Origin of the sequence: Bifidobacterium xylocopae (assembly GCF_003315615.1) — a bacterium.
Taxonomy (GTDB): Bacteria; Actinomycetota; Actinomycetes; order Actinomycetales; family Bifidobacteriaceae; genus Bombiscardovia; species Bombiscardovia xylocopae.
Map to the genome: position 1 here is coordinate 1 of NZ_PDCH01000003.1, position 190,541 is coordinate 190,541.

The following is a 190,541-nucleotide window of genomic DNA, read 5'->3' on the forward strand; positions in this document are numbered from 1 at the left end:
TCTCTGTGTTTGTGGTGGTGGTATGCGGGCGGGCCCGGGGAGCGTTCGCTCTCCGGGCCCGTCCTTACGTGTGATTTGCGGTGGTGTGCTACTCTCCCACACCCTCCCGGGTGCAGTACCATCGCCGTGCTGGGTCTTAGCTTCCGGGTTCGGAATGGGACCGGGCGTCTCCCCCAGGCTATGGCCGCCGCAAAAAGACTTAACCTGTATTCACTTATCCCCCGCGGACGGGCCGCGGGATCCATGGTGCTGGTCAGGGGACCGGCTAGCGGACGCGTGGGGCATGATGTTCCTTGATGATCGGATGCGTGTGAAGGACCGTGACCGCGTGCGCGGCCGTCCCTTGAACGGTAGGCTCCACGCCACCCCGGCCCAACCCTCGGGTTGGTGCGGTGTGTAGTGTCGCCATCGGCCGTTAGTACCGGTCGGCTCCGCCCCTTGCGGGGTGTCCGCGTCCGGCCTATCAACCACGTGTTCCACATGGGGCCTCTCGCGCCCCGGAGGGCGCATGGAATCCTTATCTTGGAGGGGGCTTCCCGCTTAGATGCTTTCAGCGGTTATCCCATCCGAACGTAGCCAACCGGCCGTGCCGCTGGCGCGACAACCGGCATACCAGAGGTTCGTCCACCCAGGTCCTCTCGTACTATGGGCAGGTCTCCTCAAGATTCCAACGAGCGCAGAGGATAGAGACCAAACTGTCTCACGACGTTCTGAACCCAGCTCGCGTGCCGCTTTAATCGGCGAACGGCCGAACCCTTGGGACCTGCTCCAGCCCCAGGATGCGACGAGCCGACATCGAGGTGCCAAACCATCCCGTCGATATGGACTCTTGGGAATGATCAGCCTGTTATCCCCGGGGTACCTTTTATCCGTTGAGCGATGCCGCGTCCGTACGCCGGCACCGGATCACTATCTCCGACTTTCGTCCCTGCTCGAGCCGTCGCTCTCGCAGTCAAGCCCCCTTGTGCGATTGCACTCGAAACCCGATTGCCAACCGGGCTGAGGGGACCGTTGAGCGCCTCCGTTACTCTTTGGGAGGCAACCGCCCCAGTTAAACTACCCGCCAGGCACTGTCCCTGACCAGGATCACTGGCCGAGGTTAGAAGCCAGACAGCAACAGAGCGGTATTTCAATTTCCGGCTCCACACGGGCTGGCGCCCATGCTTCGAAGCCTCCCGCCTATCCTACACAGTCGCTGCCTAACACCAATACCAAGGTATAGTAAAGGTCCCGGGGTCTTTTCGTCCTTCTGCGCTTAACGAGCATCTTTACTCGTACTGCAATTTCGCCGAGCTCCTGGTCGAGACAGTGGGGAAGTCGTTACGCCATTCGTGCAGGTCGGAACTTACCCGACAAGGAATTTCGCTACCTTAGGATGGTTATAGTTACCACCGCCGTTTACCGGGGCTTGAATTCACCGCTTCACCACCGAAATGGATGACGGATCCTCTTAACCTTCCGGCACCGGGCAGGCGTCAGTGCATATACAGCGGCTTACGCCTTCGCATGCACCTGTGTTTTTGGTAAACAGTCGCTACCCCCTGGCCTGTGCCACCCACAACCGCTCCGGGGGCAAGCCCCTTCACCGCCATGGGTCTCCCTTATGCCGAAGGCACGGGAGCAATTTGCCGAGTTCCTTGACCAGGATTCGCTCGATCGCTTTGGTATGCTCTACCTGACCACCTGTGTCGGTTTGGGGTACGGGCGGTGCGAGAACTCACGCCGAAGGTTTTCTCGGCGACGGGAACCACCGGATTCGGGGCACAAGACCCCCCATCATCACGCCTCACGCTCATGCCAGACGGATTTGCCTGCCTGGCGCGCCGCACGCTTGACCACGGACTACCACCGCCGCGGCCCGGCTCTCCCATCGCGTCACTCCTGCGCTGCCCTCCCCGCATCCACCATGAACCACCCGCCCCTCCGCCGCCCGAAAGCGGCCTCGGGGCCGGTGAAAGACACGGCCTCAACGGTTCGAGCCTGACGCGCTCGCATCGGTACGGGACTATCGACCCGTTCATCCATTCGACTACGCCTGTCGGCCTCGCCTTAGGACCCGACTCACCCAGGGACGACGAACGTTGCCCTGGAACCCTTGGTCATCCAGCGGACGGGATTGTCACCCGCCTTTCGCTACTCATGTCTGCATTCTCACTTCCGCACGGTCCACGACACGGTCACCCGGCCGCTTCACCCCATGCGGAACGCTCTCCTACCCAACAGCCGAACGGCTGCTGCCGCGTCTTCGGTGGCGTGCTTGAGCCCCGCTACATTGTCGGCGCGGAGCCACTAGACCAGTGAGCTGTTACGCACTCTTTCAAGGATGGCTGCTTCTGAGCCAACCTCCTGGCTGTCTATGCGACTCCACATCCTTTCCCACTTAGCACACACTTAGGGACCTTAGACGACGGTCTGGGCTGTCTCCCTTTCGACGACGGAGCTTATCCCCCGCCGACTCACTGCCGCGATACACCTGACCGGTATTCGGAGTTCGGCTGCCCTCGGTACCCCACAAGGGCCCTCAGGCATCCGGTAGCTCTACCCCCGGCAGACACACAACGCGACGCTGCACCGAAATGCATTTCGGAGAGAACCAGCTATCACGGAATTTGATTGGCCTTTCACCCCTAACCCCAAGTCATCCCCTCAGTTTTCAACCTAAGTGGGTTCGGTCCTCCACGCGGCCTTACCCGCGCTTCAACCTGCTCAGGGCTAGATCATCCCGCTTCGGGTCCAGGGCACGCGACTCAAACGCCTTTTCAGACTCGCTTTCGCTACGGCTGCCCCACACGGGTTAGCCTCGCCACGCACCACTGACTCGCAGACTCATTTTTCGATAGGCACGCCGTCACCCCGAAAGGCTCCGACGGTTTGTAAGCGCACGGTTTCAGAAACTGTTTCACTCCCCTCCCGGGGTGCTTTTCACCTTTCCCTCACGGTACTCGTTCGCTATCGGTCAGACAGGTATATTCAGGCTTACACCACGGTCGGTGCGGATTCACACGGGATTCCACGAGTCCCGCGCTACTCGGGAGCGTCCACCGGCGGACCATGCGCGTTCGGCTACGGGGCCATCACCCTCTACGGCCAGGCATTCAATCCTGCTCGCCTCACACACGGTTTTATCACCACCGCCGGGCGCGTCGGCACCCGGACGGAACGTCCCACAACACCCATACCGCAACCCCCGACGGGTATCACACGGCACGGGTTTAGCCATCATCCGCTTTCGCTCGCCACTACTCACGGAATATCTCCTCCTGCAGGTACTGAGATGTTTCACTTCCCTGCGTACCCCCCGCACGAATGCGGTGCCACCCCATGACGGGTGGCGGGTTGCCCCATTCGGAAATCCTCGGATCAAAGCCCTGTCGGCGGCTCCCCGAGGCCTATCGCGGCCCCACACGTCCTTCATCGGTACTGTCTGCCAAGGCATCCACCATACGCCCTTACCAGCGACACGAACCACCCCGGGACGAACCCGGGACGACCGCGCCGGCATGGCGCCATAGCCTACCAGACGACCACACAACACAATCACAATCACAACAAAACACATCAAACGATCAACCAGACCCATTCACAGGGCCCGGCGAACATCATGCAGCAACCACGAACCCCGAAAGGCCCATGATCGCTCGCGTCCACTATCCAGTTCTCAAACCACCACCGCACCAACCGCGCCCGGCACACCCCACCACAGGGGGACCGGCGCCATGGACGGCACCCAGGCGCCGCGAACAGCGGCCCGGGAACCCAACAGCATGCCTGCACCACAACAGTCAGATGATCGCTTCCGCACCAGTGGAAACGGCCCACGCACCAGCACCACACGGCACCGGCCACAGGCCACGACCCCAGACCCGAACGGGGAGGGGATTTCATAATCTCCGTAGAAAGGAGGTGATCCAGCCGCACCTTCCGGTACGGCTACCTTGTTACGACTTAGTCCCAATCACGGGTCCCACCTTAGACGGCTCCCCCCAGCTAGGCTGGTTGGGCCACCGGCTTCGGGCGCTACCCACTTTCATGACTTGACGGGCGGTGTGTACAAGGCCCGGGAACGCATTCACCGCGGCGTTGCTGATCCGCGATTACTAGCGACTCCGCCTTCACGGAGCCGGGTTGCAGGCTCCGATCCGAACTGAGACCGGTTTTCAGGGATCCGCTCCATGTCGCCATGTCGCATCCCGCTGTACCGGCCATTGTAGCATGCGTGAAGCCCTGGACGTAAGGGGCATGATGATCTGACGTCATCCCCACCTTCCTCCGGGTTAACCCCGGCGGTCCCTCGTGAGTTCCCGGCATGACCCGCTGGCAACACGAGGCGAGGGTTGCGCTCGTTGCGGGACTTAACCCAACATCTCACGACACGAGCTGACGACGACCATGCACCACCTGTGAACCCGCCCCGAAGGGAAGCCGCGTCTCCGCGGCCGTCGGGAACATGTCAAGCCCAGGTAAGGTTCTTCGCGTTGCATCGAATTAATCCGCATGCTCCGCCGCTTGTGCGGGCCCCCGTCAATTTCTTTGAGTTTTAGCCTTGCGGCCGTACTCCCCAGGCGGGATGCTTAACGCGTTAGCTCCGACACGGAACCCGCGGAACGGGCCCCACATCCAGCATCCACCGTTTACGGCGTGGACTACCAGGGTATCTAATCCTGTTCGCTCCCCACGCTTTCGCTCCTCAGCGTCAGTGACGGCCCAGAGACCTGCCTTCGCCATCGGTGTTCTTCCCGATATCTACACATTCCACCGTTACACCGGGAATTCCAGTCTCCCCTGCCGCACTCCAGCCTGCCCGTACCCGGCGCCGATCCACCGTTAAGCAGTGGACTTTCACACCGGACGCGACAAGCCGCCTACGAGCCCTTTACGCCCAATAAATCCGGATAACGCTTGCGCCCTACGTATTACCGCGGCTGCTGGCACGTAGTTAGCCGGCGCTTATTCAACAGGTACACTCACCCGAAGGCTTGCCCCCTGCTAAAAGCGGTTTACAACCCGAAGGCCGTCATCCCGCACGCGGCGTCGCTGCATCAGGCTTGCGCCCATTGTGCAATATTCCCCACTGCTGCCTCCCGTAGGAGTCTGGGCCGTATCTCAGTCCCAATGTGGCCGGTCACCCTCTCAGGCCGGCTACCCGTCGAAGCCTTGGTGGGCCGTTACCCCACCAACAAGCTGATAGGACGCGACCCCATCCCATGCCGATAAATCTTTCCCACACCACCATGCGATGATGCGGAACATCCGGCATTACCACCCGTTTCCAGGAGCTATTCCGGAGCATGGGGCAGGTCGGTCACGCATTACTCACCCGTTCGCCACTCTCACCAAACAGCAAGCTGCTTGGATCCCGTTCGACTTGCATGTGTTAAGCACGCCGCCAGCGTTCATCCTGAGCCAGAATCGAACCCTCCACAAAAAACCGTGAAAAGGCCAATCAAAGCCCTTACAAAACTGACAAAAAACGAGCCAACCACCAAACCCCCGAAAGGATCCCATGGCAGGCCCACACAAAAAACCCGACACCAATCAAGCACTCCCGTGCACCCAACGCACAACGCGCCGGGCAGGCATCAGACTGACAATCAAAAAACTATATAAGCAGTACAAACACACTATTGAGTTCTCAAACCACAGTTGCATTGACCAACCGAAACGTCCTATACTGAGGAGGAATTCAGCGTGCCAAGCGGCAAGAGATAAACTTACCCATAGAAGCGCGGAAAAGCAAGCTGCGCCCTTTTTTGGTTTACAAAATCCGCTATTTGAAGCCGATTACTCGGCGTGTCTCATCCGGCCTCAGACAGCGCCTTCCTCAGGAGCCGAGGATTCTATACTCGGCGACATTCAAGAGATTCGGCCCACATGACGACCGAACAATGCTAAGACGGGAATATGAACACAGATACTGATAGAACAGCCAAAAAGATAGCGGTCCTGACTGGCGCCGGCATCTCAACATCGGCGGGCATACCCGACTTCCGCGGTCCGGACGGCGTCTGGACCAAACACCCCGATCAGATGCAGGTCTATGACCTGGATGCCTTTCTCACTGACAAGCGAGCCCGAGAACGCTCCTGGCGCTGGCAGAAGGAATCGCCAGTATGGAAGGCCAAACCCGGTGTAGCCCACCTGGCTCTGGCCAGACTGGAACAGGCCGGGCTATTGAGTCTGCTCGCCACGCAGAACTTCGACGCCCTGCATGAGAAGGCAGGCAATTCACCAGACCTGATCGTCAACCTTCACGGGACCATCGGCACATCCCACTGCATGAAATGCGGGGCCGGCTACGATACAGCCGTGATCATGGAACGGCTGGATCAGGAGAGCGACCCCCACTGCAAGCGCGCGCTGCCTTACGAAGGAAACATGCCCTGCGGGGGAATCATCAAGACCGATGTGGTCTACTTCGGGGAGGCGCTACCGGACGGCGCCATGGAGAAAAGCCTGGACCTGGCAACCAAGGCGGACGAACTATGGGTAATCGGTTCCACGCTGGAAGTGTTTCCCGCCGCATCAATCGTTCCCGCCGCCGCCCAAGCCGGGGTCCCGGTGACAATCATGAATATGGGACACACCCAGTACGATGGACTGGCGCAGCGGCTGATCCACGAACCCATCCAGGAGGCACTGCCCCGGCTGGTGGACGAAACGATAACCCAGGCCGCAGGAGGCAGCGGGAGCTGAAACCCGCGCAACCAGGTGGGAGAGGCCGGCACGGGTGAACTGATTGCCCACGGAAACAACTGCAGTCGCTACAACAGAGTGAACGGTTGGCAGCTCAAGGTCTTGGACAGCCAGGCATCACATGCGTAGCTTCCGGCAATCCGGAATGCCCATGACTTTGACCATCCACCGGGTCCCGACGCAATCAGGACTCACCCTGGGCGAACCCCCCGGGTACACCGGCTGTACGGGTACGGGGTTCAGCGCCTACCGCGGTGCCCGCCGCCAGGTCGCGCAACAGCAATTGGACGGCCGTTGGCCCCAGCACACGGGCGCGCGCCTTCGTTGCACCGGTGCCGATCTTCAAGGACCAGGCCGAATCGGGCATGACAGCGAACATGGTTTCATCGGTGGCGTCATCGCCCAAGGAGAGCATGAAGTCATAGTGCCCCCCTGTGATCCAGGGCAGGACCGCCTGCCCCTTGCTGGTGGCGACCGGGCAGACCTCAAGGACCTTGGAGTTACGCATGACCATCAGCCCCTTGCCGGCCACCGCCTCCTGCAGCCGTGAGGACAGGGCGTCGCGCTCCGGCTCGGCAAGCCTGGCGTCACTCATCCGGTAATGCCAGGCCAGGGCATCGGCCTTGACCTCGACGAAGGACTTGGGCACCCGCTGGACCGACTCCTCCATGATCGGTTTGACCAATGGCTGCCAGGACTCGGCCTCCGGCAGCCCCGGAGCCCGCTTCCAGATTCCTGCATCCGGGCCGTTGACTGATTTGCTCCAGGCACCATGTTCAGCGATCAGGCCGATTGGCAGGTCGGAGAACCACTGTTCCATGGTCTCGTGGCTACGACCCGAGACCAGGTAGAAGTCCACGCCCGCCTGCGAACCCACCTGTCTGAGCATCTGTCGGATGGCCTTAGTGGGTTTGGCTCGGTCCGGATTGCGCACCAGCGGCGTCAGGGTGCCGTCATAGTCGCACAGGATAAGGCGATTGCTGGCTTTTTGCCACTCGTCCACCATCTGGTTGCGCGTATCCATACGTAGGCGTCGGTCCGTCATGCCAGGTGTGCTGACCTGGCGGAGGGTGTCAAGGAAACTCATGCACCAGTTCGAAGCGGTACGCACCTTCAGACGGGCCTGCATGCGGATGTTTCGTGATCGGGCGACCTCCGGGCTGATCTCCAAGGCATCATGGAGCGCCTCGCAAACCATATCGATGTCGTAGGGATTGACGATGAAGGCATCGGTCAGCTCGTCAGCGGCCCCGCACATGTCGGACAAGACCAAGGAACCCTCGCGGCCATCATGACAGGCCAAGTACTCCTTGGCCACCAGATTCATCCCATCCCGCAACGGGGTGACCAAAGCCACATCCCCGGCCGCATATATGCCGCAGACCGGTTTGATCGACAAGGAACGAGTGATGTAGTGAATCGGGGTCCACGCGAGCAGGGAGTAGCGGCCATTGATCTGACCCACCAACTCGTCCACCTGAGCCTTGAGCCTACGGTAGGACTCGACATCCTCGCGCGAGGGGGTCGCCAGCAGATAATAAGTCACATGACCGGTCCACTCCGGGTACTTCTGCAACATCCTGCCAAACGCCTTGAGACGTTCGGGCAATCCCTTGGTATAGTCCAGCCGGTCCACCGATACGATGACCTTGTTCTGCTTCTGCCCAATCGAGGACGCCGCCGACTGCGCTAACGTCAGCTCCGGGAGCTCCTCAAGCCTATGCCGGCTCCACCAGGCACCATCCCTCTTGCCGGCCTCTGTGGCCGCATCACCCTCGGCCGCAACGGACGAACGGTAACGATGACCGGTGCTCTTGCCGGCCGACTCCTCGATACCCCGTCGCATGGCCCGGGCCAAGGAAGAACGCGCCGTGCGCGCATACAAGTTGTAGTCGATACCGATCGGGAAGGCATCCACAGCGGCCCGATGGCCGTCAGGCATCCGGACCATACCATCCCTGTCGACCGCCAGCTCCGGCAGCAGACGGTGGACCGAAGCCAGGAAACTCATGACGAAATCAGTGGTGTGGAAGCCGACCAGATCTGCGCCCAACACCCCTTCAAGAATCTCCCTGCACCAGGGCAGGGACCGGAAAATCTCGGCCGACGGGAAGGGCACGTGCAGGAACCAGCCGATTGACGCCTGCGGGTAGCGTTCGCGAAGCATCTTGGGCAGGAGCATCAGGTGGTAGTCCTGGATCCAGATAGTGTCGCCCTTGAGGACCAGGGGCTCGATCACCTGGGCGAACCGCATGTTCACCTTCCGGTAGGTCTCCCACTCGCCCGGGTTGAACTGGGCCTCATGAGAGAAATCATGGAAAAGCGGCCATAGCGTGTTGTTCGAGAAGCCCGCATAATAGCCGTTGATCTCATCCTGGCTCAGGAAGATGGGAATGCAGCGATTCGCCTTGTAGGCCTGACGGATTCGGTCCAGCTCCTCATCCGAGTACTGGTCTGGGTCCACACCGGACCAACCAATCCACAGACAGTCACGATGCGCCTTATGGTAAGGCGCGATGGCTGTCGCTAGTCCCCCGATGTTCTGCCGTAATGAGTATGAGCCATCCTCCGACGATTCCAAGGAGACGGGCAACCGGTTCGAGACGATGATGAGACGTGACACAAGACCCCTATCCCGCCGGCGGTTCATGCGCCTATCGCAGGTCCATGGCCCGTCAGCATTTAGCGCAGGGCGCGGCCCCGTTTACGCAGATGGGCGAGCGTCCCCCTCTGGTTCGATTCTACCGCCGCAGGGAACGTTCGCCCACAGAGACCGGGAACAGCGCCCGGTCAGGCCCCAAGCCCCTCAGTGCCTGGCATCTTCCTGATGGATCTTGAAGGCAAGCTCGGCCAGGTGGACGCCCTCGACCAGGAACTCGTGGGTACGGCAGACATAGTCATGCTCACGCCCCAGGCGGGCGATATACCCGTTGATGTAGTCGACCTCGGTGGGGCGGCCGGCAGTCAGATCCTGGTACATGGAAGGGTAGTGCAGAGGGTTGGTCTCACGACTGGAGATCTCTATCGCCTTCACCTCCGCTTGCCGTGAGCGGGTCATCTGGTATCCGGCGCGCTCGCAGGCGTCATAGGCCTCGTCAATCAGTTGCCCAGCCATTTTCAGCGCACCAGGGTATGAGATGAACTGGCCCATCCGGATCTGGTACATGGTGCAGATCGTATTCGCCACCGAATTGAAGATGATCTTGGCCAGGCAGGTGCCGTGGAAATTCTGGGTGACGGTCGGGTTGAAACCGGCCTTTTCGAAGTCGGCCGCGAGCGCTTTCTCCACATCCGTGATCTCTTCGGTCATGGCGCACATCTCCATCGAGCCGGCTCCGGCCTTGCCCATGAAATCAACGTCGCCCGGACCATTCAGGACCGTGGCCACCAGTGCGGTCCCCCCGTAGATGTGATCCTCGGGGAAATACTGGTTGATTTTCTCGAAATGACCCCAACCGTTCATGGCGGAGAACACCACCTGATGGTCCTTGAACAGGTGGGCGCAGCGCTTGAGCATCTCCTCCAGCTGCATCTGCTTCATGAAGACCATCCAGACATCGGGGTCGCCCTCGTACTCCTCCGGCGTGTAAATATCAATCGGGACCAGGTGACGATCCGCATGGTCACGCGAGACATAGACGCCCCCGTTCGCGCGCACGGCGTCGATGTTGGGCTGCCAGGTGTCAATGTACTCGACCTGAGCCCCCGTCTTTTCCTGCAGCAGAACGCCGTACCGATACCCCATTGCGCCAGCGCCGATCATCGTATACTTCATCGTTCTGCCCCTTTCATTGGACTCCAGGCCGCCTAGGCGAGACCCGCCGGCGGGCGCGCCGCATATGATTCGCTGCGCTGGAAGACCCGACGGTTATATGGCAGTATGCCGGAAGCTTGACCCGTCCTGCGGTCTATGTCCAGATGATGGACACATTTTCAGCCGGTCTTGGACCCTGCCATATCCAATGCCCGGACAAGGTCCAGCGGACACTTACCATGAAACCGTGAACGACGAACCACGGCAAGACGATCGGAAGACTGCCGAAAGGCGGCCAGGGGGGACACCAACCCCGAGGGCCATGAACCGACGCGGCCTGTCGATCCTTGGGTTTGAGACCCTGGACTGGCGCACGGTCGGCCTTCTGGCGCTGGTGGGGGTGATGGCCGGGGTCTTGTCCGGCTTGTTCGGCGTGGGCGGCGGATCCATCATCGTACCCGCCCTCGTCTGGGCGGGTCTGAGCCAAAAGGAGGCTTCCGCCACCTCCCTGGCTTCGATGATCCTGATGTCCGTCTCCGGTGTCGCATCCTACGCGGCAGCGGGTAACGTGGACTGGCTGGCGGCGTTGATGCTGACCCTGGGAACGGTGGCAGGAACACAAGTGGGGACCTGGCTGCTGGACAAACTGCCGGAAGCGGCCCTGCGCTGGCTGTACGTGATCTTCCTATGCTCGGTCATCGCCGAACAACTCATGCGAGTGCCTGAACGCAATTCCAGGATCGTACCTGGGCTGGGATCCAGTCTGACAGCGATAGGCGTCGGGATCCTGATCGGCTTGCTTTCGGGTCTGCTGGGTGTGGGCGGAGGCGGGGTGGCGGTGCCGGCGCTGACCATGATGGGCGCCAGCGACCTTGTCGCCCGGGGCACCTCCCTGCTGGCCATCTTCCCCAGCTCCGTATCTGGGACCGCAGCCAATATGCGCCGGGGACTGGTCCACCTGCGCAACGGCCTGCTGGTCGGTTTCTCCGCAGCGGTCAGCACGCCGCTAGGCAGCCTGGCGGCACGATCGGTCTCCGCCCGCGCCGGAACCTATCTGTTCGTCCTGTATCTGATGATTGTTGTAGCACGGAGCATCTATGCGGCGGCCAAGGTCACCCCTGGCTTGCATACAGCGCACCGGCCACACTGAGGGGGGGGGGGTCTGCCGACGAGCAATGCGGCCCGCTTCAGCCCCTCAGCCTCTGCGCTTGGCGAAGAAACCGCTCAACACAGCGGCGCAGCGCTCCTCCTCAATGCCCCCGACCACCTCGGGGCTGGCGCCTATGTGGGGGTCACGGGGCAGGTCCCAGACCGAACCGCAGGCCCCCAACTTGGGGTCCCAGGCCCCAAAGACGATACGACCGACATGGCTTGCCAACGCCGCTCCTGCACACATGGGACAGGGCTCCAAAGTGACGACCAAAGTGCAGGCCTCCAGATTCCAGGACCCCGCGGCACGCAGGGCCTCGACCTCCGCGTGGGCCAGGGCGTCACCACGGGCCTGACGGCGGTTGCGGCCACGCGATACAGGCGTGTGGCCGTGCGGACCCAGAATCACCGCACCCACCGGCACGTCACCCGCTTTACCAGCCAGGGCCGCTTCGGCCAAGGCCTGGTCCATGGCCTGCCGCCACCTCTGGCCCCTATCCGAATCATTCACGCCACCAGTTTGACACATGCTGCGCTCAGGGGCCAGGCGCATGTCAATAACAGACCCGCAAGGAAACGGACATACGAAAAGGGCGCCGCCACAAAATGGCGGCGCCCTTGAGAGAGGAACCCTTACGCCCTGGTCAGCGACCCGAGCGAAGCATGGCCGCAATCGAACGACGGGTGTGACGCAGTGCAGAACGGGGGCTGTGGCCATGCCGGGCCAAACGCTGGCGAATCAGCTTGTCGCCCTCACTGAATACCAGTACGGTGAGCCCGACCGCCAGGCACAGCCCCCACTGGGCGAGCGTCAACGGCACGAGACCCAGGACACCCGCCAGCGGAGGCCAGTACATCCCGCCAGCGTGGATACCGAGCGCGACCAGCGAAGCCAGGAGGAGGAACTTATTATCCAGCGGATTGAGCTGGACGATGAGCTTGGTCTGCGAACGCGCGGACATGGCGACGAAGAAGTTGAACAAGACCAGCAGGGTCAGGGCCAATGTGCGCGCATGGGCCAGACCCATGCCGTGGGAGAGCGATACATGGAAGAGCACCAGCACGCATGTGGCCATCCACAGGCCGCACACCGCAACCCGGGACCACAGCACCTTGGACAGCAGACCCTCAGAGCCCGAACGTGGAGGTGAATCCAGCTCGTCGCCGTCACCAGGTTCGAAGCCCAGGGCGATGTCCTGCACGCCGTTGGTGACGAAGTTGATCCACAACATCTGCAGTGGCAGGAAGAGCAGGGGCATGTCCGCGATCACGTTCACACCCACGGCAATCATTGCCGCCGCGGCCGTCGCCAACAGGAAGAAGGCGGAGCCACGGATCGCCTTGAATGTGACGCGACCCTGACGCACGGCCTGGGTGATGGTGACGAAGTTATCGTCGGTCAGCACCACGTCCGAAGCTTCCCTCGCCACATCGGTGCCGGACTCGCCCATGGCGATGCCCACCGAAGCGGCCTTGAGCGCTGGGGCGTCGTTCACTCCATCACCGGTGACCGCAACCACTTCGCCTTCGTTCTGCAGGGTCTCCACGATGCGCAGCTTGTCCTGTGGGGAGACGCGGGCCGCAATCGAGGTCTCACGCAGACGAGCGGCGAGCACCTCGTCGCTCATCCCCAGCATCTCGGAGCCGGTCAGGGCCCGGTCCGTGGACTCCAGACCCAGACGGCGGCCGATGGCGGCGGCTGTGACCGGATGGTCTCCGGTGATCATGATTACACGGATACCGGCCTTGGCGCAGTCGGCGATGGCCTCACGCACACCCGCCCGGGGCGGGTCCAGCATGCCTTCCAACCCCAGGAAGGTCATATCGTGCGCCTGCTTATGGGATTGCAGGTCATCGCTGGCATCGATGGTGCGGCTGGCCACGCCGATGACACGCAGGCCCTGGCGGCCCATCTGTCCATATGCCTCGTGGACCGCGGCGGTGTCAAGCGGGATGGCCCGACCGGAGACGTCCTGCATGCTGGCACACATGGCCATCACCGCGTCCGGGGCGCCCTTGACGTATTGGGTCAGGCTGCCGTCCGCACTGCGGCGGATGGTCATGGAGTGCAGCAGTTCGGGTTCGTAGGGGGTCTGCAGGGCAATCGGCGACTCGAGTTCGACGGGAGAGACCACGCCGGCCTCATCCGCGGCCCGGGCCATGGCCACGTCCACAGCATCTCCCGAATATACGGTTGAGCCGTCTTCGGCAATGGTTCGCTGGGCCTCGTTGGTGAGTGCGCCAGCCTTGAGCAGGGCTGCGGCGGCATCGGCCTGGGTCGAGTCCGAAGTGACTTCAGCGAGCTGCCAGGCAGGGCCGGCGCCGAAGGCCACCTGTTCCACACTCATGCGGTTCTGGGTGAGCGTGCCGGTCTTGTCGGAGCCGATCACGGTGATGGAACCCAGGGTCTCCACGGCCGGCAATGAACGCACGATGGCGTTGTACTGGGCCATGCGGGAGACGCCCAGGGCCATGGCCACGGTAAGCACAATGGGAAGGGCCTCGGGCATGGAGGCCACGACCAGGGAGACGGCGGAGAGGAAGGCCTGGGCTGGATCGCCCTCGATGATGGCTCCGCCGATGAAGACGAAGACGGCCACGAGGATCACAGCTATGGCGATGCCGGTCTCGGCCCGGTGGAGGATGCGTTGCAGGGGGGTGAGCCCCTTGGAGACGTGGACGAGATCGTTGATCTCGCCCAGCTCGGTGTCGCCGCCGGTCGCCACGACCACGCCCTGGCCACGCCCGGAGGTGACCATGGTGCCGGAGAAGGCGACGTTGCGCCGGTCGCCCAGGGCCGCGTCCTCCTCCACCGGCTCGGTACCCTTGCGGGCATCCTCGCTCTCGCCGGTGAGCATGGATTCGTTGACCTTGAGATGGATGGCGTCAATCAGCCGCAGGTCGGCGGGTACCCGGTCACCGGATTCAAGCAGAACCAGGTCGCCGGGGACCAGGTCGGAAGCATCGATGGTGGCCGCGCCGCCATCGCGCAGAACACGCGTTGTGGGGGAAGCGAGGGAAGTGAGCGCCTCCACGGCCTTGTCCGCCTTGGACTCCTGCACGTAGCCTATGATGGCGTTGAGGATGAGCACCAGGAAGATAGCGCCTGCATCCACATAGTGCCCCAGGAATACCGTGATGACACCACAGACGACCAGGACCGCGATCAGGGGGCTGGTGAACTGCTCCAGGATGAGCTTCCACTTGGACTTGGACTCGCCCTGGGCCAGGGTGTTGGGGCCGAATATATCCATACGACGCGCTGCTTCGGCTGAGGACAGGCCCTGGGGGCCGGCCTTTAGGGCATCGAGGGTTTCATCCACACCCAGTGCGTGCCAATCGGCGGTCTGGTTGGTCTGGGCCTGGCTGGCGTCCATCCGCTCATTGGCCCGGACATGTCCGGCGCCCGCACCAGCTGTGGATGAGATCCGGGAATCAGCTTGTTGACTTGGCTGGTTCAATGAATTAATCGAGTTGTTCGGCATCGGTTTCGCCGGCCTTTCTGGGTCGGTTTCGCTGGTCTCGCCTAATATGAGGCTTCTGCAAGAAACAAGCGAATTCGCTGAGTGCTTATTCCCGCCTCCATATAATGATTACAAGAGTATTCTGCCAGCTTATCCAAGCGGCGGTAAGGCCCGGCACGCGATGCCAGCCATATCTTCACCGGATGAACCGTATGCGGCCAGGGCGAACCAACGCTCTCGAACGGCCGAGGGGATACGAACATCATTGCAGCGCGCCCGTAGGCCAGGACGGGCGGCGGGAAGGCGGCCAGTGGAACTTTTCACCCTCATCCTCAGCATCATGGCGGCGGTGCTCATCTCCTCATTCATCAGCCGGTTCATCCCCCGCATCTCCACCCCCCTGGTGCAGATCGTCCTCGGCGCTGTCATGGCCCTCCTCCCCATCTTCGCGCCAATGCGGTTGGACCCCGAGCTTTTCATGGTCCTGTTCATCGCCCCCCTGCTGTACCACGAGGCGCACACGATCGACAAGGCCGAGCTGGTCAAGAGCCTGAACCTCTCGCTCTCACTGGCCATCGGACTGGCGGCCTTCACCATGCTGATGGTCGGCGTGCTCCTGCACGCGGTGTGGCCCATGTATCCGCTGGCCGCAGCCCTGGCCCTGGGGGCGGCGCTCGGACCCACCGACGCCGTGGCGGTCTCGTCCATCGGCGAAGACGCCGACCTGACCAAACGGCAGCGTTCCATCCTGGCCGGCGAATCGCTCTTCAATGATGCGACCGGCGTCATCGGCTTCCAATTCGCGATCCTGACCGCAGTGACGGGCTCCTTCTCGCCGTCGAATGCCCTGGGCAGTTTCCTGGCCTCCTTCATCGGCGGCATTGCCTTTGGCGCTGTTATGGGACTGCTGACCAACTGGACTTTCGAGACCGCGCGCCGCCTGGGCTGGGAGACCATGACCACACGCATACTCCTGGAGCTCTTCCTCCCCTTCCTGATTTATCTCGTTGCCCAGAATTGGCTCCACATCTCCGGCGTCCTGGCCGTCGTGGCCACCGGGCTGCTGGTCCGCTTCGACCACACCGGCATCGGGCCGAACACCTCCAAGACCAACATCGTGTCCACGTCGGTCTGGAAGGTACTCTCCTTCTGCCTGAACGGCGCTGTCTTCGTAATACTGGGCATGCTCCTGCCTGCGGCGATCCTGACCTCCTGGGGGGACAGGAAGGTGGACAATCTTACCCTGCTCGCCATGATCGCCCTGGTCTCCCTGACCGTAATCGTGGTGCGCTTCGCCTGGGTGACAGGTGTCCTCTTCTTCGCCACCGACCCGGACACCGGCCGGCGTGTGCCCATGGACAAGCGGCGTCTGCGCTCGGCGGCGGTCATGACCTTCGGCGGCCCAAAGGGCACAATCACCCTCTCACTGGTGCTGACCATCCCGTTCACGCTGGCATCGGGCGGCGCCTTCCCCATGCGCAACGAACTGATTTTCGTGGCCGCCGGGGTCATCATCGTGACCCTGCTGCTGGCCAATTTCGGCCTGCCCTTGCTGGCACCGGCCCAGGAACGCGATGTTGAACGGCCGAAGGTGGAGAAATCCATCGAAGTGCTTCGTCGCACGGTCCAAGAACTATCCAGCCGGGCGGACGACTCCAACCGCTTGGCAGTGCAGCATGTCATCACCCTGTACAACCAGCGCATATCCCGTCTCAAATCGCAGATCGGCCAGTACAATCCACGTGAACCCCAGGCGCTGCAGCTGCAGACCCTGCAGTGGGAACGCGCATACATAGAAGACGAACTCGACCGCATCCGGCGCAAAGAAGAACAGGACGAATCGGATGAACAGGCAGCCGATGGCGCGGCCCAGAAGGATTACCAGGAAGAGACAGGGACCGAACGAGCCGAGAAGTACACCCGGGATTCACGCGAACAAGCCGCGTCCCTCATCCTGGAACGCATCATCAACTCTCTGGCCCACCTGGACCAAGGCAGCGAATTCAAGTGGAGATGGCATATCGTAGCCAGGCGGATACAGGGGCTCCTGCGCCACCTGGTCCACCGGCTGCGGCATATGACCCCCAAGATCTCAGAGAACGAGGTCTTCCTCGCCGGCCGCCAGCTGCAGGCCGACCTGAACCACCACGTGGTCGAGCAGCTTTACGCCGAGCTGGGTAAGGGACGGTTCAAGACCGAGGACCTGCTGACCACCATCATCAACCACCAGCTGATCGAATCCTCGGCCGAAGGCAAGACCGAATTCGGCGAGGTGTCGCAGATGAGCGAATCAGTGGAGGAAGTCAAGCGCGAGGGGTACGCGGTGGAGCTCTCGGTCGTCCAGGACATGGTGGAGGCCGGCGAAATCTCCCGCGGCCAGGCCCGTGAGCTGCGTCGCAATGTGTACGTAATGCAGGTGGACACCGACTCCGTGGTCTGACCCGGTCGGACCGGACAGGGATGCTACGGGTTCAGCTCGGCCCCGGTGGCCGGACATCAGTCGGTCACATGAGCCCGGAAGTCACATCGATGTCGGCCAGCCATTGGCGGATATCACCCAACTCGGCCTGACTGACCGAGTGATCCAGCCTTGCATAGGAGCGCGAGCGCAGCCAGGTGTGTTCATCCAGCCAGGCGGCGAAGGCACGCGCCTCGTATGGCGGCACTACCTTGTCGGCCTGACCATAACCGTAGAAAACCGGCTTCTCCATCGCGGCCAGCCGGTCGTCCGCAGGCGCGCTGCCCGGGACTTCGCCGGCTGCCAGGAAACCGGAAAGGCTGATCACGGCCCGGTACCGTTCCGGGTTCAGCCGCAGCAGGTGTGCAGCCAGCATCCCCCCCTGGGAGAAGCCCATGACGACCAGCTCCCTGTCCTCGGGCAGGTTGGCCTTGACCCAGGCGTCAATGGCTTCCGCCGCCGCGAGCCCGTCCCGGTCCAAATCCTCGCCCTTGGGCAGGGACCGGTGGAACCAGGTGTATCCGGGACCGAACATGCCGCCTTCCGTGCCAGGCACCGTCATCGGCGCCCGTAAGGAGGCATAATCGTTATAGGGGGCCACGTAGCGCATCAGATTCGCAATGTCCTCCTCATTGGACCCCCATCCGTGGAGGAGGAGGAAGAGGGGACGACGCAGGTTGGAACGGCCGTCCTTACGCGAATACTTGACTACATCCACATGCTGCGGCTCGCCCACGTCCCCGGGCGCGACCGGCTCGTCATCATTGTCCATGCTCATACCATCCCACGATAGTGCGTACGGTCCGGCCGCGCATCCGTTTGCACATTCAGCCGATGGAAGCCAGTTCCCCGCCCCACGCCGCCTGCAGACGTACCATATCCGCCCGCAGTCCGACCACCATCCATCGGCCCCCGCTCAACAGGCACCAATCCGCATTCGCCTGGGCACCTCCGCGTTTGCTGACCAGCTCCTTGAACTTGCCCTGGACCGGTGCACGGTAAATGGATACCGCTGAGCCGTTGTCGAAAGAGGCCCAAGCCACAGACGGATCCTTGCAGTAGCGGACCACGCTCACCCCCGGATAGTCGCCGACCGACATGCTTTGCCAACCCGCAGTGCAAGGACGGACGGCCTTGTCGATTCCCCGGTCCATCGCATCGGGCTGATCCACGGGCGCCTCGTCACGTATCGGGGCCTTGATCAGACCCTCCGGGAAGGAACGCTCCAGAAGAAGGCCACAACCGGTGAACAGAAGACCACAGACCAGCAGGACGATACCCGCAGCCCCGACCGAACGGCGTCCCCGGGCTGACGGCCGCAGGCGGGCCAGGACAACCAACAGCAGGCTCAGGGCCGCAAACCCTACCGAGAGTCCGACCCATACGGCCGGCCGGACGGATTGGAAACCTGGAATCCGGCCAGGCGCCACTGCATCAACGGTCAGCCCCGCCCCTCCCAGAGCGGACAGCAGGCCGGCGGCACCTGCGCACCGGCTCCAACCATTGGCATGGCTTCGGCCGGCTCGCGGCGGGCGACCATTCGGGGCCCCACCGGCCAAAGCCGTATTGAAGGATTCGAAATCATCCGCCATCCAGTTACCGCCTTTCCCTGTGACCGTTGTGATCGGTCTTGCTCACTTCTAGAGTACGGCCGACAGGCGGCCGGCGAGCACAGGACGGAATCCCGGGCGACACCTGGGTCGGGTTCCCGCCGCCAACGTCGTGGCCCGAATCACCGGAGCGAAAACAGGAATCGAACTCTGCACCGGCAAGTCCGACAGCGCGGCCAGTGGCAATTCGTGGCGGGGCAATCGCACCCGCCCAGCATGCCGGCTCATTCCCCTTGTTCAAAATACACATGGGCAATCAGGGAAACCGAACTCAGGGTCTGGGGGAAACTGCCATGTTCCACATGGAGCGGGCGACGGGAGTCGAACCCGCCTCTGAAGCTTGGGAAGCTTCCATTCTACCGATGAACTACGCCCGCATGGCGCCATATCCGGCCGATTCACAGACGGCCGAACGCACATACGGTTAATCAGTCTAGCAGCTTACGGCGATTTCGCTCAAATCCCGTGGCGAGAACCGGAGCAGACCGCGAATCGGCGAACTCGGTACAATCCGGCCAGTTCACTAATCAATGCTACTCTCGATGGCAGTAGCGGTTTGCGATGCTCAACGAACATGGCAAACCGATCCGGGGAGGACCAATGACGAACGCACTTCAACCGGACACGGCGTCGGATTCCGGCGTGCTTGCGCGCAAGCACGGTCTGCGCCTGGGCATCGACATAGGCGGCACGAAGATCGAAGGCGTGGCAATCGGACCCGACGGACGGACGCTCGCACACTGGCGGACCGCCAGCCGCCAAGGCAACGAAGCCGTGCTGGAGGATGTGGTCCGTGTCGCCCGGAAGCTCCTTGGATTGGTTCACCAGGACCGGGGCATAGCCACCGTCAGTCTCGGGATAGGCATCCCCGGACTGGTGGACAGCGCCCATGGCCAGGTGAAGGAGGCGGTCAACCTCTCCATCAGGCGGATGGACCTGGGCCCCCAAGCCCGGTCGGCCCTCGGGATGCCCGTCCGCGTGGAAAACGACGTGAATGCAGCCGCGCTGGGGGCCAGTCGGGGGTTGGGACTGCCTTCCGTGGCCTTCATCAACCTGGGCACCGGGTTGGGTGCTTCGATCATCCGCGATGGGCGCATCATCCATGGCGCTTCGGGATGCGCCGGCGAAATCGGACATGTACCGGTCGAACCCCACGGTTTCCTATGTAAATGCGGCCAACGAGGCTGCCTGGAGACTGTAGCCTCCGGCTCGGCCATCCAAGCGCACTGGCCCCATGCCACCCCTCCCCTGCCGGACATGATCGCCAAGGCCCGGCAGGGGCAGGCGGATGCCCAGGAGGCACTGGACCTGGCCATAGGCGGCATGGCAACGGCAGTGCAAATCGTCGGTGTGAGCCTTGACCCGGATGCCATCATCCTCGGTGGGGGCGTGACCAGGACCGGACCAGCCCTGCTGGAGCTGGTGCGCTCCGAACTGGCGAGGCGAGGCCGTGCCAGCGGCTTCGTGAAATCCCAGGACCTACCAGACCGGATAAGCCTGGCGGCACCGGACCGACGCATCGGCGCCATCGGTGCGGCCCTGGCCGGCGCGGTCGATGACCGTGATCCGTCGAAACGGACCCAGTAAGCACCGACCGGTCCACCGACAGCACAGCCGCCAATTCGCAGGCGATGCCCCCCCCCCCCGAAAAAACGGAACGCGTACGCGAACCCCCCGCCCGAGGCCCCAACGGTAGCAGCAGGGACAAGATACAAGGAGAACACCATGGCTGAAGTGATCATCACCGAATCCGAGGACGAAGCCGGCCGCATCTACGCCGATTGCGCCGCCAATCTCATCCGGACCAAGCCCGACTGCGTATTGGGCCTAGCCACCGGCTCCAGCCCCCTGGCCGCCTACCAGGCACTGGCAGCGAGAGTCAAGGATGACGGCATCGATGTCTCCCGGGTGCGCGGCTTCGCCCTGGACGAGTACGCAGGTCTGGATCCCAGGCACCCCCAGTCCTACCGGTCCACCATTGAGCGCACGGTCATCGAACCCCTGGGCTTGGACCCGGCCAAGGTGCATGTGCCCAACGGCAACCTGGAGACCATCGCCGATGCCGGCCACGAATATGACGCGGCAATCGAGGCGGCCGGGGGCGTGGACCTGCAGATCCTGGGCATCGGCACCGATGGGCACATCGGTTTCAACGAACCGGGGTCGTCACTGGCCTCGGGCACGCGCATCAAGACGCTGACCGAGCGGACCCGTATCGACAACGCCCGCTTTTTCGACGGCGCCATCGACCAGGTACCCACTCACTGCATCACCCAGGGCATCGGCACCATCCTCAAGGCCCGTCAGTTGGTCCTGCTTGCGTTCGGCGCCGGTAAAGCGGAGGCGGTGGCTGAGACCGTGGAAGGCGGCATCTCCTCCTTCTGCCCGGCATCGGCCCTCCAGCTGCACCCGCATGCGACCGTCATCATCGACGAAGCCGCGGCCTCACGCCTCCGCAACCGTGATTACTACAAGTGGGCCTATGCCAACAAGCCATCCTGGCAGAGCATCTGAACGCACGCCATTCACAGCAGCCAGCTCAGCAGTCGTGATGGCGTTCGAAGCCGGAGAATAGCCTGGAAGTATAAGTTTGCCGATATAGCGGCTTGACAAGCCGGAGAGGGCAGAATCATGGCAGGGACATCGTTCGAGGATAAAGCCAAGCAGGTTGAGGCGGCCCTGCGAGCACCAGCCCGACCCGTCATCGTTCATAACGCCAGGCTGGTTGACGCGCGCGGCCCGCTGGACCAGGCTTGGGTCATAACCGCTGACGGGGTGATCCAATCCGTCGGCCATGGGCAGGACAACCTGGATTCAGCCATACGGGGACTTGGACTGCCCTCCCTTCCCCCGACGACCATCGCGAACGAATCCGGCAGAGGTCTTTCCACCGACGTACCGCTGGCCCGACAGAGGGGTGGTTGTGCTTTCGTAGATGCGGACGGCCGCCTCCTGACTCCCGGTTTTATCGACATCCATTCGCACGGCTCCTGGCAGGCCTCCTTCGACGACGGCGTGGAGGGGATCCGTACAGCCCGCGCCGGCCACATGCTCCATGGCAGCACCAGGCAGGTGCTCAGCCTGATTACGAACCCTCTGGAAGTGATGGCCGCCAACCTCAGGCAGGTACGCCAAACCGTGAACGAGCGCCCCGACGTCCTCGGCGCCCACTTGGAGGGCCCGTTCATCGCGCCAAGCCGCAAGGGCGCGCACGATCCGGCATGTCTGCGCAACCCCGAGCCCGCTGCGCTTGACCACTTGTTGGAAGCCGCGGACGGCTGCATCAGACAGGTGACCATCGCCCCCGAGCGGCCCCACGGCATCGCGGCCATCGGCCGGCTGGCCAAGGCCGGTGTCGTACCAGCGGTGGGACACTGCGACGCCGATTATGGACAGACGCGCCGGGCTTTCGACGCAGGCGCCCGCATCCTGACCCATATCTTCAACGCCATGAACGGCATCCACCACCGCGCGCCAGGCCCAATTCCAGCCGCCATGGAGGACCCGCGCGTCACGACCGAGCTCATCAACGACGGCTTCCACGTGCAGGACCCAGCGGTCCGTCTGGCCTTCCGGCTCTTTCCCCACCGGATTGCGCTGGTCACCGATGCCATGGAGGCCACCGGCTGCCGCGACGGGGCCTACAAGCTGGGCTCTCTGAACGTGGAGGTCAGGGACGGCCACGCCCGCTTGGCATCAAACGGTGCCATCGCCGGCTCCACGCTCACCCTGGACGTCGCGGTCCGTCGCGCGGTGCAGGTCATCGGCCTGGGCGAAGCCGAGGCGGTCGAGGCTGCCACGCTGACGCCGGCAAGGGCGCTGGGCCTTGACCGCCCCAACCCGCTCACCGGCACCCCATTGGGCCTGCTGGCACCCGGCTATGCTGCCGACCTTCTCCTGCTGGATCCGACCACCTGGACCACCCGGACCATCATCTGCGCCGGCCGCCGCATTGCATGACAATCACCAGTAAACCGTCAGCGACTGAGTCTCCAGGCTTCAGCGTCCGACCCGGCCGGCGGGCTGCTGCCCCTGGGACAGTTGCATCTCCTGAGCCATTTGCATCAGGCGGGATATACGATCGGCGGTCGGAGGATGGGTCGAGAAGAGGCGGCTGAAGCCCTCTGAGGAGAATGGGTTTGCTATCATCAGCGCCGCGGCGGACTGGGTACCAGCGGTCTTGGGCATGGGTGAGTACTCAACGCCGGCGGTGATCTTGTTCAGAGCGGATGCCAGCGCCGCAGGATCACCGGTCAAACGGCTGCCATCCTCGTCCGCGTCGAACTCGCGGGTGCGGGAGATGGCCATCTGAATCAATGAGGCACCCAGTGGCGCCAGGATTGACGAGACGAGCACCCCGATGATTCCGAGACCGCCTGAACCGGAATCCCGGTCACGGCTATCTCCGCCGCCGAAGTACATGAGCGAATAGCCCAGGTAGGTGATGACCGTCGCCATGGCGGAAGCAACCGCGGAGGTGAGAATGTCGTGATTGTAGACATGCATGAGCTCGTGGCCCAGCACCCCGCGGACCTCCCGCTCGTCCAGCATCCGCAGGATTCCCTGGGTGCAGCAGACCGCCGCATGCCGCTCGTTGCGCCCGGTCGCGAAGGCGTTGGGCGACTCGGTGGGTGCTATGTAGATGCGCGGCATGGGTTTGCCGGCCCGTTGCGAAAGCTCGCGCACGATACGATAGAGCCCGGGTGCCTCTCGCTCGGAGACCGGCTGTGCATGCATGGATGCAATCGCGATGCGATCGGAGAACCAGTAAGAGGCGAACGTGGTGGCCAGGCCGATCAGGATATAGACGCCCAGCGTGCCCGAGCGCGCACCGGTCAGGGCCCAGATCAGCATGATGATGCCCCACATGATTGCAAAGAGCAGCGTCGTCTTCAGTCCGTTGTAGTGCCCATGCACCTTCAGCTTGCCGTCCATACACAGCACTCTAGCTGACCGCCGTGAAGTTCAGCCGCGGGCAAGCCCGGGATTCAGCGGGTTACGGCACCCTTTGCCATTCGGGCCGCCGACGAAAGCCGCCCCGTTTCTGAGCCCCCCGCAACAGACCGCAGGCAACAGACAGAAAGACCAATGCCTCGCCGGCCCATCGCATTACCGGCCTGGACCCCGCATAAGGGACAGTCAGGACTGGCTCCCATTGCGCATACAAGTCAATATTGCCACGTACCACATTACTGAAATCATATGGGTTTTGCCCCTGCTGATCGGTCGACCAACCCTGGAATCGGTAGCCGTCCCTTTGCGGATCACCAGGCTTGTCGAATCGGGTCCCCTGGGGCAAGCGATTCTCCTTATCGGCACGCCCATCGCCGTAATGAAGCGTGACCATCCAGCCTAAAGCCGTCTTACGCCGCACAACCCCGCCGAATCGTCCAATTCTGTTCCCAGATCCATCAAGGATGTTGGCTGCTGCACCATCACCGTTATTCCCACAAGTGACCGTATAGTCGGTCACAGCCAGGGGAGGCTCCCAACGCGTGGTCGGCGAATTCAGATTCCAAACACCGTTGCCCGGCTGGGTCGCGCAGTTCAGGTATTTGCCGTTCGCATCGGGAGAGTCGGCATCGAGAGTGAACAGCGGGGTCGGTATTTCCAAGGCCTGATCGTTATGCCCTGGAACAACCAGCATGGGCGGGAACCTTCCCCAAGGTGCCGGGTCTTCCGGGTATAAAGGCCTTTCATTGGGCATATATGCTTCATATCCGATACTGCCCTGATTGGACATATCGATTCCGGAAGGCCGGCGACCGCCTGAAGCGATGATCGTCCCACCTATTTGCATATCTGGGCTGAACTTGCCGGCACGTGCCAGTTCGACCAGAGGAGTCGCATCCCGTATCCAGTTGGACCCCAAACGCACGCTGCTCAATGACGGCAGACTCTTGAATTTCGCGAAAGGCTTCACATCGCTGATTCGGTTACCGCTCAACAGGAGCAGTTTGAGTTTGGGCAAGTCCGCGAGGGGACTGATGTCCGTGATCCGTTGCAACCGCATATCCAAGGTATCGAGCTCCTGGAAACGCTCAATACCCTTCAAATCTGTGACTTTCAAATCGTCGCCAACGACTATGGTCCCGATGTATGTGGACTTCGCCATCCAGTCGGTAAAAATATGCTGTCGTCCTTCAGGGATCTCATCCGCCACTGGGGTCACATGGAAGAAGAACGCCATCAGGAAGCCCATAAGCCTAGGGTTATCGGAAAAACAGTCGGCGAATGTACTCGTATTAGGTATGCATGTATCCGTTTGACCCGGCGAACCAAGCGACACGGCTTTGAAAGGGGCGGGAAGGAACATCAGGCCAAGCAAACTGAGTACGGTAGCCCCCACGGCCACAATCCGCAGGAAGCGGGCGCCCCCACAGTGTTTGCAGTTCACGTTTATGTTCCTCTCCCACTACTTTCCGCGCATGCCTATCATGAAAGAGATCCTGCGGCAGCCCCAGCCGGCGATCGAAAATAGATTCCCATACTATCAGCACGTCGAGTACCGACGATTCCGGCTGCGGTCCGCGAAAGCAACAGCCTGTATATATCCCCACTTCAATCCAGGGCCAGGTGGCGCAGGTGGTCCGGGTCGATGGCCTTGATGCGTTCGCGACCGACCTTGGCTCCCTCGGATCGCTCGTAGGCATCGACCTTCTTCCAGCCGGCGAAATCGATTGGGTGCACGCCCTTAGAGGCCAGTAGCTTGTCGGTCGAATCCTCGGACCGGTCCGGTGCCAGGCGCCCACGCGAGGGAGTGGCGGCCAAATCCGCGAGCATGTTCGAGATGGTCTCCAAAGCGTCGGACTTGGTGGAGCCAATCAGCCCCACCGGACCACGCTTGGCCCAACCGGTCGCATACAGGCGAGCGATTGGCCGGCCGCCCTCATCAGCTGGGGCGCTGTAGAGGCGGCCGCCCTTATTTGCCAGGGTATAGGCGTCGAAATCATACGGAATCCCCGCCACTTCAGCGGGTTTGTAGCCGATGGCGTGGTAGACCGCCTGCACCGGATACTCGGTGTATTCCCCGGTCCCACTCATGTTACCGTCCGGGTCCACGCGCGTATGCTCAACGCGGATCCCGCTCACCCTGCCGTCCTGTCCGATGATGGCGGCCGGCATCTGATAGAAGTGGATGTAGTATTTGCGGTCAGCGGGCTTACCTTCAAAGTCGGTACCGCCTTCATCCTCCATGTCCGCGGACATGTCCCGAATAGCGTAGAGCTCCCCCAGCATCTGCCGGGTCAGCTTGTCCTCGCCGGCTTTTTCAATCGTCTCTTCATCCAGATCGAAGTCGTCCTGGTCGACGACAATCTGCACGCCCGGCAGCTTCTCCAATTCACGCAGCTCCTGTACCGCGAACTTGGCCTGCGCCGGTCCGCGGCGGACGAACATGTGCAGCTCACGCGCCCTGTTGCCTTTGATGCCTTCGTAGACATTATCGGGAATGTCGGTAGGCAGGAGGTCATCAGCTCGGCGCATCAGGATGCGTGCCACGTCCATGGCTACATTTCCGCCGCCGATCACGGCCACCTGCCCGGCCTCCAGGGGCCACTCACGTGGTGCGGAAGGATAGCCGTCATACCACTCCACAAAGCGCGCAGCCCCATACACGCCCTTCAGACCATGCCCCTCGATCTCCAGCGGGCGGTCAGCGGTGGCTCCGGTGGCGAAGAGCACCACATCGTACCGTTCTTCCAGCTCGTCCAGCGTGATGTCCTTGCCGAACTCCACATCCGCGTACAGGTGAAGGGCGGGGTTGGCCAGGGTCTTCTCCAGGGCGCCGGCGATGTATTTGATGCTGGGGTGGTCGGGGGCCACGCCGTAGCGCACCAGCCCGAAGGGCACGGGAAGCTTCTCGAAAATGTCGATGCGTGCGTCGATGCCCAGACCCAGCTCCTCACCTTTCTCCTTCAGCTGCCGCAGGAGGATGTCGGAGGCATACACACCTGCTGGTCCCGCACCGACCACGGCCACTTTCAGACGTCCGGAGGTGTAGGAATCGTTCTGGTTCATGCTTGCGCTCATGCCCTACAGCCTATCGCAAAGCCTCAGCTTGCAACAGACCACAGTCCGCCCGTAGCGCTGTCCGGATCGCCTTCAGTCCTTGTCCATCAAGGCGGACAGAGCCCACAGGATGGATACCACGTCGATCGCCTCCTGGGCAAAAGCGCCGACCACAACCGGAATAAGGTTGAAAGCGGCGGCCAGCATGCCCAGGGTCGCCAAACCCAAGCCCACCACCACAGCCTGCAGCATGACCCGCTTGGTACGACGAGCGATGGCGATCGCGCGTGGCACACAGGCGATGTCGTCCTTCATGATGACGGCCTGGGCGGATTCGGAGGCGGCGGTCGTGGAGCCGTCGGTGATGGCGAGCCCCACATCCGCAGCGGCCAGGACCGGCGCGTCGTTCACTCCGTCCCCCACCATCATGGTGATGGTCTTCGTCACGGATTCGCCGATGAAGCGGGTCAGCCAGCGGTCCCACCAGGGTTGCCTTCCCGGGTCCCGTCGGGAGGCTTCGGCGATGATCTGAGCCTTGCCTTCGGGGTAGAGCCCGGCGTGCACATCCTGGATACCCACCTGGTCAGCGATGATTCGTGCTGAATCCATCTTGTCACCGGTCAGCATCGACAGGCGGTTGACCCCCATGGCACGCAGGACGGCTATGGTCTGGGCGGCATCCTCGCGGGGCACGTCCTTCATCACGATCCTGCCGGCCAGTTGGCCATCGACCGTCACATAGGCGGCCATCTCGTCGGGAGCCAGCTCGGCGAAATGCTCGGCACTCCCGGCCGAACCCACACTGCGGCCGGCCTCCGTCACATAGTCGAAGCGTCCTACACGAATACGGTGCCCATTGACCCGCCCATGCACCCCTTCCCCGGAGTCCTCGGCGACGCCCTCGGCCCGGAAACGCGGGAGCGCATCGTCATCACCCGAGGCCCGCGCCTCTTGCTGAAGCTCCCGCCGGGCCCTGTCTCCCGCCGCTGTGATGCCATTGGAGAGAATGTGGACCGAATAGGTCTCCACGGCCCCAGCCATGGCCAGGATCTCCCGCTCACCCAGCCCAAGGCTGGGACGAGCGGGTTTGTCGATACGGGTCACGCGCGGCCGCTTGACGGTCAGGGTGCCGGTCTTGTCGAAGAAGACATGAGACACGCGTCCCAGGTTCTCGATAACGTCTTGGGTCTTGATGAGCACACCCGCCTTGGCCAGCCGTCCGGAACCGGCCATATAGGCCACCGGCGCAGCGATCAGCAGGGGGCAGGGTGTGGCCAGCACCAGCACCTGGGCGAAACGGGTAGGCACACCTGAGACAATCCAGGCCACACCGGCGATGATGAAGGCCAGTACCGTGAAAGGCACGGCCAGCAAGTCTGCCGTACGCACGACGGCCGCGCGTGACGATTGGGCCGAGCGTACCAGTTCCAGGATCCTCTGGTATTGGGAATCACGTGAAAGCTGGGTGGCCTCCATCAGGAAGGTGGTGGAACCGTTGACCGCACCCGACATGAGCCGGGAACCGGCCACCATCTGCCGAGGCACTGGTTCGCCGTTTATATTTGACAGGTCGAGCGTGGCTTCGCTGGAGATCAGCTCACCGTCCACGGGCACGGTCTCGCCCGGCTTAACCACCAACACGTCGTTCAAGTGGACTTTGTCCACTGTTACCGTGCCCCAATTTGAGTCCTGGAGCTTGGCTACGCCGTCCGAATAGTCGGCCGCATGGCCCGTGCCTCCACGAATGACGTGGGCCGTCTGCGGGGCCGCGGCCACCAGTGCGGTCAGGTTGGAAGACGCTGTGGATTGGGCATACTGCTCTATGGCGGCTCCCGAGTAGACCATGAGAACCACGGCCCAAGCGGCCCAGTATTCCTTGACAGCCAGAGTGGAAAGGATGGCGACCACGGCCAGGATATCGACACCCACATGCCCGTGGCGCACGTCGTCAATCATGCCACGGAGGGTGTCAACCAGGGCCACAGCCACCAGAATCGTTACAATCCAATGGGCGACGGGCTGATAGGACCCCCAGAGCAGCCCCATGACGGCCCCGCAGACGATGGTCACCACCAACAACGGCACATGCCTGGCAAAGGCCAAGGCTTCCTTCATGCTTCCTCCGATACACCCCTGCAGCCCCACCCAACCGCAAGGCAATGAAAAGTTGCCGGCCGCCCCAAGAACGCCCGGCAACTCACCAATGAATCAATACAACCAATTATGCACCCAACCGTAGGCCTTCATCCCCTTACAGACGAGGCGGCAGGTGTGTTCCGAAACCGGTGTACCACCAGTTACGAAACGTTCCGGTCCACTGAAAGCGGACCGATACCGTGAATGCTGCTTCAAACCCCTTATGACCGATCACAACCCATGCGGAACAATCCTGTTCTCTTTGAAACCGACCAGCACCCTTTCAGATGGCTTGGAGCAGACCCCGATCAGCACCCGCACAGCGGAAGCATAGGGCCACCTGGACCTGATCAGGCGCGGTGAATGGCATGGGATTGACGGCGCTCGCGATACTTCGAGGCCGCGAGACCGGCGAACATGACAAGCAGACCGACAATCAGCATAAACAGGATGCCCTGGCCGCCGGTCAACGGTAAAGCGCCGACCTTGGCCGGATCCTCCTGGTCCTGTCTCCAGTTGACCAGGCCCTTGCCAATCACATCCCCACGCATGTTCTTGAATGGCGACGTGTCACCGGTGGGCATGTTCTTTGTCGCATAGTCCTTGAAGTCCAGCTTTGCGATATCCGCTCCGGCGCCTTCAGTCAGCGTCCCCGGCTCAGCACTCTGATACTTGCTGAAATCCACAGTGCCGAATGCGATTGAGGGGGCCCGGTAATCCGTTGTCGGACTCGTGCCGCCCGTCGGGTCGTACTTGGGTTTCGTGACCTCAAGCAGCCCGAACTGCAACTTGTTCCTATCCGCATAAACCTTGCCGGTGGCGCTGTCCACGATCGGCACTCCTACGAAGCTGACGACGCCCTTGGAATTCGAGGTGGCCTCCAAGGCGGTGACACCGGAGGGCAGGGTCGCCCCTTCCGCGTAGAACTTACCGTCACTGCCCAGGAATCTGGTCTTGTCTCCCACGGGAGTCAGACGAAAGACCGCGCCGGCCAGCCCTTTCAGCGTCGTATCCTTCTGGTCCTTTTTGTTCGTCTTCGCGAACTGCAGACCGGCTGTGGGTACTGAAGCCGTCGCGTAATAGGGATCATGCGTGGCATTATCCGCGTTGTCCGATGCAATCGCGTTGGTCAGTAGCCCCATGGGAGATGCCTCGCCATCATCCGAGCCACTGACTTTCGTGTCATATGTGAGCTCCAGTTTGATGTCCGTATAGGTTTTGGCCGCATCGTAATGTCCTGCGAGTTCCCCCAGTCCTCTACCGTTCCAGTTGGAATACCATTTGACGGTGAGAACAGTCGAGTTCTTCTCCAGGTCGGGAAAAGTCAGCATATCCTTGACCGGTCCTGTCGTCATGGCCGTACCCTGAAGACTGTCACTGCGTTTGTTCACATTCCCGTCGCTGCCTGGGCGCGGATCGATAGTGACGTAGCCGCCTGTCGTGATGTCCTCGGTATGCTGCGTCCCGTCCTCGGTCCAGGACAAATCCAGATGCGGCGGCTGGTTTACGTATGTCAAAGCAGCCGGCACCCTGTCGGTGGCTTTCATGAACAAGCCGGGTCGTCCGCCGTCCCGAATCTCGCTGAGTTGAATCCTCCCATCACCGTTCATCCCGCCTGCACGCGTATCGTCGTAGAGTTTCTGCGTGACCTTCCAGGTGACCGTGTCACCCACCTGCGCCAGATTCCCGGGTCGAGCGGTCCCATCGGGAGCGGTTACCTTCACCGCGTCCTTGGCGATCTGGGACTCGTTCACATTCTTGGGGTAGATGTGCAGGTTATAGACGAAGCCGTCCTCGCTTGAGGTGGAGGTGACGGTTCCCGCAGCATCCCTATTGGTGGTCACGTTCGTGGCACGGTAGGGCAGGTCGAAGATGGAAGGCTCGGCCTTCGTATAGGCAGGGTTGAACAGGGGGTTGTCCGGCCGAGTATAGGGGTTGTCCATGTCTGATTCCTCAAGCAGGTAGTAGTAGCTTGAGTGGTTAGCGCTGTCGACCGGGAACCCGGGGATTATGTTTCCGGCTGAATCGCGCCAGAAGCCGTCGCCGACCGATGACGAATCGCCATTGGTGATCAGACCCTGGGCATCGGTCTTACCCTTATATACCGTCCCGGTCCGAACATAGCTATCGGTCTTCGGATCCATGCTACCCGGGGTACGGCCAGCCTTTGGCGTCACACGGGTCAAGACGAAGGTCACGCCCGCGCCTAATTTGGGACTGGTAGGAGCGTCCCTGACCGAGCCTGTCGACTTTTTCCCCGCAGCCTTCGTCAAAACCTTGGTCAGGGTCAGCTTGCCAGCCTTGTCAGGAGCATCTCCACCGAGAAATTCATCGGCAGTGTCATAGGTCGTCGTTGCCGTATCGGCATTGGCCGCCGGCACAACCGCCAGCATCATCCCGGTGGCGACCACCAGGGCCAACAGACCCGTGGCCTTCGCCTTGTTTCTGCCCCACAGCTCAAGCATATGCTCGCGCATAGCACTACCTTCCAACCTAGACCCAGACGGACCCCCAACTAGGTTGGAAGCTTCCCCCGCTGCTTGTCTCGTTACCGACTGCGACGTCCCCAGCGACCCGTAGCGGCCGCAAGGAGCACCGACGACGGCACTCACTGATTACCACTGTAGCAGGCCACCCCGGCCCCGGCACACACGGGCTGCCATAGCCATCGGACCGTCACAGATCAGTCCCGCACCGATTGTCTGCGTCTGGAGTGAATACGACTGTCGGGCGCCCCCCGATGAACAGGGGACGCCCGACAGGATTAGAGGAGCGGAGCGGGTCAGGCCCGGTGGGCTCCGCGAGCCATGCGGCGCTCATGCCTCTTGGAGACCAGGAGACCGATCAGCATGACGATCAAACCCACAATCAGCATGAGCAGGATGCCCCGGCCACCGGTAAGTGGCAGCGCTCCGACCTTGGCCGGATCCGTCTGGTCCTGCTGCCAGTTCATAACACCTAAAGTGACGGGATCGCCCTTGAGATTCGTAAATGGCGATGTCGGGCCAGTCGGCATATTGGGAGTTTTATAATCCTTGAAATTTAATTTGGACATATCCGCAGGAACACCCAAGCCAGCAGCCTCCAGCTCAACCGTTGACTTGCCGGCATACTGGCTGAAATCTATCGTCTGATATGCAATCGAGGGAGCCTGGTAGTCAAGCATCGGCCCACTTGGATTAGCCGGATTATTATATTTTGGCTTCTCGTACTCGACCATGTCAAACTTAAGTTTGCTGGTATCATCATATACTTTCCCGGTGGAAGGATCGATAATAGGAATTCCCGTAAAGGTCACTATACCCTTGGAGTTAGAGGTACCTTGAACAATCTTTTGTTTCTCGATCCTAACTTCATCGACCTCGCTCATACTGATGTATTTTTGCGAACCCGGGGCAGTACCACTAATACCAGACCTATTGTTATATAAAAACTTTGTTTTATCGCCGTCATGCTTGATTAAGTAGAACACTGCTCCGCTTACACCTTTGAGAGGGTGCGTATCGTCTCTCTTGTTTGTCTTGACAAACTGGACGCTCGGAGTTGCCAGAGACGCTACAGCTTTAAAACTCTTTGTGCCTGCACGAAGGTTATCTATGTTATCAGAGGCTGCAATGTTACTATCCCAGCCTAATGGACTGTCATTGGTACTATCACCTGACCCATACAGCATGGTTGTCCTTACTGTAAGTGTCAGCTTTATATCTGTATATGTAACACCAGGCCGATAGTTACCTGCCAATGTCCCCAGTGCGTTATTGGACCCGCCTTTCCACTCTACTGCAATGTAATTGGGGCTCATAACGAAGGAGGGGAACATACTACCGGCTGCCCCTCCAATACGGGCAACATTCCCAGCGTTTGACATAGAATTCAAAGCCGCAGTACTAGTGTCATTCACAGCGGCATGTTGAACCCCATTCTCTTTCCACGATAACGTCCTTGTCACTCCGCGCCCAGATCCGTAACCAGAATCTAGGGCCACGTTTCTTGGAAACCTGTCAGCGATTTTCAAGACTGTAGTTGCAGTATTTGTAACTGCACGTATCTCCGACAAATCTAATTTACTGTCGTTATTTAATGCTCCGGCTGGATCACTATTACCATCGTAAAGCTTTTGCGTTATCTCCCAAATGACATCGTCTCCATCCTGTGCGACTTTCCCCGGTCGTTCAGGTCCCGTACCACTACAATATCCGGTTCCACCCCCCACGCTGTTTGGCTGGCACACCGCTACAACTCGCTTGGACAGCTGGGAGTAATTCACGTTCTTTGGGTAAACGTGGAGATTGTAGACGAAACCGTCCGTGGACGTTGGGGCGCCACCACCGGACGGGTTGGTGGTGTTGGTGGCACGGTAAGGCAAGTCGAAAATGGCCTTTTCGGCAGGTGCATAAGTCGGGTCGAACAAGTCGTTGGACGGATTGGTGTAGGGGTTGCCGCTACTGTCACCCGTGACCTCTTCCAACAGATAATAGCCGATGGGAAAGGAGGCCACACTTCTTGTGTCATCGTAGCTGCCGGTGTGCCAGTAGCCAATGCCACTGCCACCGTTTTGGATGACACCTGAACTATTGGTCTTGCCCACATACGTTATACCACGAGTGAAAGTGCGCTCCTGGTCGGGCTTCATATTGCCTGGGGTCACGCCGTTCGGGGTGACAAAGGTCAGCTTGAAAGGCACGTCCTTGGCAACCTGATTGGCCGGAATATTGGGACTGTTCTTGTCCTGGACCGAACCCGTGGCCTTGAAGCCCTGAGTCAGGGTAAGCAGCTTTGTCACGGTCAGTTTCGCGGGGTGCGACTGTTCAGCTGTAGTACCGGCAATGAATTCATCCTCGGAGGTGTACGTCGATGTGTCGGCGTGCGCGGGCGGCATGACCGCCGCCACCATCAACAAAGCCACAGCGAACGCCAGGAACGCCACCAGCCGGGCCTTGCCCCTGGTCCACCAACGCAGTGAATGCTCGCGCATGTCACACCCTTCTTCAACCTGAAATCCCATGCACCCCTGGCCCCCACCAGGAGCTCCCCCGAAGCCTGCTCACCAGCTGCCGGCCCGCTGCCAGGCGGACCCACCACTGGGACCAGCAGGCATGCCACTACCGACATTCTGAATATAATCCTAGCAGCTCAGCCATACAGCCCCAAATGCCAACCTTGTCACTTTCCCTGAGTGCGACTGAATCTTCACCTGCCGCGGCCTCATACGGAAGGGCGGGGCGGCCAGCCGGATTCCGCCCGACCTTGCCGCCCCGCCCACCGCCGGGACCGGAGAATCACCGGCCGCGTGACCACCGATCCTCGATTCCTTACCCCCTCATTCCCTTCTATTCACCGATCATTGGCCTCCGAAGAGGAAGCCAAAGGGGTCGTCATCCCCCGAGCCATCCGAGCCATCCGAACCGCCGGACCCCGAATCACCCTGCTTCTTCTTGCTGCGCCCATTTGAGTCTGACCTGGGTGTGCCGTTGACCGCCTGCTCCTCCTGGTCGAGGATGACATTCAGATCCAGGGCCTTGCCGGAACGCACGACCGTGATCTTGGCCTTGGAGCCGAACTCGGCCGCCCGCACATATCCAAGGAGTGAGTAGTTGTTGTTGACCGCGTGGTCATTGAAGGCCACGATTACGTCGCCTTCCTTGATCCCCGCCTTGTCAGCCGGGGAGCCTGAAGTGACCTTCATGACCTTAGCGCCGCCTCGTGTGACGCCGTCCGCCTCAGCGGTACCGGACTGGATCGTGATGCCCAGGGCCACATGCTTGACCTTGCCGTCCTTGATGATCTCATTGGCGATACGCTTGGCCAGGTTGGACGGAATGGCGAAGCCTATGCCGATCGAACCCGCCTGTGACTTGGAGTTTGCCGTCGAGGCGATCGAGGAGTTAATGCCCACGACCTGACCGGCGACATTGAAGGTGGGCCCACCCGAATTGCCTGGGTTGATGGCCGCATCCAACTGGATCGCGTTCGTGACCACAGGGGTTCCGCCGGATTCATCCATGACCGAGACCGGGCGGTCAAGGGCGGAAACAATACCCGTCGTGGCCGTGTTGTCATAGCCCAACGGATTGCCGATTGCCATGACGTTCTCGCCCACGGCCAGCTTGCTTGAATCGGCGAACTGGGCAGGCTTCAAATCCTTGGGGGGATTGTCCAGCTTGATGACCGCCAGATCGGCGGTGGAGTCGGTGCCGACCACCTGGGCCGAGTAGATCTGACCGTTGGACAGGGTCACCTGGATCTTCTGGGCGCCCGAAACCACATGGTTGTTGGTCACGATATGGCCCTGTTCATCCAGGATTGCCCCTGAACCGGCGCCTACACCGTCCTTGACCTGCACCTGGATGGAGACTACGGAACCGGAGACGGCCTTGACCACGGTCTGCCAGTCAGGGGCCTTGCCGTCCGGAACCTTGGCCGAACCCTGGCCGGAGCTGTCGGAGGATACCGAACCCAAGGAAGAGGAAGAAGGCACTGAAACCCAACCATTTGTAATGGCCGCCCAGCCCAGAGCCAGCATCAGGGCCGCCGCCACGACCGCCGCAATAACCGCAGTGAGCACATACCGGGGCTGGCCGGGCGTAGGTTGCGGCGCAAAGGGACGATTGCCGCCGGGCTGGGGCTGCTGCCCAGGCTGGTTGCCGGCGGGAGGGAAGGCGCCGGGAGTTCCATACCCATTGGCCTGCTGCTCACCTGAACCCGGCTGGCCCTGCTGACCGAATGAACCGAAAACGGGAACCGTAGGACGGCCCTCCTGCCCCTGCTGACCGTCGACCGTGGGCTGTTCGCCAGAGGAAGAATGATGGCCGAAAATGAAACCTTTACCACGTGCCTGGTCGGATTCCGGGTCGGTCCCCTGCGCTGATGGCTGGCCCTGCTGCGGCTGCTGTCCCGAAGGTGCATAGGCACCGTAGAGCGGCGCTGGACGGTACGAAGGGATCTGCCCATTGGTGTCGGCCGGAGGCCCCGCCGGTTGGGATGGCTGCGTAGGCTGTGCCTGCAACGGGCCAGCACCAGCAGGGTCCCCCCAATCAGCACCGCCTTGGACCGGCTGATCGCCTGCGGCACCATTGTTGTTACCGGATGTTTCGGCCTTCCCATCGTCGATATGGCTGGGCTGCCAGGACTGTCCGTCCGATCCCTGCCAGGGGTTGATATTGTTGTCGTCCGCCATCGCTACTCCTTCACGCTCGCTTGCGTTTCGCCTGCCGTGCCGGGACTCGCACCCCTACCTATCGGTCTGGGTTGATTATACGTGCCGCCAGGTGCCACAGAGGCCGGCTTTGCACTGTGCTTACAGTACAGACAATCAATCTGGACGTTTTCTGAATGCCAGCTGAAAAACCATCGCCCGGTTTTCCGCATATCCGCCGAAGGAGCGAGAGGAAGCGGCGGGTTCCCCTGCCGGGGCCCCGGTACAGTTAATGACATGAGCGATAGCATCAACCCTGGCACCTTCGGCTTCGAGACCCGGACCCGCCTGCCCTCCACTGACGACGGCCTGGGCCGTGACGGGGCACGCTATGGGCGAACAGGAACAATTCACACGCCACACGGCGACATTCACACGCCCGCCTTCATCCCCGTCGCCACACAGGCGGCCATGAAAGCCGTGCTGCCGGAGCAGGTGGAGGACCTGGGGGCGCAGGCCCTGCTCTCCAACGCCTTCCACCTGTTCGAACGGCCCGGTGAGGACGTGCTGGACGAGGCCGGCGGGTTGGGGCGGTTCATGGCGTGGTCCGGGCCCACCTTCACCGACTCCGGCGGCTTCCAGGTGCTCTCACTGGGTGCCGGTTTCAAAAAGACCCTGGCCATGGACGTGACCGGCATGAAGTCCGACCAAGTGATAGCAGAGGGCAAGGAACGCCGAGCCTTCGTGGATGAGGACGGCGTGACCTTCAAGTCCCCCCTGAACGGGAACAAACACCGCTTCTCCGCCGAGATCTCCATGGGCATACAACACAAAATCGGTGCGGATATCATGTTCTCCTTCGACGAACTGACCACGCTCATGAACACCCGCTCCTACCAGGAGGAGTCCGTGGAGCGCACCTACCGCTGGGCCCGGCGTTGCATAGCCAAGCACGAGCATCTGACCCAGGCGCGCTCCGACAAGCCCTACCAGGCCCTGTTCGGGGTGGTTCAGGGAGCCAATTACGAGGACCTACGCCGCCGTGCGGCCGGTCAGATCGCCTCACTTCCCTTCGATGGGGTGGGCATCGGCGGCGCCATCGAGAAGCGGCTCCTAGGACAGACCTGCGCCTGGATCTGCGACGAAATGCCCGAGGAGCGGCCAAGGCATGTACTGGGCATTGCAGCCGTGAACGATATCTTCGCCGGCGTTGAGAACGGCGGCGACACCTTCGACTGCGTAGCACCTGCCCGCTGCGGCCGTAACGGCGCCGTGTTCACCCGGGACGGCCGCTGGAACGTGATGCGTACGGCCATGCGCCGCGACTTCCGGCCGATCGAAGAGGACTGCGACTGCTACACCTGCACCCACTACACACGCGCCTACATCTGCCACCTCCTCCACGCCCATGAGCTCAACGGCTTCACGCTCGCGACCATCCACAACGAGCGCTTCTTCGTACGGCTCCTTGACGAGATTCGCGCCTCCATCGACGGCGGTTACTTCGACGAGTACAAGGAACAGACACTCACCAGGTTCTATGCCCACGGGTCCAAAGGCTGAGCTCCCGCGACAGCGACCGCGCGAATCCCCGGCCCGCAAAGACCTGGCAGGCGCCATCGGCCATCGCGCCGTCGTACGGTGGAGCCGCGTCGAACACGACGAACGATGACTGAAATCGTGTGGCAGAGTGGATACACCACACGCGTGCCGCCGCTAAGGCACGGAATGGTGCCGACCGCCACCTGGACGGGCGCGACACGACCGAGCCGGTATGGGGTTGCGGGGTGGAAGGAAGCCTGGTAAGTTTACTGATTGCTTGCGAACGTGGCGGAATGGTAGACGCGCTGTCTTCAGGTGGCAGTGAGCTTATGCTCGTGAGGGTTCAACTCCCTCCGTTCGCACTTTTCATTCCTCGTTCAGTAACTGGAATCATGAGAATCTCATAGACTGGCAGTAGCATACCCGCCCTCGATTCTCACGGATGAGAAAATTGCAAGAAGACGGCCCAAGAAAACATCGATGTCGAAACTGCGACCGTGAACTGCGAGCAAAGGCCCGTATCCTGCGAGTGCCCCGGGGGGGGGGGGCTGATTATATCCAAGCCCACTACCCACGATGGAGTGTGTTATGACCAGCAAGCCCCCCCCCCCGGTTGCAAGTCAGGCAACAGCCTGACCGTGACTGGACAGGCATGTCCGGGTTCAGAGAGGCGAAATACAGGCCATGCCTCAGTTGTTCGGACTGATCCCGAAGAAAAAGGCGATGTGGGCATCAAACCAGGAATAGCCCAGATCGAAGGTCGGCAGAAATCCGATGCGCATCATGAGGCCGAAGGAAGCCCATGCGAAGAACAAAGCGACGACCGCCAGCACCCACCACAGTATGGTGAGTCTCTTTTCACGCGTACGCAAGGCCTTGATGTCCTTCGGGCTCTTGCGACTCCAGACTGGCGTGTGCCGCGCCTTCGGGACGCTGGCGCCATCGTGCCTGGCCGCGCGCCGTGAACGCGAATGCTTCACAGCAGCATGGGACGTCGATGCACCATCCGAACCCACCCTTGACTGATCGGTTGATCTGCTTGCCATGGTTGAGATGGCCTCCGTTGAACGTTGTGATGTGAGGGCAGGCGCAGCAGCGGTCCGGGGATCCGAAGCCCCCGCATCGACCGGTGTCACCGGATAGGCGGGCGCTGGCCGACCAGGCTCGGCGGAAGACGACAACCGGTCCGAAGGCAGCGAAGCCCTATAAGGCTCATCGGTCATGTATGCCCCATGGGACCGACCTTGATATGTAGCGGGAGAGAAAGCAGGCAGCGGTGAGGAAGGCCCTGCAGGCACCGCCGGAACCGCCGGAGCCGCATAAGAGGCAGATGGGGCGACACCACCAGGGGACGCAAGGCCGGAACCTTCGAACCCGGCCCTATAGCCGTTTCCCTCTTGGTGCCCAAGAGCCGGTGCCTGAGACGGGCTCATCCTCCAACCGGCATCGGCCGGCAACGCCGCACTGCTGGGAATCGAGTCGGTCGTGCGAGGCGATGGATTGGAGGCGGAAGCAGCCACCGACCGGTCAAGGGACCGTCCGGAGAACCCCGAAGACAAGTTTCCGTTTCCACCGTTGCCCGCGAAATCCACAGAGCCCGCCGAAGCAGGGTAGGAAGTGAGAGGAGGCACCGTCGGACCGGAAACCGGCACGACCGGGCCCGACTCGGATGCCGACTCCGGCAGACCCATCAGCTCAGGTGAATCATCCGCCTGCAGGCTCAGCCGGGGCACTTCCATATACATCCGGCCGCCGCCACTGTGGTCACCCGCTCCCGGGGCCGATCCCCTAGAACCTGCGCCGCCATAGATTGAAGCGACCGCATGGGCCACGGACATAGCCGAGGCATGCACGGGTTCGCAAACATGCTCCGGCCCCGCCACGCCAGCATCCGACGACCGATCTGCATACTCATTCAACGCCATCTGGCACAACACCCCTCGACCCGTGAACAGTGGCGGACACGGCTACAGGCCTGTCCTCGCGATATGGTTTCCACCTTACTATAGGATCCGCAGCCGGCTCCGAGCGGGACAACCGACCGTCGGACATCAAACCGAAGAGCCGTCACCGGAGTCGTCATCGGACCCGCCCCCATCCGGCAGGGAGGACCTGGCGAGCAAGACCGTTGATGCGGGATCCCTTGGTATTTGTCCGCCGGCAGTTGGTGCCGAACCGGCCGACGGGGCATCCGGATCGTGCTCTCCGCCGGGCAAGCCACCGGCCACCCCCGGGGGGCCCCCGGAACCGAGTCCATAATTGCGCCGGATCAGAACCATGGCGATCCGCACCTGTCTACGCTTGCGGGTGACCATATTCATAAGTAAGGCGGTGATCAGCAATGCCACGAGCAGGACCCACAGGACCCACTTGGGCGCGCCCTTGGGCTGTGTGGGAGCAATACCCTCGCCGATATAACGGCCGCGCACGAGCAGGCGGTGCGAGTTGATGCCGTAAGGCGTGCAGGTGAGCAGGGTCACGTAATTACGGCCCTCCACCGGCTGCAGGTTGCGCACATCGCTGGGAAGGATCACGCGGATCTGATCCACCTTGTACGACAGGTGGTGGTCCAGCACTCGCACCTGGAAGATGTCGCCCTTCTTCATCTGGGTCAGATTGTCGAACAGGATATGGCCTACAGCGCCGGTGTGGCCAGTGATCACCCCATGCTGGGTCCTGTTATCGGTCGGGATGTGGGTCGTGGCTATATGACCGGTGCCTTTGAGAAGCACCTCGTCGCTGGTACCGTGATAAACCGGTAATTTGACCGAGATCTTGGGGATGTCCACATAGGCCATCATGCCCTTGCCATCCACATTCAGGGTGTGGTTGTACAGGTTCACGGGGTACTTGAGTTTGTGGTAGCGGAAAGGGTCTCGCAGGGTAGGCTTACCCAGGGCCTCGTCGTACTGCTTGGCCTGTTTCCACATCTTCGCCTTCTGGGCCGGAGTCAGGTGGGAGACGATGGAGTCGTAGGCATCGATTGACGCGCTGGCGTCCTGGTAATTGACGTACGAAGCCACCAAGGGATACATAAAAATGCCCAGACCGATCAGGAAAATCAGCAGGTCGGTCAGGGAGCGCCATTTGATTCGGGCACCAGCATGCTGCCCCTGCCTGGAACCCACACGAGGCCTTGCTCCACCGGTAGGACCGACAGCCTGACGCGCTCGGCCCCGTCCTCTCCTGCTGGCGGTTCCTGACCGCTCGCTACGCCTGCTCATGCCGCCCCCAGGCCATGGCCCTCTTCGGCCAGGGCCGCAGCCGCATCGGCACGCAACTGCTGCCTGCGCAAGCCAACGTACACTGCGCCGACCACCGCCAGAATCAAGGGTATTGCGGTGACGATCAACATGAGCGGTGAAAGCGGATGTTCAATCTGCGGCTTGTCCGTCGTAACGCCGGTCAGTTCTCCGGAGACAAGGAGCCGATGGTCGTTGACGCCCTTGGGCGTACAGGTGAGCAACGTCACGACGGTCTTGCCTTTCTGCGGACGAAGTGCGTCCGTTTCGGTGGGTTTGACCGTGGTGAGGTCGAAGACCTTGTAATGATATGTTTCGTCCAACACACGCACCGAGAAGGTGTCCCCCTTGTGCACACGATCAAGATCGTCGAAAACATGCATGTCGTCCAGCCCGGTATGCCCGAATAGGACCGACCGGGTGCCTTTCACCTCGGCTGGGATGGCGGTCTGCGCCAGATACCCCACACCTCGTGTCATGACACGGTCCACGTCGCCGTAATAGACGGGACCGGAGAACTTGGCCTTGGGCACGGACAGGTAGCCCGCCATGTCCGGACTGACCTGCCCCAGGATCTTGGTGTAGTCCTCCACCTTGCCCGCATCCTTCTGAGCCTGCCCGCCGGACTTTTGGGGTCCGAAGGGGTCCAGGGAACCACCGGCGCGCAGATGGTTGTCATACTCCTTGATTTGGGCGCGGATGTGCTTTATCTGCTTGGGACTGAGCTTCTTGACCGCCTGGTCGTATTTGTTGGCCGACCGCGCCTGCTCATGGTCGTTGCTGTTCTGCATGAGCAGGCTACCGCTATAGAGGGCATAGCCAAGGGCGAACATGCAGACGAGGACCACGGCAATCAGGACAGACCAGTCCATCCGCGCCCGTTGGGCGGACTTGTGACTGACGGGAGCCGGACCTTGCGCCGACCCCAAGGCGGGGCCAGAACCCGAGCCGCCACTTGGACCGAATCCCGCAGCAGGGCTGGAAAGCGGGCCTGAACCAGGCATGGGGCCGACTTCCGGTACGGAATCATGAGTAAAGCCGGAGTCGTATTGAGGGGCTTGTCCAGGTTCGGACCGATAGCCACTGGCGGAGGCGGGAAAAGCGGGAGCGGACTCGGACGAAGCCAAAGAGCCGCTGGCCCGAAGCTGCGACGATTTCCCCAGGCCAGCCGGCGGCTGTATGTCAGCCGCCCCCGAATCGGCCCCCTGCCCGGTCCCGCCATTCGTCGGCCGATCCTCTTTCCGCCTGCGCGAGAAGACGGACGAACCGCCGTGTCTGGGCTTCCCTGCCTTGCCGGGGGCATGCTGCGCTTCGTGCGCACTATGAGGAGCATGCCTGGCCATTCGCACCACCTTACACTGTTTTCGGCAATGAGCCGGGGGAACCCCTTTCCTGCCCGGCCATAAGTCTTTCACCAGCATAGGCGGTCGCCGGTACACCGGCATCGACCATGCGGGCAGCGTAACCGAGGTTCCGGCTAGGAACGCACCAGCCGTCCGATGGCGTCGGAAGCCTCCCGCATCTTCTTATCCGCCTCCTCCCCGCCTTTGGCGGCGGCTTCGCGCACACAGTGGTTCATATGGTCGTCCAGGATGTTCAGGGCCACGGATTTGAGGGCGGATGTGGAGGCGGCCACCTGGGTGAGCACGTCGATGCAGTAGGCGTCGGACTCCACCATCTTTTCGATGGCACGCACCTGCCCCTCAATTCGGCGCAGACGCGTGACCACCCTCTTCTTGTCGCTTACATAGCCAGCCATGCCAGCCTCCTCAGTCTGGTTCCCTCCCGCGCATCCGCGGATCCTCTTGCGCATTATACCCCCCCGGGGTATAGTAGAACATACGACTTGCCTGGAGAGGAGCTCGCCTTGCTCAACGCTATCGTCGTCATTGTGGCAGTCCTGGTAACGGCCGCGATCATCTGGTACTTCTTCGCGCCCGCCAAGGCCGCACACGCCTCGAGCGAAGGCGGTGTCCAGACCGCGCACATCACGGTGAAAGGCGGATACACCCCGCAACTCACGGAGGTGGAGGCCGGACGGCCCGTGAGGCTGGTCTTCGACCGGCAGGAAGGCGGCGAATGCTCATCCCATGTGGTCTTCGCCGACCTTGGCATCGACCGGATGCTGCCGGCCTTCGAGACCACCACGCTCAACCTGCCCCCACTCCAAGCCGGCGACCACCCATTCGCCTGTGGGATGAACATGCTGCATGGGATGCTCCGCGCCCTGCCCGCCCCTGGCGGCGCCGACGGCACGGCTGCAACCCAAACCAAGACGGCCCCGCCTGCGACGGCTACCCAGCCGAGCCCGGAGGCACACACCGGCCACGAATTCCGGGATGACCCGGCGAACGAGGACCGCGAGCGCGACAAGGACATCCACTCCCTGACCATCCGCTTCGTGGTCGCACTTATCTTCACGCTCCCGGTCTTCACGGCCGCCATGGCCGGCATGTTCATCCATCTGCCGCCCGTGCTCATGAATCCGTGGACCCAGCTGCTGCTGACCCTGCCGGTCATGCTGTACTCAGGCTGGCCCATCCATCGTGCGGGCTGGCTGGCTCTGGCCCACCGGTCACCGGAGATGAACTCACTGGTGACCCTGGGAACCTGCACCGCTTTCCTGTATTCGTTCTTCATCACCGCCTTCCCGGAGCTGCTGCCGGCAGGGTCGCGCGACCCCTATTACGAGGCCGTAGGCACGATTATCACGTTGATGCTGCTAGGGCAGATATTCGAGGCCCGGGCCCAGCGGGGCACCGGCGATGCAATACGCTCGCTCATCGGACTCAGGCCCAAGACCGCATCGGTCGTCAGACCCGGAGACGACGGACACGAATCCGTGGAGCAGGTACCCGTCGACGACGTCTCCGTAGGCGATATCGTGCTGGTCCACCCCGGGGAGAAACTGCCGGTGGACGGTCTGGTGGTCTCCGGGACGTCCTCGGTGGACGAGTCCATGGTGACCGGCGAACCCATGCCCGTCCGCAAGGAGACCGGCGACACCGTGGTCGGTGCCACCATCAACACCTCCGGCTCCCTGCGCTACCGGGCCACCCAAGTGGGACAGGACACGGTGCTGGCGCAAATCATCCGCTTGGTCAAATCAGCGCAAGCCTCCAAGGCGCCTATCCAGAAGCTGGCCGACAGAATCGCTTCCATCTTCGTGCCGGGGGTCATGCTGGTGGCCATCTGGACGTTCGTGATCTGGTGGCTCATCGGCCCATTGCCCAAGGGAGTCAATGGAATCGTGGCTGCGGTCTCGGTCCTGGTCATCGCCTGCCCGTGCGCGCTGGGACTGGCTACCCCGCTCTCCGTCACGATCGGGACCGGCAGGGGGGCACGCTCCGGGGTGCTCTACCGGTCAGCCGATGCCTTGCAGAATGCCGAGGCAATCGACACCGTGGTACTCGACAAGACCGGCACCATTACCGTAGGCAAGCCCGAACTGACGGACACAGCGGCCGCTGAAGGGTTCAACGCGGACCGGCTGCTAGCACTGGCCGCCGCCGCCGAGGGCGATTCCGAGCACCCACTGGCCAAAGCCATCGTAGGAGCGGCCCAGAAGCAGGATCTCCGATTAGGCAGGTCGGTCGCTTTCGAATCCGTGTCAGGAGCTGGCGTCAACGTGCTGATCGACCGTAAAGGCCTCGGGGGAGAAGGACGCGAAGCAGTGTTTGTCGGCAACCAATCCTTCCTGAAAAGCCATGGCGTGGCACTGCCGACATCCGATGCAGCCCTCATCCGTGCACAACAATGGGCTTCGCAAGGAAAGACGACCGTGTTCGTGAGCGTGGACGGCCGATTCGCGGGTGTGCTGGCCGTGGCCGACAAGGTCAAACCCAACTCGGCCAAGTCCATCCAGGCGCTGAAAGACCGGCGAATCGAGACCATCATGCTGACCGGTGACAACGAAGGCACGGCCCGGGCTGTCGGTGCCGAGGTCGGCGTGTCGCAAGTGATTCCGCAGATCCACCCGGAGGACAAGGCGCATATAGTCAAGGCCCTGCAAGAACAAGGACATATGGTCGCCATGGTCGGTGACGGCATCAACGACGCCCCCGCCCTTGCCCAGGCGGACCTGGGCATGGCGGTCGGCACCGGCACCGATGTGGCCATCGAGTCAGCGGACATCACCCTGGTCTCGGGCGACCTGGGCAGCGCGGTCACCGCGATCGACCTGTCAGGTGCGGCCATGCGCAACATCCACCAGAACCTCTGGTTCGCCTTCGGCTACAACGGTCTGGGCATCCCGATCGCCGCCGGTGTCCTCTACCCCTTCTTCGGGCTCCTGCTGAACCCGATGATCGCTGGTGCGGCGATGGCCTTCTCCTCGCTCTCGGTGGTGCTCAACGCCAACCGCCTACGGGTCAGCCCGCTCAAGGCCCGCTCCGTACGCAACCCCAAGCCGATCGATATGGAGGCGCTGAGGGCCCTGGTCAGCAAGCCCCAGCCCGAGCCCAACCCAAGTCCAGCGACGGCGATTACAACTGTGGATAAGGGACACCAATTGAAAGGAAGTGCCGATATGGCAGAGAACACCATGGTCACCGATCCGGTCTGCGGCATGAGCATCGACCCGAAGACGGCCGCCAGCAGCAGCGAATACGAGGGCAAGACCTACTACTTCTGCTCCCAGGGTTGCGCCGACACCTTCAACGCAGACCCCGCCAAGGTTCTGAACAAGTAACCAACACCAGCGGAACACGCGAAGCCGCGCATGCAGGCCACCCGCCTGCAGCACGGCTTCGTCGTATCCACAGCCGGGCAGGGCCGCTACTCCCCTCCACCCACCAAAGGGGTGGGGGCGGCGAAGAAATCGAGGATGCGGGCCAGGTAGGGCCCCAGGGTGCCGTTCGGCATGGTATAAAGCTCGTGGCAGGCCTGTGGGACGCGAACCAAGGACATGGCCCCGCCACCGGTCCGCACCTGATCCACGAAACGGTTCTGGGGCCGGGGCAGCACGAACGTGTCCGGCTCGGCTTGGAAGACCAGGGCCGACGCCTCCACCCGCTCGCACAGGGCGGGTCTCAGAAGCTCGCGCGACAGGGCTATGGCCTGACCTACCCAGCGATAGCTGGCGGCCGACGTCTGATAGGCGGGATCGGCGGCGCGCAGGCCGTGAATCCAACGTAGGCGAGCCTGGCTGGCGTTGCCCACGAACGCGGGGTCGAAGACGGGATTGAACCGGTGATGACCCGGCACCATGCGGCGGCCCTGGCCTGTGGCGCAAGCCACATGCATGAGCGCACCGGCAAGGCCCAGAGCCAGGCCGGTCCTCGGTGCGATCATGGGCGAGGAGAGCACCACGCGGTCGATCAGGGTCGGGTGACGTTCCAGCAGCGAGGCGGCTATACCGCCGCCCATGGAATGCGCGTAGAGGCAGATCGGTTGATCGCCTCCATAGTCGGTGGCCATCTCCTCGCAGAAGGTCGCCAGGTCCTCCACATAACGCCGATAGGAGTCCACCCACACCAGACTGGGGTCATCGACCCCCCGCCCGGAGAGCCCGTGCCCCCAGTGCTCCACAATGCACACGGTATAGCCGGCGAGCAGGAAGTACCAGGCCAGTTCGTCATACTTGCCGGCGAATTCGGTGAAGCCATGGGAGATGATCACCACACCCCGGTGACGGCCCTGGGAGCCCGGCAGGTTCAGATCGTCGAATGCGGAGGCTTCATAGCACACGTAGTGCAAACGGTTCGGATCGGAAGGGGACACGGCGGCACCGAACCCGGAGGCGGTAGGAGCCACCGAGGCGGATGGCTCAAGGCCAGCGGATGCCGCACCATGGCCCATGCCCTCCGATACCCCACCGGGCGCATGCGAGCGCATCCATCCCTCCCGCTTGCAGTGCTCCAAGGCCGGCAGCACCATATCGCGCATGGTCCGCTCGAAGCGCCCTTCATCAATCAGCTCCAGCTCCATAGCCCTCCAGCCTACTCAGGTGGAGGGAAGCCCGGCGCCAACCACAAGCGGCCACAAGTGGACGGACCATAGAATATGCTCGTACCCGACCGTTGGAGGATCGCCTAGGTAACTGGCCGAGCCCCCGCGCGAAAGCCGGTCTTCCCCCAGCCACCATCAAGTACCGCCCGCACTTGGGACTGCTGCCGGCCGGAGAGGAAGCGAGCGGCCGGGTCAACGAATACGGCCAGCCCCATTCCCAAGCGGTTCCGGTTCATCTCGGACCCGGTCGACGTCATCCGTCTGAGACCTGCCAACCATCATCGCCCCGGTCTGGTGGAACGAGGTGCCCGCCATCCTCAAAGGCCCCATCGACGAAGTCATGAATGAGGGCGAAGGACTGACCCATATGGAGGGCAAGCGGGACATCCAAGGCCGTCTGGCGAACATCCACAAAGAGGCGCACTCACCACTCCCCCGTCGCCCAAGCTCTACTTCCGGTTCTTCATGGGAGACGGGATAACCGCGTCTTCATCCACAAAACACTGCGGCAGCCGGGCACACAACAAGCCAAGTGGATCCACTTCGTCGGCTTCTCCATCTCCCACAGCAGGGCGACAGGCGCCAACCTATTGCACCGCCGCTGTTGACCGCCACCGGTTGAGCAGGACCCGCGAGACGGCGGCGGACAAGGCGACGGCCAGAGCCAAGGGCATCAAGGCAGGGGCCGGCAGGTGACAGACCTCGAAGAGCATGAACAGGGCCATGAGCGGGGCCTGCTGGGATGCAGCAAGGGTGGCGGCGGCACCAATCACAGCGGCCTGCCAGAAGGGAATGCCGGGGAGGAAGAGCGAGCAAGCCAAGGCGAGAATCGCCCCAAGCACGGCCCCAAGCGCGATCGAAGGGGTCAGCGTACCTCCTGCGGCGCCGGCGCGTATGGTGAAAACGGTGCAGATGGCCTTCCATACCCCGAATGTCAGGAACAGCAGGATCAGCATCCACACCGACCGTCCCTCGGCGGTGGAAACCGAAGAGGAGTCAAGTGACATCGCGGCCTGGGCCAAAGCCCGCCCGTTACCCATCACTTGGGGCACAATCGTGGCGACCAAGCCGGTCATGGCCGCTACAGCAGGCAACTGCCACAGGATGGCCCTGCCGGTGGTCTGCTGGGACTCGGCCCAGGAGGTCAAGCGCCTGAATGCCGCCCCGAGCGCCCCGGACAAAGGCCCTGCCACCAACGCGAAGAGCATGGCCCACCGCGAGAAGGGCTGGGAACCCACCTCATAGTAAGATTCAAAGCCCTTGATGGAACCCCCCACCAGGGTGGCCACCGAGGACATTCCCAGACAGACCGCTACAGTCGTCAGGTCGGCGGAGGCCAGCAACACCTCCACACCGAACAGGGTTCCGGTAAGCGGGGAGATATAGATACCGGCGAAACCTGCGCCGGCAGCGGCGGCGACCAGCAGCGGGCGATCGGACTCGCGCAGGCCCAGCCTATGGGTCAAGCGGAACCAGACGCCGCCCAGCATGGCGCCGGCCTCGCGGGGGGCCACCTCTCGACCGATCGAACCGCCGGTGGCGACCAGGAAGATCTGGGTAAGCACATGCACAACCGTCTGCCACACAGGCATCCAAGCGCCTTTGACCGCCTCCGCCACCGAAGGCACCCTCCTGGCCTTGTTGCGCAGAAGCCACCAAACGACAGCCGCCACCACCCCACCTGCCAACACTGACAATAACCTGCGCAACGGCTGCACACCGAGGGGCCCCGGCACCCCTGGCCCCTCGACGAACCCCATGAAGCCCCGCTCCACCACGTCGAGGAACAGTGAAAGCAGACCGGAAGAGACGCCGGCAAGCACCCCCAGGACGACCGTGGATAGGGCAAGAGACCACACCCGGGGCATGAACGGCCCGGAATCGTCCATACGGGCCTGTTCCCCGGTGGGCCGGCTTTCGTGCGATGCTGTCTGTGCTGCTGTATTCACGCCCACTAATCTATCGAAGTGTCGAGCCAAACCCACAAATCCGCGCAAACAGGCCGCAGGCCGACCCTCAGACCCGCGCCTGGACACCGAGGGCCCGGTACAGGAAGTCCCGCTGGAGGAGCAGGAGGTTCTCGGCCACAATCGGGTCGTTGGTCATGTGGGTGATGCCGGTCAGGGGCAGGACCGTGTGGGCCTTGCCGGCGGCCATCAGGGCCTGGGAGAGACGCAGGGTGTTGGCCACCGAGACGTTGTCGTCGGCGAAACCATGAATCAGCATGAGCGGCCGGCGCAGCTTGGGGGCGTCGTCAATGATGGAATTACGCCGGTAGACCTCCGGATCCAGGCCCAGATACCGCTCGGTGTAGTGGGTGTCGTACAAGGTCCAGTCGGTGGGCGGTGCGCCCGCGCAGGCCGCGTGCACCACGTCGGGCGCCCGCAGCACGGACAGGGCGGAGAGAAAACCGCCATAGGACCAGCCGACCATGGCCACCCGGCTCAGGTCGGCCTGGGGCACCAGGTCGGGCAGGGCCCGGACAGCCGCCACCTGGTCGTCCAGGGTCACCTGTGCCATGTCCTCGAAAATGGCCCGATCCCAGGCGGGTCCGCGCCCGGTGGTGCCGTGACCGTCGGCGGTGAGCACGATGAAGCCCTGGTCCGCCCACCACTGGGACTCCCAGTAGTAGGACTGGCTGAACACCACCTGCTGGAAGCCGGGGCCCCCGTAAGGCTTGAGCAGGACCGGGAGCTTATCCTCACCGGCCCAGGGACTGGACCCGCTGGGCCGCACCACCGCGCCGAAGAGCTGGTCATCCCCAAGGCGCACAAAGTCCACGTTCGGTTTGAAGCCAGGGTCAGCTGCCTTGCTGGAAAGGCGGGCGCAGGCCTCCACCCCGCTCTGGGGGCCGGCCTTGCCGGCGCAAACCAGGGCATCCAGATGCGCGTCCGGCGCCAGAAGGGAATGCCAGGCTGTCACACCCGGCTCCTGCATGGTGCGCCCGGACACGACGATACCCCGCCCCGAGCGTGAAGCCGTCCACACCCCCGGTCGCGGATTGAGCACCGTCAGGCTACCGTCGTAACCAAAGCGTACCAAGTCGAAGGAACGGGGATCGGAGGAAACGACCGCGAGCGCGTCGGTCTCGCCCAGGTCCAGGAGCTCACGCAACTGGCAACCCACAGGCGAAAGGGCCTGCCCGCCCACAGCCAACCGCGTGGTGTCCGCTTCGCGGTCGATGACCGCCTCCGCCAGGCGCCCATCCGGTGTCCACGCAGGCAGGCCTGGCACCAGGTCCAGCCACTGGGGGTCCTCATGCTCGCTGAGGACTCGGCTGGTGAGAGCAGGCAAGGCCTCGATGCCAGCGAAATCCAAAGTCCGGACGCCGATGCCGATGGCGGACTGGGCACCGGGAGCGCTCACATCCAGACCCAACACCATGTCATGGGTCTGCCTCCGGTCCTGCACCAGGAGCAGGGGCGCGTGGCCCTTCTGCCAGCGCACGACGGCCAGGTACTCATAAGCCCGATGGTCCCAGCCGGCCTGTGCCAGGGAGACGGCAGATCCGTCGGACCCGAGCCGGACCAGCAGCAGCCGGACCCGCGCATTGGAGGACAGCGCCCTGGCATAGCGCCGAGCCTGGGCGGGGTGGCTGGGATCGGCGGGGTCGCTGATGTACCAGACCGGTTCGGGACCGGCATCGAAGGCCTCCACCAGCAGGGCATCAGAGTCGGGCGACCACCAGAAGCCCTGGTAGCGGTCCATCTCCTCGCCAGCCACGAATTCTGCCAGGCCCAACCTGACCTCGTCGCCGGCACCCTGATCCAGGCCCATGGCCACGCAGGCCGCATCGGCCGCGAAGTCGGCGCCTATCGTCACGACGGCCAACTCCCGGCCTGTCGTATAGGCCACACGGGTCCCATCGGGAGAGATGACCGGATTGAGGATGCCGTGCCCGGCCGCCAGTTGTGGCGGCAAGGCAAGCGGCCTGGTCTCACCGCCCAATCCGTCCTGAGTCAACTGGGTGAGCCAGAGCCGGCCGCCCAACGCGAATACCAGCCGGTGACCCGCCGTATCGACGCTGTACGCCACAATGCCCCGACCACCCTCACGCGAGCGCTCACGGCGGGCCAGCTCCTCTGCAGGCACCTCCTCCCGGCCGGCGTCAGCCAGGAGCTCCTTGGGGTCGGCCAACAGGACTTCATGTTCATGCTGCTGCCCATCCCGGTCGACCACGCTCATCCACAGGCTGGTCTCGAAGTCCTCGGGACCGTCCGAACGCAGGAAGAAAGCCCGCCGGCCGCCACCGACGACCCGCATCGACCGGGGGGCGCCCAGGGTGAATCGCAGGGAGCGCGCCTTGGCCTGGGGGAAGCGGGCTATCCGGTCGCGGGCCTCCCCCTCCCGCTCTCCAGACACTCCAGGCATCCCTTCACCGTTGCTTCGCTGCGTCTGCTCAACCATGCCGTCCTGCACTTTCCGCTTGGGACTTGGGAACCGGTCACACACCTTCGGCGGACCGTCCCACGCCTCCCGCTTGCACGTTTCGCGCTCTTACGCCGACAGTCTATGGCCCGACCACCCCAAGACCAAGGGTTCAGGTCAAGGGCATAAAAAGCATGCCCGCATATATCCGGAATGAAGAAATTGCAAGCATCGGACCGCTTTTCACGCTTGTTTGCGCGACTTGCGTAGGATGGAGGGGTTACTAGGAAAGGGATGACTATGAGCGTTCTCGATCGTTTTGAGAAGAGCGTTGAAGGCGCCGTGAACGGCGTTTTTTCAAAGTTCGGCTCCAAGGATCTGCAGCCCGTCGATCTGTCGAGCGCCCTCGAGCGCGAGATTGACGCGCAGGCCATGCCTGTCGGTCGCGACCGCACCGTGGCACCCAATGAATACCGTTTCCAGCTCTCCACTCCCGACTTCGACCGGATCGAGCAGTGGGGTTCCGAGGCCCTGGCCAACGAACTCGCCGACAATCTGACCAAATACGCCGAGAGCCAGCATTACGCCTTCGTCGGCCCCGTCGTGGTCATTTTCGAGGAGGATCTGGAACTCAGCAAAGGCGACTTCCATCTGGTCTCCGAGTCCGTGCAGGGCAATGCGGCGCCGGCAACCGCCGCCTCCGATTCCCAGGACTGCCCGGTCCTGGAGATCAACGGCCGCCAGTACCTGCTGACCGCCCCTTCCACGGTGATCGGCCGTGGGTCGGCCTGCGACATCGTGATAGACGATCCGGGCATCTCCCGCAAGCACCTCCAGATCGACATCACCGACAAGGGCGTGATCGCCCGCGACCTGGGCTCCACCAACGGCACCTATGTGGAGGGCCATCAGGTCCCCGCCGCGACACTGCTGGACGGCAACACCATCACAATCGGCCGCACCCGCATCCTGTACTGGGATTCCTCGCAGGAGCAAGCGGGGCAATAACCAGACCTTGACGTAAGGTCGTATTACCTATGCTGACCGAACTTACTTTCGCCATATTGAAATATGGCTTCCTGGCTCTGCTCTGGGTCTTCCTCTGGCTTGTGGTCAGATCCCTGAAAAAGGACATCGAGACCTTTAGCCCCAAGGTGTCACGCACCCAGCGCAGGCGTCAGCGCGCCGCCAGGAAGGCGGTACCGGCGGCCCTGTCGTCACCGGTGGCCCCTCCCGCGCCGAGCCGTCGTGGACATGGCCGGTTCCAAGCCGATGCGGAGCCTTCGCTGCTGGTGGTCATCGACGGCCCATTGGCCGGTTCATCACTTCCGCTGGGCGACCAACCTATCACCCTTGGCCGCGCGGCTTCCAATGCCTTGGTCCTGGATGACGAATTCGTCTCCTCCCACCATGCGCGCGTATACCGTGATCCGGTCTCCAGCCAGTGGGCCATCGAGGACCTAGGATCCACGAACGGGACCGTTGTGGCCGACCAGCGCATTACCGACCCCACGATCCTGCCCTCCGGCACACCGGTGCGCATCGGCGCCACCACTTTCGAGCTGAGGTAGGCCCATGAAAGAACCCCCCGAAGCCAGCCAGAAGCTTTTCATATGCTCCACGACAGTCTCAGACATCGGCTACGTGCGCAGCGACAACCAGGACTCCTCCTTCGCAGGACAGCGCCTCATCGCCATGTGCGACGGCATGGGCGGCCACGCCGGCGGAGACACGGCATCGACCATCGCCATTCGCTCCCTGGCCCACATCGAGCATGACAACCAAGGCGGGGATGCGGGCCGGCTGGCTCAGATGATGGAGACCTCGGTCATCGCCGCACACGATGCAATCGTCGGCAAGGCCAAGCGGGAACACAGCTTGTCCGGCATGGGTACCACAGTCACTTCAGTCGCCTTGGCCGGCGGCTATTGGGTCCTGGCCCACATCGGCGACTCACGCGCCTACCTTCTCCGCGACGGCCGATTGCTGAGGGCCACCCAGGACCACTCTTACGTGCAGCACCTGATCAACACGGGCCGGATCGGTGAATCCGAAGCCAAAAGCCATCCGCAGCGCAACGTCGTGATGCGGGTGCTTGGCGATTTCGACATCGACCCCCACCCGGACATCTCCATCCGCAAAGCCCGCGCCGGCGACCGCTGGATGTTGTGCTCGGACGGCCTGTGCGGCGTACTGGAGGACTCCACCATCCGTGAGGCCCTGTCCACGGTGGCCGACCAGGGCGAGTGCGCCCAGCGCCTGGTCACTATGGCCCTGAAGGCGGGCTCCACCGACAATGTGACCGTCGTGATCGGCGATGCCACCCTCTCCGAAAACCTCTCGGCCATGGACCTTCCTCGTCAGACCCCCTTGATCGGCGGCGCAGCCGCATCCAGCCTGGAGGCTTTGGCCGACATCGTCCATTCGCCTGTGGCCGCCGCGCCCAAACTGCGCCCGGCATCCACCAGCTCGCCGGCCGAGCGGGCCGCAGCACTGACCCAGTCCGCCCAACACGACGGCGACGGTGAGCCCGCGGTGACTTCCAGGGCCGACGACGCCCCGTCCGAAGCCGATACAGTTGCGCTCAGTGAGGACATGGAGACCCGGCACCTGGTCCAGCCCTCACAGGCCCGGGAGGAGTCCGGCGACCGGAGTGTGCCCGACACGGGCGAAATCCCCATCGTGCGCAAGGAGGACGGTTCGGCCACCGCCGACCCCTACGACCCGGATGTGGCCAAAGCCATCCGCAAGGAGCATACCCAGCGTCGCAAGCGTCAGAGGGTCCACAAACGACGGATCAGAGAAATCATAGTGGCCGCGGTGCTGACGGTGCTTGTACTGCTGGGAGGAGGTTCCTGGGGTGCCTACTACTGGAGTCAGCAGCAATACTACCTGGGCAGCGACGGGAATGTGGTCTCCATTTACCAAGGGGTACCCACCAACGTGTTCGGCCTGTCCCTGTCCCACCCTGTCGAGCGCACCGACATCGAGCTGGGCGACCTGCCCACCTCCTGGCGGGAGCAGCTGCGGGAAGGCATAACAGTCTCCAACTACGACCAGGCAAGGGAACACGCTGACCTGATCCGGCATGAGTCCCGCTCCTTCAAGCACGGGCATCAGACCAGCAGGAACGACAGAAGGGACAGGCACGCTGCCGGTGACTCCGCCAGTCCCGGCAGCCCCACCGCAAGGAGCGCTCCGCCGGTTCCCGACGGGGGGGTCGCCGTCAGGCACGGAGGGCTGCTATGACCCTGACCCGCCTGCGCCGCATAGGCCTGCTGCTGTTCGCCTTGGCCCTCGGTTTCATCGCCTTCTTCCAGATGTTCGAACGCACCGTCGGCTCCATCCCCAGCCAGTACATCTTTCTCCTGCCGGTCACAGGACTGCTCTTCGTTGGACTGTGGGCCGTGCTCGAGGTCTTCCAACCCTACGCCAGCCAAGTGATCCTTCCCTGTCTGGTGGTTCTGAGTTCCCTGGGCATCACGGTGATCGCCCGGATCGACATGCATAACGCGAAAATCGGCGAGGCCACCAACGTGGGCGCCACCCAGCTGATCTGGCTGGACCTCGCGCTGGTCCTGTGCGCCGGCCTGGCCATTGCGCTGAAGGACTATAGGGTCCTACGCAAATTCTCATATGTGAGCATGGTCGTCGGCATCGTCCTCCTCCTGTCACCGATGATTCCCCACTTCGGCCGGGAGATCGGCGGCGCCCGCATCTGGGTGGGTGTCGGTTCCCATACCTTGCAACCCGGCGAGTTCGCCAAACTCTTCCTTGCCTTCTTCTTTGCCGCATACCTGTTCGACCACCGGGACCAGCTTGCCGTGGCGGGACCCAAGCTCCTGGGCATGCGCATGCCCAGGCTCAAGGACCTGGGGCCCATCATCGTGGTCTGGATCCTCTCGCTGGGGGTCCTGGTCATGCAGCACGACCTGGGCACATCGCTCATGTTCTTCGCCATGTTCGTCTCCATGCTGTATGTCGCCACCGGCCGCAAGTCCTGGATCGCCATCGGTGCGGTGTTCTTCGTGGCCGGCGCCGTGGCCGCCTCCGTCCTGTTCGCCCATGTAGGCGCACGTGTGGACGCCTGGCTCCATCCCTTCTCTGCAGAGGAATACAACAAGGACTTCGGTGGCTCCGGACAGCTGGTGCGGGGCATCTTCGGCATGGCCACGGGCGGCCTGCTGGGCACCGGCCTGGGACAGGGTCACCCCTGGATCACCCCCCTGGCCAACTCGGACTTCATTTACTCGTCCGTGGGCGAGGAGCTTGGACTCACCGGGCTTCTCGTGGTGCTGGCGCTCTATCTGGTGATCGTGGCCACTGGCATGGTCGTGGCCATGAAAATCCAGGATGGCTTCGGCAAGCTCCTGGCCTCGGGACTGGTCTTCACCATGGCCTTCCAGGTGTTCACCGTGGTGGGCGGCATCACCCTGGTCATTCCTCTGACCGGCCTGACCATGCCGTATATGGCCGCCGGTGGCTCCTCCCTGATCGCCAACTGCATCCTGGCCGTGCTCCTCATCGTCATCTCCAACGCCGCCAACCGCCCGGCCCCGGAGGTCTCCACGGACACCTTCCGCTACGAGGCCCTGGCCGTTTTACGTGAGCATGAGATGGAGCAGCATAGTCAGGAACGGACCGGCCGTCACACGTCTTCGGACGCCGAATCCGGACCAGCGCCCACCCCGACCGCTGAGGCCCTGCCCGTCACTGCCGGGCGTTCCCAGCAATCGCGCCGAAAGGAGGCCAGCCGATGAACAAGTCCCTCCGCCAGCTTTTCACAGCCGTCATCGCCCTCTTCGTGATCCTGGGCCTGTCCTCCACGACGATCATGGGCATCCGCGCCAACACCCTGAACGAAGACCCACGCAACACCCGCGCCCTCTATGTGGAGTACGGAGCGCCACGCGGTGCCATCCTGGCCTCGGATGGCACGATCCTGGCCCATTCCGACCCAATCAACGACTCCTACCAATACCAGCGCAAGTACACTGCCGGCTCCCTGTACGCACCGGTCACCGGCTACTACTCCATCACCAACCGTACGGACCGTGGGGTCGAAAGCTCGCGCAACCAGCTGCTGAGCGGGCAGGCTGACAGCCTGTGGCTGGACAGGATCAGGACCCTCTTCACCGGTTCACAGAACAAGGGTGCCTCGATTGAAACCTCCATCAATCCCAGGCTCCAGCAGGCCGCCTACCAGGCCCTGGGCGGGCAGTCCGGCTCGGTCGTGGCCATCGAACCCTCCACCGGCCGAATTCTTGCCATGGTCTCCACACCTTCCTATGACCCAAACGCCCTGGCTGTCCACGACACGGCAACGGCTTCACGGGCCTTCTCCGAACTGGCCTCCCAGGAAGGCAACCCCATGCTCAACCGGGCCAGCTCCCAGCTCTATCCACCCGGGTCCACTTTCAAGGTGGTTGTAGCCGCGGCAGCCCTGGAGTCCGGCAAGTACAAGGCCGATTCGCAGATACCTGCCGGCCCCGCCTACACACTGCCGGGTACCACGGTCAACCTGACCAACGCCACACCTGCCGGGAACGGCGTGAACGGCCAAATCGCCATGCAGGATGCCCTGGCTTACTCCTCCAACACCGCCTTTGCCCAGCTGGGTGTCGCCCTGGGCGGGGACAGCCTGGGAGACGAAGCCAAGAAGTTCGGGTTCGGCTCCACCATAACCGTGGACGGCACCGACTCCACGGGACGCCCCATGAAGGCCACCGCATCCAAGTTCCCGGCCGACGCCAGCCCGGACAAGCTTGCACAGGCTTCAATCGGACAGGGCGACACGACGACCACCCCAATGCAGAACGCAATGGTGGCGGCCGCTGTGGCCAACGGCGGCAAACTCATGCAACCCACGCTGGTGGACCGGGTGCGGTCCTCCGACCTGAGCGTGCTGAGCGAGACCACGCCCTCGGTCTACTCACAGCCCTTCTCGCAGGAGACGGCCCAAGCCCTGACCGGCATGATGGAGAACGTGGTGACCAAGGATTCACCCAATCTACGAATTCCGGGCATCCAGGTGGCCGCCAAGACCGGCACCGCCCAGATCGGCGTGGGCAACACCTCCAACGACGGCTGGACCATCGGCTTTGCCCCGGCCCAGAAACCCAGGATCGCGGTCGCCGTCGTCGTCCACTCCACCTCCACTTTCGGCGCCGCCTCCGCAGGGCCTATTATGAAGCGAGTCATGCAGGAGGGCCTCAAGTGAAACTGATCGAAGGACAGCTGGTCCATGGGCGATACCGCCTGGACTCGCGCCTGGCTCAAGGCGGCATGGGCGAAGTCTGGCGCGGTTATGACATAGAGCTCAAGCGGGAGGTGGCCATCAAGGCCCTGCGCCCGGATCTCAACTGCGACCAGGTGCGCCTGCAGCGCCTGCGGGCAGAGGCCCATAACTCAGCCAACCTGGCCCACCCCAATATCGCGGCGCTGTTCGGATACTACGAGCACGACGGCATCGGCTTCATCATCATGGAATACGTGCCCAGCGGGTCCCTGGCGACCCTCTTCAAGCGGGAGGGCGCCTTGGACCCGATCGAGCTTCTGCCCATCCTGATCCAGACCGCGCGGGGTCTGTACGTGGCCCACTCACACGGGGTGATTCACCGGGACGTCAAGCCGGCCAATATCATGGTCTCCGACACCGGCGAAGTCAAAATCACCGACTTCGGCGTCTCCTATTCGTCCAACCAAGGGCAGCTGACCCAGGACGGGATGGTGGTGGGCACCGCCCAGTACATCTCGCCCGAGCAGGCCCAAGGCCTGAAAGCGACGCCCCAATCGGACATCTACTCCTTGGGGGTCGTGGCCTACGAAGGCCTGTGCGGGCACCGTCCCTTCACCGGTGCCACGGCGGTGGACATCGCTGCGGCGCATGTGAACGATCCGGTGCCTCCACTGCCGGATTCAGTGGACACCCTACTGAACCAGTTCGTCATGTCCATGCTGGCCAAGGAACCTGAGGACCGGCCCAGGGACGCTTTGACGGTCTCCAGGACTCTCGCCCGAATCGAACAGCGTCTCCTGAACCACCAGCTGGCGGACACCGAGACGATGGACCGGCGAAAGGGTCTACCCCGGCGAATCACCAGCCGGCCCCACAGGCCTGCTGGGATTACCTCCGTGGCACCTACTCTTGTCTACCATCCCAGCATCGGCAATCAAGCCGCCACAAACCTGATCACCGGATTCAATAGCGGGGCACGTATCGTCACCGATGATCCTCGGACAGCAAACGGAGGGGATTCCCTATGAGCATCGCACTACCAGCCTCCCTGGCGGACGGGCGTTACCGACTCGGCCAGCTGATTGGACGCGGCGGCATGGCCGAGGTCCACACTGCCCTGGACACCCGTCTGGGCCGTACTGTCGCAGTCAAGATCATGCGATCGGATCTGACCAACGACGAGATCTTCCTGACCCGGTTCAAGCGCGAGGCACACTCGGTGGCCCAGCTGAACAACCCGAACATCGTCTCCATCTACGACTCGGGAGAGGAAGTGCTCAAGGACGAGGCCGGCAACCAGGAGCGGGTGCCCTACCTGGTCATGGAGTACGTCAAAGGACAGACCCTGCGCGCCATCATCAAGGCGAACGGGGCCCTGAGCCAGCGGGATGCCGAGCAGGTGATGCTGGGCGTGCTGAACGCCCTGGAGTACTCCCACCACATGGGCATCATCCACCGGGACATCAAGCCCGGCAACATCATGATCTCCGAGCAGGGCATCGTCAAGGTCATGGACTTCGGCATCGCCCGCGCCCTGGATGATTCCGCGGCCACCATGACCCAGTCCCAGGGGGTCGTGGGGACGGCCCAGTACCTGAGCCCGGAGCAGGCCCGCGGTGAGAACGTGGACATGCGCTCCGACCTCTACTCGGCAGGCTGCGTGCTCTACGAAATGCTGACGGGACGGCCTCCCTTCAACGGTGATTCGGCTGTGGCGATCGCCTACCAGCACGTCTCCGAAGTGGCCACACCGCCCTCCGCCATCGTGCCCGGCCTACCCAAGATGTGGGATTCAATCTGCGCCAAGGCCATGGCCAAGGACCGCCAGAACCGTTATGCGACCGCCGGCCTGTTCAAAAACGACATCATGGCCTTCATGAACGGCGGCACACCGGTGGCCGCAGCCTTCAACCCCTTGACCGACCTGGCCAATATGAAGGCCCGCAAAGCCGCCGAGGAGGAAGCCGCCACGGCTGCCCTGCCCCCTGCCGGCGACGAGACTGCAGCCACCCAGGCCATGACGCCGCTGGGGGCCGGCAACCCGACCCTGGCCGGCGCCGCCGTACAGACCGCGGCCCAAGCCAAGACCCGCAAAGCCGCCGCCGACGCCAAGAAGCGCAAGAAGAAAATCATCATCTCCTCGATCGCCGCCTTCCTGGCCCTGGTCCTAGTCGGCCTCGGAGCCTGGGGCTTCCTCAACCGGGACAAGCGCGACGAGGCCACCGTGCCCACGATCAACACCCAGATGTCCAAGCTCCTGGCCCGTGAGAAGATTACGACCGCAGGCTTCAAGTACGAGCAGAAGGACGACCCGGACTCCTCCGAACCTGCCGGCACCTTCACCAAGCAGAGCCCGAAGGGCGGCTCCAAGGCCAAGAAAGGTTCCACGGTCACGGTCTGGTTCTCCTCCGGCCCCCAGTCCAGCAAGATCCCAGATGTCAAAGGTCTGGATCAGGAGGCGGCTCGGTCCAAGCTGGAGAAAGCCGGCTTCAAAGTCAGCCCCTCCGCTTCTATCGAGGATTCTGCGGATGTGCCCAAGAACAAGGTGACCCGCACCGACCCGGCCAGCGGTCAGTCCGTGCCCAAGGGCTCCTCGATCCTGATTTATATCTCCTCAGGCATGACCAAGGTCCCCGACGTGACCGGCAAGAAACTGGATGAGGCCAAGAACTACCTCCAGCACTTCAACATCACGGTGCAGAAACAGCATTCGGACACCGTTCCCAAGGACTCGGTCATCTCCACCGACCCGGGCGCCAACGCGTCGGTGCCCCAGGGCTCCATGATCACCGTGAATGTCTCGGACGGCATGGCGGTCAAGGATGTAAACGGCAAAACACTGAGGGAGGCCAAGCAGATCCTGGGCGGCATCAAGCTCGCCGTCAACGGCCCTTCGGATGATTCAGCCGTTGTGACCAGCCAGACCCCGGGCGCCGGGTCCACGATCGACAAGGACAATGACACGGTGACTGTGACGACCGAGCCCGGCAAGGCCGACGTGCCTTCTTACGACACGTCCACCACCCTGGGCGCCTACAAAGCCCAGCTCCGGGCGGCGGGCCTGAACAATTATCAGGTGCGCGGCCCCTCGGACGACTCGGCCAAAGTGACCGGGGTCACTCCGGGCGGCTCGGTCGACAAGAACACGCAGATCACGATCACCACCTCCTCCAATTAGCCCATGGCTGAGGACGGCCGATAGGCTATGGCCCAGGAGCCTTAGGGCCACGGCGATTCCGGCGCTCCCGGCGATTCAGCCGGGGGCGCCGGACACCACCAGCGTCTAGTATCTATACGTCACGTCTTACCGAGAGGAGCCCGGCATGTGCGGCATCATCGCTTTCAGCGACCGCGAGGTCCTGGATAAGGACATCACCATCCAGGCCATGATGAGGATGATCCAGCACCGCGGCCCCAACGAGCTGGGCTCCGGATACTATGCCAACGATCAGGTGGCCATGGGCTTCCGGCGCTTGTCCGTCATCGACCTGAAGTCCGGCAAGCAGCCGATCTTCAACGAGGATGGTTCTATCCTGATCACCTTCAACGGCGAGATCTACAACTATCGTCCCCTGCGCCGCCAGTTGATCGATGCCGGGCACGACTTCAAGTCCGAGGCCGACACCGAGGTGCTGCTCCATGGCTACGAGGAATGGGGCATGGACGGACTCCTGAAGCGCGTCCGAGGCATGTTCGCCTTCCTGATCTGGGACGATAACAGGAAGACCATGCTGGGAGCCCGCGATTTCTTCGGCATTAAACCGCTTTACTATTACAATGAGGGCCCCACCTTCATAGTGGGCTCCGAGATCAAGGCCTTCTTCAAGGAACCCAATTTCAAGCGCGAACTCAACAGGGAGGCGGTCAAGCCCTTCCTGATGAACCAATACAACGACCTGAAGGAGACCTTCTTCAAGGGTGTCCACCGCTTCCCGCCCGGACATTGGTTCGAGTACCACGACCAAAAGCTCACCCTCCACCAGTACTGGGACGCCCGATACGACGTGGACGAGCGCCGCTCCCCCCAGGAGACGGTCGAGGCGATCGACCGGGCCGTTCGAGAGTCGGTGGACCTGCACACCGTGGCCGACGTGCCGGTGGGCTCATTCCTGTCCGAGGGCGTGGACTCCTCCTATGTGACTTCCCTGCTCAAGCCCCAGGAGGTCTTCTCCATCAACTTCGAGGAGGGCCCCTTCGACGAGGTCGGACCGGCCCAGGCCCTGGCCGACCACGAGGGCCTGCACTTCAACAAGGCCACGGTCTCGGCCGATGAGGCCTTCCGCGACTTCGCCGAGATGCAATACCATCTGGACGAGCCCGACGCCAATCCCTCGGTGATCCCCCTATGGTATCTGTGCCGCCTGGCCCGGCAGAAGGTCACGGTCGTGCTCTCAGGCGAGGGGGCGGATGAACTCTTCGCAGGTTATCTGAACTACGGCGATCATTCATCCAACGGTTTCATCCGTGCCTTGGCGGATGGCCTGGGCAAACTGCCTGCGGGCCTGCGCCATGGGATTGGACACGCCCTGGCCAGGATGCCCAACTTCCCGGGTCGCGTCCAGCTCTACACCCACACCGCCGATCCGGCTGAGTATTACACCGGCCAGGCGTTCGCCTACGACATGGCGCAGCCCACCATGTTCACCTCGGACCAGGCCAACGCCATGCTCAGGCCCGGGTACCGCAATGACCTGACGGTCAACGGCATCTACCAGGAGGACTTCGCCAAGGTCAAGGGCACTGAGGACGTCAAGCGGATGCAATACATCGACCTGCATCATTTCATGCTCAACGACATCCTGCAGAAGGCCGACAAGATCTCCATGGCCCACTCCCTTGAGCTTCGCGTGCCCTACCTGGACCGTGAAGTGGCGGAGCTGGCCGATTCGATCCCCTCCAGGCTCCTATTCAACCGTCACAACACCAAGGACATCTTCCGCAAGGCCGCCCGCCGGCACCTGCCCGACGAGTGGGCCAAGCGCCCCAAGCTGGGCTTCCCGGTTCCGATCAAGTCCTGGCTGCGCGAGGAGAAGTACTACAGGCAGGTGCGTGACCTCTTCCAGGAGGAGTGGGTGGCGGACATCTTCGATCAGGAACGCATCCTTACCCTGCTGGAGACCAACTACGCCGGCAAGGTGGACGGCCGCCGGCAGGTGTGGAACATCTTCACCTTCCTGACCTGGTACAAGCTGTATTTCGTGGACTTCGACACCACCGTCGAGCGTTACGAGCGCCTCCAACCCGAGGTGCAGGCCCTGGTGGACCAGGGCAGCCTAGCCTGAACACGGAGCCACCTGTATGAGGAGGGGCCGGGACCATGCGTCCCGGCCCCTCCTGCCGTACTCTTTACCCTTTCCCCAGGCCCATGAACGTCCGAGGAATCACCGCGGGTTCAGCGGGAGCCCCCTGCGCCTCACGAACCATGCACATCCGACGACATTACCCCCACACAAGGGACCCTGTCCGGCCGGCTCCGCTAGATGGTCGGATAGTTGGACAGGGCACGCATGAAGGGTATGTTGGCCGTCATCCAGGGGAAGATCCACTGGAAGAGGGCACACACCGCAAGCAGGCCGAGCAGAATCATCAGTATCCACCGCACCGGGGCGATGCCCGCCTGATGTCGGTTCAGCCAGCCGTAAATGGACAGGTAAGGCTGGGGTTCCCTTCCCTCAGACATGGCCTTGAGCCTGGGGAAGCGCCAGGCGATTAGAGCGGCCAGGTAGATGACCGCATATACCAGCAGCAGGGCGGTGATGACCGGCAGCAGGGAGCCCATCCTGACCAGCGGCGAAGCCGAACGCTCGCTCTCGAAAGTCACGCCCCCGTTGTTCTTGGCTGACAGCTCCAAGGGTACGCCGTCGGAGACCTTGGCCCAATAGTCCAGCTGCCCCCAGCTGATCCAGCGGTGGGCGGCGGTTGCATATTTGGGCTCGCAGGTGGTCAGGGTGATCATGCGCGTGGTCGCGGGCTGGTCCGGGTGCTCCGGATTCGGCGCGATCACGTTCACCTGGCTGGGATCGACGATTTTCTTGGAGGTGTAGTGGTAGACAAACCAGTAGTCCTTGGTACGCACCACGATCGGGTCGCCCTCCTGGAGTTTGTCCACCTGCGAGAGGGGTTCGCCATAGCCCGCACGATGGCCGGCGAGCGCGAAGTTACCCTTCTGCCCAGGCATCTGGCTCTGTGTGTAGTGGCCGATGCCGCCGTATGCCAACAGATCCGCGGAGGTGCCTTCCACCAGGTTCCGTTCCCATGTGGCCCCGAAACGTGGCACGTAGAGCTGCCCGATCATTTCCCCCCGGTGGGCGGTCTGCGGCTGCACGGGCGGCTCGCCGTCCTGCTTGTGCGCGACCTTCTCCCGACCTTTATCCGAGGCGGGCGCAGTCCAGGAGGCTGACTGCCGGGCCTGCGTCTGCGCATGTTCGGACTGCACGCCGGTCCACCAGAGCTGCCAGGCCACGTATAGGCCGCACAGGATGGCCAGGGTGGCCAGAATCTCCCCTGCCAGGCCCGCAAGCTTGGACACGGTGCCCTGCCGGCTGGGCTCGAATGGCTCATGCGACAGGTGCCTGCTTTGATCTGACGGTTGTTGGCTCATTGCTGCGCTTTCTCATCGACGGTGGCATATTGAAGGGGCTGAAGCACGGCGGTGGCTTGAGGGAATTCGAGCTTGTCCGCGTGCTCGACCTTCCAGCCTAGTCCCAGGGCCGCCACGTATTCCTTGTATATCCCCACCGAAGGCGAGGCGTCCAGGGCCGCATCCATCTTACTCGTGGGTCCAATCGCGGAAATGGTGAAGGGGGGCGAATACTTGCGCCCGTGCAGGAGCAGCACGTTCCCCACGCAGCGCACAGCCGTGGTGGGCAGCACGCGCTGGTCCTGTATCTGCATGGATTCGGCGCCGCCGGCCCACAGGGCGTTGACCACGGCCTCTATGTCCTGCTGGTGGATCACGTAGTCATTGATATTGGGCGTGGAGCCTGAGCCGTCGACCTTCTGCTGCCAGAGGGGCGAGTCGTCCAGGGTCACTTTCACCCCCGGCCCGCGCACGGCCTTGAGCATGGCGCCTGAGCCCGCGTCCTCGCTGACCTTGGACACATCCTTGTTGTTGGTGAAGTTCTTCAGGGCGTCGATCTGGGAGCTCATCTGGTTGATGTCGTGCCGCAGCTCGCGGACCTTGTCCTCCCGCTCCTCCAGGAGCCCGGTGGTGTCCGAGCTGGTGGTAACAGTGCGGTTGACCCGCACATTTATGGCCAGCATGTAGCCTACGAGCGCCAGGATCAGCGCCACCGACAGGGTGCCTACGGCCGAGCCGCGCGTACCATGCCTTGCCCGGGGCCTACCCTTGCGGCCGCGCCCGCCCCCTGGCTTGTCCCCAGCCATCCGGCTCCCTCTCTCCCGCTTGCGATATAGTTACTTTCGAGTCTAACCGTTACTATGTCTGTATAGACTACTGAAGGAGAATTTACTCATGGCAGAGCGCGAAGTCCATGATGCCGACCAGACCGAGGACGGTGGGCTCGACGAGGCGATGGGGGCCGCTTCGGAAACCGGGACGATGAAGACGGCTTCAGCCAAGGCCGAGTCGAAGGCGGCGCAGGACGCTTCCGAAACCGGCGACGAGGAATACGGAATCTCGATGGATAAGGTCGAGGCCGTACTGGGGCAGAACGTCGACAAGAAGCACATGACTCCGCAGATGCGCCGGATCGTGGAACGCCAGGAAGAGAACTCCCGCCGGGTTGAGGAGACCATCAAGGGCACCCGCGCCAATCCCCGCTGGTTCGTCCCCCTCTTTATCACGCTGATGGTCCTCGGCCTGATTTGGATTGTGGTCTACTACCTGGCCGCCACCATGGGCCACACCAGCTTTCCGATTCCGAAGATCGGCCAGTGGAACCTGTTGGTGGGCTTCGGCATACTCCTGGTCGGTTTCTTCATGACCATGTGGTGGCGGTAGGCGGACGCGATCACTTCATTTGACCTTTGACGGGTCTCGCGCTACTGCGCGGGGCCCGTTTTCGTTACCCCCTGGACTGTCCCATATGCACGGGGGGGGGGGGGTATCGTCCACCAAGTCCGAGTTATCCACAGATGTTCACTGCCTATCCTCCAGTTATACACAGCTTTGCTCACACTTGTGGATAGATTACATGGGTGTAACTCCAGGAGGCGAACGCCGGCTACAATTCCGTCAGAAAGGCAGAGAACCGCCGTTCATCGGGTTTAAGCGATAACAGGCCAGGGCGATGACGACCATCAAGGCAAACAGAATCAATCCACTTATCCACATTCTGGCTGTCAGACTTTTCCCCCGTAGGAACCCCAGTCCGGAAATCAGCATGAGCGTGAAGAGGGCGCCCGCGATGAACCCACCCACGTGGTCCTGCCAGGCGATGCCGGGCACGAACAAGGGCATGGCCATGTTGATCGCCACGAAAACCAGCATGGAGCGGATGTCCGTGCCTGAGCGCTTGTAGAGGACCAGGACCCCACCGAAAAGCCCGAAGATTGCGCCGGAAGCACCCACTGCCGATGTCAGCCAACCCTCGGGGCTGACCACGGCCGAAACGAGCATGCCCAGTCCTCCGCCGATCCCGCTCAACAGGTAGAGGGCCAGGTAGCGCCAGTGGCCCAGCATCCGTTCCAAAGCCGGGCCGACGGCCCACAGGGTCAGCATGTTGAAGAGGATGTGGGTCACGTTCGTGGCGTGCAGGAACATGGAACTCAGGTACATCCAAGGCATCCGGTTCGACAGGGCGGGGATGAAAGCCGTGCGGGTCAGCAGGCTCTGGTAGAAGCCGGGCTGCAGGTAATAGCCGTAGAGTTCCACCAGCCAGACGGCCAGGCAGAGCGCTGTAATCACGGCCGTGACCACCGGGCCACCGTCCCGCCAGTAGTAGCGCAGGCGGGCCTGGAAACGACCTGGCCGCCTGGGCCCCCTCGGCTCCGGAGCCCCCGCCGGCTCCGGGCCGCCGTAGGGGTAATACTCAGGCCCCACTGCGGGACGCCCGTACTGCTGACCGCCTGCAGCCTGCCCGTACTGTGGCTGCCGCCGGAGACGGACACCAGGCAGAGGCTTGAAGGACCGGGATGTTGATGCGCGCGGAGAGCCCTCGTAAGTCATGCCCCCATCCTAGCGGCTGCACACGGACCTGGAGCGCCCGCCCAGAAACACAAGAAACCGCCGGCATTCGGGAGACCGGCAGCCTAACGAGACCGATTGGGAGGATGACAGCGCCCGGACAGCCAAAAGCCCCCGGGGCGAGAGCATTGTATGCGAGCGTTCACGGGCTCCGAAACGAACGGTCCAAAACAGCCGTTCCCAAGTGTATGGCCAATGTCCCGAGCGTTCACAACCACCAGCAACCTGCAGCATGACTATCGTCGCTGGTGTACAGCACGCTTCCTTGGACCGGAGCCTTCCGCCGACAGATTATTCGGCCGGACCACACCGACCGAGTTGTCACACCGGTGTATTCCTGCGCTTCACAGCAATCAGCGCGGTCAATGAACATACATTGGCAGCGCCGCCGACAGCGACCACCTGCACATGGGAAACAACCTGTACCGCCAGTCGGCGATCTCGCCGCCGCTGCCCGGCACGGCAAACCCCAACCGCCATCCAGGAGGAAGTCAGGGAGCGCGGTTACGGACCGTTGGAATTGAGCCGGCCACCAGGACCGAGTCTCCTCCACAGTCAGGCCTTACAACGTCGTGGACAAGCCGGCGGCCATGCCACTCGCCGGCCCGAATGAAACAGCCAAGCAACGGGAGGACAGGCTGGGCCCATCGTGCCATTCCCCCGGACACCGCAGACGGCCGGAAGCACCGCCAAACTGCTGGGCATTGGCTAGCACTGGCACGCAACAGTTGCGGCGAACCTCTCCTCGCCGACGGACGGCTCAAGATGACGCTCCCCCGATCCCGTACAGCTGCAGCCATCGGCACATAGCCGCACAGGCCGGGGCACCCAGGCAGGCACACCCCCGGGCCACAATAGCCGGAATGCTTGGGAAGGGACACGCAACCACCACATAGTTTCCACTAGACTGGGAGGGAAGTAGAACCGACTGTGCGGGTAGTCGGCCCATCGTTGAAAGGAACCAACATGGAGAACAAATCTTCAAACGGCTGGAAGTTCTTCGCCCTGCTCTTCGGCGCACTGCTGGCGGGTGTCTGCGCACTCTTCATCTACAAGCAGCAGAACCCCGAGTATGACCCCTGGGAGGAGCCTTGGGAGAACTCCTCATCCCCGGTCGACCTGGGCCTGCCCGGCGAGGATGAGGATCAGGTCGACTCCGGCCAAAGCCCCAAGGCCGACGCCACGGATGAGAATTCCGCCTTCCCCGACTCCAACCCCAGCCCTGCCCTGGACTGATCGCGGACCGGGCATCCGGCGACTATGCCTGAACAACGGATGCCGGGCTAAGGGGAGCGGGCAACACTGCCAAGACATACAGACTGTAGTGCTATGAGGAACCCCACGAGGAGTGCGCTCCCGTGGGGTTTGCCGTAACCCCGCCCGGGTTGCGGCGAAAGGCGGAGGACATGAGCGCCATACGTGCGGAGGACATAGACGAAGGGCGACGGGATTTTCTTGCTTGGCGAGACGCCGCCAAGCAGGCGGCTATCCAGACTCCGGACACGGCCGACCGCCTGGGAGTGAATCCGGAGACACCCCGACGGCGACTGGCGATGGCGGTGCGCTACTCCCTGCACCTGCTGGAGATCAAGGCACCCGGACTTGGTGTGGAGGTGCGGGTGGCACCCTGGGGGGCGGTCAAGATCCTGGATGGGCCGGCCTCCGACCCGCACAACCTGACCCCGCCCGACACCATTGAGCTGGACCCGGACGTGTGGCTGCGACTGGCCGCCGGTGTCACCGTCTGGAGCGAGGAGCGGGAGGCCGGGCGGATCACCGCAATCGGCGAGCGGGACGACCTGAGCGAGCTCCTGCCGCTGGTCTGAAGGGTCTGGAACACCGCTGAACGTGAGCGCGCGGGTTCAGACAGTGACACGGGCTGTATGTCGGTTATATGACGTATAGCGAACCGCCGCCCTCACCGATTTGGGATGGGCGGCGGTTTTCTTTATGCTTACGGCGGCCGGGAACGGACTCAGGCGGCCGTGGCCGTGGTCGGCGCTGCCTTCTTCTTGCTGCTGCGCGCAGTACGACCCGTGGCGGTTGACTTGGTCTTGGGCTTGGCTTTGGCCGCAGTGGTCGTAGCAGACTTGCCAGCAGATGCCTTCTTGGCGGCACCGGCCTTCGCTGTCTTTGCTGTCTTCGTAGCCTTGGCACCCTTGGCGGCGGGCTTGGTTACAGCGGCAGCGGCCTTCTTGGCAGAGCCGGACTTGCCGCTGGCAGGCGACTTGCCCGTAGCCTTGGCGGCTTCGCCCGCCGAGCTGCCGGAAATCGCGGCAGGCTTCGCATCAGACTTGCCAACCGGCTTGCGCTTCAGAACGGAAGGCACAGGAATCGGTATGGGTTTGCGCTTGGGGGCTACGGCTGGAATCTCGCCGGAAGTGGCCTTGGCAGCGGCCTCAGCGGCCCAACGGGCGTAGTCGTCCAGGTCATCGTCCACCACAGGCAGGTCGGCCGTGACGCGGTCAGCCGCGTTATCAGCCTCCCGGTCGGAACTCTCGGTGTGCCCCTTGCCTTTGCCCTTGCCCGCGCCGAACTGCTCCTCCACCACTTCGAAGGGGTCGGTCCGCGCTTCCCCGGATTCGCGCTGACGCAGCTCTTTCGCAAGCTGGTCATAGTCAGTGTCAGTTGTCAGATATTTGAGCTTACGGGCTATTTTCGTCTGCTTAGCCTTCTGACGTCCGCGGCCCATCCGACCCCCTTCGCCAGTTAGCGGCTTTTCAAGCACGCGCTCTTATCTTTGCATTACTTTCGAGGGTACCACCGACAGGCTTGTCGGCTCGGACTTTTACGATAAAAGCAATATTCCGTAACACTTCCGCCTGGCTTGTACGCGGGGGAGGCTGAGAGGCAGGGCCATGGGCAGCGAGCAACGAGTGACCGCGGCAGGCAACGAGATCAGCGACAGTTTCCGGGCTGCGAAAAAGCGCTCGAACGCAATCGAAGCCAAGCTGGACGCCAACCCCGGCCAATTCACCATGCTGACCGGCGACCGTCCCACCGGGCGCCTGCACCTGGGCCACTACTTCGGCTCCATCAAGAGCCGGGTGGAGATGCAGAACCGGGGCGTGCACACCAACATCATCATCGCCGACTACCAGGTGATCACCGACCGGGACACGACAGAGCACATCCGCGACAACGTACTGGGCATGGTCCTGGACTACATGGCCGCCGGCATCGACCCGAGCAGGACCATGATCTTCACCCATTCGGCCGTGCCCTCCGAGAACCAGCTCATGCTGCCCTTCCTCTCACTGGTGACCGAGGCCGAGCTCCACCGGAACCCCACGGTAAAGTCCGAAATGGAAGCCTCCGGACATGCCCTCACCGGGCTCCTGCTGACCTACCCGGTCCACCAAGCCTGCGACATCCTGTTCTGCAAGGCGAACGTGGTGCCGATCGGCAAGGACAACTTGCCGCATGTCGAGCTGACACGCACCATCGCCCGGCGCTTCAACGAGCGCTACGCGAGCAAGGATCCGGTCTTCCCCGAGCCGGCGGCCATCCTGTCCGATGCCCCCGAAATCCCGGGCCTGGACGGACGCAAGATGAGCAAATCCTACGGCAACTCGATCATGCTGGGGGCCACCGCCGAGGAAACAGCCAAGCTGATCAAAAAATCGCCGACCGACTCCGAACGGCGCATCACCTTCGACCCGGTCAACCGACCCCAGGTATCGGCCTTGCTGACCACCGCCGGATTGGTGACCGGGCGCGACCCGGCCGAGATCGCCGAAGAGATCGGCGACGCAGGTTCAGGCGCGCTAAAACAGTACGTGACCAAGTCGGTCAACGACTTCCTGGCCCCTCACCGCGAGCGCCGGGCCGAGCTGGCCCGCGACATGGATTCAGTGCGCGACGTGCTGGCCGACGGCAATAAGCGCGCCCGCGCGATCGCCGAACGGACCCTGGACGAGGTACGCTCCGCCATGGGTATGCAGTACTGAGCCCAGCCGGACCGGCACTTCCCTGTCCAGACCGTCCACCCCTTTAGCATTCACCATGACGCGAGACGGTATATCCTCCCGCGCTATGGACCGTTAAGGGAGCGGTGGACCAGCCGCCTCCCTCACACGTCGTAGCGCCAGGAACGGTCGGTGATGATGCGCGCCGTGGCCAAGCCGATCGGCAGGCAGATGATGACCATGAAGGCGCGGAAAGCCCAGTCCAATGCGCTCAAGGTATTGAACTGGCCCAGGTAGAACATGGCCCGGTACATATACAGCCCGGGAACCATGATCACGATTGAGGGTACGGTCAGACAAATCCGGGGAAAGCCCAACTCCGGAGGGAGCCAGCCGCGCCGGACCGAGGAACGCCAAGCCGTGGCCAGAATCCCCGCCAGGAAGGCCCCAAGAAAGGCCGCCATCTCCGGGGGCATGCCCGCCAGGTCCTGCATCTCCAGGCGCAAAGTGTCGGTAATCGCGCCGATGACTGCCGCGACCAGGGCCATGCGCTGGGGCGAATTGAAGAGCACGGAGAAGCCCCAGACACCCCAGAAAGCGGCGAGCGCGCGCAGACCTCCCGTGGCCCAGGGCGACAGGTTCAGGGCCTCGAACCCCTGGGGGTTCAGGCGGACCAGACGGGCCACCGCCCAGCCGCCGAGTGTGGCCACCAGAATGACCGAAAAAGCGTAGGTAAGACGTTGCACACCCGACGGGAAGTCCATCTTGGCTATGTCCAAGCCGCCGGTGACGAGGGGGAAGCCGGGGATGACGAAGAGGATGGCACCGATATAGGCGGTGTCGTGGCGCAGGGCCACAGGGTCGAAGAACCCGGCGAAACGCAAGGTTCCCACACAGGCAAACGCCGCCAGGACCACGGCCACGGCTGTGACGAAGAACTGGTTGATGCGCCGGGCCGTCAGCAGACGCCGAACCCACTGACCGATGCCCGCACCGACGAAAGCCCCCGCCATGTCATACAGGCCGCCCCCCAGGAGGAAAACGAAGGATGCGCACGCAACAGCCGAGGCGAACGCGGAGAAGAGAGGGGGGTAGAGGGGCTTGCGGCGCTCGATCAGGCTCAGACGCTCATGGGCCTGGCGGACCGTGACACCCTGCTGAACAGCAAGCCCCTCCCGTCGCGCCTTCTCGACCTTGGCGGCGTGGGCGGCCGCGGCCTCCTCGGCCTTGCGCACAGCCCAGTGGGCCTTGAGCTCGCCCAAGTGGTCCACCAGCTCCTGGGAAACCTGCGAGGAGCGGTGGTAGGTGGAGGGGCGCCCGCAGTTGACCGAGAGCCAGTCGGCGAAGTGCTCCAGGAGCCAGATGCGCTCGGTGTTGACGCCGGTTGTGGGCAGGTCCACCACTTCGGTAATCCGTCCGGCACCATCCGTACAAGTGGCCTCGATGTCGGTCAGGTTCACGTCCGCGCGCACATGCACGCCCATGGGATAGGCCACGCGATGCATCATCTCGCGCACGCGGAAGGAACCGGTGCCCGACCCCAGATCCATCATGCCCACGCGCACAATGACGCTGGCCTTGGCCGCGATGCAGGCCTGGGCCAGGGGCTTGTCGTAGTCGCGCTCGATGTCCTGCATGTCCAGGGGAATGGACCGGTCCAGCCGGTCGGAGAAACCCTTCACTGTATGTGGCGCAGGATCTGGTACCGTTCGGGCATGGCCGCCGCCCACGGACCCGCCGTCTTGGTCTACCCGCCCGGGCTGTTTGCCTGTATCGTTCACTCTCACCGCTGCATTCCCCATGATTTTCAACATGTATCGTATCGACTGTGTCTCGGCCGATAGCCGAAATGGCCTGGACCCGGCCGCCGGCCTACCGCCTCCGCGAATCGGGAGGCATCCGCTGTACAGCGCCGGTCCCGCCCCTCCACTCTACAACCGGACACGACAGAGCCGCCGGTCCCGTGATGGGCCGGCGGCTCCGAGCATGCACCCGGTTGGTTGCAGGGTTCTGCGGAGTTCCCGCGAATACCTACAGACGAGTGATTTCAACCAGTCGGGCGGTCTGAGGCCGGCAGCGGGGCATGCGGAAGCCTATACGCCCCAAGTATTCGCCTGAGGCGGCCTCCTGGCCCAGTGGGCCGATGGGGTCCAGGCTCTCCAGGGTCGCCTCGGGTTCGATCGGGCTGGTCCAGGTGAGCTTGTAATGGGACTGCGGGTCAAGGCCCGGCACCCGAAGGAATACCCCGCGGTTACTGGCCGATTCCTCATATTGGATGTGGGCGACGATGGCTCGGCTGCCGTCGCGCGCCACCACACCGTGCGCCAGCACGGCCGGATCTGCCAGGTCCAGACGGGTGAAGTCGCCCGAATGGAGGAAGTCACGATTGGCTTTATACCAATCTATCCATTGTGACAGACGCTCCAGGTCCGCTTCACTCGCCTGGCGGATGTCCCACTCTATGCCGAAGGAGCAGAAGACCGCTGTAGCCGCTCGGAAGTCCAGGGAGAAGGTGCGGCGGGTCTGTTGGGAGGTGGGTTGGGAGATGTGGGCGCCTATGTATTCGGGGGCTATGGTCTGCACGGTCCACCGTTGGATGAGCTGGCGGCTCAGTGCGTCGGTCATGTCGGAGTTCCAGAAGCGCTTGACCCGCTCGATGGCAGCCAAGTCCATCCGACCACCGCCGGAAGCACAGGACTCCCATGCCACCTTGGGGAAACGCTGGCGCAGTCGGTCCAGAAGCCGATAGTAGGCCTGCGTCTGCTCGTGCACGGCCGGGCGCCTGCTATGGGCGTCGGAACCGGCCTCCAGGAGGTCCCGGTTGTGGTCCCACTTGACGTAATCGATCCGGTATTTCTCCAGGATGGCGGACATTTGCCCGTAGACATGCTCGAAGGCCTCGGGGTTGGTCAGGTCAAGAACCAGCTGGTTGCGCTGGAGGCGGGGGTCCTCGTCCCTTGCACGCATGGCCCAATCCGGGTGCTGGCGATAGGTGTCGGAATCGGGGTTGATCATCTCCGGTTCGAACCAGAGGCCGAACTGCATGCCTTTATCGTGGACATAATCCACCAAGGGGGACAGGCCATCGGGCCACACATCCGGATCGACCCACCAGTCCCCCAAGCCGGCCGTGTCGTCGCGGCGCAGGTGGAACCAGCCATCGTCGAGGACGTAGCGCTCCACGCCGATGCGGGCCGCACGGTCGGCGATGTCCTTGAGCTTAGCCAGGTCATGGTCGAACATGACGGCTTCCCACACATTCAAGGTCACCGGCTGGGTACGGGGGTGCTCGGAAAGGGTACGCTCCCAATCATGCAGGCCATGCATGATTGGATCGAGACCGGCCTCGGAGGCGGTGACGAACACCCAGGGCGTGCTGTATTCATCCCCCTGCCCCAACGCGACCTCACCCGGCAGCAGCAGCTCCCCTACACTCACACCCGCAGCGGTCGCCGAATCACGGTCCACCCTCAGACTCGTGTTCCCACTCCATGCCGGCTGCACACAGACCACCCGGCCATGATGGAAATCGAAACCAGGCGTGCCGACCATGACGACCGGACCCTCGAAGCCCGTGCGCCCCCATCGGAACTCACGCACCCAGGCCCCGTCCTCCAACTTGTGCCGCCGGGGTTGGCGCTCCCGCTCATGCCGTCCGGCGAAATCCAGGATTTCGGTCTGGTCGTCGGCCACGGGGACACGGACGGTCAGCGTCTGCAGCAGGTAGGTTCCAGGCGCAACGTTACGCAAGGTGTGACGGATTCTCAAAGATCCACCGGCCAGGGCTTCAACTTCGGTGGTGAGCTCCAGACCGCAATACCGATCGCTGGCATGGATGGCCAGGCAACGCTCGTCCTTATCGGGCTCCCGATCCACAATGAATCGCGGGGACCAGTCCCCCTCCAGTGCCGCCGTTGCACCATCAGTCATCATCCTTTGCCCTTCGATACCCGGATGGAGATAGACTTCGAGTGCATGTTCCATCAGCAACGGGGTACATGTGACCCCTGACACAGGACCGTCAAATAACTGCGCCTCGCTGCGGATCGATGATGAAAGTACACACACGGCGGGCAGATCATCTTTGACCGCGGGGTCTTCGAGGACCAGGTATGTCTGCGTCCGGTTCGTTACCGGTACAGGGGGAAACAGCATGAAAAACCTTTCCTTGCCGGGATTCACTTGGCGATGACGGGAATATGGGGACAGCAAAATTATCGCGCTGGTAACGAATCGCTACTTCACAGAACCTGCCACCATACCAGCGATAAAATATCGCTGCAGGAACATATAAGCCACAACAATGGGAGCCGCTGCTATCAGGGCAGAAGCGGCCGCAACCCCGAGGTTGTTCGTATTCACCGAGAAGAACGAGGCCACGCGTGGAGCTATGGTCTGAGCACCCGGATCAGTCAGGATGTAGCTGGAAAGCGCATATTCATTCCAAACTGCGGAGCCGGTCATAATCACCACAGTTGCCGTCACTGGCTTGAGCATTGGCAGCACCAATCTGACGAATACCTGGAAACGGTTAGCCCCGTCCAAGGCACCCGCTTCATCAATCGCAGGCGGAATAGCCTTGATGAAAGCCGTATAAAGGAATACCGCCAGCGGCAATTTCTCAGCAGTCAACACGAGAACAATGCCCCAATAATTATTGACTCCGCCGATGTTCACTAAAAAACTATAGAGAGGCACGAGAATGCTCAATGGTGGAATCATCATCATCGAAAGTATGAATGTAGAAATCAGCTTATTGCCTCGAGTGACCCGCCGCGCCAACGGATAAGCGGCAGCGGCGCCGAACACGCACACAAGCAGCGTCGTGGCTACAGTAACTATTGCAGAGTTGAGAACCGCTTTGAGTATGCCACCCTCGCTGATGGCTTGGGCCCAATTACCCCAAGCCAAGTCATGAGTGCGCATCACCAGCGAAGAGGACATATCGTCAGCTGGTTTGAGTGAGGTTGTTACCGCGAAATAGAAAGGGAGGAGCTGGCAGATACAAACCACAATCAGGAAGAGATATATCGCCCAGCGGCCACGCCGGTAGGACTTCTCAGCCGGGATCGGCGATTGTAGCCCCCGTCCTCCTTTGCGAATTCCGTCGACGGCGGTCATGGTGGTTCCACTCGTCATTATCAGCCCTCCCAGTCCAATTTCGCAAGACCCTTGTTAACCAGCCAGGTAACAACAGCAATGAGTACGAAGAGGAAGACGCCGATTGCGGATGCATACCCTGCGGTCTGGTTGTCAAAGTACATCGTGCCGATATATGTGGATATGGAATTCGTGGCATAGCCGGGACCACCACCGGTAAGTACTTTAACCAAATCGTATAGCTTCAACCCACCAATGAGGTTAAGAACCACGCTGGTCGTAAAAGCGGGGGATAGCAAGGGTAGGGTGATGTTCCAAAACTTTTTCCACCCATAAGCACCATCGACTTCGGCCGCCTCAACTACCTGCTGATCCATGGTCTGCAATCCGGCCAGGTAAATAATCATGGAGATACCTACATATTGAATTGAATTGACTAGGACGACAATGGCCACTGAGAATGCAGCATTATTGAACCAAGCAACCTTTTGCATGCCAAACAATTCAAGAATCGCATTCAACGCCCCCTGCTGGTATTGGAAGACGAAGTAGTACATGATGCCCATGACCACCGATGAAACAAGTGCAGGCAAATAAATGATGGCCCGCATCAACGTCCTACCCTTGATCTTGGCATTCAGCAGAAGCGCCAAAGCCAAACCAAGAATCTGCTGGATCAAAGTGCTGCCGAACCCATAGATGAACGTGTTGACGATTACTTGTTTAAAGTTGGCATCAGTGAACATCGTCTTGTAATTAGCAAGGCCCACGAAACCTTTGGTCTCGTTATACCCATCCCAATTTGTCATTGAAAGCCAGACCCCAGAGATGAGCGGGTAAATGATGAACACCACCAGAAGAACTACGACAGGCAAGTAGAAAAGATTAATAGATGCCCCTCGGAACTTGTGGTACTTATGCACTGTCATGCCAGATTCGTCCTGTGTGGCCGTGCCGGCCGTCAAAGGACCCTTTCCCTCTGACGGCGCGACACTAATGGTCTCTTCCCTGTCTGTCATATTGTGAACTCCCGGCTCATTTTCTTCTCGCCCTGACGCTATTGCTTCTTACTTTTAGCGTTTTCAAAAGCGGTCTGCACTTGACCCGCCGCTTCTTGCGGCGTCAATTGTCCGGTGATCAGGCCGTCGGTCGACTTCGACATCGTGCTATACAGGCCAGGCAGATATGTACGGTCGAAGAAGGGAACAGTCCTGGTTTTCTGCTGTTTCGTCCAATAATCGAATGTGGGCTGGAACTGGCCCAGGGCCGACTTCACCCCCGTCAATGCGGAATCGTTCATTGAAACATTCACAAGTTCTTGCAGATTCTCCGATTCGGCAAGAAAATCTATATACTTGATTGCCGCCTGCTTCGATTTACTTGTTTTTGAGACACCGAATGTCAGCATGTCCTCACCTGTAGAGAAATAAGGCTTCCCCTGGTCGGAGGGAATCGGCATCATCCCTAGTTTGACCTTCGGGTTATAGGACTCAATCAGTTGTGCACTCCCGTTCGCCCGGAAGTAAAATCCCGCCTTATCAGAGGCCATGAGCCGGGAGATATCATCTGGGGTGGCAGAAGTGTAATCAACATTGAAATATCCATCCTTGGCCCACTGGCTAACCATTGACGAGAACCGTTCATAGACCTTCGAATCGAATTTTCCACTCTTCAGCTGTTTCAATTCAGACTGACTGTATATGCCGGGAAGAATATAATCGGCGATGTCACCTACGGCACCCATATCCTTAGGCGTTGAAACAATCGGCGTGATGCCTGACGACTTAAGCTTTGTGCACGCTTGCTGGAAGGCATCCCAGGTATCGATGCTTTTAGGGTCAACCCCGGCTTTGGACAGTGCGGTTTCGTTGTACATGATGCCTGATACCTGAATATCGGCAGGCAAAGCATAGAATTTGCCGTCCTTGGTCTTATATACATCCTTGCCCAGGGGCTTCAGACGCTTGGCCCACGGACGATCTTGCATCGGCTCGAGGAAATTCGCATACCTGTCACGAGACCAGCCATGGGTAGCCCAGATATCAGGCGGGTTATGCCCTGCGAGTCTGACACGTATGTCATTTTGGTTGCTATTGGTTCCCGGGTCGAGCTTGATATGAATGTCAGGATTCTTATCTTCGAATTTTTTCGTGAGTTTCTGCAAGACCTTCAACTGCGGCGTGCCACTTGACTGCATAGTCATGAATTCAATCGTCTGCTTGCCGCCTGACGAAGAAGAACCGCATGCCCCCAATGACCCGGCCGCCAGGACGCAGCAAGCAGCTGCCGCTATATATTTAAAACCCTTCATCAACCACTCCTTTGTAGGCTGTATCCCATACCTTCGTTAGTCGCCCCAGGTACTCCCATATGACGAAAACGCGGTAAAGAAAAGTATACTCGTGTAGATACTTCTGTCAAAAGCCCACCAGGGCCACAGATCCACCCTTTTCAGCCCCCATGGCGGGCGGCCTGAAGACATCAGACACTAGCACAAAGGAATACCTTTACAGGAACCGTTCCGCAGGGACCTTAAGAAGTTATGGCAACACTTCACTCCCGGTTCTGAAGCATCATTTCTATTCGAGTAGATATACCCCGTTGAGTACCATGGAAACAGCCGGGACACAAACAATCGCAGGACCTAAGGCGGCATTGGCATGGCAGTAGGCACAGGAGCCGGAAGCAAGAAACGGAAGCGGGCCACACGGTCGGATGTCGCTCGCCTGGCGGAAGTCTCGACGGCCGTTGTCAGTTATGTCTACAACAACGGACCCCGGCGGGTCGCGCCCGACACCGCGGAACGCGTGCGTAAAGCCGCGCAGCTACTGAACTACCACCCCAACACCACGGCCCGCGCCTTACGCACCGGATTCTCCAAGATGATGGGTGTGGTCGTGCCCGACTCCTCCAACCCCTTCAGCGCCGGCGTCTACGACGAACTGCAGACGGCGGCAATGGCCCACGGGTATTCCCTGGTTTACATGAACGTGCGCAGCGACACCGGTTTGGAGGACAACGCCATCAGCAAACTGGTCGAGCGCAACATGGATGCCATCTTCCTGTCCTCCACACGTGACCACGCCCAACTCGCGGCAACCCACATGGACCAGTCGCATTTTGTGTTCATGGACCAGCCCCGTGCCGTGCCCGGCGGCAAATGCGTGTCCACAGACTTCTACGATTCGGCCTACCAGGCGGTCGGCCACCTGATCGAGCATGGCCATCGGCGAATCGACATGCTCTTCGGCGGTTCGCCCAAGGACTCCACCGACATGCGCATACAGGGCTGGTACGCCGCCCACCTGGATGCCAATCTGCGGGCCGGCACCGTCATGCAGTCCTTCTATTCACGAGAAGGCGGCTACCAGGCCACGCTCGCACTATTGGACGGCGATGAACCCCCTACAGCCATCTTCGCCGCCTCCGACCTCGAAGCCATGGGCGCCATGCGGGCACTGCACGAGCGGGGCCTGCGCATCCCCCAGGATGTCGCTATCGTCTCCTTCGACGGGACTGTGGATTCCCTTTACACATGGCCCCAGCTGACCACCATGCGGCAGAACACCCACCTGATCGCCAAGCGTGCCATGCAGGCGGCCCTGGAGCCGGAATCCACACCCGACGTACAACTGGTGGAAGCCGAACTCGTGATCCGCCAATCCTGCGGCTGCGGCCAGTGACCATCGCGCGACACGAAGAGCCCAGGCGCACAAGGGCAGCAGTCCCGTTTGTCGGCTCAAAACGATGGGCACCGATAGTGGCCTGGGCCCACTAACATCTTGGCAAAAGGACTGAGGACCCGCCCGGGGGGGGGGGGGACTTGAGCCTCAAGCCCCAATCAGGTCAAGCATCTCGGGGACGGACTTCTTGCCGAACTCGACGGTCTGATCGCCGCCCCGGTTGATCACGATACAAGGCACGCTCATTACGTTGTACCGGTCTTTGAGCTCAGGGAAGCGCGATACGTCGTAGGCTTGCGCACGCACATTCGGATTGCCTGCGGCGATGCGCTGGGAGGACAGCACGGTGGTGGGGCACATGGTGCATGTCAGGGAGACCAGAAGCATCACATCGGTCGGTTCGGCGATGCTTCCGATCCGTTCCTCGGTGGCCCGGTCAAGTGTCTGGCCGGGACCGGCCGCGTTGTACAGGGCCAGCACAAATGAGTTGAACTCATGCCCGGATGGCACCCCATGGAAGCCCATACCGGTACGGTCCAACCGGTCGTCATCACCGCGCCGGCACAGCTCTACGTATGGACGGGCCAGGGGTAGGCCTGCGGAGGGGTCATACTCGATGTCCGACCGGTCGACCACCTGGCTGCTGAGCTTGCCATCGGAAAGGCTGACCAGCTCGCCGACGAAGCCTTCCAGCTCAGTCGAAAGCTTCGTGGAATCCAAGGTCAGCTCAAGCGTGAGTGGCTGGGCCATCTTGGAGAAGACCACGTTCAGCTGCTTACGGATGGCATCGTTGAAAAACCCGGAGGTCCGGGTCTGACCGCCCTGGTCGCGCGGCGCGGCCGGCGCGGGAGACGTACCTGCCGAAGCCGCGGACTTGGCGGCAGCCTCCTCTTTCTGTTCGTATGGCGTATCAGTCGGGCGAGGGGGCACAAGGCCCGTCTTCTTGGACATGTCGGACGCGTAGCGCTCCAGCTCCACGGCGGCCACGGCCCCATCGGCGGTGGCGGTGATGACCTGGCGCAGATTCTTCACACGCAGGTCGCCGGCGGCATAAACGCCGGGGACCGAAGTCTCCAAGTCTCCGTGCGTGACGACATAACCCCGCTTGTCCAACTCGACCACGCCCCTGACCAGCCCGGTCTGCGGCACGTAGCCGGCGAACACGAATACGCCGAAGGTGCCTTTGTCTGCCGGCTCCCAGGTATATTCACGCCCGGCCTTGTTGTCCTTGATCCTCGCCTCCACCAGGCCACCCTGGCCCGCCGATACACCCAGGAGCTCGGTATTGTAGCGGATTTCGATATTCGGGTTTGACTTGGCCTCGGCGGCCACGGCGCCGTCGCACGTGAAATCATCCTCGCGCACCAAGAGCGTGACCTTGGAGGCGTATTTGGTCAGGAAGACCGACTCCTCGGCTGCGGCGAACCCACCACCGACCACCAGCACCTCGCGCCCGGTGAAGAACTCGCCGTCACAGGTGGCACAGTAGGCCACACCCCGCCCGGCGTACTCCTCCTCGCCCGCGAAGCCCAATTTACGGGGGCTGGCTCCAGTGGCGATCAAAACGCCGAAGGTCCTGAGCTCGCCGCGGGTGGTGTGCACGGTCTTGATGTCACCATCCACATCCACCCCGGTAGCCTCGGCGGACATGAACTCGGCACCGAAGTCCTGCGCCTGCTGGCGCATGGTTTCGGTCAGCTGCCGGCCGTCGGTCCTGGCGACACCGGGATAGTTGACCACCTCGGCGGTGATCGTGACCTGCCCGCCGAAATCCGCCTGCTCCAGGATGAGCGTCCGATAGCGCGCACGGGCCAGATAGAGCCCGGCTGCCAGACCCGCAGGGCCGCCACCGATGATGACCACATCGTAAAGATCGTCTTGTTTCACGTGAAAACACTCCTCAGATACAGGCCCTGCGAGCACGACGGACCTCCAGTGCGCCGCCGCAGCCAGCAAACCCTACTTCCATACCAAACTGCTCGGCCCCTGCCGCGTAACAGCGCAGCGGGGGCCGATCGCCACAGCGCCGGCGCCTAAATCCGCCGACGAACGCCAATCAGAGCTGACCGACCAGGTCGAGGCTGGGCTCGATGGTCTCCTCCCCGGGCTCCCACTTTGCCGGGCAGACCTGATCGCCATGCTCGTAGACGAACTGGGAGGCCTGCACCCTGCGCAGGATTTCGTCGGCATTGCGGCCCACGTTGGAAGAGATGACCTCGTAGGCCACGACCTTGCCTTCGGGGCTCAGGATGAAGTCGCCACGCTCAGCCTTGCCTTCGGATTCACTGTAAGTGTCCAGGTCGCGGGCCAGGGTGGCGGTCGGGTCGGCCAACATGGGGAACTGGATCTTGTTGATCTTCTCATTGGCTTCATGCCAGGCCTTGTGCACAAACTCGGTGTCACAGGAGACCGAGTAAATCTCGCAACCGGCCTTCTTGAAGTCCTCGTAGCGGGTGGCCAGGTCCTCCAGTTCGGTGGGGCATACAAAGGTGAAATCCGCCGGATAGAAGAAGAGCACCGACCAGTGCCCCATCAGGTCCTGCTTGGTCACCTCGTGGAACTCGTTGTCCTGGAAAGCCTGGGTCTTGAACTCAGTCAGCTCGTGCTGCAACAGGGTCATCATTACCTCTTTATCGTCATAGGGAAAGGCATGCGCGTTGAGCACGCACACCAGGGCCGTCAACCATGACCGCCCGCGCGGCAAGCGCCATCGCCCCCGGCGCAACCGCTCCGGCGTCCACAGCCATACGATTGTCATCGTACGCGTTGGGCACAGGAAAAAGAAGGGTGCAGTGCGCCCCTCCGATGTGACGTTCGGCACATGGACGGGCATCCGCCCTTCACGCCCGCACTTATCGCGGATTCCACGTACATTTGAAGCATGGCGCTTTGGCTCAATATCCTATTGGTTTTCATCTTCCTGCTGATCGGTTCCGTTTTCTCCGGCACCGAGCTGGCGCTGGTCTCCTTGCGCGGCTCGCAGCTGGACCAGATGGAACAGGAGGACGCACGGGGGGCACGCGTGGCCAAGATTGCCCGCGACCCAAACACCTTCCTGTCCGCCGTACAGATCGGTGTCACACTTTCCGGTTTCCTTTCCGCATCGTTCGGCGCCTCATCGATAGCTCCGTCGGTGGCCCCGATCGTACGTTCCTGGGGTGTGCCGGCCAGCCTCGCGTCCACGCTGACGACCATTGCCTTGACCTTGATTATCTCGTATTTCTCCATCGTGATCTCCGAACTGGTACCCAAGCGCATCGCCATGCAACGTGGCGAGCAGATAGCCCGTGGGGTGGTCCCCGCCATCGATGTCTTCTCCACAATCTGCAGACCGCTCATCTGGCTGATCGGCAAGAACACCAACGGCTTGGTGCGACTGTTGGGCTTCGACCCGCAACAGACCGACACCGAGGTCTCCGACGATGAACTGCGGGTGCTGGTCTCATCCAACACGAACCTGAGCAAGGACGAACGGGTGATCCTGGGCGATGTGTTCGACGCTTCAGAGACCAGTGTGGCCGAAGTGATGCGCCCGCGCGCCGACGTGGTCTTCATCTCCGCCGACATGAGCCTGGAGAAAGCGGCGGCCTTCGTGCGCAAGGAGCCCTACTCCCGCTATCCGGTGACCGGCCGCGACTTCGATGACGTGCTGGGCTTCGTGCACGTTCGTGACCTGCTGGACGTACGTGATTCGAAGGCCCGGACCGTCGCTGACGTGACCCGTCCCGGCATCTCCCTTCCAGGCACATCCAAACTCCTGCCCAGCCTTGAGAAGCTGCGCAAGCGGGGCATCCATCTGGCCGTGGTGATCGACGAGTACGGCGGCACAGACGGTATCGTCACCCTGGAGGACATGACCGAAGAACTCGTCGGCGACATACGCGATGAGTACGACCTGCCCGAGGAGAAAGGCGGCCCCAGGCCCGACCGAACCGCTTTCGTGGACGGCGTGGCAACCGTCGAGGGCGGCATGACCATAGAGGATTTCGCGGATCTGACCGGCATCGAACTGGAGGACGGCCCATACGAGACGGTAGCCGGCTATTTTCTGGCCCACACCGGCAAGCTGGGCGAAGTAGGCGACATACTCCACTCCGACGATGGCTACGACATGGTCGTCTCCAAGGTGGACGGCCGACGGATCGAAACCATCCAGGTGCGCAGGCGGGAAAGCGAGCGCAACGCCGGAGAGGACGATGCCTCCGCAGGGAAAGACCGGGTTGCACACGCCTGATGCATACTTTCTTACAGAAAACAGGTTCGGGGCGAGTTGACTTCCGGCGGTCGTCCTCTAATCTTGTAAGTAAGGCCAGGTCGCAGAGCGACAGACCAGCCGTCGGGCATCACAGGCCAGACTGGAATCCCTCCAGCAGACGGCAGACAAAGGAGTAGTCATGGCATTGGAATTCACGGTTCCCGGGCTCGACGCCGAGACCAGCAAGAAGGTCATCACGATTCTGCAGAGCAGGCTTAGCAACGAGCAGGAGTGCGCGCTCGTCCTTAAGCATGCCCATTGGAACATGAAGGGCAAGAACTTCATCGGCATCCACGAGATGATGGACCCGGAGGTCGACTCCGTACTGGCCATGGCCGACGAGACCGCAGAGCGCATCGCCACCCTGGGTGGCCAGGCGGACGGCCGTCCTGACGACATCATCAAGAACCGCACCTGGAAGGGCATCGAAATCGCCGGCCGCCAGGAGGCCCTTGATTACCTCAAGGCGCTGAACGACTACTACAGCGAGTTCATCATTGCCGACCGCCAGGCCATCAAGGAGCTGGATGACCTGGATGTCATTTCTTCCAACATCATCCAGGATCATGTTCAGGAGCTGGAGCACTTCCAGTGGTTCATGAGGTCCCACCTGATCTGAGCCCAATCGCTCGGAGCGCTAAAGCGCCCTTTTCTCTAACGGAGCCAGTCGCCTTACCGGGGCGGCAGGCTCCGTTTCTTGTTCCCCTTGTCTGCCCGGCATTGTCGTAAGGATCGGGGTTGTCTGCCATCAAGTTCGGGCGCAGGGTTAGACTGTTGCAATGGGAGACGGTTTTGTCTCATGCCGGGAAGACTGGTCGGCGACGCAGGATTCATGTCGCTACAGATGGGGGTAACCGTGCCCAGACCAGGCCGCCGTTTCCACAATTTCACCTACCACTTGCACACCTTCGCCGAGGACGACCGCAAAGCGGGACTGTTGATGATGTCCGCCGCCCTGGCGGGGTTGGTGTGCGCCAACGTACCCAAGCTCGGCCAGCTCTATCAGGTCGCCGTCTCCTGGGTGCCGCTGTCGGACCTTCCCACCTCCCGGCATTTAGATTTGTCGGTCGGCGGATGGGTGCAGGACGGGCTGCTCGCCTGTTTCTTCCTGGTCACCGGCCTGGAGTTGCGGCAGGAAATGACCTCGGGCACCCTGCAAAGACCCAAACAAGCCCTACTCCCTCTCCTGTCCGCAACGGGCGGGGTAGCGGTCCCGATAGCGGTCTACGTCCTCATCAACCTGAAATCCCCCATCACAGCGGGTGGTTGGGCGGTACCCACCGCCACCGATGTGGCTTTCTCCTTGGCCGCGCTTCAAATCCTGGCTCCCCGGACCAGCCCCTCAGTGCAGGCGTTCCTGATGACGCTGGCGGTATGCGATGACATTATCGGAGTCATTCTCATCGCGGTCTGCTTTTCAGAACCCGGCAACGTCTGGGGTCTGCTTTTGGCTGCGTCCGGTTTGACCTTATGGTCGGTGCTTGCCCGTTTACGGCGCTTGGCATGGCCCGCGAAGTTCGGCATGGCCTTGGCGGCACCCTTGGCCTGGTACGGCTTCCTGTTGGCAGGAATCCATCCGGTTCTGGCGGGCGTGGCTTTGGGACTGCTCACACCGGCCCGGGCCGATACCCCACAAAGCAGTTCGCGTGCGGCCCGGCTCGAAGCCCGCTTGATACCTTTGTCGGCGCTGCTGGCCCTGCCCTTGTTCGCTTTCTGCTCCTTGGGTATTCCCCTGGGTGGTTTCAAACTCAACTGGCTGACCAGCCCTGTTTTCCTTGGGATCTGTCTGGGCTTGGCCTTGGGCAAACCGGTGGGCATCATGGGGGTGGTTGCCTTCTGCTCGCGGCTGGGCATCAAGCCACCACTGGGCGCACGGCTGCCCGATCTGATCGCCCCGGCACAGTTGTGCGGTATCGGATTCACGATGTCGTTCCTGATGGCCCAGCTGGCTTTCAAGGAACCGGATTTGGAGCATACCGCCTTGGTGGGCGTATTGGCCGGATCCCTGCTGTCCGTGCTGCTGGGGACTTGCACGATCGTCTGTCAAAAACGGTCATCCCCTCGACGCCCGCTAGATCAAAACCTTCACCGCCCCAGCAAGGGTTACGACCGATAAACCCCCACCCCGACCATCGCCTGTCCAAGGGGACCGGGCTCAGCGCCGGTAGACCTTGGTGTAGGAACCCTCGGCGCGTGGGCGGACCACGATCTGGTCGATGTTGACCGTGTCCGGCTGATCCAGAGCCCAGGTCACACAGTCAGCCACGTCCGCGGCCGTCAGTGGATCCGGTACGCCGGCGTATACCGCTTGGGCCTTGGACCGGTCACCAGCGAAGCGCTTGACCGAGAATTCATCGGTATGGACCATGCCAGGCGCGATGTCGATCACCCGAACCGGCTTACCGATCAGTTCCAGCCGCAAGATCCGGGCCATGACCCGTTCAGCGGACTTGGAGGCGCAGTATCCACCGCCCCCCTCGTATGGTTCAATGCCGGCGGTCGAAGAGACGATCAACACGCTCCCCTCGTCCTGCTCCAGTGCCGGCAACAGCTTCTGCGTGATGCGCAACGTGCCCAGCACGTTGAGCTCATACATGGCCCGCCAATCGTCCAACTTGGAGGTCGCCACCGAATCCTTGCCGATTGCCCTGCCCGCACAGTTGACCAAGGCCTTGACAGGCCCGGCGGCCATGATCTCATCGACGGCGGCCTGGGTGGAAGCCTCGTCGGTCATGTCACAGACCCGATAGGAGAAGGCTTGTCCCAGTCCGTCCGCCATCGCGGCGAGTTTATCCTCACGGCGGGCGAGCCCGACCACCCGCCAGCCGTGTGCCACCAAGGCTCGCGCCGATGCCGCACCGATGCCGCTGGAAGCCCCGGTCACAACCGCACACCCGACCGCCTCACTTACATCCGCCATATCAGACCCCTTTCCTCACAAGTTGATCCGGCACCGCTCTGCCATCAAGTCGAAGTCCAATTCATCGCCTTACCCACTTATTCCCCCAAGTTACTCCACTTGAACGCCGGGTATCAGCGGAAATGGGAATGTGGTCGAACGTCAATGTATCCACCGACTTATCCACAATGGTCCACAGCCGCTGGGAGGGGCTCAGATGATGACATACCTGTTCAGCGCCCGCCGCAGCTCCCGCCATCCCGGTAGATAAGAATCCATCAACCCCTGAAAGCGGTCCCCGTGCCCCGATGCGCGCAGATGAGTCAGTTCATGCACCAGAACGTACTCAAGAAAGCGGGGCTCCAACCAAGCCAGTTCCAGGTTCAGGCGGATACGCCCGGTGGCGGGTGTGCAGGATCCCCAGCGGGTCGTCATCCGCCGCAGGGTGATGGCGGACGGCCCGCGCCCAACCACCGGAACCCACCTGTCCACAAGTCCGGGCAGCTGTTCCTCAATGATGGCCCTGGCCCGGCGCAGCCGTTCACCATTGCCACCCGTTGATTCACTGGGCGAGCCGGAAGCGGCACCCCAGCCGGCCCCGTTACCGGCAGCACCTTCGTCGAAGATCCGCTCGGACCGGGCGATACGATCCCTGGTCGAACGAATCCAGCCCAGTTTGGATGCGGCAAAGCGCCGGACCTCCGCTTCGGGAATCCTGGCAGGCGCCGTTATCTCGATATGCGCGTCCGGCGGCTTGATACGCAGGTAGACGTTCTTTACCTGTTTACGGATGAGGAGCGCCTGTTCGCCATTCACATCAATCCACCGCCTGGAGAGGACCTCCCGACCCTGGCGTCCCGCCCGAGCCCGCTGAAAGGAATTAGGCATGCTCCCATTCTCCTCCGACCCGCTGATTTCCCTGGCCGTCACTGGATGCCGTGACACTCGGAAGGCACTCGGAGAATTGACTTTCGACGGCCGTATGGTAACCTGGCTGCTTGTGTGATGGCTTATCACGCGGTTTGGGCCTGTAGCTCAGCTGGTTAGAGCGCATCCCTGATAAGGATGAGGTCGGAGGTTCAAGTCCTCCCAGGCCCACGCAGCGGTTCCTTCAAGACCCTGCATGTTGGTATGATTCATTTCTTGGGGCTGTGGCGCAGCTGGTAGCGCATCTGCTTTGCAAGCAGAGGGTCAGGAGTTCGAGTCTCCTCAGCTCCACTTCGTGGGATTCCGGGCATCGCCCGGGAACCCTTTTTCTTGCTGAACACGGCTCTATACCAACGTTTATAAGCCCCCCCCCCGCGCCCGCCGTCCGTGCGTTTCCGTGTGAAGACGAATGATTAGGCGCATCCTAGAGGTGCACGTTTGCCCATCAACCCGCCTAAGAGCATATGGCCGCATTCCTCCATCCCCTGATAAACCAGCGACGTTACTTATACCGGAACCGGGGCCCCCGCAGTAGACTGGAACCATGCCACAAGCAGTATTCACGGATGAGGAATGGGTGACATTCGCACGGGAATTCGGACGCAACCTGCAACGCCTGCGTAGTGAACGCAATCTCAGCCAGGAGCAGTTGGCAGCGGCTACCGGGCTGAGCCGTTCTCAGTGCCAGCGTCTGGAAGCCGGCGCGAACCGCAGTGGTCAACCCAGCAACCCAAGCCTGCGCAACCTCCTAGCCCTTGCGACGGCTCTGAATACCGACCTGACCACCCTGGTTCCCGAGGCGCTTGCTTGCAACGCGAATAAGCAGGCATAAGGCTCAATCCGTACCGTTGGGGCCCCAAGGCAGGGCCGGCAACGACTGCCGGTAACAGCCACCAGGACCTAAGGCGATTAAACCGCTCCATCCCGGTCCCTAGCCGTGTGGCCGGCCAATCGGTCTCCATGCACACCAGACCACCGATGCGCCCGGCCGATTCGCGTATAGGCACAAGGGTGGACTATGCCCATCGCCGTCATCGCCCTCAGGAGCTCATGCGAATCATGTTCCTGGTACGACCACTGGTCCCTCCGGCAGCCTGGCGCAAGCAGCCAGGCCCTTGCCTGCAGTGCACGTCACATTGTTGGCTGCATCCTCAAATCCTCCGTGTAAGCCCTCGTCAACCCATCACCCCGCCGTCGAAACCATCGAATTTCCAGGCACAGGCGGAAGGGCACAGCATCCCAAACGGGCACAACCATCTTGCCGCCATAAGCACTGGTCGGCGCGGAATCCCCGGTTTCGGCACACCAACACCATCGGCAATGGCACCTATGATGCCAGTGAGCAAGATCCCCGGATCGCAACCATCCCGCCAGCGGATGGCCGGCTGCCGCCGCCCCCTATACGGGCCGTCAACCAGGCCTGTGCAATCTGGCCTTCATGCATTTCATGCATAGATGACATAATGAAACTCGTGAACGAGAAGCTTGAACGAAACGCGCCTGCGAGCGCGAAGACGGACCAAACGACAGACGCGACCGGCGATGAGAACACCAAGCCCCTCTTCCCGGGTCGCACCTTCATTTCCACCGTGTTGGATGTGGTGGACAGCAAGGACACGATGACCGGTCGGATGACCAGCAAGTACCTGCAGCGGGCGGTCATGGCTGGCCTGTTCGTAGGCATCTTCTTCACCGCCTTCTTCTACATCGTCGGCCAGTTCTCCGCGGACCCAGCAAATCCTGGGCTGAAACTGGCGGGTCGAGCCATCGCCGCACTCACCTTCGGCTGGGCCCTGGTACTGATCTACTACACCAATTCCGAGCTGCTGACCTCGAACATGATGGTGGTCACGATCGGCGCCTACCACAAGCGTCTAGGCTGGATCCACTCCCTGCGTATCCTGGGCCTGTGCCTGTTGGGCAACCTTGCAGGAGCCCTGGTTGTGGCGGTCATCCTGCGTTTCTCGACAATCATCTCTGGCCCCACAATGGCCCAGATGCTGGCTGCCGCCGCCACCAAGACCGGCTACATCGCAGGGGGCTGGCACGGTGTCGCCGACCTGTTCGTACGTGGCATTCTGTGCAACTTCTGCATCAACATCGCCATGCTCATGGTCTACAACGGCAAGCTCACCAACGACTTCACCAAGTGCACGATCATGGTCATGGCGGTCTTCGTATTCGCCTTCTGCGGCTTCGAACACTCGGTCGCCGACTCCGCACTCTTCCTGATCCTGGGCACCTACGGGGCGGTGAACGCAGGGCAGGCCATCGGCGTGGTGGCAATCGCCATGCTGGGCAACTTCGTCGGCGGCGGCATCCTGATCGGACTTAATTTCGCCACCATGAACGACGAGCGCCGCTACACCGCCGGCAGCGAATCCATAGCGCACTGAACCGGACGCGATACGTCTACCCTGCCCCCCATCGGCACCACACCCGCTCAAGACCAGTATGGCCCGGCTTGCACAACGGAAAAAGCGTCCCACAACCTGCCCGTATCGCATAAACCAGAGCAAGGGCAGACAGGCACGGCCGCACTACCGCGAAGAGAATATGACGCTGCGTCCCAGCCCCAGCAGAAAGCTTTCGGGACTGGGACCCGTCCGACCTGAACCGCTTCATGAACGCCTGCCGCATCAAGCGCAATCTCATCGCTGCAGGCTGCATGGTAGATTGCCGCAAATTCATCAGCCAGCTACTGGTGGTTGACACATTGAGACGACCGACTGGACGAACGCTGGAAGATCATCGAACACCCTTGGGGAGGGGGGGGGGGATTCGCCCGGTCAACCCCGGGGCGTGTCCTGGCCCAGGTTCCACGGAGCCATCAGACCAGCTTTCCGCACAACACAGGCGCGGCGTGAAATTCGTCATAGCACCATTGTTCGCGGGGCTCTGTTTTGCTAGGGTTCATTGCAGATATGACTTCCCCCGATACAGAGCCGAGACATGATAAACAAAGATCTTTTGAACCTGCCAGGCGCTGATGTGCGCCGTTCGATCATCATTGGCATCCTACAGGCAGTGGGCGCCCTGGCCGAAATCATGATGCTGCCGCTGGCCATCTTCGGCCTGGGCCACCTCTTCGGCCTCGGGGGGCCGGCATGGCTCACCCCCTTCCTCGCCGACCCGCTGGCCACGATGATCTGGCTGCTGGCCCTGGCTGCGGTCAAATGCCTGTGCATCATGATCGCCAATCAGTCGGCCCTGAAGCTGGGTGACAGTATGGGCGCCGCCCTGTCAGCCGATCTCTACCTTTCCCTGTTCGACCCAACACGGCCCCCCGCCCAAGACGGCGCCGGAGATAAGCCGGTCCCCAACCAGAGCATGGCGATGCTCTCCACCGAAGGCGTCAAATCGGTCTGCACCTACTTCACAAGCTTCCTGCCCACCCTGGTCCAGTCCACCCTGATGATCGTGGTTGCGGCGCTGGTCCTCCTGCCGCTCAACTGGGCGGCCGGGTTAATTGTCATCATAGGCATGGCAGTCCTGCCGTTCGCTGCGAACACCACACGTTCCAAGGAAATCGCCACCCAGGTCAACCATCTGAAGAAGTACGACAGTGTGGGCGTGCGCTTCGAGGAAGCCCTGCGCGGGCTCCCCACGCTGAAGATATTCGGCGCCGATCTTCGCCAAGCCGAACAGCTGAACGAGGAGTCCGAAGGCTTCCGCAAGGCAACGATGGACTTGCTGGGAGGCCAGCTGCGCAGCCTAATCGGAGCTGACGGCATCATCTACATAGCGGCCATCCTCGCAAGCCTGGCGGCCACGGCCATGGGGCGAGGCTCGTCCACCGGCCTGATGACCGCGGTCGTGATCGCGGCCACCAGCATCCGTCTGTTCAGTCCTGAACGCCAGTTGGTTTATCTGACCCATGCCGGCACAGTGGCGATTAAGCACGGTAAGGCAATCCTCAAGGCCCGGGCCGCTCGGACCGCCGGCCAGGGGACGCCTGTAGCCCAAACCACGAACACTGCCGTGGACAAGGAGACCTTCCCCGTGCAGGACGGGACAGCGGCCCGGAATCAGCAGGCAGAGGCCCGTTTGGCCGATGGCATTCACATCCAGTCCCTGACCTTTGCCTACCCTGACGACTTCCAGGCTTTGGATAGCATCTCCTTTGATCTGCCCACCCACGGTCATTTCGGCCTGGTGGGCGCCTCAGGCTCCGGAAAGAGCACACTGGCGGGCTTGCTCACCGGCCGTTTGACGGGCTATCAGGGTTCAATCACCATAGATGGTCAGGAACTTTCCTCCCTGCCTGCCGACCGCCTGGTCGGACTGGAAACCATCATCTCCGGAAACGACCACCTCTTCTCCGGCAGCATCCGCTCCAATCTTGACCCAGCCGGCGTGGGCTACAGTGACGAGCAGCTGACCCATGCCCTCGTCCAGGCGGACCTAAACGACCTGCTTAGCGCCCGGGGTGGGCTGGACGCTCAGGTTGAGCAAGCCGGCGCCAACCTGTCCGGAGGTCAGCGGCAACGGCTATGCATCGCTCGCGGCCTTCTGCGTGACACCCCCATCTACATCTTCGACGAGGCCACCAGCGCCGTCGATCGCGACCACGACCGTGCCTTGGCCACTCTGATGGATGAGTTGGGCAGAGATCACTTGGTCATCACCATCACCCACCGGCTGGCAGGTGTACGTCAGGCTGATCGCATCCTCGTGCTGGAGCACGGCACACTCGCCCAATCGGGCAGTTTCGACCTCCTGAGCGTTGGGGACGGCCCATTCGCCCAACAATGGCGGGAACAGGACCGTCTGGAGAACCTGACTAGTGAAGGGGGCGGCACAGACCTTCCCCCATCAGCCGACTCGGTCGCCACAGACACCGCCGAACCTCCCACCGATCATACGGACGGTACGAATGCGACCAACGACAAGACTGCGAGCGCTCTACCAACGATGAAGCGGATGGCGACGCTCATGTTCCCCCTCAAGTCCGTGGAGTTCAAAGCGATCGCCTGCGGCACAATGGGCCACCTATGCTCCATATGGGCGGTCATGTGCGGCGCGGCCGCAATCTGCGGCTATTTCATGCGTAGCATGAATCTGGATCCCTATTGGAAGCCACTGGCCATTACAGCGGTCGTCATGGGGCTTCTGCGGGGCTTCTTCGCCTATGGCGAGCAGTACTTCAACCACCAGATGGCTTTCAGCACCCTACGCGACATCCGTGGTACCGTCTTTGACACAATGCGTAAGCTGGCACCCGCCAAGCTCCATGAACGAGGCCGGGGCGATCTGGTCGCAGTCGTCACCAATGACATCGAGCTCCTCGAGATTTTCTACGCGCACACGCTTTCCCCCATTGCGATAGCCACGCTTACGGCCGTGATCAATGCGATCGTTCTGGCCTGCATTTCACCGAGAATCGGCCTGGCCGCCATCCTGTGCTATCTGGTTATCGCCGTGCTTGTTCCGCTCTTGTCAGCCAAAACCACCTTCCGCTCAGCCATGGCGGAACGTAATGCCCAAGGCAGGTTGCATTCACTCCTGCTCGAAACGCTGGACGGCCGCAGGGAACTGCTCGATCTGGGTGCCGCCACCCACACCAGAACCCGTCTGGCAGAAGCGACTGATGACATGCTCCAGGCGCGTAGCGACACGGATTTCAACACAGGCTGGAACGATATCTTCACCCAGACAGCTACCTTGATCGCCTTCTCTGGGATGGCGGCCCTGATATGGATTCTCGCCTTGACCGGTCACGTGGGCTTCGTTGCCGCCATGATCGCTTTCATAGGATTCATCTCCTCATTCGCCCCCTTGGTATCCGTGGCCCGGCTCGGATCGGGCCTTCAACCCACACTGGCCGCCGCCCGTCGCGTATTCGCACTGATGGATGAGGAACCCGCCGTGCGCGAGAGCGAGGACGGCAAGCAGGTGGACGGATTCACCGGCATTGCCGCCAGCGGGCTCTCCTTCACCTACGCCCCGTCAACGCAGTCGGTGCTGGACGGAATCAATCTGAGTGTGGAACCGGGCACCATCATCGGAATTCAAGGCTCGAATGGAGCCGGCAAGTCCACCCTCATCGACCTGTTGTTGCACTTCCGAGAACGCACGGACGGACAGCTGACAATCTCCGGGCAGCCGATCGAGCAGGTTCGTACCTCCTCCCTGCGAGGGGTGGAGACGCTGGTGAGCCAGGAAACGTTCATTTTCTCGCAGTCCCTGGCAGACAACATCTCCATCGCTCGCCCCGAGGCTAGCCGGGAGGAAGTCGAGGCTGCAGCCCGTCAAGCATGTCTGGATGATGTCATCAACCAACTGCCGCAGGGTCTGGACCAGGTGCTCAACCATAATGGTGCCGGCCTCTCGGAGGGTCAGAAGCAGCGAATCTCGGTGGCTCGAGCCTTCCTCAGCCAGGCGCCCTTCATCGCTATGGACGAGCCGACATCGAACATGGACGCGCTGTTGGAAGGTCGCATCATCGACGCCTTGCTGTCAAACCGGAACGGGAAGACATACCTCATCGTCTCGCACCGGCCAGCGGTACTGGCCCACGCCCAGCACCTGCTGACCCTACATGCCGGCAAGCTGACGCAGGAGCGCTGACTAGGGAACGTACACCAATGGATACAGAAGAGGGGCCATCCGGCTGTTTGCCGGATGGCCCCTCTCCCGTTTATTGCTCAGCTACTGTATCGTACAAGCCGCTCTTAGCGCAGGGCCTGCTCAATCGGTGTTCCCCCTTGGATGACCCGGTAGATCCGACCCACGCTCGCTGATTCCTTCAGACTGCCGGCCAGCATGGCCGCCACATCCTCAATCGGGATGGGGCCGGCCTCCGATGGATTTGTGGATACCCGTCCCTTGCCCGGCTCTTCAACCAAGGACCCCGGCTCCACGATTGTATAGTCGAGACCGGAATGCATCAGATGGTCGTCAGCGAAATACTTGGCCGGATAATAGTCAGGCAGCTGATTGATGACCTTCTTGACCTCAGGCTCATCCCAGCGCTCCAAATCTGCCGAGAATAGTGCCCCCAACAGTACATACCGCTTGATACCGGCAGCTTTGGTCGCTTCGATTGTTTTTATGGCCCCCAATGCATCAACATGGATCACATCCGCTCCGCGAGACCCAGCCGTGAACACGACGGCATCTGCCTTGAACGAGCTAAAAGCCTCGACCATCGTCGCAAGTGGCCCGGTAGTGTCCAATTCGAGAGGGTGCACCCGTTCTGTCGCAGAAATCTTGTCTGCACTTCGGGAGCATGCCAACACATCATCCCCCTGTTTAGTCAGCAGACTCACTGTAGCCCTGCCCACACGTCCTGTGGCTCCTATGACTATTACCTTCATGCCAACTCCCTTGTCTCTGCTACGCGCAGGCCCTTGCAGTCATCGTATTACAACTGATGCCAACCCTCGCCTCTTAGTGACCATTATCCTCTAAAGTAGATCCGCCTGGGGGAGTTGCGCTCTGTGGGGAACGCCCTCCTTGTCCACCTATGTTTGCCTCGCGTCACCGTAATTGCTTCGTCCCGATCGCTCAGAATAGACTCCGACTGTGGAGGACGCGCTTCACCATAATCTCTACATAAGGGCCTACGACAGACGCGTTCCGAGCCCTATTGCCTTTTGTATTCGACGATCAATACGCCTCTTCTGAAGCCGAAGCTCACCCCATGCATGACCCCTCCGTAGGGTCACATGCTGTCGAAGCGCAAAGACAGTATGGACCTCCGAAAATAGGCATGATTGATGAGCAACCGGACAGCAAAGGCCAGTATTCTCATCTATTAGGAAGGTGTAGGTTCAAACGAAGACGCGGTACATTGACAAACAATTCTTTCACAGATCGTATAAAGTATATTCACCACTCGAATTGCATGGGTTAGGCCATCCTTAAGAGGATCCCGCCTCCTGCGGAGGAAGGCCACATTGCACCGTGACCTGGCACCATTCTCTGTGTTTGTGGTGGTGGTATGCGGGCGGGCCCGGGGAGCGTTCGCTCTCCGGGCCCGTCCTTACGTGTGATTTGCGGTGGTGTGCTACTCTCCCACACCCTCCCGGGTGCAGTACCATCGCCGTGCTGGGTCTTAGCTTCCGGGTTCGGAATGGGACCGGGCGTCTCCCCCAGGCTATGGCCGCCGCAAAAAGACTTAACCTGTATTCACTTATCCCCCGCGGACGGGCCGCGGGATCCATGGTGCTGGTCAGGGGACCGGCTAGCGGACGCGTGGGGCATGATGTTCCTTGATGATCGGATGCGTGTGAAGGACCGTGACCGCGTGCGCGGCCGTCCCTTGAACGGTAGGCTCCACGCCACCCCGGCCCAACCCTCGGGTTGGTGCGGTGTGTAGTGTCGCCATCGGCCGTTAGTACCGGTCGGCTCCGCCCCTTGCGGGGTGTCCGCGTCCGGCCTATCAACCACGTGTTCCACATGGGGCCTCTCGCGCCCCGGAGGGCGCATGGAATCCTTATCTTGGAGGGGGCTTCCCGCTTAGATGCTTTCAGCGGTTATCCCATCCGAACGTAGCCAACCGGCCGTGCCGCTGGCGCGACAACCGGCATACCAGAGGTTCGTCCACCCAGGTCCTCTCGTACTATGGGCAGGTCTCCTCAAGATTCCAACGAGCGCAGAGGATAGAGACCAAACTGTCTCACGACGTTCTGAACCCAGCTCGCGTGCCGCTTTAATCGGCGAACGGCCGAACCCTTGGGACCTGCTCCAGCCCCAGGATGCGACGAGCCGACATCGAGGTGCCAAACCATCCCGTCGATATGGACTCTTGGGAATGATCAGCCTGTTATCCCCGGGGTACCTTTTATCCGTTGAGCGATGCCGCGTCCGTACGCCGGCACCGGATCACTATCTCCGACTTTCGTCCCTGCTCGAGCCGTCGCTCTCGCAGTCAAGCCCCCTTGTGCGATTGCACTCGAAACCCGATTGCCAACCGGGCTGAGGGGACCGTTGAGCGCCTCCGTTACTCTTTGGGAGGCAACCGCCCCAGTTAAACTACCCGCCAGGCACTGTCCCTGACCAGGATCACTGGCCGAGGTTAGAAGCCAGACAGCAACAGAGCGGTATTTCAATTTCCGGCTCCACACGGGCTGGCGCCCATGCTTCGAAGCCTCCCGCCTATCCTACACAGTCGCTGCCTAACACCAATACCAAGGTATAGTAAAGGTCCCGGGGTCTTTTCGTCCTTCTGCGCTTAACGAGCATCTTTACTCGTACTGCAATTTCGCCGAGCTCCTGGTCGAGACAGTGGGGAAGTCGTTACGCCATTCGTGCAGGTCGGAACTTACCCGACAAGGAATTTCGCTACCTTAGGATGGTTATAGTTACCACCGCCGTTTACCGGGGCTTGAATTCACCGCTTCACCACCGAAATGGATGACGGATCCTCTTAACCTTCCGGCACCGGGCAGGCGTCAGTGCATATACAGCGGCTTACGCCTTCGCATGCACCTGTGTTTTTGGTAAACAGTCGCTACCCCCTGGCCTGTGCCACCCACAACCGCTCCGGGGGCAAGCCCCTTCACCGCCATGGGTCTCCCTTATGCCGAAGGCACGGGAGCAATTTGCCGAGTTCCTTGACCAGGATTCGCTCGATCGCTTTGGTATGCTCTACCTGACCACCTGTGTCGGTTTGGGGTACGGGCGGTGCGAGAACTCACGCCGAAGGTTTTCTCGGCGACGGGAACCACCGGATTCGGGGCACAAGACCCCCCATCATCACGCCTCACGCTCATGCCAGACGGATTTGCCTGCCTGGCGCGCCGCACGCTTGACCACGGACTACCACCGCCGCGGCCCGGCTCTCCCATCGCGTCACTCCTGCGCTGCCCTCCCCGCATCCACCATGAACCACCCGCCCCTCCGCCGCCCGAAAGCGGCCTCGGGGCCGGTGAAAGACACGGCCTCAACGGTTCGAGCCTGACGCGCTCGCATCGGTACGGGACTATCGACCCGTTCATCCATTCGACTACGCCTGTCGGCCTCGCCTTAGGACCCGACTCACCCAGGGACGACGAACGTTGCCCTGGAACCCTTGGTCATCCAGCGGACGGGATTGTCACCCGCCTTTCGCTACTCATGTCTGCATTCTCACTTCCGCACGGTCCACGACACGGTCACCCGGCCGCTTCACCCCATGCGGAACGCTCTCCTACCCAACAGCCGAACGGCTGCTGCCGCGTCTTCGGTGGCGTGCTTGAGCCCCGCTACATTGTCGGCGCGGAGCCACTAGACCAGTGAGCTGTTACGCACTCTTTCAAGGATGGCTGCTTCTGAGCCAACCTCCTGGCTGTCTATGCGACTCCACATCCTTTCCCACTTAGCACACACTTAGGGACCTTAGACGACGGTCTGGGCTGTCTCCCTTTCGACGACGGAGCTTATCCCCCGCCGACTCACTGCCGCGATACACCTGACCGGTATTCGGAGTTCGGCTGCCCTCGGTACCCCACAAGGGCCCTCAGGCATCCGGTAGCTCTACCCCCGGCAGACACACAACGCGACGCTGCACCGAAATGCATTTCGGAGAGAACCAGCTATCACGGAATTTGATTGGCCTTTCACCCCTAACCCCAAGTCATCCCCTCAGTTTTCAACCTAAGTGGGTTCGGTCCTCCACGCGGCCTTACCCGCGCTTCAACCTGCTCAGGGCTAGATCATCCCGCTTCGGGTCCAGGGCACGCGACTCAAACGCCTTTTCAGACTCGCTTTCGCTACGGCTGCCCCACACGGGTTAGCCTCGCCACGCACCACTGACTCGCAGACTCATTTTTCGATAGGCACGCCGTCACCCCGAAAGGCTCCGACGGTTTGTAAGCGCACGGTTTCAGAAACTGTTTCACTCCCCTCCCGGGGTGCTTTTCACCTTTCCCTCACGGTACTCGTTCGCTATCGGTCAGACAGGTATATTCAGGCTTACACCACGGTCGGTGCGGATTCACACGGGATTCCACGAGTCCCGCGCTACTCGGGAGCGTCCACCGGCGGACCATGCGCGTTCGGCTACGGGGCCATCACCCTCTACGGCCAGGCATTCAATCCTGCTCGCCTCACACACGGTTTTATCACCACCGCCGGGCGCGTCGGCACCCGGACGGAACGTCCCACAACACCCATACCGCAACCCCCGACGGGTATCACACGGCACGGGTTTAGCCATCATCCGCTTTCGCTCGCCACTACTCACGGAATATCTCCTCCTGCAGGTACTGAGATGTTTCACTTCCCTGCGTACCCCCCGCACGAATGCGGTGCCACCCCATGACGGGTGGCGGGTTGCCCCATTCGGAAATCCTCGGATCAAAGCCCTGTCGGCGGCTCCCCGAGGCCTATCGCGGCCCCACACGTCCTTCATCGGTACTGTCTGCCAAGGCATCCACCATACGCCCTTACCAGCGACACGAACCACCCCGGGACGAACCCGGGACGACCGCGCCGGCATGGCGCCATAGCCTACCAGACGACCACACAACACAATCACAATCACAACAAAACACATCAAACGATCAACCAGACCCATTCACAGGGCCCGGCGAACATCATGCAGCAACCACGAACCCCGAAAGGCCCATGATCGCTCGCGTCCACTATCCAGTTCTCAAACCACCACCGCACCAACCGCGCCCGGCACACCCCACCACAGGGGGACCGGCGCCATGGACGGCACCCAGGCGCCGCGAACAGCGGCCCGGGAACCCAACAGCATGCCTGCACCACAACAGTCAGATGATCGCTTCCGCACCAGTGGAAACGGCCCACGCACCAGCACCACACGGCACCGGCCACAGGCCACGACCCCAGACCCGAACGGGGAGGGGATTTCATAATCTCCGTAGAAAGGAGGTGATCCAGCCGCACCTTCCGGTACGGCTACCTTGTTACGACTTAGTCCCAATCACGGGTCCCACCTTAGACGGCTCCCCCCAGCTAGGCTGGTTGGGCCACCGGCTTCGGGCGCTACCCACTTTCATGACTTGACGGGCGGTGTGTACAAGGCCCGGGAACGCATTCACCGCGGCGTTGCTGATCCGCGATTACTAGCGACTCCGCCTTCACGGAGCCGGGTTGCAGGCTCCGATCCGAACTGAGACCGGTTTTCAGGGATCCGCTCCATGTCGCCATGTCGCATCCCGCTGTACCGGCCATTGTAGCATGCGTGAAGCCCTGGACGTAAGGGGCATGATGATCTGACGTCATCCCCACCTTCCTCCGGGTTAACCCCGGCGGTCCCTCGTGAGTTCCCGGCATGACCCGCTGGCAACACGAGGCGAGGGTTGCGCTCGTTGCGGGACTTAACCCAACATCTCACGACACGAGCTGACGACGACCATGCACCACCTGTGAACCCGCCCCGAAGGGAAGCCGCGTCTCCGCGGCCGTCGGGAACATGTCAAGCCCAGGTAAGGTTCTTCGCGTTGCATCGAATTAATCCGCATGCTCCGCCGCTTGTGCGGGCCCCCGTCAATTTCTTTGAGTTTTAGCCTTGCGGCCGTACTCCCCAGGCGGGATGCTTAACGCGTTAGCTCCGACACGGAACCCGCGGAACGGGCCCCACATCCAGCATCCACCGTTTACGGCGTGGACTACCAGGGTATCTAATCCTGTTCGCTCCCCACGCTTTCGCTCCTCAGCGGCAGTGACGGCCCAGAGACGTTCATTCGCCATCGGTGTTCTTCCCGATATCTACACATTCCACCGTTACACCGGGAATTCCAGTCTCCCCTGCCGCACTCCAGCCTGCCCGTACCCGGCGCCGATCCACCGTTAAGCAGTGGACTTTCACACCGGACGCGACAAGCCGCCTACGAGCCCTTTACGCCCAATAAATCCGGATAACGCTTGCGCCCTACGTATTACCGCGGCTGCTGGCACGTAGTTAGCCGGCGCTTATTCAACAGGTACACTCACCCGAAGGCTTGCCCCCTGCTAAAAGCGGTTTACAACCCGAAGGCCGTCATCCCGCACGCGGCGTCGCTGCATCAGGCTTGCGCCCATTGTGCAATATTCCCCACTGCTGCCTCCCGTAGGAGTCTGGGCCGTATCTCAGTCCCAATGTGGCCGGTCACCCTCTCAGGCCGGCTACCCGTCGAAGCCTTGGTGGGCCGTTACCCCACCAACAAGCTGATAGGACGCGACCCCATCCCATGCCGATAAATCTTTCCCACACCACCATGCGATGATGCGGAACATCCGGCATTACCACCCGTTTCCAGGAGCTATTCCGGAGCATGGGGCAGGTCGGTCACGCATTACTCACCCGTTCGCCACTCTCACCAAACAGCAAGCTGCTTGGATCCCGTTCGACTTGCATGTGTTAAGCACGCCGCCAGCGTTCATCCTGAGCCAGAATCGAACCCTCCACAAAAAACCGTGAAAAGGCCAATCAAAGCCCTTACAAAACTGACAAAAAACGAGCCAACCACCAAACCCCCGAAAGGATCCCATGGCAGGCCCACACAAAAAACCCGACACCAATCAAGCACTCCCGTGCACCCAACGCACAACGCGCCGGGCAGGCATCAGACTGACAATCAAAAAACTATATAAGCAGTACAAACACACTATTGAGTTCTCAAACCACTCTTACACACCCCGCTGCAAGAAACCTGCGAAGACTTCTTGCTGCTGAGCGGCAGCAAGAGATAAACTTACCCCGAAGAGCACCAAAGGGCAAATCGTACCCTTTTACGATATCTAGAATCCGCAGAATACCAGTGATTCTCCGGCGTGTCCCTTCAGTGCTCCACGCAGACTCGAAAAAGCTCAGCACTGAAACGACCCGGCTCCTCCCATTGGGGGCAATGGCCCGACCGCTCGAACCAGACCACCTCGTGGGGGCTGGTCAGAGCTGATGCGTATTCGTCCACCAGGCGTGAAGGTAGATGCCTGTCATGACGTCCTTCGAAGAAGATGACAGGTACACCGAAAGACCTGACTGACGAGAAATCGACCCGGTCGAGTTGGGTGTCCAAACGGTCGTGCGACTGACTTGAGCCAAGGAGCAGGCCCCGCAGGCCCGCATAGCCATAGTCACGCGAGGTCAGGTAGGCCAGGATGCGATCCACATCCTGGCAGAGGCCACGACGCCTGCCGGTACTACCCATCTCAGCCAGCAAAAGGAGGACATCCGCCAGGTCGCTTTCCTTGCTCACTATACGTCTGACCCACTCTGGCAGGGGGGCCGCAGACGGGTGCGAACGCACCTGGTGGCTGGCCGGCATGCTGATGACCTGGCCGACCCCGATGAAGCGGCGGATCAGGGAGGGCCAGCGGCGCGCGAACTCCAAACCCAGCACGCTGCCCCACGAATGGCCCAACAAGGTGATCGGCGCACCAGGATAAGTGCGCACCAGGCGCGCCACGAATGTATGGACGTCGGCCAGCATAGATCCGATGCTGACGGTCTCATGACCACGAAAAGGATAGTAGGAGAGCCCACAGCCGCGTTGGTCCAGGTTGATGAAGCGGAAGTGCCGCTCCAAAGCCGCGTTATAGCGCTTGGTCAGGGGTATGCAGGCATCGCCGGGTCCGCCATGCAGATAGAGGAGGATGGGAGCGTTCCGCGGTGCCGGATTCATGGAGAAAGCAAGAACGGCGCCGTTGATGTGGGTGCGGAAGATTCGCGAAGACGAGGTCGGCAGAGGACGGCCGTTCTCATCCATGGGCCGATTCCGGGACCGTCCACACACCATGGCCACCTCCTCGATACTCCCGTGGACTCAAGCTATCACAGATGAACAGGCCGGAAAGAGGGAGCAGGATACACTGGGCGAAAACGAATGACGCAGTCCGAGCGCCGGTTTCCGCTTTGCCCGGTGAGTGCGGGCCATGATTCCGCTGACACCTTGTGTCGCCACCACGGCATGGTGATCGGCGCGAAGAAATCCTACTTGGCGGCACGCCTGCGTTATGAGCCCCGCCTGCTGAACAGCTGGGTGGAAGCACGCTCAATGAGCTGAAAGTCGGTGACATACGGGCGCGCCGGTCCACGATGGCCTTCAATCCGTTCAATCAGCATGGCGACCGCGCGCTGGGCGAAATCATCGATATCCGGATCGATGGTAGTGAGCGCGGGATTGGAATATCTGCCTTCCGCCACATTATCGAAGCCCACGATCTGCACATCTTCGGGAATCCTGAAACCACGACGCTGCAGCTCATGCATGGCGCCGAACGCAAGCGCATCATTAAGACAGACGATGGCCTCAGGCAGATCGGAATTGGCCAGCATCGTACTGATGGCCCGCTCACCATCGCTGCTGATCCATTTATTACCGGAGACCATGATCCGCCAATCCACCCTCATGCCCCGCTCCTCGAAGGCCTCGACATACCCCCGGGTGCGCATGGGCCGGCCGCCCTCCTCGGCTTCGAACAGGATCCGACGGTCCACGCCATCCGGTGCGCCGATAAGACCTATGCGCTCCATACCATCGTCAAGCAGGCGTCCCACAACGGATTTGACCGCTGCCACATTGGGCATCATGACGCTGTCGACCTTGCCGAAGGACATGTAGTCTCCTGCCAGAACCAATGGATAATTCTGGTCGAGGACGGATATGGGTCGAACCGGCCGGTCGACCAAGAAAATCCAGCCATCAGCACCGAGCTGCGGAATCTCCTTGAGAATCGTGGGCAAGCCCGCACCGTCGCTCCCGTATGTGTCAATGACGACACCATATTCCCGCTTGCGGGCAGCCCTGACCACAGCGTCGACGAAAGTGGCCGGAAAGGGCTGCGTGAAATCGAAGGTCGCCAAACCCAACAGGCGCGATCCGCCGGTTTTCAGCAATCGCGCCGACATATTAATCGAGTATCCAAGCCGATCGATGGCTTGCTCCACACGCTTCCGGGTCTGCGGCCTCATGCTGCCCGAATGATTGATGACGTTCGACACCGTCTTTATCGACACATGCGCTTCCTGCGCCACATCCCTGATCGTTGCCCGCTTGCGCATGCATCATCACCTTTTCACCTTCCATCTACGGGCGCCCTCATACTTCAACAATGCGCCGCCGGTCCGCGGGTGCGGACCGGCGGGGCAAGTCAGGCCTTCACGGAGCCAGCTGTCAGACCTCCAACCCAATAACGCTGCAGGAAGAGAAAAGCCAACACAAGCGGTATGACAGAAACCAACGCTCCTGAAGTGATGAGATTCCACACTTGCTCGGACCCTGCACCCGCGTTCGATTTTACCTGCCATTGCGTCAACCCGACAGTGATGGGGAACAATTTGGTATCGGAGAGCACGACCGAGGGAAGGAAGAAGTTGTTCCAGCAGCCCACCACAGACAACAGGAAGACCGTTGTGATGGCCGGAGTCATAATCGGCAAGGAGACCTGGAAGAAAGTCCGCAGCTCACCCGCGCCATCCACCCTCGCGGCCTCCATCATTTCATCCGGCAAGGAACCCATGCAATAAATGCGCATCAGATAGGTGCCGAACGGGGACAGGAGGGAAGGCAGCAGGACCGCCCAAATGGTATCGGTCATGCCGAACTGGGACATCAGGATGAATGTCGGAATAACCAAAGCGGTGGTCGGAATCATCAGGGCACCCAGCACCACATTAAAGTAGAACTTACGGCCATGGAAACGGAACTTCGCGAAACCATAACCAGCCATCACTGAAATGGCAGTGGCCCCGATGCCACCCAGGACCGCATATAGGAGAGAGTTAAGCAACCAACGCCAGTAGATGCCGCCCTCGTAGGTGCTCAATTGCCTGATGTTGTCCCACAATGCGAAGTCCTTGTCGAACCACATGGGACCGTGAGCGCCAGAGAATAGACCCGCATTGCTCTTCGTAGCGGCGACCAGCAGCCACCAGACAGGAAAAAGGAAGTATATACAGCAGATGATCAACAACACATACGCCAAGCGATGAGAACCGCGAATCCGTCCGCCATCCACGACCCGGGCATGAGATGTCCGTGCACTCATATCAATCCTCCAATCCCGACTGGTGCCTGGTCAGCCGCATGAACACAACGCTGAATACCACGACCAAAAGCCCAAGGGCGAATGAGACGGTCGCCGAATAGTTCAGCTGGTTGTAGTTGAAGGCCAATGCCTGTGCGTACATGTTCGGCGCGTATTCCGGGGGGATGACCGATGGCACATTGTTGCGCAGAATCATCGGCTCCGTGTAGAACTGCAGGGTTCCGATCAGAGAGAAAACCGTGACCATGACCAGCGAACTGGAGATGATGGGGGTCTTGATCCTGATGGCAATCTGCACTTCGGAAGCACCGTCTAGCCTGGCCGACTCATACAACTCAGGCGGCACGGACTGCAGGGCCGAATAGAGAATGACCATGTAATACCCTGTCCACTGCCAGGTGACGATGTTGACCAAGGACCCGAAAATACCGCTGGGGCTCAGAAAAGCCGGGGCTTTCAGCCCGAACACATCGAAGATCGAAGTGAACGGACCCATCTGCTTGGAATACAGGAAGCCCCACATAAGCGCCCCGATCACCACCGGGATCGCATACGGCAGGAAGAAAGCCAAACGCGAGAACGAGGCGAAACGAGTCTTGATGGCATCCAGAACCAAGGCAAGAACCAAGGCGAACAGCAGCTGCACAGGCACCATGACCACTGCATACATGACGACCCTGCCCATGCCGGAAAGGAAAATTGGGTCGCGGAAGGCTCGCGCATAATTACCGAGCCCAGTGAATACGGTGCCTTTCAACTGAGTGTACGAGAAGAGTGAAACATACAAGGCGTAAGCAAGGGGGATGACAAGGAAGAGCAGGAAAATCACCGCGAACGGCGCTGTGAAGAACCATCCCCAGGCGTTCTCCTTCCTTGACACGGCCCGCTTACGAACGGAAGTCGATTTCGACCTGATTGATGACATGACAGTTGCCTCCATAACCAGGGCCGGAAGCGGAGTAGGCGCTCCCGGCCCCAATCCAGCGCTACCGCCGGACCGTGAATCCCTGCTGAGTCGCGTAATCGGTGAGCGTCTTGTTCAGCGAGCGCAGTGAGCTGGGCACATCCGCACCGTTGCGCACGATCTCGGTGAAGACCTTGGTCTGCTCGTCGTAGGCGTAGGGCTGGAAGGGCAGGTAGTCATAACCCTTGTAGGCAAGCGCCACCGGTGCGATGACCTCGTTTATCTTCTGGTCACCATAGAAGGGATCGGTCATATTCTTGAACCGGTCGGAGTTCAGGACCTTCGTCCATGTGGGGAAGAGCCCGCTCTCAGTGATGGCCGTCTGCTGGATGGCCGGGTCATCGAAGAACTCCATGGCCACCTTGGCCGCCTTCTTCGTGTCCTTCGCCTGGTCGGTCACGGCCAATGACGAACCGCCGAAGTTCACGCTGGGAGTCGAGGAATCCCACACCGGGGCCTTCGAAATCTTCCAATCAGCGCTCGAATCAGCGCCACTGACTCCACGTACATTGCCCACCAACCAGGAGGCGCATACAGCGGTGGCCCATGAACCGTCTACGATCTTCTTGTACCATTCGGCCGTATAGGCATCGTCAGTCGTGACCACACCTTCCTTGGCAAGCTTCTGCCAGTACTCCATGACCTCCTGAGACTGCTTGGATGTGAAATCGACACCCAGCTTGTCGGGTTCGGAAGCGGAGTAATCATAGACCTTGCCCTTGTTCTGTGCGATCAGCGTGACATTGGAGCCATTGCCGCTCGGCTCGTAGTTACCAATGTGCCCCTGGAAACCATTCTGACGCAGCTCCTTGCCCGCCTGCTCATACTCCTGCCAGGTGGTGGGCACTTTTACGCCGTATTTGTCGAAGATGTCCTTGCGGTACATCATGACGAAAGGACCCTGGTCCACGGGTATGGCGTAAATGGATTTACCACCGCCCAAGCTCACGGAATTCCACACACCCTTGGTGTACTGCCCTGCGAGCTTGCCGGCCCCGAATTGATTCAAGTCGACCAAGTGCTTTTCAACACCGGACACATATTGGCTGAGCACGTCGTATTCGATCTGCACGACATCAGCCAAGCCGGACTTAGCCTTGACCGCCGTGGTGATCTTCTGGTACTGGGTCTGCCCCGAGCCGGCCCTGGTCCAGCACACCTGCACATCATCATGCTGGTCATTGAACCTGTCGACCATTTTCTCCATGGCTGGATACCACGCCCAGACCGTGACTTTCTCAACGCCCTTTTTCTTGATCGTATTCTGGCATTTGGCATCATCATTGGCCTTGGCGTCGCTGTGAATCTGCTCGGCCCCTCCGGCGCCTTTGCCGCCTTGAGGCCCCGGTCCGCCGCACGCGCTGAATGACAACATCGCCAGGCATGCGATGCAGGCTGAAGCAATCCTCGCCGATTTCTTCATCGGTATACCTTCCTTGTCCATATATGTTGAGTATGGGACGGGCGGTCACAACCGCCCCGCCAAATCGTGTATTCGACCCCCTTCCTACGGTTACCTGTGACAGCGCCGTTCAACCTATTGCACGGCTATCACGACAGATGGATGGCGCTCCACGATACGGGTGGCAGGTGGATGCTGGCTTGGCTGCCTGCGGCTTCCAGACGGGCTGTGGGGTTAGGGCTCGGCTTGACGCGGTCGGGTTGGTCCAGCGTGTTGCTGGCCTGAATGTCGTCGTCGTGCAAGGTCTGGGCTTCGACCCGGGAATAGCCCGCACCGCTCTTCATCGGGAGGCGCAGAGTCAGATCATAGGGTCGGGTCTGGGAACGGTTGACGACGAAGACGGACAGGGAGCCGTCGTCCTGACGTACGACCACCGAATCCAAGTCGGGCACATCGCCGTAGCGGGCGGTGTCGTACGAGTCGCCCCGCATACGGGACTCCACGACCTGTCCCCCTCTGGCTAGCCGCGCCGTGGAGGCGAAGGGGTAGAAGGTGGTCTGTCGCCAGGCGGGGCCGCCGGGCTCGGTCATGATGGGAGCGATGACATTCACCAGTTGTGCCAGGGAAGCCGAGCGCACCCGGTCCGCATGTTTGAGCAGGGTGATCAGCAGATCACCGAAGACGACCGCATCCGCCAGGCTGTAGACATCCTCCAGGAGTCGGGGCGCCTGCGGCCAGTTGCCGATGCCCATGGGCGGCCTGGATGGCTCCGCATCCTGATACCAAACGTTCCATTCGTCGAAGGAGATGTTCACCTGCCTGTCGCTCTTAAGGCTGGCGCGGGTGGCATCGATGACCGAAATCACGTCGCGGATGAAGGCATCCATATCCACGCCCGAGGCCAGGAAGGAACCCATGTCACCACCGACCGGATGGTAATAGGCGTGGCAGGAGACGAAATCCACCTGGTCATAGGTGCGCTCCAGGACCGTACGCTCCCATTCACCGAAGGTCGGCATATCATGGCTGGAGGAGCCGCAGACCACCAGTTCGACGCTCGGATCCATCTGTCGCATCGCCGCCGCCGTCATGGCCGCGACACGGGCATAACCATCGGCATCCCGGTGACCCAGCTGCCAGGGGCCGTCCATCTCGTTGCCCAGACACCACATACGAATGTTGAAAGGGTCCTCGGCACCGTTGCGGCGACGCAGATCAGACAGGGCCGTGCCGGAGGGGATATTGGAATATTCAAGCAGATCCAGCGCTTCCTGGGTGCCTTGTGTACCCAGGTTGACGGCCTCCATCAGCTCGTTGCCCCCCAACGCCTTGAGCCAGCCGGCCATCTCATGCAGACCGAACTGATTGCTCTCCGTGGAGTGCCAGGCCAGGTCCAGACGACGCGGGCGACGGTCGCGCGGCCCCACGCCATCCCGCCAGCGGTATCCGGAGACGAAGTTGCCGCCTGGATAACGGATGGTGCTGACACCCAACTCCCTGACAAGGTCCATCACGTCCTGACGGTAACCGTTGGCATCCGCGCTGGGATGGCCTGGCTCATATATGCCGGTGTAAACGCAACGGCCCAGATGCTCCACAAAGGAGCCGAAGAGCCTGTCGGGAACCGAGGCCAGACGGAAGTGGGGTTCCACGTCCAGCTGCGCCTGGTGAATCGAGGAGACGGATGGAGATGCCATGATGCCCTTCCCTGAGGTAACCGCACTGTGGTTGGTACAACGTTGTCTCAACCGGCAGAAACCAACGAAAACCGGTTTCATATGATTTTCATACAACCTTGTACTTCTACGGAAAATATACAACAGTCGCACGGATTGCACAAGTGGCACCGCATATCAGGACAGACGCCCCGACGGAGGCAGTAACGCAAGCCTGCCGATTGGTAGGGAGACCCCGAATGGCCGCCGTTATTGCGCTCCACACCCATCAATCAGGTACGACGGGGCCCGGGCGGCGCATGAGCGACACCCGGGCCCCGTTCCCCATGATTGGACGCCAGGATCAGCGATTCCTACCGACCGCGGGATTCACCGGCCGATACCTTCGACCTCAGGCTCCTCGACCTTCTTATAGCGCTCTGCACGCGTAAGGATCAGGAAGCAGATGATGCCGAAGACGGCGGAGACAGCGATGATGCCGAAGCCCATGTTCCAACCGTTCTTGCCGACCAGGGCGCCGATGCCGTAGGAGGCGGTCGCCTCGCCGAAGATGTAGCCGAACAGGCCGACGAAACCGGTTGTGCTTCCTATGGCGAAACGGGGAGCCAGGTCGATGGTCAGTGCGGCGATCAGCATCTGCGGCCCATAGACGAAGATGCCCATCAGGGCGATCTCGACATCGATGGCCCACAAGGAGCTGGACGCCCAGTATCCGAGGAAGATGACGCCGAGCAGGGCCATCAGTGCCGCGGCGATGCCGGCGCGCTTGCCATGGAAGAACCTATCGCTCATCCAACCGATCAGAATCGTGCCAGGTATGGCCGCGTACTCGAACAAAGCGAAGGAAGAGCGAGCCTGGGCCAGCGAGAACCCCTTGGCCTCGTTCAGGTAGATCGGAATCCAGTTCAGGACGCCGTACCTCACGATATACACAAAGGCGTTGGACAGGGCCAGAACCCAGATATACGGATTGGACGCGACGTATCGTATGAAGATCTGAGCGATCGACAGATCGGAATGGGCCTGTAGCTTGGTCTTGTCAATCTTCTCGCCCTTGTATTCCTCCGCCTTGAACTCCTGGATGGGCGGCAGACCGACTGATTCGGGAGTGTCCGCACCAAGGACGACGACCAGGACGGCCATGATGATCGAGATGGCCGAAGGAACGAAGAAGATGCTCTTCCACATATGGGGGCCGAACGCTGCGAGCGCGAAGCCGACGATGGGGGCCACGGTTCCGGACCCCAGGTTGTGGGAGGTGTTCCACATGGAGACGAAGGAGCCACGCTCCTTCTCCGCCCACCAATTGGACAGTGATTTGTGAGCCGCTGGGGCGCCCATGCCCTGGAAGATGCCGAGCAGGACCATCAGCAGCATCATGACGCCCTTACTGGCCGTCGCTCCGAAGATCAGGTTCAAAAATGCCGAAGCCAGCAGGCCGGTTGCGATATAGAACCGGGGGTTGGACTTGTCGGAAAGCATGCCCATCACGAATTTGCTGATGCCACAGGACACAGCCAGGCACAAGGTGATCAGCCCGATGTCGGCGGTGGTGAAACCGTAGTTCTTCTTCAGGTAGGGTGAAGCCACCGAGAAGTTGGAACGGACGATGTAGTAGCCGGCATAGCCGATGTAGATGCTCAGGAAGACCCTGATCCTATACTGCCTGATTTCCCAGGAACCTGCCCCTGGGGCACCTTGCTGGCCGACGGCGGCGCCGGCTTGAGAAACGCGAACATTCGTGGATCCCCCTTCTCCTTTTTTCTCTCACTTGACTGCACCATGCCGGCTTTGCATGGCGCACCTGCGACACTGCGTCGGTAAACCTGCTCAGCCGATAGGCATCGCACGGATTCCTAATGTTAGCTCCCAGCAAACAATATGTAAAGGAATTGTGCGCACGATGTGTGTCCGATGACGGTGCGGCTCGCCGGATGGACGGCAAATCATGCGCGGGATTCGACAGATTACGCGACAAGCATCGCCGGGACCCTCGGCATCTGCTTTCATGGGGAATGACATAAAGGCGTGTCGGCGTCGCTAAAGGTCGTCACGCCCCCGCCCTGGCGGGGAGGGTTGAGTACGGCCTCCCCCCTCCGCCTGCCTCCCTGGCCGCGGTCAACCCCGAGGGTGGAACCCAACGCTTTAGCATCGATAAGAAAGCAGCAAGCGAACATGCTCAACATCAACATGAGCGATGTCGTCGCGGTCCTGAAGTCGCTGATACCCGAACTGGTGGTCATCGGTGTCTTCCTGGTCCTGGCGATCATCATCTCCATCGCGGTCAACAAGCGCACCGTCAAGTCGGTCGCCGCCCGCAAGATGATCCATTCCCAGTCCTGGCTGGTGACCTTCGTGGCAGTCGTCGTGGCGCTGGCCACGATGATGTTGGGACCCCTGTCCAACTTGATCACCAAGTCCACCACCAAGCACGAGGTGCAGCCGGCCACAGCCGCCGCAGCCCGCACGCTGGCCAAGGATACGGCCCGTGAGTCGGTCACCCTCCTGGAGAACCGTGGGGGCATCCTGCCCCTGAAGAGCGGCAAGGTCAACGTGTTCGGCTGGGCCTCGACCAACCCCGTCTACGGCGGCACCGGTTCGGGCTCCATGTCCAAGGACAACCCCACCGAAAGCCTGATGGACGGCCTGCATGACGCGGGGCTCAAGACCAATGGCCAACTGACCAGGTTCTACACCGACTACCGAAAGGACCGGCCCGTCGTGGGCATGTTCGACCAGGATTGGACCCTGCCCGAACCCGCGGCCGACAAGTACACCGACAAGGTCATGGACCAGGCCCGGTCATACTCCGACACCGCAGTGGTCGTCATCGGCCGCGTGGGCGGTGAGGGCGCCGACCTGCCGAAGAACATGAAAGCGAAGGGCATCACCTATCATGACAACGACAAGGCCGGCGACTTCAAGGACGGGCAGTCCTTCCTGGAGCTGTCCAAGCCCGAGACCGACATGGTCGCCAATGTGACCAAGACCTTCAACAAGGTCGTCCTGGTCTACAACGGGGCCAACACCTTCGACCTCAACTTCGTGGGTCAGTACCCGCAGATCCAGTCCGTCGTCTGGTGCCCGCCACCGGGGCAGGCCGGATTCACCGCCCTGGGCGAAGTGCTCAAGGGTGAAGCAAACCCCTCGGGTCGCACATCCGACACTTTCGTGCGCGACCTGACCAAGACCCCCTCCTACAACAACTTCGGCGACTTCATGTACAAGAACATGGACGAGCACAAGGCCAAGGTGACCGGATTCACCGGCAAGACCACCGTGAACACCCCCTCCTTCGTCAACTACGCCGAAAGCATCTACGTGGGATACCGCTTCTACGAGACGGCATCCGACGAAGGCGCGATCAACTACGACGACGTGGTGCGCTATCCCTTCGGCTACGGCCTGTCCTACACCACATTCAGCCAGAAGATGAGCGAACCCAACCACGCCAACGGCAAGGTCTCCTTCGATGTGACCGTGACCAACTCGGGGGCCAAGGCCGGCAAGGACACCGTCGAGGTCTACTACAACCCGCCCTACACCAACGGCGGCGTGGAGAAGGCCTCCGCCAACCTCATCGCCTTCGACAAGACCAAACAGCTCAAGCCCGGCGAAAGCCAGACCGTCCACGTCTCCTTCAAGGACGAGGACATGGCCTCCTACGATTACAGGAACGCCAAGGCATACGTGCTGGAACAGGGCCGGTACGGCATCTCCATCCGCTCCGACTCCCACCACGTGATCGACAGCCGGGACGTGAACGTCGACAGGACAGTCACCTACGACAAGTCCCACCCGCGTTCGAACGACAAAACCGCAGCGACCAACAGGTTCGACGACCTGCACGGCAAGGCCACCTACCTGTCCCGTGCCGACCACTTCGCCAACTACGGTGCCGCCACCGCGGCCCCTACCGACTTCACCATGTCGGACGAAGCAAAGGCCAAGTTCACCAACAACGCCAACTACGACCCCAAGAAGCACGACAAGGCCTCCGACACGATGCCTGCCACGGGAGCCAAGAACGGTATCAGGCTCCACCAACTACGGGACAAGAAGTATGACGACCCGCAGTGGGACAAACTCCTGGACCAGCTGACGGTCAAGGAAATGGACAACCTGATCGCCATGGGCGGCTACAGCAACCAGGCCATCAAGTCCATCGGCAAGATCGAGCTGGCCGATGCCGACGGCCCCGCCGCGCTGAACAACAACTTCACCAAGGTCGGATCCATCGGCTTCCCCTCCTCGACGTCCATGGCCTGCACCTGGAACAAGGACCTGGCCAGCCGATACGGCAGGATGATCGGCGACATAGCGCACGACATGAACATATCGGGATGGTATGCACCGGCCTTCAACATTCATCGCAACGCCTTCGCCGGCCGCACCTTCGAGTACTTCTCCGAGGATCCGCTCGTCAACGGCACGATGGGAGCCAATGAGATCGCCGGGGCCAAGTCCAAGGGCGTCTACTCCTTCATGAAGCACTTCGCCCTGAACGAGCAGGAGACCAACCGCCTGAACATGCTGTCCACCTGGGCGGACGAGCAGACCCTGCGCGAGATCTATCTCAAGCCCTTCCAGATGGCCGTGGAACAAGGCGGCGCCCAGGCAGCCATGAGCGCATTGAACTATGCCGGGCCCACCTACGTGGCTGATTATGCACCGCTGATGCAGGATGTGCTGCGCGGCGAGTGGGGCTTCCGCGGCATGGTCGTCACTGACTACTTCGGCGTCTACGGTTACCAGAACGCTGATCAGCTGATCCGCAACGGCAATGACATGATGCTGGCTACCACCGACGTGACCAACCACGTGAAGGACGATTCCGCCACTTCCGTGAAGGCCATGCGCGAGGCCAGCCACAACATCCTGTACACCGCAGTGCACAGCTACAAGTATGAAAACGGTGACCCCAAGGTGGCCACACCGGCTTGGCAGATGGCTCTCTACGCGGCCCTGGCTGTGCTCGCGCTCGTCTTCCTGGCCCTGGAGTACCTGGCCTTCAAACGCTTCAAGGCCCGTCGCAAGGCGATTGACCCCAGCGTCCTGGATGAGGTGGCGAACGCCGACCCGTTCGTCGCCGATCAGGAGGAACCAGCACCCAGGAATGAGTAAAAACAGGGGGATTCCGGACCGACCTTGACGGGCCGGCGCCGACCGGGCGGGCGGCATCCACTGGGTGTCGCCCGCCCGTATATCCATAGGTGTCATAAGGCACCGGAGCAATCCGATTGCCTCGGTCCGGCAGGGCGACGATTCATGCAGCGGAAACGACAGTTTATGCGTTGCACCGTCGTACAGCCGGATAGTTAACGGATAATGGGGCCAGGACAATAGCAGCGGAGACCGCCCCGGGCAGGGCCACCAGCCCTCGGCATTTTAAGGAAGCGAAGAGGGTTCCTCACGAGCCTTTACCCTTATGGTCGGCCGTCCGACAGACTTTCGACGCGGAATGAGGAAATATGGACATCAATGACCTGACGCTGCTGGAGCGGGCATCCATGCTTTCCGGCAAGTCCATGTGGGACTCCAGGGACGTGGAGCGAGCCGGCATCCACAGCTTCGTACTGAGCGACGGCCCCCACGGCCTGCGTCGGCAGATGGGCTCGGGCGACAATCTGGGCATCGGCGAATCCAAACCCGCAACCTGCTTCCCCACTGCCGGAACCGTGGCCAACTCCTGGGATCCCGGGCTGGCCAGGGCCATGGGCCAAGCCTTGGGGGAGGAGGCCCGCAGCCTGGGCGTGAACATGGTGCTGGGACCGGGCATGAACATCAAGCGCAACCCCCTATGCGGACGCAACTTCGAATACTATTCGGAAGACCCGCAGGTCGCCGGGCGGATGGCCGCCGGACTGATCGAAGGCATCCAATCGCAGAAGGTCGCGGCCACACCCAAGCACTTCGCCATGAACAGCCAGGAGTTGCGCCGGCAGGCCTCCAACTCGATCGTGGACGAACGGACCATGCGCGAACTCTACCTGACCGGCTTCGAGATCGCCGTGCGCCAGGCCCGGCCCTGGGCGCTGATGACCTCCTACAACATGATCAACGGCGAATATGCCAACGAAAACAGGCATTTACTGAAAGACATCCTGCGTGACGAATGGGATTTCGACGGGATGGTCGTCTCCGACTGGGGAGGTTCCAACTCCGCCGTCGCAGCCGCATCGAACGGTTCCTCCCTGGAAATGCCCGAGGCCGGCTACGACTCCATGCGCCAGCTGGTCGCCGCGGTCAAATCAGGCAAACTGGCCGAACGCGATTTGAACGCCCGGGCTGAGGAAGTGGCCAAGCTGGCCCGCCTTACATACGATCCCGCGATGGACCGTGATGGCATGCTGAGTGAGGAACAGAAGAACAACCACCACGAAGTGGCCCGCCGAATCGCCGAAGGCTCGGCCGTTCTCCTGCGCAACGAAGGCGGTCTCCTGCCCCTGGCCGCCGGCAGCAAGGTCGCTCTGGTGGGCGACATGGCCAAGACCCCGCGCTTCCAGGGTTCCGGTTCCTCCAAAGTGAACGCGGCCCGGGAGGAGAGCCTGCTGGGGCTCATGCAGGACGGACAAGGCCACGGTCTGGAACTGGCCGCGTATGCCCAGGGTTATGACCGTCAGGGTGAGTGCGACCAGGCCCTGGTCGACACGGCCGTGCAGACCGTGACCCAGTCCGCTGCCGACGTGGTCGTCGCCTGCCTGGGTCTGGATGAACGCAGCGAATCCGAAGGCCTCGACCGTTCACACATGAACATCCCCCAGGCACAGATTGACCTCCTGAAGGCGCTGAAAGGCACCGGCAAACCGATCGTACTGGTACTGGTGGCAGGCTCCCCTGTGGCCACAGACTGGATCGGTGACTGCGAGGCGCTGCTATACATCGGTCTGGCCGGACAGGCATCCGCCTCAGCCACCCTGGAGCTACTGACCGGTGAAGTCAACCCCTCCGGCCACCTGGCTGAGACCTGGCCCATGGCCTACGAGGACTGCCCATCCTCCGGCTGGTACCCCGCCACCGAACGCGACGCTGTCTATCGGGAAGGCCCCTTCGTGGGCTACCGCTACTACCTGAGCGCCGACGTGCCCGAACGCTTCCCCTTCGGTTTCGGCCTGTCATACGCACACTTCACCTATACCGACCTGCATGTGGACGATGCAGGCGCCTCCCTGACCGTGACGAACGACTCCGCCGTGGACGGGGCGGCCGTCGTCCAGCTCTATGTGAGCGCGCCGAAAGGCGGCGTCCTTCGCCCCGTGCGCGAACTCAAGGGTTTCACCAAAGTGGAACTCAAAGCCGGCCAGAGCAAGCATGTATGCATCGGCTTCGACCAGTACACCTTCCGCCATTGGGATACGGCCTCAGGTAGCTGGCAGCGTGAAAGCGGCGAATGGACCATCCAGATAGGTTCCGACGCCCGCAGCATCGAACTCAGCGCGCCCTTCACCGTTCAGGGGACCATGGCCCCCCGGCCTGCCGACCCCGCCCTGGGTCACTACCTGCAAGGACGGGTGAAGGATGTAACCAAGCAGGAACTGACCACCCTCTTCGGGCATGAGGTGGAGCTGCAAGGCCCTATATCGACCTTCGGACCCAATGACCCCATCTCATCCTGGAAGGGTTCCAAATCAGGCGTAGCCAGATTCGTCTCCTCCTTCCTGTCCAAGCGCGAGGCCAAGCAGGAAGCCAAGACCGGCAGCCCGGACCTCAATACCCTATTCGTGCTCAACATGCCTCCCAGGGCCATGGCCAAGATGACCAACGGCATGATCAACACACAGATGGTGGATGCCATCGTGCGCATCCCCAACGGGCACTTCTGGAAGGGCATCGGCGGCTTCATCGCCGGTTTCTTCCGCAACGCCTCGGCCAACCGCCGCACCAGAAAGGAATTGAGCAATGAGCGCTAAGAGCAAGGAGACCCCGAATGCAATGGCCAAACCGGCCAGCGAAGCAGAGGCCATGACCTCCTCCAATGGCATCGTGCGCTGGTGGCAGCGCTTCAGCTACCGTCACCCGGAACTGGCGCAATTCATCGTCTTTACCGTCCTGTCCAACGGAGTGACCCTCCTGCAGCTGATCCTGATGCCCGTACTCAAAGCCATCTTCAACGGAACCTCACTGGTCTCCATCTCCTTCCGGTTCTGGAGGATGGGTACCACCGGCGGCAAGCCTTACTACCTGTTCGACTACGCGGCCGGTGCCATCAACCACGGCGGCGGGGGCGGCCTCGCTTACTTCCTGGCCGTGGAGATCACCCTGCTCATCGCGCAGGTCATCAACTTCTTCGTGCAGCGCAACATCACCTTCAAGTCCAACTCCTCCCCCTGGATAGCGGCGTTCTGGTATCTGGTGGCCTACATCGTCATCACCATCCTGGCGGCCGCCCTGCAGGGCTGGTACAAGGACCCGGTCTATGCCTTCTTCCAGCACACCCTGAACTGGGGGACGACCGGCACGACCATCGCCGACTTTGTGACGATGATAATCAACGCCCTCATCTCCTTCTGGGTCTTCTACCCAATCTTCAAGGTCATCTTCAAGCAGGTTCCCGAGGACGGGCAGGACAGCGGATCGGCGGCCACGGCCTGATTCCATCTGGTATCAGATGACCGGTATCCTGTAAGTAGCCAGCTTCGGGCCGTCCGCCAACGCGCGGGCGGCCCGAAGTCGCGCGATGACGGATGAAAGGCACCATGACACAGTCAGAGCACACAGCCCTCACCCCAACGGTGGAGCCGTCGGGTGGCGGCAATGGGCCGACCGTCCTCTCCTTCATCGTGCCCGCATACAACATGGCCGGTTACCTGAATCGTTGCGTGGCCTCCCTTCTATCCTCCCGTTCAGAGGACGTTGAGGTTGTCCTGGTGGACGACGGATCCCAGGACGCCACGCCCGCCCTGGCCGACCGCTGGGCGCGGGAGCATGCAGGCCGGGTGCGGGTGATCCATCAGACCAATAAGGGCCATGGTGGCGCCGTCAACGCCGGCTTGGACGCCGCCCGAGGCATGTATGTCAAGGTCGTCGACGCGGACGACTGGGTGGACCCGGATGCCCTGGCTCGCCTGCTGCCCGTCCTGCGCCGACAGACCCATGCCCCCTCCCCCGTGGACATGTTCGTGACCAACTACGTGTACGAGAAAGAGGGGCGCTCCCACAAGCACGTGGTCAATTTCCGCTCCGTCATGGCCGCCGGACACATCCTTTCCTGGTCGGACCTGAAGCGCTTCGGCATAGCCCAGTACATGATCATGCACGCACTGGTCTTCCGGACCGATGTCCTGCGCCGGGCCGCCACACGTCTGCCTGAGCACACCTTCTACGTGGATTTCATCTACTCCTACCAGCCTCTGCCGTTCGTGCGCTCGCTGGCCTACCTGGACATAGACCTCTACCGCTACTACACCGGCCGCGACGGCCAGTCGGTCCAGACTTCGGTCATGATCTCCCGGGTGGACCAGCTGCTCACCGTCAACCGGTTGATGGTCGAGGCCACCCCCGAACGCGGCTCGGTGCCCGACGGGCTCTACCGCTATATGATCCACTATCTGTCGATCAACTGTGTAGTGACTTCGGTCTTTTTGATCCTGTCGAAAAGACCGGAGAACTACCGGGCCAAGCAAAGTCTCTGGAAGCGGATGAACGACTACTCCCCCACTGTTTCACACGACGTGCGCCACACCTTCCTATGCAGGCTGATCAACATGCCCGGCAAACCCGGACGCCTGGCCATCCGGCTGGGCTACAGGATCGCCGAAGCCGCCGTGGGCTTCAACTGAGCCTCTCCCCCTCTTGCGAGTGTCCTGGTCCTGGCTGTCAGCGTTGCGAGGCAGGAGTATGCACAGGCGGAACCAATGATCGTCGGTCCCGATCGACACCTCCCCACCATACTTGTGGGCGATGTGACGGATGGATTTGACGCCGTAGCCATGCAGACCGCCGCCGCCCTTGGTGGTGCCCAGCTCTCCGTCGGCCTTCCACCGCAGGGGTGTTGTGAAATAGTTCTCCACCCTGATCAGCAGCATGCGGCCCTTGCCATACAAAGCCAGGCGCAGGAGGCGGCGCTCCCTGTCCCCCACCTGCCGCAAAGCCTCGATCGCATTGTCCAAGGCATTGCCGAACAGGGTGGAGACATCCATGGAACTCATGCCGTCCAGCAACCCGCCGTCCGCCACCACACTCAGACTTATCCCCTCCTGGGCGCAGACCTGCTCCTTGGAGGACAGGACTACATCAAGCACCGGGTTTCCGGTGTGCTGCTGGGACCCATAGCGCTGTACGGAAGCCTCAAGCTCCTCGAAGTTGCGCGACTTGCGCTCGGGATCAACCTCGGCACGCAGGGCGGCGATCCGGTGCTTCAGATCATGGCTGATCCGCGCCATGGCATCCAGGTTGCGCTTGGAACGCACATACTCGCGGTGCTGGCTCTCCAGTCGGGCGTTGATCGAGTCCAGCTCCGCCGAGGCATGGCTCTGGCGCAACTGCTCCTGCTGAGCATATAGGATTGCGAACCCGCACAGGTCCACCAGGGTGCGTATATAGAAAACCTCCAGACCCACACGGCCGGAGAAGGGTGTATTGGTGGAGACGAAACTCAGATTCGACATGGCGAAGGTGACCACGCCGATGACCAGGGCGATCATGACACTGTGAGTCGGCAACATCTCCCGGTCCAGACCGCCGGCGAAATTGCGACGCTCGATCCACCAGGTGAGTGCCGCGCAACCCCCATAGATGCTGATCAGGAGCAGCACCGAGGCGGGGGAGTAGATGGACACGTCCCCCGGGCGTAGGAAGGAGTCGAGCTGCCAGTGGAGGGAGGCGACCAGCTCGGCCAGCACGAAGGCGCGCACACCCAGATAGACCACCGCCGGCGCGTCCGCACCCGAACCCAGACGGATGATCGCGCACATGAGCGCGGCAGCCAGGCAGATGCCCAGGATCCAGAAGCTGATGGGCTGCAGACCGGCCCAGTACTGCACGCCGATCATGACGGGCAGCCCCAGGGACAGGACGAGCGCGGTGCGGGCCGGGCAGACACGGCGACGCACTGCCAGCAGGTAGACCAGGCAGGACAACCATTCACTGATACCCGTGTAAAGCCTGGGAATGTCGGGCAGTGCGTTGAAGATTTGGGCGCCGCTCATCGTTGCCCTCCCACAAAGGCCGCGAGCGCCGTCAGAAATGCCTTCTTCCGAGGCCTGCTGATCCGCAGGCGCTCCCCGGTGGACATCAGACAGTCCTGGCCCTCCACTCCCACCACGTGGGCCAGATTGACCAGGTAGCAGGAGTTGGACCTATAGAAGTTCCTGCCTTCCAGCCGGCTCTCCAGATCCTTGAGCGGGGAGGAGAGCGTGACCTGCCCTTCCAGGGTGTGCATGACCGATGAGTGGCGCACCGACTCGACATAGACCATGTCCTTGAGGTCCACGCGGCGTGTGGCCCCCGAGTCGGCGACGATCATCGACTCGTCTACCTGCCTTCGCACCTGGTCTATGCATCGCTTGAGTTCCTGGGAGAAGGCGAACCAGGGGAGGGGTTTGAGCAAGTAGGACAGTGCGCCCACCTCGTAACCCTTGATTGCGTATTGCGGGGCGGAGGTGATGAAGACAATGACGACAGAGCGGTCTCGTTCCCGAACCCGGTGGGCCAACTGGACGCCGTCCACCGGCTGCATCTGGATATCCAGGAGCAGTATGTCATAGACCGGCGCATACCCTCCGATGAAAGCCTCCCCGTCGGTGAAGACCGTAACCGTGAAAGTCTCCCCGTTCTCCTGCTCGTAGCGGTTCAGGTAATCGACCATACGCCGGCAGCTGGCATCGTCGTCATCGACCACCGCCACACGCGTCGTGCGCACCATCACCGTCTCACTTTCCTGCCGGCCCCCGACCCGTCGGACCAGTCTCATTACATTACCCTATACCGACCGGGAATGGGACAGGGCCCTTCCCTGGGCGAAAGCGCCCCCTGTTCGGTCGGCCCCGCCCCAACGCCTTCGCCGGTCTCGGCTAGGATTGAGGCATGACCTCCTCTCCCGGCTCCCTGCGTCTGAATCCTTGGCTGGCACGTTTCATGCTCCTGGCCGCCGCGGCCGCGTGGGGGGCCGGCTACACCTTCGAGAAGATCAGCCTGCGGCAGATCGAGGTCCAGTGGATCATGGGCGTGCGTCTGGTCATCGCCGTGGCAGTGATGACCCCTCTCATGTGGTCCAAACTCAAACGGGCCCATCTGTTGGACATGCTGGTGCCGGGTCTGGCCTTGGGCGTGACATACTGGGCGGCGTTCATACTGCAGATGGAGGGACTGCGCACAATAGGACCGGGCCGCAATTCCTTCCTGACAGCGACCTATTGCGTACTCGTGCCATTCCTGGTCTGGATCGTCACCAGGAAGCGGCCCGCTTGGCGCAACTTCGCGGCCGCCCTCCTTTGCGTGGTCGGCGTTGGGCTCATCTCCCTGTCCCCGGATGACTCAGCCCGACTGGTCCTGAGCGCCGGCGACCTGCTGACCCTGGCCGGAGCGGTCTTCTACGGGGCCAACATCGTGCTGGCCGGCGCCTTGGCCAAGAAGTTCGACGCCACCATACTGACCTACTACGAACTGCTGGTGGCCGGGGTGCTCTTCGTGGGGGGAGCCTTCCTGACCGAGCCTGCGCCCCCATTGTCCGCCCTGCATCCTCAGACCTTCGGCGCCATGGCCTATCTGGTACTTGTCTCGACGCTCATCGCCCAGAATTTGCAGAACGCGGCCTTCTCCCAGGTGCCGGCCGCCCAGGGGTCGCTGATCCTGTGCACCGAAAGCCTGTTCGGCATGGCGGTCTCGGTCCTGGCCTTGGGCGAGGAGCTGACCGGCGCCCACCTGGCCGGCTTCGCGATAATCTTCGTCGCCATCGTCGTCTCCGAGGCCCGCATCAGCGGGCACCGCAAGAGTAAAACCACCCGGGACCGTTGAGGTCGGCTGTATCTCAGCTCCCGGACGGGGTGAAAGCTGGTGGACCTCCCATGGCTGGACGGTCCACCCGGGCTTCGTACATCCGGGGTGAGGCATCCCCGGGGGCCGACGGCGCATCGGACCCGGGAATCAGATCGTAAGGCATACACCGCCTGACCATGTAGAAGAGCAGGAGGAGGGCCCCCAGCAGGTTGGCCCAGGCGCGCATCCTCCCGTTCCAAGGGCCGAAGACCACCAGGATGGTGAGTGTGCGCGCCCCGTAGAAGGCGGCCCTCAGCCAGCCGCGCCTCGCCCGAGTTTCCACACTCATGTGCGTGAAGGCCGCACCCAGGGTCTGTCCCCGGCGCAGAAGGGGGATCAGGAACTCGAAGAACAGCAGGCAGGCGATATTGAGTCCTACCACCATCAGCCTTAGGGCGTGGGGGGAGACGGCCCAGTCCCCCAGGGAGTAGTCACCATCCGCACGGTGTCCGGCCCAGGCATTGACAAGGACCACCAGTGCGAACCCCAAGGACGAAGAGAGTGTATAGGCCAGGACCAGATCCGTGGCCATGCTGACAGAGCGATGGAGGAAACTGGGGGTGCGCACCACCTCGGCCGTGTCAGGTGTTCGGGGCGGAGCCAGGCGGTTAATCAGGGCGGCGCAGGCGAAACCGACTATGGCCCCCGTTGTGTTCCACAGGAGATCGTCCACATCGAAGAGCCTGTAGGCACACCCAATCAGTCCGAAGACTCCGGTCAACTGGGCGGTCTCGATGGTAAGGGAGACAAGGAATCCCACTGGCAGGGCCAGACGCAAGCGCCAACGCAGGACACGGCCCATGATGTAGCCCAAGGGCAGGAAGAAGACGATATTGAACCCTATCTGCAGGAGGGCGCCCAGACCGCCGGTGGTCAGATCGGTGAGAAAATGCAGCGGATCCAACTGGGGGGAAAGGTGATGGCCTGCGCAGAACGCGGCACGGTCGTCGGGCATGGGCCACAAGGTGAAGCAGACCAGGGCCAACAGGTAGAGGATGGTCAGATAGGCGGTCAGGGCCGCAGCCAGGCGCAGGCGGTGATAGCGGTGGTAGATCAGGGCCAGGACAGGCAGCGTCAGCAGCAGGGAGGCGAAGGGCCAGACCGCTATGGACAGGCCGAATGAGGCCGAAAAGGCACCGAGGTAGGACAGCATGGTTACAGATTACGGGCCAGGGCGGCGAAACGCCCTCATACCCTGGTATGAACAGGTGAATGAGGGCGTTCCACGGGGCCGATGGACTCGGGTCAGTCGTCGCCCAGGGTGACGTGGATGCCACCGACCAAGGAGCCGACGATGTTATAGAGGAATGCGCCTATCGTGGCCAGAACCACGATGAAGACGATCTCAAAGATCGAGAAGATAGTGACCGAGCTGATTACGGTGCCCAGGCTGAGCACCGAACTCAGGTCGAGCCCACCAGCGTCCAGACCGGTCTTGGAAACCATCTGGTTGATGTTGTCGAACAGGCCGATCGCGTTCAGAAGCATCCAAAGCAGGGACGAGGCAATCACCTGGATGATGGCGCCGGCGATGGACAGCAGGAAAGTGACCTTGGCGACCGACCAGGGCTCCACACGGGTCAGCGAGAGCTGCATGCGACGGGCACGGGGCACGCCTGTCCTGCCTGCCCCTATCTTGGGGCCGGCCGAGGCGGCCGTGCCGAGGCGGCCGAGACGGGCCATACTCGCGGAACCAGATTGCGCGGAGGCAGATGAGGACCGGGTCTGAGGCCGGCCGGTGGAGGCTTCGGCCGTGCGCGGACGGGCCGAGGCCTTCTGGCGCTGCCTGAGATCGGCTGCCACCTGGGGTATGGACTCGGAGGATGATGAAGCAGCGGTCCGCGGTTCTCCGGCCTTACGAACCTCAGCTGGCTTGATCGGTTTGAGTGTTGAGGCTGCGGGTTTCGACCCGGCCTTGGGCTGGACCTTCGCCGGAGCCCCCTGACGAGCCTTGGCCGGGAGCGCACCCTTGACCGAGGCCTTGTCTTTGGTGGCCTGGGTGGGGGCATTCTGGGCATCCTTGGCGGACCGGTCGGTTTTGACGACCTGTGGGTGGGAACCGGTCTTGCGGACGCTCCCCTGCACCTTGGCTTTGGCGACGTCCTCTTTGGCTGTGGTCTGCGGCTGGGCTTTGGTGCGCGACTCCTGCTTGCCTGCTCCAGCCTTGGGAGCCCTCTCACCATGACCGATCGCGGCTGGGGCCTCGCCCTTGGCGGACCTGGCCGTGTCCGAGGAAGGCCGGGCACCACGCTCCTGGACCTGCCCGCCCTGCTTTGGCTTGGACTTTCCGCTGTTGTTCTGGCTCATTGGTGCTCCTTGATCATTTCACCCAAACGACCCACTGCGTTCGTGGCCTTTTGGTCCCTCACTCCTAGTGAGGCTACCAGCTTCCCCGGAGGACGCGGGGGGTCAGCCCCGCTTCTCCACACTACCGGCGGCCCTCATTCGGACTGCGCCGAAGCACCCTGCTGGACGGCAGCCGTCCGCTGACCCTCGTCATCCATATCCTCATCCTCGTCTCGTTCGGCATTGCGGGCCACAGAGAGGATCTCGTCACCCTTGTCCGGCTTCGCCAGGGTCACGCCCTGGGTGTTGCGGCCGGTGCGTTTGACCTCGGCGACATCGGAGCGGATGACCTTGCCTGATTTCATGATGGCCATAACCTGATCATCCTCGCCCACCACCAGGGCACCGACCAGGGAACCCCGGCCTTCGACCATTGCGATGGCCTTGACACCGTAACCGTTACGGCCCTGGAGGCGGTATTCGGACAAGGCGGTGCGCTTGGCATAGCCCTGGTCGGTGACCACCAGCAGGTCTTCATCGGAATCGGCGGGCACCACGTCCATGCTGAGCAATTCATCGCCTTCGCGGAACTTCATGCCCTGCACACCGGCGGTCTGCCGGCCCATGGGGCGCAAGGTCTCGTCATTGGCCTCGAATTTGACGCTCATTCCGTGACGGGAGACCAGGATGATGTCGTCCTGGGCGTTGCACAGGGCAGCGCCGACCAGCTCGTCGTAGACCGGCTCGACACCGTCACCGTCGGCGACGGGACGCGTCAGGGTATTGCCCTGCCCATCCTCCATCTGAACCAACCGTACGGCGATGAGACCTCCCTGGCGGGGGGAATCGTATTCGGACAGGCGGGTCTTCTTGACTTTGCCGGTACGGGTGGCCAGGACCAGGTAGTCGGCATCCGCATAGGAGTGCAGGGACAGGACCTGCTCTATCTGCTCGCCCGGTGCCAGCTGCAGGAGGTTGGCTACATGCTGCCCCTTGGAGTCGCGCGACCCTTCGGGCAGCTCATAGGCCTTGAGCCGGTAGACACGGCCCCTGTTGGTAAAGAAGAGCAGCCAGTTATGGGTGGATGTCAGGAAGAAGTGGTCGACGACATCCGCCTCACGCAGCCTGGTGCCCTTGATGCCCTTGCCACCCCGGTGCTGGGCCCGGTACTCGTCGGCCTTCGTACGCTTGACGAAGCCTGAGTGGGTGACCGTCACAACGACATTCTCGTCGGCGATCAAGTCCTCCACATTCATCTCGCCCGAGTAAGGCAGGATCTTGGTGCGCCGCTCGTCGCCGTACTTCTCGACGATCTCGTCGAGCTCATCCCCGACGATCCTGCGCTGGCGCAGGGGGTCGGACAGGATGTCGTTGTAGTCCTTGATCTTGCGCATGAGTTCGTTGTGCTCGTCCAGTATCTTCTGACGCTCGAGTGCGGCCAGACGGCGAAGCTGCATGGCCAGGATCGCGTCGGCCTGGACCTCATCCACCCCCAGCAGGTCCATCAACCCGGTGCGGGCGGACTCCACGTCCTTGGACCGGCGGATCAGGGCGATGACCTCTTCAATCGCATCCAGAGCCTTCAGGTAACCCTGCAGAATGTGGTCGCGCTCCTCGGCCTCGCGCTTGAGGTACCTGGTGCGCCGCTCGATGACATCCAGCTGGTGGTCCACCCAATGGCGGATGAACGCGTCCAGGCTCAGGGTGCGGGGCACACCGTCGACCAGGGCCAGCATGTTGGCACCGAAGGTCTGCTGAAGCTGGGAATGCTTGTATAGGTTGTTGAGCACGACCTTGGGCACGGCGTCGCGTTTGAGCACGAGTACCAAACGCTGCCCAGTACGTCCGGAGGTCTCGTCACGCATGTCTGCGATGCCTTGGATCTTCCCGTCGCGCACGGCCTCGCGGATGGAGACGACCAGTCGGTCCGGGTTGACCTGGTAGGGCAGCTCTGTGACCACCAGGCACATGCGCCCCTTGATCTCCTCGGTGTTGACCACTGCGCGCATGGTGATCAGACCACGTCCGGTGCGGTAGGCCTGCTCGATCCCTTTATGGCCAAGAATCGTGGCCCCCGTCGGGAAGTCAGGGCCCTTGATAATACCGATGAGGGCGTCAAGCAGCTCTTCCTTGCTGGCGTCAGGATGGTCCAGGGCCCAGTGGACACCCCGCGCCACCTCGCCCATGTTGTGGGGGGGAATGTTGGTGGCCATGCCCACGGCGATGCCGGAGGAACCGTTGACCAGCAGGTTGGGGAAGCGGGAGGGCAGGACCGTGGGTTCCTGGGTCTTGCCGTCGTAGTTGGGGATGAAATCGACGGTGTCCTTGTCGATGTCCCTCACCATCTCCATGGCCAAGGGGGCCATGCGGCACTCGGTGTAGCGCATGGCGGCCGCCGGGTCATCGCCCGGGGAACCGAAGTTGCCCTGGCCGTCCACCAGCGGGTAACGCATGGACCAGGATTGGGCCAGACGCACGATGGTGTCATAGATCGCGGAGTCTCCGTGGGGGTGGTACTTACCCATCACGTCACCGACCACACGTGAACATTTGTTGTATCCGCGGTCGGGCCGGTAACCGCCGTCGTACATGGCGTAGATGACCCTGCGGTGGACGGGCTTCATGCCGTCGCGCACGTCGGGCAGGGCTCGCTCCACGATGACGGAGATCGCATAGGACAGATATGAGTCCTTCATTTCCTGCTGCAGGTCGATGGGCTGGACACGTTCACCTTTCAGCAGGCCGTAGTCGGTCTGGTCCATCTCCTGCGGGCTCAGGGGTTCACGCGAGCCGTCAGGCAGGTTGAGCCCCGCGTCCTCGTTGCCGTTATTGCTGTTCTCGTCTGCCACTGTCGGTCCTTAGCTCCATAAATCCAATGATTAAGTCAATCGTCTCGGCCGCACGTCCCACTCCGCCTGCGCGAGGCGGACCGTGCGGACCGGCTCAGGCGTCCACGAACCGGGCGTCCTTGGCGTTGCGCTGGATGAAGATCCTGCGCGGCTCGACCTCGTCGCCCATGAGCATGGTGAAGGTCTCGTCAGCCTGGGCGGCGTCCTCGATATGGATCTTCTTCAGGATCCGGTGATCCGGGTCCATGGTGGTCTCCCACAGCTCCTGATAGCTCATCTCGCCCAGACCCTTGTACCGCTGGATGCCTTCGCCCTTGGGCAGTTGGCGGCCCTTGGACTTGCCTTCGGCCAGGACGCGGTCACGCTCGGCGTCGGTGTAGACGAAGTCGTGCGGCCCCTTGGTCCACTTCAGGCGATAGAGGGGCGGCATGGCCACGTATACGTAGCCCGCCGTGATCATCGGCCTCATGTAGCGGAAGAACAGCGTCAGATTCAGTGTGGCGATATGGGCGCCATCCACATCGGCGTCGGCCATGATGATGACCTTGTGGTAACGCACCTTGGACAGGTCGAAGTCCTCGCCGTAGCCGCCTCCGACTGCCGTAATCAGGGACTCGATGGTGTCGGACTTCATCATGCGGTCAATCGAGGCGCGCTCGGTGTTCAGGATCTTGCCGCGCAGGGGCAGGATGGCCTGGGTCAGCGGGTTGCGCCCCTGGATGGCCGAACCACCTGCGGAGTCACCCTCCACGATGAAGAGCTCGCACTCCTCCGGGTCGTTGGACTGGCAATCCTTGAGCTTGTCGGGCATGCCGGCGGTCTCGAAGATGGACTTGCGGCGGGTGGATTCGCGCGCCTTCTTGGCGGCGATACGGGCCCTGGAGGCGTCGATGGCCTTCTGCACAATGGCTTTGGCCTCACCCGGATGGGCATCGAACCAATCCGTCAACCGTTCGCTCATCACACGTTGGACGAAGGTCTTGGCCTCGGGGTTTCCCAGCTTGGTCTTGGTCTGCCCCTCGAACTGGGGGTTGGTCATCTTGACCGAGACAACGGCCGTCAGACCCTCGCGTACGTCATCGCCGGAGAGGTTTTCATCCTTGTCCTTGAGGATGTTCTTCTCGCGTGCGTAACGGTTGACCATCATGGTCAGCGCCGCACGGAAGCCCTCCTCGTGGGCGCCACCCTCGGTGGTGGAGATCGTGTTTGCGAAGGTGTGCACCGACTCGGAATAAGCACCGGTCCACTGCATGGCCACCTCCGCCGAGATGCCCAGAGCCAGGTCCTCGGCCTCGAAGTCGATGATGTCATCCTCGACCGGCGTGGCTTTCTTGGCCTTGACCAGGTAGTCAACGTAGTCGCTGATGCCGTTCTCGTAACGGTAGGAGACGGACCGCTCCTGGCTCTCCCCCTCGTTCTCCCCGGCCACCTCGTCGCCGGCCATGTCGGGCTGACGCTTGTCGGTCAGTGTCAGGCACAGGCCCTTGTTCAGGAAGGCCATCTGTTGGAAACGCGAGCGCAGGGTCTCGAAATCGTAGACCGTGGTTTCGAAGACCTTCGGGTCGGCCCAGAAGGTGACCGATGTGCCGGTCGACTCATTGGGCCCCAAAGGTTCGTCCTTGGACAGGGGGGCCAGCGGGTGCTGGTCCACGTAGGTCTGCCTCCAGTAGTGACCCTGACGACGCACCTCGACCTCGATACGGCTCGAGAGGGCGTTGACCACGGAGATGCCCACGCCATGCAGACCGCCGGAGACCGCATATCCGCCACCTCCGAACTTGCCACCGGCATGGAGCTTGGTCATCACGGTCTCCACGCCGGAGACACCCTCACCAGGCACCTCATCAACAGGGATGCCACGGCCATTGTCGTCCACCCGTACGCCGCCGTCAGGCAGGATGGTCACCTCGATGTGGTCCGCATAGCCGGCCAGGGCTTCGTCCACGGAGTTGTCGACGATCTCGTAGACCAGGTGGTGCAGACCGCGCGGACCTGTGGATCCGATGTACATACCCGGGCGGATGCGGACGGCCTCCAGGCCCTCGAGGACCCTCAGATCGCTGGCATCGTAATGATCAGGGGCCAGTGAATCATCCAACTGGGCGTCCGTCAACCGTTGCTGCACTTGGTCGCCGACCTGGTCCCGACCCTCCTGCGGGTCACGCGCATCCTGGGACGGTTCCGTATTCCGCTCTGCCACAGAGGTTCCTTCCTGGGCCCCAGCACCTGTTCGCATGGGGTCAAAATGAGGTCTCACACTCTAAAACGCACAAAAAAGGGTCTCTCGCACGTTCAACTACTTATACGTATGTTACCAGCCATACGGGACGGAAAGCCTGTCAGACCACGTCTGCGGCCCTGGGCTCAAATACGCATCCCAAGAGTCCCAGAACCTACTCGGACTTACCGGGACCGTTTCCTGGACCGGACCCAGGGACCGGGCCGGGAGGAACCAGGGCCAGCTACGACCACCTCGGTCACCGGCATCCGCAGCCGCTGCGCGACCGTGGTCTTGAGCTGGGGTATCAGGTAATTGAGCTGGGTGGCCCATACCGGCGTAGAAGCCTGGATGACCAACCGCCCCTGCCGATAGGAGCCGACACGGGAGTGGGCGGCAATGGCAGGCCCGACCACTTGGTCCCAGTGATCACGCAGCTGGGCGACCTTCAGGTGGGGAACCCAGCCGTCATGATCGGCCATGGATTCGACCGTCGATGCAAGAGCCAGGGGATCCCGCCCCGGTTTTCCGAATGCCTCCCAGGCCGACTCGGACTTCCTCCGACGGGACTTGCGGTCCAGTGACCGGCGCACGAAGCGCTGGAAGACCTGAGCAGGCAACTTGCGTGGGTCCAGTCCCAGGCTCTGGTCAACCGGCCTCTTCACAGCCCTACTCCTGCTTCAGTCTGGCGCTGCCGGTCCGCCAGGTCGGCTATGTCGATCAGATGAGCCCCCTCCAGGTCCGGAACATCACCCGGGGATGCCGCTGTGATCAGGGTCTGGGGCTGGTCCTGGACGAATCGGATGATCTGCGAACGCCGCCGTTCGTCCAGCTGGGCGAACACATCATCCAAAACCAGAATGGGCGTAAGCCCGCTTGCCTCGGCCAGGATCCTGTGCTCGGCCAGGCGCAGGGCCAGGGCCAGGGTCCACTCCTCTCCGTTGGAGGCATAATCCCTGGCCGGCATCCCGTTCAGGCTGAATTCCAGGTCGTCGCGCTGCGGCCCCAGCAGGTTGACGCCCCGGGCCTGCTCACCCGGCCATACCCGCTGGAAGTGTCGGCTGATCGCGGCCGCGGTCTGTGGACCGACACCGCCGTCGAGCACCTCAGCGAAGGAAGGCAAGTATGCCATCTCAACCACCTGGTCCTCTCCGGCCAGGTTCCGATAGATGTCCCCAAGGGGTCCGGCCAGTTTCTCAACCACCTTCATACGTCGTGCCGTCAGTTCCATTCCCCGTTGTATGAACTGGCCGGTCCACACTTCCAGGCCACTCAGTTCCGCCTCCCGGTCCATGCCGACCCCGCCCGGGTCAGGCTCGGAACGGGCCAGTCGCTTGAGCAGGGCACCACGCTGCTGGGCCAGTCGGGCCGTCTCCTGCTTGACCCGGTAATAGTCGGGATCCAGCTGTACCGCCGTCTGGTCAAGGAAGGAGCGTCGCCCCGATGGCTCCCCGGTGACCAGACGCTGATCTTCGGGGGAGAAGGTGACCGAAGGTACTTTTCCAACCAGATCCCGCATATATAGCGAGGGGCCGCCGTCAATCCTTGCTCGGTTGGCCCCACGCAAGGGAATCGTCAACTCGTAGGTGTCGGTGCGTCCGTCCTGCTCGGCATTTGCCCTGACCGTCGCCCTGGGACGGCCGCGACGGACCAGTGGGGCCGAAGAGGAGACCCGGTGGCTTGAACCGGTCGAAAGCACCTCCAGGGCCTCCACCAGATTGGTTTTACCCAGTCCGTTGCGCCCTTGGAGGATGGTGACGCCCTCGTCCAGGTCGACGACCAAGGAGGACCAGGAACGGTAGTCATCCACTGCCAAGCGCGATATACGCACGGCTCTACGCCCCTCCTTCATTGCCTTGGCTCAATCCCCTGACCGGTCACACCGGCGCGACCCGTCTCAGACGTTGAAACGCATCGGTACCAGCAGGTAGCGGTAGTCCATGGACTCATCCGAGTCGGCCTCCTGCTGTCCGTTGAATTCCACAGCCTTGACTGCAGATGTCATCTTCATGCGCACGAAGGGCTCGGCGATGGCCGACAGCCCCTCGATCAGATAGGTGGGATTGAATGCCACAGTGATGTCCTCCCCATCCAGATCCACCTCCAGCACCTCGTGGGCCTGGGCCTCGTCGGCCGCCCCTGCAGACAGGCTGACCTCCTTGCCGGAGAAGACCATACGAATCGGCGCGTTGCGCTCAGCAACCAGGGACACGCGCTTAATGGCATCCAGAAGGGTTTGCTTGGGCAGCACCGCCTGGATCGGGTATTCGTCGGAGAATAGGCGGTCCACGGCAGGGAACTCCCCGTCGATCAGCTGGCAGGTGGTCACACGGCCGGCATTCTCGACGCCCACGATCTTGGGGTTCTCGTCTGAGAAATCCACAGCCACGTTCTGGTGCTCATCCAGGGAACGGGAGATGTCCCTGAGCAGGGATCCGCGCACCAGCAGGGTGGAGTCGGCGTCCGATTTCTGAGGGGTCCAGGTGAAGGAGGCCTGGGACAGGCGGAATCGGTCGGTGGCTGTCATGACGACTTTGTCACCGGATATGTGGGTTTTCACTCCGGTCAGGACCGGTCGGTTCTCCTCCCTGGAGACCGCTACGGTGGCCTGGCCGACGGCCTGGGCGAAGGTCTGGGCATCCACCTGTCCCAGTTGACCGGGCAGCTCGGGGAGGGGAGGGTATTCGGTATCCGGCATCAGTTGCATGGTAAAGGTTGATTTACCGGAGCTGATCGTGATCTTGGAACCCTCCGTGGACATATAGGTCTTCTCCGCAGGCAGGGACTTGGTGATGTCGGCCAGGAGCTTGCCTTGGACCAGGACCGAACCTGGTTCGTCGATACCGGCTTCGATGTGGTGACGGGCCGATGTCTCGTAATCGAAGGCCGACATCTTCAACGTTCCGTCGGCCGCCTCCAGGCGGACACCTGCGAGGATGGGCGTGGCAGGACGGGCGGGGATGACCCTGGTGGTCCAGGATACGGCGTCGGAGAGCGCCTGGGAGTTGATTTCGACTTTCATGGGTCCTTCTTAGGGTTTGTCAACGTTCGCTGTTCTTATTCTAGCGGGCGCGAGCGCCGCTTAATGAGAACGGCTCCAGGGGGAACTGATAATGAGAATGGCGAAAGTTTAAATATATGGGGTAGTCATAGTAATAAGCACGGTGGATACTGTGGATAAGTCATGGCAGCAGCGGAAGGAGGCGGCTGTGGACAAGTTCAGGTTGTCGAAGACAATGTGAAAAAGTGTGGATAATTTCCAGATTTGTACACGGGGGACAGCGGCGGTTTGAAGTATCCACATTTCCGGCCTATTCCCGCACAGGTTACCCACGGTTTATCAACGGGGAATCGGGTAGTCATCCCCAGCTTCTGCCCACATCCGTGAATAAGTATGTGGATAACTCAAATACAGATTGCACCCAACCCCGGTGTGTCGCTTATTTGTTTTGCGGTTGTTTGAGCCGGACCGTGAGCTCCATGACATAGTTGTAAATCTCCCGCTTCTCCTGCATCTCGTTGGATATGCGGGTATAGGCGTGCATGACCGTCGTATGGTCCCTGCCGCCGAAGACCTCCCCTATATCCACCAGTGACATGGAGGTCATCTCCCGAGCCAGATACATGGCTATCTGCCGGGCAAGCGCGATGTTCTTGGTCCTGGTGCGGCCGACCAGATCGTCGAATGTCAGATGGAAATACTTGGCGACCTGCGAAATGATGTCGGTCGGCTTGATCTCCACATCTGTGGCGAAGTAGTCCTGAAGGGTCTGCTCGGCCAGAGTCCTCGTCACCGGCTGGTTGTTGAGGCTGGCGACGGCGGTCACACGCGTCAGAGCCCCCTCCAGCTCGCGGATGTTCTCGGTGAAGCGTTCGGCGATCAGATCGAAGACCTCGTTGGGGATGAAGATGCCCAGGGCACCAGCCATCATCCGCAGGATCGCCACCCGGGTCTCCCTGTCCGGTGGCTTGATGTCCACGGTCAGGCCCGAATCGAAGCGGGAGATGAGCCGGTCCTCGAAGCCCTTCAGGTTGTTGGGGGCCACGTCGGAGGCAATCACGATGCGCTTGTTGGCATCGTGCAGGGCGTTGAAGGTGTGGAAGAACTGTTCCAGTGTGGCGTCCTTGCCGCCAAGGAACTGGATGTCGTCGATCAGGAGCACATCCACCTGTCGGTAGCGACGGTTGAACTCGGCGATCTGACCCTGGTTGCGGTTCGTGTCCTGCAGGGCCTCGATGAATTCGTTGGTGAATTCCTCGCTGGTCACATAGCGTACATTCAGGGCCGGGTCCTTGACCAGGGCGTAGTTGCCGATTGCGTTGAGCAGGTGGGTCTTACCCAGGCCCGAGGAGCCGTAGATGCACAGGGGGTTGAAATCGCGGCCCGTGCCCTCGGCCACGGCAAGGGCCACGGTCCGGGCGAAGCGGTTGGAGTCACCGGGTACGAAGGTGTCGAATGTGGCGGACTTGTTCAAATGGGTCTCCGGGTCGCGTTCCACCCGGTTCTGACTCATGGGGAAGCGCGGGGCGCCCATGGCTTGTCCCTGTTCGGATTCCTGCTGGGTGGCCGGCTCGGGATAGGTTGGCTGGTCAGGGAAGGGCTGCCCGGAGTATGCCAGTTCGTCCATGCCTTGGTCCGCGAAGGACTGCTGAAGGTAGTTCTGGTGGCTCTCTCCGTCTGTGTCCTGCTCGCTGTGCATGCGCTCCGGGACGGCCCTTGCGACCGCTGCCGCCTGTTCGGCGACGGGAGCGGAATCGATGTGTGAGGGGAATGCGGTCTGTGCCGGTTGTCTGACGCTCTGGTCAGGGACGGTGTCCTCGGGTGGTTCGACGGCCTGGGGGGCGGAGCTCGGGCGGGTTGGCGTCTGAGCCTGCTGCCTGGTCCGGTCCTGTACGATTTTGACGGCCGGAATCATATCTCGACCAGATACCAGATTCAGGGCCTTGAGGAGGGTGTCGTTCAGATCGCCCTGCACGGCCTCCTGGGCGGCCCGGGAGGAGACGGCGAGCACGATTGTGTCGCCGAAGACGGCCTCGGGCGTGATGTCGGCCAGCCAGGCCTTGTCTCGGGGGGTGAGCGTCTCGCTGAAAGCGAGGGCCTGGGAGGCGGCCTTCCACATCCTGCCCGCTTCCTGGGCGGGGTCCCGCTGCTCGTCAGCCATACGCTCCTCCTCTCTCGAACGTCCTAAGCGTGCTGTGTGGGTCCGCGGACCGAGCACTCCTCAGCGCGGACGTGCACTATCGTCAGACCATCATGACACGCGCCATAGTCACTTATCCACCGGAAAGCGTTTTGGCCTAGGCCAAATGTGAATAACGTTGCTGTTATTTGTGGATAAGTAACGGCTCCGGTAGGCCCGCAAATCCGGGAGTATGCAAGGCCTAAGACACGATATAACCGACCCACTCAAAGGCGCAAAACGTCCGGTGCGTTTTTGCCTTCGTCCCCCTCGGCTTGTACTTTGGTAGAGCTTGAACTCATATGAGGAGCCATGCCTTCAGCCTGGCTAGTACTAGGAGCATTGATATGAAGAGGACTTTCCAGCCCAACAACCGTCGTCGTCACATGAAGCACGGATTCCGCGCGCGCATGCGCACCCGCTCGGGGCGCGCCCTGATCAACCGCCGCAGGGCGAAGGGCCGCAAGGTCCTCTCCGCCTGAGCCCTACGGCGACTGGCAGTCCAAAGGTGGAACGGCTGAAGAGTCATCAGGAGTTCACGGCGGTGCTTCGCCGGCGCAGACGGGTCTCCAGCCGTGACCTGGTCATCCACCTGCTGACCGGAGATGAAGCGGCCGGCAACCGCAGGGCACCCGGACAAGGGGTCCACGGGTCGGTCGCCGGTCGCCGGATGGGCTTGGCCGTATCAAAGGCCGTTGGCAACGCAGTCACCAGGAACAGGGTAAAAAGGCGCTTCCGCGTCCTGGCGGCAAATCATGAGGACAGCCTGCCGGCCGTCTGCGACCTGGTCATGAGGGCCAAACCCGGCGCGGCCCGGGCCACGTACAGATCCCTCGACGAGCAGGTGAGCCGACTCTTCGCCGATATCATGGCCAAAGACGGGCACAGCGGACCGGTGGATGGTAGACGAATCAATGGGGCGGGCGAACAGATGTGAAGCAGACCATACGAGCGGATGGGCCAAGGGGCGGTGCGCTCGCCACCCCACGCTTCGGGCTGCCTACACGCATGGCACTCGGGCTGGTCAGCTGGTATAGGGGCAGGGTGTCACCCTTGTCGCCGCCCTGCTGTCGCTATTACCCGACATGTTCGACCTACGCCCTGACCGCGATAGGTCGCTTCGGGGCCCTGAGAGGGGGCGCCCTGGCGCTCATGCGGCTGCTGCGCTGCCGTCCCTGGTCCGATGGCGGCATCGACGACGTGCCTTCCAGATTCTCCATCTTCTACCGCTTCCGCTGGTCCAAAGCCCATGAGGAACAGCGGCTGGAGCCCTTGGCGGCATCCGGGCCCGCCCGTGAAACTTCGGCTTCCCATAAGGAGACGATCTAGATGTTCCGCAGCTACAATACGTTCACTTTCGACCAGGGCATCTTCGGTTGGTTCTACCGCATCCTGCGCCCGATCGAATGGTTGATGACCTATGTGATGGTCTGGTGTCATAAAGGCCTGACCCTGCTTGGGCTCAAGGAAGGTCCCGGGGTGGCGTGGGCGCTCTCGGTCGTCCTGCTCGTCGTCTTCATTCGCCTGCTGATACTCCCCTTGTTCATCAAGCAGATGCGTTCCATGCAACGCATGCAGGCCCTTCAGCCCAAGCTGATGAAGATTCAGAACAAGTACAAGAACAAGAAGGACCCAGCCTCCCGGGAGGCGTTGAGCCGGGAGACGATGAAGCTCTACCAGGACAATCACGCCAACCCGGCGTCATCCTGTCTGCCTGCGCTGATCCAGAGCCCCGTTTTCGCCACCATGTTCTACGTGCTTTCGGTCGTACCCTTCATCGCCCACGGCAGCCATGAGCCCCTGGGGGCCTTCACCAGGCAGGTGGCCACCGAATTCGAGCAGACTACTTTCTTCGGGCTGAGAATCTCGGACAACTTCGTCACCGCCCAGGGCGCGGGCAAGGCCGTGGTGGTCGTGTTCATCGCTCTGATGTGCCTTGCCATGTTCTACTCGCAGTTCCACAACATACGAAAGAACATGCCGCGTGCCTCCATGGAGGGGCAGCAGTACAAGATGCAGAAGATGATGGCCTACTTATTCCCGGTCATGTACATCTTCTCAGGTGTGGCCTTCCCCTTCGCCGTGCTGGTCTACTGGTTGACCAACAACCTGTGGACTTTGGGGCAGACCATGTTCCAGGTCTACCATATGCCGACGCCGGGTTCCCCTGCCGCCGAAGAGAAAGAGAAGCGCGACCGTCGCAGGGAGAATGCCAGGCGCGCCCGAAAGGGTCTGCCTTCGGTCGAGGAGGAGGAACTTGCTCGCCTCAAGGAGCTGGAGGAGGAGGCCCGCAAGGGCGGCAAGCGCTCCCGTCAGCGGGAGCAGCCCCATCGCAAACGGCGCAAGGGTTGAGAGAGGCGGCGGACCCCTGCATTTTGGGCGAACCTGTGAGTATTCTGGTGAGAGCAGGCCACCCGGCGGTTCGGTTCGCGGATTGAGATTGTTCCGGCACAGCTGCCTGCCAAGCGAGGAAGAGCCGGCGGGTGCGAACAACACACGAGTAAGGAGCAGGGCGGATGTCCCAGAATATGGACGTTGATAAGAGCATGGAGCAGCTCAACGAGGAAGCCGACATAGGCGCCGACTACCTTGAAGATTTGCTGGACATCGTCGACTATGAGGGCGACATCGAGATGGGCGTGCGCAATCATCGTCCCACTGTGCAGATCGTGGCCGACGATGATACGGACATCAAGCACCTGATCGGGCACGAGGGCGAAGTCGTTGACGCCCTCCAGCGGCTGACACGCCTGGCGGTGCAGCAGCGGACAGGTGAACGGTCCCATCTGATTCTCGACGTTGACGGTTTCCTGGGGCGCAAACGCAAGAAGCTGCGGCAGACGGCGTTGGACGCGATTGACGAGGCCGGTGAGACAGGCGAGCCCGTGGACCTTGATCCGATGAACTCCTTCGAGCGTAAGATCGTGCATGACATGGTGCGTGAGGAAGGACTCAAGTCCCGCTCCCACGGGGAGGAACCCCACAGGTTTGTGACCATATACCCCAGGGATGGGGCAGCGGAGGTGCTTACCGGGGACAGCCAACAGGATGAGGGTGTGACGGACGTCGATTCGGCTCCCTACGCGGATGAAGACAAGACGCTGGAGGATGAAGGACGCTGATGGTCGAGGACCGGCTTGCGGGTGCGGATGAGGGTGCAATGGATCAGAGAGATCATGCCTGCGCCCATGACCGGTTGGAGGGGTCCCCTGTCTTGTCAGAGGTTTTGGGTCAGGCGCTGGAACCGCTGAAACTCTTCCACGACAAACTGGAGACCGAAGGAATCGAACGCGGAATCATTGGGCCCCGGGATGCCGGCATCGTCTGGGAACGGCATATCCTCAACTCGGCCGCCATTGTGCCGTTCGTGGTCGATTCCTGCCGGGACGCAGGATCGCGGCGGGTGGCTGACCTGGGTTCGGGAGGCGGTTTCCCCGGGCTCATACTCGCCGCCTGCCTGCCAGACTACCAATTGACCCTGATAGAGCCGATGGAGCGAAGGGTGATTTGGCTGCGTGAATGCATTGAAATGATGGGTCTGGGGAATGTCGAGGTGCTGAGAGATCGGGCTGAGAACCTGGCGCCTTCCGCAGCGGGACGTGGCGGGAGCGAGCAAGGCAGACGGAAGCGCGCAAAGACTGTTGGAAAGCAAAGTCGAACCGGTTCGATGCCGGCAATCAAACCTCCACAGCCATTCGCAGTGGTGAGCTGCCGGGCTGTCGCGCCCTTGACCAAGCTTGCTTCGTGGGCCTTGCCTTTGGTGCAAACGGGTGGCCGACTGGTGGCATTGAAGGGTCGATCGGCGCAGGCGGAGATAGATAAGGCCCTCAAGGAATTGCGAAAGAGGGGCGGCCGAAATCCCCGAGCAGAGGAGGCTCAGGTTGGACCAGGCTTGGAACCAACGCATGTGGTACTGGTAGACAAGATTTGAGGCAGAGGATACAAGGGCCGAGACCGTTAACCATATGACATCGGTTTGTGCTGACCTGGTGCTTCCAGTGTGCCCAGTGAGAATGTTTCCGCTCCAGAGACCTGAGTGATTGTGAGACGTAGGAGGGCTTACAAGAAAGCATATACTGGGCATGTTCACATTGGCTTTGTCTGCCTTCCTTTTTGTTTCATACTTGGCTGTGTTGGCACCGGCAACAATCGGAATCAGGCAAAATGAACGGTCACGATTCATCAAGAAGCCTGTACCGACTTTCTTCCTCCATGGTTGGCATGGCACATACCGGTCCGAAAAACACAAGGGCAACGCCATCAATGATGCTGGTCTGACGCACATGGTTGTTCGGGTGGATGTAGGTCCTGATGGAGAGGTCCATCTTATGGGGGAGTTGTCCTGGACGGCCATCCACCTATTGATCGAAGTGTCATTCATTGACAAGACCAATGCGGACTATTCGCTGTGCGGCAGAGGGTTCCAGAGGATCCTTGCGGTGGTACGTTCTCGCTACTATTTCGATAATTATAATGTGCTGGAGCATTCCATGGTCAACATGGTCTTGATGAATAATATGCGCGATACGGCAGGAGAGGGAGCTCGACCGAATCTGGCGAACAAAGTGAATGTGGCGGGTAACTTCAACGGGATCGTCGGCAATGACGATGTAGCGAATCGAATCGCCTTGGGGCAGATGGTGTGCCAAGGCCGCAAGCATCGGAATGCAAGGCAGTGTTGTCCCTGCGGATGAATTATCCACAGACTGCTGAAAGTGTAAATGTCTACCGCGACAGAAGCGATGGGTCTTGTTCGGATGGGCGAGTCAGCAACGGTCATCACGGTCCCTGCGCTATCTGGTAGGAGGCAGCGCCAAGTCTTATCGCGAAAAGACCATAACAGGCGCTGACGCCGGGCATAGTAACCTGCACGACAGCGAACAGGTAGATTGTGAAATTGTAAAGCTCATATGGCGTAAGCACTAATCTCTGTGATGTGGACCTCCGGATGTTTCAAAGCCGGGGGAGCCGATGCTGTGTCTCCGGACATGGATGTGGGCCATTATGTTTCACGTGGAACAACGGATCTGTGAATGAGACAACAATGAAAGCCGGAAGCTGCAGGATTCACGTGATGCGAATCGGGGAATGTGCGTTTGGGAACTCGGTAGGACTCTCATGTTTCACGTGAAACAAAGCTGGACGGTCCCATGCTTTCAAAGGAGGTCAGACGACCGTCCAGAGTGAGTTTCACAGGTGCAAGAGTGTGTTTCCGACGGGCATGTGTCAGGTTGAGTTATGCACAATTACCCTTTTGTCGTTATGTTATCCACAACCGTAGCTGCGGGGGTCAATAGGCCGGTAGTATTGGTGTGTGAGCCCTTGCTGGTGCGTGCCTGAGGGGAGTCTGGCATGTCCGTGGCGTAGGGAGCGGGGAGTCGTTTCAACATGACTTGTCCACACTTATCCACATAGGATGTGCGTGGTCTGGTGGACAAGATGTATGTCCAGTATTGACACGACACTTGAGAGAAGCGAATAAGGAGGCCAGGTGACGAAGGCGAAAGCGGAGCGCACGCGCCCAGAAGTGGTGACGGGCAAGAAGAATCCGCCGCGACCGAAAATCGAATCGGCGGCGGACGTCCTTAGTCGAATCTTCGATGACGGTGATAGCTATTCGTCTGTGGGTGCAGAGATCGCGAATCTCTCATCCCGATACGCGACCCTGCATAATGTCGTATTCCCCAAGCCAAGCAGGACCAGGCTGCTGGCTGTCGCCAATCAAAAAGGTGGGGTGGGCAAAACGACAACCGCCGTCAACCTAGCCTGCGCATTGGCTCATTACGGGGCACAGGTCCTGGTCATAGATATGGATCCTCAGGGGAATGCTTCAACGGCTCTCGGTGTCCAGCGGCAGCATGGGATGCCTACGACTTATGACGTGGTCGAAGGGCGTGTAAGCATCGAGAACGCCAAGCAAACCAGCCAGATCTTCGCAAGTCTCGATTTAGTCCCAGCCTCCATCGACCTTTCAGGTGCAGAGTTGGAGGTTGCGAACATGCCGAACCGCAATCTTTTGCTGCGTGCAGCGTTGAACGAATTCCTGGCCGACAGCAAGGTGCATTACGACTATGTGATTGTCGACTGTCCACCTAGTCTTGGTCTGCTGGTCCTCAACGCGATGTGCGCGGTGAATGAGGTACTGATACCCGTGCAGGCTGAGTACTACGCGCTGGAAGGCTTGCAGCAATTGTTGCATACCATCGAATTGGTGCAGCAGAATTATAACCCTGACCTGATTGTCTCCACTATGGTCATCACTATGTTTGATAGGCGGACACTGCTCAGCCGGGAGGTCTACTCGGAGGTCAAGGCCCACTATCCCGATATCGTCCTACGTACAACGATACCGAGATCGGTAAAAATTTCAGAAGCACCCAGCTTTGCTCAATCGGTCATTTCCTACGACCCTCGGGGGGCCGGGTCAGTGTCGTACGGGGAGGCGGCATTGGAGATAGCCGAACGGTCCGAGCGTGTGCTGAACATGGTCAGTAAGAAACAGTCCAGCAGGGAGGGTGAGTGATGGCGAAACGATCGAGGCTTGGTAAGGGGCTTGGCGCCTTGTTCCCTGCACTCCCCGGTGAGGTGGAAATAGAAGAGGGAGAGGTTAAGTCTGTGGATGCGGACGGCGTTGCCGGAGTAGATGGCGATGTGAAGGCGCCTGACTCTGCGCAGCATAAAGCAGAGAGCAAGACGCGTAGTGCAGCAAAGACGTCGGGTGGTTCATCCGGGTCAACCCGTGGAAAGTCCGCGGCCAAGGGTGGTTCCACAGGCCGGAAGGGGACCGGTTCACATGCGACGGGACACCCAAAGAAGACCGGCTCGGATGTTTCACATGAAACATCAGTGAAGAAGCAGCGGTCCGGACGCATGTCAGTACCGAAATTGAGTGCTCTCGAACATCCCAGTGACCTCTTCTTCGGCGGTGCCGATGACGGTGTTTCACGTGAAACACCATCGACGCATGAGGCGCGAGGTCCCCGTGTGGCGGAAGGCAGTCAGACAGACGATTCCAATCAGTTGAAGCCGGTCGAGGGCGGCTATCTCGTTGCATTGCGCGTGGATGACATCCGTGCCAATGCCGAGCAGCCGCGACGGATCTTTGACGAGGACGAGTTGTTGGAACTCTCGCGGTCGATAGCGGAGGTCGGGCTCTTACAGCCGATTGTGGTGCGGGAGATCCATGCAGACAGTGGGAATACACCCGAACACATAGAGCACTATGAGATCATCATGGGTGAGCGACGCTGGCGCGCCAGCGGACTGGCTGGCATAGAGACCATACCGGCGATTGTCAAAACGACATCCGATGACGAAATGCTACGGGATGCCCTGTTGGAGAACCTTCATAGAGTGGCCTTGAATCCGCTTGAGGAGGCTGCGGCTTACCAGCAGATGATGAATGAGTTCGGCATGACCCAGGAGGAACTGGCCAAGTCGGTGTCGAAATCGAGGCCCCAGATTGCCAATATGCTGCGGCTTCTTAAGTTGCCGTTAGGGGTCCAAAAGAAGGTTGAGTCCGGCATGCTTTCAGCGGGTCATGCCCGAGCCTTGTTGACCTTGTCCACCGAAGCGGATATGGATACGCTGGCAGACCGAATCATTTCCGAGGGATTGTCTGTGCGGTCCACCGAGGAATTGGTGGCGCTGAAAACCAGCGCAGAACCAGCCAAGCGCAGGAAGCACAAGCCCTCGGTCTGGGCCGGGTCCCCCGTGCTGCATAATCTTGAGGATCGGTTTGAGACCAAGGTGGATATCAAGGGCAGTGAGAAGCGTGGCAGGATTGAAATTACCTTCTCTTCGCCTGACGACATGAACCGTATCCTTGACTTGTTGTTGGAGAACGCGAAACCATCATCCACAAGCGGACAGCACGTTGCTTCGACGAATGGCTGGGTCTGAGTCCACAGCATTGACATACCCTGCGTAACCTTTCGCAAGGATTGAGACAGGCCCCGTAAGCGGGATATTCGCTTGCGGGGCCTGCTGCTTGTGCTGTTTCAATCAGTCGGTGGGATTGTCGGAGGAGGATTGCGAAGTCAGGTAGTCCTGTGCATCCAGGGCCGCGCGGCAGCCCATGCCGGCGGCGGAGATGGCCTGACGGTATATCTTGTCCACCGCATCGCCGGCCGCAAAGACACCGGGCAGTGAGGTTCGTGTCGAATCGCCCTCCGCGACTATATAGCCCTCTTCGTCCAGGTCCAGGGCTCCATTCAAAAATGTGGTTTGTGGGGTGTGTCCGATGGCGATGAAGACGCCGTTCGCCTCCAATGACCGCGTCTGCCCGGTCACCGTGTCTTGCAGATCCAGCGACTCGACTCCCTGGGGGCCGCCGTTGATTCGGGTGACCACCGAGTTGAGTATGAAGTTGATTTTCGAATTCGCCTTGGCTCTGTCGACCATGATCTTGGATGCCCGGAAACCATCGCGGCGGTGGATCAAAGTGACCGAGGAGCCAAAGCGGCTGAGGAAGTCTGCGTCACCCATGGCCGAATCGCCACCACCAACCACGACGATAGGCTTGTCTTTGAAGAAGAAGCCATCGCAGGTGGCACAGTAGGATACGCCCCGACCGCCGAACTCACGCTCTCCGGGCACCTCCAGCTTGCGGTAGTCGGAACCCGTGGTGATGACGACGGTCTTGGCCTGGTAGCTTTCGCCACCATCGGTGGTGACTGTCTTTATGGGGCCGGCCAGGTTCACCTGGGTCACGTCGTCGTATTTCACCTCTGCGCCGAAGCGCTCGGCCTGTTCGCGCATGCGGTCCATCAGGTCGGGGCCCATGACGCCCTCGGGGAATCCTGGGTAGTTCTCCACTTCGGTTGTGTTGACCAACTGCCCGCCGGGTGTGACGGCACCGGCGATGACCAAAGGCCGGTAGCCGGCCCGGGCCAGATAGATGGCTGCAGTGTATCCCGCGGGCCCGGATCCGATGACGATTGCGTCTCGTGCTTGTTCGCTCATGTCTCATACTGTACCGAGCTGCTCTGACCGTTCGAGCCCGGGGCTGAATGGCTGGTGGACAATGCGTCCAGGCCGGGATCCTCCTGTCGGCGGTGCTGGGAGGACGGCCCGCTATCGTGGTTAGCATGGACACTCAGACCATCATCATCGCCGTAGCCGTGGCCGTCGTCAATCTCGGCACGGCCGCCGTGGTGATGGCGGTCATGTGGAAACTGGGAAAGATCATGCATCATTCCCACCCGGACACGGATCAGACGAATTCGGAAGGCAGGAAAGACGACTCCTGGTATTCCTTCCACCTGTGGCTACCGAAGGAAGACCATCCTGCCGAATCGGACGAGTATCGGCAAGCGAAAGCCTGGACAGGGGCTTCTCGTGGCGACCAAGTGAATGATCGGAAACCTGCTGGTGGATCAGGCCATCCGGAAGCCGGTGAAGCTTCCGGGGTAGCGGCGTCATGCCATAGCTCGCAAGTATCGGAGTCCACAGTCAGATCAGGGAGGGATTGAACGGGGTTATTTCAGCTCCGGTGCTTGTTGAGTACGGATTCCACCAAGGACGAGTAAAGGTCAGGAAGTTCGTATCCGGCTGCCAATGCAGACTGGGGCAACTGGGAAGTGGCCGTCATTCCCGGAGCCACGTTCGATTCCAGAAAGAGCGGACGGCCGTCCTCGTCGACAATGAAATCCGTGCGCGAGATATCGCGTAGGCCCAAAGCCCGGTGCGCCGTCAAAGCGGCCTCTTGGGCATCCGCGAGACACTGGGGCGACAGGCGGGCGGGCACGTAGAACTTAGTGGGCCCAGGAGTGGCCCTGGCCTCGTAGTTGTAAATGCCATCGGGTGTCCAGATCTCCAGGGGCGGCAGGGCGCGCAGGTCACCCCCGATCTCCATGACCGAGACCGATATTTCGGTGCCTGACACGGCCTGCTCCACCAGGGCCACCGGCCCGTAGGCGAAGCAATCGACAAGGGCCTGGGGTAGTTGCTCGGGGCTCGTGACCATGGAGCAGCCTAAAGCGGAGCCCCCCTTGCTGGGTTTGATGAATAAGGGCAGGCCAATCGATTGGATCAGTAGGTCGACCATTCCGTGAGCGCCCAATTCGCGGAAGACCTCTTCGGGAAGGGTGACTGAGTGGGGGGTGGAAAGGCCGGACTGACGTACCACGTTCTTGGCTATGGGTTTGTTCCATGCCGTCCGTGAGGCCTTGGCCCGGGATCCTATGTAGGGCAGGCCGGCCATTTCCAGTACATCGCGGATTGAACCATCCTCGCCGTGTGCTCCGTGCAGGAGCGGCCAGACGAGACCCGGACGGGTGTCTGGATCCATCAGGTAGGTCAGGAGGTCCTGGTCCATGTCGTGGGTTCTGACCTCCCAACCGGCCTTCCTGAGGAAGCCTTGGACACGGTGTCCCGAGCTTAGGGAGACCTCGCGTTCGTGGCTAAGACCGCCGCAAATCACCAGGATGGGGCTGCTGTCTCGGTGGGTTGTTGCGTGGCGGCTATCCGCCGGGACGATTCGTGCATTATTGGTCGTCATCGCTGCTCCTCCTGCTGTGCGTCCATCCCTTCATCGGTGTCAAACAGGCTGACCGTATCCAGTTCACGGTCTATGACTCCTGCCAGCCGGCGTACACCCTCCCTGATTCGTTCAGGGGTGGGGTAGCAGAAGGACAGGCGCATATGGTCCGCACCCTGGCCGTCGTTGTAGAAGGCCGTACCTGAGACGTACGCCACCTTGGCTGTGATCGCGCGCGGGAGCATGGCCTTGGCATCAAGACCCTTGGGGATCTTGAGCCATGTGTAGAAGCCGCCTTTCGGCTTGTTCCACGAGCAGGTGGGCAGGTATTCGTGCAGGGCCGAATCCATGGCGTCGCGGCGCTCGCGGTACATGGACCGGTAGTCCTCGATGCGGGCTTGCCAATCAAAGTGGTCCAGGTAGGTGGTGACGGTCATCTGACTCATGTTCGATGGGCACAGAATAGCCGATTCGTTCGCCAGCACCAGTTTCTGGCGAATACCAGGGGGCGCGACCATCCAAGCCACTCGCATGCCAGGGGCGATGATTTTGGAGAAGGAGGACAGGTAGACCACGTTCTGTGCATCCATCGAACGCAGGGCGGGATATGTCCGGCCGTCGAAGCCGAGCAGGCCGTATGGGTTGTCCTCCACGATCAGCACATGCAGACGGCGGGCGATTTCGAGGATGCGCGGCCGGCGCTCCACGCTCATCGTCACCCCGGCCGGGTTGTGGAAGTTGGGGACCGTGTAAAGCATTTTTACGTGCTTGCCGGCCCGACGTTGGGCCTGGACGGCCTCTTCGAATGCTTCTGGTATGAGTCCGTCGGCATCCATGGTTACGTTGACCACATCAACCTGGAAGGACTGGAAGACCCCCAGGGCACCGACATAGTTCGGGGCTTCGGCGAGAATCACATCACCCGGATCGCACATGATGCGGGTGATCAGGTCCAATCCGGACTGGGAGCCGTTGGTGATGACCACATCGTCCGGTTGCGCGTCGGTGATTCCCTCCAAGGCCATGATCGGCAGGACATCTTCGCGTAGGTGGGGGTCCCCTTGGGCCGATCCATACTGCCAGGCCACTTCACCTTGTTCGCGCAGCATCCGGGCCAGTTGTTCGGACAGCTCGGCGAAAGGCATACGGCCCAGGTAGGGCATGCCTCCGGCGAGCGAGACGACCTCGGGACGGCTGGCCACTGCGAAGAGGGCGCGAATCTCCGATGCTCGCATGGATTCGGCCCGGTGGGCATAGGAATCGAACCAGGGGTCATTGCTGATGACCGTGGGGGCGGTGTTGGGGTTGGCCGTCGTCATGGGGCCGCCTTTCGGGCTGGGGCGGATAATGCCTTGATTCGCACTGTACTCTGATTGGTCGGCCGGACGGATGTGTCGTGTCAGTGCTTACCGCCATTGCCGGGTCTGCGTGGCGGCTGCCGGATCGACGGGGATGTCAGAAGGCCTGGACCCCGTTGAAGTGGAGGGTGCCACCCTCCGGCAGGCCGTCCTGGGGCACCCAGATGATCAGGTCCTGGGTGGTGACCGGTTTCTTCAACATGACCTTGGTGACACCGGACGGGTCGAAGGAGAAGTCGGCCAGTGACCCACCAGCTGTAGGTGTGGAGCCGGTCGCGTTCGCGTAGACCTGGCCGTGTCCGCCCTGTTGGCGTATGGAGACCTCCAGGCGGGAGACCTCGTGCGGCGCGTCCAGGCGAACGTACCAGGCGTAGCCGCTCTGACCGGCCGGATGTGAGAGGAAGGTCTGGGTAGTGGTCGGATAGGCGGTGGTATTCGTCGGAATGTGGGGCTTGGGCACTGCCGAAGCTGACCTGGACCCATGCTGGACCTTCGAAGTCTTGTGGGGCTGTGTGGCGGATTTCCCTTCACTCTTAGCGCCGTTCTGGTCGGGCGAAGGGCGCTGACCGTCACTGGGGAAGGGCACGTTGGACATATCGGGCCAGGAGCCGTCATGGTCGGACTTGGCCCCGCGATGGCCGACCAAGTTGATGGAGGCCCAGACCAGACCGATGACCAGTAGGCAGGCCCCTAAAGCTATGACAACGGACTTGGTGGTGAACCGTCCGAGGAGCCTGGCATCGGCCACATCCTCTTCATTGTCCGTACCGTCTTCCTCGCCTTCGTCCATTACGTAGTCGTAGGCAAGACTCGGGACCACGTTTCCGCCGCTCGGCGCGAAGCTGGGGGGCCGTTGCGGCGAGGGATGCGCACGTCGCCCGCCCGCCTTGGGGGACACCGGGCTGTCGGTCTCCTCCTGACCGTCGCCTGGCAGGTCAGCCGGGTCGGTCTCCAGGGGCCGGGACAGGTCGAGGTTGCCGGTATCCGCATCGCTATCGTAGGGGGCGAAATCCCATGAGGGCACGGTCCGTCCAGCAGCACTCCGTCCGTCGTTTTCGTCCGTCGAGGGGCTGTTGCCGGCCTGGGCGAACAAGTCGCTGTCCGCTTCCTCATCCATGGCCCGAGCCCTGCGGAGGGTGGTGACATCAACAGTCCGCGTGGGCCAGGTGGCTCGTTCGCTCTGGCTGACAGGTTCGCTGGAGGTGCGTCGGCGTTGGAGTCGGCGTTCGTCGAAAAGGGAAAAGAGGTCGGCATCGTCCTGGGAGGGGTCGAGCATCTCCACTTCACTGCGGTCGGGGAAGAGCAGCTGGTTGGTGCCCCACCTGGGTTCGGCCAGGGTCTTGCGAACGGGGGCCCCGGCGATGTAGAGCGAGTCGGGCAAGTCCAGTACGTCTTCTTCGCGCACGGGTTTGAGCTGTACGGTCTCAATGGATGCCCGTCCGGCCCGGTCCGGCCAGATGATGTCCCGGTCGGTCAATTCCTCGGGGGGAGTCCATGGGCCCAGGAGGGCGGTCAGCTCGGCAAGGGTGACCAATGGGGTGGGTTCCTCTCCGTCCGGCGTATGCAGGTCCAGGCCGCGGGCGCAGATGATGCGGAACTCCTCGGGTGTCCCCTGGGGAAGGGCGGCCAGATCGAACGGCTCGCGCCGGTTGTCAACGGGCATGCTGCCGGTCAGAGTGGTGTACAGGACCGCGCTGAGCTGACGGACGGTCATGCCTTCGTCGCCGGTCGTTCCGGGGGTCTCACCGGCCTGCCAGGGCTCCAGCATGGTGAGTACGGGGGCATCCGCGACGGTGACCCCGGAGCCCGCCAGGCGGATCAGACCAGGGGAGATGGTCAGCCGGTCCAGGCCGGCACTCCTGAGTGTGGCCAGGGCCTGGGCGCTCTCTCCGATGATCGTACGCATGGATTCGAAGCTGAGCGCATGGCCGTCCAAGGGGCCTTGCAAACGTTCCGCAAGGGAAATGCCGGGGTCCAGGCCGGTGACGATCAGAGCAATGCCGTCCCTGGCATGCAGCTGGTAGACCGGAGTGAACCGCCTGCCGGATGAGAGGGCCAGCGTGGAGGCAGCCGCGCTGGCCGCGCCAACGGCCTTGGCATCGGTGACGATGAACAGCTGGCAGGGGCGGTCGAGGACCTTGTCCTGAGCCCTCCAGACGCTGAGCCCTGGGGAGCGTCTGAGCTGGGCCTCGAGCTGATAGCGGTCGAGGAGGATGTCATTTGTGGATGGCTTCATGATTCCTGGATTCTCGTGTACGCCATACTTGGAGGGGGTTGGGTTGGGACTGTGGGGCGCAGGGGTGGTGGCGCTAGGCACTTGGGCCGCGATGTGGCTACCGCTGACGGCGCTTGTGGGGATGGCGGCTGGTGTGGAACCGGATGGACCTGCTGAGTCTGCAGGTCCGGCGTGCGCCGCATGCAGGCCGGCGTCGGGTGATTCCGTGGGGGCTGCCCCGGTATTACCGGTTAGGGCCGATGCCTTGCTACTGCCGAGGGAAGGGTGCATGCGCGATATCATATGCGCCGGCATCATGGGGACGATACGGACTGGTTGCTTCCAGGCTTGCGGGTTCATGGATCCGGCATCGGCCAGGGAGGCGTTCTCTATCTGTTCAAGCGCGCCTTCCATGTCGTCGGCGCCTGTCGGCTGTGAGTACGACCGGATGACGCGGCCCGGTTGTCCGGTCAGTGCGGCCTGAACCTGTACCGGATTGGCGGGCAAGTCGGAAGCAGCCAGTATCGAACCGGTTCGAGTCGACAGCCGCTTGAACCTGTCTTCCAGACCCAGCCGCCGGACCAGACCGTCCGTCAGTATCGTCAGTTCATTGGTGTGCAGGAGGGACAGGAGCAGGCAGTAGATCACCGTTACAAAGAGCGTGATGACGAGGCAGATCAGAACCGCCTGGAGCCAGCTCATATGGCCTTGTCGGCCGTCCACCTCGGCGCCGACCATACGGGTGACCGGGTTCTTGGCCAACAGGGCCAGTCCCCCGGATATGACGGCGGCAAGCAGCGACCTGGCGTAGGTGGCCAGGATGCGCCGGCCGTCCAGGAAGCCCTCGAACCGACGCTTGAGCATATGAATCAGGAAAGGGAAGGAGACGATGTTGCTCAACGCCATCGTCAGACCCACCAGAGCCGTCCAATACCGGGCAGGCGCCAGCCGGACCGCGACCAATATCATGATTACCTGGACCGCGTTGGAGATGGCCGCGAAGACGAAGGGCTGTCTGCCGTCCTCGAAGGCGTAGAAGGTGCGTTGGATCAGAAGGAAGGCCGAGACGGCGGCCAGCCCGAGTGTGAGCCCCAGCAAGGGGCCGGAGATCAGCACCGCCTCGTGCACGGAGACCGAAGGCAGGAGGGCGCGGACTATGGGCACGGGTATGACCAGCATGACCACGCTGAAGAAGCACATCATGAGCCCCACGTTGCGCAGGGACCGGCTCAACGCCTGGCGGGCGTCGCCCAGGCGGCCGTCTGCGATCGCCTGGGAGAGCTGGGGGAAGATGGCGGTCGAGACCGAGACCGCGATCAGGGAGTAGGGCAGCATGTAGAGCGTGTAGGCGTTCTGGTAGGAGCCGTTGCCGGCGATGTCGAAGGGGTTGCCCTCCAGGGGCGCGCCGTTGGTGATACGGGCGTTGACGATATTGGCCAGCTGATCGATGACCACCACGCCTAGGCTCCAGGCCGCGACCGGGCCCATGGAGCGCAGTCCGATGCCTTTCAGACCCCACCGGGGCCGGTAGGTGAAACCCGATCGGATCAGGGGGATGAAGAGCACCACTGCCTGGAAGGCCACGCCCAGTGTCCAAGCGCCCGCTGTCAGCCCCACTTTGTCGGTGGTCCAGAAGTCCATGGGCTGCTTCTGGGCGTTGCCGAACATGGCGATGAAGGCCAGGAAGCCCGCGCAGGAGATGACGTTGGCGCCCACGGAGGACCAGGCGTATGCGGTGAACCGCCCCGTCGCCGCAAGAATCTGGCCCAGCACCGTGTACAGACCATAGAAGAAGACCTGGGGCATGCACCACAGGGTGAAGGCGTTGGCCAGAGCCCGCTGGGCGGGGTTCCACTTGGAGTTCAGGTAGATGGAGGTCAGCACCGAGGTGCCCAGCATGAGTACCAGGGTCAGGCCGGCGAGCAGGGCGATCGAAGCCGTGATCAGCTTGTTGAGCCGGTCCTCTGCGTCCTCCTCCTTCAATGTGCGCACGATCTGGGGGACCAGGACCGCATTGAAGATCCCCCCGGAGATCAGGGTGAACATGACCTGGGGGATCATGGCACCGGTCTGGTAGGCATCCGCCGCTATACCGGTGGTGCCGATGGCGGCGGCCAGGAGGATGGTGCGGATCTGTCCGGTCACGCGGGAGGCGGCGGTTCCCGAGGCCATGATGATCGAGTTGCGTCCCACCGAGTCCTGACTGGTCCCCCCATTCCGCCCGGCGGCGGCTCGTCTGCCTCGGGTCATTCGTCGGGATCCTTCGTGCGGTGGAACTGTCGCCACAACCCCAGAGCGCCGAACAGGAGGGCGGCGGCGACGATAACCAGACCCGACATGTCGCTCAGGCGCAGGTGGCTATTAATCCGGGTGGTCCGAGTCTGGGAGAAGGGGCGCCCCTGTCGGTCCACCAGGGAGATTTCGGCGTCCGCCTGACCTGCTGTGGCCACGCGGACGGTGAAGGTCACTTGGGCTTCGGAGTGTGCGGGAATGACCGTATCGGCGGTCCGGGTGGTCACAATCTCCATTGAGTCGGTCTTGGCGGAGACCCGCGCCGACACCGGGTAAGGCAGGGTGTTGGAGACGGTCACCGGCATGGTCGCGGTCTCGGAGACCACGGTGACGGATTCACTGGGTTTGATCTGGATGCCGTTCAGGAGCTGGTCCGCCAGTGCGCGTGCGGTGTCCGCGAGGCCACCGGCCTTATCGGTGCATGCCAGGGTATGCAGGGCCAGGCTGTCATGCAGGCCGGTCACTTCGCTCAGCCAGGAGCGCGGATCGTCGGAGCGATGGGCGGCTAGGTCGGCGTCCTGCCGGGCCAGGGCCTGTGCATCCGATTTTCCTGAGGCAGACGGGGTGGATCGGGTCTGGGAGGGACTGGCCAGGATGGCCTCGCTGAAGCGGGCGATGTCCTGGCGGCTGGCGGTCAAGGAGTCCAAACTGCCGGACAGTCCTGATTCCTTGTGCTGTCCGTCGGACGGTCCGCTTTGGTTCACGGCGGCTTTGGCCGCTTCGCCCGACTGGTAAGGCTCGGCCTGGTCCAGAGAGCCCAGGCCGCTGAGTTTGAGCCAGGGGGCGTGTTCGACAGCGGTCATCAGGGCATCTGCCGCGGTGGTGTCCTGGTTCGTTCCGAAGCAGACCAAGAGGACCCGCTCGGCGTAGGGCTGCTCCATCTGATAGAAGGCGGATTGGGCCATGAAACGCGCGGTCTGCCCGGCCGGTGTCTGCTCACCGGCGGCTTTCGTGGAAGTGGGCTGACCCTGGGCAAGGTTGCTGAGTTCCTGCTGGCCGGACAGGATCGTGATATTGCCTGCTTCCGTAGGGACCGTGTATTTGCCGGTGTGGGCCGAGGAACCAGCGTTGATGTCCATGCCCTCGGGCGCCACCACGGTCCCGTAACCCTGCCTACGGGCCTGGGTCAGGGAATCCATCGACCAGGGCCTCTTGCCCTGCCAGGCGTAGATCGGGGGTGTCCTGTCCGTCTGCCCCATGGCTCGCCTGAGCTGGCTGCCGGCCTTGTCCGCGGACCAATCAGCCGGCTTGACCCCGGCCGAGGCGTACCGGGCCTCCTCCTGGACCGCGTAGGAGGACATGTCGAAAGCCGAGGGTTGCATGCCCGCATCCACCCTTGGCATGGTTCCGAAGGTGCCGAGGTAGGTGGGCTCGGCCACGGTGCCCAGCTGGGGGTGACGGTTCAGGAGTTGTGACTGGTCCTTCTGTTGTTTTTGCGCTCTGTCGCTGAGCACCAGGCTCTGGCTGGCATCGGGATCCGGCGTCGTCTGCGAATCGTCGGTCGTGCCGGTGGTCCGGGATGGGGCTGAGGATTGGGCGGGATCGTTGTTCCTGCCTTTGTCCCCACCGTTGGCGGCGGCATTTCCGGCGTTCTTTTTGTCGGTACGCTCTCCGGTCATCAGATGGTGCAGCGCACTGTGGTCGACGGTCCATCCGGTTGTGGTCAAAGGAAGGACCATGCTGACCTCAAGGGCAGGTGTCTGTGCGGTGGCCAGCCCATCGGGGGAACGGGTCAGAAAAGTGCCGACGCTGGCCTGCGGCTTGCCGTTGCCTGTATCGGTGCCGGGACCGCTGCGGTAGGCAAGGAGGACGGGCTTGGCCCCCCAGGTGGTCATGGCCTTGAGCTGGTCGTTGTCAGCCGGTGCGGACAGGGTCACTTCCAGGCTCTGCCCCGGCTGGATGGCTCCGACGGACTGTTCGGCCAGCAGGTTGGGGGTGGGGATTCGGGAACCGCCTTCGGCCCAGGTCTGCATGTCGATGCGGGAGTTGAATGTGTATAGGTTGTTGGTGCTGGCGGTCAGCCTGCCCGGGGCAAGGGACCCGTTCGAGGTGTTGGTCACCGCCAGGGTGACCGTATAGCCTGACGAGGCCGATACCACCGGTGTGGATGAGCGGATGGCCAGTTTGGCCTGGTTGTTGTCCTTGACTTGGTCGGTGGCAGCCTGCACGTTCCTCCCGGCCATGGGTTCGGCGGATGCCTTGGGGGTCGGCAGGAGTATATAACAGAGCGCCAGCAGGATCGTCAGCAGCAGGACTGTAGGGATCCGTGCCCCGGCTTTGACCGATCGTTCGGTCGATCTGGTCTGCATCGGTGGCAGGGTGCGGTGCCGGTGGCCGTCGGCAGGGACGGCGGCAACGCCGTGGTCGTGGCGGTCACTCATGTGTCCTCTGGATTTTCCTGGCGTAGAGCCATGCGATCTTACGCTCGTTCGGGTAGGAGAGCACATCGGTCAGGTCTTCGAACCTCACCCATGCGGCGTCCTCCGCTTCGTGGTCGGGGTCTCCCTCCACGGTCAATGAGCCGCCGGTCTGCTCCAGTACGAAATGATGGACCAGCTTGTGGACACGGTGGTCGCTGCCTGTGAACCAGTAGTCGATCGTGGCGATCGAGCCGACCACCTGGCCAAGTATGCCGGTCTCCTCGTGCACTTCGCGCACCGCGGTCTGCTCCGGGGTCTCGCCCTTTTCGATATGCCCTTTGGGCAGGCACCATTCCAGGTGGCCCGAGCGGGAGTGCCGGGCGATGATGGCCACCCGATGGTCGCTGTCGAAGATGAGCCCTCCGGCCGAGTACTCGCGCACCACCGGCAGGTCCTGGGTCTGCAGGGAGGCGAAGGAGCCACGCTCGGAATCCTTGTGGCGGGGCATGACTGCGGGTGTAGGTGCCCCCGGCCCTGCCCCGTCGACTTTTCCGCTGGCGCTGTGTTCACGGATGGAAACCGAGATCAGCTGGTCCGAGGACCCGCCGTCTGCTTCGTCGGCCGATGCATCCAGATTGTCGTTGCCATGCCCATCCCGATCCAGACGCAGGCGTGCAATCAAACGGCCGAGACTGGGTTCCATGTCTTCGCCCGGTGTGTGGGAGAGACTGGGGAGGGCATGCCGCTGACCTTTCCCGACATGGTCGCCCCGATCCTTGGCGTGGCGCGACAACATGCGCGCGAGATCGGTAGGCGTAGTCATAACTTCCACTTTACGTAGGTTATTGTGCAGGTGGGGTGACGGTAAGCTGGTAGGCGCATACACTGCTCACGCCGCTGCTGCGGGCGTCGCATCAAGTATACGCGGAAAGGGTGATTGTGGACTTTGCAGTTTGGCCTGAGGCGATTGAGCTGGGGCGTCAATTCGCCGAAGAGGGCTACGAGCTGGCCCTGGTGGGCGGACCTGTGCGCGACCTCCTTCTACGCCGGCCTTCCCACGACCTGGATTTCTGCACTTCGGCCCGGCCTGAGCAGTTTGAACCCATCCTCCGCAGGTGGGGGCAGGGATTTTGGGATATGGGCCGCAAGTTCGGCACCCTGGGGGCGGTGCGCCACCGGCCGGACGGCACCGAGGTGAAGGTGGAGATCACCACCTATCGCTCGGACTCCTACGAGTCGGACTCCCGGAAGCCCGACGTGGACTACGGCGACAGCCTGGAAGGGGACCTGTCCCGGCGGGATTTCACGGTCAACGCGATGGCCTTGCGGGTCCCCGATCTGACGTTTGTGGATCCCTTCGGCGGTGCTTCCGACCTCTCCAAGCGGGTGCTGCGTACACCGGTCGACCCTCGTCAGTCCTTTGATGACGACCCGCTGCGGATGATGCGTGCAGTGCGGTTTGTGGCCCAGCTGGGCTTCCGCATAGCCCCGGAGACGGCCGAGGCGCTCGCGGCGATGACCGACCGGATCGGTATCGTCTCGGCCGAACGGGTGCGCGATGAACTGTCCAAGCTCCTGCTGAGCGAACATGCCCGTGCGGGTGTGGAGGCCCTGGTGGACTCCGGGTTGGCCGATCATGTGCTGCCTGAGCTGCCGGCCCTCCAGTTGGAGATTGACGAACACCACCGCCACAAGGATGTCTATGAGCATACGCTGATGGTCCTGGACCGTGCCATTGCCCTGGAGACCGGTCCCGACGGCCCGGTGCCCGCACCAGACCTGACCCTGCGCCTGGCCGCACTCCTGCATGACATCGGCAAGCCGGCCACCCGGCGTTTCGAACCCGGGGGCAAAGTCAGTTTCCATCATCACGATGCCGTTGGCGCGAAGCTGGCCCGCAAGCGGCTCAAGGCCCTGCGCTTCGACAAGCATTTCATCGAGGACGTGTGCGATCTGATTGCCATGCACTTGCGCTTCCATGGTTATGTGGACGAGCGTTGGTCCGACGCTGCGGTGCGGCGCTACGCCAAGGAGACCGGCCGTCTCTACCCGCGACTCAACCGCCTGACCCGGGCTGATGCGACCACGCGCAACAGGCGCAAGGCCCAGGTGTTCTCCGCGGCGATGGACGAGTTGGAGGACAGGGTCGCCCGGCTCAAGGAGCAGGAGGACCTGGACTCGATCCGTCCGGATCTGGACGGTAGGCGGATCATGGAGATCCTGGGGCTCAAACCAGGGCCCATGGTAGGTGAAGCATACCGGCACATGCTCGATTACCGGCTTGACCATGGCCCGGCTGATCAGGAGAGCGCCGAGGCGGAACTCAGGGCCTGGTGGGCCGAACGTTCGCAGGAATAGCATGGACGCACCGCTGAGGGCGGGCCGCGGTCCTGAGCGCGGACGACCGAGGGCCGGCAACGCTATTTGCGAGGCCGGCCCTTACTGCTACGAGGATGCTGGATCACTGCTTGAACTTGGGTAGGGTTCCCAGTTCCTTGATGTCGGTCCGGCAGCCCTTGACGGCTTCAATCGGCTTGCCGACGCCGAGGGTGGATTTTTCGGGGACAAGGTCATTGAAGGTCGCGCCTATCACCACATCGACCAGGTCGTCCTGCCGGTCGTCCATCTGCATGATTGCGTCGTTGAAGTGACCGGCCACCGTATAGCCCTGTGATATGCCTTTGGCGCCGAAACGAATCTCCGTACGGGCCAGCTCGGTCTTGCTGGGGAAGTCCGCCAGTCCCTGCATGTTGAAACCGCGGTTACGCAGGCTGCGCAGGACCGCGCTACCCAGGCCGGTCTTGTTGGTGCCATTGAGCACGCGGACTCGTACCTCCGGATGGTTGGCCACCTTGGCGTTCTCTGGGGGGCAGATCACGGCTACACCATAGTTCGGCTTGGAGCCGGCCGACTGCTTATGGAATCGTCCGACTGCGCTCAGGGACACCACCAAGGCGATGACAAGCACTATGGCCAGGGCTGATCCGGCTATCGTAAAGACCATCTTCTGACGGCGACGAACGAACTGGCGGCGGGCCTCGCGCTCGTCTGCAGCATCGGGAAACGTCATGGCTGAACCCTTCTGAACGGTGGTTTCCTTATAACTGTAGCCCGGCCGGCTGACGCTCGGGGAGCTTTCGCGGACTCGCTCACGGGTGCATTCTACCGACCGCATCGGCTGCCGCGAGCTTGCTGAATTCATTGACCGACAGGGTCTCGCCCCGGCGTTTGGGGTCGATGCCAGCGGTGGTGAAAGCCTCCTCTTGGATTCGGCCGGATAGGGCTGCACGCAGGGTCTTGCGGCGCTGGGCGAAGGACGCGTCGATGAGTTCGAAGACACGGTTGCGCAGGGCGGGATCATGGGCGGCTGCACCATCACCATCGTCCTTGCTGAAACGGGTGAAGGCGACCAGGGCCGAGTCGACGTTGGGGGCCGGCCAGAAGACTGACCGCCCGATGCGGCCGGCGGGCTCGGCCCTCCCGTACCAGGCCAGCTTGGCCGATGGCACGCCGTATGTCTTTGTGCCGGGCCGGGCGGTCAGCCGGTCGGCCACCTCCTTCTGCACCATGACCAGGAAGCCGGCCAGGTTGTCGAAGCGCTCCAGGAGGGTCAGCAGGACGGGCGTGGCCACGTTGTAGGGCAGGTTGGCGACCAGGGTCAGGGTCTGGGCCTGGGCCAGGCCTGGGGCGGTGTCGCGGCCCAGGGCAAGAGCATCCATGGTCAGGATATCGAACCGGTCCAAGGCTTGGGGCATATAGGCTTCGACGGTCTGTGGCAGGAGGGTGGCCAGCCGGGGGTCGATCTCCACGGCAGTGACGACGGCACCGGACTCCAGGAGCCCAAGCGTCAGGGAGCCCAGGCCGGGTCCCACCTCCAGCACCCGGTTGTCGGCCCCCACACCTGCCTCGCGTACGATGCGGCGGACCGTGCCCGGGTCGATGACGAAGTTCTGTCCAAGTTTCTTGCTGGGGCTCACCCCTGCCCGCTCGGCCAGCCTACGGATGTCCGCGGCGCCGAGCAGGTGGTCTGCGTTGGTGCCTGAGCCTGCGAGCGGGTCGGGTGCGTCCGGTATGCGGTGCAAGTTCATCTGCGTATCAGTACCAGCCGAACTGCTCGGAGTGCTGCCAGGCGGCGCTGGGGTTGCCGTAGCGGCCGGCGATGTAATTCAAACCCCAGGCGATTTGTATGGCGGCATCGTCGTGCCAGTTGGCACCGAATTCGGCCATTTTGCTGCCGGGTAGGGACTGGGGAATGCCATAGGCATGAGAGCTGGGGTTCTCGGCTGACCAGCGCCAGCCGGATTCACGGTTCCATAGTTTGACTAAGTCGTCGAACTGTTGCCCTGTCCACCCGCGCTGCGCCGCTGCTCCTGAGGCGTAGTTTTTGGCTTGGTCTGGAGAAGGCTGCCATAAACCGCTAGGCGATGGTGCTGGTGCGGGTGCGGGTGCTGGGGCTGGTGCAGGAGGATTGGGGTTGGATGCGGGCTGTGAAGGCGCTGGGGCTGGCACAGGTCTATCGGTATCGCCCTGTCCATCCTGCTTGCCCTGGTTATTGCCGGAGTTCGGCTTGGCATCCTTCTGCTTGTCCTTGTCGTCGCTCTTCTTGTCGTCCTGCTTAGCGGAATCCGGGGAACCGCCCTGGACCTCCTGCTTGTCGGGCCCGACCGCGACCACCTGGTCCAGGGGCACGGACACGGTCTCCTCCTTGACCAGGGTGGAGGATTCGGGGACGCCATCCACGAAGGTGGTCTGATAGGTCTGCTTCTTCTGGCCTTCCCGGCCCTGCTCGCGAATCACGGTCTGCCCGGGCGCCAGGGTCGCATCGACCACGGTGCGGGAGCCGAAGGGCAGGGCCACCATCTTGGTCGTCTCGCCGTGGGTCACTCTCTGGACGCGCAGGACTGTAGTCCCACCGTCCTTCTCCACCGATACCCGGTCCTCCTTGCCCAGCAAGATGCCCTTGGAGTCCAGGATCGACGCTGCCGGCAGCTTGCCGTCAGGCGCCACCGACTCCTTGCCGTCGGCGATCACGGTGACCGGCCCGGCCTGGTTGATGGCCAGTCCGCCGGTCAGTTGGTTGTACACGTTCTTGATGTCCACGGTGACCTTGGCGGCCGAGCGCCGGTTGGCCTCGAAGAAGCCCAGGAGCTGGTCGGCCGATGTGGCGGTGGTCCAGAAGGGGACCTGCTGCCCGTCGATTGAGATCGTGGTCTGGTAGGCGGATTGGACGGTGACGGTTCCGTGGTTGACCAGCTGGCCGTTGGCAGAGGTCTCCACCAGGTCGTGGGTCTTGCGCTCGATTCCCTCCTGCTTGAGCAAGGCGTCCGCGCTGGAGGCATAGGTGGTCACCTGTCTGGTCTCCCCGTTGACGGTCAGGGCCACGGACTTTCGGGCGGTCAGCGCGAAGGCAAGCACCATGGAGAAGGCTACGAGCATCGCGCATGCAGCCACGCGGATGCGGCGTCGAATCACGAATCGACGGGGAGTCCACCGTCTGCTCATGCTGTTCTCCTTCCGACTGAAGTCATTGCTGACTCTATCGGCGGGATGTGTGGCTTCCGTGGAGAGCGGAAGGGCCGTGCGCAAACGTGCACAATTGGCCCAGCAAGTGTGAGCTGCCTGTGAAGAACGGTCGTTCGAATGCGGCGGATAATAAAGAAATCAGGGGCGGGATTGAAGGGGATATTCCCGCCCCTGCAAACGGGCGAAGCTGGTTGGGGAAAGCGCTCCGTCCGCCCTCCAGAGACCGAAGCCTCCAGAATCTTACTCGAGAGAAGTAATCGTTCACGGATCCGTTGAACCGGACCCTGCCCCATCGCCCGTGCTTTCCACCCACACCCGTGATTGGGCGTGCGGTCTGGATGCACCGAGCGAGCCTCCTGTCAGATTCGAACTGACGACCTGCCGCTTACAAGGCGGCTGCTCTGGCCAACTGAGCTAAGGAGGCGGTGACGCACCGAATGCTTGGCGCACACTGTCACATACAGCATACTAGGTTTGCGTGACGACGCGACCGCTTCCCGGACCCAATCTCGGATATTCGAGGCCGTAACCCTGAATATCCTGAACGAGATGACAGGATGTCTTCAATTGTATGGATACCTGTTCGAGGCATCCACACCCCCGAGTTCGCGGACCCAAACTTACCGGGGGCAAGGTCGCTCACAGTAGCATATGTATTGGGCGACCCTCAAGTCATTCTTTGGAACTCGCTGTCAGCGCAATCGGAGCCCCTTTGGCGCCGATGGACGGCATCACACCCGCTTGTCCCACCTGATTGGCCTGCAGCCCCACGGACTTCAGGAACCCACTCGGTGTGTCCATACCGGCCTTGGAAGGACCATCCACCGGCCAGAAACGCTTGTTGATGCGTACGGTCGGCGTTGTCATCGACCCCTTGCTCTGCCCGCTCGTGTTCCAAAGTTCCGAGCGCATGGGCGTGTACTTGTTCATCTTGGACAGCCACTCTTTGTACTGCCCTTTCAACGCCTCGTCGGCCACCTGCCCGGAGACCCCCGCCTTGAGCATCTGCTCCTTGAGCCTGGCGTCGGAGACCGGCTGGTAGTTGGTCTCGTCGGGTTGGAAGTCCTTGGCGTAGAGGGCGGCCATGTAGGGGAAGAAGTGCCGGGAGTCGTGCTCCAGGATATAGATGCCTGCCGAGCCGGCACGGGCCGAATACTCGTCGGTGGTCAGCCGGTCCATGAAACTCATGGGGTAGATCTCCACATTCAGCTGGCCGGCGTCCATCATCCTGTCGAGCGTAGGGTCCAGGGAACGGTTGAGCGAGGCGCAGCCAGGACACATGAAGTCCATGTATACCTCCACGGTCGGCGCGCCCTCGGTGGCCTTGCCCAAGCCGTCCTTCGACAGGAGGAAACCACCCTGGCTGTTGGCGTGGCTCGGCTTGACCTTGACGGCCTGCACCGCCTGGTAGGCCTGTTTGATCGAGGAAGGAGAGTCCTGGGGGGCGGGTCGGTGGGACTTCCAATAGAAGAACCCGCCCGCAGCCACCAGGGCGATGACCACCACGGCCACGATTACGCCGATCAGGGTCTGCTGGCGCCCCTCCCGGGCCAGCTCGGCCTGGCGCTCGCGTTCCCGAGCCTCCTTCGCCGCGCGGTTGGCGCCGGCGTTTGCACGCACGGTCTGCTGGCGTTGCGACTGCTGAGGGTCCTGTTTGGCCATGTCCAAGTTCCTTTCGCCGATATCGTCACTCAGTCTAGCCAAGGGAGGGAAGAACGGCAGCCTCCGGTCGAGGCTTTCACCAGGGTGGGGGGCAGGCTTCAGACAGGTTGATGGGTGACGGTCAAGGGCGTCCAGTCGACGGCGGGGCCGCCTAGGGCGAAGGCCAGGAGCACCGTAAGAGCCAGCGCCCACAGCCCTAGCAGGATGAAGGCGCGCCGTCGGCCGCGCTTCGCCGCTGTCCGGCCCGGGAGCTGGTCCCCGACCGCGCCGCCTTCGCCTGCCGATTGCAGGATGGTGGCGGCGGCTTCCTCCCGTGCGGATGAGCCGGCAAGGGAGCCGGCGCCCAGGCGTACGGCCACCGTCCAGTCGTGCATGCCTGGACCGGCGATGGGGTCACACGGTCTACGCCCGCCGCCGGCGAACACGCACACAAGCCAGCCGGTCAGGGCACACAGGGCGGCCAGCAGGCCCGTGACAGAGCTGGCTGTTCCACCGATTAGCGGCAGGGGGGCGTCGAGGCCGGGCAGGCGTATCCGTCCCATGACCCTGGGGGCCCCCAGAAGCCACCCACCAAGCCCCATCCCCAAGGCATCAATGGCCAACAGCAGCAGACAGCGGGGAAGGGCCATGACGAATGCCTTCAGGGTCTGCCAGGGCAGAGAAGCCAGGCTGAATGCCGTGTCGCGCGTCTTCCGTCCTCCCCCACGTTTGAGCTCCCGACTGATCTGGGCGCCCCGGTTCAGTCCGGTTGTGGACAGCCCCCACAGGACCAGCGCGGAGGTCAGTAGCGCGGCTGCGGGCGCCAGTGCGGCGAACATGGCCAGCAGCAGGCCGATCAGCCACAGGACGGGGCCTCCCCGGCGCTGACGGTCCTCCCAACGCACGAGAGCCGGTTGGGCGGGTGCATCCTGGGCATATGGGCCACCGACTTGGGCGGATGCCGAGGGGGCGTCCATCCGTCCGTTTTCTGGTTCGATGCGGGGGGTCGCTCCGGCCAGCGGAATCTGGGCGGCGTTGATGGGCGGCAGCGGCCGGGTGGCCGCAGTCAGGGGGCTGGTGCCTTCCAAAGGGGCCGTGTACCCGTCTTCCGGGCCCCATTCTTCTCCACCCATCCCTGGACCCCGCTCATCCTTATAGTTCGGCAGGGGTCTGGTCGTACCAGGCAGTGGCGCTGTCACGGCTGGATCTTCCGGACTGTACAGGGTCCGGGTGCGCCCTTCGTCCTCCTGCTCCCGCCATATTGCGCGTGGGTTGGGGGTCTCCGTTCGTCCGCTCTCCAGCCGGCCGGTGGGCCGCCGGTCGACCGAAGAGCATGCGTCAAAAGGGACGGTCGTCTCGGCAGGCTCCTCCGTGCCCCGGCTGTCGGTCCCGTTCGGTTGGTCCTCGCCGCCATCGGTCTCGTCAAGTCCCTGCCAGGCCTGCGGATCCATGGCATCCGTCGCAATCGCATCCAACAGGGCCTCGGGGGAGGGACGGTCCTGACGCCTGGGAGCCAGTGCGGCGCGGAAAGCCGCCATGGTCCGCGCCGGCAGCCCGGTCAGATCGGCCGAACCCGAGGCTGCCCGCTCCAGTACCGCCATCATCGGTTTGGAGCCGAAGACCGGCCTGCCGCAGGCCGCATAGGCCAGGACCGCCGCCGTGCTCCACCAGTCCGATCCCTCGTCCGATTCGGCTCCGTCAATCACCTCCGGGGCGATGAAGCCGGGCGTGCCCATCACCAGGCCCGTACGTGTCACGTGCGACTCGCCCTGCCCCATGGCGATGCCGAAGTCCACCAGGACCGGCCCCGCCGCTGAGATCATCACGTTGGTGGGCTTGATGTCGCGGTGGACGATGCCGGCCTGGTGGACCGCACCGACGGCTTCGGCAAGTCGCTGGGCCAGCCGTTCCAGATCGTCGCCCCGGTAGGCTCCATTGGCGGCCACGTCGTCGCGCAGGTTGAGGCCCTCAATCAGCTCGGTGACGATGAAGGCCAGCGAGTCGTCCAGCTCCATATCCACTATCCCGCAGACACCAGGGTGGTCGATCCTGCGCAGGGCCATGGCCTCCCGGCGCAGGCGCTCGCGAGCCGAAGTCCTCTCCGCCAGTGCCTGCCCGTCCGTCGCTCCGGTCGCATCCTCGGCCAGGGAGTCGCGTAGGATCTTCATGGCATACTCCACACCGCCGTCGTCCCGTGCCCGCCAGACCGATCCCATGGAACCCCCGCCCAGGGGGGCGATCAGCGTATAGCCGCCCACCTCATCACCGGTCTGCAGATTCAGCGCATCCACTCTAGCCATACCTCCATTGTGGCCCCCCGAGCGAACAAGATGGGCAGGTGGCACTTCCCTTATGGCATCTGTTCAGTCGTTGATATCGCGCACTGAGACGCGTTCGATCAATTCTGCGGGGATTACTGTTTTGACGCCGACAGGCACCTGTTCGCCCTCGCACTGTCTGCGGACCATGGAGAAGGCCTCACGCCCTATTTCATTGAATTTCATCCTCATGGTGGTCAGGCCCAACCTGGGGACCACCCCCAGCAGGGAGTCGTCCACCCCTATCACACTTACGTCCTGTGGCACACGCTTTCCGCCTGCCGCAAGTCCCTGCACCACACCGTATGCCATCTGATCGTTGGCTGCGTAGATGGCTGTGCACTCGTCTTCATGGGACAGCGCCAGCCCAGCCTGGTAACCGCTGTCGGCCTCCCAATCACCTACATAAGTTTTAGGTAGGGGGATTCCGAATTGCCATAGGGCGTCCTGCCAGCCCTGTGCACGGCTTTCGGCTGCACGGGAGGTCGGGGGGCCGGCCACATGGTAGACCGTCCTGTGCCCCCTGCTTAGTAGGTAATCCACGACGGCGATGGAGCAGCCGTACTGGTCTGCGTCGATGGTGGGGCAGTGGTTGGCTGGGTCCTCTGAGACGAGGACCACAGGCATGTCCTTGCCTGGTCTGAATTCGTTGAAGTCGGGAACCTGCCGTTCGAGCAAGGCCACGGCTCCGTCCACGGGTAGTTGCTGCAGGTGCCTGATCGCTGATCCCAGACTCTGATTGCCGCGCCTGCTGATGGTGTGCACTGTCACCGCATAACCGCTTTCGGCCGCTGCTGTGACGATGCCGTTGAGTATACGGGCGTTGCCGTACGAGGTCATGTTGTACAACAGCACGCCCACGTTTTTGAAGCGTCCGTGTTTGAGAGCCCTAGCCGCGTAATTGGGCCGGTAGCCCAGCTTGGACATGGCCGCTTCGACCCGTTGCCGCGTCTGAGGGCGCACAGCGGTGGAACCGTTGGCCACCCGTGAGACAGTCTGTGCGGAGACACCCGCTGCTTGGGCTACGTCGCGCATGGAAGCGGGCTGTGGGTGCTCCATTCCTCTTGCCGCCTGTCCCTTTCCCGGTTGGATTCGCCGTACGATGTTTTCGTCACCAAGTATAGCGGCGCCGACCAGCTGTGCCACCGCAGCACTTCTATGGAATCACGCGGTACGGTGCTAATATGATAACGATAACATAATGAAGTGATCGCGACGCTCCCGACGTTCAAGGAATGTGGCGGCTTCAACCTTCGAAGGAGAGGGATAAGGATGGTCTCTGGAGACACCCAGGCGGCCGGGGTCGTTGATCCGCCGCGGGCCGTGGTGCGCAGGCACAGGGTAGATTGGCGTGGTTGGAAGTTCATGTGGCCGTTCGCCTTGGTGTTCGTGTTCGTTTTCGTTATTCCGATCATGTATGCGGTGTGGATCTCGTTTTTCCAGCAGAGGATGATCGGCGGGACGGTGTTCAGCGGGTTCGCCAATTATTCTCGTTTGTTCCGTGATGGGCAATTCTGGAGCTCTGTGCGCCGGGTGGCCTTGTTCACGGTGGTGCAGGTGCCGATCATGCTTGCTCTGGCGGCGTTGATGGCGCTGGCCTTGGATTCGATGAAGCTGCATGGCACGAAGTTCTTCCGCATCTCGACGTTCCTGCCATATGCGGTGCCGGCGGTGGTTTCGACCCTGATCTGGGGGTTCGTGTACGGCTCCAAGTATGGGTTGGTGGGTTCGCTGAACTCGTGGCTGGGTGTGCATGTGGATGTGTTGCAGCCCTCGGTGCTGTTGGCTTCGATCGGCAATATCAACACGTGGGAGTTCACCGGGTATAACATGCTGATCTTCTACTCGTCCCTGTCCACGATCCCGCATTCGCTGTACGAGGCGGCCGCGATTGACGGCGCGTCGGAGTGGCAGATCGTCAAGCGGATAAAGATGCCGGAGCTGAAGGGCTCTTTGGCGATTACGGTGATTTTCAGCATCATCGGCTCGTTCCAGTTGTTCAATGAGCCGAGCATCCTGCAGAATATGGTGCCGGGCAATGCGATCACGACGTATTACACGCCGAACATGTACGCCTACAACCTGTCGTTCTCGGGCAACCAGAGCAATTACGCGGCTGCGTTGGCGATCGTCATGGCGGCGATGACGATGGCCATCGCGTACGCGGTGCAGCTGAACAGCATGAAGGAGCAGATGAAGTGAGCGCGGCGACGAAAGGGCCCCAGGTCAGGCTCAGTCAATCACAGCTCAAGACGCAGGAACACGGGGCCAAGAAGGCCGAGAGGGCCCGGCGGCGGCGCATTGCGGCCGATGAGCGTGCGGAGCGCAGGCGTTCCAGCGAGACCGGTTTCTCGAACCCCGCGAACCCGCGCCGGTCGGTGTGGTTGACGGTCGTGTGCGGCGTTTTCGCTGTGTATTGCCTGTTTCCGTTCGCCTATCTGCTGGTCAACGCGACGAAGACGCAGGCCGATTTCACCAGTACTTTTGGGCTGGGGCCGGGGCGCAGTTTTGCGTTGTGGGACAACCTTGCTATCGTATTCACCTATCAGGACGGGATCTTCGGCCGTTGGCTGCTCAACACGCTGATGTATGTGGTGGTGGGCGCGGGCGGCGCAACCCTGTTGGCGATTATGGGTGGTTACGCGCTTGCCAAGTTTCGCTTCCCCGGCCGCAAGGCTGTCTTCGCGGTGATCATCGGGGCGATTAGTGTGCCGGGGATCGCGCTGGCGGTTCCCCAGTTCCTGCTTTTCGCCAAGCTGGGCCTGACGAACACGCCATGGGCGATGATCTTGCCCAGCCTGATAAGCCCATTCGGACTGTATCTGATGTGGATCTTCTCCGAGCAGGCCGTTCCCACCGAACTGCTGGAGGCCGCGCGGGTGGACGGCGCGAGTGAGTGGCGCACGTTCGCGCAGGTCAGTCTGCCGCTGCTGGCCCCCGGAATCGTGACGACGGCCTTGTTCACGATTGTGGCGACCTGGAACAACTACTTCCTGCCCCTGATCATGCTCAAGGACGCCGACTGGTATCCGCTGACCATCGGTTTGAACCAGTGGAAGGATCAGGCGTCCACTGCGGGCGGGCAGGCGATTCAGAACCTGGTCATCACCGGTTCCCTGGTCACGATTATCCCCCTGGTCATCGCCTTCCTTCTCCTGCAACGCTACTGGCAATCCGGTCTCGCCGCCGGCGCAGTCAAAGAGTGACCGTCGTACGGCAATTGATGGGAGTGGTTTCACATGAAACACGATAAAAGGACCGGTGCGTCTGAAACTAGGCGTGAGCCTTATCGATGGCCGCAGGCCGCAGACTGGCCAGCAGGACGAATCTGGTATGGGGGGGATTACAATCCTGATCAATGGCCTGAGTGTGTATGGGACGAGGATATCGAGCTGATGAAGCGGGCCGGAGTCAATGTGGTGTCATTGGCCATATTCTCCTGGTCCAAGCTGGAGCCGCGCGAAGGCGTCTATGATTTCGCCTGGCTGGATAGGGTGCTGTCCAAGCTCGGTCGGGCAGGCATCCATGCCTTGATGGCATCCGCCACCGCATCGCCGCCTATGTGGCTTACACAATCCCATCCCGAGGTGCTCTGGCGCGATGAACGCGGTGATGTGGCCTGGCCCGGTGCGCGGCAGCATTGGCGGCCAACCAGCCCCATATACCGCGGCTACGCCCTCAGGCTTTGCCGTGCCATGGCGGAGCACTATAAGGAAGATCCTGTGATCGTCGGCTGGCATGTGGGCAACGAATACGGTTGCCATAACCGTTTTGACTACTCCGATGATGCCATGCGTGCCTTCCAGGATTGGTGCAGGCGACGGTATGGCACGATTGAAGCGGTAAACGAAGCATGGGGCACGGCGTTTTGGGCCCAACACTTGGATGATTTCTCCCAGATTCTGCCGCCGCGTTATATCGGCGAAGGCAATTTCATGAACCCGGGGAAGCTCCTGGACTACAAGCGATTCAGTTCGGACGCACTCAAGGACTTCTATAGGGCCGAACGCGACGTCCTCCGGAAGATATGCCCGAATTTGCCTGCCACGACGAATTTCATGGTCTCGGCTGCGGGCACGAACCTGGATTACGATGACTGGGGGCGCGAAGTGGATTTCGTTTCAAACGACCACTACTTCGCACCTGGCGAAGCGCATCTTGACGAACTGGCCTACTCGGCCTCCTTGGTGGATGGCATCGCCCGCAAAAAACCATGGTGGCTGATGGAGCAGTCCACCGGAGCGGTCAATTGGCGGCCTATCAACTACCGCAAGGAGCCCGGTCAGCTTGTGCGGGACTCGCTGGCCCACCTGGCTTTCGGGGCAGATGCCATTTGCTATTTCCAGTGGAGGCAGTCCCGTGCAGGTGCTGAGAAGTTCCATACAGCCATGCTGCCTCACTCGGGAGCCGATTCGCAGATATACCGTGACGTGTGCGAGTTGGGCAAAGACTTGGGGTTGCTTGCTGACCATGGCTTGTCTGGCACCCGTCTCGCTAAGTCCAGGGTGGCGGTGGTCTTCGACTACGAGAGCGAATGGGCCACCGAGCATACCGCCACCCCCTCGCAGAGCGTGCGGCATTGGACCGAACCTCTGGACTGGTTCCGGGCTTTGGCCGATCAAGGATTGACGGCGGATGTAGTGCCGGTCCGTGGTCCTTGGGACTCGTACGAAGTTGCGGTTCTGCCGGCAGTCTACCTGCTGGATGGCGCCAATACGCGCCGGGTCCACGATTATGTATCGGCCGGAGGCAGGCTTTTCGCCACTTACTGCACTGGTATCGCGGACGAGCGTGACCATATCTGGCTGGGTGGTTATCCCGGCTCCATCCGCGATGTGGTCGGCGTACGTTCCGAGGAGTTCGTGCCGATGGGTCCTGATGAAGGGGCGCTGGACCATCTGGACCTGAGCAACGGGACCGTGGCTCGTGATATGGCGGACATGATTACCTCTGTCGCGCCGAGTGCCAAGGTTCTGGTCACTTACAGGGCCGAGAAGAGGACTGGTTTGGACGGGGTTCCGGCCATTACGGTCAATACTTTCGGCCGGGGGCGTGCCGTTTACGTGGGCTGCAAGCTTGGTCGAGAAGGGCTGTCGCGTAGTCTGCCCGCCATGATGCAGGCCATGGGTTTGGAGAATGGCCAGCAGGTCGGCGACGGTGACTTGCTTCGCGTTGAGCGTGTGAGTGAGGATCATGGCAGGCGGTTCCTCTTCCTCTTCAATAGGAGGGCGCGTCCGGTGCACGTTCAAGTGGAGGGGTGCCCTTTGGTGGCGTCTTTGGCCCGGCTTGGGGGTGACGGCCAAGCTGTTGTCGAGCCGAATGGTGTGCTGGTGCTAAGGCGATAGGAGAGAGGCCGGGCTGGCTGCGCAAATCTCGGGCTCACTGATTGCGATACCAAGTGTCGTGTCCATAGAGCGGCTTGTTCTATACGAGAGGCGTGTATAATACTAGATGTTATCGCAACCATTCCTGTCGGTGGCTTCGGCCATATGCCGGGGAGAAGGCTGGTCCTCAATGGCGAGGGGGGTACGACATCGCCATCGCTGGGTCGGCCGGACTTGTGGATTGCCTGTTTACAGCCGTCGTCCGGCGGCTGAAGGAAGGAGACGAGGAACAATGAAGTTCACAGCGGCTAAGAAGGGCCTGGCCCTCGTGGCTGGCCTTGCCATGGTGTCCAGTCTGGCGGCTTGCGGCGGTTCCGGAAGTTCGTCCGGTGCAAGCAAGAGTGGCGAAAAGACCGAACTGAGTGTGTGGGCCTGGGAACCCACACTGAAAGGCGTCGTCAAGAAGTTCGAGGCCAAGAACCCTGATATCAAGATCAAACTCCAGAACGTGGGCACCAACACCAAGGAATACACAGCTCTCGATAACGCCATCCAGGCCGGTTCGGGCGCGCCTGATGTGGCTCAGATCGAGTATTATGCTATCCCGCAGTACGCCATCGGCAAGCATCTGATGGATATCACCGATAAGACCAACGGCTTTAAGGGCTTCTACTCCCCGGGTACATGGGCTTCGGTCCAGTGGGGCGGCAAGGTATATGGTTTACCCATGGACTCTGGCCCCATGGCTTTCTTCTACAACAAGGATGTTTTCGATAAGGCGGGCGTGGACGCCAGCCAGATCAAAACCTGGGATGAGTACTACGAGGCAGCCAAGAAGGTCAAGGCTGTCGGTTCCTACATCACCTCGGATTCCGGCGACGCTGGTTTCTACGACTCGATGGTCTGGCTGGCAGGTGGCCACCCCTTTAAGACCTCGGCCGACGGCAAGAACGTCACCCTCAACCTGACCGGCGATGAGAGGGCCAAGGAATTCACCGAGTTCTGGCAGAAGATGATTTCCGAAGGCCTGATCGACACCAAGACTGCCGGCTGGTCCGAGGATTGGTTCAAGGCCATGACCGACGGTTCGATCGCCTCCCTGCTGACCGGGGCTTGGATGCCGGCCAATCTTGCTAATTCCGCTGCGAGCGGTGCTGGCAAGTGGCGCGTGGCACCCATGCCTACGCTTGACGGTAAGGCGACCGATGCCGAGAACGGTGGTTCCTCGCTGGGCATCATATCCTCGACCAAAAAGGCCGACGCGGCATACAAGTTCATCGAGTTCGCCAACCACGACTCTGAAGGTGTCTCCACCCGGGTCAAGGGTGGCGCTTTCCCTGCTGACACCAAGACCATGAAGTCCAGTGAATTCCTGGATGCCAGCACGGTCAAGAACTCTGATGGACAAGATGTGGAATATTTTGGTGGCCAGAAGTATAACGAGGTCTTGGCGCAGGCGGCCGAATCCGTCTCCACCGGTTACCAGTTCCTGCCTTTCGAAGTCTATGCTCGTGGGAAGTACGGCGACTTCACCGGTAAGTCATTCACCGGCGACGCCAAGCTGACCGACGGCATCGCTGCGTGGCAGAAGGACATGGTTTCGTATGCCAAGCAGCAGGGCTTCGAGGTCAAGTGACTGATGGTCTTCGAAAATCGGACGAATCCGGCTGTCGGGCACAGAACTAATTAATCGTCGGCGTCCCCCTGGCCCGCAACGGGCCAGGGGGACGCCGTTGTCATTTTCCTGTTTTTACCCAGACGAGACGTGTATTATGGGTAGCGCAGTAGTAGCGCCCGTCAGTCGGCTTTGGCCTTTGCGCCCCTCAGCGAGGAGTGGGTGACGATTGGCTGGACTTGGTCAGGCTCGGTGCATGACTATATACGGGGGTTGCTTCATCCATGGCCGTGAAACGCGGTCCGGGAAGGAAGTGGAAACGATGAGGTTCACTGCAATACGTAAGCTGCTGGCTCTGATGACCAGCGGAGCCGTGCTTATTGGATTGGCTGCATGTGGTTCTGGCGGCTCCGTTGCCTCTGTGGACTCTTCGGGGTCCGCCAGCCGAACCGAATTGAGTGTGTGGGCCTGGGAACCGACCCTCATGGGGGTGGTGGCCAAATTCGAGGCCAAGAACCCCGGCATCAAGGTCAAGCTGCAGAACGTGGGCACGGGGAATAAGGCTTATACCGCTTTGGACAACGCACTACAGGCGGGATCCGGTGTTCCCGATGTGGCTCAGATCGAATACATGGCGATACCTCAGTACGTCATCGGTAAGCACCTGATTGATATCACCGATCGAACTAACGGTTACAAGGGATTCTACACCCCGGGTACATGGGCTTCGGTCCAGTGGGGCGGCAAGGTATATGGTTTGCCCATGGATTCGGGTCCAATGGCTTTCTTCTACAACAAGGACGTCTTCGACAAGGCAGGTGTCGACGCCACTCGGGTCAGGACTTGGGACCAGTATTACGAAGCAGCAAAAAGGATCAAGGCAGCCGGCTCCATGATCATGGTCGACTATGGCGATGCCGGTGTGTTCGATTCAATGGCCTGGCTGTCCGGCGGCCATCCCTTCAAAACATCGGCGGACGGGTCGCAGGTGACCATCAACCTCACTGGAGACGCCAGGACCCGGGAGTTCACGCAGTTCTGGCAAAAGATGATCTCCGAAGGATTGATGGACACTAAGACAGCGCCCTGGACTGAGGAATGGTTCAAGGGGTTCAGCGATGGTTCGCTCGCCGGGCTTTTGACAGGTGCATGGATGCCAGCAAATTTCGCCAATTCAGCCCCCGGCGCGGCTGGCAAGTGGCGTGTGGCTCCGATGCCCACGCCTGATGGGAAGACCAGGAACTCTGAGCTTGGCGGCTCGTCCCTGGTGGTCATGGCACAGACAACGAAAGAAGATGCGGCCTGGCAGTTCATAGAGTTTGCGAACCATGACGCTGCGGGCATCAGGACAAGGGTTGAAGGTGGTGCATTCCCGGCCGACCCCAAGACGCTGAAGTCCAAGGAGTTCCTGGGCGCCACAACAGTCAAAAATGCCCAAGGTCAGGATGTGGAGTACTTCGGCGGCCAGAAGTTCAATGAGGTACTCGCCCAGGGGGCTTCCCAAGTATCCACCGACTATCAGTTCCTGCCTTTCGAGGTCTATGCAAGGGGCAAGTATGGCGATTTCGTAGGCAAGGCCTTCGGCGGCGAGATTCAGCTGTCTGATGGGATATCAGCCTGGCAGAGAGATCTGAGGTCTTATGCCAAGGGGCAAGGTTTCGAGGTACGTTGATGTACCGGGTGATTTTGTGTTCCATCCAATGGCCTGCATTGCGCTGGCAGGGGCGGTTTCAGGTGTATACTGGCATTGGCTCAAGGGAGAGTGTCTCTTAAGCGAAAAGTCAAAACCGTTCTGCGACCCCACCATGGATGGCCGGGCTCGAGGCGGTACCACAGTGGAACCCCTTCACTACGGATCGTTCGGCACGTACCTGCCGATGAAAGGATGAACAATGGCGGAAGTGGTATTCGAGCATGTGACCCGCATCTACCCGGGCAATGATGACCCTTCGGTGGATGACCTCAGTTTGGACATCAAGGACGGCGAATTCCTCGTGCTTGTCGGCCCCTCGGGCTGTGGCAAGTCCACGACCCTGCGCATGCTGGCGGGCCTTGAGGAGGTCAACAAGGGTCGGATCATGATTGGGGGCAAGGATGTCACGACCATGCAGCCCAAGGACCGTGACATTGCCATGGTCTTCCAGAACTATGCCCTCTACCCCCACATGACAGTGGCCGACAACATGGGCTTCGCCTTGAAAATCGCTGGCACCCCCAAGGACGAGATCCGTCAGCGGGTCGAAAAGGCTGCCGAAATTTTGGATCTGACCGAATTCCTGGACCGCAAGCCCAAGGCCCTGTCCGGCGGCCAGCGGCAGCGTGTGGCCATGGGGCGCGCCATCGTCCGCCAGCCGAAGGTCTTCCTGATGGACGAGCCCCTGTCGAACCTGGACGCCAAGCTGCGTGTGCAGACCCGCACCCAGATCGCGGCCCTCCAGCGGCAGCTGGGAGTGACCACCCTGTACGTGACCCACGACCAGACCGAGGCCCTTACCATGGGCGACCGGATCGCGGTCATCAAGCTGGGCATCCTGCAGCAGGTGGGCGCGCCGACCGAGCTCTACGATCACCCTGACAACGTCTTCGTGGCTGGATTCATCGGCTCGCCGTCGATGAACATCAACATCCATCCGGTCGTGGATGGCCACGCCAAGATCGGCGAGGATACGGTGTCCCTGCCGCGTGAAGCCGTCGACAAGCTCACAGCCGAGGACAACGGCCGCATCGTGGTCGGCTTCCGCCCCGAGGACGCCTCACTGGCCGGCGCCGGAGAAGCGGACGCCTTCTCCCTGTCCGTGGCCAATGTCGAAGACCTGGGCTCGGACGGCTACATCTACGGCAACATCCTGACCGACGACTCCGCAGCCGAGAAGGCCACGGTGATGTCCGATCAGAACAAGCTGACCACCATCCGCGTCAACCCGCGTCAGCTGCCGAAGGTGGGCGATGTGGTCAAGATCCACATCGACCCCGCCAAGATGCACCTGTTCGCGCCTTCGACCGAGCTGCGTCTGAACTGACGGCAGGCCGGTTCCGTACGCGGGGCGGGGGACCGGGTCCCTGCCCCTGCGTGCCCAGCGGACGTATCTTTCTCCTCTTCTCTCTCGCGTCCGCCCAAGCGGCCTCATGCACACAATGCGTGAGGCCGCTTCCATGCCCGCTCCCTGACGTGGCCGCATGTGGCTGTGGCGGGCGGCGATTAGATTAGGAGGCATGATCATGGTGAACAGGCCGGCGGACGCAGGCCTACGGGCCGCAGGAGGGCTTGACCCCAGGGCCGTCAAGGCCACGTCGGTCCAGGTTCCCCCCGGACCGGACGAGGACCGTGCTCCCGAAGCACTGCGCATCACCGCGGCATCCTCCAATCCCAAGATGTTCACCCTGCCCTGGGAATGGCCCTTGGCCACCTGGCCCAAGGAGCTCCTGGCGAACCTACCCCGCGGCATCTCCCGGCATGTGGTCCGTTTCGTCCATGTGGGCGACGAGGTCTACGCGATGAAGGAGATCACCCAGCGTGTGGCCGAGAGGGAGTACGAGCTTCTGCGCAAGCTGCAAAAGCTGAATCTGCCGACGGTCACACCGATCGCCGTCGTCACCGGGCGCCACGACCGCGACGGCAAGCCGCTGGAGGCCATGCTGGTCACCAGGCATCTCAAATTCTCCCTGCCCTACCGCGCCTTGTTCGCCCGCAACCTGCGCCCCGACACCGCCGAGCGGCTGATCGACGCCCTGGCTGTACTGCTGGTCCGTCTCCACCTGGGTGGCTTCTACTGGGGAGATGTTTCGCTGTCCAACGTGCTCTTCCTGCGCGATGCCGACTCTTTCGCGGCTTTCCTGGTGGATGCCGAGACCGGCGCCCTCTACCCGACCCTGACCGACGGCCAGCGCGAGTACGACATCGATCTGGCGCGCACCAACATCATTGGCGAGTTGATGGACCTGAACTCCGGCGACCTGCTCTCACCGGACGTGGACGAGGTCTCTGTCGGCAACAGGTTGGCCGGGCGATACCACTCGCTTTGGTCGGCCCTGACCGACGAGGAGTCCTTCTCCCCGGACGAGATGTGGAAGATCGAGAAACGTGTGGCCAGGCTCAACGACCTGGGTTTCGATGTGGACGAGTTGGAGATGAAGACCGACGAGGATGGGAAGCGCGTCCTGGTCCGTCCGCGTGTAGTCGATGCGGGCTATGCGTCGCGCAAGCTCCTGCGCCTGACCGGGCTGGATGTGCAGGAGAACCAGGCCCGGCGGCTCCTCAACGATTTGGATGTCTACCGCACGTCTACCTGGCGGCAAGGCGAGGACATGGAGATTGTGGCGACCGACTGGATGCGGGAGGTTTTCGAGCCCACCGTGCGCATGATTCCGGCCGAATACCGCAGCCGGATCGAGCCCGCCCAGTTCTTCCATGAGGTGCTGACCAAGCGCTGGCTGCTCGCCGAGCAGGCCGGTCACGATGTGCCCATGGCCGAGGCGGTACGCGACTATATCGACGAATCGCTGCCAGAGTACAAGCTGGACGCCGATACAATGACGACCATCAATGAGGAGGCCGATTCGTCAGTGGTGGACGACGACCAGCGTTGGAACAAGGCCGCCGGCGATGGCGACCGGGAGCATTGTGACCTTGATCGGGGCACAGGCATCCATGACGGCGGTCTCGGCAGGAACGATTCCGCCGATTCCGATGACGTGGACGATATCTACCGGGACGATCAGGACGATTCGGTCTGGGCCAGCTGAAGCTTCATCCGGCGAATCCGGGCTGCCGGGAAAGCGAGAAAAGGGCCCGGCCGTCGTGATTTCACTGCCCGGCCCTTCCTCGTAATGCTCCTCGTTGCTTGCTTACTGCTTACTGCGCTGTCTGTACGTCGCCGGCTTTGCGACGGGCGGTGGACACCGCGTACAGGGATATGCCCGCTGCGACAGAGGCGTTCAGGGATTCGACCGAGGAGGAGATCGGGATGCCTGCGATTACGTCGCAGGTCTCCCGCACCAGTCTGCTCAGCCCCTTCCCCTCGGATCCGAGGACCACGACCAGCGGGTCTGACTCGAATCCGGTCTCGCCGACCAGGGCCCGCCCGCCGCCATCCAGTCCAACCGCATAATAGCCGCGTTCACGCAACCCCTCAATGGCTTTGGTCAGGTTCACCACTCGGGCCACCGGCAGGTGTGCAGCCGCTCCGGCGGAGACCTTCCAAGCCGCCGCCGTCACCGATGCGGACCGACGCTCAGGCAGAATCACGCCAGAGGCCCCGAAAGCCGCTGCCGAGCGAATCACGGCGCCCAGGTTCTGCGGATCGGTCACCCCATCCAGGGCTATGAAGAGCGGACGGGCGGCCATGGCGGCAGCGCCGCCTACGCCGGCCATGGCGCTGGCATGGTGCTCGGCCTTCTCCGCCAAGTCCGCCAGTGTTGCGTACTCATAAGGCTGCGTCTTGAGAATGATGCCCTGGTGGTTGCCGGAGTGGGCGATCCGGTCCATCTCCAGGCGGTCGGCCTCCAGCAGGTTAAGCCCCTCCTTGCCGGCCAGCTTGATGATCTCGCGGGTGCGGTCGTCGTGCTCGATGCGTGCAGCTATATAGAGCTGGCTGGACGGTACCCCGACCCGCAGAGCCTCCAGAACCGAGTTGCGCCCGATCACCAGGTCGCTAGGGTCGCCGCCGAAGCGGTCGGCCCGCCGCCGCGCCGCCAGCCGGGGGTCGGCAGCCTGCCTTTTGAGGGCCTGCTGCTTGGCCTTGTATGCCTTGTGGTAGACGCGGTCCTCCGCCCTGGGGGTGGGGCCCCGGCCGCGCAGCTTGCCCCGATGTTTGCCGCCCGAACCTTTGGTCGGGCCTTTCTTCTGTGCCATAATCCCCATCTTACGGGCAGCCGGCAACCGGTCCAGATCCCGCCCGTCGCGGGTCCGGGGTGGTCAACCGGCTACCTGCCCGTCCGGAATCAGCCCAGTCGGGCGACCTCCTCTGCGTCGGGAAAATCAAGCCAGGTGACGACCTCTTCGCCGGGCTGGGCCGGGGTGACGGCCACGTGAGTCAGCGAGGAGCCTCGCGAAGCGCCGTGCCAGTGCTTGACGCCGGCGGGGCAGAAGACCACGTCGCCGGGCTTGAGCTCGCGTGCGGCATGGCCTTCCTCCTGCTCCCAGCCGCGGCCGGCCGTCACCAGCAGGAGCTGGCCGTGCGGGTGGGTGTGCCAGCTGTTGACGCAGCCGGGCTCGAAGGTCACATTCCCGGCGCCGCACTCCGCGCCTGGCTCGGTCAGATAATGCACCCAGGCGTGGCCGGTGAAGTTGGGTCCGTCGGCCGGCTCGCCCAGGGGGTAGGGGCCGTGGTCGGCGACGGGGCGGGCGCCGCTTGCATCGGCTTCGGCGGTGGCATCCGCGCCCGCGTCACCACCGAAAATCTTCTTGGCGAGTCCGAAAGCGGACCAGGCCTTTGGCCAGCCCGCGTAGAAGGACAGATGCGTGATAAGCTCCACCATCTCGTTGCGTGTCACACCGTTGCGCTTGGCGATGCCCATGTGGCTCTCCAACTGGGGGAAAAGCCCCATGGACAGGAGTCCTGCGCAGGTGATCAAGGAGCGGTCGTGGGCGCTCATCCGGCGCTCGCGGGACCACACCTCCCCGAAGAGCACGTCGTCGTTCAAATGGGCGAACAGGGGGGCGAACTCCCCCAGCTGGTCATGCCCGGCTGTCTGCTTGATTGCCATGCCTGCATCCTTTCGGCTTCCGGCGGCCACGATGCGCCGGTCTGTTTCATAGGTATCACTTCAAGTGTGCTTGAAGTCAAACGCCGGAGCGGACTACGCGCTTGCCGGTGCCGCGCCGCATAATCAGGTAGGTGTCCGCCTACACCACCCTGAAGGACGGATTCGTACAGGGGACCCCCTGCTCGGACAGCCAGGCCTTGAGCTTACCGTGCCGAGAGGAGACCAGACGCTTGGGTGTGTGCCCCAGCATGGTATCGACCGCTGCCTACCCGATCTGAGTATGAGGGATGCGGGTCGTGGTGATTGGTGAAGTCACAATCGGGGCGATCAGGGTGTTATCGAAGCCGATGGCCGACAGGTCGAAGGATGTGCAGACCGTCGGCCTGCAGGCGGTTCGTCGGGCCCGCAGCAATCAGGTTGTTATAGGCGATGATCGCGTCCAGCAGCCGGTTCTCGATCACTGTTGCGCCTGTAGCCGCCTCCACGTCGATCTTGACGGGCCCGATCCGGCGGATGCGCAGGTCCATCCGTCCTGCGATTCGCTCCGGACTTGAAGTTGTAGGTGAGGCTGCCGGCAAGTAGGTAGACCACCGCTTGGAAGAGCCGTGCCCCAGAAAGATTCTGGCCCCCACTATCGGGACGATTCCGATGTAGATGTAGTAGATGGTCAGGATGAGGTTCATCATCTGCCAACCGGCGTTGTTGGCGGCGCCGCCTGTTCCGAAGCCGATGATATTGAACTCCGCAGCTTTCTAGACTTGGACGCATCTTGCGATTCGCCCATCAGAGCTGCTCTGCCTATCTCGCTTTATTAATTACTGCTGGAACGACAATGGGTGGGCCCGGTCTGGGATCTGCGATCACTTGATGATGCAGGGAAGGGAGGGGCTGGATTCGGCGGACATGCTGATCGCATTGACTGCGATGACCGAGACCGTGTAGTTGCCGAGCATCAGATTGCCCACGCTGGCCGAGGGTTGGCCGGTGACGGGCCTTGACCACCTGGCTTTTGCCTCCCGGTCAGGTTGCGCAGGGTGAGCTCATAGGAGCTGATGCGGGTGCCGCTGTAGGCCGACATCTTTCAGACCCGCTTCAGTGGCAAGGTCCACCCGCGGTAAAGGAGACCTTGAAGCTGGTTTTCTCGCCGTTTTTACGGGTGAAGACCGTCCGGTCCTGGTGATCACTGCCCAGTTCGATGGGTGCGGCGTTGAAGCTGTAGAAGGTGTTCTACTCGTGGCAGAAGTCGTCCGAAGCCTCTTCCAGCTGGAAGGCACCCTTGGCATCGTCCTCCATGTGGGAGGTCCAGCGCTCGCTCATGGCGCTGGCCTCTTGGGGGGGGGGGCAGGTGGACGACGTGCTTTACGGTCCACGACTCCCATCCCTGGGTGCCCGGGTTGCGTTCAGTGCCGCGTACGGTCAGCCTTGTTCCACCTGCCTGGTCGATCCAACCTAGGAAGTTGTCCTCCCGATGGACTTTCTGGCCCTCCATGTGCACAGTCAGAGTCAGGACCAGATTGGCACCCTCGCCCGCTGCCTCAACGGGCATCTGGATGCTGGCCGGCGTTTCCCAGTGCTCGGCGTAATGCGTGTCCGGGCCCCACGAGTCCTCCTTGGTGGTGTGGCAGCTGCCGTCGGCCACGCTCTGCCAGATCAACCGCCAGTTCAGTTTCAGCCGGGTGCCGCAGATTTCCTCCTCGTTGTGGGCGATGATCGTGCGTTCGCTGACAGAGCCGGATTCGTATGTCTTGTGGGGTTGGTTCAGGCGGGGCTCCTTGTCGTAAGCGGTTGCATCCGCGTAGGAGTTCGCAAAGTATTGATAGCCGCCGCACTCAATCCAGCGGTCGACACCCGGATTGTTGGGGAAGGGATCGAACTGGGCGCGTATGAGCAGCTTGGGGTTGAGCCCACGAGTGGTGAGCGCCTGGTCCAGGGGGGTATGAAGCGCTCGATGTTGTCGCGGATGAACATGGGCAGGCAAGAGGGCTCTCGGACTGGTATGCGTGTGGTGCGCACGCCGCGGGTCGCCCTGCACGCCTCACGGCTGAAATCGGCTTAGGTAATTGTGTCCGGCTCGCTTTGAGCCGCTCGTGGTAGATGTCGCGGATAGAGTCTTCCCCGGCCTAGATGGGGTTGCCGGCCGTTGAGGCAGAGCCCGGGCTCCAGAAGGCGCTCTCCTGCTCGATCAGCCAGTCGGTCTCGTCTACGTGGCTCTCCAGGGCATCGGAGGGGATGGAGCGGATGTGGTTGCGCAGGATGTTCGCGTTGGCATGCCGGTAGGTGCCGATCCGGGCGGCGGCCATGGTGTCTGATGGATGTTCCTTGTCCGGGATCCCTCTCCCCACCGTAGCGTCGCCGATTTCTTCGATCAGGTCGCGATTGTCCTGGTTGAGCAGGAAAGGAGAATCGCCACACAGACGGATTGGCAGGCTGTTCATCATGTAGCGATCGCACTCGCGTCAGAACTGGCGGAAGCCAGAGTGCTCACAGGTTGTGTTGCCCTGTTTGCTGCTTGCGGTCCGGGTCAGTCTGGCGTCTGTCGGGTAGAGGAATGGGCTAGTGCGCGATTGGGAGCGGACATTGGGCCAAGGTTTGCGGTTAGGTTGACCACCTAGCTGGAGCGCGGCGCCAGCTCAACCTGGGCGTCTTGAGGGTCAGGGGCCGGAGCATCGGTCTCTGAGCTGAGCTGCTGCTTCTAGGACTTGACGTAGGCATCCTGGGTGAGCTTGGCCACCTGGCCGGTGTGGTTAACGAGCGGAGCCTTGAGGGTCAGTTCGTCGTTGTGGGTCGGCGTTGTGTTTGGAGTCGGGAATGATCTGCAGGTTATCGATGTGTACCTTGGGGCGGTCGACCAACCGTACACTAGCGCCGATGTCCCCATGGTCGCCGATGTTCTTGGTGCCGCAGTGGAAGAGGGGGCGCGCTCGGGTCACTCCTCAGGCACCGGCTCATCCTCGGTCAGCTGCTTGACGTTCCAGACCTCAATCTCCAGTTGGTTGTTCCCGGTTTTGAGGCCTCGGTGATATCCGGGTCCTAGGGGAGCAGGGTCATCGTAGCCTTTGGCTGACTCTGGCCCCACCGCTACATCATCTAACCACTCCTTGCCCAGGGTGGGCACCGTGCCCAGCTGGAAGGCCCGCCGGCACACGCCTTGGTGGGAATCCTTGGCTCCAGCTCGACCGGATAGCCGGGGCTGGTTTTCGGCAGGCCGGCCCACCAGGTTGGCACGGTGATCACGTGCCGCTCATCTCCGCCATCCAGGTAGAAGCCCCAGGTCCCATTCAGGTTGACTTCTATCGTGTGTCGCCTTCCCGCGTCCGTCCTCATCAGTGCACCGAATTGCCTCCAAGCAGACTGCCCTGCCTGTTTTTTTTTTGCTGACTTTTGGCATTCGGAAAGTTCGAAATGCGTCGTATTCTGCTCTTGTCGGAAAGTCAGCATGCACGGCAGTCTGGCGAACCACCATATCGGTAGTATGTGTACGTGCTGCACAGGCCGCAGTGGATGAGAAGTGGCTCACGAGGATGTCAAAAGGATGCATTGGTGCCAGCCGGTCAGGTAAATGAGCAAGGTCTGTGGCCGCGTTCCTGACTGCGGCGCTCGACCTGTTGACCTCGGGCTGTGGGCCAGCATGCGATGGTGACAGTTTTGGTCGAGATCACCCGGTGGATCTGGCAGTCTATGATTGGCGATTTCACCCAGGCCTATGAGCGGGCAATCCTCGGCGTGCGCGTCAAGGCGGTGAATGTTGGCTCCAACGAAAAGGAGTATATGCAGCTGCTCAGCGCCATAGCGGCTGGCAAGAGTGTGCCCGACCTGTGGAGTGTGCATGGTCTTCAAAGCGATCGGGCAGTACATGGTCAACCAGGTAACCCAGGCCGGTGGATGAGCTGGGCTTCCGCTCAATCGCCGGCGACTTCACGCCTTCCTCCCTGGTGTCGGTCACGAAGTACACAGGCTAGACACCGTCCACGCTGAAAGCGGCGGCGGCCGTGGTTATGCCTGCTACAGCTGACCGGTGTATGGCCGAGGCTGCCTGCGGGTTCGCGCACGAGGGTGATGTCCAGGTCAACCTGGACCAGGACGGCATCCCGCCTCTCCCAAAAGGTCATGAACAGCGCCGATTTCCGCGACAGGGCCGACCTCTTACTTCGGCGGCCAGCATATCGGGGCGGTCATAGCCGACACTGTCGGCAGGAGGGCTCCGGCTGGCAGTGTCTGCCTATGGTCTACGCCAACTAAATCACCATCAATACCATCAAGTCGTACCTGGTTCGATCCACCCTCTAGTAGGAGGCTTGGTACTATGGCCCAAGAGCCTTACCGTCTATGCCTGCCGACAAAGCTTCGCCACCAACCGATAGCGGGGGTTGCTGGATGCAAAGTACTGGGATTGTGGGATATTGACGGGCTGTTACGTGTGCCACTATAACTGCTGTCGAAGCGGTATAGCGCTCGTCACATGGTCTTCAACCTGTATAGGTGTGAGATCTTTCAATAGGAACCTTTATGACGGATGACTGCAGTAAAAGTCTTGGCCAGAATCGCTATGTCGCCGGTAATCGACCAGCGTTGAATATATGAAATGTCAAGTTGCTCGGCCTCTTCCTGGGAGAGGTCGCTGCGTCCGGAAATCTGCCATGGGCCAGTGATACCAGGACGCACCAGCAGACGTGTAGAGTATAGGGGGCCATACGAATCGACTTCATATTGCCGCTGGGGTCTAGGACCGACGAGCGACATGTCGCCTTTGAGAACATTAAGGAACTGAGGGAATTCATCGATTGAATACTTGCGGATGAAGCGGCCAACCTTAGTCACACGTGGATCGTCTTTGACTTTGAAGAGCGCCCCAAGCTGTTGCCCGGTGGATTGGGCCATGCTGCCATCCAACTTGTCGGCATTCACTTTCATCGATCGCAGTTTGTAACAATCAAAGGGAACTTCGTTACGACCGACGCGTCGCTGCCTATAAAAGGCCGGCCCGTGGTCCTCCAGCTTGATTGCGACTGCCGCGGGCAGAATGATAAGCGGTCCCGAAATGATAAGCGCAATGGTAGAACCGATGATATCCATCAACCGCTTGACGAAACGGGTTGTGAAGGAGTACTGAGGCAAGGTGGCGATAAGTATGGGCTGATTACCTGAATAATCCAAGTCGATGCGGTGGGCGCTGATATCGGCCACGGAAACCGACACCGCCAGTTCAATGCCGAGTGATTCAACGGCCAGCGGCAGCGTGTGCATGACTTCGTTGTCACGCGAAATCACGTCAGCGACGATGACAATTTGAGCGCCCATCCGTTCAGCGGTGCGTGGCAGGTTTGAGCTATAGGTGATAACCGGCAGTTCGGCATCATCGCCTTCCGTGTTTTCCTGGGAATCGATATACACGTCTGGTCCCTCAGTTGTTCCGTCACTGGTTGTCGGTACAGCCGTATGGGTTTGACCTTCGTACGGAACCGCTACGATGCTTCCGTCCGTACATTCTGGATCACGTGCAATCGGGCAGACTGCTATAGGCCGATAGCCACTGGACTTGCTTTTGCTGAGCTTGCTGACCATGGCGTCAATACCTTCGGGGGACCCGATGATGACCGCGTGGTATTGACACTCGCCTTTCGTCCTCCAGTGGTGAAGAATTCTGCGCATCTGCCAACGGTTGAATGTCTCCAGAAGTCCAGCCATCAGCGGTGCAGTAATCACCGAGGTGCGGGGCAGGTTCAGGCTGAGCATGTAGACCGAGAAGCTAGTGAAGACTACTGTGAGGATAGATGCATTAATGATTTTTGTGTACAGTTCGTATCCTTCGGACATTACGTGCCTATGATATGTCCCGCATAACAAGAGGCATATGATCCAAACCGCACACTGCAAAACTGCAAATGCCTGAACGGACAGGTGCGATTCTAACCCTTCATAAGTTGCGGGGTTCAATGTCAAGCAAAACACCAATGCGAACAGCATTGCCACGGCATCGACAGCCACCAGGCTCGCCACATATGCATATCTCCATGCGGGGGTTCGCCTCAGCTGCTGCAGAGCCGGGTGGGCATTAGGGGTTTGGTCGAATTGCTGGTTGGTGAACCTCAACTGAGCGGAGTCAGTGTTCAGGGACGAATAGGACCGTTGGTCGCTATAAGCTGCACTGGCGAAGTTGACTATTCCAGTTACTTTAGCCGAGGAGAATCGATTTTCCGCATAAGTCACAGCATTTTCCCCTTCGTTGTATTAATTCGCTTCTCCCCCACAGCCCGAATACACTTACACACAGCAGTGGTGCCTATTCTGTAAAGGCTATTATATAGCAGCGGATGTGTGATGACTTGCATGAATCATTCTTGCCGCTGTATAGCCTAGTGTAAGATGTTTCTGAACCCGCTAAGAATGAGGACAATACCGTGGCCATTGCTGATCTGTTACGAATTCTGCGCAAGCACCTTACAACTGCGTTCATAACATTTGCTGTTGTTATCGCGGCAGTAGCAACTGTTGCTTTTATGATGCCGCCGAAGTACACTGCGACGGCTGAGCTACTTGCAACATATACTGGGCAGGCTAATACGGAGCAGAACACAGCAGAAATGAGTTCTGGAACTTCATATTTGTCGACGCAAATTCAAACGTATCCGCAACTGGTTAAAACTGAATCTGTACTGAAGCCTGTCATAGATGACTTAGGGCTTACTATGAGCGTTAAGCAACTTGCCGATTTGGTTTCTGCTACCAATCCGGCCGACACGTTCATGGTAGATATAACTGTGGTCGGCCCTAACCGGCAGGAATCTGCGGTTATTGCAAATAGCGTAGCCGAAAGTCTTTCGAGACAGATATCTTCTGCTCTTTATGCCGGGAAAGGGGAGAAATCGTCGGTCAGGTTATCCCTTGTACAAAGGGCGCAAGAACCCAGTTCGCAGAGTTCGCCAAAAGTTCGACTCTATCTCACTGCCGGTGCTATCCTAGGCCTTGTTCTGGCAATCGTAGCAGCAGTGCTGAAAGAAATGCTGAATACGAAAGTTGACAGTGCTGAGGATGTGCATGAGATTATAGGGGGCTCCCCGCTGGGTGAAATCCCGCAGAGCGAAGCATTAAAAGAGCATAACCTTGCGGTCATTAGCGAGCCCAATGGATTTAATGCCGAGGCGTTCCGTCGCATTCGGACCAATTTATCTTTCCTCGCTACGGAAGATGCAGATCAAGGGCGTTTACTGGTCATATCTTCGGTTAGTCCAGGAGAGGGGAAAACGACAGTATCGACGAATATAGCGGCAGCACTCGCTGAAGATGAGAAAAGTGTGCTACTGATTGATGCTGATTTACGCCATCCATCTGTGGCGCATAAATTAGGCATTGAAGGACATGTCGGCCTATCCCATATACTCTCCAGGCAGGCTACCCCGCTTGATGTGGTACAGAAGTATTGGAAAACAAATTTTCATATACTTCCGGCTGGCAAGCGACCTGCAAATGCCAGTATTTTGCTCAATTCGCGAATAATGACTGAACTTGTTGACCAGGCGCTGACGCAGTATGATTACGTGATTATTGATACCGCTCCTCTTTCGGTAGCTAATGATGCCATAGTCTTTGGGCGCAGAGCTGGGGGACTCAGCCTAGTCGTTGGGAAAACAATCAGCGAGAAAAAGGATTTAGTGGAAACAGTCGAAGCTATGCATGTCGCTAAAATCCCATTGCTGGGATTTATATTCAATTTTGCGGATGCCAAGAAGATTCATACTAAAAACTATTATTATTACAATAATGAATCGAAGCAAAATAATAGAAAAGGTAGAAGGATAGCGACATCTCCAAAGTGACTAATAGCGAAGCTGGGTGATTTTCATACTATGTGCATATGCCATGTATCGCGTTTCAATAGGAGACTCGTCTAGCGTTAGCGAAAGTGGGTTGGTGTAAGGGCCAATGAAAGGCAGATGATTGTGCCAGCAACGGTAAAACCGCCAGGTAGTGAGATGGATCTCATCTTTCCATTGGGGATTCAGACTGTTGAGGGCAACCATGTCCACGAAGAACGTACCCCGATGGTCTTAAGTCCTGACGACCAACAGAATCAAGTCTCTGCATGTGAGACCAATGATATAGTTAGTACCTCCTGGGATATACCGGTTATCAGTTTTGGCGCTCTTGGACACCCTGGGCACAATGCAAAGGCAGCTGTTTCCAGTGGCGGCCGGCCGATTGATGAATTTGCTCTTATCATAATCTCCGCTATAAGGACCGCTGAAATACAGCCACGATATTACCGAGGGAAGCATATCTCTTGTATTTCGAGTAAATGAAATGCTTGGCAAGGAAAGGTGGTATGGAGATTATCCACTCTAATATGTGGATTTATACAAGAGTATTCGGCAGTTTCTTTAAGCGCGTTTTCTGCAGGAAGTCGTAGAGGGGTATGTTAGGGAATCCGGGAAATGGCTCCATAGATAAACATATAGGAGCACGTTCTGTGCGACACAAGCATGGTTTTCGTAACTTGCTGTGGGTTATACTGCTGGCGCTTGTAGCGGCTTTAGGTATTCTCGGGTGGAGTGGTTATCAATTGTTTTCGCAGGCTAAGCAAGTGAAAAAACACGAGGAGAAGGCCATAGAAATGTTGGCCCGTTCTTCCACGCTATCTGACGGGAGCGTTCTTGATGGTTATATCAAACAGCAGTTACCCGTCATTAGCAAAGAGACGCGAGAAGCTAAGGTGATAGCTCATGGTACGTTATGGAATGCTGCTGCTCGCACGCCGGTATACGGAAATGATCTCAAGACAGTTCAGGGAATGACCGATTCCTTGGATGCCATAGTTACCGGACCTGTTCCAGAGTTACTTACGGTGGCATCGAACCTTGAGCATTCGCAACTCAGCTCTGGCGATGGCCGGCTTAATGTCGAGCCTATACTGAGGAGTCAGAAATCGATTGCGGCAGGCAGTGCTGATATGCATAAACAAGTTGTAACATATAACAATTTGCCGTTACCCCGTGGTGCCTTCGTAAAAGATGCTTACCTATCTGGGAGGACGACATTAAATCAAGTTTCTGCGCAAATCCAACAGTTTTCCAATTCCTTCCAAATGCTGCCCCAGTTTCTGGGTGCCGATAAGCCTCAGACTTTTGCATTGCTTGCCATGACAACCTCAGAAGCCCGTTCTTCGGGTGGGCTTATAGGTTCAATAGGTGTCATTACGACCGACAAGGGGGAAATTTCGGTCGGTAACTTCAAGCCTAATACGGATTATCTGTCCTATGGCATTGGCAACCCCACACCAGACGAAGTCAACGTTTTCCGACAGTGGGGACCTTTGCAGATGTCGTTCGATGTAAGGGATTTAGCTGTGTATCCCGATACTTCTAGATCAGCAGAAAGCATGCAGGCTATTTGGCAGAGAACCCCTTGGGGTAGCAAGCAGCCGATTGATGGAGTCATTTTAGTGGACCCGGTTTTCCTGCAGGAACTCATTAAGATTAATGGTGATATTAAGCTTTCGGACGGGCGTGTTTTAAGCGGTCAGAATACGGCTGAATTCCTACTGAACACAGTCTACAAGGAGTATGCCCCAACTCAGCAGGATATGTACTTCCAGCAAGTCGCTGAGGCTAGCATTGGTGGAATGTTTTCGCAGATTAATATGAGCAAATTAACTAAAGTCGCGCAGGTTATGAGTTCATCAGCTGAAGGACGGCATTTCTCTATGTATGTTTTTGATAAGAATATGGAGACGACGATTGCGGCTGCAGGATTCACTGCGCAGTCTTCCAGCAGCGCGGAGCATCCAACAGTTGGAGTATATAGCACTGAGCAAAACGCGTCGAAGATGGACTGGTACATCCACAGAAGGGCTAAGGTCACGCGTATGCACTGCCATTCTAATGGTTCACAGACCTATCATGTCTACTACACAATGACCAACACGCTCAACAGTCAGGAGGTGTCTTCCCTGCCCGCGTATATTGTCGGCATCAACCAGGCGGGACAGCCTCAAGGCTATGGCATCGAGAAGATGCTAATATATCCGCCAGCCGACGGCGCCATCAGCAATCTTAAGACGGACGGAACAGTTAGTGAGTTGCACAAGACCGAGATGAACGGCAAAACTCTGTACGCGAGTATCGCCAGTCTGGCACCGGGTGCGAGTGTGACTTACTCTTTCGACGTCACGACTTCGCAGAAAACCATTAGCGATCTCAGGGTAGATCAAACCCCTATGGGTTGGATGGACTCGGGACCCAGCTTCGACGGTTCGGCATGTTCCGCTTCGGGGCACTAATCTCAAACTATGCTGATTATGTTCGTATGCACCGGGAACATCTGTCGTTCTCCAATGGGTGAGCTCCTGCTTGCCCACTATTTGGCTGGCACGACAGTGCGCGTAACCAGCGCGGGGACTCGCGGTCTTCCTCAACACCCAATGGACCCTTCCAGCGCGAAACTTATGAGCAGCGTCGGAATAGATTCCAGCCGATTTAGGTCAAAACGCTTGACCGCTGACATGGTTCAATCAGCGGATCTTATTCTCTGCTTCGAGGAACGGCAGCGCAAGGATATAGTGTCTCTTGATCCAAGCGCTGTTCAGTATACCTTTCTTCTGACTGAGTTTGCAAAGCTGTGTGAATATTGTGGCCAGCACAGAATGGTAGTAGGGCTCACTATTCAGCAGAGGTTGTACTCTGTAATCGTGTCGGCGCCAGCAATAAGGCCATTGCTACCCAAAGTGGCAGATATTGCAGATATAGAAGACCCACACGGGAAAGATTTTGGGGAATTCCGGAGAACTGCCGAGCAGATGAACCAGGCTTTAAGAATGGTGCTGACCTGCATGCGTAAGCATTATTATGATGAGTTTGCTAATAAAGCCGCTAAGATTTCCTAACCAGCTACAGGTGAGTGTCGCCTATGCTTGGCGGTTCAATGAACCCTTTTGGCCTTGTGGATGCTTGAGGCCTATCGGGTAGTGATAGTGGCGTTTAAGTTGTCAGTTTAGTCTTGTTTGAGAGGGAGTGTCTGGGGTTATCAATGGCGCTGTTCTTGTCATTTCCCGATAGGACGTGTTTCCGGGCGTGGAGGTGGTCTGCGCCGTCGCCTGGCTGGATACGCGCATTAGACGGTTGATTGCATTTGCATAGTGACTAAGACCGTACTGATTGAGCTTACGCAGGTTTAAGGCTGTCAGGGGGGGGGGTAAGAAGGATATCTAATGGGCGAACCTGGTCGCGGGTCGTCGAGGACGCTGTGCGTGGGACCAGGCCTCAACGCTTGTCACGTGCGGTAGAGGGCCTTCATCAGCGAATACATCCCGACCAATGCAGACCTACGCAACGCCCGAAGCGGTATGCACCTCCTGCAGGTTAGTCAGCCAGAAGGTGTGTCATTGTAGCTGGACCCTGGGAGTGGGGATTGTCCAGGTGAGTGGTGGCGACCTGCGGACGGTGCTGACCGTTCGGGGGAAACTGAGACGCGTCGCCCACTGATTCTACAGGGGTTTTAGTGTCTACCCAATGTTTCGCTGGTAAGTACAGTTCTGATGAGCGATCCGCAATTTCAATCCGCCCGTGTGTATCGGATTACGGACTGAACCAACCTATGGTGTTTTTACAAGGCATTTTTCACGGCTTGCAGGTAGTCATATCCATATTGTTTGCTTGGTTCGAGAAAAGCACCCTCACTCCACTCGTTCCAGGCATTGATAATAAGGTAATCGTCCCTGGTGTAAGGCCTGTCCGAGGATACTAGCTGAGACAAGTAAGATTGAAATTTTGCCGCCGTTGCACCTTTTACAATCATGCTGTTTTTTTCTTTACGTGGCGAATTGTCCCATGAGACGAAACAACTTTTGAATATTGGTTTACCTGAGTAAGTTCTTTGCCTCTGTAGAATCTTTCTCCAAAGAATATCGTAATCCTGAAAGTCTATTTGTTTAGTTAGTTTCGCAAAAGCCCTTTTTGCGGTTTTAACAAGTGGTAAATCAAAGTAAGTTGTGTATAGAGGTTCGAATTCCACTACCGCATTAGTTTTTTGGCTGAATAACGTGCGATTCTTTGAACTGATAAATTCAACTGCATAAACTGATTCCATACCCTTTTTTGCCAGAACAGTGTTCCAAAAATCGAGCATATTCTCGTAATCAGGAATATTATTGGGCTTATAAATGAACAATAGCGGATGCCCATTAATTTTGATATACCGTTCATCTTCAAAAAAGGTATGCAGGTATTCGATGTGTGATCGCCATTCAGATGCAGGACCATAGGTCTGTTCGATTAAGGTATTCGGATCTTTCCCGTGCCAAGTTGTGATCCATGATTCGTTTGCCCAGCAGAAAGCATATTCGATTTTTTCTTTTATTTGGTTGCGTAAAAGTTTCGCTGGCTTGGTAAACAGCTGTTTATCTTGTGAAAACCAGTAATGATACATGATAAACCCAGAAATACTATATGATTGAGCTAATTTAATCTGTTTGACTATATCTGCAGAATGGCTTAAATCATAATAATCGTTCTGGATGGGTTCCACAGGTTGTACATGTCCTTGGTAGTAACTTTTCCCGCTTTTTACATTGTCCCACTCTGTGAAGCCGTCGCCCCACCACTGATTGTTTTCGGGAATTTCGTGAAATGCCGGTAAATACAGGGCGAGGGCTTTCATCCGTGCGTCTCCTAAAACATACACCTCTGACTGGTATGCAAAATATGGACTATTTTAGCAGAAGTAAGGCCATTTTCGTTTTACAGGGAATCAGATAAATGGCTGATCAATAGACGCTACTCTTTAATTTTCATGAATATCACTTCAGATTCAGCGATTTGGTAAGTGTTATTTGGCATTATCCTCCGGGGCCTTCTTTATACTTGTTGTTAGATGATTCCGAGCGAGACTGAAGGATATAGGCCTATGTTGAAAAGTATCAGGGAAGATATTGTGACAGATACTGCACTCAGGACCTATAGAATTGGTCTGGGTATTTTGGTCGTGGGGGCGCCACTGGGAGTTGATGTAGTTCCAGGGTCGCAATTCTCTGTTGCAAACCTGTTTCAGCTTGTGGCTGTTGCATTGCTGATTGGTTGCTTCGCTAGATATCTTGGCACGAGAGAAATAACTATTCTTCTTTCGTATATTGGCTGTGTCGCAGCTGTATGGATTATGCTTGACGCCCAATTCGCTATTAGGGGGTCAATAGTTCACGATTTGTATTTTGCGGTCTGCATTTTGGCTATTCTTCTAGTTTGGTCAGTTCCAAAGATGCCTGCGGTGCGTGAGAATACAATAAAATCGTTGAAAACGGCAGTTCCGCTTGCACTCGTCGTGATGTATGGCTATGCGATTAAGGATTTGATTGTTCAACGACTTCCATACACTGCTATGGGTTTTGATGACAAATCTCATGCAGCGGTATACATAGGTGCGCTTGCATTTCTTGTACTATTCGCCTATAAGAGTTTTTTCCGCTTACCGTGTGCTTTATTCGTATTTGCCTCCTCGTTTCTAACGATTTCTCGCCTACCCGCTATAATGCTCCCCTTTTTTGTAATAGCTTTTGTAAGTGCTTTTGCCAAAACGGAGAAATCTATCAAAGTAAGTCTCAAAAAAGTGCTTTTTAACCTATGCGCCAGTGTTTTCTTGATTATATTACTTTCGGTTGTTGTTTCGTTGGTTCAAAAACTGCCAGTGCTGAACAGAATACTTGATTCTCAGAGCAATGCTGGTACTGCAGATTCAACACAGTCTCATATTCTTCTGATAAAACTCGCTATACAGCTTAAATTCTCTAAGCCATGGATTTTTATCTTCGGTACCAGTCCAGGTATGTTTTCCTATTTGCTGCCTGTTTCAGGCCTTAATTATATGGAGTTAGCACGTTTTGACCGTAATACGCTACACGCGATGTGGAGAGGCTTATTGCCTGTTCATTCGGCACTAGCTTCGATTTTTCTCGAATTCCCAATTTGGATCTTTGTCTTATACATTATCTTGCTGTGCAAAATAGTATCGAATACCTTTAAAAACCAGCAGGTAGGTATATGGACAATGATCCCGGCACTTATAATGGGCACACTTTGGTACAGCGGGCACAATGAACCTTATTTTTTGGCGCTCCTGCTTGTTGGGATAGGAGCCATGGAAAAGATTCCTGACAAACAAGACAAATAAGATAATCTTCACTGTTAATTCCTGAACTGCAAGGGATTGCTGGCTTTGATGGTTCAGGGACAGTGCGGGAATTTGCCGACAATATTCATGGTTTTTGGAATCGGAGTTAGCTTTGTCTATCCCAAGGCTATTGTGTTCGCGTACATGCCTTCTTAAAAGGTTCTTACTGGTTGCCTGGAGTACGGCTCGGAAGCAAGTCTTGCGTTCCATTCGAGATGGTCATGCGGGGGGGGGGGGGGCAAGAAGGTTAACATCCCCGATGGCAGTGCTCCGGGGGGGGGGGGTACCGGAGGGGGCTTTTGTTTCAATTGGCTCCTTTTTCGGGGTGTTTGGGTGTTCAGGTCGGTTGACGTGAGGGGTCCGTGGTGATGCGTGTAGGGATGGACGGCTGCTGCTGACACACTGTTGAGCGGCG

Annotated in this window: 126 protein-coding genes, 5 tRNA genes, 6 rRNA genes and 1 pseudogene; 59 read left to right on the plus strand and 79 right to left on the minus strand. The window is 61.0% G+C overall.

Going from position 1 to position 190,541, the window contains the following annotated elements; genetic code table 11:
• Positions 1-75: 75 nt before the first annotated feature.
• The 3 genes from rrf (CRD59_RS02280) to CRD59_RS02290 all read right to left on the minus strand — a co-directional run bounded on the left by rrf (CRD59_RS02280) (position 76) and on the right by CRD59_RS02290 (position 5,425).
• Positions 76-192: ribosomal RNA gene (gene rrf, locus CRD59_RS02280) — 5S ribosomal RNA — on the minus strand.
• A gap of 204 nt (positions 193-396) precedes the next feature.
• Positions 397-3,463: ribosomal RNA gene (locus CRD59_RS02285) — 23S ribosomal RNA — on the minus strand.
• A gap of 433 nt (positions 3,464-3,896) precedes the next feature.
• Positions 3,897-5,425: ribosomal RNA gene (locus CRD59_RS02290) — 16S ribosomal RNA — on the minus strand.
• The 16S, 23S and 5S rRNA genes sit together here, the layout of an rRNA operon.
• A gap of 476 nt (positions 5,426-5,901) precedes the next feature.
• Here CRD59_RS02290 and CRD59_RS02295 point away from each other — a divergent pair.
• Positions 5,902-6,693, plus strand: a complete 792-nt coding sequence (locus CRD59_RS02295) for an SIR2 family NAD-dependent protein deacylase (RefSeq protein ID WP_113852994.1) — start codon at positions 5,902-5,904, stop codon at positions 6,691-6,693.
• 184 nt (positions 6,694-6,877) lie between these two features.
• On the opposite strand, the gene otsB is transcribed toward CRD59_RS02295, so the two are convergent.
• A complete protein-coding gene (gene otsB / locus CRD59_RS02300; protein ID WP_161522258.1) occupies positions 6,878-9,316 on the minus strand; it encodes a trehalose-phosphatase in 2,439 nt (812 codons plus the stop codon).
• A 183-nt stretch (positions 9,317-9,499) separates the two neighbouring features.
• On the minus strand, positions 9,500-10,468 hold the full coding sequence (locus CRD59_RS02305; RefSeq protein WP_113852996.1) for a ketopantoate reductase family protein: 969 nt from the start codon (positions 10,466-10,468) through the stop codon (positions 9,500-9,502).
• 301 nt (positions 10,469-10,769) lie between these two features.
• Here CRD59_RS02305 and CRD59_RS02310 point away from each other — a divergent pair, with 301 nt between their 5' ends.
• Positions 10,770-11,597 carry a sulfite exporter TauE/SafE family protein gene (locus tag CRD59_RS02310; RefSeq protein WP_236632673.1) on the plus strand — a complete coding sequence of 276 codons (828 nt, stop codon included), beginning with the start codon at positions 10,770-10,772 and terminating at the stop codon, positions 11,595-11,597.
• Positions 11,598-11,642: 45 nt separating this feature from the next.
• Here the strand turns inward: CRD59_RS02310 and CRD59_RS02315 are convergent, their stop codons facing one another.
• Together CRD59_RS02315 and CRD59_RS02320 are read right to left on the minus strand one after the other, a co-directional pair.
• Positions 11,643-12,068 carry a nucleoside deaminase gene (locus CRD59_RS02315; protein ID WP_236632682.1) on the minus strand — a complete coding sequence of 142 codons (426 nt, stop codon included), beginning with the start codon at positions 12,066-12,068 and terminating at the stop codon, positions 11,643-11,645.
• 172 nt (positions 12,069-12,240) lie between these two features.
• A complete protein-coding gene (locus CRD59_RS02320; RefSeq protein ID WP_113852997.1) occupies positions 12,241-14,973 on the minus strand; it encodes a cation-translocating P-type ATPase in 2,733 nt (910 codons plus the stop codon).
• A gap of 397 nt (positions 14,974-15,370) precedes the next feature.
• Here CRD59_RS02320 and CRD59_RS02325 point away from each other — a divergent pair, with 397 nt between their 5' ends.
• Complete coding sequence (locus CRD59_RS02325; RefSeq protein ID WP_113852998.1) at positions 15,371-17,500, plus strand: cation:proton antiporter; 2,130 nt, start codon at positions 15,371-15,373, stop codon at positions 17,498-17,500.
• A 64-nt stretch (positions 17,501-17,564) separates the two neighbouring features.
• Here the strand turns inward: CRD59_RS02325 and CRD59_RS02330 are convergent, their stop codons facing one another.
• The 3 genes from CRD59_RS02330 to CRD59_RS02340 all read right to left on the minus strand — a co-directional run bounded on the left by CRD59_RS02330 (position 17,565) and on the right by CRD59_RS02340 (position 19,505).
• Positions 17,565-18,296 (minus strand): alpha/beta hydrolase, encoded by a 732-nt coding sequence (locus CRD59_RS02330; RefSeq protein ID WP_113852999.1) that lies wholly within the window; start codon positions 18,294-18,296, stop codon positions 17,565-17,567.
• Between the two features lie 49 nt (positions 18,297-18,345).
• Positions 18,346-19,110: a hypothetical protein gene (locus CRD59_RS02335; RefSeq protein ID WP_113853000.1), complete on the minus strand. Its 765-nt coding sequence runs from the start codon at positions 19,108-19,110 to the stop codon at positions 18,346-18,348.
• Positions 19,111-19,431: 321 nt separating this feature from the next.
• Positions 19,432-19,505 (minus strand) — tRNA-Gly (locus tag CRD59_RS02340).
• A gap of 223 nt (positions 19,506-19,728) precedes the next feature.
• Between CRD59_RS02340 and CRD59_RS02345 the strand changes: the two genes are divergently transcribed.
• The 3 genes from CRD59_RS02345 to nagA all read left to right on the plus strand — a co-directional run bounded on the left by CRD59_RS02345 (position 19,729) and on the right by nagA (position 23,088).
• Entirely contained in the window at positions 19,729-20,715 is a 987-nt protein-coding gene (locus CRD59_RS02345; protein WP_113853106.1) for an ROK family protein, read from the plus strand.
• A 138-nt stretch (positions 20,716-20,853) separates the two neighbouring features.
• Positions 20,854-21,642: a glucosamine-6-phosphate deaminase gene (nagB, locus tag CRD59_RS02350; RefSeq protein ID WP_113853001.1), complete on the plus strand. Its 789-nt coding sequence runs from the start codon at positions 20,854-20,856 to the stop codon at positions 21,640-21,642.
• Positions 21,643-21,759: 117 nt separating this feature from the next.
• Positions 21,760-23,088 (plus strand): N-acetylglucosamine-6-phosphate deacetylase, encoded by a 1,329-nt coding sequence (nagA, locus tag CRD59_RS02355; protein WP_113853002.1) that lies wholly within the window; start codon positions 21,760-21,762, stop codon positions 23,086-23,088.
• Positions 23,089-23,127: 39 nt separating this feature from the next.
• Here the strand turns inward: nagA and htpX are convergent, their stop codons facing one another.
• The 7 genes from htpX to CRD59_RS02390 form a co-directional block, all read right to left on the minus strand.
• Positions 23,128-24,063, minus strand: a complete 936-nt coding sequence (htpX, locus tag CRD59_RS02360) for a zinc metalloprotease HtpX (protein ID WP_113853003.1) — start codon at positions 24,061-24,063, stop codon at positions 23,128-23,130.
• A gap of 61 nt (positions 24,064-24,124) precedes the next feature.
• Positions 24,125-25,330 (minus strand): InlB B-repeat-containing protein, encoded by a 1,206-nt coding sequence (locus CRD59_RS02365; protein ID WP_161522259.1) that lies wholly within the window; start codon positions 25,328-25,330, stop codon positions 24,125-24,127.
• 359 nt (positions 25,331-25,689) lie between these two features.
• On the minus strand, positions 25,690-27,159 hold the full coding sequence (locus CRD59_RS02370) for an FAD-dependent oxidoreductase (protein WP_407923098.1): 1,470 nt from the start codon (positions 27,157-27,159) through the stop codon (positions 25,690-25,692).
• A gap of 72 nt (positions 27,160-27,231) precedes the next feature.
• Positions 27,232-29,253 carry a heavy metal translocating P-type ATPase gene (locus CRD59_RS02375; RefSeq protein WP_113853006.1) on the minus strand — a complete coding sequence of 674 codons (2,022 nt, stop codon included), beginning with the start codon at positions 29,251-29,253 and terminating at the stop codon, positions 27,232-27,234.
• Positions 29,254-29,624: 371 nt separating this feature from the next.
• Entirely contained in the window at positions 29,625-31,751 is a 2,127-nt protein-coding gene (locus tag CRD59_RS02380) for an isopeptide-forming domain-containing protein (protein ID WP_113853007.1), read from the minus strand.
• Between the two features lie 305 nt (positions 31,752-32,056).
• Positions 32,057-34,249, minus strand: coding sequence for an isopeptide-forming domain-containing protein (locus CRD59_RS02385; protein WP_113853008.1), 2,193 nt, complete (start codon positions 34,247-34,249; stop codon positions 32,057-32,059).
• Between the two features lie 366 nt (positions 34,250-34,615).
• Positions 34,616-36,451 carry a trypsin-like peptidase domain-containing protein gene (locus tag CRD59_RS02390; protein WP_113853009.1) on the minus strand — a complete coding sequence of 612 codons (1,836 nt, stop codon included), beginning with the start codon at positions 36,449-36,451 and terminating at the stop codon, positions 34,616-34,618.
• A 255-nt stretch (positions 36,452-36,706) separates the two neighbouring features.
• On the opposite strand from CRD59_RS02390, the gene tgt reads away from it, so the two are divergent.
• Positions 36,707-37,972 (plus strand): tRNA guanosine(34) transglycosylase Tgt, encoded by a 1,266-nt coding sequence (gene tgt / locus CRD59_RS02395; RefSeq protein ID WP_113853010.1) that lies wholly within the window; start codon positions 36,707-36,709, stop codon positions 37,970-37,972.
• A 258-nt stretch (positions 37,973-38,230) separates the two neighbouring features.
• A tRNA-Leu gene (locus CRD59_RS02400) sits at positions 38,231-38,313 on the plus strand.
• A gap of 327 nt (positions 38,314-38,640) precedes the next feature.
• Here the strand turns inward: CRD59_RS02400 and CRD59_RS07805 are convergent.
• The 4 genes from CRD59_RS07805 to CRD59_RS02420 all read right to left on the minus strand — a co-directional run bounded on the left by CRD59_RS07805 (position 38,641) and on the right by CRD59_RS02420 (position 42,952).
• On the minus strand, positions 38,641-38,931 hold the full coding sequence (locus tag CRD59_RS07805; protein ID WP_127920930.1) for a hypothetical protein: 291 nt from the start codon (positions 38,929-38,931) through the stop codon (positions 38,641-38,643).
• Between the two features lie 1,071 nt (positions 38,932-40,002).
• Entirely contained in the window at positions 40,003-41,079 is a 1,077-nt protein-coding gene (locus CRD59_RS02410) for a class C sortase (protein WP_161522260.1), read from the minus strand.
• Positions 41,080-41,171: 92 nt separating this feature from the next.
• On the minus strand, positions 41,172-42,065 hold the full coding sequence (locus tag CRD59_RS07945) for a class C sortase (protein WP_161522261.1): 894 nt from the start codon (positions 42,063-42,065) through the stop codon (positions 41,172-41,174).
• Positions 42,066-42,670: 605 nt separating this feature from the next.
• Positions 42,671-42,952, minus strand: a complete 282-nt coding sequence (locus CRD59_RS02420; RefSeq protein ID WP_113853014.1) for a metal-sensitive transcriptional regulator — start codon at positions 42,950-42,952, stop codon at positions 42,671-42,673.
• Between the two features lie 87 nt (positions 42,953-43,039).
• On the opposite strand from CRD59_RS02420, the gene CRD59_RS02425 reads away from it, so the two are divergent.
• Positions 43,040-45,883 (plus strand): heavy metal translocating P-type ATPase, encoded by a 2,844-nt coding sequence (locus tag CRD59_RS02425; RefSeq protein ID WP_236632674.1) that lies wholly within the window; start codon positions 43,040-43,042, stop codon positions 45,881-45,883.
• 86 nt (positions 45,884-45,969) lie between these two features.
• Here CRD59_RS02425 and CRD59_RS02430 read toward each other — a convergent pair whose 3' ends face one another.
• Entirely contained in the window at positions 45,970-47,121 is a 1,152-nt protein-coding gene (locus CRD59_RS02430) for an alpha/beta fold hydrolase (RefSeq protein ID WP_113853016.1), read from the minus strand.
• Between the two features lie 301 nt (positions 47,122-47,422).
• Between CRD59_RS02430 and CRD59_RS08340 the strand changes: the two genes are divergently transcribed.
• The gene (locus tag CRD59_RS08340) at positions 47,423-47,623 is read left to right on the plus strand and encodes a hypothetical protein (RefSeq protein ID WP_407923099.1); all 201 of its coding nucleotides are present in this window, start codon (positions 47,423-47,425) and stop codon (positions 47,621-47,623) included.
• Between the two features lie 106 nt (positions 47,624-47,729).
• Here CRD59_RS08340 and CRD59_RS02440 read toward each other — a convergent pair whose 3' ends face one another.
• Positions 47,730-49,091 carry a chloride channel protein gene (locus tag CRD59_RS02440; RefSeq protein ID WP_236632675.1) on the minus strand — a complete coding sequence of 454 codons (1,362 nt, stop codon included), beginning with the start codon at positions 49,089-49,091 and terminating at the stop codon, positions 47,730-47,732.
• 67 nt (positions 49,092-49,158) lie between these two features.
• Complete coding sequence (locus CRD59_RS02445; RefSeq protein ID WP_113853107.1) at positions 49,159-51,513, minus strand: prolyl oligopeptidase family serine peptidase; 2,355 nt, start codon at positions 51,511-51,513, stop codon at positions 49,159-49,161.
• A gap of 297 nt (positions 51,514-51,810) precedes the next feature.
• Here CRD59_RS02445 and CRD59_RS02450 point away from each other — a divergent pair, with 297 nt between their 5' ends.
• The 8 genes from CRD59_RS02450 to asnB all read left to right on the plus strand — a co-directional run bounded on the left by CRD59_RS02450 (position 51,811) and on the right by asnB (position 63,030).
• Positions 51,811-52,518 carry an FhaA domain-containing protein gene (locus CRD59_RS02450; RefSeq protein ID WP_113853019.1) on the plus strand — a complete coding sequence of 236 codons (708 nt, stop codon included), beginning with the start codon at positions 51,811-51,813 and terminating at the stop codon, positions 52,516-52,518.
• A gap of 32 nt (positions 52,519-52,550) precedes the next feature.
• Positions 52,551-53,081, plus strand: coding sequence for an FHA domain-containing protein FhaB/FipA (locus CRD59_RS02455; RefSeq protein ID WP_113853108.1), 531 nt, complete (start codon positions 52,551-52,553; stop codon positions 53,079-53,081).
• 4 nt (positions 53,082-53,085) lie between these two features.
• Positions 53,086-54,759: a protein phosphatase 2C domain-containing protein gene (locus tag CRD59_RS02460; RefSeq protein ID WP_113853020.1), complete on the plus strand. Its 1,674-nt coding sequence runs from the start codon at positions 53,086-53,088 to the stop codon at positions 54,757-54,759.
• Complete coding sequence (locus CRD59_RS02465) at positions 54,756-56,270, plus strand: FtsW/RodA/SpoVE family cell cycle protein (RefSeq protein ID WP_113853021.1); 1,515 nt, start codon at positions 54,756-54,758, stop codon at positions 56,268-56,270. The genes CRD59_RS02460 and CRD59_RS02465 overlap by 4 nt, the downstream gene beginning before the upstream one ends.
• The gene (locus CRD59_RS02470) at positions 56,267-57,730 is read left to right on the plus strand and encodes a peptidoglycan D,D-transpeptidase FtsI family protein (RefSeq protein ID WP_113853022.1); all 1,464 of its coding nucleotides are present in this window, start codon (positions 56,267-56,269) and stop codon (positions 57,728-57,730) included. Before CRD59_RS02465 ends, CRD59_RS02470 begins: the two co-directional genes overlap by 4 nt.
• Positions 57,727-58,776: a serine/threonine-protein kinase gene (locus CRD59_RS02475; protein WP_113853023.1), complete on the plus strand. Its 1,050-nt coding sequence runs from the start codon at positions 57,727-57,729 to the stop codon at positions 58,774-58,776. The genes CRD59_RS02470 and CRD59_RS02475 overlap by 4 nt, the downstream gene beginning before the upstream one ends.
• The gene (pknB, locus tag CRD59_RS02480) at positions 58,773-60,926 is read left to right on the plus strand and encodes a Stk1 family PASTA domain-containing Ser/Thr kinase (RefSeq protein ID WP_113853024.1); all 2,154 of its coding nucleotides are present in this window, start codon (positions 58,773-58,775) and stop codon (positions 60,924-60,926) included. Before CRD59_RS02475 ends, pknB begins: the two co-directional genes overlap by 4 nt.
• Positions 60,927-61,071: 145 nt before the next feature.
• Positions 61,072-63,030: an asparagine synthase (glutamine-hydrolyzing) gene (gene asnB, locus CRD59_RS02485; RefSeq protein ID WP_113853025.1), complete on the plus strand. Its 1,959-nt coding sequence runs from the start codon at positions 61,072-61,074 to the stop codon at positions 63,028-63,030.
• A gap of 194 nt (positions 63,031-63,224) precedes the next feature.
• Here the strand turns inward: asnB and CRD59_RS02490 are convergent, their stop codons facing one another.
• Together CRD59_RS02490 and CRD59_RS02495 are read right to left on the minus strand one after the other, a co-directional pair.
• On the minus strand, positions 63,225-64,349 hold the full coding sequence (locus tag CRD59_RS02490) for a class E sortase (RefSeq protein ID WP_113853026.1): 1,125 nt from the start codon (positions 64,347-64,349) through the stop codon (positions 63,225-63,227).
• Positions 64,346-65,134, minus strand: coding sequence for a DUF881 domain-containing protein (locus CRD59_RS02495; RefSeq protein WP_113853027.1), 789 nt, complete (start codon positions 65,132-65,134; stop codon positions 64,346-64,348). The genes CRD59_RS02490 and CRD59_RS02495 overlap by 4 nt, the downstream gene beginning before the upstream one ends.
• Positions 65,135-65,222: 88 nt before the next feature.
• Here CRD59_RS02495 and crgA point away from each other — a divergent pair, with 88 nt between their 5' ends.
• Positions 65,223-65,711: a cell division protein CrgA gene (gene crgA / locus CRD59_RS02500; RefSeq protein WP_113853028.1), complete on the plus strand. Its 489-nt coding sequence runs from the start codon at positions 65,223-65,225 to the stop codon at positions 65,709-65,711.
• Between the two features lie 234 nt (positions 65,712-65,945).
• On the opposite strand, the gene CRD59_RS02505 is transcribed toward crgA, so the two are convergent.
• The gene (locus CRD59_RS02505; RefSeq protein WP_113853029.1) at positions 65,946-66,878 is read right to left on the minus strand and encodes a rhomboid family intramembrane serine protease; all 933 of its coding nucleotides are present in this window, start codon (positions 66,876-66,878) and stop codon (positions 65,946-65,948) included.
• 984 nt (positions 66,879-67,862) lie between these two features.
• On the opposite strand from CRD59_RS02505, the gene CRD59_RS02510 reads away from it, so the two are divergent.
• On the plus strand, positions 67,863-68,132 hold the full coding sequence (locus CRD59_RS02510) for a hypothetical protein (protein WP_113853030.1): 270 nt from the start codon (positions 67,863-67,865) through the stop codon (positions 68,130-68,132).
• 170 nt (positions 68,133-68,302) lie between these two features.
• Positions 68,303-68,722, plus strand: coding sequence for a sterol carrier family protein (locus CRD59_RS02515; RefSeq protein ID WP_113853031.1), 420 nt, complete (start codon positions 68,303-68,305; stop codon positions 68,720-68,722).
• Between the two features lie 473 nt (positions 68,723-69,195).
• On the opposite strand, the pseudogene CRD59_RS08150 reads toward CRD59_RS02515, so the two are convergent.
• Positions 69,196-69,588, minus strand: a pseudogene (locus CRD59_RS08150) (DUF3073 domain-containing protein); the annotation flags it as partial.
• A gap of 166 nt (positions 69,589-69,754) precedes the next feature.
• On the opposite strand from CRD59_RS08150, the gene trpS reads away from it, so the two are divergent.
• A complete protein-coding gene (gene trpS / locus CRD59_RS02525; RefSeq protein WP_113853033.1) occupies positions 69,755-70,846 on the plus strand; it encodes a tryptophan--tRNA ligase in 1,092 nt (363 codons plus the stop codon).
• A 122-nt stretch (positions 70,847-70,968) separates the two neighbouring features.
• On the opposite strand, the gene CRD59_RS02530 is transcribed toward trpS, so the two are convergent.
• The 5 genes from CRD59_RS02530 to CRD59_RS02550 form a co-directional block, all read right to left on the minus strand.
• Entirely contained in the window at positions 70,969-72,486 is a 1,518-nt protein-coding gene (locus CRD59_RS02530) for a threonine/serine exporter family protein (protein WP_330849126.1), read from the minus strand.
• Positions 72,487-72,835: 349 nt separating this feature from the next.
• Positions 72,836-74,788, minus strand: coding sequence for an alpha-galactosidase (locus tag CRD59_RS02535; protein WP_236632676.1), 1,953 nt, complete (start codon positions 74,786-74,788; stop codon positions 72,836-72,838).
• A gap of 252 nt (positions 74,789-75,040) precedes the next feature.
• Positions 75,041-75,925: a carbohydrate ABC transporter permease gene (locus CRD59_RS02540; protein WP_113853109.1), complete on the minus strand. Its 885-nt coding sequence runs from the start codon at positions 75,923-75,925 to the stop codon at positions 75,041-75,043.
• 20 nt (positions 75,926-75,945) lie between these two features.
• Positions 75,946-76,923, minus strand: a complete 978-nt coding sequence (locus tag CRD59_RS02545) for a carbohydrate ABC transporter permease (RefSeq protein WP_201736528.1) — start codon at positions 76,921-76,923, stop codon at positions 75,946-75,948.
• A 38-nt stretch (positions 76,924-76,961) separates the two neighbouring features.
• Positions 76,962-78,215 (minus strand): ABC transporter substrate-binding protein, encoded by a 1,254-nt coding sequence (locus CRD59_RS02550; protein WP_113853036.1) that lies wholly within the window; start codon positions 78,213-78,215, stop codon positions 76,962-76,964.
• Positions 78,216-78,564: 349 nt separating this feature from the next.
• On the opposite strand from CRD59_RS02550, the gene CRD59_RS02555 reads away from it, so the two are divergent.
• Positions 78,565-79,587, plus strand: a complete 1,023-nt coding sequence (locus CRD59_RS02555) for a LacI family DNA-binding transcriptional regulator (RefSeq protein WP_113853037.1) — start codon at positions 78,565-78,567, stop codon at positions 79,585-79,587.
• A 147-nt stretch (positions 79,588-79,734) separates the two neighbouring features.
• Here CRD59_RS02555 and CRD59_RS02560 read toward each other — a convergent pair whose 3' ends face one another.
• A complete protein-coding gene (locus tag CRD59_RS02560) occupies positions 79,735-81,474 on the minus strand; it encodes an FAD-dependent oxidoreductase (RefSeq protein WP_113853038.1) in 1,740 nt (579 codons plus the stop codon).
• A gap of 169 nt (positions 81,475-81,643) precedes the next feature.
• Positions 81,644-82,207, minus strand: coding sequence for a redoxin domain-containing protein (locus CRD59_RS02565; RefSeq protein WP_113853039.1), 564 nt, complete (start codon positions 82,205-82,207; stop codon positions 81,644-81,646).
• Between the two features lie 261 nt (positions 82,208-82,468).
• Here CRD59_RS02565 and CRD59_RS02570 point away from each other — a divergent pair, with 261 nt between their 5' ends.
• From CRD59_RS02570 to CRD59_RS02580, 3 genes are all read left to right on the plus strand, one after another.
• Positions 82,469-83,821 (plus strand): hemolysin family protein, encoded by a 1,353-nt coding sequence (locus tag CRD59_RS02570; RefSeq protein WP_113853040.1) that lies wholly within the window; start codon positions 82,469-82,471, stop codon positions 83,819-83,821.
• A 160-nt stretch (positions 83,822-83,981) separates the two neighbouring features.
• Complete coding sequence (locus tag CRD59_RS02575) at positions 83,982-84,461, plus strand: Dps family protein (RefSeq protein WP_113853041.1); 480 nt, start codon at positions 83,982-83,984, stop codon at positions 84,459-84,461.
• Positions 84,462-84,674: 213 nt separating this feature from the next.
• Positions 84,675-85,958 (plus strand): Na+/H+ antiporter NhaA, encoded by a 1,284-nt coding sequence (locus tag CRD59_RS02580; RefSeq protein ID WP_161522263.1) that lies wholly within the window; start codon positions 84,675-84,677, stop codon positions 85,956-85,958.
• A 39-nt stretch (positions 85,959-85,997) separates the two neighbouring features.
• On the opposite strand, the gene CRD59_RS02585 is transcribed toward CRD59_RS02580, so the two are convergent.
• Both CRD59_RS02585 and CRD59_RS02590 read right to left on the minus strand, forming a co-directional pair.
• Complete coding sequence (locus CRD59_RS02585) at positions 85,998-86,762, minus strand: SDR family oxidoreductase (protein ID WP_113853043.1); 765 nt, start codon at positions 86,760-86,762, stop codon at positions 85,998-86,000.
• A gap of 192 nt (positions 86,763-86,954) precedes the next feature.
• A complete protein-coding gene (locus tag CRD59_RS02590) occupies positions 86,955-87,629 on the minus strand; it encodes a YgjP family zinc-dependent metalloprotease (protein ID WP_236632677.1) in 675 nt (224 codons plus the stop codon).
• A 136-nt stretch (positions 87,630-87,765) separates the two neighbouring features.
• On the opposite strand from CRD59_RS02590, the gene CRD59_RS02595 reads away from it, so the two are divergent.
• The 5 genes from CRD59_RS02595 to CRD59_RS02615 all read left to right on the plus strand — a co-directional run bounded on the left by CRD59_RS02595 (position 87,766) and on the right by CRD59_RS02615 (position 94,238).
• Positions 87,766-87,839 (plus strand) — tRNA-Ile (locus CRD59_RS02595).
• 47 nt (positions 87,840-87,886) lie between these two features.
• Positions 87,887-87,959: transfer RNA gene (locus CRD59_RS02600), tRNA-Ala, on the plus strand.
• 253 nt (positions 87,960-88,212) lie between these two features.
• Entirely contained in the window at positions 88,213-88,500 is a 288-nt protein-coding gene (locus CRD59_RS02605) for a helix-turn-helix domain-containing protein (protein ID WP_113853044.1), read from the plus strand.
• Between the two features lie 640 nt (positions 88,501-89,140).
• A complete protein-coding gene (locus CRD59_RS02610) occupies positions 89,141-90,064 on the plus strand; it encodes a formate/nitrite transporter family protein (protein WP_236632678.1) in 924 nt (307 codons plus the stop codon).
• A gap of 556 nt (positions 90,065-90,620) precedes the next feature.
• A complete protein-coding gene (locus tag CRD59_RS02615) occupies positions 90,621-94,238 on the plus strand; it encodes an ABC transporter ATP-binding protein/permease (RefSeq protein WP_113853046.1) in 3,618 nt (1,205 codons plus the stop codon).
• Between the two features lie 104 nt (positions 94,239-94,342).
• Here CRD59_RS02615 and CRD59_RS02620 read toward each other — a convergent pair whose 3' ends face one another.
• The 11 genes from CRD59_RS02620 to CRD59_RS02670 all read right to left on the minus strand — a co-directional run bounded on the left by CRD59_RS02620 (position 94,343) and on the right by CRD59_RS02670 (position 110,307).
• On the minus strand, positions 94,343-94,987 hold the full coding sequence (locus tag CRD59_RS02620; RefSeq protein ID WP_113853047.1) for an NAD(P)H-binding protein: 645 nt from the start codon (positions 94,985-94,987) through the stop codon (positions 94,343-94,345).
• A gap of 679 nt (positions 94,988-95,666) precedes the next feature.
• A 5S ribosomal RNA gene (gene rrf / locus CRD59_RS02625) occupies positions 95,667-95,783 on the minus strand.
• A 204-nt stretch (positions 95,784-95,987) separates the two neighbouring features.
• Positions 95,988-99,054 (minus strand): 23S ribosomal RNA (locus CRD59_RS02630).
• A gap of 433 nt (positions 99,055-99,487) precedes the next feature.
• A 16S ribosomal RNA gene (locus CRD59_RS02635) occupies positions 99,488-101,016 on the minus strand.
• Positions 101,017-101,386: 370 nt separating this feature from the next.
• Complete coding sequence (locus CRD59_RS02640) at positions 101,387-102,313, minus strand: alpha/beta fold hydrolase (RefSeq protein ID WP_161522264.1); 927 nt, start codon at positions 102,311-102,313, stop codon at positions 101,387-101,389.
• Positions 102,314-102,558: 245 nt separating this feature from the next.
• Positions 102,559-103,608, minus strand: coding sequence for a LacI family DNA-binding transcriptional regulator (locus tag CRD59_RS02645; RefSeq protein WP_113853049.1), 1,050 nt, complete (start codon positions 103,606-103,608; stop codon positions 102,559-102,561).
• An 89-nt stretch (positions 103,609-103,697) separates the two neighbouring features.
• On the minus strand, positions 103,698-104,522 hold the full coding sequence (locus CRD59_RS02650) for a carbohydrate ABC transporter permease (protein WP_236632679.1): 825 nt from the start codon (positions 104,520-104,522) through the stop codon (positions 103,698-103,700).
• A gap of 73 nt (positions 104,523-104,595) precedes the next feature.
• A complete protein-coding gene (locus CRD59_RS02655; RefSeq protein ID WP_113853051.1) occupies positions 104,596-105,519 on the minus strand; it encodes a carbohydrate ABC transporter permease in 924 nt (307 codons plus the stop codon).
• Between the two features lie 61 nt (positions 105,520-105,580).
• Positions 105,581-106,933, minus strand: coding sequence for an ABC transporter substrate-binding protein (locus tag CRD59_RS02660; RefSeq protein ID WP_161522265.1), 1,353 nt, complete (start codon positions 106,931-106,933; stop codon positions 105,581-105,583).
• A 176-nt stretch (positions 106,934-107,109) separates the two neighbouring features.
• Positions 107,110-108,657, minus strand: a complete 1,548-nt coding sequence (gene arfA, locus CRD59_RS02665) for an arabinosylfuranosidase ArfA (protein ID WP_113853053.1) — start codon at positions 108,655-108,657, stop codon at positions 107,110-107,112.
• Between the two features lie 348 nt (positions 108,658-109,005).
• On the minus strand, positions 109,006-110,307 hold the full coding sequence (locus tag CRD59_RS02670; protein ID WP_113853054.1) for an MFS transporter: 1,302 nt from the start codon (positions 110,305-110,307) through the stop codon (positions 109,006-109,008).
• Between the two features lie 504 nt (positions 110,308-110,811).
• On the opposite strand from CRD59_RS02670, the gene CRD59_RS02675 reads away from it, so the two are divergent.
• From CRD59_RS02675 to CRD59_RS02690, 4 genes are all read left to right on the plus strand, one after another.
• Positions 110,812-113,760, plus strand: a complete 2,949-nt coding sequence (locus CRD59_RS02675) for a glycoside hydrolase family 3 N-terminal domain-containing protein (protein ID WP_113853055.1) — start codon at positions 110,812-110,814, stop codon at positions 113,758-113,760.
• Positions 113,761-114,107: 347 nt separating this feature from the next.
• Positions 114,108-116,546 carry a beta-glucosidase family protein gene (locus CRD59_RS02680; protein WP_113853056.1) on the plus strand — a complete coding sequence of 813 codons (2,439 nt, stop codon included), beginning with the start codon at positions 114,108-114,110 and terminating at the stop codon, positions 116,544-116,546.
• A complete protein-coding gene (locus tag CRD59_RS02685; protein ID WP_201736529.1) occupies positions 116,536-117,228 on the plus strand; it encodes a hypothetical protein in 693 nt (230 codons plus the stop codon). The genes CRD59_RS02680 and CRD59_RS02685 overlap by 11 nt, the downstream gene beginning before the upstream one ends.
• 104 nt (positions 117,229-117,332) lie before the next feature.
• The gene (locus tag CRD59_RS02690) at positions 117,333-118,415 is read left to right on the plus strand and encodes a glycosyltransferase family 2 protein (protein ID WP_113853113.1); all 1,083 of its coding nucleotides are present in this window, start codon (positions 117,333-117,335) and stop codon (positions 118,413-118,415) included.
• Here the strand turns inward: CRD59_RS02690 and CRD59_RS02695 are convergent.
• On the minus strand, positions 118,323-119,783 hold the full coding sequence (locus tag CRD59_RS02695; RefSeq protein WP_113853057.1) for an ATP-binding protein: 1,461 nt from the start codon (positions 119,781-119,783) through the stop codon (positions 118,323-118,325). The genes CRD59_RS02690 and CRD59_RS02695 overlap by 93 nt on opposite strands.
• Positions 119,780-120,547: a LytR/AlgR family response regulator transcription factor gene (locus tag CRD59_RS02700; protein ID WP_201736530.1), complete on the minus strand. Its 768-nt coding sequence runs from the start codon at positions 120,545-120,547 to the stop codon at positions 119,780-119,782. Before CRD59_RS02700 ends, CRD59_RS02695 begins: the two co-directional genes overlap by 4 nt.
• Positions 120,548-120,660: 113 nt before the next feature.
• Here CRD59_RS02700 and CRD59_RS02705 point away from each other — a divergent pair, with 113 nt between their 5' ends.
• Positions 120,661-121,590: a DMT family transporter gene (locus CRD59_RS02705; protein WP_113853059.1), complete on the plus strand. Its 930-nt coding sequence runs from the start codon at positions 120,661-120,663 to the stop codon at positions 121,588-121,590.
• Positions 121,591-121,603: 13 nt separating this feature from the next.
• Here the strand turns inward: CRD59_RS02705 and CRD59_RS02710 are convergent, their stop codons facing one another.
• The 8 genes from CRD59_RS02710 to dnaA all read right to left on the minus strand — a co-directional run bounded on the left by CRD59_RS02710 (position 121,604) and on the right by dnaA (position 134,126).
• A complete protein-coding gene (locus CRD59_RS02710; protein ID WP_113853060.1) occupies positions 121,604-122,764 on the minus strand; it encodes a VanZ family protein in 1,161 nt (386 codons plus the stop codon).
• A gap of 92 nt (positions 122,765-122,856) precedes the next feature.
• The gene (locus tag CRD59_RS02715; protein ID WP_407923100.1) at positions 122,857-123,414 is read right to left on the minus strand and encodes a DUF3566 domain-containing protein; all 558 of its coding nucleotides are present in this window, start codon (positions 123,412-123,414) and stop codon (positions 122,857-122,859) included.
• A 638-nt stretch (positions 123,415-124,052) separates the two neighbouring features.
• Positions 124,053-126,746 (minus strand): DNA gyrase subunit A, encoded by a 2,694-nt coding sequence (gene gyrA, locus CRD59_RS02720; RefSeq protein ID WP_113853061.1) that lies wholly within the window; start codon positions 126,744-126,746, stop codon positions 124,053-124,055.
• Between the two features lie 94 nt (positions 126,747-126,840).
• Entirely contained in the window at positions 126,841-128,982 is a 2,142-nt protein-coding gene (gene gyrB / locus CRD59_RS02725; RefSeq protein ID WP_113853062.1) for a DNA topoisomerase (ATP-hydrolyzing) subunit B, read from the minus strand.
• A gap of 167 nt (positions 128,983-129,149) precedes the next feature.
• Positions 129,150-129,629: a DciA family protein gene (locus tag CRD59_RS02730; RefSeq protein ID WP_113853063.1), complete on the minus strand. Its 480-nt coding sequence runs from the start codon at positions 129,627-129,629 to the stop codon at positions 129,150-129,152.
• The gene (recF, locus tag CRD59_RS02735; RefSeq protein ID WP_113853064.1) at positions 129,626-130,795 is read right to left on the minus strand and encodes a DNA replication/repair protein RecF; all 1,170 of its coding nucleotides are present in this window, start codon (positions 130,793-130,795) and stop codon (positions 129,626-129,628) included. The genes CRD59_RS02730 and recF overlap by 4 nt, the downstream gene beginning before the upstream one ends.
• Before the next feature lie 66 nt (positions 130,796-130,861).
• Positions 130,862-131,986: a DNA polymerase III subunit beta gene (gene dnaN / locus CRD59_RS02740; RefSeq protein ID WP_113853065.1), complete on the minus strand. Its 1,125-nt coding sequence runs from the start codon at positions 131,984-131,986 to the stop codon at positions 130,862-130,864.
• Positions 131,987-132,404: 418 nt separating this feature from the next.
• The gene (dnaA, locus tag CRD59_RS02745) at positions 132,405-134,126 is read right to left on the minus strand and encodes a chromosomal replication initiator protein DnaA (RefSeq protein ID WP_113853066.1); all 1,722 of its coding nucleotides are present in this window, start codon (positions 134,124-134,126) and stop codon (positions 132,405-132,407) included.
• Between the two features lie 365 nt (positions 134,127-134,491).
• Between dnaA and rpmH the strand changes: the two genes are divergently transcribed.
• The 10 genes from rpmH (at position 134,492) to CRD59_RS02795 (ending at position 142,046) form a co-directional block, all read left to right on the plus strand.
• Positions 134,492-134,626: a 50S ribosomal protein L34 gene (rpmH, locus tag CRD59_RS02750; RefSeq protein WP_093961566.1), complete on the plus strand. Its 135-nt coding sequence runs from the start codon at positions 134,492-134,494 to the stop codon at positions 134,624-134,626.
• A gap of 26 nt (positions 134,627-134,652) precedes the next feature.
• Entirely contained in the window at positions 134,653-135,081 is a 429-nt protein-coding gene (gene rnpA / locus CRD59_RS02755; protein ID WP_113853067.1) for a ribonuclease P protein component, read from the plus strand.
• Between the two features lie 71 nt (positions 135,082-135,152).
• Positions 135,153-135,473, plus strand: a complete 321-nt coding sequence (gene yidD / locus CRD59_RS02760; RefSeq protein ID WP_113853115.1) for a membrane protein insertion efficiency factor YidD — start codon at positions 135,153-135,155, stop codon at positions 135,471-135,473.
• Positions 135,474-136,496 carry a membrane protein insertase YidC gene (gene yidC / locus CRD59_RS02765; protein ID WP_113853068.1) on the plus strand — a complete coding sequence of 341 codons (1,023 nt, stop codon included), beginning with the start codon at positions 135,474-135,476 and terminating at the stop codon, positions 136,494-136,496.
• Between the two features lie 164 nt (positions 136,497-136,660).
• Positions 136,661-137,266, plus strand: coding sequence for a Jag family protein (locus CRD59_RS02770; protein ID WP_113853069.1), 606 nt, complete (start codon positions 136,661-136,663; stop codon positions 137,264-137,266).
• Between the two features lie 38 nt (positions 137,267-137,304).
• Positions 137,305-138,075 carry a 16S rRNA (guanine(527)-N(7))-methyltransferase RsmG gene (locus tag CRD59_RS02775; RefSeq protein WP_113853116.1) on the plus strand — a complete coding sequence of 257 codons (771 nt, stop codon included), beginning with the start codon at positions 137,305-137,307 and terminating at the stop codon, positions 138,073-138,075.
• A gap of 151 nt (positions 138,076-138,226) precedes the next feature.
• On the plus strand, positions 138,227-138,838 hold the full coding sequence (locus tag CRD59_RS02780; RefSeq protein ID WP_113853070.1) for an alpha/beta hydrolase: 612 nt from the start codon (positions 138,227-138,229) through the stop codon (positions 138,836-138,838).
• 55 nt (positions 138,839-138,893) lie between these two features.
• Complete coding sequence (locus CRD59_RS08345; protein WP_113853071.1) at positions 138,894-139,070, plus strand: alpha/beta hydrolase; 177 nt, start codon at positions 138,894-138,896, stop codon at positions 139,068-139,070.
• Positions 139,071-139,707: 637 nt separating this feature from the next.
• A complete protein-coding gene (locus CRD59_RS02790; RefSeq protein ID WP_113853117.1) occupies positions 139,708-140,667 on the plus strand; it encodes a ParA family protein in 960 nt (319 codons plus the stop codon).
• Positions 140,667-142,046 (plus strand): ParB/RepB/Spo0J family partition protein, encoded by a 1,380-nt coding sequence (locus CRD59_RS02795; RefSeq protein WP_113853072.1) that lies wholly within the window; start codon positions 140,667-140,669, stop codon positions 142,044-142,046. Before CRD59_RS02790 ends, CRD59_RS02795 begins: the two co-directional genes overlap by 1 nt.
• Before the next feature lie 102 nt (positions 142,047-142,148).
• Here CRD59_RS02795 and trxB read toward each other — a convergent pair whose 3' ends face one another.
• Positions 142,149-143,108, minus strand: a complete 960-nt coding sequence (gene trxB, locus CRD59_RS02800) for a thioredoxin-disulfide reductase (RefSeq protein ID WP_113853073.1) — start codon at positions 143,106-143,108, stop codon at positions 142,149-142,151.
• 125 nt (positions 143,109-143,233) lie between these two features.
• Here trxB and CRD59_RS02805 point away from each other — a divergent pair, with 125 nt between their 5' ends.
• On the plus strand, positions 143,234-143,617 hold the full coding sequence (locus CRD59_RS02805; protein ID WP_113853074.1) for a hypothetical protein: 384 nt from the start codon (positions 143,234-143,236) through the stop codon (positions 143,615-143,617).
• Between the two features lie 11 nt (positions 143,618-143,628).
• On the opposite strand, the gene CRD59_RS02810 is transcribed toward CRD59_RS02805, so the two are convergent.
• From CRD59_RS02810 to CRD59_RS08090, 5 genes are all read right to left on the minus strand, one after another.
• Positions 143,629-144,645 carry a D-alanine--D-alanine ligase family protein gene (locus tag CRD59_RS02810; RefSeq protein ID WP_113853075.1) on the minus strand — a complete coding sequence of 339 codons (1,017 nt, stop codon included), beginning with the start codon at positions 144,643-144,645 and terminating at the stop codon, positions 143,629-143,631.
• A complete protein-coding gene (locus tag CRD59_RS02815) occupies positions 144,642-145,943 on the minus strand; it encodes an aminotransferase-like domain-containing protein (protein WP_113853076.1) in 1,302 nt (433 codons plus the stop codon). Before CRD59_RS02815 ends, CRD59_RS02810 begins: the two co-directional genes overlap by 4 nt.
• Positions 145,944-146,079: 136 nt before the next feature.
• Positions 146,080-150,447 carry a lipid II flippase MurJ gene (locus CRD59_RS02820; protein WP_113853077.1) on the minus strand — a complete coding sequence of 1,456 codons (4,368 nt, stop codon included), beginning with the start codon at positions 150,445-150,447 and terminating at the stop codon, positions 146,080-146,082.
• Positions 150,444-152,870 (minus strand): DUF6049 family protein, encoded by a 2,427-nt coding sequence (locus CRD59_RS02825; protein WP_113853078.1) that lies wholly within the window; start codon positions 152,868-152,870, stop codon positions 150,444-150,446. The genes CRD59_RS02820 and CRD59_RS02825 overlap by 4 nt, the downstream gene beginning before the upstream one ends.
• Positions 152,863-153,672, minus strand: a complete 810-nt coding sequence (locus CRD59_RS08090; protein WP_330849127.1) for an NUDIX hydrolase — start codon at positions 153,670-153,672, stop codon at positions 152,863-152,865. Before CRD59_RS08090 ends, CRD59_RS02825 begins: the two co-directional genes overlap by 8 nt.
• Positions 153,673-153,788: 116 nt before the next feature.
• On the opposite strand from CRD59_RS08090, the gene CRD59_RS02835 reads away from it, so the two are divergent.
• The gene (locus CRD59_RS02835) at positions 153,789-155,207 is read left to right on the plus strand and encodes a CCA tRNA nucleotidyltransferase (protein ID WP_113853079.1); all 1,419 of its coding nucleotides are present in this window, start codon (positions 153,789-153,791) and stop codon (positions 155,205-155,207) included.
• 103 nt (positions 155,208-155,310) lie between these two features.
• On the opposite strand, the gene CRD59_RS02840 is transcribed toward CRD59_RS02835, so the two are convergent.
• From CRD59_RS02840 to CRD59_RS02870, 7 genes are all read right to left on the minus strand, one after another.
• The gene (locus CRD59_RS02840) at positions 155,311-155,919 is read right to left on the minus strand and encodes a LytR C-terminal domain-containing protein (protein WP_161522266.1); all 609 of its coding nucleotides are present in this window, start codon (positions 155,917-155,919) and stop codon (positions 155,311-155,313) included.
• 79 nt (positions 155,920-155,998) lie between these two features.
• Positions 155,999-156,937 (minus strand): 16S rRNA (adenine(1518)-N(6)/adenine(1519)-N(6))-dimethyltransferase RsmA, encoded by a 939-nt coding sequence (rsmA, locus tag CRD59_RS02845; RefSeq protein ID WP_113853081.1) that lies wholly within the window; start codon positions 156,935-156,937, stop codon positions 155,999-156,001.
• 7 nt (positions 156,938-156,944) lie between these two features.
• Positions 156,945-158,351: an aggregation-promoting factor C-terminal-like domain-containing protein gene (locus tag CRD59_RS02850; protein WP_113853082.1), complete on the minus strand. Its 1,407-nt coding sequence runs from the start codon at positions 158,349-158,351 to the stop codon at positions 156,945-156,947.
• Between the two features lie 371 nt (positions 158,352-158,722).
• Positions 158,723-158,796 (minus strand) — tRNA-Thr (locus CRD59_RS02855).
• 248 nt (positions 158,797-159,044) lie between these two features.
• A complete protein-coding gene (locus CRD59_RS02860) occupies positions 159,045-160,034 on the minus strand; it encodes a DsbA family protein (protein ID WP_113853083.1) in 990 nt (329 codons plus the stop codon).
• A 98-nt stretch (positions 160,035-160,132) separates the two neighbouring features.
• Positions 160,133-162,313 carry a serine/threonine-protein kinase gene (locus CRD59_RS02865; protein WP_113853084.1) on the minus strand — a complete coding sequence of 727 codons (2,181 nt, stop codon included), beginning with the start codon at positions 162,311-162,313 and terminating at the stop codon, positions 160,133-160,135.
• A 63-nt stretch (positions 162,314-162,376) separates the two neighbouring features.
• Positions 162,377-163,366, minus strand: coding sequence for a LacI family DNA-binding transcriptional regulator (locus tag CRD59_RS02870; RefSeq protein ID WP_201736531.1), 990 nt, complete (start codon positions 163,364-163,366; stop codon positions 162,377-162,379).
• 237 nt (positions 163,367-163,603) lie between these two features.
• Between CRD59_RS02870 and CRD59_RS02875 the strand changes: the two genes are divergently transcribed.
• The 7 genes from CRD59_RS02875 to CRD59_RS02905 all read left to right on the plus strand — a co-directional run bounded on the left by CRD59_RS02875 (position 163,604) and on the right by CRD59_RS02905 (position 174,013).
• Positions 163,604-164,533: a carbohydrate ABC transporter permease gene (locus tag CRD59_RS02875; RefSeq protein WP_113853086.1), complete on the plus strand. Its 930-nt coding sequence runs from the start codon at positions 163,604-163,606 to the stop codon at positions 164,531-164,533.
• A complete protein-coding gene (locus CRD59_RS02880; protein ID WP_113853087.1) occupies positions 164,530-165,537 on the plus strand; it encodes a carbohydrate ABC transporter permease in 1,008 nt (335 codons plus the stop codon). The genes CRD59_RS02875 and CRD59_RS02880 overlap by 4 nt, the downstream gene beginning before the upstream one ends.
• A 33-nt stretch (positions 165,538-165,570) precedes the next feature.
• The gene (locus CRD59_RS02885; protein WP_113853088.1) at positions 165,571-167,676 is read left to right on the plus strand and encodes a beta-galactosidase; all 2,106 of its coding nucleotides are present in this window, start codon (positions 165,571-165,573) and stop codon (positions 167,674-167,676) included.
• A gap of 271 nt (positions 167,677-167,947) precedes the next feature.
• On the plus strand, positions 167,948-169,291 hold the full coding sequence (locus CRD59_RS02890) for an ABC transporter substrate-binding protein (RefSeq protein ID WP_113853089.1): 1,344 nt from the start codon (positions 167,948-167,950) through the stop codon (positions 169,289-169,291).
• Between the two features lie 301 nt (positions 169,292-169,592).
• Positions 169,593-170,942: an ABC transporter substrate-binding protein gene (locus CRD59_RS02895; RefSeq protein WP_113853090.1), complete on the plus strand. Its 1,350-nt coding sequence runs from the start codon at positions 169,593-169,595 to the stop codon at positions 170,940-170,942.
• Positions 170,943-171,162: 220 nt separating this feature from the next.
• The gene (locus tag CRD59_RS02900) at positions 171,163-172,290 is read left to right on the plus strand and encodes an ABC transporter ATP-binding protein (protein WP_113853091.1); all 1,128 of its coding nucleotides are present in this window, start codon (positions 171,163-171,165) and stop codon (positions 172,288-172,290) included.
• Positions 172,291-172,489: 199 nt separating this feature from the next.
• The gene (locus tag CRD59_RS02905) at positions 172,490-174,013 is read left to right on the plus strand and encodes a DUF4032 domain-containing protein (RefSeq protein ID WP_113853119.1); all 1,524 of its coding nucleotides are present in this window, start codon (positions 172,490-172,492) and stop codon (positions 174,011-174,013) included.
• Between the two features lie 109 nt (positions 174,014-174,122).
• On the opposite strand, the gene rlmB is transcribed toward CRD59_RS02905, so the two are convergent.
• The 7 genes from rlmB to CRD59_RS02940 all read right to left on the minus strand — a co-directional run bounded on the left by rlmB (position 174,123) and on the right by CRD59_RS02940 (position 182,182).
• Complete coding sequence (gene rlmB / locus CRD59_RS02910) at positions 174,123-175,121, minus strand: 23S rRNA (guanosine(2251)-2'-O)-methyltransferase RlmB (protein WP_113853092.1); 999 nt, start codon at positions 175,119-175,121, stop codon at positions 174,123-174,125.
• An 89-nt stretch (positions 175,122-175,210) separates the two neighbouring features.
• Positions 175,211-175,975 (minus strand): carboxymuconolactone decarboxylase family protein, encoded by a 765-nt coding sequence (locus CRD59_RS02915; protein ID WP_113853093.1) that lies wholly within the window; start codon positions 175,973-175,975, stop codon positions 175,211-175,213.
• 335 nt (positions 175,976-176,310) lie between these two features.
• Positions 176,311-176,661, minus strand: coding sequence for a hypothetical protein (locus CRD59_RS02920; RefSeq protein ID WP_113853094.1), 351 nt, complete (start codon positions 176,659-176,661; stop codon positions 176,311-176,313).
• 494 nt (positions 176,662-177,155) lie between these two features.
• Complete coding sequence (locus tag CRD59_RS07810; RefSeq protein WP_127920931.1) at positions 177,156-177,953, minus strand: hypothetical protein; 798 nt, start codon at positions 177,951-177,953, stop codon at positions 177,156-177,158.
• Positions 177,954-178,095: 142 nt separating this feature from the next.
• Complete coding sequence (locus tag CRD59_RS02930; RefSeq protein ID WP_113853096.1) at positions 178,096-178,413, minus strand: hypothetical protein; 318 nt, start codon at positions 178,411-178,413, stop codon at positions 178,096-178,098.
• A 488-nt stretch (positions 178,414-178,901) separates the two neighbouring features.
• A complete protein-coding gene (locus CRD59_RS02935) occupies positions 178,902-179,120 on the minus strand; it encodes a hypothetical protein (protein ID WP_113853097.1) in 219 nt (72 codons plus the stop codon).
• A 1,346-nt stretch (positions 179,121-180,466) separates the two neighbouring features.
• Positions 180,467-182,182, minus strand: coding sequence for a sugar transferase (locus CRD59_RS02940; RefSeq protein ID WP_113853098.1), 1,716 nt, complete (start codon positions 182,180-182,182; stop codon positions 180,467-180,469).
• Between the two features lie 191 nt (positions 182,183-182,373).
• On the opposite strand from CRD59_RS02940, the gene CRD59_RS02945 reads away from it, so the two are divergent.
• The 3 genes from CRD59_RS02945 to CRD59_RS02955 all read left to right on the plus strand — a co-directional run bounded on the left by CRD59_RS02945 (position 182,374) and on the right by CRD59_RS02955 (position 186,851).
• Complete coding sequence (locus tag CRD59_RS02945; RefSeq protein ID WP_113853099.1) at positions 182,374-183,789, plus strand: polysaccharide biosynthesis tyrosine autokinase; 1,416 nt, start codon at positions 182,374-182,376, stop codon at positions 183,787-183,789.
• Positions 183,790-184,439: 650 nt separating this feature from the next.
• The gene (locus CRD59_RS02950) at positions 184,440-186,248 is read left to right on the plus strand and encodes a DUF4012 domain-containing protein (RefSeq protein ID WP_236632681.1); all 1,809 of its coding nucleotides are present in this window, start codon (positions 184,440-184,442) and stop codon (positions 186,246-186,248) included.
• Positions 186,249-186,257: 9 nt separating this feature from the next.
• Positions 186,258-186,851, plus strand: a complete 594-nt coding sequence (locus CRD59_RS02955; RefSeq protein WP_113853101.1) for an arsenate reductase/protein-tyrosine-phosphatase family protein — start codon at positions 186,258-186,260, stop codon at positions 186,849-186,851.
• Between the two features lie 719 nt (positions 186,852-187,570).
• Here CRD59_RS02955 and CRD59_RS02960 read toward each other — a convergent pair.
• Positions 187,571-188,623, minus strand: a complete 1,053-nt coding sequence (locus CRD59_RS02960) for a glycosyltransferase WbsX family protein (protein WP_113853102.1) — start codon at positions 188,621-188,623, stop codon at positions 187,571-187,573.
• Between the two features lie 246 nt (positions 188,624-188,869).
• Here CRD59_RS02960 and CRD59_RS07815 point away from each other — a divergent pair, with 246 nt between their 5' ends.
• Positions 188,870-190,126, plus strand: coding sequence for a hypothetical protein (locus CRD59_RS07815; RefSeq protein ID WP_127920932.1), 1,257 nt, complete (start codon positions 188,870-188,872; stop codon positions 190,124-190,126).
• Positions 190,127-190,541: the final 415 nt, after the last annotated feature.

Bases quoted from the DNA above. Each gene is read 5' to 3' on its own strand.
- CRD59_RS02495 (WP_113853027.1), bottom strand. From the start codon at position 65,134: ATGGCTGGGGACAAGCCAGGGGGCGGGCGCGGCCGCAAGGGTAGGCCC.
- crgA (WP_113853028.1), top strand. From the start codon at position 65,223: ATGGCAGAGCGCGAAGTCCATGATGCCGACCAGACCGAGGACGGTGGG.
- CRD59_RS02460 (WP_113853020.1), top strand. From the start codon at position 53,086: ATGAAAGAACCCCCCGAAGCCAGCCAGAAGCTTTTCATATGCTCCACG.
- rlmB (WP_113853092.1), bottom strand. From the start codon at position 175,121: ATGGCACAGAAGAAAGGCCCGACCAAAGGTTCGGGCGGCAAACATCGG.
- CRD59_RS02780 (WP_113853070.1), top strand. From the start codon at position 138,227: ATGTTCACATTGGCTTTGTCTGCCTTCCTTTTTGTTTCATACTTGGCT.
- pknB (WP_113853024.1), top strand. From the start codon at position 58,773: ATGAGCATCGCACTACCAGCCTCCCTGGCGGACGGGCGTTACCGACTC.
- CRD59_RS02955 (WP_113853101.1), top strand. From the start codon at position 186,258: ATGCTGATTATGTTCGTATGCACCGGGAACATCTGTCGTTCTCCAATG.
- CRD59_RS02660 (WP_161522265.1), bottom strand. From the start codon at position 106,933: ATGTTGTCATTCAGCGCGTGCGGCGGACCGGGGCCTCAAGGCGGCAAA.
- CRD59_RS02770 (WP_113853069.1), top strand. From the start codon at position 136,661: ATGTCCCAGAATATGGACGTTGATAAGAGCATGGAGCAGCTCAACGAG.
- CRD59_RS02930 (WP_113853096.1), bottom strand. From the start codon at position 178,413: ATGATGAACAGCCTGCCAATCCGTCTGTGTGGCGATTCTCCTTTCCTG.
- CRD59_RS02695 (WP_113853057.1), bottom strand. From the start codon at position 119,783: ATGAGCGGCGCCCAAATCTTCAACGCACTGCCCGACATTCCCAGGCTT.
- CRD59_RS07945 (WP_161522261.1), bottom strand. From the start codon at position 42,065: ATGGACTGGTCTGTCCTGATTGCCGTGGTCCTCGTCTGCATGTTCGCC.
- CRD59_RS02515 (WP_113853031.1), top strand. From the start codon at position 68,303: ATGAGCGCCATACGTGCGGAGGACATAGACGAAGGGCGACGGGATTTT.
- CRD59_RS02700 (WP_201736530.1), bottom strand. From the start codon at position 120,547: ATGAGACTGGTCCGACGGGTCGGGGGCCGGCAGGAAAGTGAGACGGTG.
- CRD59_RS02550 (WP_113853036.1), bottom strand. From the start codon at position 78,215: ATGAAGGGTTTTAAATATATAGCGGCAGCTGCTTGCTGCGTCCTGGCG.
- htpX (WP_113853003.1), bottom strand. From the start codon at position 24,063: ATGGACGGCAAGCTGAAGGTGCATGGGCACTACAACGGACTGAAGACG.
- CRD59_RS02570 (WP_113853040.1), top strand. From the start codon at position 82,469: ATGGCGCTTTGGCTCAATATCCTATTGGTTTTCATCTTCCTGCTGATC.
- CRD59_RS02620 (WP_113853047.1), bottom strand. From the start codon at position 94,987: ATGAAGGTAATAGTCATAGGAGCCACAGGACGTGTGGGCAGGGCTACA.
- CRD59_RS02810 (WP_113853075.1), bottom strand. From the start codon at position 144,645: ATGACGACCAATAATGCACGAATCGTCCCGGCGGATAGCCGCCACGCA.
- CRD59_RS02375 (WP_113853006.1), bottom strand. From the start codon at position 29,253: ATGAAGGAAGCCTTGGCCTTTGCCAGGCATGTGCCGTTGTTGGTGGTG.
- CRD59_RS02555 (WP_113853037.1), top strand. From the start codon at position 78,565: ATGGCAGTAGGCACAGGAGCCGGAAGCAAGAAACGGAAGCGGGCCACA.
- CRD59_RS02825 (WP_113853078.1), bottom strand. From the start codon at position 152,870: ATGAGTGACCGCCACGACCACGGCGTTGCCGCCGTCCCTGCCGACGGC.
- tgt (WP_113853010.1), top strand. From the start codon at position 36,707: ATGAGCGATAGCATCAACCCTGGCACCTTCGGCTTCGAGACCCGGACC.
- CRD59_RS02915 (WP_113853093.1), bottom strand. From the start codon at position 175,975: ATGGCAATCAAGCAGACAGCCGGGCATGACCAGCTGGGGGAGTTCGCC.
- CRD59_RS02335 (WP_113853000.1), bottom strand. From the start codon at position 19,110: ATGGCGGATGATTTCGAATCCTTCAATACGGCTTTGGCCGGTGGGGCC.
- CRD59_RS02870 (WP_201736531.1), bottom strand. From the start codon at position 163,366: ATGCGCGACGTAGCCCAAGCAGCGGGTGTCTCCGCACAGACTGTCTCA.
- CRD59_RS02445 (WP_113853107.1), bottom strand. From the start codon at position 51,513: ATGCCTGGAGTGTCTGGAGAGCGGGAGGGGGAGGCCCGCGACCGGATA.
- CRD59_RS02710 (WP_113853060.1), bottom strand. From the start codon at position 122,764: ATGCTGTCCTACCTCGGTGCCTTTTCGGCCTCATTCGGCCTGTCCATA.
- arfA (WP_113853053.1), bottom strand. From the start codon at position 108,657: ATGGCATCTCCATCCGTCTCCTCGATTCACCAGGCGCAGCTGGACGTG.
- CRD59_RS02510 (WP_113853030.1), top strand. From the start codon at position 67,863: ATGGAGAACAAATCTTCAAACGGCTGGAAGTTCTTCGCCCTGCTCTTC.
- trpS (WP_113853033.1), top strand. From the start codon at position 69,755: ATGGGCAGCGAGCAACGAGTGACCGCGGCAGGCAACGAGATCAGCGAC.
- CRD59_RS02365 (WP_161522259.1), bottom strand. From the start codon at position 25,330: ATGGGCTTCCTGATGGCGTTCTTCTTCCATGTGACCCCAGTGGCGGAT.
- trxB (WP_113853073.1), bottom strand. From the start codon at position 143,108: ATGAGCGAACAAGCACGAGACGCAATCGTCATCGGATCCGGGCCCGCG.
- CRD59_RS02345 (WP_113853106.1), top strand. From the start codon at position 19,729: ATGACGAACGCACTTCAACCGGACACGGCGTCGGATTCCGGCGTGCTT.
- dnaA (WP_113853066.1), bottom strand. From the start codon at position 134,126: ATGGCTGACGAGCAGCGGGACCCCGCCCAGGAAGCGGGCAGGATGTGG.
- CRD59_RS02805 (WP_113853074.1), top strand. From the start codon at position 143,234: ATGGACACTCAGACCATCATCATCGCCGTAGCCGTGGCCGTCGTCAAT.
- CRD59_RS02920 (WP_113853094.1), bottom strand. From the start codon at position 176,661: ATGATGAACCTCATCCTGACCATCTACTACATCTACATCGGAATCGTC.
- CRD59_RS02450 (WP_113853019.1), top strand. From the start codon at position 51,811: ATGAGCGTTCTCGATCGTTTTGAGAAGAGCGTTGAAGGCGCCGTGAAC.
- CRD59_RS02295 (WP_113852994.1), top strand. From the start codon at position 5,902: ATGAACACAGATACTGATAGAACAGCCAAAAAGATAGCGGTCCTGACT.
- CRD59_RS02900 (WP_113853091.1), top strand. From the start codon at position 171,163: ATGGCGGAAGTGGTATTCGAGCATGTGACCCGCATCTACCCGGGCAAT.
- CRD59_RS02370 (WP_407923098.1), bottom strand. From the start codon at position 27,159: ATGAGCGCAAGCATGAACCAGAACGATTCCTACACCTCCGGACGTCTG.
- CRD59_RS02590 (WP_236632677.1), bottom strand. From the start codon at position 87,629: ATGCCTAATTCCTTTCAGCGGGCTCGGGCGGGACGCCAGGGTCGGGAG.
- CRD59_RS02690 (WP_113853113.1), top strand. From the start codon at position 117,333: ATGACACAGTCAGAGCACACAGCCCTCACCCCAACGGTGGAGCCGTCG.
- dnaN (WP_113853065.1), bottom strand. From the start codon at position 131,986: ATGAAAGTCGAAATCAACTCCCAGGCGCTCTCCGACGCCGTATCCTGG.
- CRD59_RS02705 (WP_113853059.1), top strand. From the start codon at position 120,661: ATGACCTCCTCTCCCGGCTCCCTGCGTCTGAATCCTTGGCTGGCACGT.
- yidC (WP_113853068.1), top strand. From the start codon at position 135,474: ATGTTCCGCAGCTACAATACGTTCACTTTCGACCAGGGCATCTTCGGT.
- CRD59_RS02470 (WP_113853022.1), top strand. From the start codon at position 56,267: ATGAACAAGTCCCTCCGCCAGCTTTTCACAGCCGTCATCGCCCTCTTC.
- CRD59_RS02960 (WP_113853102.1), bottom strand. From the start codon at position 188,623: ATGAAAGCCCTCGCCCTGTATTTACCGGCATTTCACGAAATTCCCGAA.
- CRD59_RS02615 (WP_113853046.1), top strand. From the start codon at position 90,621: ATGATAAACAAAGATCTTTTGAACCTGCCAGGCGCTGATGTGCGCCGT.
- gyrB (WP_113853062.1), bottom strand. From the start codon at position 128,982: ATGCGAACAGGTGCTGGGGCCCAGGAAGGAACCTCTGTGGCAGAGCGG.
- CRD59_RS02430 (WP_113853016.1), bottom strand. From the start codon at position 47,121: ATGGAGCTGGAGCTGATTGATGAAGGGCGCTTCGAGCGGACCATGCGC.
- CRD59_RS02820 (WP_113853077.1), bottom strand. From the start codon at position 150,447: ATGACCCGAGGCAGACGAGCCGCCGCCGGGCGGAATGGGGGGACCAGT.
- CRD59_RS02860 (WP_113853083.1), bottom strand. From the start codon at position 160,034: ATGGCCAAACAGGACCCTCAGCAGTCGCAACGCCAGCAGACCGTGCGT.
- CRD59_RS02840 (WP_161522266.1), bottom strand. From the start codon at position 155,919: ATGACGTTTCCCGATGCTGCAGACGAGCGCGAGGCCCGCCGCCAGTTC.
- CRD59_RS02390 (WP_113853009.1), bottom strand. From the start codon at position 36,451: ATGGCGGACGACAACAATATCAACCCCTGGCAGGGATCGGACGGACAG.
- CRD59_RS08090 (WP_330849127.1), bottom strand. From the start codon at position 153,672: ATGACTACGCCTACCGATCTCGCGCGCATGTTGTCGCGCCACGCCAAG.
- CRD59_RS02680 (WP_113853056.1), top strand. From the start codon at position 114,108: ATGGACATCAATGACCTGACGCTGCTGGAGCGGGCATCCATGCTTTCC.
- CRD59_RS02315 (WP_236632682.1), bottom strand. From the start codon at position 12,068: ATGGACCAGGCCTTGGCCGAAGCGGCCCTGGCTGGTAAAGCGGGTGAC.
- CRD59_RS02505 (WP_113853029.1), bottom strand. From the start codon at position 66,878: ATGACTTACGAGGGCTCTCCGCGCGCATCAACATCCCGGTCCTTCAAG.
- CRD59_RS02580 (WP_161522263.1), top strand. From the start codon at position 84,675: ATGTCGCTACAGATGGGGGTAACCGTGCCCAGACCAGGCCGCCGTTTC.
- CRD59_RS02890 (WP_113853089.1), top strand. From the start codon at position 167,948: ATGAAGTTCACAGCGGCTAAGAAGGGCCTGGCCCTCGTGGCTGGCCTT.
- CRD59_RS02330 (WP_113852999.1), bottom strand. From the start codon at position 18,296: ATGAGCATGGACAATGATGACGAGCCGGTCGCGCCCGGGGACGTGGGC.
- CRD59_RS02905 (WP_113853119.1), top strand. From the start codon at position 172,490: ATGGTGAACAGGCCGGCGGACGCAGGCCTACGGGCCGCAGGAGGGCTT.
- CRD59_RS02655 (WP_113853051.1), bottom strand. From the start codon at position 105,519: ATGTCATCAATCAGGTCGAAATCGACTTCCGTTCGTAAGCGGGCCGTG.
- CRD59_RS02645 (WP_113853049.1), bottom strand. From the start codon at position 103,608: ATGCGCAAGCGGGCAACGATCAGGGATGTGGCGCAGGAAGCGCATGTG.
- CRD59_RS02775 (WP_113853116.1), top strand. From the start codon at position 137,305: ATGGATCAGAGAGATCATGCCTGCGCCCATGACCGGTTGGAGGGGTCC.
- CRD59_RS02875 (WP_113853086.1), top strand. From the start codon at position 163,604: ATGGTCTCTGGAGACACCCAGGCGGCCGGGGTCGTTGATCCGCCGCGG.
- nagB (WP_113853001.1), top strand. From the start codon at position 20,854: ATGGCTGAAGTGATCATCACCGAATCCGAGGACGAAGCCGGCCGCATC.
- CRD59_RS02675 (WP_113853055.1), top strand. From the start codon at position 110,812: ATGCTCAACATCAACATGAGCGATGTCGTCGCGGTCCTGAAGTCGCTG.
- CRD59_RS02545 (WP_201736528.1), bottom strand. From the start codon at position 76,923: ATGACAGACAGGGAAGAGACCATTAGTGTCGCGCCGTCAGAGGGAAAG.
- CRD59_RS02420 (WP_113853014.1), bottom strand. From the start codon at position 42,952: ATGGCTGGCTATGTAAGCGACAAGAAGAGGGTGGTCACGCGTCTGCGC.
- CRD59_RS02535 (WP_236632676.1), bottom strand. From the start codon at position 74,788: ATGGAACATGCACTCGAAGTCTATCTCCATCCGGGTATCGAAGGGCAA.
- yidD (WP_113853115.1), top strand. From the start codon at position 135,153: ATGGCACTCGGGCTGGTCAGCTGGTATAGGGGCAGGGTGTCACCCTTG.
- CRD59_RS07815 (WP_127920932.1), top strand. From the start codon at position 188,870: ATGTTGAAAAGTATCAGGGAAGATATTGTGACAGATACTGCACTCAGG.
- CRD59_RS02585 (WP_113853043.1), bottom strand. From the start codon at position 86,762: ATGGCGGATGTAAGTGAGGCGGTCGGGTGTGCGGTTGTGACCGGGGCT.
- CRD59_RS02815 (WP_113853076.1), bottom strand. From the start codon at position 145,943: ATGACGACGGCCAACCCCAACACCGCCCCCACGGTCATCAGCAATGAC.
- CRD59_RS02465 (WP_113853021.1), top strand. From the start codon at position 54,756: ATGACCCTGACCCGCCTGCGCCGCATAGGCCTGCTGCTGTTCGCCTTG.
- CRD59_RS02305 (WP_113852996.1), bottom strand. From the start codon at position 10,468: ATGAAGTATACGATGATCGGCGCTGGCGCAATGGGGTATCGGTACGGC.
- asnB (WP_113853025.1), top strand. From the start codon at position 61,072: ATGTGCGGCATCATCGCTTTCAGCGACCGCGAGGTCCTGGATAAGGAC.
- rsmA (WP_113853081.1), bottom strand. From the start codon at position 156,937: ATGAACTTGCACCGCATACCGGACGCACCCGACCCGCTCGCAGGCTCA.
- CRD59_RS02310 (WP_236632673.1), top strand. From the start codon at position 10,770: ATGAACCGACGCGGCCTGTCGATCCTTGGGTTTGAGACCCTGGACTGG.
- CRD59_RS02795 (WP_113853072.1), top strand. From the start codon at position 140,667: ATGGCGAAACGATCGAGGCTTGGTAAGGGGCTTGGCGCCTTGTTCCCT.
- nagA (WP_113853002.1), top strand. From the start codon at position 21,760: ATGGCAGGGACATCGTTCGAGGATAAAGCCAAGCAGGTTGAGGCGGCC.
- CRD59_RS02885 (WP_113853088.1), top strand. From the start codon at position 165,571: ATGAAACACGATAAAAGGACCGGTGCGTCTGAAACTAGGCGTGAGCCT.
- CRD59_RS02640 (WP_161522264.1), bottom strand. From the start codon at position 102,313: ATGGATGAGAACGGCCGTCCTCTGCCGACCTCGTCTTCGCGAATCTTC.
- CRD59_RS02565 (WP_113853039.1), bottom strand. From the start codon at position 82,207: ATGACCCTGTTGCAGCACGAGCTGACTGAGTTCAAGACCCAGGCTTTC.
- CRD59_RS02865 (WP_113853084.1), bottom strand. From the start codon at position 162,313: ATGGCTAGAGTGGATGCGCTGAATCTGCAGACCGGTGATGAGGTGGGC.
- CRD59_RS02385 (WP_113853008.1), bottom strand. From the start codon at position 34,249: ATGCGCGAGCATTCACTGCGTTGGTGGACCAGGGGCAAGGCCCGGCTG.
- CRD59_RS02320 (WP_113852997.1), bottom strand. From the start codon at position 14,973: ATGGACGCCAGCCAGGCCCAGACCAACCAGACCGCCGATTGGCACGCA.
- CRD59_RS02685 (WP_201736529.1), top strand. From the start codon at position 116,536: ATGAGCGCTAAGAGCAAGGAGACCCCGAATGCAATGGCCAAACCGGCC.
- CRD59_RS02895 (WP_113853090.1), top strand. From the start codon at position 169,593: ATGAGGTTCACTGCAATACGTAAGCTGCTGGCTCTGATGACCAGCGGA.
- CRD59_RS02380 (WP_113853007.1), bottom strand. From the start codon at position 31,751: ATGCGCGAGCATATGCTTGAGCTGTGGGGCAGAAACAAGGCGAAGGCC.
- rpmH (WP_093961566.1), top strand. From the start codon at position 134,492: ATGAAGAGGACTTTCCAGCCCAACAACCGTCGTCGTCACATGAAGCAC.
- CRD59_RS02490 (WP_113853026.1), bottom strand. From the start codon at position 64,349: ATGAGCCAACAACCGTCAGATCAAAGCAGGCACCTGTCGCATGAGCCA.
- CRD59_RS02575 (WP_113853041.1), top strand. From the start codon at position 83,982: ATGGCATTGGAATTCACGGTTCCCGGGCTCGACGCCGAGACCAGCAAG.
- CRD59_RS02540 (WP_113853109.1), bottom strand. From the start codon at position 75,925: ATGACCGCCGTCGACGGAATTCGCAAAGGAGGACGGGGGCTACAATCG.
- CRD59_RS02605 (WP_113853044.1), top strand. From the start codon at position 88,213: ATGCCACAAGCAGTATTCACGGATGAGGAATGGGTGACATTCGCACGG.
- CRD59_RS02850 (WP_113853082.1), bottom strand. From the start codon at position 158,351: ATGAGCAGACGGTGGACTCCCCGTCGATTCGTGATTCGACGCCGCATC.